Source organism: Oceaniglobus indicus, from assembly GCF_002751875.1.
In the GTDB taxonomy this organism is placed as follows: domain Bacteria; phylum Pseudomonadota; class Alphaproteobacteria; order Rhodobacterales; family Rhodobacteraceae; genus Oceaniglobus; species Oceaniglobus indicus.
On record NZ_NMZM01000002.1, the window covers coordinates 342,187 to 538,585 of the forward strand.

The 196,399-nt window shown below is 64.1% G+C and carries 182 protein-coding genes, 1 tRNA gene and 4 pseudogenes; 95 read left to right on the plus strand and 92 right to left on the minus strand.

All coding sequences use genetic code 11. The annotated features are described in order from the left end of the window. The first annotated feature begins 37 nt into the window (after positions 1–37). A complete protein-coding gene (locus tag CFP68_RS04185) occupies positions 38–685 on the plus strand; it encodes a carbonic anhydrase (protein WP_099824859.1) in 648 nt (215 codons plus the stop codon). Here CFP68_RS04185 and CFP68_RS04190 read toward each other — a convergent pair. Continuing rightward, positions 672–884, minus strand: a complete 213-nt coding sequence (locus tag CFP68_RS04190; protein ID WP_099824862.1) for a hypothetical protein — start codon at positions 882–884, stop codon at positions 672–674. The genes CFP68_RS04185 and CFP68_RS04190 overlap by 14 nt on opposite strands. A 601-nt stretch (positions 885–1,485) precedes the next feature. Next, positions 1,486–2,508, minus strand: coding sequence for an aspartate-semialdehyde dehydrogenase (locus CFP68_RS04195; protein ID WP_099824865.1), 1,023 nt, complete (start codon positions 2,506–2,508; stop codon positions 1,486–1,488). 161 nt (positions 2,509–2,669) lie between these two features. Here CFP68_RS04195 and CFP68_RS04200 point away from each other — a divergent pair, with 161 nt between their 5' ends. From CFP68_RS04200 to CFP68_RS04230, 7 genes are all read left to right on the plus strand, one after another. Then, on the plus strand, positions 2,670–2,861 hold the full coding sequence (locus tag CFP68_RS04200; RefSeq protein ID WP_099824867.1) for a hypothetical protein: 192 nt from the start codon (positions 2,670–2,672) through the stop codon (positions 2,859–2,861). Between the two features lie 73 nt (positions 2,862–2,934). Beyond that, the gene (locus tag CFP68_RS04205; protein WP_099824870.1) at positions 2,935–3,546 is read left to right on the plus strand and encodes a ribonuclease D; all 612 of its coding nucleotides are present in this window, start codon (positions 2,935–2,937) and stop codon (positions 3,544–3,546) included. A 70-nt stretch (positions 3,547–3,616) separates the two neighbouring features. Beyond that, positions 3,617–4,249, plus strand: coding sequence for an LPS export ABC transporter periplasmic protein LptC (gene lptC, locus CFP68_RS04210; protein WP_099824873.1), 633 nt, complete (start codon positions 3,617–3,619; stop codon positions 4,247–4,249). Beyond that, positions 4,246–4,740, plus strand: a complete 495-nt coding sequence (locus CFP68_RS04215; protein ID WP_099824876.1) for an LptA/OstA family protein — start codon at positions 4,246–4,248, stop codon at positions 4,738–4,740. The genes lptC and CFP68_RS04215 overlap by 4 nt, the downstream gene beginning before the upstream one ends. Beyond that, positions 4,740–5,498: an LPS export ABC transporter ATP-binding protein gene (gene lptB / locus CFP68_RS04220; RefSeq protein ID WP_099824879.1), complete on the plus strand. Its 759-nt coding sequence runs from the start codon at positions 4,740–4,742 to the stop codon at positions 5,496–5,498. Before CFP68_RS04215 ends, lptB begins: the two co-directional genes overlap by 1 nt. A gap of 233 nt (positions 5,499–5,731) precedes the next feature. Continuing rightward, positions 5,732–6,307 carry a ribosome hibernation-promoting factor, HPF/YfiA family gene (hpf, locus tag CFP68_RS04225; RefSeq protein ID WP_099824882.1) on the plus strand — a complete coding sequence of 192 codons (576 nt, stop codon included), beginning with the start codon at positions 5,732–5,734 and terminating at the stop codon, positions 6,305–6,307. 44 nt (positions 6,308–6,351) lie between these two features. After that, on the plus strand, positions 6,352–6,816 hold the full coding sequence (locus CFP68_RS04230) for a PTS sugar transporter subunit IIA (RefSeq protein WP_099824884.1): 465 nt from the start codon (positions 6,352–6,354) through the stop codon (positions 6,814–6,816). A 3-nt stretch (positions 6,817–6,819) separates the two neighbouring features. Here the strand turns inward: CFP68_RS04230 and CFP68_RS04235 are convergent, their stop codons facing one another. The 7 genes from CFP68_RS04235 to cysQ form a co-directional block, all read right to left on the minus strand. Beyond that, a complete protein-coding gene (locus CFP68_RS04235) occupies positions 6,820–8,238 on the minus strand; it encodes a nodulation protein NodH (protein ID WP_099824887.1) in 1,419 nt (472 codons plus the stop codon). Positions 8,239–8,242: 4 nt separating this feature from the next. After that, complete coding sequence (locus tag CFP68_RS04240) at positions 8,243–9,940, minus strand: DUF5927 domain-containing protein (protein ID WP_099824889.1); 1,698 nt, start codon at positions 9,938–9,940, stop codon at positions 8,243–8,245. After that, positions 9,937–10,947, minus strand: a complete 1,011-nt coding sequence (locus CFP68_RS04245; RefSeq protein WP_099824891.1) for a glycosyltransferase family 2 protein — start codon at positions 10,945–10,947, stop codon at positions 9,937–9,939. Before CFP68_RS04245 ends, CFP68_RS04240 begins: the two co-directional genes overlap by 4 nt. Positions 10,948–10,996: 49 nt before the next feature. Then, a complete protein-coding gene (locus CFP68_RS04250; protein ID WP_099824893.1) occupies positions 10,997–12,211 on the minus strand; it encodes a glycosyltransferase family 4 protein in 1,215 nt (404 codons plus the stop codon). 49 nt (positions 12,212–12,260) lie between these two features. Continuing rightward, on the minus strand, positions 12,261–13,154 hold the full coding sequence (gene galU / locus CFP68_RS04255) for a UTP--glucose-1-phosphate uridylyltransferase GalU (RefSeq protein WP_099824895.1): 894 nt from the start codon (positions 13,152–13,154) through the stop codon (positions 12,261–12,263). A 129-nt stretch (positions 13,155–13,283) separates the two neighbouring features. Continuing rightward, positions 13,284–14,507: a glycosyltransferase family 2 protein gene (locus CFP68_RS04260; RefSeq protein ID WP_099824898.1), complete on the minus strand. Its 1,224-nt coding sequence runs from the start codon at positions 14,505–14,507 to the stop codon at positions 13,284–13,286. Between the two features lie 7 nt (positions 14,508–14,514). Beyond that, entirely contained in the window at positions 14,515–15,312 is a 798-nt protein-coding gene (gene cysQ / locus CFP68_RS04265; protein ID WP_099824900.1) for a 3'(2'),5'-bisphosphate nucleotidase CysQ, read from the minus strand. A gap of 143 nt (positions 15,313–15,455) precedes the next feature. Here cysQ and CFP68_RS04270 point away from each other — a divergent pair, with 143 nt between their 5' ends. Next, a complete protein-coding gene (locus CFP68_RS04270; protein WP_099824902.1) occupies positions 15,456–16,277 on the plus strand; it encodes an ABC transporter permease in 822 nt (273 codons plus the stop codon). Continuing rightward, a complete protein-coding gene (locus CFP68_RS04275) occupies positions 16,274–16,762 on the plus strand; it encodes an SH3 domain-containing protein (RefSeq protein ID WP_145953393.1) in 489 nt (162 codons plus the stop codon). The genes CFP68_RS04270 and CFP68_RS04275 overlap by 4 nt, the downstream gene beginning before the upstream one ends. A gap of 40 nt (positions 16,763–16,802) precedes the next feature. On the opposite strand, the gene CFP68_RS04280 is transcribed toward CFP68_RS04275, so the two are convergent. Further along, entirely contained in the window at positions 16,803–17,441 is a 639-nt protein-coding gene (locus CFP68_RS04280; protein WP_099824907.1) for an alpha-ketoglutarate-dependent dioxygenase AlkB family protein, read from the minus strand. A 206-nt stretch (positions 17,442–17,647) separates the two neighbouring features. Here CFP68_RS04280 and dnaK point away from each other — a divergent pair, with 206 nt between their 5' ends. From dnaK to radC, 3 genes are all read left to right on the plus strand, one after another. Beyond that, complete coding sequence (gene dnaK / locus CFP68_RS04285; RefSeq protein WP_099824909.1) at positions 17,648–19,570, plus strand: molecular chaperone DnaK; 1,923 nt, start codon at positions 17,648–17,650, stop codon at positions 19,568–19,570. Between the two features lie 75 nt (positions 19,571–19,645). After that, the gene (gene dnaJ / locus CFP68_RS04290) at positions 19,646–20,803 is read left to right on the plus strand and encodes a molecular chaperone DnaJ (RefSeq protein ID WP_099824913.1); all 1,158 of its coding nucleotides are present in this window, start codon (positions 19,646–19,648) and stop codon (positions 20,801–20,803) included. A 149-nt stretch (positions 20,804–20,952) separates the two neighbouring features. Then, positions 20,953–21,711, plus strand: coding sequence for a RadC family protein (radC, locus tag CFP68_RS04295; RefSeq protein ID WP_099824915.1), 759 nt, complete (start codon positions 20,953–20,955; stop codon positions 21,709–21,711). A 16-nt stretch (positions 21,712–21,727) separates the two neighbouring features. Here radC and CFP68_RS04300 read toward each other — a convergent pair whose 3' ends face one another. The 3 genes from CFP68_RS04300 to secA form a co-directional block, all read right to left on the minus strand. Further along, on the minus strand, positions 21,728–23,290 hold the full coding sequence (locus CFP68_RS04300) for a phosphate ABC transporter substrate-binding/OmpA family protein (protein WP_099824917.1): 1,563 nt from the start codon (positions 23,288–23,290) through the stop codon (positions 21,728–21,730). A 16-nt stretch (positions 23,291–23,306) separates the two neighbouring features. After that, on the minus strand, positions 23,307–24,221 hold the full coding sequence (locus tag CFP68_RS04305; protein WP_145953394.1) for a hypothetical protein: 915 nt from the start codon (positions 24,219–24,221) through the stop codon (positions 23,307–23,309). Between the two features lie 138 nt (positions 24,222–24,359). Further along, positions 24,360–27,053 (minus strand): preprotein translocase subunit SecA, encoded by a 2,694-nt coding sequence (secA, locus tag CFP68_RS04310; RefSeq protein ID WP_099824921.1) that lies wholly within the window; start codon positions 27,051–27,053, stop codon positions 24,360–24,362. Positions 27,054–27,215: 162 nt separating this feature from the next. On the opposite strand from secA, the gene CFP68_RS04315 reads away from it, so the two are divergent. From CFP68_RS04315 to mutT, 3 genes are read left to right on the plus strand one after another with little or no spacing between them, the layout of a single operon-like run. After that, a complete protein-coding gene (locus CFP68_RS04315) occupies positions 27,216–28,067 on the plus strand; it encodes a peptidylprolyl isomerase (protein WP_099824923.1) in 852 nt (283 codons plus the stop codon). A 20-nt stretch (positions 28,068–28,087) separates the two neighbouring features. Next, a complete protein-coding gene (gene argJ / locus CFP68_RS04320) occupies positions 28,088–29,368 on the plus strand; it encodes a bifunctional glutamate N-acetyltransferase/amino-acid acetyltransferase ArgJ (protein WP_099824926.1) in 1,281 nt (426 codons plus the stop codon). Next, on the plus strand, positions 29,365–29,763 hold the full coding sequence (gene mutT / locus CFP68_RS04325) for an 8-oxo-dGTP diphosphatase MutT (protein WP_099824928.1): 399 nt from the start codon (positions 29,365–29,367) through the stop codon (positions 29,761–29,763). The genes argJ and mutT overlap by 4 nt, the downstream gene beginning before the upstream one ends. A 365-nt stretch (positions 29,764–30,128) precedes the next feature. Here mutT and infB read toward each other — a convergent pair whose 3' ends face one another. The 4 genes from infB to rimP are packed head-to-tail and all read right to left on the minus strand — an operon-like array spanning position 30,129 to position 35,483. Further along, on the minus strand, positions 30,129–32,627 hold the full coding sequence (gene infB / locus CFP68_RS04335; RefSeq protein ID WP_099824933.1) for a translation initiation factor IF-2: 2,499 nt from the start codon (positions 32,625–32,627) through the stop codon (positions 30,129–30,131). Next, entirely contained in the window at positions 32,624–33,256 is a 633-nt protein-coding gene (locus CFP68_RS04340; protein ID WP_099824936.1) for an RNA-binding protein, read from the minus strand. The genes infB and CFP68_RS04340 overlap by 4 nt, the downstream gene beginning before the upstream one ends. Positions 33,257–33,263: 7 nt before the next feature. Then, complete coding sequence (gene nusA / locus CFP68_RS04345; protein WP_099824938.1) at positions 33,264–34,877, minus strand: transcription termination factor NusA; 1,614 nt, start codon at positions 34,875–34,877, stop codon at positions 33,264–33,266. A gap of 3 nt (positions 34,878–34,880) precedes the next feature. After that, a complete protein-coding gene (rimP, locus tag CFP68_RS04350; protein WP_099825318.1) occupies positions 34,881–35,483 on the minus strand; it encodes a ribosome maturation factor RimP in 603 nt (200 codons plus the stop codon). A gap of 268 nt (positions 35,484–35,751) precedes the next feature. On the opposite strand from rimP, the gene CFP68_RS04355 reads away from it, so the two are divergent. After that, positions 35,752–36,852, plus strand: coding sequence for an AI-2E family transporter (locus CFP68_RS04355; RefSeq protein WP_241523945.1), 1,101 nt, complete (start codon positions 35,752–35,754; stop codon positions 36,850–36,852). A gap of 53 nt (positions 36,853–36,905) precedes the next feature. Here the strand turns inward: CFP68_RS04355 and CFP68_RS04360 are convergent, their stop codons facing one another. From CFP68_RS04360 to pip, 5 genes are all read right to left on the minus strand, one after another. Next, entirely contained in the window at positions 36,906–38,450 is a 1,545-nt protein-coding gene (locus CFP68_RS04360) for an ABC transporter substrate-binding protein (protein WP_099825324.1), read from the minus strand. Between the two features lie 59 nt (positions 38,451–38,509). Continuing rightward, the gene (locus CFP68_RS04365) at positions 38,510–40,162 is read right to left on the minus strand and encodes an ABC transporter ATP-binding protein (RefSeq protein ID WP_099824940.1); all 1,653 of its coding nucleotides are present in this window, start codon (positions 40,160–40,162) and stop codon (positions 38,510–38,512) included. Then, on the minus strand, positions 40,159–41,325 hold the full coding sequence (locus CFP68_RS04370) for an ABC transporter permease (protein WP_099824943.1): 1,167 nt from the start codon (positions 41,323–41,325) through the stop codon (positions 40,159–40,161). The genes CFP68_RS04365 and CFP68_RS04370 overlap by 4 nt, the downstream gene beginning before the upstream one ends. Next, positions 41,322–42,320 (minus strand): ABC transporter permease, encoded by a 999-nt coding sequence (locus tag CFP68_RS04375; protein ID WP_099824945.1) that lies wholly within the window; start codon positions 42,318–42,320, stop codon positions 41,322–41,324. Before CFP68_RS04375 ends, CFP68_RS04370 begins: the two co-directional genes overlap by 4 nt. Before the next feature lie 97 nt (positions 42,321–42,417). Further along, positions 42,418–43,389, minus strand: a complete 972-nt coding sequence (gene pip / locus CFP68_RS04380; protein WP_099824948.1) for a prolyl aminopeptidase — start codon at positions 43,387–43,389, stop codon at positions 42,418–42,420. 76 nt (positions 43,390–43,465) lie between these two features. On the opposite strand from pip, the gene ubiG reads away from it, so the two are divergent. After that, entirely contained in the window at positions 43,466–44,218 is a 753-nt protein-coding gene (ubiG, locus tag CFP68_RS04385; protein ID WP_099824951.1) for a bifunctional 2-polyprenyl-6-hydroxyphenol methylase/3-demethylubiquinol 3-O-methyltransferase UbiG, read from the plus strand. Positions 44,219–44,267: 49 nt separating this feature from the next. Here ubiG and grxC read toward each other — a convergent pair whose 3' ends face one another. After that, on the minus strand, positions 44,268–44,525 hold the full coding sequence (gene grxC, locus CFP68_RS04390; protein WP_099825327.1) for a glutaredoxin 3: 258 nt from the start codon (positions 44,523–44,525) through the stop codon (positions 44,268–44,270). Positions 44,526–44,554: 29 nt separating this feature from the next. Then, a complete protein-coding gene (locus CFP68_RS04395; protein ID WP_099825329.1) occupies positions 44,555–45,271 on the minus strand; it encodes a ComF family protein in 717 nt (238 codons plus the stop codon). Positions 45,272–45,300: 29 nt separating this feature from the next. Between CFP68_RS04395 and CFP68_RS04400 the strand changes: the two genes are divergently transcribed. Continuing rightward, on the plus strand, positions 45,301–46,131 hold the full coding sequence (locus tag CFP68_RS04400) for a methyltransferase domain-containing protein (RefSeq protein WP_099824953.1): 831 nt from the start codon (positions 45,301–45,303) through the stop codon (positions 46,129–46,131). A 67-nt stretch (positions 46,132–46,198) separates the two neighbouring features. Then, positions 46,199–47,290: a ferrochelatase gene (gene hemH / locus CFP68_RS04405; RefSeq protein WP_420915813.1), complete on the plus strand. Its 1,092-nt coding sequence runs from the start codon at positions 46,199–46,201 to the stop codon at positions 47,288–47,290. A gap of 161 nt (positions 47,291–47,451) precedes the next feature. On the opposite strand, the gene CFP68_RS04410 is transcribed toward hemH, so the two are convergent. Together CFP68_RS04410 and CFP68_RS04415 are read right to left on the minus strand one after the other, a co-directional pair. Further along, a complete protein-coding gene (locus tag CFP68_RS04410) occupies positions 47,452–47,634 on the minus strand; it encodes a hypothetical protein (protein WP_099825332.1) in 183 nt (60 codons plus the stop codon). 148 nt (positions 47,635–47,782) lie between these two features. Continuing rightward, a complete protein-coding gene (locus CFP68_RS04415) occupies positions 47,783–48,379 on the minus strand; it encodes a L,D-transpeptidase (protein ID WP_099824958.1) in 597 nt (198 codons plus the stop codon). 172 nt (positions 48,380–48,551) lie between these two features. Here CFP68_RS04415 and dalA point away from each other — a divergent pair, with 172 nt between their 5' ends. Then, positions 48,552–49,064: a divisome-associated lipoprotein DalA gene (dalA, locus tag CFP68_RS04420; RefSeq protein WP_099824960.1), complete on the plus strand. Its 513-nt coding sequence runs from the start codon at positions 48,552–48,554 to the stop codon at positions 49,062–49,064. Between the two features lie 70 nt (positions 49,065–49,134). Here dalA and CFP68_RS04425 read toward each other — a convergent pair whose 3' ends face one another. The 8 genes from CFP68_RS04425 to hslO form a co-directional block, all read right to left on the minus strand. Beyond that, positions 49,135–49,641 (minus strand): L,D-transpeptidase family protein, encoded by a 507-nt coding sequence (locus CFP68_RS04425; RefSeq protein ID WP_099824962.1) that lies wholly within the window; start codon positions 49,639–49,641, stop codon positions 49,135–49,137. An 81-nt stretch (positions 49,642–49,722) separates the two neighbouring features. Continuing rightward, positions 49,723–50,538 carry an ion transporter gene (locus CFP68_RS04430; RefSeq protein WP_099824964.1) on the minus strand — a complete coding sequence of 272 codons (816 nt, stop codon included), beginning with the start codon at positions 50,536–50,538 and terminating at the stop codon, positions 49,723–49,725. Further along, entirely contained in the window at positions 50,535–51,782 is a 1,248-nt protein-coding gene (locus CFP68_RS04435; protein WP_099824966.1) for a class I SAM-dependent RNA methyltransferase, read from the minus strand. Before CFP68_RS04435 ends, CFP68_RS04430 begins: the two co-directional genes overlap by 4 nt. A 73-nt stretch (positions 51,783–51,855) precedes the next feature. After that, positions 51,856–53,688 (minus strand): ABC transporter ATP-binding protein, encoded by a 1,833-nt coding sequence (locus tag CFP68_RS04440; protein WP_099824969.1) that lies wholly within the window; start codon positions 53,686–53,688, stop codon positions 51,856–51,858. A gap of 110 nt (positions 53,689–53,798) precedes the next feature. Beyond that, positions 53,799–55,637 (minus strand): ABC transporter ATP-binding protein, encoded by a 1,839-nt coding sequence (locus tag CFP68_RS04445; RefSeq protein WP_099825335.1) that lies wholly within the window; start codon positions 55,635–55,637, stop codon positions 53,799–53,801. A 61-nt stretch (positions 55,638–55,698) separates the two neighbouring features. Next, positions 55,699–56,844, minus strand: a complete 1,146-nt coding sequence (locus CFP68_RS04450; RefSeq protein WP_099824971.1) for a CCA tRNA nucleotidyltransferase — start codon at positions 56,842–56,844, stop codon at positions 55,699–55,701. Then, the gene (locus tag CFP68_RS04455) at positions 56,841–57,443 is read right to left on the minus strand and encodes a CoA pyrophosphatase (protein ID WP_099824973.1); all 603 of its coding nucleotides are present in this window, start codon (positions 57,441–57,443) and stop codon (positions 56,841–56,843) included. The genes CFP68_RS04450 and CFP68_RS04455 overlap by 4 nt, the downstream gene beginning before the upstream one ends. Continuing rightward, the gene (hslO, locus tag CFP68_RS04460) at positions 57,430–58,431 is read right to left on the minus strand and encodes an Hsp33 family molecular chaperone HslO (protein WP_099824976.1); all 1,002 of its coding nucleotides are present in this window, start codon (positions 58,429–58,431) and stop codon (positions 57,430–57,432) included. The genes CFP68_RS04455 and hslO overlap by 14 nt, the downstream gene beginning before the upstream one ends. 83 nt (positions 58,432–58,514) lie before the next feature. Between hslO and CFP68_RS04465 the strand changes: the two genes are divergently transcribed. Further along, the gene (locus CFP68_RS04465) at positions 58,515–58,958 is read left to right on the plus strand and encodes an NUDIX domain-containing protein (protein WP_099824978.1); all 444 of its coding nucleotides are present in this window, start codon (positions 58,515–58,517) and stop codon (positions 58,956–58,958) included. Here the strand turns inward: CFP68_RS04465 and CFP68_RS04470 are convergent. After that, a complete protein-coding gene (locus tag CFP68_RS04470; RefSeq protein WP_241523946.1) occupies positions 58,940–60,250 on the minus strand; it encodes a PP2C family protein-serine/threonine phosphatase in 1,311 nt (436 codons plus the stop codon). The two genes, CFP68_RS04465 and CFP68_RS04470, sit on opposite strands and share 19 nt — an antisense overlap. A gap of 114 nt (positions 60,251–60,364) precedes the next feature. Here CFP68_RS04470 and CFP68_RS04475 point away from each other — a divergent pair, with 114 nt between their 5' ends. After that, entirely contained in the window at positions 60,365–60,700 is a 336-nt protein-coding gene (locus tag CFP68_RS04475) for an Hpt domain-containing protein (RefSeq protein WP_099824981.1), read from the plus strand. A 24-nt stretch (positions 60,701–60,724) separates the two neighbouring features. Here the strand turns inward: CFP68_RS04475 and ilvA are convergent, their stop codons facing one another. Then, positions 60,725–61,972 carry a threonine ammonia-lyase IlvA gene (ilvA, locus tag CFP68_RS04480; RefSeq protein WP_099824984.1) on the minus strand — a complete coding sequence of 416 codons (1,248 nt, stop codon included), beginning with the start codon at positions 61,970–61,972 and terminating at the stop codon, positions 60,725–60,727. A 104-nt stretch (positions 61,973–62,076) separates the two neighbouring features. Between ilvA and CFP68_RS04485 the strand changes: the two genes are divergently transcribed. From CFP68_RS04485 to mutS, 3 genes are all read left to right on the plus strand, one after another. Continuing rightward, positions 62,077–63,297 carry an argininosuccinate synthase gene (locus tag CFP68_RS04485; protein WP_099824986.1) on the plus strand — a complete coding sequence of 407 codons (1,221 nt, stop codon included), beginning with the start codon at positions 62,077–62,079 and terminating at the stop codon, positions 63,295–63,297. 135 nt (positions 63,298–63,432) lie between these two features. Beyond that, entirely contained in the window at positions 63,433–64,095 is a 663-nt protein-coding gene (gene msrA / locus CFP68_RS04490) for a peptide-methionine (S)-S-oxide reductase MsrA (protein ID WP_099825340.1), read from the plus strand. A 68-nt stretch (positions 64,096–64,163) separates the two neighbouring features. Further along, positions 64,164–66,812 (plus strand): DNA mismatch repair protein MutS, encoded by a 2,649-nt coding sequence (mutS, locus tag CFP68_RS04495; RefSeq protein WP_241523947.1) that lies wholly within the window; start codon positions 64,164–64,166, stop codon positions 66,810–66,812. 3 nt (positions 66,813–66,815) lie between these two features. Here the strand turns inward: mutS and CFP68_RS04500 are convergent, their stop codons facing one another. Together CFP68_RS04500 and hrcA are read right to left on the minus strand one after the other, a co-directional pair. After that, positions 66,816–67,409 carry a nucleotide exchange factor GrpE gene (locus CFP68_RS04500; protein ID WP_099824988.1) on the minus strand — a complete coding sequence of 198 codons (594 nt, stop codon included), beginning with the start codon at positions 67,407–67,409 and terminating at the stop codon, positions 66,816–66,818. 13 nt (positions 67,410–67,422) lie between these two features. Further along, on the minus strand, positions 67,423–68,487 hold the full coding sequence (gene hrcA / locus CFP68_RS04505; RefSeq protein ID WP_099825345.1) for a heat-inducible transcriptional repressor HrcA: 1,065 nt from the start codon (positions 68,485–68,487) through the stop codon (positions 67,423–67,425). 103 nt (positions 68,488–68,590) lie between these two features. Between hrcA and rph the strand changes: the two genes are divergently transcribed. Genes rph through hemW form a run of 3 tightly spaced genes read left to right on the plus strand, consistent with a single transcriptional unit; the run spans position 68,591 to position 71,059 of the window. Continuing rightward, complete coding sequence (gene rph, locus CFP68_RS04510; RefSeq protein WP_099824991.1) at positions 68,591–69,301, plus strand: ribonuclease PH; 711 nt, start codon at positions 68,591–68,593, stop codon at positions 69,299–69,301. Next, positions 69,298–69,909 (plus strand): RdgB/HAM1 family non-canonical purine NTP pyrophosphatase, encoded by a 612-nt coding sequence (gene rdgB, locus CFP68_RS04515; protein ID WP_099824994.1) that lies wholly within the window; start codon positions 69,298–69,300, stop codon positions 69,907–69,909. Before rph ends, rdgB begins: the two co-directional genes overlap by 4 nt. After that, positions 69,872–71,059: a radical SAM family heme chaperone HemW gene (hemW, locus tag CFP68_RS04520; RefSeq protein ID WP_099824996.1), complete on the plus strand. Its 1,188-nt coding sequence runs from the start codon at positions 69,872–69,874 to the stop codon at positions 71,057–71,059. Before rdgB ends, hemW begins: the two co-directional genes overlap by 38 nt. Before the next feature lie 5 nt (positions 71,060–71,064). Here the strand turns inward: hemW and CFP68_RS04525 are convergent, their stop codons facing one another. The 7 genes from CFP68_RS04525 to hemJ all read right to left on the minus strand — a co-directional run bounded on the left by CFP68_RS04525 (position 71,065) and on the right by hemJ (position 78,447). After that, positions 71,065–71,976 (minus strand): ParB/RepB/Spo0J family partition protein, encoded by a 912-nt coding sequence (locus CFP68_RS04525; protein ID WP_099824998.1) that lies wholly within the window; start codon positions 71,974–71,976, stop codon positions 71,065–71,067. 2 nt (positions 71,977–71,978) lie between these two features. After that, positions 71,979–72,797 (minus strand): ParA family protein, encoded by an 819-nt coding sequence (locus tag CFP68_RS04530; RefSeq protein WP_099825000.1) that lies wholly within the window; start codon positions 72,795–72,797, stop codon positions 71,979–71,981. Beyond that, entirely contained in the window at positions 72,790–73,416 is a 627-nt protein-coding gene (gene rsmG / locus CFP68_RS04535) for a 16S rRNA (guanine(527)-N(7))-methyltransferase RsmG (protein ID WP_099825003.1), read from the minus strand. The genes CFP68_RS04530 and rsmG overlap by 8 nt, the downstream gene beginning before the upstream one ends. Before the next feature lies 1 nt (position 73,417). Beyond that, positions 73,418–75,295 carry a tRNA uridine-5-carboxymethylaminomethyl(34) synthesis enzyme MnmG gene (mnmG, locus tag CFP68_RS04540; RefSeq protein WP_193825209.1) on the minus strand — a complete coding sequence of 626 codons (1,878 nt, stop codon included), beginning with the start codon at positions 75,293–75,295 and terminating at the stop codon, positions 73,418–73,420. A gap of 3 nt (positions 75,296–75,298) precedes the next feature. Beyond that, on the minus strand, positions 75,299–76,588 hold the full coding sequence (mnmE, locus tag CFP68_RS04545; RefSeq protein WP_099825005.1) for a tRNA uridine-5-carboxymethylaminomethyl(34) synthesis GTPase MnmE: 1,290 nt from the start codon (positions 76,586–76,588) through the stop codon (positions 75,299–75,301). 19 nt (positions 76,589–76,607) lie between these two features. Beyond that, positions 76,608–77,879, minus strand: coding sequence for a transcription termination factor Rho (gene rho / locus CFP68_RS04550; RefSeq protein WP_099825351.1), 1,272 nt, complete (start codon positions 77,877–77,879; stop codon positions 76,608–76,610). 115 nt (positions 77,880–77,994) lie between these two features. Further along, positions 77,995–78,447: a protoporphyrinogen oxidase HemJ gene (gene hemJ / locus CFP68_RS04555; RefSeq protein WP_099825006.1), complete on the minus strand. Its 453-nt coding sequence runs from the start codon at positions 78,445–78,447 to the stop codon at positions 77,995–77,997. A gap of 404 nt (positions 78,448–78,851) precedes the next feature. On the opposite strand from hemJ, the gene CFP68_RS04560 reads away from it, so the two are divergent. From CFP68_RS04560 to dnaQ, 4 genes are read left to right on the plus strand one after another with little or no spacing between them, the layout of a single operon-like run. Next, entirely contained in the window at positions 78,852–79,451 is a 600-nt protein-coding gene (locus CFP68_RS04560) for a Maf family protein (protein WP_099825008.1), read from the plus strand. After that, positions 79,448–80,287 (plus strand): shikimate dehydrogenase, encoded by an 840-nt coding sequence (locus CFP68_RS04565; protein ID WP_099825010.1) that lies wholly within the window; start codon positions 79,448–79,450, stop codon positions 80,285–80,287. The genes CFP68_RS04560 and CFP68_RS04565 overlap by 4 nt, the downstream gene beginning before the upstream one ends. Continuing rightward, complete coding sequence (gene coaE / locus CFP68_RS04570) at positions 80,284–80,883, plus strand: dephospho-CoA kinase (RefSeq protein ID WP_099825013.1); 600 nt, start codon at positions 80,284–80,286, stop codon at positions 80,881–80,883. Before CFP68_RS04565 ends, coaE begins: the two co-directional genes overlap by 4 nt. Then, on the plus strand, positions 80,876–81,571 hold the full coding sequence (gene dnaQ, locus CFP68_RS04575; RefSeq protein WP_099825016.1) for a DNA polymerase III subunit epsilon: 696 nt from the start codon (positions 80,876–80,878) through the stop codon (positions 81,569–81,571). The genes coaE and dnaQ overlap by 8 nt, the downstream gene beginning before the upstream one ends. Before the next feature lie 22 nt (positions 81,572–81,593). On the opposite strand, the gene secB is transcribed toward dnaQ, so the two are convergent. Then, complete coding sequence (gene secB / locus CFP68_RS04580) at positions 81,594–82,118, minus strand: protein-export chaperone SecB (RefSeq protein ID WP_099825018.1); 525 nt, start codon at positions 82,116–82,118, stop codon at positions 81,594–81,596. Positions 82,119–82,175: 57 nt separating this feature from the next. Beyond that, positions 82,176–82,670: an FxsA family protein gene (locus tag CFP68_RS04585; RefSeq protein ID WP_099825020.1), complete on the minus strand. Its 495-nt coding sequence runs from the start codon at positions 82,668–82,670 to the stop codon at positions 82,176–82,178. Positions 82,671–82,777: 107 nt separating this feature from the next. Between CFP68_RS04585 and CFP68_RS04590 the strand changes: the two genes are divergently transcribed. The 3 genes from CFP68_RS04590 to CFP68_RS04600 are packed head-to-tail and all read left to right on the plus strand — an operon-like array spanning position 82,778 to position 85,070. Continuing rightward, on the plus strand, positions 82,778–83,443 hold the full coding sequence (locus CFP68_RS04590; protein ID WP_099825022.1) for a Tim44/TimA family putative adaptor protein: 666 nt from the start codon (positions 82,778–82,780) through the stop codon (positions 83,441–83,443). Further along, on the plus strand, positions 83,440–84,474 hold the full coding sequence (gene mltA, locus CFP68_RS04595; RefSeq protein ID WP_099825024.1) for a murein transglycosylase A: 1,035 nt from the start codon (positions 83,440–83,442) through the stop codon (positions 84,472–84,474). Before CFP68_RS04590 ends, mltA begins: the two co-directional genes overlap by 4 nt. Positions 84,475–84,476: 2 nt before the next feature. Continuing rightward, positions 84,477–85,070 carry a Smr/MutS family protein gene (locus CFP68_RS04600; RefSeq protein ID WP_241523948.1) on the plus strand — a complete coding sequence of 198 codons (594 nt, stop codon included), beginning with the start codon at positions 84,477–84,479 and terminating at the stop codon, positions 85,068–85,070. Here the strand turns inward: CFP68_RS04600 and CFP68_RS04605 are convergent. The 3 genes from CFP68_RS04605 to hslV all read right to left on the minus strand — a co-directional run bounded on the left by CFP68_RS04605 (position 85,032) and on the right by hslV (position 88,296). Continuing rightward, positions 85,032–86,276, minus strand: coding sequence for an MFS transporter (locus CFP68_RS04605; RefSeq protein WP_099825026.1), 1,245 nt, complete (start codon positions 86,274–86,276; stop codon positions 85,032–85,034). The genes CFP68_RS04600 and CFP68_RS04605 overlap by 39 nt on opposite strands. Before the next feature lie 58 nt (positions 86,277–86,334). After that, the gene (hslU, locus tag CFP68_RS04610; RefSeq protein ID WP_099825028.1) at positions 86,335–87,645 is read right to left on the minus strand and encodes an ATP-dependent protease ATPase subunit HslU; all 1,311 of its coding nucleotides are present in this window, start codon (positions 87,643–87,645) and stop codon (positions 86,335–86,337) included. A 93-nt stretch (positions 87,646–87,738) separates the two neighbouring features. Beyond that, positions 87,739–88,296 (minus strand): ATP-dependent protease subunit HslV, encoded by a 558-nt coding sequence (gene hslV / locus CFP68_RS04615; RefSeq protein ID WP_099825030.1) that lies wholly within the window; start codon positions 88,294–88,296, stop codon positions 87,739–87,741. A gap of 101 nt (positions 88,297–88,397) precedes the next feature. On the opposite strand from hslV, the gene CFP68_RS04620 reads away from it, so the two are divergent. Next, positions 88,398–89,315, plus strand: a complete 918-nt coding sequence (locus tag CFP68_RS04620; protein WP_099825032.1) for a hypothetical protein — start codon at positions 88,398–88,400, stop codon at positions 89,313–89,315. A gap of 55 nt (positions 89,316–89,370) precedes the next feature. Here the strand turns inward: CFP68_RS04620 and trxA are convergent, their stop codons facing one another. The 8 genes from trxA to regB form a co-directional block, all read right to left on the minus strand. Beyond that, on the minus strand, positions 89,371–89,691 hold the full coding sequence (trxA, locus tag CFP68_RS04625; RefSeq protein WP_099825034.1) for a thioredoxin: 321 nt from the start codon (positions 89,689–89,691) through the stop codon (positions 89,371–89,373). A 59-nt stretch (positions 89,692–89,750) separates the two neighbouring features. Continuing rightward, positions 89,751–93,107: a double-strand break repair helicase AddA gene (gene addA / locus CFP68_RS04630; RefSeq protein ID WP_099825036.1), complete on the minus strand. Its 3,357-nt coding sequence runs from the start codon at positions 93,105–93,107 to the stop codon at positions 89,751–89,753. Then, a complete protein-coding gene (addB, locus tag CFP68_RS04635; protein ID WP_099825038.1) occupies positions 93,104–96,058 on the minus strand; it encodes a double-strand break repair protein AddB in 2,955 nt (984 codons plus the stop codon). The genes addA and addB overlap by 4 nt, the downstream gene beginning before the upstream one ends. Next, a complete protein-coding gene (locus tag CFP68_RS04640; RefSeq protein WP_099825041.1) occupies positions 96,051–96,740 on the minus strand; it encodes a nucleotidyltransferase family protein in 690 nt (229 codons plus the stop codon). Before CFP68_RS04640 ends, addB begins: the two co-directional genes overlap by 8 nt. After that, the gene (locus tag CFP68_RS04645) at positions 96,716–97,741 is read right to left on the minus strand and encodes an aminoglycoside phosphotransferase family protein (protein ID WP_099825043.1); all 1,026 of its coding nucleotides are present in this window, start codon (positions 97,739–97,741) and stop codon (positions 96,716–96,718) included. Before CFP68_RS04645 ends, CFP68_RS04640 begins: the two co-directional genes overlap by 25 nt. Then, complete coding sequence (gene tsaE, locus CFP68_RS04650; protein WP_099825046.1) at positions 97,741–98,232, minus strand: tRNA (adenosine(37)-N6)-threonylcarbamoyltransferase complex ATPase subunit type 1 TsaE; 492 nt, start codon at positions 98,230–98,232, stop codon at positions 97,741–97,743. The genes CFP68_RS04645 and tsaE overlap by 1 nt, the downstream gene beginning before the upstream one ends. Before the next feature lie 66 nt (positions 98,233–98,298). Continuing rightward, complete coding sequence (locus CFP68_RS04655) at positions 98,299–99,918, minus strand: diguanylate cyclase (RefSeq protein WP_099825049.1); 1,620 nt, start codon at positions 99,916–99,918, stop codon at positions 98,299–98,301. A 107-nt stretch (positions 99,919–100,025) separates the two neighbouring features. Next, complete coding sequence (gene regB, locus CFP68_RS04660) at positions 100,026–101,414, minus strand: sensor histidine kinase RegB (RefSeq protein ID WP_241523949.1); 1,389 nt, start codon at positions 101,412–101,414, stop codon at positions 100,026–100,028. Positions 101,415–101,510: 96 nt separating this feature from the next. Here regB and CFP68_RS04665 point away from each other — a divergent pair, with 96 nt between their 5' ends. From CFP68_RS04665 to CFP68_RS04680, 4 genes are all read left to right on the plus strand, one after another. Then, positions 101,511–102,158, plus strand: a complete 648-nt coding sequence (locus CFP68_RS04665; protein ID WP_099825054.1) for an SCO family protein — start codon at positions 101,511–101,513, stop codon at positions 102,156–102,158. A 98-nt stretch (positions 102,159–102,256) separates the two neighbouring features. Beyond that, on the plus strand, positions 102,257–102,811 hold the full coding sequence (locus CFP68_RS04670; protein ID WP_099825358.1) for an ActR/PrrA/RegA family redox response regulator transcription factor: 555 nt from the start codon (positions 102,257–102,259) through the stop codon (positions 102,809–102,811). A gap of 106 nt (positions 102,812–102,917) precedes the next feature. Further along, complete coding sequence (locus CFP68_RS04675; protein ID WP_099825056.1) at positions 102,918–103,628, plus strand: GntR family transcriptional regulator; 711 nt, start codon at positions 102,918–102,920, stop codon at positions 103,626–103,628. A 133-nt stretch (positions 103,629–103,761) separates the two neighbouring features. Further along, on the plus strand, positions 103,762–104,706 hold the full coding sequence (locus CFP68_RS04680) for a dihydrodipicolinate synthase family protein (protein ID WP_099825059.1): 945 nt from the start codon (positions 103,762–103,764) through the stop codon (positions 104,704–104,706). Positions 104,707–104,769: 63 nt separating this feature from the next. Here CFP68_RS04680 and CFP68_RS04685 read toward each other — a convergent pair whose 3' ends face one another. Beyond that, on the minus strand, positions 104,770–105,801 hold the full coding sequence (locus tag CFP68_RS04685) for an Ldh family oxidoreductase (protein WP_099825061.1): 1,032 nt from the start codon (positions 105,799–105,801) through the stop codon (positions 104,770–104,772). 138 nt (positions 105,802–105,939) lie between these two features. Between CFP68_RS04685 and CFP68_RS04690 the strand changes: the two genes are divergently transcribed. From CFP68_RS04690 to CFP68_RS04770, 17 genes are all read left to right on the plus strand, one after another. Then, positions 105,940–107,457, plus strand: coding sequence for an aldehyde dehydrogenase (NADP(+)) (locus CFP68_RS04690; RefSeq protein WP_099825063.1), 1,518 nt, complete (start codon positions 105,940–105,942; stop codon positions 107,455–107,457). A gap of 234 nt (positions 107,458–107,691) precedes the next feature. Next, positions 107,692–108,501, plus strand: a complete 810-nt coding sequence (locus CFP68_RS04695; RefSeq protein WP_099825065.1) for an ABC transporter substrate-binding protein — start codon at positions 107,692–107,694, stop codon at positions 108,499–108,501. A 74-nt stretch (positions 108,502–108,575) separates the two neighbouring features. Then, positions 108,576–109,241 (plus strand): amino acid ABC transporter permease, encoded by a 666-nt coding sequence (locus CFP68_RS04700; RefSeq protein WP_099825068.1) that lies wholly within the window; start codon positions 108,576–108,578, stop codon positions 109,239–109,241. 13 nt (positions 109,242–109,254) lie between these two features. Then, positions 109,255–109,908, plus strand: coding sequence for an amino acid ABC transporter permease (locus CFP68_RS04705; RefSeq protein WP_099825072.1), 654 nt, complete (start codon positions 109,255–109,257; stop codon positions 109,906–109,908). Beyond that, complete coding sequence (locus CFP68_RS04710) at positions 109,901–110,623, plus strand: amino acid ABC transporter ATP-binding protein (RefSeq protein ID WP_099825075.1); 723 nt, start codon at positions 109,901–109,903, stop codon at positions 110,621–110,623. The genes CFP68_RS04705 and CFP68_RS04710 overlap by 8 nt, the downstream gene beginning before the upstream one ends. Continuing rightward, positions 110,623–111,858, plus strand: coding sequence for an NAD(P)/FAD-dependent oxidoreductase (locus CFP68_RS04715; RefSeq protein WP_099825077.1), 1,236 nt, complete (start codon positions 110,623–110,625; stop codon positions 111,856–111,858). The genes CFP68_RS04710 and CFP68_RS04715 overlap by 1 nt, the downstream gene beginning before the upstream one ends. Continuing rightward, complete coding sequence (locus tag CFP68_RS04720; protein ID WP_099825079.1) at positions 111,855–112,856, plus strand: 4-hydroxyproline epimerase; 1,002 nt, start codon at positions 111,855–111,857, stop codon at positions 112,854–112,856. The genes CFP68_RS04715 and CFP68_RS04720 overlap by 4 nt, the downstream gene beginning before the upstream one ends. A 15-nt stretch (positions 112,857–112,871) precedes the next feature. Beyond that, positions 112,872–114,545: a cis-3-hydroxy-L-proline dehydratase gene (gene lhpI / locus CFP68_RS04725; protein ID WP_099825082.1), complete on the plus strand. Its 1,674-nt coding sequence runs from the start codon at positions 112,872–112,874 to the stop codon at positions 114,543–114,545. Positions 114,546–114,562: 17 nt separating this feature from the next. Then, the gene (locus CFP68_RS04730; RefSeq protein WP_099825084.1) at positions 114,563–115,591 is read left to right on the plus strand and encodes a trans-3-hydroxy-L-proline dehydratase; all 1,029 of its coding nucleotides are present in this window, start codon (positions 114,563–114,565) and stop codon (positions 115,589–115,591) included. 241 nt (positions 115,592–115,832) lie between these two features. Further along, positions 115,833–117,422, plus strand: a complete 1,590-nt coding sequence (locus tag CFP68_RS04735) for an ABC transporter substrate-binding protein (protein WP_099825086.1) — start codon at positions 115,833–115,835, stop codon at positions 117,420–117,422. An 80-nt stretch (positions 117,423–117,502) separates the two neighbouring features. Further along, positions 117,503–118,612 carry a M24 family metallopeptidase gene (locus tag CFP68_RS04740; protein WP_099825089.1) on the plus strand — a complete coding sequence of 370 codons (1,110 nt, stop codon included), beginning with the start codon at positions 117,503–117,505 and terminating at the stop codon, positions 118,610–118,612. Then, positions 118,606–119,613 (plus strand): ABC transporter permease subunit, encoded by a 1,008-nt coding sequence (locus tag CFP68_RS04745; RefSeq protein ID WP_099825091.1) that lies wholly within the window; start codon positions 118,606–118,608, stop codon positions 119,611–119,613. The genes CFP68_RS04740 and CFP68_RS04745 overlap by 7 nt, the downstream gene beginning before the upstream one ends. Positions 119,614–119,653: 40 nt before the next feature. Next, positions 119,654–120,559, plus strand: a complete 906-nt coding sequence (locus CFP68_RS04750; RefSeq protein WP_099825093.1) for an ABC transporter permease subunit — start codon at positions 119,654–119,656, stop codon at positions 120,557–120,559. 4 nt (positions 120,560–120,563) lie between these two features. After that, the gene (locus CFP68_RS04755) at positions 120,564–121,541 is read left to right on the plus strand and encodes an ABC transporter ATP-binding protein (protein WP_099825095.1); all 978 of its coding nucleotides are present in this window, start codon (positions 120,564–120,566) and stop codon (positions 121,539–121,541) included. Then, entirely contained in the window at positions 121,538–122,524 is a 987-nt protein-coding gene (locus tag CFP68_RS04760; RefSeq protein ID WP_099825098.1) for a dipeptide ABC transporter ATP-binding protein, read from the plus strand. Before CFP68_RS04755 ends, CFP68_RS04760 begins: the two co-directional genes overlap by 4 nt. 57 nt (positions 122,525–122,581) lie before the next feature. Then, entirely contained in the window at positions 122,582–123,355 is a 774-nt protein-coding gene (locus tag CFP68_RS04765; protein WP_099825100.1) for a nitrilase-related carbon-nitrogen hydrolase, read from the plus strand. A 20-nt stretch (positions 123,356–123,375) separates the two neighbouring features. Beyond that, positions 123,376–125,016 (plus strand): flavin monoamine oxidase family protein, encoded by a 1,641-nt coding sequence (locus CFP68_RS04770; RefSeq protein ID WP_099825102.1) that lies wholly within the window; start codon positions 123,376–123,378, stop codon positions 125,014–125,016. A gap of 3 nt (positions 125,017–125,019) precedes the next feature. Here CFP68_RS04770 and CFP68_RS04775 read toward each other — a convergent pair whose 3' ends face one another. The 6 genes from CFP68_RS04775 to CFP68_RS04800 all read right to left on the minus strand — a co-directional run bounded on the left by CFP68_RS04775 (position 125,020) and on the right by CFP68_RS04800 (position 132,051). Further along, a complete protein-coding gene (locus CFP68_RS04775; protein WP_099825104.1) occupies positions 125,020–125,994 on the minus strand; it encodes an ABC transporter ATP-binding protein in 975 nt (324 codons plus the stop codon). Next, the gene (locus CFP68_RS04780) at positions 125,991–126,950 is read right to left on the minus strand and encodes an ABC transporter ATP-binding protein (RefSeq protein WP_099825106.1); all 960 of its coding nucleotides are present in this window, start codon (positions 126,948–126,950) and stop codon (positions 125,991–125,993) included. Before CFP68_RS04780 ends, CFP68_RS04775 begins: the two co-directional genes overlap by 4 nt. Beyond that, positions 126,947–127,771, minus strand: a complete 825-nt coding sequence (locus tag CFP68_RS04785; protein ID WP_099825108.1) for an ABC transporter permease — start codon at positions 127,769–127,771, stop codon at positions 126,947–126,949. Before CFP68_RS04785 ends, CFP68_RS04780 begins: the two co-directional genes overlap by 4 nt. Beyond that, positions 127,768–128,703: an ABC transporter permease gene (locus CFP68_RS04790; protein WP_099825110.1), complete on the minus strand. Its 936-nt coding sequence runs from the start codon at positions 128,701–128,703 to the stop codon at positions 127,768–127,770. The genes CFP68_RS04785 and CFP68_RS04790 overlap by 4 nt, the downstream gene beginning before the upstream one ends. Before the next feature lie 65 nt (positions 128,704–128,768). Further along, a complete protein-coding gene (locus CFP68_RS04795) occupies positions 128,769–130,364 on the minus strand; it encodes an ABC transporter substrate-binding protein (protein WP_099825112.1) in 1,596 nt (531 codons plus the stop codon). 55 nt (positions 130,365–130,419) lie between these two features. After that, positions 130,420–132,051 (minus strand): amidohydrolase, encoded by a 1,632-nt coding sequence (locus tag CFP68_RS04800; RefSeq protein ID WP_099825114.1) that lies wholly within the window; start codon positions 132,049–132,051, stop codon positions 130,420–130,422. 111 nt (positions 132,052–132,162) lie between these two features. Here CFP68_RS04800 and CFP68_RS04805 point away from each other — a divergent pair, with 111 nt between their 5' ends. Both CFP68_RS04805 and CFP68_RS04810 read left to right on the plus strand, forming a co-directional pair. Continuing rightward, on the plus strand, positions 132,163–133,146 hold the full coding sequence (locus CFP68_RS04805) for a P1 family peptidase (protein ID WP_099825117.1): 984 nt from the start codon (positions 132,163–132,165) through the stop codon (positions 133,144–133,146). Continuing rightward, positions 133,143–133,772, plus strand: coding sequence for a DUF6963 family protein (locus tag CFP68_RS04810; RefSeq protein WP_099825120.1), 630 nt, complete (start codon positions 133,143–133,145; stop codon positions 133,770–133,772). Before CFP68_RS04805 ends, CFP68_RS04810 begins: the two co-directional genes overlap by 4 nt. Here CFP68_RS04810 and CFP68_RS04815 read toward each other — a convergent pair. Continuing rightward, positions 133,765–135,225, minus strand: a complete 1,461-nt coding sequence (locus tag CFP68_RS04815; protein WP_099825124.1) for an N-acyl-D-amino-acid deacylase family protein — start codon at positions 135,223–135,225, stop codon at positions 133,765–133,767. The genes CFP68_RS04810 and CFP68_RS04815 overlap by 8 nt on opposite strands. Then, complete coding sequence (locus CFP68_RS17805; protein WP_145953395.1) at positions 135,222–135,971, minus strand: gamma-glutamyl-gamma-aminobutyrate hydrolase family protein; 750 nt, start codon at positions 135,969–135,971, stop codon at positions 135,222–135,224. The genes CFP68_RS04815 and CFP68_RS17805 overlap by 4 nt, the downstream gene beginning before the upstream one ends. Positions 135,972–136,103: 132 nt before the next feature. On the opposite strand from CFP68_RS17805, the gene CFP68_RS17810 reads away from it, so the two are divergent. Both CFP68_RS17810 and gdhA read left to right on the plus strand, forming a co-directional pair. Continuing rightward, on the plus strand, positions 136,104–136,898 hold the full coding sequence (locus CFP68_RS17810) for a M55 family metallopeptidase (RefSeq protein ID WP_158234129.1): 795 nt from the start codon (positions 136,104–136,106) through the stop codon (positions 136,896–136,898). Positions 136,899–137,077: 179 nt separating this feature from the next. Further along, a complete protein-coding gene (gene gdhA / locus CFP68_RS04825; RefSeq protein WP_169961449.1) occupies positions 137,078–138,433 on the plus strand; it encodes an NADP-specific glutamate dehydrogenase in 1,356 nt (451 codons plus the stop codon). Between the two features lie 56 nt (positions 138,434–138,489). Here the strand turns inward: gdhA and CFP68_RS04830 are convergent, their stop codons facing one another. Beyond that, complete coding sequence (locus tag CFP68_RS04830; protein WP_099825361.1) at positions 138,490–139,080, minus strand: HD domain-containing protein; 591 nt, start codon at positions 139,078–139,080, stop codon at positions 138,490–138,492. 110 nt (positions 139,081–139,190) lie between these two features. Between CFP68_RS04830 and ahcY the strand changes: the two genes are divergently transcribed. After that, positions 139,191–140,585 (plus strand): adenosylhomocysteinase, encoded by a 1,395-nt coding sequence (gene ahcY, locus CFP68_RS04835; protein WP_099825130.1) that lies wholly within the window; start codon positions 139,191–139,193, stop codon positions 140,583–140,585. Between the two features lie 34 nt (positions 140,586–140,619). Here the strand turns inward: ahcY and tmpT are convergent, their stop codons facing one another. After that, on the minus strand, positions 140,620–141,258 hold the full coding sequence (gene tmpT, locus CFP68_RS04840; RefSeq protein ID WP_099825132.1) for a thiopurine S-methyltransferase: 639 nt from the start codon (positions 141,256–141,258) through the stop codon (positions 140,620–140,622). 160 nt (positions 141,259–141,418) lie between these two features. On the opposite strand from tmpT, the gene CFP68_RS04845 reads away from it, so the two are divergent. Continuing rightward, positions 141,419–141,760, plus strand: a complete 342-nt coding sequence (locus CFP68_RS04845; RefSeq protein ID WP_099825134.1) for a DUF2853 family protein — start codon at positions 141,419–141,421, stop codon at positions 141,758–141,760. Between the two features lie 23 nt (positions 141,761–141,783). Here the strand turns inward: CFP68_RS04845 and CFP68_RS04850 are convergent, their stop codons facing one another. Together CFP68_RS04850 and tsaD are read right to left on the minus strand one after the other, a co-directional pair. Next, entirely contained in the window at positions 141,784–142,200 is a 417-nt protein-coding gene (locus CFP68_RS04850; protein WP_099825137.1) for an EVE domain-containing protein, read from the minus strand. A 19-nt stretch (positions 142,201–142,219) separates the two neighbouring features. Further along, the gene (gene tsaD / locus CFP68_RS04855; RefSeq protein ID WP_099825139.1) at positions 142,220–143,308 is read right to left on the minus strand and encodes a tRNA (adenosine(37)-N6)-threonylcarbamoyltransferase complex transferase subunit TsaD; all 1,089 of its coding nucleotides are present in this window, start codon (positions 143,306–143,308) and stop codon (positions 142,220–142,222) included. 83 nt (positions 143,309–143,391) lie between these two features. Here tsaD and CFP68_RS04860 point away from each other — a divergent pair, with 83 nt between their 5' ends. From CFP68_RS04860 to CFP68_RS04875, 4 genes are all read left to right on the plus strand, one after another. Next, positions 143,392–144,105, plus strand: coding sequence for a uroporphyrinogen-III synthase (locus CFP68_RS04860; protein WP_099825141.1), 714 nt, complete (start codon positions 143,392–143,394; stop codon positions 144,103–144,105). 90 nt (positions 144,106–144,195) lie between these two features. Next, positions 144,196–145,743: a COG4223 family protein gene (locus CFP68_RS04865; protein WP_099825144.1), complete on the plus strand. Its 1,548-nt coding sequence runs from the start codon at positions 144,196–144,198 to the stop codon at positions 145,741–145,743. Positions 145,744–145,753: 10 nt separating this feature from the next. Beyond that, positions 145,754–147,292 carry a heme biosynthesis protein HemY gene (locus CFP68_RS04870; RefSeq protein WP_099825146.1) on the plus strand — a complete coding sequence of 513 codons (1,539 nt, stop codon included), beginning with the start codon at positions 145,754–145,756 and terminating at the stop codon, positions 147,290–147,292. Positions 147,293–147,525: 233 nt separating this feature from the next. Further along, positions 147,526–147,601 (plus strand) — tRNA-Thr (locus tag CFP68_RS04875). Between the two features lie 305 nt (positions 147,602–147,906). Here CFP68_RS04875 and CFP68_RS04880 read toward each other — a convergent pair. Together CFP68_RS04880 and CFP68_RS04885 are read right to left on the minus strand one after the other, a co-directional pair. Beyond that, a complete protein-coding gene (locus tag CFP68_RS04880) occupies positions 147,907–149,856 on the minus strand; it encodes a vWA domain-containing protein (RefSeq protein WP_099825148.1) in 1,950 nt (649 codons plus the stop codon). After that, positions 149,853–150,392: an RNA polymerase sigma factor gene (locus tag CFP68_RS04885; protein ID WP_099825363.1), complete on the minus strand. Its 540-nt coding sequence runs from the start codon at positions 150,390–150,392 to the stop codon at positions 149,853–149,855. Before CFP68_RS04885 ends, CFP68_RS04880 begins: the two co-directional genes overlap by 4 nt. 130 nt (positions 150,393–150,522) lie before the next feature. On the opposite strand from CFP68_RS04885, the gene CFP68_RS04890 reads away from it, so the two are divergent. Continuing rightward, positions 150,523–150,759 (plus strand): Lrp/AsnC ligand binding domain-containing protein, encoded by a 237-nt coding sequence (locus tag CFP68_RS04890; RefSeq protein WP_099825151.1) that lies wholly within the window; start codon positions 150,523–150,525, stop codon positions 150,757–150,759. Between the two features lie 3 nt (positions 150,760–150,762). Here the strand turns inward: CFP68_RS04890 and CFP68_RS04895 are convergent, their stop codons facing one another. Both CFP68_RS04895 and CFP68_RS04900 read right to left on the minus strand, forming a co-directional pair. After that, positions 150,763–151,407, minus strand: a complete 645-nt coding sequence (locus tag CFP68_RS04895) for a CAP domain-containing protein (protein ID WP_158234130.1) — start codon at positions 151,405–151,407, stop codon at positions 150,763–150,765. A gap of 30 nt (positions 151,408–151,437) precedes the next feature. Beyond that, entirely contained in the window at positions 151,438–152,916 is a 1,479-nt protein-coding gene (locus CFP68_RS04900) for an NAD-dependent succinate-semialdehyde dehydrogenase (protein WP_099825156.1), read from the minus strand. Positions 152,917–153,017: 101 nt separating this feature from the next. Here CFP68_RS04900 and CFP68_RS04905 point away from each other — a divergent pair, with 101 nt between their 5' ends. The 10 genes from CFP68_RS04905 (at position 153,018) to CFP68_RS04950 (ending at position 161,730) form a co-directional block, all read left to right on the plus strand. Then, complete coding sequence (locus CFP68_RS04905) at positions 153,018–153,872, plus strand: alpha/beta hydrolase (RefSeq protein WP_099825158.1); 855 nt, start codon at positions 153,018–153,020, stop codon at positions 153,870–153,872. 237 nt (positions 153,873–154,109) lie between these two features. After that, entirely contained in the window at positions 154,110–155,186 is a 1,077-nt protein-coding gene (locus CFP68_RS04910; RefSeq protein ID WP_099825161.1) for a hypothetical protein, read from the plus strand. A 69-nt stretch (positions 155,187–155,255) separates the two neighbouring features. Continuing rightward, positions 155,256–156,383 carry a hypothetical protein gene (locus CFP68_RS04915; protein WP_099825163.1) on the plus strand — a complete coding sequence of 376 codons (1,128 nt, stop codon included), beginning with the start codon at positions 155,256–155,258 and terminating at the stop codon, positions 156,381–156,383. Between the two features lie 72 nt (positions 156,384–156,455). Continuing rightward, the gene (locus CFP68_RS04920; RefSeq protein WP_099825165.1) at positions 156,456–158,387 is read left to right on the plus strand and encodes an AAA family ATPase; all 1,932 of its coding nucleotides are present in this window, start codon (positions 156,456–156,458) and stop codon (positions 158,385–158,387) included. Further along, a complete protein-coding gene (locus CFP68_RS04925; protein WP_099825167.1) occupies positions 158,384–158,695 on the plus strand; it encodes a hypothetical protein in 312 nt (103 codons plus the stop codon). The genes CFP68_RS04920 and CFP68_RS04925 overlap by 4 nt, the downstream gene beginning before the upstream one ends. Beyond that, complete coding sequence (locus CFP68_RS04930) at positions 158,692–159,018, plus strand: hypothetical protein (RefSeq protein WP_099825169.1); 327 nt, start codon at positions 158,692–158,694, stop codon at positions 159,016–159,018. The genes CFP68_RS04925 and CFP68_RS04930 overlap by 4 nt, the downstream gene beginning before the upstream one ends. Then, positions 159,015–159,395 (plus strand): hypothetical protein, encoded by a 381-nt coding sequence (locus CFP68_RS04935; protein ID WP_099825171.1) that lies wholly within the window; start codon positions 159,015–159,017, stop codon positions 159,393–159,395. Before CFP68_RS04930 ends, CFP68_RS04935 begins: the two co-directional genes overlap by 4 nt. 6 nt (positions 159,396–159,401) lie before the next feature. Continuing rightward, a complete protein-coding gene (locus CFP68_RS04940) occupies positions 159,402–160,787 on the plus strand; it encodes a DUF6638 family protein (RefSeq protein ID WP_099825173.1) in 1,386 nt (461 codons plus the stop codon). Between the two features lie 3 nt (positions 160,788–160,790). Further along, the gene (locus CFP68_RS04945) at positions 160,791–161,060 is read left to right on the plus strand and encodes a hypothetical protein (protein ID WP_338152798.1); all 270 of its coding nucleotides are present in this window, start codon (positions 160,791–160,793) and stop codon (positions 161,058–161,060) included. Positions 161,061–161,070: 10 nt separating this feature from the next. Beyond that, positions 161,071–161,730 (plus strand): DUF1523 family protein, encoded by a 660-nt coding sequence (locus CFP68_RS04950; RefSeq protein ID WP_099825176.1) that lies wholly within the window; start codon positions 161,071–161,073, stop codon positions 161,728–161,730. Between the two features lie 81 nt (positions 161,731–161,811). Here CFP68_RS04950 and CFP68_RS04955 read toward each other — a convergent pair whose 3' ends face one another. Then, entirely contained in the window at positions 161,812–162,855 is a 1,044-nt protein-coding gene (locus CFP68_RS04955) for a fatty acid desaturase (protein WP_099825367.1), read from the minus strand. A gap of 333 nt (positions 162,856–163,188) precedes the next feature. Here CFP68_RS04955 and rpe point away from each other — a divergent pair, with 333 nt between their 5' ends. Continuing rightward, the gene (rpe, locus tag CFP68_RS04960) at positions 163,189–163,881 is read left to right on the plus strand and encodes a ribulose-phosphate 3-epimerase (RefSeq protein WP_099825178.1); all 693 of its coding nucleotides are present in this window, start codon (positions 163,189–163,191) and stop codon (positions 163,879–163,881) included. Here the strand turns inward: rpe and CFP68_RS04965 are convergent. The 3 genes from CFP68_RS04965 to CFP68_RS04975 are packed head-to-tail and all read right to left on the minus strand — an operon-like array spanning position 163,863 to position 167,288. Next, complete coding sequence (locus CFP68_RS04965; RefSeq protein WP_099825369.1) at positions 163,863–164,489, minus strand: hypothetical protein; 627 nt, start codon at positions 164,487–164,489, stop codon at positions 163,863–163,865. The genes rpe and CFP68_RS04965 overlap by 19 nt on opposite strands. A gap of 17 nt (positions 164,490–164,506) precedes the next feature. Then, positions 164,507–166,633, minus strand: coding sequence for a caspase family protein (locus tag CFP68_RS04970; protein ID WP_099825180.1), 2,127 nt, complete (start codon positions 166,631–166,633; stop codon positions 164,507–164,509). A 10-nt stretch (positions 166,634–166,643) separates the two neighbouring features. Next, positions 166,644–167,288, minus strand: a complete 645-nt coding sequence (locus CFP68_RS04975; protein WP_099825182.1) for a hypothetical protein — start codon at positions 167,286–167,288, stop codon at positions 166,644–166,646. 158 nt (positions 167,289–167,446) lie between these two features. Here CFP68_RS04975 and CFP68_RS04980 point away from each other — a divergent pair, with 158 nt between their 5' ends. The 3 genes from CFP68_RS04980 to CFP68_RS04990 are packed head-to-tail and all read left to right on the plus strand — an operon-like array spanning position 167,447 to position 170,850. Next, a complete protein-coding gene (locus CFP68_RS04980; protein WP_099825184.1) occupies positions 167,447–168,745 on the plus strand; it encodes a S1C family serine protease in 1,299 nt (432 codons plus the stop codon). Positions 168,746–168,769: 24 nt separating this feature from the next. Continuing rightward, complete coding sequence (locus tag CFP68_RS04985; protein ID WP_099825372.1) at positions 168,770–169,498, plus strand: response regulator transcription factor; 729 nt, start codon at positions 168,770–168,772, stop codon at positions 169,496–169,498. Further along, entirely contained in the window at positions 169,495–170,850 is a 1,356-nt protein-coding gene (locus CFP68_RS04990; RefSeq protein ID WP_099825186.1) for a sensor histidine kinase, read from the plus strand. The genes CFP68_RS04985 and CFP68_RS04990 overlap by 4 nt, the downstream gene beginning before the upstream one ends. Before the next feature lie 58 nt (positions 170,851–170,908). Here CFP68_RS04990 and CFP68_RS04995 read toward each other — a convergent pair whose 3' ends face one another. After that, on the minus strand, positions 170,909–171,580 hold the full coding sequence (locus CFP68_RS04995; RefSeq protein ID WP_099825188.1) for a GntR family transcriptional regulator: 672 nt from the start codon (positions 171,578–171,580) through the stop codon (positions 170,909–170,911). A gap of 462 nt (positions 171,581–172,042) precedes the next feature. Between CFP68_RS04995 and CFP68_RS05000 the strand changes: the two genes are divergently transcribed. From CFP68_RS05000 to CFP68_RS05035, 9 genes are all read left to right on the plus strand, one after another. Then, entirely contained in the window at positions 172,043–173,155 is a 1,113-nt protein-coding gene (locus CFP68_RS05000) for a TRAP transporter substrate-binding protein (RefSeq protein WP_099825190.1), read from the plus strand. A gap of 64 nt (positions 173,156–173,219) precedes the next feature. Further along, positions 173,220–173,804, plus strand: coding sequence for a TRAP transporter small permease subunit (locus CFP68_RS05005; protein ID WP_099825192.1), 585 nt, complete (start codon positions 173,220–173,222; stop codon positions 173,802–173,804). Continuing rightward, positions 173,801–175,222 carry a TRAP transporter large permease gene (locus CFP68_RS05010; protein WP_099825194.1) on the plus strand — a complete coding sequence of 474 codons (1,422 nt, stop codon included), beginning with the start codon at positions 173,801–173,803 and terminating at the stop codon, positions 175,220–175,222. The genes CFP68_RS05005 and CFP68_RS05010 overlap by 4 nt, the downstream gene beginning before the upstream one ends. Further along, complete coding sequence (locus CFP68_RS05015; RefSeq protein ID WP_241523950.1) at positions 175,212–176,543, plus strand: amidase; 1,332 nt, start codon at positions 175,212–175,214, stop codon at positions 176,541–176,543. The genes CFP68_RS05010 and CFP68_RS05015 overlap by 11 nt, the downstream gene beginning before the upstream one ends. Beyond that, positions 176,540–176,698, plus strand: coding sequence for a hypothetical protein (locus tag CFP68_RS18180; protein ID WP_169961450.1), 159 nt, complete (start codon positions 176,540–176,542; stop codon positions 176,696–176,698). The genes CFP68_RS05015 and CFP68_RS18180 overlap by 4 nt, the downstream gene beginning before the upstream one ends. A 67-nt stretch (positions 176,699–176,765) precedes the next feature. Next, positions 176,766–178,412: a thiamine pyrophosphate-binding protein gene (locus tag CFP68_RS05020; protein ID WP_099825198.1), complete on the plus strand. Its 1,647-nt coding sequence runs from the start codon at positions 176,766–176,768 to the stop codon at positions 178,410–178,412. Between the two features lie 159 nt (positions 178,413–178,571). Further along, the gene (locus CFP68_RS05025; RefSeq protein WP_099825200.1) at positions 178,572–180,563 is read left to right on the plus strand and encodes a caspase family protein; all 1,992 of its coding nucleotides are present in this window, start codon (positions 178,572–178,574) and stop codon (positions 180,561–180,563) included. A 24-nt stretch (positions 180,564–180,587) separates the two neighbouring features. Further along, on the plus strand, positions 180,588–181,643 hold the full coding sequence (locus tag CFP68_RS05030) for a serine protease (RefSeq protein WP_099825202.1): 1,056 nt from the start codon (positions 180,588–180,590) through the stop codon (positions 181,641–181,643). Positions 181,644–181,677: 34 nt separating this feature from the next. Further along, entirely contained in the window at positions 181,678–184,329 is a 2,652-nt protein-coding gene (locus tag CFP68_RS05035; protein WP_145953397.1) for a hypothetical protein, read from the plus strand. Here the strand turns inward: CFP68_RS05035 and CFP68_RS05040 are convergent. Then, on the minus strand, positions 184,326–186,002 hold the full coding sequence (locus CFP68_RS05040) for a CHAT domain-containing protein (RefSeq protein WP_099825206.1): 1,677 nt from the start codon (positions 186,000–186,002) through the stop codon (positions 184,326–184,328). The genes CFP68_RS05035 and CFP68_RS05040 overlap by 4 nt on opposite strands. Positions 186,003–186,192: 190 nt before the next feature. Between CFP68_RS05040 and CFP68_RS05045 the strand changes: the two genes are divergently transcribed. After that, positions 186,193–186,975, plus strand: a complete 783-nt coding sequence (locus CFP68_RS05045) for a ThuA domain-containing protein (protein ID WP_099825209.1) — start codon at positions 186,193–186,195, stop codon at positions 186,973–186,975. 23 nt (positions 186,976–186,998) lie between these two features. Then, positions 186,999–188,054, plus strand: a complete 1,056-nt coding sequence (locus CFP68_RS05050; protein ID WP_241523951.1) for a Gfo/Idh/MocA family protein — start codon at positions 186,999–187,001, stop codon at positions 188,052–188,054. A 76-nt stretch (positions 188,055–188,130) separates the two neighbouring features. Here CFP68_RS05050 and CFP68_RS05055 read toward each other — a convergent pair. The 3 pseudogenes from CFP68_RS05055 to CFP68_RS18605 all read right to left on the minus strand — a co-directional run. Beyond that, a pseudogene (locus CFP68_RS05055) lies at positions 188,131–188,462 on the minus strand (IS5/IS1182 family transposase); the annotation flags it as partial. 409 nt (positions 188,463–188,871) lie between these two features. Further along, positions 188,872–189,664: pseudogene (locus tag CFP68_RS05060) on the minus strand (IS5 family transposase). Between the two features lie 114 nt (positions 189,665–189,778). After that, positions 189,779–189,904, minus strand: a pseudogene (locus CFP68_RS18605) (transposase); the annotation flags it as partial. Between CFP68_RS18605 and CFP68_RS05065 the strand changes: the two are divergent. Then, positions 189,865–190,422 carry a TRAP transporter large permease subunit gene (locus CFP68_RS05065; RefSeq protein ID WP_099825214.1) on the plus strand — a complete coding sequence of 186 codons (558 nt, stop codon included), beginning with the start codon at positions 189,865–189,867 and terminating at the stop codon, positions 190,420–190,422. The pseudogene CFP68_RS18605 and the gene CFP68_RS05065 sit on opposite strands and share 40 nt — an antisense overlap. Positions 190,423–190,829: 407 nt before the next feature. Here CFP68_RS05065 and CFP68_RS05070 read toward each other — a convergent pair whose 3' ends face one another. The 8 genes and pseudogenes from CFP68_RS05070 to CFP68_RS05095 all read right to left on the minus strand — a co-directional run. Beyond that, positions 190,830–191,573 carry an ATP-binding cassette domain-containing protein gene (locus tag CFP68_RS05070; protein WP_099825216.1) on the minus strand — a complete coding sequence of 248 codons (744 nt, stop codon included), beginning with the start codon at positions 191,571–191,573 and terminating at the stop codon, positions 190,830–190,832. Then, entirely contained in the window at positions 191,573–192,580 is a 1,008-nt protein-coding gene (locus CFP68_RS05075) for an ABC transporter permease (protein WP_206601890.1), read from the minus strand. Before CFP68_RS05075 ends, CFP68_RS05070 begins: the two co-directional genes overlap by 1 nt. Before the next feature lie 63 nt (positions 192,581–192,643). Continuing rightward, on the minus strand, positions 192,644–193,585 hold the full coding sequence (locus tag CFP68_RS05080) for a substrate-binding domain-containing protein (RefSeq protein ID WP_241523953.1): 942 nt from the start codon (positions 193,583–193,585) through the stop codon (positions 192,644–192,646). Between the two features lie 187 nt (positions 193,586–193,772). Then, a complete protein-coding gene (locus tag CFP68_RS05085) occupies positions 193,773–194,801 on the minus strand; it encodes a hydroxyacid dehydrogenase (protein WP_099825224.1) in 1,029 nt (342 codons plus the stop codon). A gap of 383 nt (positions 194,802–195,184) precedes the next feature. Continuing rightward, on the minus strand, positions 195,185–195,343 hold the full coding sequence (locus tag CFP68_RS18185; protein WP_169961445.1) for a hypothetical protein: 159 nt from the start codon (positions 195,341–195,343) through the stop codon (positions 195,185–195,187). Further along, a pseudogene (locus CFP68_RS17820) lies at positions 195,324–195,554 on the minus strand (IS3 family transposase); the annotation flags it as partial. The pseudogene CFP68_RS17820 and the gene CFP68_RS18185, both read right to left, overlap by 20 nt. A gap of 18 nt (positions 195,555–195,572) precedes the next feature. Further along, positions 195,573–195,929 carry a hypothetical protein gene (locus CFP68_RS18295; RefSeq protein ID WP_099825226.1) on the minus strand — a complete coding sequence of 119 codons (357 nt, stop codon included), beginning with the start codon at positions 195,927–195,929 and terminating at the stop codon, positions 195,573–195,575. A 269-nt stretch (positions 195,930–196,198) separates the two neighbouring features. After that, positions 196,199–196,399, minus strand: a 201-nt coding sequence (locus CFP68_RS05095) for a transposase (protein ID WP_145953399.1), incomplete at its 5' end; no start/stop codon positions are given.

A 196,399-nucleotide genomic window follows, 5' to 3' on the forward strand; every position in this document is an offset into this window, starting at 1 on the left:
GGTATGAGCGGTAAAAGACCCGGAAAAAGGCCCGCCCATGGATTTCGTCAGACCGCTCCCGACGTTTCTCGCCCAGCGATATCACGGGTGGAAAGCCACGACCTTTGTCGAGAACAAGGCGTGGTATCGCCGCCTGGCCGAAGAAGGCCAGCGGCCCCGTGTCATGGTCATCGCCTGTTGTGACAGCCGTGTGCATGTCACCTCGATCTTCGGTGCCGAACAGGGCGAGTTCTTCATCCATCGCAACATCGCCAACCTGGTTCCGCCCTATGAACCCGACGGCGCGCAGCACGGCACGTCGGCGGCCGTCGAATACGCGGTCAATGTGCTGCACGTGGCCCATGTCATCGTCCTTGGTCATTCAAACTGCGGTGGTGTTCAGGGCTGTTACGACATGTGTTCTGGCCAGGCGCCGGATCTGGACCAGAAGACCAGCTTCATCGGCCGGTGGATGGATCTGCTGCGCCCCGGTTTCGAAAGCCTGCCGGAAGGTGACGACGCCATGCGCCGGACCGAGTTGGAGAAACGCGCCGTGATCGTATCGCTGGAAAACCTCATGACGTTTCCCTTCATCGCCGAGGCCGTGAAGGCCGAACGTCTGAGCCTGCACGGTATCTGGAAAGAGATCGCCGAAGGCGCATTGCTTGCGCTGGACCCGGAAACCGAGAAATTCATCGAAGTCTGAGCGGCTCGCCCGAAAACTGTCCGAACATGATGCGCCGCCGGCCCATGCGGATGCGCAGATCCGACAGGTGACCGATCACCGATGCGACGCGGCGGTCAGTCGTGCAATCGCGGCTTGCGAAGATGTTCACGCGCTGCTCATGCACCCTGCTCAGCGCATCCAGCCTGCGTTGGCGTGCCTTGGTTTCAAGATCGATCATGGTCTTTCCCCTCGTTATTCCCTGTCTGTCGCGGCGCCGACAATGCGGCCAACCCGTGGTCGTGCAGCCGTATCGCCGGCCCTTGCCGACCGGGACCGGCCGACGCAAAAGGTTTTCCGACGCACGGGTTCGCGTGCCCCTGTCGGATCAACGTCGATGGCGCCCCGGTCTGGCTGTGCACGTCATTCTGATGATCTGTTACTGCCGCGCCGGTTGGCGGGCGGTGTGCCATTGCCGTTCTGGCAATCGCACTGTGCGAGGTGGTCCGCGGTTGCGCCGTTATCAGGGCACCCCTGCCCCGATCCGACCCGTCTGACGCACCTTCGCGCCTCTTCCCCTCGACCCGAACCTGTCCGAGTACATGGGAGTGTTATACGGCACAGGCATTTCAGATAGGTTACGGAAACCCCTGCAATTTCCCCGCCGCTGTTTACCGGGCGCTAAGCCATTGTCGGCGGACGAACACGGGGATGGCGCGATTCCGGCGGGGTTGGCCTGTCCGGGCTCGTGGGGCGGGCGCCCTTCGCAAAGGGGGATGGCGCCCGCGATGAAGATCGCGGCGCGCCTTGTCATGCCGATTCGCAGTGCTGGCGACCGCCGGTCAGCCTTTTTTCAGCACCCGGTTGCCCAGCAATTCGGCGATCTGCACGGCATTCAGCGCCGCGCCCTTGCGCAGGTTGTCGGACACGCACCACAGGTTCAGGCCGTTGTCGATGGTCGAATCCTGTCGGATGCGGGAAATGAAGGTCGCGAAATCACCGACGCATTCGATGGGGGTGACGTAGCCACCGTCCTCGCGCTTGTCCACGACCATGATGCCGGGGGCTTCGCGCAGGATGTCGCGGGCTTCGTCCTCGTCCAGGAAATCCTCGAACTCGATGTTGATCGCTTCCGAGTGGCCGACAAACACCGGCACCCGCACGCAGGTCGCGGTCACCTTGATCTGCGGATCCATGATCTTTTTCGTCTCGGCGACCATCTTCCATTCTTCCTTGGTCGATCCGTCTTCCATGAAGACATCGATGTGGGGAATGACGTTGAAGGCGATCTGCTTGGTGAATTTCTTGGCCGGCTTGTCGTCGGTGGGGTTATAGATGCTCTTGGTCTGGTCCCACAGCTCATCGATGCCGTCCTTGCCGGCGCCCGACACGGATTGATAGGTCGATACGACAACCCGCTTGATCCGCGCCCGATCGTGCAGCGGCTTGAGGGCGACCACCATCTGCGCGGTCGAACAGTTGGGGTTGGCGATGATGTTCTTCTTGGAATACTCGGTGATCGCCTCGGGATTCACCTCGGGCACGATCAGCGGCACCTGTGAATCATAGCGATACAGCGATGAGTTGTCGATCACGACGCATCCCGCCTTGGCGGCCTTGGGCGCGTATTGCTTCGTCGCCTCGGACCCGATGGCGAACAGCGCCATGTCGTAGCCGGTGAAATCGAAGGTATCCAGATCGCGGGTCTTCAAAGTTCGCTCGCCAAAGCTGACCTCGGTTCCCAGCGATTTGCGCGAGGCAAGCGCGACGATCTCGTCCGCAGGAAACTGGCGTTCAGCCAGGATGTTCAGCATTTCGCGGCCCACGTTGCCCGTGGCGCCCACGATGGCGATCTTGTAACCCATGACGGGACTCCTTGGTCAGATGACGGCGTCTGATAGCGCAGGCATCCCCCGTGGGAAAGGGGCGGTTTGACGTAGAGCCCGCCATCGGCGCAATCGGGCGTGGCGACAGGCGCCACGGTCTGGTACCAGCGGTCACGGCAAACCCCGGCGGAGCAGCAGCCATGACACCCGTTTTCCTGATCGTCGCCGGCCTTGCCATGGTGGTCATCGTGCGCGCGGCGCGAAAACGCGGGCGCCGGAATGCCGCGCACCGCGACACGAGACCTGTCGACACCGACCCCTGGTATGACGACATCGAACCATGTGACGCCGATGATGCCGACGCCGATGATGGCGATTGTGGCGATGACTGAACCGTGGCGGGCCGATTCGGGCTTTCGATGCATGGCCCATCGGCCCTAGAACGTCAGTGCAACGGAGGCCGCCATGACCAATACCTTTTACAAGAACGATCTGCCCGACGGGCTGAACCTGGGGCCTGTCGTGGCCATCGATTGCGAGACCATGGGGCTGAATCCCCACCGGGACCGGCTGTGCCTTGTGCAGATGTCGGTGGGCGATGGCAATGCACACCTCGTGCAGGTGGCGCCGGGCCAGACCAGCGCGCCCAACCTGTGCCGGATGCTGGCCGATCCCGAGGTTCTGAAACTGTTCCATTTCGGGCGCTTCGATATCGCCGCGCTGCTGAATGCCTTCGGCACCGTGGCCGCACCCGTCTATTGCACCAAGATCGCCAGCAAACTGATCCGCACCTATACCGACCGGCACGGGTTGAAGAACCTGCTGTCGGAACTGCTGAATGTCGACATTTCGAAATATCAGCAGCAAAGCGACTGGGGCGCGTCAGAGCTGAGCGAGGCGCAGCTGGCCTATGCCGCGTCCGACGTGCTGTATCTGCACAAGCTGCGTCGCGCCCTGGACGCGCGGCTGGCGCGCGAGGGGCGGAGCGAGATGGCGCAGGCCTGTTTCGATTTTCTGCCGATGCGGGCGCAACTGGACCTGGCCGGCTGGTCCGATCAAGATATCTTCTCGCATTGATCCGCTGGAAGGTTTTGGGGAAGATGCACCAGCACACGAGATCCTGCCAGGCCTTACGCGGTGCATACGCGTGAAAACCCATGACAATACATATTCGCGACTGATCGCCTGGCTGAAGGTGATCCTGCCGCTGATGGCGCTGGCGATCCTGTCGACCCTGTTCCTGGTGTCGCAGAAGCCCGGCGCGGACGCGCCGCTGCCCTACAGCGATGCCGACGTGGATGAAATCCTGCGCGAACAATCGATCGTCGCACCGCAATACAACGGCATGACCCGCGATGGTGCCGCGATCACCCTGTCGGCCGACGTGGCCCGCCCCGGTTCGGCCAGCGGCAGCGGCAGCGATGCGCAGGGTTTGCGTGTGCTGGTCGAAACACCCGATGGCGGCAACGTTCGGCTGAACGCGGACACCGCGGCACTGGACATGACCGACCGTCTGGCGCGGCTGACCGGGGGCGTGCATATCGAAACCTCGACCGGATACGCGCTGGACAGCCAGGCGGTGACCACCGCGCTCGACATCACCCGGATCGAGACCGAGGCACCGGTGACCGGCACCGCACCGTTCGGAACCCTGAACGCGGGCCGGATGTTGGTGCGTCGCGATGATGACGGGGCGACGGGCACGCCCTACGTTCTGCTTTTCACCGATGGCGTGCGTTTGCTATACGAACCCAAAGCCGACCAGGGAGGTCAACCATGAAGCTTCGCGTGATCATTGCGACAGCGCTGGCGCTGATCGCGTCTCCGGCCGTCGCACAGAATACCAATATCGCGTTCGGCGGTCTGAAACATGACAGCAGCCTTCCGGTCGAGGTGGCGTCGGATACCCTGGAAGTCAGCCAGACCGACGGTTCCGCCGAATTTCGCGGCAATGTGCTGGTTTCTCAGGGCGAGATGAAGCTCACGGCGGGCACGGTGCGGGTGATCTATGCGGCGGAAGGGGGCGGGCGGATCTCGCGCATGAATGCCAGCGGCGGCGTCACGCTGGTCAATGGCGCCGAGGCGGCGGAAGCCCGCGAGGCGATCTATTCCATCGACGACGCCACGGTGGTGATGACCGGTGACGTGATCCTGACCCAGGGGCAAACCGCGCTGTCTTCGAACAAGCTGTCGATCGATCTGAATTCCGGCACCGGCACCATGGAAGGCCGCGTGCGCACGATCTTTCAGACCGGATCAGGTGACAACTGATGCCCGCACCCCACCTTACCGTCGCCCAGGGGTCGGGGGGGCTTCGGGTATTGAACTTGAAGAAAAGCTATCGCAAACGCCCGGTGATCCGTGACTTTTCGCTGGAACTGGCCAAGGGCGAGGTGGTGGCCCTGCTCGGGCCGAACGGGTCGGGCAAGACCACGTGCTTTTACGCCATTGCCGGCCTGATCCAGCCCGATGGCGGGCGCGTGATGATCGACGGGCGGGATGTGACCGCCCTGCCGATGTATCGCCGTGCGAAGCTGGGCATCGGGTATCTGCCACAGGAAATGTCGATCTTTCGCGGGCTGAACGTCGAAGACAACATCCTGGCGATTCTCGAAATTTCCACGCGCGACCGGGCGACGCGCCGTGACCGGCTGGAACAGCTTCTGAACGAATTCTCGATAACGCATCTGCGCCGCACTCCGGCCCCTGCCCTCTCGGGCGGCGAACGGCGGCGGGTCGAGATCGCCCGCTGCCTGGCCGCCAATCCATCCTATGTGCTGTTGGACGAACCCTTTGCCGGGGTCGACCCCATCGCGGTGGCCGAGATCCGCGGCCTTGTCGGTGATCTGCGGACCCGGGGGATCGGCGTGTTGATCACCGATCACAACGTGCGCGAGACGCTGGGCATCGTCGACCGGGCCTATATCCTGCACGACGGTCACGTCCTGATGAGCGGCACCAGCGACGAGGTCGTGCGCGACGAAAACGTTCGGCGTGTCTATCTCGGGCAAGGGTTCCGCATTTCCTGACGGTTCCGGTCGGAATGATCCGAGACCATTGACACACGGCGCCTTTCAAGGCCCAATCGGTTGTGTGACAGAAACGGCAGTTTCGTCGGCAAGGGCCGCGACGGGCAAAAACGCGATGCCGGCCCGCGGTCGGGATACCGGAACCTGCCATGTTTTTGTTCACTAAAACCGGTCGCGTCCCCACGTCGGCGTGTGGTCCCGGCCAACTTTGCCCCGCCAAACCAGGAGCGACCATGCAATACCAGATCAGCGGCAAACAGATTGATATCGGCGAAGCGCTGCAAACCCATGTTCAGACCGAGATCGATGCCATCATCGAAAAGTATCCCGGTCGCCCCACCGATGCGCTGGTCGTCTTTTCCAAGGATGGGCATGAATTCGTCTGTGAATCCGTCATGCATCTGTCCACCGGCCTGACGGTGCAGGCCAAGGGCCGCGCGGCCGAAATCTATGCCGCGTTCGAAAACTGCGCCGAAAAGATGGAGAAACAGCTGCGCCGATACAAGCGCAGATTGAAAGACCACTACAAGGAACGCTCACAGCCAGTTGAACTCTCGGGTGTCTCCTCGTATATCCTCGCCGCGAACGATGGCCAGGACGATGACGAACCCGAAACCTTGACGCCGATGATCGTGGCCGAGATGGAGACGAAAATTCCCCAGCTCTCGGTCGGCGAGGCCGTGATGCAGATGGAACTGGCGGGGGCACCTCTTCTGGTGTTCCGCAACGAGCGGCAAGAAACCGGTGTGAACATCGTATATCGTCGCGACGACGGAAACATCGGATGGATCGATCCGAACCAGACATAACGCCGACCGCCATCGGGGCGGCCCGACACTAGCGGCAGGTAACAATGCAACTTTCCAGTATTCTCAATCCTCGCGCAATTCGCGTGATCGGTGCGATGACAAGCAAGAAACGGCTGTTCCAAGAATTGGGCGACATGGCCGAATCCGTGCATGGTCTGCCTGCCGCCAAGACGGTCGAAGCCTTGATGGAACGTGAGACGCTGGGACCGACGGGCGTGGGACACGGCATTGCCTTGCCCCACGCCCGTCTTGCGGCGGCAGACGCCTTGTGCGGCATCTTCCTGCGGATCGAGAAGCCGATGGATTTCGGCGCCGTCGATCATCAGCCCGTCGACCTGGTGTTCGCGCTGTTCGCGCCGCCCACGGCAGGGGTCGAGCATCTGAAGGCGCTGGCGCTTGTCTCGCGGACCCTGCGCGACAGCGCGCTGTGCGCCAAGCTGCGGGCCAACGACGACCCGGCTGTCCTGCACGCCATCCTGACCGAAACACCGGCGACAGCCGCCGCCTGACCGTCAGCGCCAGGCGCGAAATCCGAACATCATGTAGTCGCGTTGATAGATGTCGCGCACGGCCGTCTCGATCTCGGCGTCGTAGATCGCGTCCAGCGCGACCGGCGCGGCATCTTCCAAAAGCGGAACGTCCGGGGCCGTGGCGCCGATGCTGTCGGCAAGATAGCGCAATCCGAGGGCCATCTGATCCTCGCGCAGGATGACATCGGGCACGACGGCCTGGGTCATTCCCTGAAGCACGGCAGACTGCGATGCCCAGGCCGGATCGACCCGGACCGAGGTCTGATTGCCGAGATTGCCCCTCACGAACCGCAGGAACGCCACGAACGCCGCACGATGCCGTGCCGCGTCCCATCCGGCGTCCACCGCCCCGGCGGGCAGCGGAACATCGTATTGCCCGCGCAAAGTCTCGCGGATATCGCCATAGGCATCGGCGCCGGTGGCCAGGATATAGCGGCAGAAACTGTCATGCAGGCGCGCCACCGGATGACGGACGGCCGAAAAGCTGCGGTGTGCGGGGTTCTGACGTTTCCAGCGGCGCAGATCCTTCTGGGTCATGTCGCCCGTCACGGGTGCGGCACCGTCCAAGGCGGCCAGCCAGGTGTTGATTGTCCCTTCCAGCCCCCCCTTGACCGGCATGAACAACAGGGGGCTGTGCGCGGCACGGACAAACCCCGGAACCCCCGGACCCCGCCGCGGTTCGAAATTCGGCGTGCGGCCCAGATCGAAATGGTCGATGGCGCCCAGCGCCTGCATCATCTGATCATAGTTCGCGACCTTTTCGCGCAGGCCGGCGGGGTTTTGCACCTTGGTCTTGCCCGAAAGCCGGTCGAGCCGGCTTTCGACCCCCAGGAAAGCCGCAAGGCCGTTCAGGATGCCAAGATCGTTTATGTCGTCATACCCGATATGAAACGCCGTCTGACCGGTGGTCTGAAGTGCGCGCATGACGTCCTGCTGAAACCCTTGCAGGCGCGACAGGTGGCGCGCGAAACGGTCGGCATCGAACGTGATGCGCGCCGTTTTCGCTTGCTTCATGTCACCGAGACGCCATTGCCCGGTCTGACGCGCAATTTCCAGGCTGACGAAACTGTCCAGCGGATTGCGTGTCAGGATCACCTTGGCGCAGCGCGGATCGTCGAGACAGCGGCGCAGCACACGCGGATCGTGATCGTGAAAGAACCGGAAGCCGGCCAGACCTTCGGTGCGGGCCCGGATCGCCGCAAGCAGGCGGTCCGGATCACCTTCGCGGTCCTTCATCGTGACGCCGGCCAGCTCGGTCTGGCCCGCGTGACCGGTGAAATGCGGATTGAACGCCTCGCCCCAACAGCGCAGGCCGGGCAGCTGGTTCAGCGTGTCTTCCAGAAAGTTGGAGCCGGTGCGCATTTCAGCCAGCAGGATGAAGCTGTCAAATTTTCGGTTCATGCTGTCATTTCACCAGATACGGGCGCCGGTGGCGTTTCGGCTGTGTGTCGATTTCATGGCCCGACGGAAAATCGCCCATCAGATAGGGCTGCATGCCCTGGTTCTTCAGGTTCTGAAGAAATTGCCCGAATCCCGTCAGATCGGCCATCTGCGGCGCTTCGGTCAGACGGCGCGGCGATTTCGGGCCATTGTCGTCGATGATGCTTTGTAACGGCTCCATCGGGGCTTCGACGAAATCCGCCATGGTCCAGATCCGCACCCGCGCCTTGGTCGTGATGCGACGCAACAGCTCCAGATGCCGGGTTTCCACCTGCTGCATGCGCGCGGCCTTCCTGCGCAGCACGCCGAAATCGCGGTTGGACCGGAACAGCGGCACCGCCCAGGCGCCCGAGATCACGTTGATCTGCGCGTTCGGATCATCGGCCAGGAACGGTGCGATCGCCTGGTTGTCGTTTGGACCGAAGAAGAAACACTGACGTTCGCCGCGGGTGTTCCAGATCAGGTTCGTCAGGAACGCGCGCGGATTGTAATCGCGCAGCCGTGCATCGGCGCTGAGCGCCCCGGCATAGGTGGCCTGCCGGTCGGTGAACTGCGCGCGTTTCGGCGCATAGAGATGGCCGTGAACCCGCGCGCCCGTGGCCCGTTGCAGCCACGTATCGAACCCGTCGAACAGGTCGCCGAAGCCTTCGAACACGGTATAGGGTGCGCAGGTCTTGCCATTTTCCCAACCGTTCTTGGGATATCTGCTGGCCATGTATAGGCCCGCGCGCCCCCGCGTTCGCCGATCGATGGCCTTGGCGAATATGCGGTCGATCTTGCCCGGGTTGGGTTCGGCGCGGTTCTGTTCCCCCAGGTGCGGCGACAGGAACGTGCGATACAGCCGATCCGCCCGCGGCCAGATCTTGCGCGCCACGAAACAATCCGAACGGCGCAGAAGCTGCAGGTGATCGTCGTAGAAGATATGCGGCTTGCCCTGGAAGTCGAATTTGGACAGGGTCAGGGACCGGCTTTCGATCTTGCGGGAATAAAGCCGTACGAGCGACTGGAAATAGCTTTCATCGGGGATCCAGACCCGTTTGAAATAGCGTTCGTGCACATCGCGCCGGGGGTCTTGCAGGATCGCGCTGAGGGTCTGGCGCGTCAGGCACCACCATTGCGACCCCATGTGCGGCACCACGCCCTGGGGAATCCGCCGGCTGTAGCCCACCGCGCGCTGCACGCCGACGTAGGCGTCGAACAGGCGGCGATGACGCTTCCACGAGAACGGAAACCGCAGGGTGAAACGTTCGGAATTCAGCCCGCCCACCGTCCACGGCACATCCTGCGTCGTCACGCTTTCGATGAAATCGGTGCGCGGGCGGTCGGCGAGGTATTGCACCAGTTCTTCGACCGGACGCAGCGGCAGGCACGACCCCGAAGCAAGATAGATGTGCCGCACGTCCGGAAACGCCCGCAGCATCGCTTCGGCGCCGATCTGTGACGCCGCCACCAGCGACCACGTGCCCCATTCGCAGGCATGGCGGTCGCAGAACCGGATATCGTTCCGGTCGCCGATGCTGCGCCGAAACGCGTCGAAATCGGCGCGACTGACCCGGCGGTCGACGTGGATCACGACCGGACAGCCATGGTCGGCCCAGTGGCGCGCCACCTGTGCCGCACGGTCCAGCGCGTCGTGGCACATCATGACGATGCCGACGCTCACGCCCAGTTTCCTTTCGACATCAGGCCGAGGATCTCAAGCTGACGCCAGTTGATGTATTTCTCGCTCCACTTGCACCAGAGGTCGGGGTTTTCCTGCAGACCCGCGTGATATGCCTTGTATTCCGCGCTGCCCGCGAAATGTTCGCGCCGGGCTAGTTCTTCCGCGGCCTTGTGCCCAAGGGTATCCAGGAATTTGGCATGGAGCAGGATCCCGCTGGCCTTTTCACCCCCGTATTCGTCGTAAACCTGGTTCAGCCCGCGCGGCAGAAGCATATGCGTCGAGGAGACATAGGCATATCCCCGGGCCCATTTCACCAACGGCAGCTTGTTCAGTGCCGGCGCGCGCGCCGGTTTTTCCGCCAGGAAGGCCCGCGCGCGTGGTCCGCCCTGAATCCACAGGTTGCCGAACGTGGTGTTGCGGGTGATCGTGTAGTTTCCGGAATCGAACCAGGACGCGATCTCGAACGGATCCTGTCCTTCGTCATAACGGTGTTCGCCCATGCCTCCCTTTGGATACATGTCCAGCATCATGGTGCCGAAGGATTTGATCGACGACGCATCCAGCCAATCGGTCAGCGCGGCAATCGGCCGGGTATCGCAGAACGGGTAAACGAAGAACTCATCGACATCGATGGTCAGCGTCCAGTGTCCCGTGCCGTATTTCCGCAGCAGCCAGTTGATCCAGTCCACCCCGAATCGCGCCCGTTTATAGCTGCCCCGTGCATGCCACAGCGATACGTCGGGTTGATCCGCAAGGTATTGCGCCGATCCGTCGTCCGAGCCGTTGTCGACGATGATGAAATGGTCGACGCCCATGTCCCGGTAATAGCGCAGGAAATACGGCAGCCGGATCCGTTCGTTGCGCAGACAGACAAAGCACAGGATGTCGCGCTTGCGGATCATGCCGATGCGGTTCACGCGCACGGAAAGCTGTCGGCGCTTGCGAAAGGCCCGGATCAGCAGGCGCTTGCGCTGAAGGCGCAGACGATAGGTTTTCAGAACGCCCAAGGCGAAAACTCCGGGTGCTGCGGCAAGACGGCCACGGCTTCAGGCGCTATCAGATGACGGTGAAGACATGGTTGAAGTGTGCCGCCCATGTCAGTGTCGCCCCTGTCGCAGAACCCCGGTCGCAGGCCGCCGCATGCTGCCGCCCGTGGGCAGCAAGACGACTGATTTCCGTAGTCCAAGCATATATATCCACAGGATCGAGGTAAACGGGATACTGGCCCAGCACCTCGCGCAGAACGGGCAGTGATGAACAAACAACAGGCGTGCCCAGCACCGCCGCCTCGAGTGGGGGGAGGCCGAAGCCTTCGGCAAAGCTGGGAAACAACAGCGCTTGCGCCCCGCGGATCAGGGCGGCCACCGCGCCGTCGTCCAGCGCCGGCAATTCATGCACCCCGGCAAGACCCGCATCAAGCCGGTCGAAGACCGCCGCATTGTTCCACCCCCGGCGCCCGACGATATAGAGATTGGGCAGGGGTTTGCCGGTTCGCGCCAACCGCTCCCAGACATCCAGCAACAACGCATGGTTCTTGCGCGGCTCGATCGTCGACAGGGCGATGAAATACGGCGTGGACAGATCCAGACCGGGGGGCAGGCCGGCGGGATCGGCCGTAGGTGTCTCGACGCCCAGATGCGCGACCACACAGGCGGGCACCCGGCCGAGATCCTTGAAATGACGCCCCACATCCGCCTTGGTCCCGGCCGAGTTACAGATCACCAGGTCGGCATGGGTGGCAACCGCGCGCATCTTGCGCGCGAAGGCCTCGGGTGTGCCGGGGCGCTGAAACTGCGGGAAATCCAGCGGAATCGTATCATGGACCAGAACGGCAATGCGCACCCCCTTGACCTGGCGCAGAGCCCGGAACACGCGCGCCTCGAGATTGCTGTGACCGACGTTGAGGTAATGCACATCCACCGGCAAATGGCGCCGCGCAAGGCGGCCCAAACCGCCGCGCAGGCACGAGGCCACGGCCTGACGCCGGATCTCGGCCTCGGCGCGGCGTCGCGCGGCGCTCAGCCCACGGGAGAAACGCGCGAGGATATCGGGGGACCCCCAGCGATCATCGGCAATCCTGTCCCGTATCGCACGCGCCCCGTCGCGGTTCAGCAGGCTGAAGCCCGCCGCGGTGCGGCACAACGCGAACATCGGGTCCGACTTGGCGAGGAGGGCATCGAGATAGGCCAGTTCGACCCGGTCGACGCCGGTGGGCGGCCCCAGCCCGACCCGGCTGACAAGCCGCGTCAGGTCGAGACATCGCGTCGTCACCGACGGACGCACGCGGCTTGCGCGCGCCCCGCCATCGTGCCCGCAGGGGTCAGGATGCGTCGGCGCGGCTGGCCGCCAGGGCGTCGATGTATTCGCCGAACTCGTCCTGCAGGTCGGGACGCGACAGGCCGAAGGCGACCGTGGCCTGAAGGAAGCCTGCCTTCGATCCGCAATCGAACCGCTGGCCCTTGAAGCGCAGGCCATAGACACCGTCCTTGCCGTCGATCTCGGCGGCAATGGCATCGGTCAACTGGATCTCTCCGCCGGCGCCTTTCTTCATGTCGTTCAGACGGTTCATCACGGCCGGGGTCAGGATGTAACGGCCGATCACGGCCAGGTTCGACGGCGCCGTTCCCTTTTCAGGTTTTTCGACCATGCCCTTGACCTTCACGCGCACGCCATTGTCTTCGGACGTGGCCAGGATGCCATAGGACGATGCCTTCTCTTCTGGCACTTCCATGGCGGCGACGATATTGCCGCCGGTTTCCTCGTAGGCTTCGATCATCTGTTGCAGGCAGGGCTTGTCGGACGCGATCACGTCGTCGGGCAGGATCACGGCAAAGGGTTCGTCACCGATCAGGCGCCGGCCGCACCAGACGGCATGGCCCAGCCCCAGCGCCATGTGCTGGCGGATATAGGCAATGGCGCCATCGGCCATGTTGGTCGATTCCAGCATCTCCAGCATGTCGTCCTTGCCCTTCTGACGCAGGGCGGTCTCAAGCTCGGGGGCCAGGTCGAAATAGTCTTCCAGTGCGGATTTGCCGCGCGAGGTGACAAAGATGAATTCGGTGATGCCGGCGGCGCGGGCCTCGTCGATGGCGTATTGGATCAGGGGCCGGTCGACCAGGGTCATGATCTCCTTGGGAATCGACTTGGTCGCGGGAAGAAACCGCGTCCCCAATCCTGCTACGGGGAAAATGGCCTTTGTTACCTTGCGACTCATATCGACTCCTGGAAATAGATCTCTTCAATTCTGGTCATACCGCGATCTGATCACGGCGACCAAGGGCGCTTTTCAACCCCGGTATCGTCTAGCTTGTTATGCTGCGTCTGCACAATCGATACCAGCCCATTATTGTTCCCCGCCATCCGACAGACCGCGCACGGCGAAAATGCGCTTCCTTTCGCGTTCGATTCGCGCGCGCCGCCGGATCGCCATGAAAATGGGATCCCGGCGATCGGAGCGGCCCCAGATTCCGCCGCTTTGCCGCCAGATCCCGAGGTCGTCGAAAACGCACCGGTGGTAGAGCGCGCTTGGCGACAGGTCCAGCAGAGTCACCACCAGCCCCTTTTCACGTTCGATCCGCGCCCGCGCGCTGCCCGCCGCACGGCGTCCCGCCACCACGACCGATCCGACCGGCCTCGGGGTGCGGATCTGGCGGAACGCCGGCCGCTCGGGCCAGGTGTGCGGCGGCATCGGCCCGCGGCGCGCGCCATCGGCCAGGCCGTCGTTCAGCGATTGCATCAGGCGCGGAACATCGCGCGGTTCGGCCGTTCCGGCAACCAGATGGCGGATGATCCGCGCCCTCTGATCCGCCACGAGCGCGGCGCGCGCGGCGGCGTGGCGGTCCACCGGCAGGTGCCGGTTCCAGAAGACCGCGCTTGACGCGCCGATGTCGAACAGGCTGAGCGGGGCGCGGTCGGCGCGACGGCGGGCGGACGCGGCAAAGCCGTGATGCACCTGCGCCAACGGCACCAGCGCGGTGCGAAACCCGGCCCGCGCCGCGCGCATGTTCAGATCGGTTTCATCAAGAAAGAAGGCAAAGGCGGCATCGAACCCGCCCAGCGCGCACAGTACGTCGCGGCGCGCCGCCATGTTCGTGCCTTCGGTCTTGATCGCGCCCGTGTCGGGGGGATCGAAAGCCTTCGGCCCATCGCCCCAGGACGACAGATCCTGCGCAACGCCGGTGGCGTCGACGCTGCGCGCCCGCCATTGAAAGGAAATCCCGTTGCGCCCGATCACGAACCCCCCCGCCAGCGCGACCGACGGATCATCGAACGGCGCGACCAGATGGGTCAGCCATGTGGGTTCGGGCACCGCATCGTCATCGATGAAGGCGACGATATCGCCCCCGGACGCCGCGATTCCCGCGTTCCTCGCCGCCGAGATGTTGGGCAGATCGAACGCCACGACCCGCCCCAGATCCGCCGCCCGCGCGACGGCGGCACCGGGCGGATCGGCCACGACGATCACCTCGAAGGTGGGATAAAGCAGTTGATCGAGACCGCGCAGACACCGCGCCAGGGCCGCCGGGCGATCCCGGCTGACCACGACGACGCTGACGCGGGGCGTCACGGGTGCCTCAGGCCGGTTTCAGGGTCACGCCGGGGGCATAGGCGATGAAGAACGGATTGGCGAAGGCGGGCTTGCCATAGACCAGCGGCGAATGGTCATCGAACCGCACAACCCGCCCGCCCGCGCCGTGCAGGACGGCGTGGCCCGCCGCCGTGTCCCATTCCATGGTCCGCCCCAGGCGGGGATACAGATCGGCCTCGCCCGTGGCGACAAGACAGAACTTCAGCGATGAACCGGCGCTTTTCATGTCCTTGACGTTGTATTGCCCGATATAGTCGTCGGTGGCCTCGTCGCGGTGGGATTTCGACGCCACGACCATCAATCCGGCCTCGTCAGGTTCGGATACCTTGATCGGCGTCGTCTCGCCGGGCGTGTCGAGGTCGAAATCGCCCGTCTCCTCGACCGAAACGCCGGTGGAATCGGTATAGAACAACCGCCCCCTCGCCGGTGCATAGACCACCCCGCGCACCGGTGCCCCGTCCGAGACATAGGCGATGTTGACCGTGAAATCGCCGCGCCGCTGGACGAACTCCTTGGTGCCGTCCAGCGGATCGACGATCAGGAAGGTGCGCGCCTCGATTTCGTGCGACTCGGCCTGTTCCTCGGTCACCAGCGGCACGTCGGGAAACGCCGCGCGCAGACCGGCGGAAATCAGGGCATCCGCCGCCTCGTCGGCTTCGGTGACCGGGCTGGCGTCGGACTTGGTCTTCACCTCAAAATCGTCGGCGTCGTAGATCTCCATGATCTTCGCTCCGCCCTCCAACGCGAGACGTCGCATTTCGGCGGTCAGCATTTCGAAGTTCATGGCATCATCCCCAGACTGGGCCCCGCGGGGCCGGAACAGTTGTTTCGTCAGATTTGGTCTTTTATGGTGAATGGTCAAAGAAACGGCAAGATTATCATGCAACAAGGTCGGGATCGCCCAGACAAGCCAAGGCAGACGCACGCATGTTCGAACGCAGACAGACGCAATCCCGGCTGACCGGCGCCGTCAGTATACTCGAGCTGATCTATCACAACACGGTGCGCAGCGTGCGCCGCACCCATGCCAACGCGGTGATGGCGATCCTGATGAACATCCTGCAGACCGTCGTCTTCGTGATGGCGTTCTACCTGCTGTTCCACGTGCTCGGGATGCGCGGCAATGCGATTCGCGGCGATTTCCTGTTGTACATCTTCACCGGCATCTTTCTTTACATGGTGCATACCCGCACCGTCACCGCGATCCTGCAATCGGAAGGGCCGGCATCGGCGATGATGAAACACGCGCCGATGACCACCGCGATCTCGATCTCGGCGGCCGCACTGTCGACGCTGTATGTCCAGGTTCTGTCGATGACGGTGGTGTTGTATTTCTATCACGTCATCTGGGGGCCGATCACGATTCACGACTGGTCGGGCGCCTTTGGGATGGTCCTTCTGGCCTGGTTTTCGGGCGTGGGCGTCGGGATGATTTTCCTGGCGCTCAAGCCGTGGTTTCCCAGCGCCATCGGCATCGTCGCGATGATCTATACCCGCGCCAACATGATCGCCTCGGGCAAGATGTTCGTCGCCAACCAGCTGCCCGGCACCATGCTGGCGTTCTTCGACTGGAACCCCCTGTTTCACGCCATCGACCAGGCCCGCGGCTTTGCCTTCGTGAACTACTTCCCGCATAATTCGTCGGTCGAATATCCGCTTTATGTCTCCATCGCATTGCTGATGATCGGGATGATGGGCGAATTCTATACCCGCAAGCATGCCTCGCTCAGCTGGAACGCACGCCGATGATCCGTATGCTCTCCGTCATTACCGCTTGTCTCTGGTCCGGGGCCCTTGGCGCACAGGGGCTGCCCGCCTTGCACGACGTCGTCGGCGTCGCCGAAAACGACACGCCGAACCTGCGTGCCGAACCTGATTGGAAGGCGCCGCTGGTCGCCACCCTGCCCTTTGACGCCCGCGACATCGAGGTGGTGGCGGAAAACGCCGACGGGACATGGGGGCGGATCAACATGGGCGAAGGAACCGCGTGGGCCGCGCTCAGGTTTCTCGGCCGCCAGCCGGGCCAGGATGACCGCGATTTCCCCGACCCCCTGCGGTGCTTCGGGACCGAACCGTTCTGGTCGCTGAAGGTTACCGCCGACGCAAGCGTCTTTACCCTTTCCGGGGTGTCCGAGCACCGGCTGCGCCAAGGCGACCGGCGCCGCGCGACCGGACGCACCGACCGCTGGGCCATGGTCACCGAAGCGCCCGGTGTATCGGCAACTATGGCCTGAACGGCGATGTGTTGATGATGGACAGCAACGGCATCGCGCTCTATTCCGGCTGCTGCACCCTGTCCCCACCCTGAGCGACGCGCAGCGTGACGTTGATGCGGCCTCCCTTGGGCAACAGTGACGACGAACGAAACCTGATCCGGTCAACCCCGTGATGGACCAGCCGCGCCGCCCCGCCCATCACCACCACATCGCCCGACGACAGCCAGAGGCTTTCGGTTTTGCCGCCCCTTTCGACACTGCCGATCCGGAACAAGCCGTCATCGCCCAGTGACACGGAAATCACCGGCCAGTCGAACGACGCCTCGTCGCGGTCCTGATGCAGACCCATGCGCGCCCCTTCGCCGTAGAAGTTGATCAAACAGCAATCGGGCAGTTGCGCCGCAGGGCCAAGGGCGCGCCAGATCTCCAGCGCCGCGTCGGGGATCGGCGGCCAGGCCGCGCCCGACGGATGGCGCGGCGCGTATCGATAACCGCGCCGGTCCGACACCCAACCGACCGATCCCGCCGATGTCATCCTGACCGACATCTTCCGCCCCGACCGGGTTTCGGGATGCACCGGGGGCGCTGCGCGGGCCACGTCGCGCAGGGCTGTCAAAAGCCGCGCCTGCATCGCTGCGTCCAGAAACCCGCGCCACACCTGGACCCCGCGCACGTTCAGCGGACCATCACCGTTCATCGCCCCTCCGCTCGTCAATTTCGCCGAGAGTCGCATTTTCGCGAAGATTCATCCATCCCCGGCGCTTGCAGGGCTGAAACCCCCTCCTTATATGAGGCCAGACGCCCGGTCGGGGGCTTTGTTCCCGACGTAATCATTGGGATCGCCGGGGATATGCCGCACCGCGGGTATTCCTGCACGAACATCGCCAGAGAGAGGATTTGAGCATGGCCAAAGTCATCGGAATCGACCTTGGAACCACCAACAGCTGTGTCGCCATCATGGACGGCAGCCAACCCCGCGTCATCGAGAACAGCGAAGGCGCACGCACCACACCGTCGATCGTCGCCTTCACCGACGATGAACGGCTGGTCGGTCAATCCGCCAAGCGGCAGGCCGTCACCAACCCCGAAAATACCATCTTCGGCGTCAAGCGCCTGATCGGTCGTCGCAACGACGACGCGAACCTTGCCAAGGACCGCAAGAACATGCCGTTCACCGTCATCGACGGCGGCAACGGCGACGCATGGGTCCAGGCCCGCGGCGAGAAGTATTCGCCCAGCCAGATCAGCGCGTTCATCCTGGGCAAGATGAAGGAAACGGCCGAAAGCTATCTCGGCGAGGAAGTGACGCAGGCCGTCATCACCGTTCCCGCCTATTTCAACGACGCCCAGCGTCAGGCGACCAAGGACGCCGGCAAGATCGCCGGTCTGGAAGTGCTGCGGATCATCAACGAACCGACTGCTGCCGCGCTGGCCTATGGTCTGGACAAGAAAGAAACCAAGACGATCGCGGTCTATGACCTCGGCGGTGGCACGTTCGACGTGACCATCCTGGAAATCGACGACGGCCTGTTCGAAGTCAAATCCACCAACGGCGACACGTTCCTCGGCGGTGAAGACTTCGACATGCGGATCGTCAATTACCTGGCCGAGCAGTTCAAGAAGGAACACCAGGTCGATCTGACCGCCGACAAGATGGCGCTTCAGCGCCTCAAGGAAGCGGCGGAAAAGGCCAAGATCGAACTGTCCTCGTCCAGCCAGACCGAGATCAACCAGCCGTTCATTTCGATGGGCGCCAACGGCCAACCGCTGCACATGGTCATGAAACTGACCCGTGCCAAGCTGGAATCGCTGGTCAGCGACCTGATCAAGCAGTCGATCAAACCCTGCCAGGCCGCACTGAAGGATGCCGGGCTGTCGGTTGGTGAAATCGACGAGATCGTGATGGTCGGCGGCATGACCCGCATGCCCCGCGTCGTCGAGGAAGTGACGAAATTCTTCGGCAAGGAGCCGAACAAGGGCGTCAACCCCGATGAGGTCGTCGCACTGGGCGCCGCCATTCAGGCCGGTGTGCTTCAGGGTGACGTCAAGGACGTGGTCCTGCTGGACGTGACCCCGCTGTCGCTGGGGATTGAGACGCTGGGTGGTGTGTTCACCCGCCTGATCGACCGCAACACGACGATCCCGACGAAGAAGTCGCAGATCTTCTCGACCGCCGAAGACAACCAGAACGCCGTGACGATCCGGGTCTTCCAGGGCGAACGTGAAATGGCGTCCGACAACAAGATGCTGGGTCAGTTCAACCTCGAAGACATCCCGCCGGCCCCCCGTGGCCTGCCCCAGATCGAAGTGACCTTCGACATCGACGCCAACGGCATCGTGTCCGTAGGTGCCAAGGACAAGGGCACCAACAAGGAGCAGAAGATCACGATCCAGGCGTCGGGCGGTCTGTCGGACGAGGACATCGAGAAGATGGTCAAGGACGCGGAAGAAAACGCCGAAGCCGACAAGAGCCGCAAGGAATTGGTCGAGGCGAAGAACCAGGCCGAGTCGCTGATCCATTCGACCGAGAAGGCGATGGAAGAGCACAAAGACAAGGTCGATCCGACCACCATCGAAGCGATCGAACTGGCCATTGCCAACCTGAACGAACAGCTCGAGTCGGAAGATGCCGGCAAGATCAAGAACGGCATCCAGAACGTCACCGAATCGGCGATGAAGCTGGGCGAGGCGATCTACAAGGCCGAGCAGGCAAAAGCCGGCAACGAGCCTGAAGATGGCGACGGCGACGGCCCCAAGGATGTCGATGACGACATTGTGGATGCCGATTTCGAAGACCTTGGCGACGACAACAAGCGCGCGTCCTGACCCGCGCATTGGAACCTACCGAAACCGGCCTGATCAGATCGGGCCGGTTTCCGCGTTCCGAAAGGACATAACCTGATGGCAAAACGCGATTACTATGAAACGCTCGGCGTCGCCAAAGGCGCTTCGGCCGATGAGATCAAGAAGGGGTTCCGCCGAAAGGCGAAAGAGCTTCACCCCGATCGCAATTCCGACAACCCAAATGCGGAATCGCAGTTCAAGGAAGCGAACGAAGCCTACGAAGTGCTGAAGGACGCCGAGAAAAAGGCGGCCTACGACCGGTATGGCCATGCCGCGTTCGAAGGTGGCATGGGCGGCGGGCGACGCCCCGGCGCGCAAGGGTTCGGCGGCGGACAGGGCGATTTCGCCTCGGCCTTTTCGGACGTGTTCGACGACCTGTTCGGCGACATGATGGGCGGTGGCCGCGGCGGACGTGGCGGCCAGCGGGCCACCCGCGGCTCCGACCTGCGCTACAACATGCGCGTCTCGCTCGAAGAAGCCTATGCCGGTCTGCAAAAGACGATCAACGTGCCCACCGCCCTGGCCTGCTCGAAATGCAGCGGCACCGGCGCCGAAGGCGGCTCAGAACCTGCCCCCTGCCCCACCTGCGCCGGCATGGGCAAGGTGCGCGCGCAGCAAGGCTTCTTCACCGTCGAACGCACCTGTCCCACCTGTTCGGGCGCGGGCCAGATCATCAAGAACCCCTGTTCCGTCTGCCACGGCCAAGGCCGCGTCGAGAAAGACCGTTCGCTGTCGGTCAACATCCCGGCCGGCGTCGAAACCGGCACCCGGATCCGCCTGTCGGGCGAGGGTGAGGCGGGATTGCGCGGCGGACCGTCGGGCGATCTCTACATCTTCATCGAGGTTGCCGACCACCCGCTGTTCCAGCGCGAAAATCAGCACCTGTTCTGCCATGTTCCGGTGTCGATCATATCGGCTGCCCTGGGCGGCGACATCGAGGTGCCGAACATCGACGGTGGCCGCAGCCGGGTGAAGATACCCGCAGGCAGCCAGACCGGCAAGCAGATGCGCCTGCGCGGCAAGGGCATGCCGGCCCTGCGCGGCGGTGGTCACGGCGACATGTACATCGAACTGGCGGTCGAAACGCCGGTGAACCTCACATCGCGCCAGAAGGATCTGCTGCGCGAATTCGATACCCTGTCCAAGGACAACAATCCCGAATCCTCGGGGTTCTTCAAGAAGGTCAAAACCTTCTGGGACGGGATGAAAGGCTGACTGCGCGGGGGCGGACGGGCCCGCAAACGGCCCCCGCCCCGGCTTCTTACCGACCGAAATACTCCCGCCGGAGGCTCCGGCGCTGACCGGCCGCGCAACGTCGATATCTGGTTAACCCGATCTTCACCTTTCGTGGCAATGGTCGCGTCATGACCCACGCCAACAGCTTTCATGAACGCCCCCTGCCCCTGTTCGACGAAGCAGAACCGGTTGCGTTGACCGCGGGTGGCAAGTTGCCGTCGTATATCAAGGATCATCGCAAACGCCTGCGGGATCGCTTCATGGACGGCGGGGCGGCCGCCATTCCCGATTATGAAATGCTGGAACTTCTGCTGTTTCGCGCGATTCCCCGACAGGATGTGAAACCTCTGGCGCGGCGGCTGATGGATACCTTCGGCGATCTCGGTCGCGTCCTGTCCGCGTCCCCCGAACAGCTTCTGGACGTGCCCGGTGTTGGCGAAGCGGTGATGCAGGATCTCAAGATCGTCGAGGCGGCCGCGCACCGGATCGCGCGCGCCAAGGTCATGCAGCGTCCCGTCGTCTCAAGTTGGGAGGCGGTTCTCGATTACTGCCATACCACGATGGCACACCGCGAGACCGAACAGTTCCGTATCCTGTTTCTCGATCGCAAGAACGTCCTCATCGCGGACGAGGAGCAGGGCAAGGGCACGGTCGATCATGTCCCGGTTTATCCGCGCGAGGTGGTGAAACGGGCGCTCTCGCTGAACGCCTCGGCGATCATCCTCGTGCACAACCATCCCTCGGGCGATCCGACACCGTCCGACAGCGACATCACCATGACCACCCAGATCGACGACGCCTGCCGCGCCCTCGGGATCGTGCTGCACGACCACCTGATCGTCGGCAAATCGACCGAGCTCAGCTTTCGCAGCGCGGGATACCTCTGATCACGCCGGACCCGGCCTACCGGCCCTGTTGCAGCCAGACCTCGACCCGCCGGTTCACCTGCCGACCCCAGCCGACTTCGTCACAGGCCATCGGCATTGCCTCTCCGAACCCTTCGACCTTCAACGACAGGCGCGACGGATCGACCGTTCGGGCCGCGTTACGCACCGCGTCGCGCACCACACCGGCCCGCTTCAGCGACAGGCGCCGGTTGACGGTCGCATCGCCCTGACCATCACTGAAGCCCACGAAAACCAGGCTTCGGTCGTCGAACACGCCACGCTCCAGCGCTTCCGCCAAAAGCGCCACGTTCGAGCGGGATTGCGCATCCAGTTCGGACGAACCGTTTTCGAAGCGGAACGTCACGGTCAGCCGACTATGTCCGTCCAGCGTGCGAACCAGGCGTTGCAGCTCTCCCAGCCCGGTTTCCGATCCGGCCGCGGTTATCGCATTCGCAAAGCGCGCGCCTTGCTGCTGGAAGGGAACCGCCTGGGGAAACTGGTCGACGAACCCGGCGCGGCGAATCACCGGTTGCGCGGCGGGCGAGCCGACGTAAGTCAGGAACGCGCGCACCAGATGCGGCAGACGTCGCGGCGGAAGATAGGCGAACAGCGGCGCGGTCAGCGGATAATCCTCGGTCTTGATCTCGGTGATGCCGGCGGGCGACTCAAAACCGCAGGGGCCGTGCAACACCAGCGGCACGGCATTGCCGATCTCGGAAAAGCTGCCCACACCCAAGGCGAACGGATCATCGGCCACGGCGTCGGCAAGCCCGGCGTCGCTGTCATGCCGGATGACATTCACGCTCATCTCGCGGTTCTTGACCACCCGCCGCGCAAAGGCTTGGGCCAGTCCCGAAAGGTCGTCCCGCATGTGCAAGGCAATCGGTGTGTCCGACCCGCCCAGATCGCGCCAGTTCGTCATTTCCCCCGCATAGATCGCGCCCAGTTGCGTCAGGGAGATCCGCGATACCGGGTTGGAGGGCGACACCAACGGCACCAATGCGTCCAAGGCGACGATGCGCGACCGTCCCGCGGCGGCCATGTCGCCCAGATCGGCCTGGCGCGCGATGTCCAGCTCGCGTGGTGTCACTTCGCGCAGCGACAGCGCGATATCGGCTTCGCCGGCGAACAGGTCCGCGAACCCTTCGTCAGAATTGGTCAGGTGGAACAGGAACCGCCCCACCAACGCGCCGCCGTTCTTTTCGCTGAGCTCATAGACAAAGCGCGTATCGCTTTTCGAGATCCGGCGCACCGCGAACCCGTTGCGTGCGGCGAATGTCTCAAGCAGCACAGGCAAAAGGACCGTCCCCATCGACCGCGCCCCGGAAAACCGGGCTTCGGCGACATAGGCCGCGACGTCGGGACACGCCGCACCGGTGCAGGTGACGCCGGACCCATCCACGGTCAGGACGCCATACGCGCTGTCGATGCGATAGAATTCGCCGTCATAGCCCAACAGCTCGCCCGACAGCGCGACCGAGCCGTCGCGTGCGGTCAGCGTGACGTCATCGGCGCGGCCGGACCCCGCGCATACCGAAAGTATGAGCGCGGCGCATATCGCCACGCAGCCGAATTTCATGGAATGCCTGCACCGATCAGTATTGGTTGGCGGCGATCTTCATATCTCGGAGGATGTTTTTCAACACCAGAATGCCATCGGTGCCGCCACAGTCCGGCGTTTCGATGGTGATCTGCGTTGCAGCCAGATCGCCGCCCAGACCGGGTTGCAGGATCTCGGCATTCAGATCGCGCCCACAGGTCCGTTCGGTGATCGCCGCTTCGATGCTCAGCCGGATCGCACCCCGGCGCGTGCTGTGTCCGGCCGGAAAGGTATAGATTTCGGCGATACGCGCGGCGGCATCTTCGCCGTTCCCCAACCGCAGGAGAAACCCGCCATCCGAACCCGACGCACCCGGCATCAGGCCGGGCGCCCCGCGCCAGACATGGCCGGCGTCGCCTGTGCCGGCACCGTATTCGCGGGCGTGAACGGTCAGGTCCGCATTGCCCCTGCTTTGAAGCACGATGCGCGAATGGCTGTGAAAGTCGGCGACGGCTGTGGTGGCGGTCAGCGTTTCGTCGGCCAGGACCACGCCGAATGTGGCGGTGGCGGAAAGTGCCGGCACAAGGCCGCTCCACCCGCCCGCATCCGACAGCGTGGTGTCAAAGACCATGGCATTGTGTCGAATCCTGACCGCGGCATCAGCGTGACAGGGCGCCGAGATCGTCAACATGACCAGCGATCCTGCGCGCGGCGTGGCCGTGACAGCGGAATCGCAATCCGCTTGGGCCGTCGGCGCCGCGGGTTGGCTGGACGCCGGCCCATCGCCGGATACCCCTGCAAGAAACGGTTCGCGCAGCGCATCGCTGGCGGTGTCGGAAACCATCGCGACCGGCCCGAGGTTCGCTTGTGCCGGTGATCGCACCATTTGCACCCCGACCCAGATGAATCCGAAGCACAGGGCGCCCGCGCCCATGGTCCTGATGATCGTTATTGCGACTTGGCCAAGCATTCTAAACCCCCTGCCCTGAACACCGGTCAGGTATCAGATACAATCGGGTCGAAATCGGGTCATTGTTCGGACAGCGGGCGGGCCATTCCGCGTTGATCGCAAATATCTGTCAAATCCCGCCGCGCTTGCGCAGCGGGATCAGTCGATCTGACCGTGGCAATGTTTGAACTTCTTGCCCGACCCGCAGGGGCACGAATCGTTACGGCCGGGGTTGCCCCAGGTCGACGGATCGTCCTCGACAAATCCCGTGGTCGGATTTTCCGAAGGCGCCTCGTGTTCGGGATCGGCGCCGGTCTGGGTCGCCTTGCGCTGGGCGATCATCTGTTCCAGCATCGCCTTCTGCTCTTCCGCGCTCATCGGGCGGATCTGCGACAGGCGCTTGGTCACGTCCTCGCGCAGAGAATCGAGCATGCTTTCGAACAGCTGGAAGGATTCGGTCTTGTATTCGTTCAGAGGATCGCGCTGCGCATAGCCCCGGAAGCCCACGACCGAACGCAGGTGTTCCAGCGTCAGCAGATGCTCGCGCCACTTTTCGTCGATGGTCTGCAACAGCACCTGCTTTTCGATCTGGCGCATGTTTTCAGGGCCGAACTGGGCCGCCTTCGACGCCATGAACTCGTCGCTGACCTTTTGCAGACGCTCGCGGATCACGCCATCGTCGACACCGTCTTCTTCGCACCACGCCATGACGGGCGCATCGACACCCAGACGTTCGATCGCGGCGACATACAGGCCCTCGCTGTTCCACTGATCGGCATAGGATTTCGCCGGGATGTATTCATCGACCAGATCGTCGATCACCTGATGGCGCATGTCCTCGGCGATTTCGGCCAGATCCTGGCTTTCCATGATGTCACGACGCTGGGCAAAGATCACCTTGCGCTGTTCGTTCATCACGTCGTCGTATTTCAACAGCTGCTTGCGCACGTCAAAGTTGCGGCCTTCGACCTTGGCCTGCGCCTTTTCCAGCGATTTGTTGACCCAGGGGTGAACGATCGCCTCGCCTTCCTTCATGCCCAGCTTGGACAGCACGTTTTCCAGGCGCTCCGACCCGAAGATCCGCATCAGATCGTCTTCCAGCGATAGGAAGAACGACGATTTGCCGGGGTCGCCCTGACGGCCCGACCGGCCGCGCAGCTGGTTGTCGATCCGGCGGGATTCGTGGCGTTCGGTGGCCAGCACATACAGGCCGCCGGCGTCCTTCACGCGGGTCTTTTCATCGGCCACCTCGGCTTCGATCCGGGCGCGAACCTCGTCCGGATTTGCGTCGGGATCGGATTCCAGCGCCTGCATCACCTTCATGTCGACGTTGCCGCCCAACTGGATGTCGGTGCCCCGCCCGGCCATGTTGGTGGCGATGGTGACGGCGCCGAACTTGCCCGCGTCGGCGACGATCTGCGCTTCCTGTTCGTGCTGGCGCGCGTTCAGAACGTTGTGCGCGATGCCTTCCTTGGTCAGCATCTCGGACAGGAATTCCGACTTTTCGATCGACGTGGTGCCGACCAGAACCGGCTGACCCTTTTCCTGGGCCTTCTTGATCGATTCGACGATGGCCTCGTATTTCTCGCGCGCCGTGCGATAGACGGCATCGTGTTCGTCGATCCGGGCGATGGGCCGGTTTGTCGGAACCTCGACCACGCCCAGACCATAGATTTCGGCGAATTCGTCCGCTTCGGTGGAGGCGGTGCCGGTCATGCCCGACAGCCGGTCATACAGGCGGAAATAGTTCTGGAACGTGACCGAGGCCAGCGTGACGTTTTCCGGCTGGATCGACACGCCTTCCTTGGCCTCGATGGCCTGGTGCAGACCATCGGACAACCGGCGTCCAGCCATCATGCGGCCGGTGAATTCGTCGATCAGCACCACTTCGTCGTCGCGGACAATATAGTCCTTGTCGCGCTGGAACAGCTTGTGCGCGCGCAAACCCTGGTTGACGTGGTGCACCACGGTGGTGCTTTCGGGGTCATACAGCGTCTGGCCTTCGGGCAGGATGCCGGCACCCGACAGGTGGCTTTCCAGAAACTCGTTGCCCTCTTCGGTATAGGTGACGTTGCGGGTCTTTTCGTCCAGCGTGAAGTGTTCGTCCTTCAGCAGCGGGATCACGGTATCGATGGTGCGATACATGTCGCTGCGGTCCTGGGACGGGCCGGAAATGATCAACGGTGTGCGGGCCTCGTCGATCAGGATACTGTCGACCTCGTCGACGATCGCGAAGTTGTGGGCGCGCTGATACATCTCGGACAACTCGGACTTCATGTTGTCGCGCAGGTAATCGAAGCCCAGTTCGTTGTTCGTGGCATAGGTGATGTCGGCGGCATAGGCCGCTTTCTTTTCGCCATCGGGCTGTCGCGGATAGACCGCGCCGCAGGTCATGCCGAGGGCGGCAAACACCTTGCCCATCCAGTCGGCGTCACGGCGCACGAGGTAATCGTTGACGGTGACGACATGCACGCCCTTGCCCGTCAGGGCGTTCAGATAGGCCGGGAAGGTGGCGACCAGGGTCTTGCCCTCGCCGGTTTTCATTTCCGCGATGTTGCCCTGGTGCAGGAAGATGCCACCCATGAGCTGAACATCGAACGCCCGCAGGCCAAGCGCACGGCGCGCGGCCTCGCGGCAGTTGGCAAATGCTTCGGGCAACAAGTCATCCAGGCTTTCGCCGCCCAGGGCCCGCTCGGCCAGGGTCCGGGTGCGGTCCTTGATTTCAGCGTCCGTCAGCTTTTCAAATTCGGGCTCCAGCGCGTTGATCTTCGCGACGAGGGGTTGCGTCGCCTTGACTTTGCGGTCGTTCGGCGTTCCGAAGACCTTTTTCGCGATGGTTCCGATACCCAGCATTGTAACTCCTGACGGCTTCGTGTGAGCGGATCGCTTGCCGATGCGCGCGGGCCACCCTAGAAACGGCGGGAAACGTGCCCCGCATGGCCATGGAGCGATGTAAGGGGCGCCCTTGTCAGTGTCAACGTCGCGGCCATCCAAGCCCGACAGGAAGGAACAACGATGAACACATTCCGCAGCCTCGCCCTTGCCGGAACCGTCCTTGCAGGATTGGCGGCGCCGCTTGCGGCACAGGACACACCGCCGTCGCCCGCGACGGTGGTTGCCACGGTCAATGGCACCGAGATCACGTTGGGTCACATGATTGCCATGCAACAGCGCCTGCCCGAACAATATCGCCAACTGCCCGACGATGTCCTGTTCAACGGCCTGCTCGAGCAGCTGATTCAACAGACCGCCCTGGGCCAGAGCGCCGACGGACCAAGCGCACGGGGCGAACTGATCCTCGAGAACGAGCGGCGCGCGCTGATCGCTGGTGAAGTCATCGAAAAGACCGCGAATTCCGACGTGAGCGACGACGAAATCCAGGCCGCCTATGACGCGGCCTTCGCCGATGCCCCGACCGGCGTCGAATGGAACGCCCGCCATATCCTGGTCGAAACCGAAGACGAGGCCAAGGAACTGGTCACCGCTTTGGAAGGCGGCGCCGACTTCGCCGAACTGGCCAAGGAAAAGTCGACCGGTCCCTCGGGCCCGAACGGCGGCGAGCTGGGCTGGTTCAGCGAGGGCATGATGGTGCCCGAATTCGAAAACGCGGTGAAGGAGATGAGCGTCGGCGCGATCTCGGAACCGGTCAAGACGCAGTTCGGCTGGCATGTCCTCAAGCTTGAGGATTCGCGTCAGAAGGAAGCGCCCAGCCTGGAAGACGTGCGCGAGCAACTGACCGACGAGGTGCGCCAGCAGAAGATCGAGGCACTGGTGGCCGAGGTCACGGACGCCGCCGACGTCACCCGCGTTGAACCCGGCAAGATCGATCCGGCGACGATTCGCGACGCATCGATTCTGAACCAGTGATCTGACCAGGGGAAACGGACATGAGCGACCAGAAAAACCCGACTGCGGCCAAGACCAAGGCTGCCAACCCCGTTTCCCCGCTGGCCCCCAAGGGCGGTTTCCCCGCTCTGCCCGTCATTGAGGGCGTGCGTTTCGCCGCCATCGCCGCCGGTGTCCGGTATCAGGGACGGCGCGACGTGATGCTGGCGGAACTGGCGCCGGGCACCGCGATGGCGGGGGTGTTCACCCGCTCGGCCACACGCTCGGCCCCTGTTCTGGATTGCCAGGACAAGATCGGGGGGGATTGCACCGAAGGCGCGGCCATCGTCGTCAACTCGGGCAACTCCAACGCCTTCACCGGTGCGAACGGGCGCGACGCCGTGGCAAGGATCACGAAGGGCGCGGCAGATGCATTGGGCGTGCCCGTGACGCGCGTCTTCTCATCCTCGACCGGCGTCATCGGCGAGCCGTTGAAATACGAACGCATCCTGGACAAGCTGCCCGAGTTGAAACAGGCACTGTCGGCCGACGCCATCGCTGACGCCGCTGCCGCGATCATGACGACCGACACCTTTCCCAAGGGCGCGACGGCAACCGCGGATGTCGACGGGCAGACGGTGAAGATCGCCGGCATCGCCAAAGGATCGGGCATGATCGCCCCGGACATGGCGACGATGCTGGTCTATATCTTCACCGACGCCGCCGTGGATCAGGCGGTCCTGCAAACGCTGGTGTCGCGAAATAATGACCGGACTTTCAACGCCATCACGGTCGACAGCGATACATCCACATCGGACACCGTTCTTGTGGTGGCCACGGGGAAGGCCGGAAACGCGCCCATCACCGCCACCGACAGCGACGCCGCCCGCGCGTTCGAGACCGCCTTGCACGATGTCATGCTGGATCTGGCGCATCAGGTCGTGCGCGATGGCGAAGGGGCGACGAAATTCGTCGCCGTTCAGGTCACCGGCGCCGACAGCGATGGCGATGCCCGCCGCGTCGCCATGGCCATCGCCAACAGCCCGCTGGTCAAGACCGCGCTGGCGGGGGAAGATCCGAACTGGGGCCGCGTGGTCATGGCCGTCGGGAAATCCGGCGCCAAGGCCGACCGCGACCGTCTGGCGATTCGGTTCGGCGACAATATCGTCGCCGAAAACGGCTGGGTTTCGCCCGCTTATTCCGAAACCGACTGCGCCGCCTACATGAAGCGCGACACGCTGGAAATCGGCGTGGATCTTGGGATCGGCGCGGGGCAGGCCACCGTGTGGACCTGCGATCTGACACATCAGTACATCGCCATCAATGCCGACTATCGGTCGTGAAGACGGTTCTGGTGTCCGCTGTCGCGCTGGTCGATGTCGACGGCCGCGTTCTTGTCGCGCAGCGCCCGCCGGGCAAGACCATGGCGGGCCTGTGGGAGTTTCCGGGCGGCAAGGTCGAACCCGGCGAGACTCCCGAGGCGGCGTTGATCCGTGAATTGCACGAGGAGTTGGGAATCGACACTTGGCAAAGCTGTCTCGCGCCCCTCACCTTTGCATCCCACGGATATGACGATTTCCACCTTTTGATGCCGCTTTATGTTTGCCGCCGCTGGAAGGGGATACCGCAGGCGCGCGAAGGCCAGACTTTGAAATGGGTGCGCCCGAACGACCTGCGTGATTATCCCATGCCGCCCGCGGACATACCGTTGATCGCCATGTTGCGCGATCTGCTTTGATCTGATCCGAACACCGCCCAATGACCCGGCGGATTGCCTAAAATTCATGCATTTATTTCGGATATTTGCCGATTTTATTCATGGTTTGAAAACGACTCTCCGTTAGTCTGATGGGACAAGTATAGGGGAGTAACACTTGTGGCACAGACAATCACGATCGGAAGCTGCGTTTCAGTTCATGGAATGACCGTTCGCGCACTCGACGACGGGCGGGTCGTCGTGCGGGTTGGCGAAGCGCTTTATGCCGGGCATCCGGTGGCACCATCGGTCGCTGCCGATCACGTCTGATACGATACGCCTTCAGCAAAAAAAGGGGACCGCATCGGATGATGCGGTCCCTTTCATTTTTTGCGATCAGACGCCAATCACGTCAGATTGCGTTCGACTTCCTCACGGGTGAAGATCTCGATCACATCCTTCGGCCGGATGTCGTCATAGTTCTCGAACGCCATGCCGCATTCCTGGCCAGACTGCACCTCGGTCACTTCATCCTTGAAGCGCTTCAGCGTTTTCAGCGTGCCCTCGTGGATCACCACGTTGTCGCGCAGCAGACGCACGCCAGCGGACCGGCGGGCGACGCCTTCGGTAACCAGACAACCGGCAACCGTTCCGACATTGGAAACCTTGAAGACTTCCTTGATCTCGGCATAGCCAATGAACGTCTCGCGGACTTCCGCGCTCAGCAGACCGGAAGCCGCCGCTTTCACGTCATCCACCAGATCGTAGATGACCGAGTAATAGCGGATCTCGACACCTTTCTGGTTGGCGGTGTTGCGGGCCGATGCGTTGGCACGGACGTTGAAGCCCATGATCGGCGCGCCGCTGGCTTCGGCCAGACCGACATCGGTTTCGGTGATCGCGCCCACACCATAGTGCAGGACGCGCACGCGCACCTCGTCGTTGCCGATCTTTTCCATCGCCTGCACGATCGCTTCGGCCGAGCCCTGAACGTCGGCTTTGAGCAGGATCGGCAGTTCGGCGACGGTCTGATCCGCCTTCGCCTTGGCCATCATCTGTTCCAGCGTCGTCGCGGCACCGGCGGTGGCGCGCTTCTCCTTGGCGGCGTTCTCGCGATATTCCGCGATTTCGCGGGCCTGTGCCTCGGTTTCGACCACGTTCAGCGTATCGCCCGCTTCGGGCGTGCCGTTCAGGCCCAGAACCTCGACCGGGACCGACGGTCCGGCCTCGTCCACACGCTCGCCCTTGTCGTTGACCAGCGCGCGGACCTTGCCCCATTGTTCGCCGACGACAAAGATATCGCCTTTGCGCAGCGTGCCGTTCTGAACCAGGACCGTCGCAACCGGTCCGCGACCGACGTCAAGCTGCGCCTCGATCACGGCGCCCTGGGCGGCGCGGTCGGGGTTTGCCGTCAGGTCCAGAAGTTCCGCCTGAAGCCCGATGGCCTCGAGCAGGTTATCCAGACCCTGACCGTTGATCGCCGACACTTCGACATCCAGAACATCGCCCGACATCTGTTCGACGACGACTTCATGCTGCAACAGGTCAGTCCGCACCTTGGTCGGGTTCGCGGCGGGGCGGTCGATCTTGTTGATCGCGACGATCATCGGAACACCGGCCGCCTTGGCGTGATTGATCGCCTCGACGGTCTGCGGCATCACGGCATCGTCAGCCGCAACCACCAGGATCACGATATCCGTCACCTGTGCACCGCGCGACCGCATGGAGGTGAACGCCGCGTGACCGGGGGTGTCGAGGAAGGTCAGCAACTGCCCGGCTTCCGTCGTCACCTGATAGGCGCCAATATGTTGGGTGATGCCACCGGCTTCGCCCGCGACGACCTTGGCCTTGCGGATCGCATCCAGAAGCGACGTCTTGCCGTGGTCCACGTGGCCCATGACGGTGATGATCGGCGCCCGCGGCTTGAGATCTTCGGGCGCATCTTCCACCTGGTCGATCACGTCCTCGACGTCCGAATCCGAAACGCGCACCACCTTGTGACCGAATTCCTCGATCACCAGTTCGGCGGTATCGGCGTCGATTGCCTGATTCTGGGTCGCCATAACGCCCTCTTTCATCAGAAATTTGACGACATCGGCCACACGTTCGGCCATCCGCACCGCCAATTCCTGGACGGTGATGACCTCCGGCAGGTTGACGTTGCGCACGATCTTTTCGCGCTCGACCTGTTGGCCCATCGCCTTCTGACGCGCCCGCTCCTGCTTGCGCTTCATGGCGGCCATCGACCGCTGCCGTCCGCCTTCGCCACCGGTCAACGCCTGGTTCAGCGTCAGCTTTCCCGAGCGACGCGAATCGACGCGGCCCTTGTTGGCCTTGGCGTTGCGGTCCTGGCTGTCGCGGTCGTCCTTGCGCGGCGTGGGCTTGCCGCCGCCACGGGTCGGCTCGGGCGCACCGGCGGCCATGTCGGCGGGGCTGGGCGCGGCCGGCGCGGGGGCGTTCGCACGCGCCTTGGCCTCGGCCTCTTCCTTGAGCCGCCGCGCGTCTTCCTCGGCCTTGGCCTTGGCGCGCTCTTCGCGCTCGCGTTCCTCGGCTTCCTTCGCCTCGATCTCTGCACGACGACGCTCACGCTCTTCGGCGCGGGCCTTTTCCTCGGCTTCGCGCTTGGCGGCCTCCTCGGCCTCGTTCGCGCGGGCGGCGGCAAGCGCCTTCATCCGGCGTTCGAGTTCGGCGTCGGTTATGCCTGCGGGACGCTTGGACGGGTCACCGCCCGCCGGGCGCCGCTGGCCCGTAGGTTTTTCTGCCGTCGGTTTCGGGACCACGACACGCTTGCGCTTGGTCTCGACCACGACACTCTTGGTCCGGCCATGGCTGAAGCTTTGCTTCACCTGCCCGGAGCGCGGTCCGCTCCGGAGGCCCAGAGTCTTTTTGCCGTCATTGTCGCTCATGTGGTCTTCTTTACCTTTCCGGTGGCGTCTCCACCGACATCTTCCCGAACGCCTGAAAGCCGCACGGCGTCCTCTCTGAATCGATCAGCCAGGCCGCCTGCGGAAAGCGCCGCATGTATCACATGTTCCCGACCGAATGCCAAACCCAATTCTGGCGCGGTCAGAATGTCGAAAAACGACCCCCGTCCGCCGGGTGGCCGCAACTTGGATTTTCCCCGCGCCGACCCATCCGAGGCCTGAACGAGAATGGCCACCTGATCCTTGAGCAGCCAGTCCTTCACCTTTTCGTACCCGGCAATCGCACGACCCGCCTTGCGGGCCATCGCCAGCCTGTCGATCACCCGGCGCAACAGCGCGGCCTCGACATCGCCCACCAGATCGTCGGGCAGCTTCACCTGCTTTTTCGCACCGCGGGAAAACAGGTTCTTCTTCACCGCCAGGGCCAGCGCGTCACGCTCGGCGCTGACCCAGATGCCCCGGCCCGGCAGTTTCTCTGCCACGTCAGGATAGATCAAATCGTCCGGCCCGACAACAAATCGGATCAGACCCCGTTTCGGGTGCACGTCCCCCGTCGCGATGCACTTGCGCTCGGGGTCCGTGTAATCCTTTTCCTTGCCGCCGCGGGACATATCGTTCCTATTCCCCGGCCTCGTCTTCGGTGATCGCTTCGTCTTCCTCGTCGCCGGTCAACTCGTCCGGGTCGACCCAGCCCAACTGGATCCGGGCGGTCATCACCATGTTCTGCGCTTCTTCCAGGGACACTTCGAACTTTTCGAGAACGCCGTCGTCCTTGTGGCGTTCGCCATCGACCGTCGTCCAGCCGCCGGCCAATTCCCAATCAGCGCAGGTGGCAAAGTCCTCGAGGGTTTTCACCCCGTCTTCGGCCAATGCCTCGATCATCTGGGGTGTCAGACCCTCAAAGTCAACCAGGCTGTCCTCGACACCCAGTTCGCGGGCATGATCCAGCGCCTTCTTGTTCAGCGCATCCAGGTAATCCTTGGCGCGCGCCTGAAGCTCGGCGGCGGTGTCGTCGTCCACGCCGTCGATCACCATCAGTTCGTTCGCGTCGACATAGGCGACCTCCTCGAGCGAGGTGAAGCCTTCCGAAACCAGAAGCTGGGCAAAGAATTCGTCCAGGTCCAGCGTGTCCATGAACAGCTTGGTGCGCTCTTCGAACTCGGCCTGACGGCGCGCGCTTTCCTGTTCCTCGGTCATGATGTCGATGTCCAGCCCGGTCAGCTGCGACGCCAGACGCACGTTCTGGCCGCGACGGCCGATGGCCAGCGAAAGCTGTTCGTCGGGCACCACGACCTCGACCCGCTCGGCCTCTTCGTCGAACACGACCTTGCTGACCTCGGCGGGTTGCAGCGCGTTGACGAGGAACGTCGGGATATCCTCGTTCCACGGGATGATGTCGATCTTTTCGCCCTGAAGCTCGTTCACGACGGCCTGAACGCGGCTGCCGCGCATACCGACGCAGGCGCCCACCGGGTCGATCGAATTGTCATAGGAGATGACGGCGATCTTGGCGCGCGATCCGGGGTCGCGGGCGACCGCCTTGATTTCGATGATGCCGTCATAGATTTCCGGCACTTCCATCTTGAACAGTTCCGCCATGAACTGCGGATCGGTCCGGCTCAGGAAGATCTGCGGGCCGCGCACCTCGCGGCGCACCTCGCGGATGTAGCACCGCACGCGGTCATTCGGGCGATAGCTTTCGCGCCCGATCTTGTCGTTGCGGCGCAGGATGCCTTCGCCACGGCCGATATCGACGATGACGTTGCCGTATTCCTCGCGCTTGACGACACCGTTGATGATGGTGCCGGCGCGGTCCTTGAATTCTTCGTACTGGCGGTCACGCTCGGCTTCGCGGACCTTCTGCAGGATCACCTGCTTGGCGGACTGGGCGGCGATCCGGCCCATTTCCACCGGCGGCACCTCGTCGGTCAGCTCATCGCCGACCTTGGGATCGGCCATGTGTTCCCTGGCCTGCTCGACCGTCATCTCGGCCTGGTAATTTTCCAGCGCGTCATCCTCGACCACCGTGCGCACACGGGTGAACGTCGCGCGACCCGTCTTGCGGTCGATGTGGACGCGGATGTCCATTTCGGACCCGTAGCGCGACTTGGCCGCCCGGGCGAGCGATTCTTCCATCGCCTCGACCACCAGTCCGGGGTCGATCATCTTTTCGCGGGCCACGGCCTCTGCGGTCTGCAAAAGCTCAAGCTGGTTGGCGGATGTGATGGCCATCGCTCAATTCTCCCTGGGTGTCTTGTTGCGCGTTTCGTCTTCGTCGTCGTCCAGCACGGTTTCCACCGCGTCGAACTGTGATTCATCAATTTGTCCGTTGTCCTTGCGGGTGCGCAGGACATCGCGGATCAGGTCTTCGGTCAGGACCAGCTTGGCGTCCGACAGCCAGTCGAACTGCAACCCGATGGTGCCTTCCTCGATCTCGATCAGAACTTCCGAGCCGTCGATCCCGGCCAGGATGCCCTTGAACCGCTTGCGGCCCTCGATCATCTCCGACGTCTCGATCTTGGCCTCGTACCCTTCCCAGTCGGAAAAATCCTTGAGCCGGGTCAGCGGGCGGTCGATGCCGGGGCTGGACACTTCCAGCGAATACGCCTCTTCGATGGGATCCTCGACGTCCAGATGCGCCGAGACGGCGGTGGAAATCGTCGCGCAATCATCGACCTCGATGCCGCCGTTCGGACGGTCGGCCATGATCTGGACCGTCGGTGTCTTGCCGCCCATGTAACGGACGCGCACCAACTCGAACCCCAGATCCTCGATCACGGGGGTGATGACGTCGGCCAGACGCCGGTCGATGCTGGCCTTGGCGATCATGTCGGACATGGCTTCACCTGTTGGGTTGATGGGGTTCCGCCCTGCGGCGAACACAAAAAAACGGGCGCGCGGCCCGTCACAAGATCCGGTGGAACGATCAGGTTTGGACCCCGACGCGCCGCTATTGATCGGCTGATACGATGAAAAAACGGCATTTGCAAGGATCAGTTTCCGCCCGTGGTTCACGCCCCCGTGAAAATAACCCGACCACGCGGGAACCGGAAGGCAACGGCAAGGCTTGTTCCCGATAATCCTTCCTTGAAAGCGATGCATCCCCTTGTCGGAATCCGAGCCCAGCACCTCTGCGGTCGAACTCAGAAAGATCCGGATCGCCTTGTCGTGGCTGCTGGTCTTCGTGGCGTTGACCAGCATCTATTTCGCGCGCGAGCTGATGTTGCCGATCTTCATGGGGCTTGTCATCGCCCTGACCTTCACACCGGTGGTTCGCAGCTTCCGGCGCATCGGCGTGCCGCCGCCGGTCAGCGCGGTCCTGCTCATGGTGGTTCTCGGCACCACCGGCTTTGTCGTCGCCTATTTCTCCAGCGGTCCGATCTCGGAATGGGTCGAGGAACTGCCCGAGCTGGGGGATGAGCTGAAGCGCAAGCTGGCGCGGCTGTCGGCCTCGGTCGAAAAGATCCGGGATGTGTCGGAGGACGTCGAGAAGATCACCGAAGGCGACGGCGCGAACAAGCCACGCGAGGTCGCCGTCGATCGTCCCGGTTTCCTGAGTTCGGCCGCCAGCAGCGCGGTGACCGTCGTGACGACGTTGGTGGTGGCGCTGGTGCTGGCGACGTTCCTGTTGGCCTCGGGCACCATGTTTCACGAAAAGCTGGTGCAATCCTTCAGCCGCTTCCAGGACAAGAAGAAGGCGCTTCAGGTCGTCAAGGACGTGGAAAAGCGCATTTCGCGGTATCTGTTCAGCATCACCGTCATCAATGCCGGCCTGGGCCTGTGCATCGCCGGGGCCATGTGGGCCGTGGGTTTGCCGAATCCGCTGATCTGGGGCCTGCTGGCGTTTCTTCTGAACTTCCTGCCGTTCATCGGCGCGGTGGTCGGCACGGTCCTGGTCGGCGGGATCGCGATCCTGTCGTTCGATTCCATCGGATACGCACTTGTGGCGCCGGCGTCGTATTACCTGCTCACGGCGATCGAGGGCCAGTTCGTCACACCGCTTCTGCTGGGCCGGCGTCTGGAGCTGAACACGGTTTCCGTCTTTCTTGCCGTCGTGCTGTGGGGATGGCTTTGGGGGGTGCCGGGGGCCGTTATGGCGGTGCCGTTCCTCGTGACGTTCAAGGTGATCTGTGACAGCGTGCCCGGCCTTCGGATCGTCGGGCACTTCCTGGGCGCGGAAGGATTGCGCATCCCGGACCCGGAATGAAACACGCCCCGCCGAAACCGGCGGGGCGTCCTGTCATGACCTCACAAGGTCGATCAGGCGAACCACCACCGTTCGATCAGGCGCGAGCCGTCCATCTGGAACGTGTTGCCGATGGTACCTGAATTGGTCAGCTTGGTCGAATGGGCGTCGACAAAGTTGGCGTACATCGGGATGACCGAACCACCTTCTTTCGAACACAGCATCTGCATTTCGGTATACATGTCACGACGCTTGCTTGAATCCAGCTCGGTCCGGGCCTGGATCAGAAGCGACTGGAACCGCTCGTTCTCCCACTTGGTATCGTTCCACGGCACGCCGGTTTCATAGGCCGACGAGAACATCCAATCCTCGGTCGCGCGGCCCGACCAATACGACGCGCACCACGGCTTCTTGATCCAGACGTTCGACCAGTATCCATCGGCCGGTTCCTGCACCACGTTGATGTCGATGCCCGCCGCCTTGGCCGATGCCTGATACAACTGCGCGGCGTCCACGGCCCCGGCATAGGCGGCGCTGGAGGCCGACAGATCGACCGCCAGGCCGTCCATCCCCGCCTCTTTCAGCAGGGCCTTCGCCTTGTCGGGATCATAGCTGTTCTGCTCGAGGTCCGCGGCGTAATACTGGTTCGCCGGCCCGATGGGATGGTCGTTGGCCACGGCACCATGCCCCATCAGGATCTTGTCCACCAGTTCCTGACGGTTCACGGCATGTTTCAGCGCCTGACGCACCTTCAGGTTGGTGAACGGATCGACGTTGGTCAGCATCGGGAAGGTGAAATGCTGGTTGCCGGTCACCTCGAAGATATTGACCATCGGGTTCGCCTTGATCAGCGATTCGGTCTTGAAATCGACGCGGTTGGCGGCGTCGATCTGGTTGGTCAGCAGCGCCGACATCCGGGCCGAACTGTCGTTGATGGCGATCACCTCGACCTCATCGAACCAACCGGCCTTGCCGTCCTTGTAATGGCTGTCGACGCGCTTGCCGACAAAGCGCACGCCGGGATCGAAGGCTTCGACACGGTACATGCCGGTGCCGATGCCCTTGGCGATCGCCTCTTCGATCTGGCCCGCCGGATACATCAGCAGGTGATAATCCGACAACAGGAACGGGAAGTCGGCGTTGCCGTTCTTCAGCGTGATCTGGATCTGCAGATCGCCGGTCTTCTTCATCTCGGCGATATTGTCGACGATGGGCTGCGCCGCCGACTTCGACCCTTCGGCCACGTGCATGTTCAGCGATTCGATCACGTCGTCTGCACCGAACGCCTTGCCGTTGTGGAAGGTCACACCGGGGCGCAGATCGAAGGTCCAGGTCTTGGCCTCGGCGCCCGCTTCCCAATTGGTGGCCAGTTCGCCGACCAGTTCGCCCTTGGCGTTGATCTCGGTCAGGCAGTCGAAGACACAGCCGAATCCGCACATCACCATGAAGGTGTCGGAATGGGTGCGCCCGTCCCAGCTGTCCGAGGTGTTCGCGCCGGCCAGGCCCAGCCGCAGCTTGCCGCCCCGCTTGCCCTGGGCCATCAAGGGAAATCCGGTCGCCGCCAGCACGCCGGCGGCGGTGCCGGTGCGCAGAAGTCCGCGTCTTGAGATGTTGGTCATGGTGTTCTCCCTGTTGTGTTCTGTTCTCTGTGTTTCAGACGTATCGGCCCCGCGCACGGTCACATCTTGTCGATGGCCGCATCGCCGAGGTTGTCGGCCCCGCGTTCGGCCAGCAGATCGGTCAGCCAATCGGGGTCCATCTCGGGCACCGAGGACAGCAGAAGGTCGGTATAGGGGTGATGCGGCGGGCGGAACATTTCGGCCTTGCCCCCCTGTTCGACAACCTTGCCATCCTTCATCACGACGACCTCGTCCGCGATGGCCTTTACCGTCGCCAGATCGTGGGTGATGAACATATAGGTCAGGCCCAGTTCATCCTGCAACCGCGCCAGCAGTTTCAGGATCCCTTCGGCCACCAGCTGATCCAGCGCCGATGTCACCTCGTCGCAGATGATGAACCGCGGCTCGGCGGCCAGCGCGCGGGCGATGCCGACGCGCTGTTTCTGGCCGCCCGACAATTCCGACGGCAGGCGGTGGTAATACTGGTCGGGGTCCAGTTCGATCTGGTTCAACAGGTCGTTGACGCGGGCCCGTTTCGCCCGGCCCTTCAGACCCATGTAGAATTCGACCGGCCGCCCGATGATGTCACCGATCCGCGTCTTCGGATTCAGGGCGGTGTCGGCCATCTGATAGATCATCTGGATCTGGCGCAGCTGGTCTTTGGTCCGCTTGCGGTAATCGGCGGGCAGGGGCGTGCCGTCGAACTCCACCATCCCCGAACGCGGCGGCAACAATCCGGTGATGCACCGCGCGACGGTCGACTTTCCGCTGCCCGATTCGCCCACCACGGCCACCGTCCGTCCGGTGTGCATGTCGAAGCTGACGTCGCGCAGCACGTCCACCTTGCCATAGGCGGCGGTGATCCCGCGCACCGAAACCAGCGGCACGGATCCCTCCGCCACAGCCGGTTTCACCGGCCGCGCAAAGCTGCGCACGGCCCACAGCGACTTGGTATAATCCTCGGTCGGGTGTGCCAGCATCGTTCGGGTATCGGCGGTTTCGACCTCATCCCCCTTCAGCAGCACCTTGATGCGGTCGGCCATCTGCGCGACCACGGCCAGATCGTGGGTGATATAGATCGCCGCGGTGTCGAATTCGTCAACGATGCGCCGGATCGCGGCCAGAACCTCGATCTGGGTGGTCACGTCCAGCGCAGTGGTCGGTTCGTCGAACACGATCAGATCTGGGCGGCACGACATCGCCATGGCCGTCATCGCGCGCTGCAACTGCCCACCCGACACCTGATGCGGATACCGAAACCCGATTTCATCGGGGTTCGGCAGGCGCAGCTTGGCGTAAAGCTCCATGGCGTCGGCCTGGCTTTCGGCTTTGTCCATCACGTCATGGGTCACCGGAGCTTCGGTGTGCTGGTCGATGATCTTGTGCGCCGGGTTGAACGACGCCGCCGCCGATTGCGCGACATAGGCGATCCGCTTGCCCAAAAGCGCGCGTTTCGCATCAGCCGAGGCGGACACCAGGTCCTGCCCGTCGAACACCACCGAACCGCCCGAAATCCGGCATCCGTCACGGGTGAATCCCATGGCGGCCAGACCCACGGTCGACTTGCCGGCCCCCGATTCGCCGATCAGGCCCAGAACCTCGCCCCGGTGCAGGTCCAGATCGATGCCGTTGACGATGGGCAACCACGTCTCGTCGCTGCGCCCCTCGATCCGGAGGTCGCGAATCTTCAGCAGGGGTGCATTATCGTTCATCCCTTCAACCCCGACGATCTGTGCAGCATCCAGTCGACCACGAAATTCACCGCCACCGTCAGCAGGGCAATGGCCCCCGCCGCCATCAGCGGCAAGGCCGCCGTCAACGGAGAGAACGCGGCAAAGTTGATGAACTGCGACAGGTCGCGCACCATGGTGCCCCAATCGGCCAGCGGCGGCTGGATCCCGACGCCAAGGAAAGACAATGATGCGATGGTCAGGAACACGAAACAGAACCGCAGACCGAATTCCGCCAGCAGGGGCGCCGTGGCATTGGGCAGGATTTCGCGGAAGATCAGGTATCCCATGCCCTCGCCGCGCAGTTTTGCCGCCTCGATATAATCCATCACGACAATGCTGGAGCCGACCGCCCGCGCCAGGCGATAGACGCGGGTGGAATCGATCACGGCGATGATGACGACCATGTAAACGGTCAAAAGCCACTTTTCAGACCCCGCCCAGGCCGACGCGATGGTCATCAGCAACAGCGCAAAGATCAGCGACGGGATTGCCATCAGGACGTCGACCATCCGGCTCAGCAGATTGTCCAGCCAACCACCGACCGTCGCCGCCAGAAAGCCCAGCGTGCCGCCCAGAAGGAACGCCAGAACCGTGGTGGCAAAGGCGATGCCCACCGTATTCTGCGCGCCATAGATCAGGCGGCTCAGCAGATCACGACCGATCTGGTCGGTGCCCAGCGGAAATGCCGGATCGCCGCCCAGCGCCGGGTCGCCCCCGGGCAGGACGTTGACGTTGGCGAACACCTCGGCCTGTCCGTGGGGCGCAAGAACACCGGCGAAGATGGCAACGATGGCGTAGATCAGGATCGTCAGGATGCCGAAGCTGGCGGTCAACGGCATGGCGCGAAACTGACGCCGCACGCTGTCCGGTCCGACATGGCGACCGATGAACCGGAAGATCCACGCGGCAATGGCGAATCCGATGATTCCCTGCACCGCCCAGCGAAAGAACACCGCCGCCTCGACGAAGAAAAATGCGTAGATCCCCCAGACCACAACGACCGCGCCCAGCGCATAGCCAAAGGCGGTCGACAGATCCATGTCGCGGAAAGCTGGCCGACCTGTGGCGCGGCCCGCCGCGCGAAACACCCATCCGGCCGCGATCAGCGCAACCACCCCGACGATGATGTAGACGACGATCATTTCGGGTGCCTCAGCCGGGGATTGGACAGGATCGACAGAATGTCGGCCAGCAGGTTCAACAGGATATAGGCCGACGCGAAAATCAGACAGCACGCCTGAACCACGGGAATGTCGCGAATCTTGACCGAATCCACGAACAACTGCCCGATGCCGGGATAGACGAACACCACCTCGACCACGACGACGCCGGTGATCAGATAGGCCAGGTTCAGCGCGACCACGTTGATGATCGGCGCCAGGGCGTTGGGCAGCGCATGGCGCACGATCACCCGCATGGGCGACAGCCCCTTCAGGCGCGCCATTTCGATATAGGGCGACGCCAGCAGGTTGATGATCGCCGCCCGCGTCATGCGCATCATGTGCGCCGTCACCACAAGCGTCAGCGTCAGCGCGGGCAGCATCGTCTTCTCCAACCGCTCGCCAAAGCCCATGCCGTCATAGATGTTGGACAGCGACGGCAGCCATGGGTTCAGCACCGCCAGAAACAGGATCAGAATATACGCCAGAAAGAACTCGGGCGACGAGATCGACGTGAGCGTCGCCATGTTGGCAACCTTGTCGAACACCGAATTGCGGTAGAGCGCGGCCAGAACTCCGATGATCAGCGACACGGGAACCGCGATCGCCGCCGTCACGCCAGCCAGGAACATGGTATTGCGAAACCGCGGGACAAGGGTGTCGGCGACCGATGCCATGCCGGCCCCGGCATCCGATCCCACGAAGCTGGCGAAATTCGCCTGGGCGAAACTGGTGCCCAGATCGCCGCGCACCGCATCGGCCAGCCATTCCAGATAGCGGCTGACAGGTGGCTGATCCAGTCCCAGGTCATGCCGGATCGCCGCCACCGCCTGTGGCGTCGCGCCCTGGCCCAGGATCGCCTCGGCAAAATCGCCGGGCAGCATGTTCACAGCGGTGAAAATGACGATGGAAACAATGAAAAGCGTCAGCAAGCCAAGGCCAAGCCGTTGCAAGACGATGCGCGTCACGCTTCCCAAGTATCCATCCCCGATTTATTATTGACTGACAAGTTAATGAAAACAGCCGCCCTGTAAACCCGTCATGCCGAGGGCCGTGGGAAAAACCCGGGTGACGTCAGGACAGCCGCAGGTCGTCCATACATCGCACCAGGGCACGGCTGATCCCCGGTTCGGAAAGCGCATGACCGGCCTTCGGCACCATGACCAGCCGCGATTTCGGCCAGGCCTCGTGCAGCCTGTGGGCCGATACGGGTGGACAGATCATGTCGTATCGTCCCTGCACGATGGTGCCGGGCACATCGCCCAGCCGCCCGATATCGCGCAGGATCTGGCCGTCCTCGTCCAGGAAACCGGCATTGCTGAAATAATGGTTCTCCAGCCGGGCGAATGCGCGGGCGTATTCGGCCGGCCCCTCGCCGCCCGGTCCTTCGTTCTCGATGCTGGCCAGCGCGTTTTCCCAGCTTGCCCATGCCCTAGCATGTCGAATCTCGGTCGGGATATCGCCGGAAAACAAACGCCTGTGATAGGCGGCGATCAGGTCGTCATGCTCGGCAACCGGAATCGGCCCGGTGAAGCGCGACCATATCTCGGGCCAGAACCTGCCGGCGCCGCCGCCATAGAACCAGTCCAGCTCGGCGCGGGTCATCAGGAACACGCCCCGCAGAACCAGATGGCGCACCGCTTCGGGATGGGTTTCGGCATAGATCAACCCCAGGGTGGCACCCCAGCTTCCGCCGAACACGATCCACCGATCGACCGCCATGGCGGCGCGGATCCGTTCAATGTCGGCCACCAGGTGCCAGGTCGTGTTTGCTTCGACCGACGCATGGGGCCGCGAGCGTCCGCAACCGCGCTGATCGAACAGGATGATCCGATAGACGGAGGGGTCGAAATAGCGCCGCATCGATGGCGAACATCCCCCACCCGGCCCGCCATGCAGCACGATCACCGGGATCCCGTCGGGCTTGCCGCACTGCTCGACATAGATGCGATGGCCGTCGCCAACCTCCATCATCCGCTGATCGAAAGGATCCAGCGGCGGATAAAGATAGTGGGCTGCGCTTTTTTGACCTGAAGTTCTGTCCATTTCCGTCCTATATATCCCCGAAGTCGATGCTGCCACGCTCATCGCGTCAAAAGTTCGCCAGAAAAGGGATCTCGTCATGTCCGACACCACATCAGGTTCGACCGTCGATACCGCCGAAGTCGACAAGTTCGAAGCCATGGCGACCGAATGGTGGGATCCGCAGGGCAAGTTCAAACCGCTTCACATGCTGAATCCCTGCCGTCTCGACTATATCGCATCACAGATCGCAGCCGAATTCGACCGCGACACGACCCAGCCGAAACCGTTCCGCGGCCTGCGCCTTCTGGACATCGGCTGTGGCGGCGGGCTGTTGTCGGAACCCATGGCGCGGCTGGGGGCCGACGTCGTGGGCGCAGACGCGGCACCCGGCAACATCCCGGTCGCACAGGTCCACGCGGCCCGCTCGGGCCTGACCATCGATTACCGCCACACCACCGCCGAAGCCTTGGCCGACGCAAACGAACGCTTCGACGTGGTGTTGAACATGGAGGTGATCGAACACGTCGCCGATCCGCTGGCCTTCCTGACCGCCTGCAAATCCATGCTCAAACCCGGCGGCCTGATGATCTGCTCGACCCTGAACCGCAATCCCAAGAGCTTTCTGCAAGCCATCGTCGGCGCCGAAGTGGTGATGGGCTGGCTGCCCAAGGGAACCCACGACTGGAAGAAATTCATCACCCCCGATGAACTCTTTGTCCTTCTCGGCCGGGCCGGCCTCACGCCGGTCGACAAGACCGGTTTCGTCTTCAATCCGCTGACCTGGGAATGGTCGCTCTCCGACAGGGATCTCTCGTGCAACTACGTCACGACCAGCATCAACGAGGGGTGATCGCCCTTCTCATCGATCCAAATACTCCCGCGCGGAGCGCTCCCGACCTTTAGGCGGCAAGCATCGGGTCCAGCTTGCCGGCACGCTCCAGCGCATAAAGCTCGTCACAACCGCCGACATGGGTGCCGTCGATGAAGATCTGCGGCACGGTCCGCCGCCCGTTCGCCCGCTGCATCATCGCCTTTTTCTGGTCCGGATCGCGCGAAACGTCGATTTCGGCGTAACTCGCCCCCTTTTCGGTCAACAGGCGCTTGGCGGCGTGGCAGAAACCGCAAAGCGGCGAGGTATAGATTTCGATGCTGGCCATGAAACTCTCCATTTCGGAACCCGTCACATCTAGGTCTCCTTCATGACTCGCGCCAGTGCCAGAACCCGCACATCCTGTGCGCCGGCGGCCAGACAGGCGTCGGTCGCGGCGGCCAGGGTGGCGCCGGTGGTCATGACATCGTCAACCAGGACCACCGATCGCCGCCGCAGCAAGGCGCCGTAAACCGGATGGGGCCGAATGGCGCCTGCAACATTCGCATAGCGTGCATCGATCGACTTGCCATCCTGAACCGGGGTGCGCCGGATCCGCGTCAGGGCACGCGGCGCAACCTGCATGCCACCCGCCTTCGCCAATCCCAGCGCAAGCACCGCGGCCTGGTTGTATCGTCGCTTCAGAAGTCGCAGCCAATGCACCGGCACCGGCACGATCAGGGGCGCCGCAGGCAGCATCGGCGTCGCCACGCCCAGCATCCAGCGTGCGGCCGGTGCCGCGATATCCAGCCGATCGCCATGCTTGAGCGCCAGAACCAGTTTGCGGCCACCATCGCGATACACCAGCGCCGCGCGCCCCTGCTGCCAGCGCCGCGGCGTTGTCAGGCAATCGTCGCAATGGGCGCTCCAGCTGTCGGCATCGCCCATCAGCGGGATGCCGCACAGATCACAGGTCAGCCCGGTGATGAACGGCGTATCGCGCCAGCACGCCCCGCAAAGCGCATTGCGCTGTTCGACCAGCGTGTCGCACAAGACACATTGATGCGGATAGATCATGTTCAATGCGGATTGCATTCCGCCCATCAATCGTTACCTCCGATACCATGTCCAGACCACCGCCCCTTACCGACCGATCCGCCCTTGCGCTGCACCGCACCCGCGCCGACATCGCCGGGGCCCGGTTCCTGCACGATGAAGCCATTGCCGAGGTTCAGGAAAGACTGACAGAGATTAACAGGACGTTTACCGATCCGGCGATCGTGACCGGTCATCCGGATATCTGGCGAAATGTCTGTCCCGGTGCCCGGATCGTTCCGGACCATGAAACGTTGGAGCTGGACCCCGGCGCACACGACCTGGTGATTCATGCCATGGCGATGCATTGGGCGGACGACCCCATCGGTCAACTGGTGCAGGCGCGTCGGGCCTTGCGACCGGACGGTTTGTTTCTCGGCGTCTTTCCGGCCGGCCAGACCCTGCACGAACTGCGGGCCGCCCTTGCCCAGGCCGAATCACAACTGACCGGCGGGCTTTCGCCACGCATCGCACCCACCGGTGAAATCCGCGATCTGGGCGGGCTTTTGCAACGGGCCGGCTTTGCCCTGCCCGTGGCGGATACGATCGCGCTGCGGGCGACATACGACTCGGCGCTTGCCCTGATGCATGATCTGCGCACCATGGGAGAGACCAACGCCCTTGCCGCGCGGCGCCGCGTTTTCGCACCCCGCCAGTTGTTCGCCCTCGCCAACGCGATCTATGCCGACAGCTTTGCCACCGAAGATGGGCGGATCGCGGCGACCTTCGATCTGGTGTTTCTGACCGGCTGGGCGCCGGCGGACAACCAACAGAAGCCGCTGCGCCCCGGTTCGGCAAAGGCACGGCTGGCTGACGCGCTGGGCGTGCCCGAAGGCCGCATGCCACCCAAACACGATTGACCATGCAGGTAATCCGCTTATGTCCACAGGACACCATCAAACCTACAGACACGATCGGGATCAAACCATGCTGGATTCGAAAACTCCGGACGGAACAGCCATGTTCACATCGGACAGGGCCGTCTGCCCGGCCCATGCCCCGGCGGACCATCCGCGGATTCCACCTCAGAAGGTGGGTGTGCTGCTGGCCAATCTCGGCACGCCGGACGGGTATGATTACTGGTCCATGCGTCGGTATCTGAACGAATTTCTGTCGGATCGTCGCGTGATCGATTATTCTCCCTGGCTGTGGCAGCCGCTTTTGCAGCTGGTGATCCTGACCAAGCGTCCCTTCACATCGGGTGCGAACTACAAGACGATCTGGAACCACGCGAAGGGCGAAAGCCCCCTGGCCACGATCACCAAGGACCAGACCGCAAAGATCGCCGAAACGATGAAAGCGCGGCACGGCGACGATGTGATGGTCGACTACTGCATGCGCTACGGCAATCCGTCGACCGCGTCGAAAGTGCGCCGGATGATCCAGGAGGGATGTCAGAAGATCCTGTTCTTCCCGCTTTACCCGCAATACGCTGGGGCGACCTCGGCCACCGCAAACGACGAATTCTTCCGCTCGCTGCGGTCGGAGAAATGGCAGCCCGCGGTGCGGACGGTTCCAGCTTACTTCGACGATCCGGCCTATATCGAGGCTTTGGCACAGTCGGTCGAACGGACCTGGGAGGCGATGGATGACAAGCCGGACCTGTTGGTCACCTCATATCACGGCGTGCCGCAACGCTATCTGACGGAGGGCGATCCGTACCACTGCCAGTGCCAGAAGACGACGCGCCTGCTGAAAGAGCGTCTGGGCTGGGCGGATGATCAGATCATCACGACGTTCCAGTCGCTGTTCGGCCCGGAAGAATGGCTGCGGCCCTATACCGTCGAGGAGGTTGCCAGACAGGCCAAGGCCGGAAAGAAGAAAATCGCCGTGATCGCACCGGCCTTTTCCGCCGACTGCATCGAAACGCTTGAGGAGATCAACGAGGAGATCCGCGAGAGTTTTGAGGAGGCTGGCGGCGAACAGTTCACCTATATTTCCTGCCTGAACGACGACGACGCCCATATCGCGGCGCTGACGAAGGTGATCGACGAGAACCTGAAGGGCTGGCTTGACTGACGAGACGCCTGCGCGCGCGGCCGGGGGCGGATGCCTCCGGCGGGAGTATTTGGATCGGTAAGAAATCAGGGCTTTTTTGCGGCGACATGGTCACGGCGCAAAGATAAAGGCGGCAGGATTGCTCCAGCCGCCTTTGATTTTGACAACACGACGTGTTGTGATCAGTCGGCTGCGATAGCGGCCACGACCAGCGCGAGCAGCACCAGCGGGATGATGATGCCACCGGACGAACCGCTGGTCTCTTCCACGATGACTGCCGGCTCCATGATGGGCTCGGCCAGGCCGCCTGCGAAAGCGCCGGTTGCTGCGACCGACAGAGCGGCTGCGAGTGCGAGTTTCTTCATAATATCCTCCAGTATCGCCTGCCGCCGGGGGTTATTGAGGACGGCAACAGGCACCCAAGACTGTACCTCGTAAGTTTCTTTAAGCAGCAAAGAAGGCGCGATGCAAACGTGGTTTTGGGGTCTAAGGGGCCGATACCGTTCGATTTCGTCAAATAAGCAACACTTGTGTGCCCGGACCGGTCATCGCGTAGAGTTCGGCAATGTGCTGATTGTAAAGACCGATGCATCCGTTCGACGACCGGCGCCCGATCTTGCGCGTGTCGTGGGTGCCGTGGATGCGATAATAGGTCCAGCTGAGGTAAAGAGCGTGGGTTCCCAAGGGATTGTCGGGCCCCGGCTCGACCACGTCGGGCCATTCGGGGTTGCGTTCCTTCATCGCGGGGGTCGGGCGCCACGTCGGGCCCTCGACCTTGCGAATCACTTCGGTCCGGCCGCGTTTGGTCAGATCTTCGGTCAGGGGCACCGATGTCGGATACAACCGGTACACCGATTCGTCGGCGTTCCAGAAATGCAGCGCACGGGTGTCCACGTCGACCAGAATCGCCCCGTTGTTCAGATTGTCGAAATAGGGCCGCCATTCCAGGGTGCGAAAGCTCGACGCGTTGCGCCGGAAGGTCGTGCCCGCGGTCGGGCGATATTCGGTATCGTTGGCCATCTGCGCCAACGCCGGAGCGGACAGGGCGCCGAGCGAGACAGCGGATGCGCCCGCCAGAAAACCGCGACGGTTCGTAATTTTCTTGGACATCGGAGAACCTCGATGGTTGCACATGCACAATAATCCAGACCAAATACGCCGATGGCGCCCGTTGCGCAAATCAAACCGACGCGATCCATCGCAAGGCGGTGCGAGTTTGGTTTGAATCATCCGGCCTTTGTCTTTACGACTTGAAAATCCGAAGTCCTGTGGTGGTTATCCGATGATCCGTCGTTTTGCTGTTCTTGTTCCGGCTCTTCTTGTTTTGACAGCCTGCGCCACGCCCGCTCCGCCGCAGCTGGGCGCAGACGGTCGCCCCCTGCCCCAGATCTACAGGATTTCCGAGGCTGATACCGCCGCGGTCCAGTTCAGAATGTTGGATGGGGTCAACGCCCTGCGCCAGGCCAGGGGTGTGGCGCCTCTCAGCTTCAGTGCCGAACTGAACGCCGCAGCAGCCACCCATTCGCGCGACATGGCGGTGCAGAACCGGCCCTGGCATTTCGGCTCGGACGGATCGTCGCCGATCGATCGGGTGCGGCGCGTCGGCTATCGCGGCACCCTTCTGGGCGAGAACATTTCCGAAACCTTCGAAACCGAGCTTGAGACGCTTGCCGCCTGGTCCGCCGAAAAACGCACCCGCGATGTGCTGATCGACCCGCAGGCCCGGCAGATCGGCGTCGCCTGGTTCCAGGAACCGAACGGCAAACTCTGGTGGACCCTGATTACCGGCACCTGACGTCTCATTGATCCAAATACCCCCGCGCGGAGCGCATCCCACGCGGGCCACTTTTGCCGCGGGTGGCGGATCAGGGCATGATCACGATGGTTGTTCCGGTCTGGATCATCGAATAGATCTCTTCCATTTCCTTGTCTGACACGGAAATGCAGCCCCAGGTCCAATCCTTCTTGCGATTCTTCTTCTTCTTGTAGAACGGACCACGCCCGTGGATGAAGATGTCGCCGCCCGGGCTCTTGCCCAGCGCCTTGGCGTTCGCCCGGTCCGCTTCGTTGGGATAGGACACGCCGATGGACAGGTGAAAGCGGCTTTTCGGATTGCGCCGGTCGATGAAATAGACGCCCTCGGGGGTGCGCCCGTCGCCTTCGACCTGCTTGTGGCCCACCGGGGCGAATCCCAGGTCGAACTTGTAGGATTCCAGCCGGCGATCGTTGTGCATCAGGTGCATGACCCGCTGACCCTTGAAAACCTGGATCTGCGTCACTTCCGGCCCGTTGTAGGTGCGGAACTTCGAATCGCCACATGCGGTCAATGCGGCGAAGAGCGCCAGAGCGGCGAATATTTTCAGGAATCGCATGGTTGTTTCTGCTGCCTCGGTGTTTTCGATGGCTATACCCAAAAATCGCCGCTGCGAGAACCGCAATTCACGGAACCGCGATCACGGTTTGTTGGGGTCGTGGCCTGACGGCGGCACCGCAGGATGGTCCTGCTGCGCCAGACGCGCTTCGATCGCGATCAGGCGGGCCAGAACCTCGTCACGATAGGTATCTGTTCGCTCGACGTTTTCCATCTGGTGCGCGTCTTGCATCGCGTTGACGATCAGGCCCACCAGCAGGTTTACCACGGCGAACGTCGTGACGATGATGAAGGGCACGAAGAACGTCCAGGCATAGGGATAAACCTCCATCACCGGGCGCACGATGCCCATGGACCATGATTCCAGCGTCATGATCTGGAAAAGCGAATAGGCCGACAGGCCAAGGTTGCCGAACCATTCGGGAAAGCTCTGGCCGAACAGCTTGGTGGCCATGACCGACCCGATATAGAAGATCAACGCCATCAGCAGGAACACCGACGTCATGCCCGGCAGGGCCGAGACGAACCCCTCGACGACCCGGCGCAGCGACGGGGCCACCGAAATCACCCGCAGCAATCGCAGAATGCGCAGCGCCCGCAGCACGCTCAGGTATTGCGACCCCGGCACCAGCGACAATGCGACGATGGTGAAGTCGAAGATGTTCCAGCCCTTGCGCCAGAAGCGCAGGCCCTTGGCAAACAGTTTGGCCGCGATTTCGATCACGAAGATCAGCAAACACAGCGAATCGAGTGTCGGCAGCAACGGTCCGGTGGCGCCCATCACCGCGTCCGACGTCTCGAGCCCCAGGATCACCGCATTCAGCAGGATCACCCCGAGGATGAAGTTGACCACGAACCGGGATTCGACCCAGTCGTTCACCTTGTCGCGTATGGTCATGCGTTTTTTCCGTGCTGTCGGTTCGTGACATGTTTACGGCTGAACCTCGCCGCCACCTCGACATGGGGCGACCAGCGGAACTGGTCCACGACCGCGACCCAGTCCAGCGTGAATCCCGCATCGCACAGCAGTTTGGCATCGCGCGCGAAGGTGGTCGGGTTGCACGACACGGCCGCAACGACAGGCACGGTTGAGCGCGCGATTTCCGCCGTCTGCGCCTCGGCCCCGGCGCGGGGCGGGTCGATGACGATCGCAGCGTATCGGTTCAATTCATCCGGCAGCATCGGGCGGCGGAACAGGTCACGCGTCTCGCAACTGACGCGCTTCAGGCCCGTCGCCCCGCGCCATCCCTGGTCCAGCGCGTCCATCATCGCGCGTTCGCCTTCCACCGCGTGCACTTCTGCCGTTCGCGCCAGGGGCAGGGCGAAGGTGCCGGACCCGGCGAACAGGTCGATCACCTGTTTGGCCGGTCCGACAGCGCGAATCACTGCCTCGGTCAACGCCTGTTGCCCGTGGGCCGTGGCTTGCAGGAACGCACCGGGAGGCGGTGCGACCTTTGCGGCGCCGAAGCTCTGCACTGGCGGACGGGCGCCGGCGATCAGCTCGTCCTCCCAGGTCAGGCGGGCCAGGTCATGCCGGTCGGCAATGCCGGCCAGCGTGGTTCGCAGTGGCTGGTCCAGGTCTTTCCCGCCGAGCGCGGCGATATCGAGACCGGATTCCGATGCGGTCACGGTCAATGCCAGCTCGCCCTTGCGGGACGCCCCGGCGACGGTCAACGCCTCGCAGGCGGGCAAACCGGCCATGATCGCCGGGTGCAGAAGATGACAGTCATCGATCGCGCTGATCGTGTCCGACGCGCGGCCGTGAAACCCGACCATGGCGCCTTTTTTCGTGCGGCGCGCCGACAGGGTTGCGCGGCGGCGGCTGTTCGGGGGCGATGTGGCCGGGCCGTTGATGGGTGCCGTGATTCCCTGGGCGGCCAGGGCCGATACCACGACGCCGACCTTCCAGTCGGCGACGAACGCATCGGACGCGTGCTGTAACGCACATCCGCCGCAGGTGTTGTAATGGCGGCACGGTGGGGTGACCCGGTTCGCGGACGGTGTGACAATGCGCGGTGCGGTGATCCGGTTTCCCGTCACCTCGCCCGTGATCACTTCGCCCGGAAGCGTCCGTGCGACAAAGATCGGGCCGGCCGCAATACCGTCGCCGTGATGGCCGAGACGTTCGATTGTGTGTGTCATGCCCCGCGCAATAGGGTGCCGGCGCAACTCGGGCAAGGGGTCACATCCCGGGCCGGTCCGCAATCCGTCCCGCTTATTCGGCGGCCTGTCGGACGTCGATGAAGCCGCCGGACTGACGTCGCCAATATTGCGCATAGATCCCGTCACGTGCCAGCAAGTCTTCGTGGGTGCCCTGTTCGGCAATGCGCCCACGATCCATGACCACGATCCGGTCCATCTGTGCGATGGTCGAAAGGCGGTGCGCAATGGCCAGCACCGTCTTGCCCTCCATCACGTTGTCCAGCGCCGTCTGGATCGACGCCTCGACCTCGGAATCCAGCGCGCTTGTGGCCTCATCCAGGATCAGGATCGGCGCATCCTTCAGGATGGCGCGGGCCAGCGCGATGCGCTGCCGCTGACCGCCGGACAGTTTCACGCCCCGTTCGCCCAGGTGCGCGTCGTAGCCGCGCCGCCCCCTGTGATCCTGAAGATCCAGGATGAAGTCGTGCGCTTCGGCACGTTTCGCCGCGGCGATCATCTGATCCTCGGTCGCATCGGGCCGCCCATAGCACAGGTTGTCGCGCGCCGACCGGTTGAACATCGCGGTTTCCTGGGTGACCATCCCGATCTTGCGGCGCAGGCTTTCCTGGGTGACGTGGCGCAGATCCTGATCGCCGATGGTCACGCTGCCCTTTTCGGGATCGTAAAGCCGCAACAACAGCGCGACCAGCGTCGACTTGCCGGCCCCCGACGCCCCCACGATGCCCAGCTTTTCGCCGCGCGCGATCGTCAGATCCACGCCATCGATCCCGCCGACATCGCGGCCATAGGAAAAAGCGACGTTGTCGAAGTGAATCGGGCCGTCGGCCGTCAGCGCCGTGGCATCGGTGGCGTCGGTCAATGTGTGAGCCGGCGTCAGGGTGTTCATGCCATCCTCGACCTCGCCCACGTTGGCATAGATCGCCATCAGCGTGAACGACACCCAGCCGGTCATCTGCGCGATGCGGATCGCGATGGCGCCTGCGGCGGCGATATCGCCCGGCGTCGCGTTGCCCTCGGACCACAGATACAGGGTGCCGCCGACCAGAAGCACGGGCAAGATCCCCGCCAGCGTCATCAGCGACACCCGGAACCCCGACGCCATGACACCGAACCGGATCACCTTGTCGCGGAACGTGCGGATCGCGCCGATGGCAGCCTTGTCCTCGTGATCGGCATGGGCGAACAGCTTGACCGTCTTGATGTTGGTGATCGTGTCCACGACCTGGCCCGACACCATGGCGCGTGACGCCGCACGAGCCATTGAACGTGACCGGATGCGCGGCATGAACCAGCGAATCAACCACAGATAGGCCACGACCCAGACCGCCAGCGCGGCCCCGACCCACAGGTTGATCGACCCCAGCAAGATCGCCGATCCGACCAGCGACGCCAGGGCAAAGAACACCACGTTGATGATTTCGGTCGCGACATCGGTGATGGCGCGGCTGACCTGCATCTGTTTCTGCGCGATCCGACCGGCGAAATCATCGTCGAAGAACGTCACCGACTGGCCCAGCGTCCAACGGTGCAGCCGGGTCAGGACCAGCGGGTTCACGTTCGGGGCAACGATGATCGCGTTGGATGCCGCCGACAGGCCGAACAATGCGGGGCGCACCACCATGAAGAACGCCGCGACGCCGACCAGCATCCACAGGTTTTCGGCAAAGAAGGTCGAAACGCCGGTGGCCAGCGCCGCGTCGATCACATGACCCAACAGGATCGCGGTGACCACTTCGGCCGTTCCTGCAAGGGCCGAAAAGACCCCGGCGATCCACAGCCATTTCCAGGCCCCTTCCAGGTTCCAGCCGAAGAACGCCATCAACGTCCGCGGCGGCGGGCCGTCGGCGGGCCGGAACGCATCTATCAGGTTGGCAAAACGCTCCATCGCGCGGGTTCCATCGGGTTTGGGTCAGGGGCGCGGGCTGGCGCGGGACCGCACCGTGGCGGTCACTCCCCAACGTAAGCGGTCTTTGGCGAAGGGCAACCTCGGGCGCGTTACTCGGCCGCTTCGGTGTCGATGAAACCGCCCGATTGGCGCGACCAGAAGCCGGCATAAAGGCCCTGCTTCGCCAGCAATTCATCGTGGCTGCCGATTTCAACGATCCGCCCATCGTCGATCACCAGGATACGATCCATATGGGCGATGGTGGACAGGCGGTGGGCGATGGCGATCACGGTTTTACCCTCCATCATGCCATAAAGCGTGTCCTGAATCGCGGCCTCGACCTCGGAATCCAAGGCACTTGTCGCTTCGTCCAGGACCAGGATCGGCGCATTCTTCAGGATCACGCGGGCCAGCGCGACACGTTGCCGTTGCCCGCCCGACAGCTTCACCCCCCGTTCACCGACCTCGGCATCATAACCGGATCGGCCTTCGGGATCCTGAAGGTCCAGGATGAAATCATGGGCCTGCGCCTTGCGGGCGGCGGCCAGCATCTGATCCTCGGTCGCGTGGGGCGCGCCATAGGTGATGTTCTCGCGCACCGAGCGATGCAAAAGCGAGCTGTCCTGTTGCACCATCCCGATGGCCAGGCGCAGCGAATCCTGCCGCACCTTGGTGATGTCCTGCCCGTCGATCAGGATCTGCCCGCCGTCGGGATCATAGAACCGCAGCAACAGCTTGACCAACGTGGACTTCCCGGCGCCCGACCGCCCGACGATGCCGACCTTTTCGCCCGGTGCGATGGTCAGCGACAGGTTTTCCAATCCGCCCGACTCGCGACCATAGTGATGCGTCAGCCCCTTCAGTTCGATCCGCCCCTCGGTCAGCTTCAGATCCGGCGCGCCGGGATCGTCGGTGATGGCGATCGGCTGGGCGATGGTCTGCATCCCTTCGGCCACGACACCAAGGTTGCGGAAGAACGTGGTCAGCGCCCACATGATCCAGCCGGTCATCGCGTTCAGCCGCAGGGCCAGCGCGGTCGCGGCGGCAACGACCCCCACGGTCGCGCTGCCGCTGGACCACAGCCACATCGCCCAGCCGACCACACCGATGATCAGCAGCCCGTTCAACGCGACCAGGGACACGTCCATGACAGTGAAAATCCGCATTTCCACATTGAACGTCTGGCGCGCGTGTTCGATGGCGGACTTGGCATAGCGCACCTCGGTATCGTCCTGCGCGAACAGCTTGACGGAATGGATGTTGGTATAGCTGTCGACCACGCGGCCCGTGACTGCGCTGCGCGCGTCCGATGCCGCCTGGCTGGCCGGGCCGACCCGCCGGATCGTCCAGCGCATCAGGATGCCATAAAGCAACAGCCATCCTGCCAGCGGGATCAACAGGCGCGGGTCGGCATCGGTCAGCAGGATCGCCGCGCCGACGATATAGGCCAGCGAAAACGTGATGGCATCGAACGCCTGGAACACGACCTCGCCCGCCGCTGGCGGCGTCTGCATGATGCGGTTGGCGATACGGCCGGCGAAATCGTTCTCGAACCAGCCGACCGACTGGCGCAGCACGTGGCGATGGGCCCGCCACCGATAAAGGGTGCCATAGTTCGGCAGGATCGCATTGTTCAGAAGACCGACGTTCAATGCCTGGAGAACCGGGCGGATGAACAGGATGAACAGCGCCACGATGATGAATTCGGTGCCATGATTGGCCCACACTTGCGCCGGCGGCCCGGTCAGCAGGTCCACCACCCGTCCCATATATGCGATCAGCCCGACCTCGACCGCGGCCACGACCACGGACGTGGCCGCGGTGAGGGCGAAAACCTTGCGAAACGGCACGGAATAGTCGCGGATGAACGGCCATAGCCGCGTCGGCGGCACATCGGTTTCGGGATACGATCCGTAGGGATCGACCATGTCTTCCAGCAGGCGGAACATCGGATGGCTTCTGGTGCGCATCGCTAGACGCTGCCCCGGGCCACACGGCAATCGGACCCGATCATGACAGCAGGCGGTCGCGGGTCAGGCGAAAATCCGAATCGATCCACTCCTGTTCCAGCGCACGAAGTTTCTGACCCAGCGCGATGCCCTGCAAATCCGGCATCAGATCGGCGGCCGCCACGGGAAATTGCGCCGTCGCGCCGCGTTCGGCCTGTTGGACCAGATCGTCCTGCAGCGGCGTTTCGAACATCGCGGCGGCCAGGATGGCCGTATCGATCGCCATATCCGCACCATAGCGATAGGCGATTCCGGCGGGCCGCTCGGTCCCCGCAACCAGGGCCCGCAACAGCGCAAGCCGGTTCGCGTCCTGACGCGAAAGACGTAGACGATCGGCCGCATCCTCACCACCCAGCAGGGCAAGTCGGCGGATCGGATCGGGCGTCCTGCCGTCTTCGACGTGCAGCAAAAGCGCCATATGTTGCGGATCCGCACCGGGCAGCACCCGCGCCAGAATACCGCTCTGGTGCATCGCGGACAGGGCCGGCGCGGGGTCGGGGGACGCCAGAAGCCGCAGCATTTCGTGGCCGATGCGCTCGCGCGACAGGTTTTCGATCCCCTCGGCTGCGGCGGCACAGGCGGCCAGGCCATCGCGGTCCAGACCTTGATCGGGGTTCGCAAACCAGGCATGGAACCGGAAGAACCGCAGGATGCGCAAGTGATCCTCGGCGATCCGGCGCGCCGCATCCCCGATGAACCGAACCCGGCGCGCACGCAGATCGGGCAAGCCGCCCAACGGGTCGTGCACTCTGCCGTGGCGATCGACATAGAGTGCGTTCATCGTGAAATCGCGCCGTGCCGCATCTTCGGCCATCACGTCGGTAAAGGCGACCGTCGCGTGTCGACCGTCGGTTTCGACGTCATGGCGGAATGTCGTCACCTCATGGGGGTGACCTCCGACAACCACGGTGACGGTGCCGTGGTCGATGCCTGTGGGCACCACCTTCAAACCGACCGCTTCGCAAATCGTCGTGACCCGGTTCGGGGGCGCCGCGGTCGCAATATCAAGATCGCCGGTCGGACGCTCCATCAGGACGTCCCGCACATACCCGCCGACAAGGTACGCCGCGAAACCTTGATCCTCCAACGCATCCAGGATCGTCCGCGCGTCCGAGGGAACAGAACACTGATTTTCAACCAGGGTCATTTATGCATCCTTTCAGCCAGTCCGTGCAGAATCCGCGCAGTCGCACCCCAGATGTAATAGGGCCCGAACGGCACCGCGAAGTAATGCCGCCGCCCGCCACGCCAGGCCCGCGACTGGACCGAAAAGCGCGCCGGATCGGTGACATGCGACAGCGGCACACGAAACACCTCGGCCACTTCTCCGGGTTCGGCACGCGGCGTGAAATCGGCGCGTATCAACGCCAGCACCGGCCGCATGGTGAACCCCGTGACCGTTTCATGCGAGTCCAGTGCACCAAGAACCTCGACGTTGGCGGGGTCAAGCCCGATCTCTTCTTTCGCCTCGCGCAGGGCCGCGCCCATCGCACCCTGATCCGTCGGCTCGACCTTGCCACCCGGAAACGAAATCTGGCCGGGATGATGCTTGAGCGCCGAAGACCGCTTGGTCAGGACCAGATCGGGACCGGCGTCCGTTTCGAGAACACCGACAAGAACGCCGGCCTCGCGCAGGGGACGGCCCGGGGTCATGGCGACCCCGTGATCCAGATCGAAATCCGACGACGCGGCACCGGACCGCGCCAACGCCGCCTTCAGCTCGTGGCGTAAGTCACGATACCGCATCGTCTGGACCGGTTTCCGCCTCGAATCCCAGGGTTTTGGGATCGAATTCGTAATGCGCGCCGCAGAACTGACAGTCGGCGGTCACAATTCCGTCGTCGGTGGTCATATGCGCGATGTCCTTCGCGGAATAGATCGACAGGCTCTGACGCACCTTGTCGGCGGAACAGCCGCAGCCGAACTTGACGGGTTGCGGGGTGAACACGCGCGGCTGTTCCTCGTGAAACAGGCGCACCAGAAGCTCGGTCGGCTGAACGCTCGGGCCGACAAGCTCAAGATCATCGACCGTATCCAGAAGGGTATTGGCGCGCAGCCAGTTTTCGGCTTCATCCTCATCCAGAATGTCGTCGGCTTCCAGCAACCCCTGTTCGCCCGACCCGCCTTCCGAAATGGCCGGCGACGCCTTGGGCATATGTTGCAGCATGATCCCGCCCGCGCGCCAGCTTTCGTCGCCGCCCGGCACCGAATTGCGCCCGAAGGTCAGCGCGAACCGCGTCGGAAGCTGTTCGGACTGGGCGAAATACGTCTGCGCACAGGCCGTCACGGAATCACCGGCAATGGGCGTGATCCCCTGGTAAGGCGTGGTGCCCTGCCCCTGGTCCAGCAGAACGGCGAAATATCCCTTGCCGATCATGTCGAACGCCGACTGGTCAGGGTCCAGCCGATCGGCGTCGAAACTGGCCCACGCACGGATCCGCGCCGGCTTGCCATCATCGCTTGGCGCGTAATAATCGGTGGCGATCAGGCGCACGGGTCCGTCGCCGCGCACCTGCAACGACAGCTTCCAGCGCAGCTTGACCGTCTGGCCGATCATTGCGGTCAGAACCGCCATCTCGGCGACCAGTGCTTCGACCTGTGGCGGGTAATCGTGCTGGCCGAGCACGTGGTCAAGCACGCCGTCAAGACGCGCAATCCGCCCGCGGATGTCACTTCGGTCAAGCTGAAACGGCAGGACGGTATCGTCCCAGGCGATGGTAGAGCCAATAGTCATGGGGTTTCCTTACGCAACTCGCGTTGGCATACCGTGTCCATATAGGTGGAACAAGCAATCTACCAACCCGGCGGGAGGCAGCCATGATCAGACGGTATGGCGATGCGGCACAGAAAGGGCGGCGCTATGTCTTGCGACCCGGAGTCTATGCGATCCTGCCGCGCGATGGCATGCTGTTGCTGACACATCAGACCGCACCGACCCCCGAAGTCCAGCTGCCCGGTGGCGGCGTCGATGGGGGCGAGCAGCCGTTGGCGGCCCTGCATCGCGAAGTCCTGGAAGAAACCGGATGGCGCATTGCGTCGCCGCGTCGCCTGGGGGCATTCCGGCGCTTCACCTTCATGCCGGAATACGATCTCTGGGCCGAGAAGATCTGCACGGTTTTTCTGGCCCGGCCGGTTCACAACATCGAACCCCCACGTGAATTGCACCATTCCGCGCTCTGGGTCACGGCAGGGGCAGCGGTGAGAGCCCTTGGCAACGACGGCGATGCGGCCTTCGTCGCCCGTCATATCGGGTTGTCCTGAGGCACCCCGTCGTATTCCAGCAGGACGCCGGACACGTCATCCTCCATCTCCTCGCGGTCCGAGAACGCGGCGAGATCCCATAGAAGAGCCTGGAAAAAGGTCTCTCCCCTGAGATGCGCGTTGTTGTGAAGGATGTCGCCCAAACCCTCTTCGCCCAGGAACGCGCCGGACGTGTCGGCACATTCGGTGATGCCATCCGACGCCACCAGAAACCGGTCACCGGGGCGAAGTTGAACCATCGAAACGTCGAACACCGGATCCGCGATCAGACCGACCGGCATGCCGCCAGCGCCGATCAGTTCGATGTCGCCGTTCACCCGCTGAACCATGGGATGGGGGTGCCCCGCCTGCAGGATGTCGATCCGACCCGACGACAGATCGACATACGCCAGGATCATCGTGAAATAATGTTCGGTTTCAACATCCTCCAACATCATTCGGTTGAACAGATGCGCGACATCCGCCAGGGGTCGCGCGATAAAGGCGCCGGTTGCGTCCTTGCGCAGGGCGATGTTCTGATCCGGCGTGCCGTTCGACAGATAGCCGGCCAGACGCGCCGTCAGAAGCGCCGATGCGATCCCGTGGCCCGACACATCCAGCGCGAACAGACCGACCGCCGAATCGCCAATATGGAAATGCCCGACCAGATCACCACCGACATGCCCGCACGAGCGCAGGATCAGCGAGGCCCGGGCCGACCCCAGATCCAGATTTCGTTCGCGAAGAAGTGAATGTTGCAGCTTGCGCGCTTCGCCAAGGTCGCGGTCGACGGCCGCATACAGCGTTTTTATTTCAGCGTAAGCCGCCGAAATTTCGGCATTGCGCTGTGAGAGGGTTCGTTCGTTGCCAAGAATTCTGGCGGCCGCATTGATCCGGGCGCGCAGTTCTTCGCCGCTGACCGGCTTGGTGATGAAATCGTCCGCCCCGCTTTCCAGACCCGTGGCAATCTCGCCTTTCTCGGATTTCGACGTCAGGATGATCACATAGACGTATCGACCGCACCCTTCCTGTCGGAACAGGCGACAGAATTCGGGACCGGTCATGCCGGGCATCATCCAGTCACAGATGATCAGATCGAAATCGCCATCCCGGCTCAGTTCCAGCCCTTCTTCACCGGACGCCGCCGTTTCGACGTGAAACCCCCATTTGGCCAGCGAAAACGCCAGGAGCCGCCGTTGCAGACGGCTGTCGTCGATGATGAGAACGCGCCTGATGACATCTTCGCGCAGCGCGACGGCATGTGCCCTGCCCATGGCGTTTCCATCATCTGTGAAATCGGCATCAATGTTCATCCAGCCATCTACACACGCCGCCCTTAAGGCTGGGTTAAGCGGCGAAGGCCACCGATCGTCATGAATTATTAGGACGTTGGGGTGAAAGTGGCCTTCGGAAAGAGGAGGTGCAAGATGATCGCCTGGGACCACGTGCAAACATTGCGTGACGACATCGGCGAGGATGATTTTCACGAGATCGTCGTCGTGTTCCTGGACGAGGTGGAAGAAGCCATGGCGCGGATCAGCGCCTGCTCCGGCGGCGAAGGGGTGGCGGAAACGCTGCATTTCCTGAAAGGAAGCGCGCTGAACCTTGGATTCAGAACATTCGCCAAACTTTGCGAAACCGAGGAGACCGCATTGAAAACAAACACCGGCCCGGTGAACCTGGAGCGGTTGACCGACACCTATGCGCAATCACGCCGGGTTTTTCTGCACGGCCTGCAGTTGCGCTTGGGCGATGTCGGTTAGCCTGCGACGTTGGTGGCGCCGTCGTCAGATCAGGAATTGTGCCAGCGTCTCATCCGTCGTGATGTCCTGATAGACAAAGTCGGCCGCGTCGAGCCGTTTGAACAAACCAACGAAATTGGCGGCATCACTGGTTTCGATACCGATCAGGACCGATCCGAAATTGCGTGCCGATTTCTTCAGGTATTCAAACCGCGAAATGTCGTCGTCAGGCCCGAGAAGGTCAAGAAAGCCACGCAGGGCGCCCGGGCGCTGGGGCAGGCGCAGGATGAAGTATTTCTTGACGCCCGAATATCGCTGGGCGCGCTCCTTCACCTCGGGCAGCCGTTCGAAATCGAAGTTGCCGCCGGAAGTGACACAGACGACCGTCTTGCCGCGCACCCGCTCGGCCAGATCGTCCAGAACGTTGATCGACAAAGCGCCCGCAGGTTCCAGAACGATGCCTTCGATGTTCAACATCTCGAGGATGGTCAGGCAAATCCGGTCTTCCGGCGCGCTCAGCACATCGGCGGGGTCAACGTCCTTCAGGACGGCGAATGTCTTCTGACCGATCCGCGCGACGGCAGCGCCATCCACGAACGAATCGATCTTCGGCAGGGTGACGGGTTGCCCCGCCCGCAACGCGGCGGCAAGGCTGGTGCCGCCGGCCGGTTCGACATAGATGATTTCGGTCTGGGGCGACATTTCGCGGAAATAGTCGGTCATCCCGGCCGACAATCCACCGCCGCCCACCGGCAGGACCAGAATGTCGGGCGGTGTTTCAAGGTCTTCCAGAATTTCGACCGCGACACTGGCCTGGCCTTCGATCACGTGATCGTCGTCGAACGGCGACAGGAAATGTCCCCCCGCCTCGGCGCAGAACGCCTGGGCCGAGGCCAGCGTATCGTCGAAGTAGTCGCCGATCAGCCGGATCTCGACGTTGTCTCCGCCGAATGTACGGGTCTTGCCGATCTTCTGTTGCGGCGTGGTCACGGGCATGAAAATCACCCCCTGCACCCCGAAATGGCGACAGACGAACGCCACGCCCTGCGCGTGATTGCCCGCGCTGGCGCAGACGAACAGGGATTGATCGGGCGCCTCGGCGCGCACCTTGCGCATGGCGTTGAACGCACCGCGGATCTTGTAGGATCTGACCGGGCTCAGGTCTTCGCGTTTCAGCCAGATATCCGCGCCAAAGCGATCCGACAGGAAATCGTTGCGCTGAAGCGGCGTCGCGGGGAACAATCCCCGCATGCGGGCGGTGGTGGCCAAGGCGGTATCTGCAAAATCTTCCATGGGTCCGATTTGAAGCACGAATGCCCGCCACGCAAGGCACGACCTTGCCCTTGGGTCGGATTCCCGCTATCGCCGCGACGGTTTGCCATAGGATGGAGACAGTGATGGACGCGCCGAAGAAAGTGGTTCTTGCCTATTCCGGGGGGCTGGACACCTCGATCATCCTGAAATGGCTGCAAACGGAATACGGCTGTGAGGTCGTGACCTTCACCGCCGATCTGGGCCAGGGCGAGGAACTGGAACCGGCCCGCGCCAAGGCCGAGATGATGGGCGCCACGTCGATCCATATCGAGGATCTGCGTGAGGAATTCGTGCGCGACTTCGTTTTCCCGATGTTCCGCGCCAACGCGATTTACGAGGGGCTGTATTTGCTGGGCACCTCCATCGCGCGGCCGCTGATCTCCAAGCGCCTGGTCGAGATCGCCAGAGCCGAAGGGGCCGATGCCGTCGCCCACGGCGCGACCGGCAAGGGCAACGATCAGGTTCGTTTCGAACTGGCCTGCTATGCGCTGGATCCCGATATCAAGGTGATCGCGCCTTGGCGCGAATGGACGCTGCAAAGCCGCACCAAACTTCTGGATTTTGCCGAAAAGAACCAGATCCCGATCGCCAAGGACAAACGCGGCGAGGCGCCGTTCTCGGTCGACGCCAACCTGCTGCACACCTCGTCCGAGGGCAAGGTTCTGGAAGATCCGGGCCAGGAAGCGCCCGATTACGTCTATCAGCGCACGGTCGATCCGGTGGATGCGCCCGACACGCCTGAAATGGTCGAAATCACGTTCGAACGTGGCGATGCCGTCGCCATCAACGGCGAGACGATGTCGCCCGCGACCATCCTGACCCGGTTGAACGAACTGGGCGGCAAGCATGGTGTCGGACGACTGGACATGGTGGAAAACCGGTTTGTCGGGATGAAGTCACGCGGCGTCTATGAAACACCCGGCGGCACGGTTCTTCTGGAAGCGCACCGCGGGATCGAACAAATCACGCTGGATTCCGGCGCCGGGCACCTCAAGGATTCGATCATGCCGCGCTATGCCGAACTGATCTACAACGGCTTCTGGTTCAGCCCCGAGCGCGAGATGCTTCAAGCCCTGATCGACAAGAGCCAGGAGCATGTCACCGGCACGGTGCGGGTCCAGCTTTACAAGGGATCGGTGCGCACCGTTGCCCGCTGGTCGGACCATTCGCTGTATTCCGAGGCCCACGTCACGTTCGAGGACGACGCCGGCGCCTATGACCAAAAGGATGCGGCGGGGTTCATCCACCTGAACGCGCTGCGCCTGAAATTGCTGGCCAACCGGAACAAGCGCAGCGGCGGCTGATTTGCCGTTGGGGCCGACCCGTTTATCCGGCGGTTCGGCCCCTGAAACATCGGACACCTGTGTGTGACATCACGAGGGGGTGAATTGCTCTGTGGGGCGGCACCCAACAGGATGGCACCAAACAAGGAGTTCACGATGTATCTGACCCTGCAGACCCTGAAACCGCTGGTGCTGGGCGCCAGCATCGTCGTTGGCCTTGCCGTGAATAGCACCCCGGCCAAAGCGGCGCCGATCGAAACCGCCGTTGTTGCCGGCGGCTGTTTCTGGTGCGTCGAGGCCGATTTCGAAAAAGTCAAAGGCGTGAAAGAGGTCGTGTCGGGCTATGCCGGCGGGACCGTGGCAAACCCGACCTATAAACAGGTCGTTCGCGGCGGCACCGGGCATTACGAGGTGGTCCAGATCACTTATGACGCGGCGCAGATCAGCTATGCCAAGATATTGGACATGTTCCTGCGCTCGGTCGATCCCACCGATGCGGGCGGGCAATTCTGCGACCGCGGCGACAGCTATCGCACCGCGATCTTCGCAGCCAACGACGATCAGGCCAAAGTCGCCCGGCAGGAGATCGCGGAGGCCGAGAAAGACCTGGGCCAAACCATCGTCACACCTGTTCTGGGATCGGTGCCGTTTTATCCCGCCGAAGATTATCATCAGGATTATTACAAGAAATCCGACATCATCCTGACCCGTTTCGGCCCACGCCAGAAATCTGTCGCCTATGCGAAATACCGCGATGCCTGTGGCCGCGATCAGCGGGTGCGCCAGCTTTGGGGAACGGCCGCGCCCTTCGCATCGTGAAGGGTTTTCGCCTTTCGCCCACCCCCCACGATTTGTAAGCTGTCCCCTGACTTTTACCCGGGGGCAGTATGACCATCGCAGGCGCGGCCGTCACACCGATGATGGCCCAATACCTTGAGATCAAAAAGGAATATCCCCAAGCGCTCCTGTTCTACCGGATGGGCGATTTTTACGAGATGTTCTTTGACGATGCCGTCGCGGCGGCCAATGCACTGGACATCGCGCTGACCAAGCGGGGCAAGCATCAGGATCGCGATATCCCGATGTGTGGCGTTCCGGTCCATTCCGCCGAAGGCTATCTGCTGAACCTGATCCGCAAAGGGTTTCGCGTTGCCGTCTGTGAACAGATGGAAGACCCCGCCGAGGCGAAGAAACGCGGATACAAGTCGGTGGTGCGCCGCGAGGTCGTTCGCCTTGTCACCCCCGGCACCCTGACCGAAGACAGCCTGCTGAGCGCGCGCCAGCACAATTTCCTGTCCGCCTATGTCGATATCCGGGGTGAAGGGGCGCTGGCGTGGTGCGATATTTCGACCGGCGCGTTTCACGTCACTCCCTGCCCGATGGTGCGCCTTGGTCCCGAGCTGGCCCGTCTGGCGCCGCGCGAGGTGGTCGTTCTGGACACCCAGGAATTGGACCTTGCCGACCTGGTGACCGAATCCGGCGCGGCGATCACACCCCTGTCGCGCGGCAGTTTCGACAGCGCCGGCGGCGAACGGCGGCTGTGCGCCATATATGGCACCGAATCGCTGGACCCGTTCGGCAAGTTCGGGCGCGCCGAAATTTCGGCCATGGCCGCCTTGGCCGATTACCTGGACATGACGCAGAAGGGCAAACTGCCACTGCTGCGACCGCCGGTGCGTGAATCCGCCGATGGCCTGATGCAGATCGACGCGGCCACCCGGCGCAACCTGGAACTGACCCACAGCCTTTCAGGGGGGCGCGCCGGATCGCTTCTGGCGGCCATCGACCGCACGATGACCGCCGGCGGTGGGCGCCTTCTTGAACGCCGGTTGAGCAGTCCGTCACGCAGGCACGACGTGATCGGCGCACGGCAGGACGCGGTGGGCTGGCTGTTTTCCGAAGCACGAATTGGCGACGATCTGCGCCGTGATCTGCGAAGTGTGCCGGACATGGACCGTGCCCTGTCGCGTCTGTCGCTCGATCGCAGCGGCCCGCGCGACCTGACTGCGATCCGTGACGGTCTGGAACGTGCGGCAGCGATTGCGACAACCCTCAGGGGCGGGGATTGCCCCGATCTTGTCGCGCGGGCCCTGGCCGACCTTGGAGGACACGAGGAGCTGACGGCCCTGCTGGACCGGGCGCTGATCGCGGAACCGCCGCTGCTGGTGCGTGACGGCGGCTTCATCGCCGAAGGTCACGACGCCGAGCTGGACGAGGCACGCAGTCTGCGCGACGAAGGCCGCAGCGTGATCGCCCGGATGCAGGCCGATTATGCCGAAAAGGCCGCAATCCCGACGCTGAAGGTCAAGCATAACAACGTGCTAGGCTATTTCATCGAAACGACGGCGACCCATGCGGAGAAGATGCTGTCACCGCCGTTGAACGATGTCTTCATCCATCGTCAGACCACCGCCAACGCCGTGCGGTTTACCACGGTGCCGCTGAGCGAGCTGGAGACGAAGATCCTGAACGCCGGCTCACGCGCCCTTGAGATCGAAAAACGGCTGTTCCTTACCCTGCGGGACGCCATCCTGTCCCGGTCTGCGGAAATCAGCGCCACCGCCGATGCACTGGCCGAACTGGACCTGACTGCCGCGCTGGCCGATCTGGCCCGTGGCGAAGACTGGTGCCGCCCCGTCGTCGACGACAGCCGGGCGTTCCAGATCGTCGGCGGGCGGCATCCCGTGGTCGAACTGGCGTTGCGCAAACAGGGACAGGGGCCGTTCATCGCCAACGATTGCGACCTGTCCGACCCTGACAGCCAGGCGGCGGTCTGGCTTCTGACAGGGCCGAACATGGCCGGCAAGTCGACGTTCCTGCGCCAGAATGCATTGATCGCGCTGTTGGCGCAAATGGGCAGCTTCGTTCCCGCAACCTCGGCCCGGATCGGCATGGTGTCGCAATTGTTCAGCCGCGTGGGCGCCGCTGATGATCTGGCGCGCGGGCGGTCGACCTTCATGGTGGAAATGGTCGAAACCGCCGCGATCCTGAATCAGGCCGACGACAGGTCGCTGGTGATCCTTGACGAGATCGGCCGCGGCACCGCCACTTATGACGGCCTGTCGATCGCCTGGGCCACGATGGAGCATCTGCACGACGCGAACCGCTGTCGCGCCCTGTTCGCCACCCATTACCACGAAATGACGCAGCTGGCGGACAAGCTGGACCATGCCCAGAACGCCACCGTGGCCGTCAAGGAATGGAAGGGCGACGTGGTATTCTTGCACGAGGTCCGCAAGGGATCGGCCGATCGGTCCTATGGCGTGCAGGTCGCGCGTCTGGCGGGGCTGCCCGAGGCGGTCGTTGCGCGTGCGCGGGTCGTGCTGGACGCGCTGGAGAAGGGCGAGCGTGAGGGTGGCGGGCGTCAGGCCGCGTTGATCGACGATCTGCCGCTGTTCGCCGCGACACCCCCCGCCCCGCAACCCGCAGCGCCCCGGACCTCGGCGGTCGCCGAACGCCTTGAGGGCGTCCATCCCGACGAGTTGACGCCGATGGAAGCCCTCAAGCTGATCTATGAGTTGAAAGAGCTGACCTGAAGGTCAGGACTTCGGCGTCGAGCTGACCCCGACCTGTGCCGCACGCAGCAGCCGATCATGCAACATGAACCCGGGTGCCGTGACCTGGATGATGTCGCCCGCCTTGGTGCCGGGCAACGGTGCCTCGAACATCGCCTCGTGAACCTGGGGGTCGAAACGATCGCCCACTTCCGGCGAGATCAGCTGAATGCCGTGCTTGGAAAACACGCTCAGCAACTCGCGCATGGTCAGCTCGATCCCTTCCAGAAGCGATGCGTTCGCCGCACGCTGTTCGTCAGTTACCGATTCGATCGCGCGTTGCAGGTTGTCGAACACCGGCAGCATGTCGCGCGACAGCTTGGAGCCGCCATAGTTCTCGGCCTCCTTGCGGTCACGGTCGCTGCGCTTGCGGGCGTTTTCCGCATCGGCCAGTGCCCGCATGAAACGGTCGCGATACTGGTCACGTTCGGCGCGCAACGCCTCGATCTCTTCCGCGACGTCGTCGGGCTGTCCTTCGGCCAGCTCGTCCAGCGTCTGATCGCTTTTGCCGGTGTCAAAATTTTCGCTCGCCAACAGCTCTTCGATTGCGCTGTCGATGTTTTCGTCCGATTTCGCCATGTCTTCTACCCAGTCAGCTTTGATCGGTCAGCAATTTGCCGACCATCTGCGCCGTGTAATCCACGATCGGCACGATCCGCCCATAGTTCAGGCGGGTCGGTCCGATCACGCCCACGGCACCAATGATCTTACGATCCGCGTTCATATATGGGGAAACCACCAAAGAGGAACCCGAAAGTGAGAAAAGCTTGTTCTCCGAGCCAATAAAAATGCGCACACCCTCGCCTTCGTCGGTCAATTCGAGAAACTCGGCGATATCCCGCTTGCGTTCCAGATCGTCGAACAGGGTGCGGATGCGATCCAGGTCGGCGGCGCCGGTCGTGCCCTCAAGCAGGTTCGCGCGTCCGCGCACGATCAGCCGCTCGTAACGTTCGCCTTCGTTCTCCCAGATGGCGATGCCGCTTTCGACCAATTCGGCCGCCAGGACGTCGAGTTCGCGCCGCCGCGATTTGATCTCGCTGGCGATCCTGCTACGCAATTCGCCCAGTGTTCTGCCTTCGGCCAGTGCATTCAGAAAATTCGCGGCTTCACGCATGGAGGACGGCGTCTGACCGGCCGGCGGTTGGAAAATCCGGTTTTCGACGTGTCCGTCGGCAAAAACCATGACAACCAGCGCACGGTCGGGGGCAAGGCTGACGAACTCAAGATGCTTGATCGGCGCCTCGTGTTTGGGCGCCAGCACCACACCCGCCCCCAGCGTCGCCATGGACAAGGCCGCGCCGACACGGTCGAACAGGCTTTCGGAGTCGTTGCCCGTGCGACTGAGCGTCGAGTCGATGCGCGTGCGATCATCGTTCGACAGGTCCGAGATTTCGAGAAGCCCATCGACGAACATCCGCAATCCCTGCTGCGTCGGGACACGGCCGGCCGAGATATGCGGGCTGTTCAGCAGACCCAGATATTCGAGATCCTGCATGACATTGCGGATGGTCGCCGCGCTGATTTTTTCGTTCAGCGTGCGGGTCAGGGTTCGCGATCCCACCGGATCGCCGGTCTCGAGATAGTTTTCGACCACGCGGCGAAACACTTCGCGCGACCGGTCGTTCATCTGGCTCAGGATCGTTGCACCATCGTTCATCTTGCTTACCTTCGGGCCGAAGGCCCGCTTATCTGCGATCAATCGGGGTTGCACGGGCGATACGGGGATGAGTATCACCAGCCCAAACAGCAAAGGAAAGCCCATGCGCCCTTCAGGCCGTAAATTGGACGAAATACGCCCCATTTCAATTGAAACAGGTGTGATCAAGCACGCCGAAGGATCCTGTCTGATCAAATGCGGTGACACCCATGTCCTGTGCACGGCTTCGCTCGAGGAGCGGGTGCCGCCGTTTCTGAAGAACACCGGTCTCGGGTGGGTGACGGCCGAATACGGCATGTTGCCGCGTGCCACCCATACAAGGATGCGACGCGAGGCGAAGAACGGACAATCCGGGCGCACGCAGGAAATCCAGCGGCTGATCGGTCGGTCATTGCGGGCCGGTGTCGACCGCGTTGCCCTGGGCGAACGCCAGATCTCGATCGATTGCGACGTGATTCAGGCCGATGGCGGGACACGCTGTGCGTCGATCACCGGTGGCTGGGTCGCCCTGAAGCTGGCCGTCAACAAACTGATGAAGGCGGGCGATATCGTCAGCGACCCGATGGTCGATCATGTCGCCGCGGTATCCTGCGGGATCTATGCCGGTCAGCCGCTGCTGGATCTGGATTATCCCGAAGACAGCGAAGCGGGTGTCGACGGAAACTTCGTGTTGACCGGATCGGGCCGGCTGATCGAAGTCCAGATGTCGGCCGAAGGCGCCACGTTCTCACGCGATGAGATGGGCCAACTGCTGGACCTCGCCCAGCTTGGCATGGCCGACCTGGTGGCGGCACAAAACGCAGCGATCGCATGACGCGGCGTTTCAGCGGCGACCGCCTGGTCGTCGCCACCCATAACGCCGGCAAGCTGGAGGAGATCGCCGATCTTCTGTCGCCCTACAAGGTCGACGTGATTTCGGCGGCGGCGATGAAGCTGCCCGAACCGGTCGAGGATGGCACGACATTCGTGGAAAACGCCCGCATCAAGGCCCACGCCGCCGCGCAGGCGACCGGGCTGGTCGCGCTGTCGGATGACTCGGGGATCGAGATCGACGCCCTCGACGGTGCCCCCGGTGTCTATACCGCCGATTGGGCCGAAACGCCCAATGGCCGCGACTTTGTCGCCGCCATGACAAAGACCCACGAGATGCTCGAACAGCGCAACGCCCCCCTGCCCCGCACCGCGCGGTTCTGTTGCACGCTGGTGATGGCCTGGCCCGATGGCCATGACGAGGTTTTTCCCGGCGCCATGCCCGGTCAGGTCGTCTGGCCCATGCGCGGCGACGGTGGCCACGGTTATGACCCGATATTTCAACCGGATGGTTATAGCATAACATTTGGCGAGATGGACAGATGGGAAAAGAACCGGATCAGCCACCGCGCCGATGCATTCCGCAAGCTTCTGGCCGGCTGCTTTGACTGAAGATTGGCGCAACGCCGGCTTTGGGCTGTATGTGCATTGGCCGTTCTGTCAGGCCAAGTGTCCCTATTGCGACTTCAACAGCCATGTCGCGGCGAAAGTCGATCAAAGCCAATGGCGCGACGCCTTCGTTTCCGAGATCGAGGCACACGCCCGCCTGGTTCCTGACCGCACCCTCAGCACGATCTTCTTTGGCGGCGGCACGCCCAGTCTGATGGACCCCGAGGTGGTGGCGTCGGTGATCGACGCCGCGCGCAAGGCATGGCCCACCGCGAACGACATGGAAATCTCGTTGGAGGCAAACCCTACATCCGTCGAAGCGGGCCGGTTCGCCGGTTACAAGGCGGCCGGGGTCAATCGTATTTCAATGGGCATACAGGCCCTGAACGACGCCGATCTTCGGGCCCTTGGCCGTTTGCACACTGCGCAGGAAGCGCAGGCCGCCTTCGACGTGTCACGCGATATCTTTGATCGCGTAAGCTTTGATCTGATCTATGGCCGCCAGCACCAGACCCTCGCGGACTGGGAGGCCGAACTGAACCAGGCCCTGTCGATGGCTGTCGACCACCTGTCGTTGTATCAGCTGACGATCGAGGCCGGAACGGCCTTCGGCGCCCGCCACGCCCGTGGTTTGTTGCACGGCTTGCCCGACGATGACACCGGCGCCGACTTCTATGCCCTGACGCAACAGCTGTGCGAAGATGCGGGCATGCCAGCCTATGAAATCTCGAACCACGCCCGCCCCGGATGTGAATCACGCCACAACCTGATTTACTGGCGCTATGGCGATTACGCCGGAATCGGCCCCGGTGCTCACGGACGTTTGACGCGTGACGGGGTGCGACAGGCCACGGAAAACATGGCCCAACCGACCGCATGGATCCAGGCACAGGCCCACAATCGCACCCACATGACGTGGACGCCGCTGGACCAGGCCGAACAGGCGACCGAATATCTGTTGATGGGCTTGCGCGTGACAGACGGGATATCGTTGCGCCGCTATGCCGAACTTGGACACGCGCCGCTGTCACCGGCGCGGATTGCGCCGCTTCTGGCTGACGGGTTTCTGACGCTGGACGGGGATCGCCTGTCTGCGACCGATCAGGGTCGCCCCCTTCTCAACGCCGTTCTGAGAACGCTTCTTGCCGATTGACCCCGTTACTCCCGGGTGAGCCGCGACGAAAGCAGCCGGCAAATTTCATCCAGATCCTCAAGGGATCCATAGTTGATCGAGAGCTTGCCGTTCCCCGACTCTGACGCGTGATCAATCGAAACGGTCATGCCAAGGGTTTCAGACAGATCCAATTCCAGCGCCTTGGTATCGGCGTCCTTTTCAACCTTTGTCGGCGATGGTTTCTTTTTCGGCGCTTCCGTCTGCCCTTTGGCCAAAGCTTCGGTTTGCCGGACGGACAGACCTTTTTCAATCACGATCTGGGCCAGTTGCGACGGGTTTTCTGCGGTGATCAGGGCGCGGGCATGCCCGGCGGAAATCTTGCCCGACCGCAGGTGATCCAGAACGTCCTCGGGCAATGACAGAAGCCGCAAGAGGTTAGCGATATGGCTTCTGCTTTTGCCCAGGGCTTCGGCCAGTTTTTCCTGAGTGTGGCCGAAACGATCCATCAACTGGCGAAAGCCCGATGCCTCTTCCACGGGATTGAGATCGGCACGCTGAATGTTCTCGATGATCGCGATCTCGAGAACTTCGAGATCGTTCATATCGCGGATGATCGCCGGCAGCTCGTGCAACTGCGCCATCTGCGCCGCCCGCCAGCGCCGTTCCCCGGCAACGATCTGGAACATCCCTTCGGCCGTCGGATCCCGGCGCAGGATCAAGGGCTGAATGACGCCCTTGGTTCGAATCGACGCGGCGAGTTCGTCCAGGTTCTCGTTCGAGAAGCGACGCCGAGGCTGATCAGGATTCGGCCTGATCTGTTCAATCGGAATAAACTGATCAGCCGGCCGATGCGCTTTCTCGGGATCGCGTCCGGGCCGATCATCGACGCCGACATCTGCCATAAGCGCGGACAAGCCACGGCCCAGCCCGCGACGCTCGTGCTTTTTATCGACCATTTTCATTCCCTACTCTGTGCCACCACACCGTGGCGGGTTACCAATTCCTGTGCCAAGGCACGATAAGCATGACTTCCTTTTGACGTCTCGTCATAAGACAAGACGGACTGCGCATATGATGGCGCTTCACTTACCCGAACATTTCGCGGAATCACCGTCTTGAACACCAGTTCACCAAGGGTTTCGCGCGCATCATTCTCAACCTGCTGCGCCAGACGGTTGCGACCATCATACATCGTCAGCACCACGCCTTCTATCCTGAGTTCCGGGTTGGCCGACTGGCGAACCTCGCGCACTGTCAGCATCAACTGCGACAACCCTTCCAACGCGAAGAACTCGCTCTGCAGCGGAACCAAGACCGAATGTGCCGCCACCATGGCGTTGACGGTCAGGAGACTGAGCGACGGCGGACAATCGATCAGGATATAATCGAAGGCATACCGGTCGATGGCCGCGTGCCGCAGCGCATCGTGCAGAAGATAACTCCGCTTTTCGTTCGAGATCATCTCGATGTCCGCCGAACTCAGATCCGTAGTTGCCGGCGCGATCCACAGGCCGTCGGTCGCTGTGGGCGACAGAACATCGACTAAAAGCGCATCATCCAACAGCAGGTCATAGGTCGTCAGCGTTCGGTTGGAAACCTCGATACCCAGACCCGTCGACGCGTTACCCTGTGGATCCAGGTCGATGATCAGGACGTTGAAGCCGTCCTCGGACAAAGCTGCACCCAAATTGATCGCGGTCGTCGTCTTACCGACGCCCCCCTTCTGGTTCACGATCGCAATGATACGGGGGTCGGACGTTCTGGCAAGATCAACCACGAGAAAGGTTCCTGATTACGAGAATACGCGCATCGGCTTCGGTTGCGCTTGGATAGCTCTGAACCTCGAAGTTCCAGGCGTTCCGCGCGGCGTCAATTTCATTCTGGTACTCGGCACCTTTCGGAAAGACCATGATCGTGTTCGCGTTCGTGAAGCCATGACACATGGAAAACAGCTTTTCCAAGCTTGCCAGCGCGCGCGCCGAGATGACATCAAAGACCTGCGCGGGAATGCGATCAACGCGCTCGGATACGATTTCGGGCGCAACATCACACAGCCGCGCCACTGAACGCAGGAAAGCGCACTTGCGTTGATCGCTTTCGACCAGGGTAAACGTCAGCTCCGGACGCATCTCGGCCGCCATCAACGCAAGCACCATACCGGGAAATCCCGCGCCGCTGCCCATATCCAGCCAGCGGGCGGGACCGCTGGGATAGAATCTCGCCAGTTGTGCCGAGTCTTTGAAATGCCGCTCCCAGATATCGACCTCACTGGCGCGAGAAATTAGGTTTATCGCAGAGTTCCACCGTAGAACTTCATCGCGATATCTTTCCAGATTATCCAATGTTTCACGTGAAACATTGGACAGCTGGCTGGATGCCGTATTTTGGTTATTCATTTCAGGCAGACTTGCTCATCGCGTGCTTGCGAACTGCGGCCAACACCAGGGACAGCGCTGATGGCGTCATTCCGTCGATCCGCCCTGCCTGCCCCAAGGACGTCGGTGCAACACGCTGCAGCTTTGCGCGAAGTTCGTTAGACAGGCCGCGCACCGCTTCATAGTCCAAGGTTGCCGGTATCTCGACTGCCTCATCCTTCCGCAGGTTCTCTACATCCCGCGCTTGACGCGCGGTGTAAACCGAATAGAGAGCATCGTTTGCGACTTGCGTGAAAACTTCCTCGTCGATATCCGCGCATGCCGGATCCAAAGCAAAGATCTGTTCGCGTGAAATCGAGGAATTTGACAACAGATCATAGGTTGATTTACGTCGGCCGTCGGAAGAAGCAGAAAGCCCGGTGGCCGCCAAGTCCTTGGCGCCCCATGTATCTGCTCTCAACTTAGCTTCTACCTGATCCAACTGCTCCCGTTTCTCGGAAAAACGGGCATAGCGCCCCTCACCCACGCATCCCAACCGATGCCCGAAGGCTGTGAGTCTCTGATCCGCATTATCCGCCCTCAGCATCAACCGGAACTCGGCCCGCGATGTGAACATGCGATAGGGTTCGATCACCCCCCTGGTCGTCAAATCATCGATCATGACACCGATATAGCTCTCCGACCGGTCAAATACGACGGGTTCCTGTTCCTTGCAGAGAGCGGCGGCGTTGATTCCAGCCACCAACCCCTGCGCCGCGGCTTCCTCATACCCCGTGGTGCCATTAATCTGACCAGCCAAGTACAACCCGTCAAACCCCCGAACCGATAGTGTTCGACCCAACGCGCGCGGGTCGACGAAGTCGTATTCGATTGCATAACCGGGCTGAAGGAAACGAGCGTTCTCAAGGCCTACGATCGAGTGAACATACTCAACCTGGCTGTCCACCGGCAAGGATGTGGAAATCCCGTTCGGATAAACCGTGTCGTCGTCCAATCCCTCGGGTTCCAAGAATATCTGGTGCGAAGTCTTATCAGCAAACCGCATCACCTTGTCTTCGATTGACGGGCAATACCGGGGACCAACCCCATCGATGTGCCCACCGTACATCGCCGACATTTGAAGATCCCGGCGAATGACCTCGTGGGTCTTCTCGTTGGTGTGCGTAATACCACAGCTAACCTGCCGCAACATTGGCGCCTTGTGCAGGAACGAAAACATCGACGGCGTGTCGTCGCCCGGTTGCATTTCCAACGCCGCCCAATCAATCGTACGCCCGTCCAGGCGCGGTGGTGTTCCGGTTTTCAACCGTCCCAACGGTAGGTCCATATCGCTGAACCGTTTCGCCAGAAGGTTCGATGCCCCCTCACCCATCCGGCCGCCTTCATGGCGTTTGTCACCGATGTGAATCACACCCCGCAGGAACGTTCCGGTCGTCACAATCACGCAGCGCGATGTGATGTCCGACCCGTCCGCCAGCTTCACACCACCGGCATGGGTGCCACGAAAGATGAGGTCAGCCACTTCCGCTTCGACCAGGTCAAGGTTGTCCGACCCAGACACCGCGTCGAACACCGCCTGCTTGTAAACCTTGCGGTCCGCTTGCGCGCGCGGACCTTGCACTGCTGGACCTTTGCGACGGTTGAGCAGTCGAAATTGAATTCCGGCCTTATCAGCCGCGACGCCCATGATGCCATCCAAGGCATCGACCTCACGGACCAGATGCCCCTTCCCCAGGCCACCAATCGCGGGGTTGCACGACATCGCGCCAATCTCATTAAGTTTCATTGTGACCAGCGCAGTGCGGACCCCCATACGTGCAGATGCATGGGCGGCTTCCACGCCGGCATGGCCACCGCCGATAACTACGACGTCGTAGTCAAATTGTTTCACGTGAAACATCTCCTATTTACCGACGCAGAAACTCGAGAAAATGACGTCCAGCAGCGATTCAACATTAACATGTCCAGTAAGGGCTTCCAAATCACGAACCACCCTTCGCAGATCTTCGGCTGCGAATTCAACCGCGTCTTGGTCTGATTCGATCACGTCCTTGGCACGTTTCAGGGACTCTATCCCCTGCTCCAGTGCTTGCTGGTGACGCGCCCGGATGGCAACCCCGGCCGACGAAGAAAGGGCTTCTACCCGCGATCGAATACGTTCGATCAGGACATCAAACCCTGCCAGCGTCCTCCCGGAAACCGATTCCACGTCGGCATCGAAAAGATCACCCCGACCGAGGAACACCAGATCGTCAGCCGTTGCCGAAGCCGCTGCCACCGCTTCCGGCGTTTCCATCAGATGCACCCGGATATCGGCCAAGTTGGCGCGACTGCGCGCACGTTCGATTCCCAAGGCTTCGACGGTATCCTCGGTTTCCCTCAGTCCGGCAGTATCAAGCAGGGTCACGGCATAGCCCCCGATGTCCATCCGCACTTCGATCACGTCGCGCGTCGTGCCGGCAACTTCCGAGGTTATGGCAGCCTCGCGTCCCGCCAAGGCGTTAAGCAATGTCGATTTCCCGACGTTCGGCGCGCCGATGATCGCAACTTCGAACCCCTCGCGGATTCGTTCCGCTGCGCCGAACCCGCGGGATTCGGCCATGAGGCCGGTCAGCACCTGATCCACCAGCGACAGCACTTCGGGCTTCACGTCAATCGGAACATCCTCATCGGCGAAATCGATGGTTGCTTCCAAAAGTGCAGCCGCTCGTATCAGATCCCGTCGCCAAGCGTTGGTTTTCTCACCCAACTTGCCACTCAGCACACGTTGCGCCTGTTTTCGTTGCGCCTCGGTTTCCGCTTCGATCAGATCGGCCAATCCTTCGACCTGGGTCAGATCCAGGCGGTCATTTTCCAACGCTCGGCGGGTGAATTCACCGGCTTCTGCAACCCGGAAATCGGGCAGCTTTGAAAGTTCATCAAGGACGACCGAGACAACCGCCACGCTGCCATGAAGTTGAAATTCAACGACGGTTTCACCGGTAAAGCTGTGCCCGTCTTCGAAGACGAGGATCAGCGCTTGGTCCACCAGGCCACGGTCAGCTGTCGAGAGGTTTCGGACAGCAGCCTGTCGTGGCTTTGGCGGTATGACGTTGAAATGATCCAGCGCCATGAGCGCGCTGTCGCCCGACACGCGAACGATGGCTACGCCGGCTTTTCCCCGCGCCGAGGCAAGCGCAAATATGGTATCCATAGCGACACCCTTGCGTAACCTATTGATTCATAGAGTCAAAAAACTCGGCGTTCGATTTTGTCTGCTTGAGTTTCGAGATCAGGAACTCGATCGCGTCGGTCGTGCCCATGGGGTTGAGAATGCGTCGCAACACATAGGTCTTTTGCAGATTCGCCCGATCGACCAAAAGCTCTTCCTTGCGGGTTCCCGATTTCAGCACGTCCATCGCCGGATACACCCGCTTGTCCGCAACCTTGCGGTCGAGCACGATTTCCGAGTTGCCAGTTCCCTTGAACTCTTCGAAGATGACCTCGTCCATCCGGCTGCCGGTGTCGATCAACGCCGTGGCGATGATGGTCAGCGACCCGCCTTCTTCGATGTTCCGTGCAGCGCCGAAGAAACGCTTGGGACGTTGCAACGCGTTGGCATCGACACCGCCGGTCAGAACCTTGCCCGAAGATGGCACGACCGTATTGAACGCACGGCCAAGCCGCGTGATCGAATCCAGCAGGATCACCACATCACGCTTATGTTCGACCAGCCGCTTGGCCTTTTCGATGACCATCTCGGACACCGCAACGTGACGGGTGGCAGGTTCGTCAAAGGTCGACGATACGACCTCGCCTTTCACCGATCGCTGCATGTCGGTCACTTCTTCCGGCCGCTCATCGATAAGCAACACGATCAAATAGATCTCGGGGTGATTTTTCTCGATCGAATGGGCGATGTTCTGCAACAGAACGGTCTTGCCCGTCCGCGGCGGCGCCACGATCAGCGAACGTTGCCCTTTGCCGATGGGCGCGATCAGGTCGATGATCCTGGCTGAACGATCCTTGCGGGTCGGATCGTCAACTTCCATCGTCATCCGCTCGTCCGGGTACAGCGGCGTCAGGTTGTCGAACGCCACCTTGTGGCGCGCCTTCTCGGGGCTTTCGAAATTGATCGATTCGACATCGGTCAGCGCGAAATAGCGTTCATTCTCATCTGGTCCGCGGATCACACCTTCGACGGTATCGCCAGTGCGCAGCGAATACTGCCGGATCATGTCCGGCGAGACATAGATATCGTCGGGTCCGGGCAGATAGTTCGCCTCGGGCGACCGCAGAAATCCGAATCCGTCCTGCAACACTTCCAGAACACCGTCGCCGCCGATGACCCATTCATCGTCCGCGCGCTCCTTGAGGATCGAGAACATCATCTCGCCCTTGCGCATGGTCGATGCGTTTTCGATCTCAAGTTCTTCCGCCAACGCCAGAAGATCCTTGGGGCTCTGTATCTTGAGATCGGCGAGGTTCAGACGGTCTTGGGTCATGGTGGCATAAATCCTTGCAGGTGCGCGCGCACCCAGGGGCATGTCGGTCTTGGGAAAGTTGTGATCGGACGATCAACGGGTCGTGTATTCGGCTTCGCTGGCCGAGTCAACGCTGTCAGAAAGGGCGCGCGATCACCGAGACGACAATCAGGATCAACAGCAGTGTCGGCACCTCGTTCATTGCCCGAAAATACCGGCCCGAGCGTTGATTGACACCAGCGGCGATGTTCTTGCGCTGTCGGGCGCACCACATGTGAAACACGCTCATCCCGATGACGGAAAGCGCCTTGATCCAAGGCCAGCCCGCGCTCCAGTCGATCAGGCCCGGGATACTGACAAGCATCAGACCGAAGATCCAGCTGGCGACCATGGCCGGGGTCATGATCACCTTCAACAGCTTGGTTTCCATCATCTGGAACAGCGCATCGGTTTCACTGTCCGGCGCCACCTGTTCGACGTGATGCACAAAAAGCCGGGGAAGATAGAAGATCCCTGCCATCCAGGCGATGACCGAGATGACATGCAGGGATTTGATCCAAAGATAGCTCGTGATCAAAATGTCGGTCATGGCGGTTCCTCGGGATCCCCTCTTACTCTCTTAAATAAAAGAGAAAGAAAAGATGATGATGTAAGTAGGTCGGGGCATAACGTGGATCAAACGATGCACACAGGCTTGTCCACGCTTTCGTCCGCCTGTGCATAACTTTGAGGGCAGGATGGGTCGAGATATGAAAATCTCCGGCTATTCAGGGGTTTAAAGTATCCATTCCGTAGACAATCCTGTGCATGGTATGCTGGATATGTCGGGCGTCTCCGGTTCCTCCACCGCATCCATCGGGATCATGTCCACCGTGGACAAAAGTGCGTGGAAGTCTGATCGAGAGTGTGAATACTGGCGTTTCGACCGAAAACCGCATGATCGCCCCGCTTGTGCCCACGGTCATGCCCCCAGTTATCCACCGAGGAATACCCATGGCCCATGACCTTGTGCTGGCGTCCGGCTCTGCCATCCGGGCACAGCTGCTTCGCAATGTCGGTTTGAACATCGATGTGCGACCGGCCCGCATTGACGAAAACGCCCTGCGCCGCGCGTTGCAACAGGATGGCGCGACGCCGCGGGACGTCGCCGATGCGCTTGCCGAGCACAAGGCGCGAAAGATCGCTGGCAAGCTTGATGGCGGTCTGGTTCTGGGGTGTGATCAGATCCTGGTCGCAGATGGCCAGATCCTGTCCAAGCCGCAGGATCCCGATGATGCGTGTCAGCAACTGTCGCGCCTTTCCGGACAACGGCACAAACTGCTGTCGGCGGCCGTTCTGTATGATGATGCGCGTCCCGTGTGGCGCCATGTCGGCGTGGTCACGCTGACGATGCGGGATCTTTCGGATGCCTTCATTGCGGATTACGTTGCCCGCAATTGGGACAGCATCCGTCATGCGGTCGGTGCCTACAAGCTCGAAGAAGAAGGCGCGCGCCTGTTTACCGCCATTGATGGCGATCACTTCAACGTTCTTGGTTTGCCGCTGCTGGAACTCTTGTCCTATCTCACACTTAAGGGCATTTTGACGACATGACCGATACACTCAAGATTCCCCTCGCCGGCGTGATCGGCTCTCCGATCTCGCACAGCCGGTCGCCCGCGCTTCACCGTCACTGGCTGAAGACCATGAGCTTGCCCGGTTACTATATCCCCATGGATGTCAGCCAGGCGGATCTGGGCCAGGTGATCCGGTCCCTGCCGAAGATGGGGTTCGTGGGCTGCAACATCACGATTCCGCACAAGGAAAACGTGATCGAATATGCCGACCTGGTGACGGATCGGGCCGCGCTGATCGGCGCGGCAAACACGTTGATCTTTCGCCAGGATGGCAAGATCCATGCCGACAATACCGATGGCTACGGTTTTATCCAGAGTCTGCGCGCCTCGGCGCCACACTGGGAGCCGCGGTCTGGGCCGGCTGCGGTGTTCGGGGCCGGCGGGGCGGCGCGCGCGATCGTCACGTCATTGATCGACGCCGGCGCCCCCGAGATCCGCCTGACCAACCGCACCCGCGCCCGCAGCGATGCGTTGCGTGCGGAATTCGGCGCCAAGATCGTGGTGTATGATTGGGTCAAGGCCGGCAACACCCTGGACGAGGCGGTGACCGTGGTGAACACCAGTTCGCTGGGCATGGTGGGCAAGCCGGACTTTCGCGTGCCGCTGGACGGTCTGTCGGCCGGCGCCGTCGTGACCGACCTGGTTTATACACCGCTTGAGACGACATTCCTGAAGCGCGCCCGTGAATTCGGCTGTGTCACGGTCGATGGCCTCGGCATGCTGATCCACCAGGCCGCCCCGGCGTTCGAACGTTGGTTCGGCATGAAACCCGAAATCGATGACAAGACCCGCGCGGTCGTTCTGGGCCAATGAGCGCGCCGCTTCTTGTGGGGCTCACCGGTTCGATCGGGATGGGCAAGTCGACGACGGCTGCGATGTTCCGCGATCTCGGGATTCCGGTGTGGGATGCGGACGCGGCGGTTCATCGGCTCTATGACACGGGGGGCGCTGCGGTCGGTCCGATTGGCGATCTGTGTCCGCAAGCCGTTTCGAACAACACGGTTGACCGGACCGCGCTGAAAGCCTGGATGATGCGCGATCCGAGCGCGCTGCGCCAGATCGAAGGTATCGTGCATCCGCTGGTGGCGCAGGACCGGGCCGCGTTCATCGAAAGCACTGACAGTGATCTGGTCGTGCTGGATGTGCCGCTCTTGTTTGAAACCGGCACGTCCGAGCAGGTGGATCTGGTCGTCGTCGTGGCCACGACCGCCGAACAGCAAAGACAGCGGGTTCTGGCGCGTCCCGGCATGACTGAAGCACTGTTCGCGACGCTGCTGGAAAAACAGATGCCGGATGCGGAAAAGCGCGCGCGTGCCGACCATGTCATCGACACGACAACGATGGACTCGGCCCGCCGTGACGTTGCCGCACTGGTAGAAAAACTCCGAGAGGACCGCGCGGATGCGTGAAATCGTTCTGGACACCGAAACCACGGGGTTCGAGCCCGAGGCAGGAGACCGCATCGTTGAAATCGGTGCGGTCGAGCTGTTGAACCACATGCCGACGGGGCGCACCTTTCACGAATACATCAACCCGCAACGCGCAATGCCGGCCGAAGCGTTCGCCGTCCACGGGTTGGGCGATGATTTCCTGCGCGACAAGCCGGTGTTCAGCGCGATCGGTCAGAAATTCCTGGATTTCGTCGGAGACGCCAAGCTTGTGATCCACAATGCCGCGTTCGACATGAAATTCCTGAACGCGGAACTTGGATGGCTCGGCCTGCCACAGCTGCCTTGGGAACAGGCGCTGGATACCCTGGCCATCGCGCGCAAGCGGTTTCCGGGCTCGCCCGCATCGCTGGATGCGCTGTGCCGCCGTTTCGGAATCGACAACTCATCGCGCACCCTTCATGGCGCGCTGCTCGACTCGGAAATACTGGCAGAGGTGTATCTTGAACTGATCGGGGGGCGTCAGCCCGACCTGGTGTTGTCGGGCTCGCCTCGAAACCAGGACAGCCAGGCGGGATCATCCGAGGCGTGGCGCCCGCGCCCGCGCGCCATCAAGCTGAAATCCCGCATCACCCCGGAAGAGGCCGCCGCCCACGCGGCCTTCGTGGCGGCCATGGGCGATGGGGCGGTCTGGCGACGGTCAAACTGATCAGACCGCCGCCAGTTTGCGATCAGTTGGGTTTCGCACCCTCGGCCTGTGCGGCCGCGGCACGCTGTTGCAGGCTTTGACGATAGAGCGAGACGAAATCGATGTTGTCCAGGTTCAGCGGCGGGAAGCCACCGTCGTGGGTGACATCGCTGACGATCCGGCGCACGAACGGGAACAACATCCGCGGACATTCGATCAGAAGGAACGGATGCAGCTGTTCGTCCGGCACATTTTCGATCTGGAACACGCCGCCGTATTCAAGCTCGAGAACGAACATCGTCTTGTCGGTCTCTTTGTTCTTCGAGGTGATGTTGAACTTGGCCACGACCTCATATTGGTTTTCCTGGCGCTTCTTCGCATCCAGAGCCACCTGAACCTGAATGTCCGGCGTCACGTTTCCACCCGATCCATCGCGGATGACGATATTCTCGAACGACATGTCGCGGATGAACTGTGCCAGGATCCGCAGCTGCGGCGTCGCCGGCTGTTGCTGCGTCTCGGGGGCTTTCGGTGTGTCGGCTGGTTTCGGGTCTTCGTTCTCGGCCATGTCATGTCTCTCCAAAAGATAATTTTGTCCAAGTCCTAGCAGGTGCGCAACGCCTGCTCAATGGCGCGTCCATCCCGATGGGCCGTGGGTCGGTTTGCGCGGTGGATCGACCTCGTGAAATTCGCCGTCGATCACGTCACCGCCGTGGGGGTCGGGGCGTGTCGTGTCGTGTCGCATGCCGGACGGTCCGGCCTGAAAGGTCGTGACGGTGATGCGTTTTCGCAAGAACCTGAAGGCCGCCATGCGGACCGGCGGCAACAGCAGCGCAAAGCCGACCGCGTCGGTGAAAAATCCCGGCGTCAGCAGAAGAACCCCGGCGACAAGGATCATCGCACCATGGGCCAGCGCCTCGCTCGGGTCGCTCATCTGGTTGAAGGATTGGCGGATCTGACCCATGGCCAAGGCCCCCTGCGCGCGCACCATGGCGGTGCCCAGAACCGCGGTCAGGATCACGATCCCGAGTGTCGGCCATAACCCGATCAACTCACCCGCCTGGATGAACAGCGCGATTTCAACGATCGGGACGACAAGAAAGGCCAGAAACAGCCACATGGAAAGCTCCTCATTGGGGGGCAGCGGTGGACTTGACCCTGCCTGTAACCTACATAAGAAACGTCGTCGCCCGTTACCAACCCCCGACACCCACGAAAGAGGTCCAGATGAGTTCTGCAGTGATCCAGCTTCTTGTTTTGGCAGGGATCGCCGTGTTCCTGATCCTGCGCCTTCGCGGTGTTTTGGGAACGCGCGATGGCTTTGAAAAACCACCTGTTTCCGGACCTGCCCCGGCGCGGGATCGGCGCGGCCGGCCGGAATTCGAAGTCATCGAAGGTGGGCCCGATCGCGACATCACCGATCATGTCCCCGATGGATCGCCCAGTGCCAAGGCGCTGGCAGCGATGAAACTGGCCGAGCCGGGCTTTGACGTCGGTGAATTCCTGCACGGTGCCAAGGGCGCCTACGAAATGATCCTGATGGCGTTCGAAAACGGCGACATGTCGGACGTGCGATCGTTCCTGTCCGACGATGTGGCCGAAGCTTTCGACAGCGTGATCGCGCAACGCCGGGAAAAGGGACTTCGCGTCGAGGCGAGCTTCGTTGGCGTCCGCGAGGTGGCTTTGGTCGAGGCGGAATATGCCCGCGACACCCAGGTGGGCGATGTGACCATCCGTTTCCTTGGTGAACTGACATCGGCCGTATACGACGCCCAAGGCGAACTGGTCGAAGGCAGCACCACGCAGATCAAGCGGCAACGCGACGTCTGGACCTTCTCGCGCCAGATGGGCGCCGATGATCCGAACTGGCAACTGACCGCAACCGGTGAATGATGCGGCTGCTGCTTGCAGCATGCACTCTTGCGCTGACGATGGGCGCGGGCGCCGCGCAGGCACGCGAGTTGAGTTATCGTATTCTGCCGTTCGCGCAGCTTGAGGGGTGGGCCGAAGACGATCACGCCGCCGCGCTGTCGGCGTTTCGCGAAACCTGTGGCGATCTGCCTGATGACGATTGGCAGGCGCTGTGCGCCGTGGCCGCCGATCAGACCAACGCGCGCACCTTCTTCGAGCTGTTCTTCAGGCCGGTCCTGATCGAAGACGGCGATCCGATGCTGTTCACCGGGTATTACGAACCTGAACTTCGCGGATCGCGCAGCCGGAACGGCCGGTATCAATACCCGCTCTATCGCGTGCCCCCCGACCTTCAGCCGGGCCAGCCGTGGTATTCCCGCGCCGAGATCGAGGAAGACGGGGTGCTGGACGGTCGCGGGCTGGAAATCGCCTGGATAGATGATCCCGTTGACGTGTTCTTTCTGCAAATCCAGGGATCGGGGCGGGTAAAGCTGAACGATGGCGGCGGTCTGCGGGTCGGTTACGGCGGCAAGAACGGCCACGACTATCGCTCGATCGGGCGGGAACTGGTGCGGCGCGGGATCTACGAGGCGCACCAGGTGTCGGCCCAGGTGATCCGCAACTGGGTGCGGCGCCATCCGGTCGAAGGCCCGGAATTGCTGCGCCATAACCCGTCTTTCGTGTTTTTTCGCGAGGTGAACGAGGTGCCGGCCGACAAGGGCCCGCTGGGCGCGATGAACCGCTCGATCACGACGCTGCGGTCGATTGCGGTGGATCCGTCCGCCACCCCCCTTGGGGCGCCGGTCTGGATCGAAAAGGACGGTGATGATCCGATGCGTCGCCTGATGATCGCGCAGGATACCGGCTCGGCCATCAAGGGGGCGCAACGGGCCGACATCTTCTATGGCACCGGCGCGCGGGCGGGCCAGCGGGCCGGCCGGGTGCGTGACCCGGGACGCATGGTCGTGCTGCTGCCGATCCAGCGGGCGTTCGCCCTTGTGCCGGGGTTCTGATCGTGGTGCGCCGCAAGGAACCCCGCCGTCTGAGCGCCGAGGAACAGGATCTGTGGTATCGTGTCGTCGGCAAGACGACGCGCCGCCCGACCCGGCCGGAAGCGGCCCCTCTTGCGGAAACCGTGCCGCCCAAGGCGGTTCAGCCCCGACCGCCGATCGCCCCGTTCCAGATCGGTGAACGCAACCGCGATGCACCATCGCCCGCCAGATCGGTGCCGGCGATGGTGCAACGTCCGGCGCAACAGCCGGTGGCGATGGACCACAAGGCGTTCACCCGAATGAAGCGTGGAAAGCTCTCGGTCGAGGGGCGCATCGATCTGCACGGGATGACGTTGGACCAGGCGCATCCGCGGCTGACGGGGTTCATCATGTCGGCCCATGCCGCGGGCAAGCGGCTGGTGCTGGTGATCACCGGCAAGGGCAAGCGGCGCGACGATTACGGACCGATGCCGGTGCGCCAGGGGATCCTCAAGCATCAGGTGCCGATCTGGCTGCGTTCCCCGATGCTGGGGCCCATCGTCCTGCAGGTCAGCGAGGCGCACCAGAGCCATGGCGGCTCAGGCGCCTTTTACGTCTACCTGCGGCGCAATCGGTAACCCCGGCCTGGCCTTCTGAATGGCGAACGTCGCCACGGCCCCGCCGGCCAGAAAATAGACAGCGATGGCGATCATCTGCGAGGGAAAGTCATAACCGAAATCGATCAACGCCCCGGTGATGCCCGGCCCGACGGCGGAGCCGAAGACCATCACTGCCGCTGCCATCGCCTTGATCGCGCCGATGTGGCGGGTGCCATAGAACTCGGCCCAGAATGCCGCCGGAATCGTGACTTGGGCGCCGGTCGCGATCCCGAAGGTCATCATTCCCGCGGCGGCCCCCACCAGCGTTTCTGCGTTTGACAGGATCACGAAGGCGCAGGCGAATGGCAGCAGGTAAAGCTGCATCAGGCGCGGTGTGCCGAACCGGTCGACCAGGACCCCCGATGCGAAGATCGTGAAAACCGATGTGGCCGTGAACAGCGGCAGCAACGCCACGAAATCCACCAGTGCCCATCCCTTCAACTCGGTCAGGTGCACCTGGTGGAAAAACAGCGCCGTGCCCCAGGCGGGCGGCCCCAGAAGCAACGGGATCATCGCCCAGAACAGCCAGTGATGCAGCATCTCGCGCCTGGTCCAGTGGTGATCGCCCATTCCCGTCGCATCGCTGGACTGGGCGATGGATTGTGGCGTGCGTTCGGCCCTGAGCAATCGGTAAAGCACGGGGATCGCCAACAGGACAAGCCCGGCCGCCAGAACCCAGAGCAGGCGCCAGTCGACCACTGACAGCAACGCCACAAAGATGATCGGCAGGATTGCCTGCCCGGTGGCAAAGCCCATCGAAGACACGGAAAGCGCCCGACCCCGCGTCGCCTGGAACCACCGCGCCATGGCGACGATGCTAAGCTGGCTCAGCATTCCCTGGCCGGTAAACCGCAGCGCGAAGATGACGACGGCCAGAAGGGCCGCGCCTTGAACGCTGGCCATGGCCACACAGGACAACGCCAGCAGGCAACAGACGGCCACGCTCAGATGGCGCACCCGGAACCGATCGGTCAGCAGCCCGGCCCAGATCATCGCCACCGCCGACATCGTCGTGCCGACGGTATAGATCAGGCCCCATTCGCCGTTTGAGATGCCGAATTCACCGCGGATTTCACCAGCAAACAGCGAGATGAAAAACGTCTGCCCATAGCTGGACGTGAACGACAACAACACACCCGCCGCCAGAAACGGCGCGTTGTCGCGGATGAAACGCACAAACTCCATGCCCCTCTGTCCCGCGTTCCGCGGCGGAAGGAAAGACCGATTTCAGCGGGTTTCGGTGTCAGAGCACATAACGGCTCATGTCCACCGAACGCGACAGCTCGCCGAGGTTGGCTTCGACGAAATCGCCGTCGACGGTCACTTCCTCGCCGCCCCTGTCCGGTGCGTTGAACGACAATTCCTCGAACACCCGTTCCATGATCGTGTAAAGGCGACGCGCGCCGATGTTCTCGACGCTTTCGTTCACCTCGAACGCGATCTTCGCCAGGGCGTGAATCCCGTCTTCGGTGAAGGTCACGGTGACTTCTTCGGTTTTCATCAGCGCGGTATATTGCAGCGTCAGCGCGTTGTCGGTTTCGGTCAGGATGCGCACGAAGTCGTCTTCGGTCAGCGGGCGCAATTCGACGCGGATCGGCAGACGCCCCTGCAATTCAGGCAACAGGTCGGACGGTTTGGCGATGTGGAACGCGCCGGACGCGATGAACAGGATGTGATCGGTTTTCACCGGTCCGTACTTTGTCGATACGGTTGTCCCTTCGATCAGCGGCAACAGATCGCGCTGCACCCCTTCGCGCGACACATCGCCGCCGCGGGCGTCCTTCCTCGCGCAGACCTTGTCGATCTCGTCCAGGAAAACGATGCCGTTTTCCTGCACCGCTTCCAGCGCGGCCTTGTTGACGATCTCGTCATCCAGCAACTTGTCGGCCTCTTCGCCCAAAAGCACGTCATAGCTGTCGGCGACGCGCAGCTTCTTCTTGACGGTGCGCCCCTTGAACGCCTTGCCGAACAGATCGCCCAGGTTCATCATCCCACCCGACTGACCCGGCGGCATCCCCGGAATGTCCATCCCGCCCAGAGGGTTCGAGGTATCGGCGATTTCCAGTTCGATCACGGTATCGTCCAGCTCGCCCGCGCGCAGCTTCTTGCGGAACATCTCGCGCGTCTGTTCGCGCGCACCATCGCCGGCGATGGCTTCCAGCACCCGATTTTCGGCGTTCGCCTGCGCCCGCGCCTTCACGTCGTCGCGCATATGCTCGCGGGTCATGGTGATGGCGGATTCCACCAGATCGCGCACGATCTGTTCGACATCGCGCCCGACATAGCCGACTTCGGTGAACTTCGTCGCCTCGACCTTGAGGAACGGCGCGCGGGCCAGTTTCGCCAGACGGCGCGAAATCTCGGTCTTGCCGACGCCGGTGGGGCCGATCATCAGGATGTTCTTGGGATAAACCTCCTCGCGCAGATCGGCGCCCAACTGCTTGCGCCGCCAGCGGTTGCGCAGGGCGACGGCGACGGCGCGCTTGGCGTCCTTCTGGCCGATGATGAAACGGTCCAGTTCGCTGACGATTTCACGCGGGGTCAGGTCGGTCATGTCGGTTCTTTCTGTATTCGGTCCGGAAACAGGTAGGCAATGTTGCGCCACGCGCAAGCCACGTGGCTGGCGGGCGCCGCCAATACGCCTGATCTAGCGGGCGATGGTTTCCACGGTCAGGTTGCCGTTGGTATAGACGCAGATGTCGGATGCGATCGCCATGGCGCGGCGGGCGATCGCCTCGGCGTCCATGTCGCTGTCCATCAGGGCGCGCCCGGCGGCCAGGGCATAATTGCCGCCGGATCCGATGGCGGTGACGTCGTGTTCGGGTTCCAGAACATCGCCCGCGCCGGTGATCACATAGAGGTCGGCGCCGTCGCTGACGATCAGCATCGCTTCCAGCTTTTGCAGGTATTTGTCGGTGCGCCAGTCCTTGGCCAGTTCGACCGCCGCGCGCTGCAATTGTCCCGGCGACGCCTCAAGCTTGGCTTCCAGGCGTTCCAGCAGCGCGAAGGCATCGGCGGTCGATCCGGCAAAGCCTGCGACGATCTCGTGACCGCCCGGGTTCAGGCGGCGCACTTTCCTGGCCGTGCCCTTGATCACTGTCTGTCCCAGCGACACCTGTCCGTCGCCGGCGATCACGACCTTGCCACCCTTGCGCACACCGATGATCGTTGTGCCGTGCCAGCCGGGAAAATCCTGCTTGTCCATATGCTCTCTCCATCATTCCGCACCGATATGGCGGTGGGCGCGCCGATTGCCAACCGTTTCCCGTGGCATGAAACGCCGGATCGGGGTTAGATTGCGTCACCATGGACCCCGCCCGCCTGCTTCGCCTGTATTACGACGACGCGCTTCTGGCCCGTGCCGAAGCGGGCGATCACAATTACACCAACCGGTTGCGCGCGGCGGTGGAAACGCGCGGGATGCAGGTGAAATTGTGCCGCAATACCGATGGCGCGCGGATGATGTCGGCGGGCCTTCCCGGCTATGCGCTGTTCCACATGGACGATCCGTTTCACGCGCGGTCGCTGACGACGCGGCTGGCGTATTTCTATCCGTTCTGGCGGATCGAAAGATCGGCAAAGCGGTGGGAGTGGGAGATTGCCGGACAGCCCTTCGATGCCGCCGCGATGGATGCGGACCATGCGATCCGGTTTCGCAACCGGCAACGTCACGGCCGCTTCGGAAAGGCGGGGAGGGGGGCCGTTCGGGGCGATTTCGTCTATGTCCCGCTGCAGGGGCGGCTGCTGGAGCATCGCAGTTTCCAGACGATGTCGCCGCTGGACATGCTGGGCGAGACATTGGCCCACAGCGGCAACCGCTCGGTGATCGCCGCCCTTCACCCGAAAGAGATATATTCTTTGCCGGAACACGAGGCATTGGACGCCCTGGTGGCCGCCAACCCACGTCTGACATTGTCCGACGCGCCGATGCAGGACCTGCTGATCGGGTGCGATTGCGTCGTGACGCAGAATTCGTCGGTGGCGCTGGCGGGGTTCCTGTTGGACAAGCCCGCGGTGCTGTTCGCGCGGATCGATTTTCACCACGTCGCGTTGAACATCGCCGACCTGGGCGTGGCCGAGGCGTTCGCCCGTCTGCCCGATCACCGGCCCGATTACGCCGCCTATCTTCTATGGTTCCTGAAGGAAACGACGATCAACGCGGGGGCCGAAGATGCCGAGACGCAGATCCTGGCCATGATGCGGCGACGCGGCTGGATGTTCTGAAACGAAAACGGGCGCCGCTTGGGCGCCCGGTTTCAGAATACGTGGTATCGGAAAATCAGATCTCTTCCTTGATCCAGCTTTCCAGCGCCGATTTGGGGGCCGCGCCGACCTTGTTGGACACGACTTCGCCGTTCTTGAACATGAACAGGGCCGGAATGCCGCGCACGCCCATCTGGGCGGGGGAATTGGGGTTTTCATCGACGTTGACCTTCACGATCTTGACGCGACCGGCGTATTCCTCGCTCAGCTCTTCCAGGGCCGGGCCGATCTGCTTGCAGGGGCCGCACCATTCGGCCCAGAAGTCGACGATCACGGGGATGTCGGACTGTTTCACTTCGGTGTCGAAGGTATCGTCGGATACGGCAACGGTGGCCATGGGTTTTCTCCTGGCGTTTGAATGTCAGACAGCGAACCTAAGCAGCCGCCGATGGCCCGTCAAGGTGACGCGACCCTTTGCAGCGCGTCGCGCAGGATGTCGTCGGGCAGGGGCATGAAACGGGCGATCGCGGTCCACAGGATCGCTGTTTCGATGGTTTTTCCGGGGAAAACTTGGCCCAACGCCGCGTGATACAGCGCCATCTGGCGCAGCACCCCGTCGGGCACCGCGTCGGCGGTATCGGGAACGACCACGTTGGATTTGAAATCGACGGCAAGCACGCGGTCGTCACCGATCAGCAACCGGTCGATGGTGCCGAACATGCGCGTTTCCGGCGATGCGGGCAGGGCGGCGGCGATGTCGACCTCGCTCAGCCCGTCGGGCTGGAACAGGAACGCCAGGTCCGGCGCCGCAAGGACGCGGGTAACCTCGGGCAGCAGGGCCGCGGCATCCGCACCGACAAGACCGGTGGCCAGATCGGGCCAGGTGTCGGGCGGATGGCCGGGCAGCTTTTCCAACAGCAGGTGCAGCGCCGTGCCGCGGGCCATTGCCTGATCTTCGGTCAGACCGCCGTTGTCACCCGGCAGGGCCTTGGCCCCGCCCAGATCCGATGGGCGCAGGATGGGGCGCGGTTCGGCCGGCACGGGCGCGTGCCGTGCGATCCAGTCGGGAAGATCGGCCTTCACCGCCTGCGTGGGGGGGTGCGCCATCGCCTCTCCGCCCGCCCAATCACCATGGCTGAGCCGCAGGCCCGCACCCGTGGGAAATTCGACCGTCTCGCAGGGCAGCTGTGCCATCGCGTCTTCGACGTTGGCATACCACGTGTTCTTCATCGGCTTCCCGGCACCGCACACGATCAGCCAGGTTTCCGCCCGCGTCATCGCCACATACAGCAGTCGGGCGCGTTCGGCATCGTCGCGGGCGACCAGATCGGCCTTCACGCCTTCGATCAACGGCGGCGATTCGGTCTTGGCCGTGCGCCACAGCACGCCGATCCCGTCTTCGGGAAAAATCTGTTGGCGGATGTCCTTTTTCGTGCGCAGCGTGTCGGGCAGGATCACGATGGGCGCTTCCAGGCCCTTGGCGCCATGCACTGTCATCACCCGAATGCGGTTTCCGGCGCTGTCGGATTGACGTTTCACCTCGACATCGCCGACATCCAGCCAGGTCAGGAAGCCGGTCAGCGACGGCACGTCCATGCGTTCATAGGCCAGCGCCTGATTCAGCAGTTCGTCCAGACCATCCTGCGCCTCGTCCCCCAGCCGCGCCAGCAGGCGGTTGCGCCCGCCGTGGCGCAACAGGATCCGGTCCAGAAGGTCATAGGGCCGCAGGAAATCCGCCTCGCGGCGCAGCGCGTCGATCATCGTCAGGGTTTCGGGGAAATCTCCGCGGCGGTTGCGCAGCGCGGTCCAGAGATAGGGCGTATCGCGCCCCGCGGCCAGATCGTAAAGCGCGCCCTCGCTCCAGCCGAACAGGGGCGATCGCAGGGCGCAGGCCAGCGACAGATCGTCTTCCGGCGTGGCAAGGAACGCCAGCAGCGCGCGCAGATCCCGGACGGCCAGTTCACCACCCAGTTTCAGCCGGTCTGCCCCCGCGATGGCAAGGCCGGCCTGCTTGCAGGCACGGATGATTTCACTGAACAGCGCGGTCTTGCGTCCTTGCACGAGGATCAGGAAATCGCCCTCGGTCACGGGGCGGCGGGTGCCATCCTGGGCCGGAATAGTCTCTTTCTCATCGATCAGCCGCCTGATTTCACCGGCGATTCGCTGGGCCAGCACAACCGGCGCTGCGTTGGGCGATTGGCGATCCACCGGATCGAACCATTCGGTGTCCTCGGGCGCGGGTTCGTTTTCCAGAACCGGCCACAGGTCCACCCGCCCGGGCAGGGCGTCGTGGAACGCGCGGTGGCTGGCCTCCATGTTCAGCGGCTCGGCTCCCGTGCCGCCGAACACGGTATCGACCGCGCGCAGGATCGCGGCGGAGGATCGGAACGAATACTGCAGCTCCAGCCGTTGCAGGGGGGCGGTATCGGCCAGGCGATCACGGAAATGGTTGAACATCCGCTCAAAGCTCTCGGGATCGGCGCCTTGGAACGAATAAATCGACTGTTTCAGATCGCCCACGACGAACAGCGACCGGTCGGCGGCGGCGCGGATGCCATCGCCGGCGGCAAATTCCTGGGCCAGGCGTTCGACAACCTGCCATTGCGCGGGCGAGGTATCCTGCGCCTCGTCCACCAGGATATGGTCGATGCCGCCGTCCAGCCGGAACAGCACCCATTCCGCCACCGCCGGATCGGTCATCAGGTCGCGCGCTTTCAGGATCAGATCCTCGAAATCCAGCCAACCCTTGGCCAGTTTCCGCGCTTCATACAGCGGCAGGAACACCGCGGCAAAGTCATGCAGCGCACAAGATTTTTCCACCGCCTGCAGGGCCAGCCGGCGGGGCCGCGCGTCTTCGATCCGCAGCATCAGCGCATCCAGATGCGGCAGCATATCGGGGATGTTCTTTTGCGTGCCCTTGGTCGGAAACGTGCCGATCTTGGCCGAAAACGGCTGTTTCGCGCCGGCGCCGGTCAACAGGATGCCTTCCAGCGCGGCGAGCGTTTGCAGCGTCGGCTGGGTGATGTCGAGCGTTGCCAGGTTCTCGGCCGCGCCGATGTCCATCTTCGATCCGGCCCGCAGATGCGGTAGAAGTTTGGCGATCAGATCGGCTTCGTTGCCCAGAAGGGCCGATCCGATGATGTCTTGCGCACTCAGGTCCGGGGGAATGTCGAAGGCGGCACAGATCGTGTCGCGGTCGCGCGGCGGGAAGAACCGGTCGCGGTGGCTTGTCATTTCCTTGACCAGTGCGCCGAACGAGGCGTCGTCGCCGGTAAAGAACCGCGCGAGCGCATCGAATTTTTCCGGCGCCAGCGTCTCGGCCATCTCCTCGACGATTTCGGAGACCAGAAGGTCGGCGGCGCGGTCGTCCATCTCGGTGAATTGCGGCGATACCCCCGCCTCCAGCGGGAACCGCCGCAACAGCGAGGCACAGAACGAATGGATCGTCTGGATTTTCAGACCGCCGGGGGTTTCAATGGCCCGCGCGAACAGCGTCCGCGCCAGGGTCAGGCGGCGCGCGTCGATGGTGCCGGTGACGCCCAGTTCAGCCAATTCGCCGCGCAGGATGTCGTCGGGGGTCATCGCCCAGGCGCCCAGCCGTTTGAACAGGCGGTTCTGCATCTCGGATGCGGCCGCCTTGGTATAGGTCAGGCACAGGATGTTCTGCGGCGACGTGCCATCCAACAGCAAGCGCGCCACCCTGTCGGTCAGCACCCGCGTCTTGCCCGATCCGGCGTTGGCCGACAGCCAAGTGGATACACCGGGGGTCGCGGCCTGGATCTGGCGTGCGGTCGCCTCGTTTGGGGCGGTCATCCGACGTCCTCCGGGGTTATGGGATCGCTGTCGTCCCATTCGCCGAACCGCGCGAGGTGGTCATAATCGCCATCGTTCCACGTCTTGTGCATGGCCCGCCGGCTGGCATAGCCCTGCGTGCGCCGGTCATAGCTGTCGAGCAGGCGGCGCAACTCAAGAATGGTCCGGTCGGGATCCAAAGGATGTTCGGCTTCGGCGTCGCGCAGCGCCAAGGGATCGAACACCGGCGTGCTGCCCAGTCCGATATAGGCGACTTCGGCAACCGTGGCGCGCGGAATCCGGGGGAAGGCGCCCGCTTCGGCCATGGCCGCTTCCAGCAGCAGTTGCTTGTCGAAATACGTCATCTCGGCGGCTTTCGGGGGGGTTCCGGTCTTGTAGTCATAGATCACCAGCCGCCCGTCAGTGCGCCGGTCGATCCGATCGGCCTTGCCGGTCAGGGTGAAGTCGGTGCCGGGAACGGGGAAGCGCGCGAAATCCTCCAGCGCCAGGGGGGTCGCCTCGCGCCGCCGGTCGCGTTCCGTGCTCAGGAACCAGTCGATCACGCGCGCCAGCTTGGCCGCCCAGATCCGCCGCGAGGCCGGCCAGGGCACGCCCTTGGCAAGGGTTTCGTCGGCGATGGCCAGCAGCCGCGCCCTGGCGTCGGGCGCGGCGGGGTCGGGCACGTCGCGCACGAAATGTTCGAACACCTCGTGCAACACGGTGCCGCGCAGGGGCGCGTCGGGTTCGGGGTGCAGCGGATCGAGCGCGCGCAAACGCAGGACATGGCGCGCATAGATCGCATAGGGGTCGCGGATCAGCGTCTTGATCTGCGTCACCGAAAGCTGTTTTGGCCGCGCGTCGCGCGGCGGGCGCGGGGCTGGCCGCCGGGCGGGGGTGACAGGTTGATAATCCGCATCCAGCGCGCGGGCCATGTCGCTCCAGCGCGCCCCGCGTGCGCGCATGGCGGCCAGCGCCTCGGGGCCGTTGGTGCCGGGCAGGCCGTTCAGCAGGTTGGTCAGGCGGTTGACCCAGCGGGACGGCACGGTTTCCGCCTCGGCGTCGCGGCGCGCGCGTGACAGCACGACATGGGGTGCGGCGGCGGCCTGTTGGAAATCGTGCGCCGACAGGCCGACGCGCCGTTCGGGCAGCAGCAGGCCGGCCTGCTGGCGCAGCGGCCGGTTCAGCCACGGATCGGGCGTCGGGGTCTGCGGCCACGTTCCGTCGTTCAGCCCCCCCAGGATCACCAGGTCGGCGCCCTGCACCCGCGCCTCGAGCGTGCCCCAGATCATGATGCCGGGGTGGGCGGATACGGGTTCGCGCACTTCGGAATCGTTCAGGATCGACAGGATCAGGCGCTGAAACTCGCCCGGCGTCAGGGTGCCGCCGGCGTCGGCCTCGGCCTTAAGGGCCGTCATCTGTGCCTTGGCCGCCGCGCCGGCCTCTTTCAGCCACAACTCGCCATCGGACGTCGGATCGGGGCCGCGCGACAGGGTTTCGGCGGTGGTGCAGAGCCGTTCAACAAGATCGGGCAGGGCGGAGCTGCCGATATCGCCCAGCGGGGTCAGACAGCGCGAAAGCCACCCGGCCCAAGACAACGCGCCGGTGTCTTTCTGCCCGCCGGCCCATGCCATCAGCACGTCGGCGTTCAGGAACGGCGGACCGTTGCGGCGCATCCACAGCTCCAGCTCGCGGGTCAGCCGCAGATGAGGGCCGCGTTCGCGGCTGCCGGTGTTGGTGATCGGGTGTTTCAGCAGGGTCAGCAGCGCCTCGGGTGTCAGGCGTTCACCGAAGAGATCCGCGATGTGACGCAGGAAGCGGCCCGGCGCCGACAGGGCCAGCGGGCGACCGGCGCTGTCGTCGGGGATCAGCGACCAGCGGTCCAGTGCCGCCGTCACCTGCCGCGTCAGCATCCGGTCGGGGGTGATCAGGGCGGCGGTCTGACCATCCTCGGCCGCCTGGCGCAGACGCAGGGCGATGGCCAATGCCTCGTGCCGGGGTGAATCCGCTTCGATCAGGGTGATTTCGCGGGTAAGCGGCACAAGATCGCCCAAATCGGGACCTTCGCGCATCCATTGATCGGTCACCGGCGCGGGGCGCAGGGCCAGCGACATCACGGTGTTGCGCCCCCGCGCCGGATCGGCGGCGGTCCAGCGTTGCACCCGGTCGGGGGTCAGCGACAGCGCCTGAACCATGCGCGCGAACCGGTATTGCGGATGATCTTCCGAGGTCAGCGCGTCGTCCAGCCGGTCCCAGACATGGGCGGGTTGGTCGAAGTCGAAACCGGGCAATATGACGGCGCCCTGGGGCAGGCGGGCGACCGCTTCCATGAACAGCGCGGTGGTGCCACGCGATCCGGTGGATCCGGCGACGATGATCGGTGTGTCGGGCGGCTCGGTCTGCCACCGCGCAACCAGCGCCTCGGTCGCGGCGCGGGCGCGGGCGGCGGGGGTTTGCGCCGTGTCGCGGGCAAGGTAATCGGCAACGATCCGCACGAAGGACAGGCTGCGCGCCCAATGGCCGGATTGATCGGTGACATCCAGACCGGCCAGCGCATCGGGTGACACGCCTTCGACCTGCATCTCGTCGAAAAGGTCGGTCAGGCTGTCGGCCAGATCGAAGGTGGCGGCGCGGGGGGCCAGCGTGCGATCCCGTTCCAGCAGTCCGGCGATCAGCTTCGCCAGTTCCAGACGCCGGCGCAGCGGGGGCAGGGGCGGTTCGGTCGCGACGGTGTCGGCGAAGATGTCCAGATCGGTCACCAGCCGGATCCGGGGCAAAAGCAGCGTGTGATGTTCGGCAAAGATCGCCTTGATCCGCCGGGCCATGCGCGCGGTGTTCACGAACACCTGCACGCGCGCCAAGGCGGCGGGATCGCCGGTGCCACAGCGCGCGATCAGACCGGCGCAGAGTTCGGCGGGAAAGTCCGCGCCAGGGGGCAGCGCGAAGACGCGCGGATCGTCGGACGGTTCAAACATCGCGCGCCAACATGGTTTCGGCCAGCGTGATGCCCGCGGGATGGCCCACGTCGCACCACCCGCCGGGGTGTGTCAGGCCAAATAGGCGACCGTCGTCGGCAAACAGGTTCCACAACCGGTTGAGCGAGAAGGCGTGATCGGGAATCTCGGCCAGACGTTCGGTCTTGACGATCTGCGCGCCGCAATAGACGTGATCGCCGCCGCGCGTCAGGTGACCCGACTCGGTCAGCGTGAAATCACCGCCGCCGCTGCGCCCTGTCGCCCGGGCGGCGGGAATCGTCATCAGCAGGCCATCCATGGTGTCGGGGTGCCACGCGTCCAGCAGGGCCGTCAACGGGTTTGGCCCGGTCCAGACCGCATCTGGGTTCAGGGTTGCCACCGGTGCGTCGCCCAGATGGGGCAGGGCGGCGCGCAATCCGCCCCCGGTGTCCAGGATCGCGTCACGCTCCCACGACAGGGCGACGCCGGTGCTGACCAGATGATCTGCAAGCATTGCGCCGAGATAGTGAAGGTTCACGACCTGCCGGTGCAGCCCGGCATCGGTCGCCAGATCGCGCGCCCGGTCGATCAGGGCGCGGCCCGCGACCTCGATCAGAGGTTTGGGCCGTGTATCGGTCAGCGGCGCCATACGGGTGCCGAACCCGGCGGCAAAGATCATCACGGCATCGGGACGGTGGCGCATCGTGCCTTCAACTCCTGTCGGTGGGGGGCATCGGGCGGGGGCAGGTCGGCCAGCACCTGCGTCTTCAGGTCCGCCAGCGTGGGATGCTCCAGATCGGCCATCAGGTGCCCCCAGACGCGGGGCAGCAGATCGACATACCGCGCCTTGCCATGGCACAGGCACAGCCGCGCGAACACCCCGAGAATCCGCAGGTTGCGCTGGGCGCCCAGCACCGCCAACGCGGTGCGGAACGCGTCGGGATCGGTGCCCGATCGGTCGATGAAATACGCGATCGTCGCGGCACGGGTGGCAGGCGCCACGTCGCGCCGCGCGTCGGCCAACAGCGAAATCAGATCATAGGCCGGATACCCGGCCATGGCATCCTGAAAATCCAGCAGCCCGACACGGTCGGTGCCTGCGCGCTGGGGCTGCCAGATCAGGTTTTCGGCGTGAAAGTCCCGCAGGATCATGACGCTTTGATCGTCGGCATGATCTGCCAGGGCGCGGTTCATCAGGTCGGCAACCTTGGCCGCGCTGTCGGGCAGGTGGCCGGTGGCGCCGGGGCGATACCAGGCATGGGCGATGGTCAGGAAGTCCACCTCCATCGGGATGGCAAACCGCGGAAGGCCAGGCGGCGGCGGATGGCGGTGCAGTTTCAGCAGCACATCGGCCGCGTGACGATACAATTCGGTTTCAAGCGCGGGATCGGTGTCGAGCACACGGGCAAAGACGGCATCGCCGAAATCCTCGATAAGCAGGAAACCGTTCTCGGGATCGTCCGCGATGATTTCCGGCGCCGCAAGCCCCAGCGCACGCAGATGGCGGGCGATGGTGATGAACGGTGTCACGTCCTCGCCCGTTGCCGGGGGGGCGTCCATCAACACCTCGCTCCTGCCGGTCACGGGATCGCGCAACCGGTCGTAACGGCGGTTCGACGCGTCCCCGGCCAGCGGGCTGCGCGCCCAGCCGGCGCGGCCGGTGTCGGCCAGGAACGTGCGAAGCAGCTTGGCGCGGTCGGCCATCACGAAATCTTCGGGCGTGGCAGGACGCTGGCCAGGCGCGCTGACCAGTCGGCCGCGCCCTCGATCACGATCTGGCGGGCGGTGTCGCCTTGCACCGTCAGCGTCAGGCGGAGCGCGGCCGCGGGCGCCAGATCGCCCAGGCGGTCGGGCCATTCGATCAGGCAGATCGCGCTTTCGAACGCGTCGTCCAGCCCCAGCTCCATCACCTCCTGCACGTCGGTCAGCCGATAAAGGTCGGCGTGCCAGATGTCGCATGTGGGCGTCTGATAGGTCTGGACCAGTGTAAAGGTGGGCGACGGGATGTCCTTGTCGCCGTCCGGCCCCTGCGCCGCGCGGATCAACGCCCGGGCGAAGTGCGTCTTGCCCGCCCCGATGGGCCCGTCCAGCAGCAAGGTGTCGCCCGCGCGCAAATGTCGGGCCAGCACCACGGCCAGATCGGCCGTCTGTTGGGGATCGAGGGTGTCGATCCGGGCGATGGGATAAACCGTCATGGCGGCAGTCTTAGCAGCGTGGCACGGCCCCGCAAGACGGATCGCGCCAAAGGCGGCGGCGCGGGCCTAGAACCGGGCGCCGGCGCGCCGTGCCTCGCCTGTGTTGTTCGGGCCTGTCGGTGCCGGACGCAGATGCGTGTCGCCGGCGGTCTGCACCGCGAAAGTCACCATCGTGGCGCCGCCCGCGATCTGGCGACACATGCAGCTGAGCCCGCGACCGTCCTCCAGCCGGGCATCGGCACCCCACGGGTCGCGGCGGTCGGGCGTCGTGACATAGGTTTCGACACGGTGCCACATGGGGGTGGGGGCGGTCGCCTTTGCCCATCCCGCCACGGCCTGGGAAATGTCGAGATCGTCCAGCCCCTCGCGGCTGTTGCGCGACCACAGCGCGTCATAGGCCTTGTTCGACGTGATCAGAACGCCGGTGCGCGAGAACACGGCCACGGCATCGGTAAAGGCGTCGATCACGCTCTGGCTGGTTTCCAATTCGCCACGCAGACGCCGGGTGGTGCCGATTTCGGTGCTGATATCCTCGAACAGCAGGGCCAAAGCGCCACCGATCTGCGGCCGGCCGGTGACCCGGAACGTTCGCCCGAAGGGCAGGTGCCAGGTCTCCTCGTAATTGCCGTCGCTGGCCGATGCCTCGAGGTCGGTGATCTGGTCGCGCCAACTGGCATAGTTCTTGGGCTCGGGCATCATCTGAAGCGTCCGCAACTCATCGAAAAAGCCGAAGATCGAGGGCCGGGTCATCAGCTTTTCGGGCGCGATGGTCGTCAGATCGACAAGCGCCGGGTTGAACAGCGTCAGGCGGCGGTCACGGGTAAAGACGGCAAGGCCGATGGGCAGGTCGGCAAAGGTCTTGGACAGGCTCTGGACAACGCTGCGCAGGGAGTTTTCGGCTTCGACCACGGAATTGACATCCATGGCGGCGATCAGGCGATCGCGGTTGTCCAACTCGCTGACGCTGAGATGAAACCAGGTGCGATCGGGATCATCGGGATCGCCCAGGCTGACGCGGGGGGCGGCCGACCCGTTGCGATCGGGGCGCAGGGCCGCATCGGGCACGTCGAACAGACGCGGGATCGGCCATGTTCCGGGCAACCAATCCGGGGCGCGCGCGGCACAGGTATCAAGATAGGCGCGATTGCTCCACAGGATGTCGCCGGTCTGATCCTGCCGCCAGACCAGCACGGGAATCTTGTCGGTCGTGGTGCGCAATGTCGTCAGTTCATCCTGTATCGCGGCCATGGTCGGCCGATCGATACGGATCATGTCATCGGGATCCTCGGCCGGGGTCAGGGTCAGCCGGATGCGCCTGTCGTGCCGCGTCGCGGTGGCGATTTCGGACCTGTCGCGCGAGAAGATATGGATCTGTTCACGGCTTGCGACGCCGTTCAGCAGCGATCCTATATCGGGAAAGCGCACCGACAAAAGCCGGATCAGCGCACCGCGGTCACCGACCCGGCCCGGCGCAAGGTTCAGGATTTCACGGGCCGCCGCGGACATGTCGACCACCGCGTCCCCATCCAGGATCATGACGGCGCGCCGCGGTTCCTGACCGGCGCGCGCGGCGTCGCGCCCGTTCAGCCGCCGCTCCAACCCGCCCGTTATCCACAACGCCGCGAGTGCGATGCATCCGGCCACGGCGGCGGTGATGCTGACGCCGGCAAACGAATCGAACACCATTTCATCTATATTCCCTTGTCCCTGTGCAACCAGAGCGGGCAAAGGTTAACCGAACGTTAACCGTGCGGCCCACCGCCGCGACCGTGGATTTCGCGACACTTTGCGAATCAGAACAATCGGTTGGATCCAAGCGCGGGCCGGGCGTCGGGACCGGTGGTGTCGATGTCGGCGCGGTTCCACACGGTTTCGACGATTGCGCCGCGCCGCTCGGGTCGGTGCTGTCCGCCGGCGACGGTGTCCGAGCCGTTGGCAAAGCTCAGCTCGGCCCCCGATCGCTCGAGCAGCGTCTTGGCGATGAACATGCCCAGACCCATTCCCTCGTAATGGGGGCGCGGGTTGGCGGGCGTTTCGCCACCGCGCCGTCGCAGGAACGGATCGCCCAGCCGGGGCAGAACGCTGGCCGGGTATCCGGGCCCGTCGTCGGCAATGCGCACGAAGATCTGCGTGTCGCTCCACCGGACGTCGATCCAGACGGTTTCGCGCGCGAAGTCGACGGCATTCTGAACCAGGTTGCGCAACCCGTGGATGATCTCGGGGCGGCGTTCGATTTCCGGCTGGCGCGCATTGGCCCCGGGTCGGGCCGCCACATCGAACAGGACGGTGCGCCCCCGGTCGCGGTGCGGTTCGGCCGCTTCCTCGACGATCGATGAAATCGGTGCGGTCCGCACCTGAAGATCGTCCTTTCCGACCCGCCCCATCGAACGCAGGATGTCGCGGCACCGGTCGGCCTGTTGCCCGATCAGCACGGCGTCGGCCCTCAGGTCGCTGTTTTCCAGCTCGTCCAGCAGTTCGGACGCCACCAGCTTGATCGTCGCCAGGGGTGTGCCCAGTTCATGGGCGGTTGCGGCCACGACGCCGCCCAGATCGGTCAGCTTCTGTTCGCGCGCCAATGCCATCTGCGTCGCGGCCAGCGCATCGCCCATGGCATTCACCTCGGACGTCACGCGCCGGGCATAGGCCGACAGGAACACGATACCGATCATCAGCGCCACCCAGAAACCGAAGATGAAAAGGCGGGGCAGCTGCATCTCGTATCCGGCATGGGTGACCAGCGGCAGATGCACCACCCCGACCAGGGTCATCGCCACCATCGCCACGACCGCGATCACGATGTTCGGGCCCCGTTCCAGCGTCGTCGCCGAGATCGTGACCGGTGCAAGGATCAGCAGGGCAAAGGGATTGTTCAGCCCTCCGGTCAGGAACAGCAGCCACGTCAGCTGCGAAATGTCGAACAGCAGCAGGATCTGCATTTCCTGTGCCGACAGACGCTTGTTTTCGGGAAAGATGAACCGCGGCACGAGGTTCGACAGCACCGCCGCGCCCACCGCCAGAAAACACCAGCCCAGTTCCAGTTTCAGACCGAAGGCATAGGCCCCCAGCAGGATTGCGACCATTTGCCCCACCACCGCGATGGACCGCAAAAAGACGAGGGTGCGCAGCCGCACCCAGTTTGATCTGCGTGGCTTGGTCAATGCTGAGGGTGTTGCGTGGTCCACCGGTGGCCTTCTGTCGGAAATGTGCGGGTTGGCGCCCTTGTAAGTAGGGCGCATTGAGGGGATCAATGCGCCACGGATGCAAGGAGAAGGCCACCCATGCTTAAAATTTATGCAATCGCCGCCGTTGTCGCGATTCTCGCCATGCTCGGTGGGCTGTGGTATTATGTTGCGGTCGCGCCGCGGGGCGACATTTTCGCCAACTGCCGCGAAAGCAGCGTGGCCGGTGGCACCGCCGCGATCGGCGGATCCTTCACCCTTGTTTCGGAAACCGGCGAGACGGTGACGGACGCCGACGTGATAACCAAGCCATCGCTGATCTATTTCGGGTATACCTTCTGCCCCGATGTCTGCCCGCTGGACGCGGCGCGCAACGCCGAGGCGGTCGAGATCCTGGCCGAACAAGGCGTCGATGTGCAGCCGGTGTTCATCACGATCGATCCGGCCCGCGACACCCCGGAGGTGCTGGCCGAATGGACCGATTATCTGCATCCCGACATGCTGGGCCTGACCGGAACGCCCGAACAGATCAAGGCGGCGTCGCAGACCTACAAGACCTATTTCGCCAAGCGCAATGCCGACGATCCCGAGTATTACCTGATGGATCACTCGGTGTTCAGCTATCTGGTGCTGCCCGAACACGGCTTCGTCGAATTCTTTCGTGGTGCCCCCAATGCACTGGGTCCGGGGGTCGAGGCACAGGAAGTGGCGGATCGCGCCGCCTGTTTCATAAAAGCAGCGTCGTGACGTCACCCGTCACGGAGGGCACAATCGGGGTTTGACCTGTGACGAAATGCGCCTAACTGATTGTCATGCTTGATATGAAATCTTTGGGAACCGCAGCGATGACATCCACCGCAGAGCCCGGGATCGGGCCAGACAAGACGCTGCTTCTGGTGGATGACGACGAAGCCTTCGTCAAACGCCTTGCGCGCGCGATGGAAAAGCGCGGCTTTCAGGTTGAAACGGCGGAATCCGTCGCCGGTGGCCGGGCCATCGCCACCGCACGGCCGCCCGCCTATGCGGTGGTCGACCTGCGTCTGGAAGACGGTAGCGGTCTGGACATCGTCGAAACCCTGCGCGAACGCCGCCCGGACAGCCGGATCGTCGTGCTGACGGGATATGGGGCCATCGCCACGGCCGTTGCCGCGGTCAAGATCGGCGCCACCGATTACCTGGCCAAACCCGCCGATGCCAATGACGTGATGGCGGCGCTTCTGGAAAACGGCGCGATGCTGCCGCCGCCGCCTGAAAACCCGATGTCCGCCGACCGGGTGCGGTGGGAACATATCCAGCGGGTTTACGAGCAATGCGACCGCAACGTCAGCGAAACCGCCCGCCGTCTGCACATGCATCGCCGGACCCTGCAACGGATCCTGGCCAAGCGGTCACCGCGCTGATTGCCGGGCGGTGCCGCAGGGCGCATGCCTTGACGGCCCACGCCGTGGTAAACGGTTGAAACTCCTGCCGACGCTTGTATTTTAAGTGTCGACATGAGGAGCGGCCATGCCCACCACACCCCCCCGCAAACCGACCGAACGCAAGCGCGGCTCGGGCGTGCAGTTCGTCTATAACGTCCTGCGCGATGAAATCCTGAGCCTGAAGCTGGCCCCCGGCAGCCCCATCGACGAGGTGCAGCTGTCACAACGCCTGTCCACGTCACGCACGCCGATCCGCGAGGCCTTGGTGCGGCTGGCCGGCGACGGGTTGGTGACGACCTTGCCGAACCGCTCGACCGTGGTGACGAACATCGACCTGCTGAACCTGCATGCGTTCTTCGATGCGATCACGCTGATGTATCGCGTGACGACCCGCCTTGCGGCGCAGAACCACCGCGCCGACGACCTGCCCGCCATCCGCGCCCGACAGGCCGAGTTCGCGCAGGCGGTGAACGGTCAGGATGCGCTAGGCATGATCGCCACGAACCGCGATTTCCACGCCGCGATCGCCGCGGCCGCGCGCAACCCCTATTACGAAAGCCTGTTCCTGCGCCTGCTCGACGAAGGACGGCGTATGATGCGCCTCTATTATTCGTCGTTCAACGACAAGCTGCCGCAACGCTATGTCGTCGAACATGAAGAGATCATCGCCGCCATCGAAGCGCGCGACATCGACCTGTCAGACCGGCTGGCCCGCGCCCATGCCGATCAGATCGTGACGCAGACGCGCAACATGATCGCCGCCGAACGCCGGGTCGACATCTCGCTGGAAATCTAGGCGCGGCTGTGCCGACCGTGGCGAGGTCGAAGCGACGAACACCTGTGCTCATTTTATGTCGACAAATAAAATACAAAGGGTATACTCACGTCGATTCCCCGCCGTTTCATCCGCGCTTCACAAGGAGACTTCCATGACGTCCAGCATCTTCTCGGGCTGCATTCCCGCCCTGATGACCCCCTGCAATCCCGATCGCAGCCCCGATTTCGACGGGCTGGTGAAGATGGGCAAGCGCATGATCGACGCCGGTATGCGCGCGGTCGTCTATTGCGGGTCGATGGGCGACTGGCCGCTGCTGACCGACGAACAGCGCATGGAAGGCGTCGCGCGCCTGGTCGATGCCGGTGTTCCTGTGATCGTCGGAACCGGCGCGGTGAACACGAAGATAGCGGCCGAGCACGCCGCCCATGCCCAGAAGGTCGGTGCCGAGGGTCTGATGGTGATCCCGCGCCTGTTGTCGCGCGGCACGTCGGTCGCGGCGCAGCGCAACCATTTCAAGGCGATCCTGTCGGCGGCCCCCGATCTGCCCGCCGTGATCTATAACAGCCCCCATTACGGGTTCGAGACGCGCGCCGATCTGTTCTTTGCCCTGCGCGCCGAACATTCGAACCTGGCCGGGTTCAAGGAATTCGGCGGTGACGCCGCCCTGCGTTATGCCGCCGAGCATATCACCAGCGGCAATGACGACATCATCCTGATGGTCGGCGTCGATACCTCGGCCTATTACGGCTTCGTCAACTGCGGAGCCCAGGGTGCGATCACCGGAATCGGCAACGTGCTGCCCCGCGAATTGCTGCACCTTGTCGAGCTTTGCCAGGCTGCCGCCGCCGGCGACGCCGTCGCGCGGACCCGCGCGCGCGAGTTGGATCAGGCCCTGGCCGAACTGTCCTCCTATGACGAAGGGACCGACCTGGTTCTGTTCTACAAGCACATGCTGGTGGTCGATGGTCACGATGAATACACGCTGCATTTCAACGAGACCGACCAGTTGAGCGACAGCCAGAAAGGCTATGCCGAGGCGCAGCTCAAGCTGTTCCGCACATGGTATGCCGACTGGAACGACAAGAACGCCGCCTGACGGATCCGTTTGGACCATCGTCGCGTTGCACCGGCCCTTCCCATCGGAAGGGCCGGTTTGCGTTCAGCTGACGGCGTCCAGACCGCCTTCGCGCAGGCGGTCCAGAATTGCCATTTCGTCGGCGTTCAGCGTGATGCCATCCGACAGCGCCTTGGCCCGGGCCGCGAACCGGCGTTGCGACGGCAGGCGCGCGCCCTGGCCCAGGATCACCTCGAACAGGGCTTCGGCGCGGGCCATGGGATCGCCGGGCCGCCCGGCGGCGAACCGTGCGGGGTCGAAGGCCAGGATCAGTTCGCCATGGGCGGGGGCCAGGGCCGTGGTGCCAAGGGCCTCCAACGCTTCGGGGCTGGTCAGATCGCCGATCATCACCCCGGCCAGAAGCTCGATCATCGTGGCGATGGCCGATCCCTTGTGCCCGCCGAACGGCAGCATGGCTCCGGCCAGGGCCGCTTCGGGATCGTTGGTCGGGTTGCCCTGTGCATCGATCGCCCAGCCATCGGGCAGGGTCTTGCCGGCGCGGCGGTGCAGCTCGATCTCGCCCCGGGCGACGACGCTGGTGGCGAAGTCGAAAACATAGGGGTCGCCGCCGGGCCGGGGCCAGCCGAACGCAAACGGGTTGGTGCCCAACAGCGCGCTGGTGCCGCCGGCCGGCGCGACGCTGGCATAGCTGGGGCACATGGCCATCGCGACCAGGCCACGGTCGGTCAGCATCTCGACCTCGGGCCAGAGCGCCGCGAAATGGGTGCAATCGTTGATCACGAGGGCCGCCATGCCAAGCGACGCCGCGCGGTCCGCCAGGGCGGGAACGCCCAGTTCGAACGCGGCGTTGGAAAAGCCACCCTTGGCCGAGACCCGCACCACGGCACCGTCGTCGGCGTGCAGCTCGGGGACCGCGTCGGCGACAACCTTGCCGGCCTTCAGGGTGCGCAGGCAGCCTTCGATGCGATAGACGCCATGGGACTTGCAGGCGTCGCGTTCGCCGGCCGCGATCACCCGCGCCAGGGCGCCGGCATGCAGGGGCGACAGGCCGCCACGCTCGAGGATCTCGGTGACAAGAGCGGTCAGCGCAGGCACGGTCATCGTTCTGTCGGTCATGGGGATCCTTCCTTGGGGTCGTGAAACTTGCAAATCTGCATACATACTGTATGCAGCACGGAACGGATGCAAGGCCCGGCCCGGATTGACGACCGACATCCGCCGGTTGGGCACGTTCAGCACGGAGGGAAAGCCAGCATGACATTCAAACCGCACGGAAAGCACCTGATCGCCGGCGATTGGGTCGCCGGGGAGGCGACGTTCGACTCGGCGCCGGCCCACGGGCCATCGCACGCCTATTCGCTCGGAACGCCGGATCTGGTCGACCGCGCGGTCGAAGCGGCCGAGGACGCCTTTGCAGCCTATTCGGCCACGTCACGCGAAGACCGCGCCGCGTTCCTCGAGGCCATCGCCGACGAAATCGACGCCCGGGGCGCCGATGTCACCGAAATCGGAACCCAGGAATCCGGTCTGCCGAGCGGGCGACTGGAGGGCGAGCGGGGCCGGACCGTGGGCCAGCTGCGCCTGTTCGCCGATCATATCCGCAAGGGGGCGTATCTGGATCGTCGCGAGGATGCGGCGCAACCCGATCGCGCGCCCGCGCCGCGGCCCGCCATGGTGATGGTGCAGCGCCCCATCGGCCCGGTCGCGGTGTTCGGCGCGTCGAACTTCCCGCTGGCGTTTTCCACGGCGGGCGGTGATACGGCGGCGGCGCTGGCCGCCGGTTGCCCAGTGGTCGTCAAGGGCCATTCCGCCCATCCCGGCACCGGCGAGATCATCGCCGAAGCGGTGCGGGCGGCGGTCGAACGCTGTGGCATGCCCAAGGGTGTCTTCTCCCTGATCCAGGGCGGCGATCGCAAGGTCGGCCAGGCGCTGGTTCAGCATCCGCTGATCAAGGCCGTGGGCTTCACCGGTTCGCTGGCCGGGGGCCGCGCATTGTTCGATCTGTGCGCCGCCCGCCCCGAGCCGATCCCGTTCTTCGGTGAGCTGGGCTCGGTCAACCCGATGTTCGTCCTGTCCCACGCGGCCGAGGCGCGGGCCGAGGAGATCGCCAAGGGATGGGCCGGATCGCTGACCATGGGCGCCGGTCAGTTCTGCACCAACCCCGGTATCGCCGTGATTTCGGATGGGCCGGCCGCCGACCGGTTTGTCGCCGCGACAGCCGAAGCGTTGCAGGACGTATCGACCCAGGTGATGCTGACTGACGGCATTGCCGATGCCTATCGTGACGGGCGCGCGCGGGTCGGTGAGGACGCGGCCGTGAAGGCCGTGACGGTCGGTGACTCCGACGGCCGAAACGCCGCCCCCGCGCTGTTCGAGACGACCGCCACCCAATTCCTGGCGAATCCCGCGCTCCATGAAGAGGTGTTCGGGCCGCTTGGGTTGGTCGTGCGGGCGAGGTCGGCGGACGAGATCGAACAGATCGCGCGCGGACTGGCGGGGCAGCTGACCGTGACCCTGCACATGGATGACAGCGACACGGATACCGCCGCCGCCCTGCGCCCCACGCTTGAGCGCAAGGCCGGACGGCTTCTGGTCAACGGCTTTCCCACGGGCGTCGAAGTGGTCGACTCGATGGTGCATGGCGGGCCTTACCCGGCCAGCACCAACTTTGGCGCCACCAGCGTCGGCACCTTGGCCATCCGCCGGTTCCTGCGCCCGGTCTGTTATCAGAACATGCCGGCGGCGCTGTTGCCCGAGGATGCGATCGGCTGAGCGGCCGCGGCCCGATCAAAAGCGATCAGGCGGCGCGTTGTGAAATGCGCGCCGTTTCCTGTTATTACAGTCAATTTCACTGTCAATAGCGGGAAAATAAGTCGATGTTCCGGTTTTCGCGCCGGGGTCAGGCAAAATTCTTGTAATCACAAAAGATGTGTTATTGGGTCCATGTGTTTCCGACTCGCCGCTATGCTGGCTATGGACCGATGGAAACAAGTTAGGGAGAGAACAATGAAAATCACGAATATCGCGGGCGGTCTGATCGCCGCTACCCTCGTCGCCGCACCGGCCATGGCCGACAAGCTGGACGATATCGTCTCGTCGGGCACGCTGCGCTGTGCCGTCGTCCTGGACTTTCCGCCGATGGGGTCGCGCGATGCCGACAACAACCCGGTCGGCTTTGACGTCGATTACTGCAACGATCTGGCCGCCGCGCTGGGCGTCGAGGCCGAGATCGTCGAAACGCCGTTCCCCGATCGTATTCCCGCGCTGGTTTCGGGTCGTGTCGATGTCGGTGTGGCCTCGACCTCGGACACGCTCGAGCGGGCCCGCACGGCCGGTTTCACCATCCCCTATTTCGCCTTCACCAACGTCGTGCTGACGCGTGAGGATGCAGGCATCGATGGCTATGAATCGCTGGCCGAACACACTGTCGGATCGGTCGCGGGCACCTATGAGGGGATCGCGCTGGAAGAAGACATCAAGAAGTGGGACAAGGGCGGCAGCTATCGCCCCTATCAGTCGCAGGCCGATGTGTTCCTGGCATTGTCGCAGGGCCAGATCGATGCGACCGTCGTCACCTCGACCGTCGCATCGGCCATCGTGGCCGGCGGCAAATACGAGGGTCTGACCATCGCCGGCGACGCGCCGTATCTGCCCGATTACGTCGGCCTGATCGCGCTGCGCCAGGAATACGGCCTGCTGAACTATCTGGACCTGTTCATCAACCAGCAGGTGCGCACCGGCCGGTATCAGGAACTGTATGAAAAGTGGGTCGGCGGCGACGCACCCGACCTGACCATCGACAAGGTCTATCGCTGATCCCTGCAGGGGATGACACCGGGCGGGGGCCGTTCTGGCCCCCGTTCCCTGAAATGCGATGACGGGGGAGATTGATGGGCAATTACACCTTCCAATGGCGGCAAGCCTTCCGCGCGCTGCCGCAAATGCTGGACGGTGCATTGGTCACCATGCAGATCGCGATCCTGTCGATGCTGATCGGCGTCACCATCGCCGTTCTCCTGGCCGTCGCGCGCAATTCCAAGAACCGCTGGATCAGCGCACCCGCGACCGCGTGGGTCGAAGTGGCACGCAACACGCCCGCCCTGTTCCAGATCTACATGGCGCATTTCGGCCTGGGATCCTTTGGCATCTACCTCAGCCCGTTCACCGCGTTGCTGGCCGGGATCGCGTTCAACAACGCCGGATACCTGTGTGAAACCTTCCGCGGATCGCTGAGGGCGATTCCGCCGACCCAGACACGGGCCGGATTGTCGCTTGGCATGGGGCCGGTCAAGGCGTTCCGCCTGATCGTCATGCCACAGATGTTCCGCATCGCGTTCCTGCCGACCATGAACCAGATGGTCTGGGCCATCCTGATGACATCGCTGGGCGTCACCGTGGGGATGAGCACGGATTTGACCGGCGTGACCCAGGATCTGAACGCCCGCACCTTCCGGACGTTTGAATTCTTCGCCCTTGCCGCCGTCATCTATTATCTGATCACCAAGGCCGTCATGCTGGGCGCCCGCGCCGTGGCATGGCGCCTGTTCCGGTATTGAGGGGGAGAAAGCGATGTTCGAGACTTCCCTGACACTCAACGACCTGATGTTCATGCTCAAGGGCGCGGGCGTGACGTTGCTGATCACGGCGTTCGCCGTTGTGGGCGGCACGGTCATGGGGCTGGCCTTTGGCGTGATCCGCACCCAGATCAAGCCGTGGATGGCGATCCCGCTGACCTTCCTGCTCGATGTGTTCCGCTCGGTGCCGCTGCTGATCCAGCTGATCCTGGCCAACGCCTTCCAGGCCATCGCCGGCCTGGGCCTGTCGCCGTTCGTGACGTCATGTATCGTGCTGTCGCTTTATACATCCGCCTATTGCACCGAAATCGTGCGCGGTGCCATCGAGGCCGTCCCGATGGTGACGCGCCGCGCCGCCCGTTCGCTGGGCATGACATGGGGGCAGGACATGACCCAGATCGTGTTTCCCATGGCGCTTCGGGTGGCCTTGCCCAGCTGGATCGGCCTGACCCTTGGCGTGATGAAGGACAGTGCGCTGGTCATGTGGCTGGGGATCTTCGAATTGCTGAAATCCAGCCAGACCCTGATCACCCGGTTGCAGGAGCCGATGTTCATCCTGCTGGTCACGGGGGCGATCTATTTCATGCTGAGCTTCCCCATTGCCCGACTTGGCGGTCGCTTGGAAAAAAGGTGGCAAGAGAATGATTGAGATCGAAAACGTCCACAAATCCTTTGGCGCGCTTCAGGTGCTGAAGGGGATCAACCTGACCGTCGACAAGGGCGAGGTCGTCTCGGTGATCGGCGGATCGGGATCCGGCAAGTCGACGCTGCTGACCTGCATCAACGGGCTGGAGCCGATTCAGCAGGGCCGCATCCTGGTCGATGGCACCGAGGTTCATGCCAAGTCCACCGACCTGAACAAGTTGCGCCGCAAGATCGGCATCGTGTTCCAGCAGTTCAACGCCTTCCCGCACCTGACCGTGATGGAAAACGTCACGCTGGCGCCGCGCAAGGTCAAGGGCATGTCCAAGCGCGATGCCGAGGAAATTGCCGTGAAACAGCTGAGCCACGTGGGTCTTGGCGACAAGCTCAAGGTATATCCGTCGCGCCTGTCGGGTGGTCAGCAGCAGCGCATGGCGATTGCTCGCGCCCTGGCGATGTCGCCCGACTACATCCTGTTCGACGAAGTGACATCGGCGCTGGATCCGCAACTGGTCGGCGAGGTTCTGGATACGCTGAAACTGTTGGCCGATGACGGAATGACGATGATCTGCGTCACCCACGAGATGCACTTCGCGCGCGAAGTCTCGGACCGGGTGGCGTTCTTCAACAAGGGCGTGATGGAAGAGATCGGATCGCCGAAGCAGATCTTCGAATCGCCGCAGAACGAAGAAACGCAGAAATTTCTGTCGAACGTGCGGTAATGAAGACGCCGGATGTGATCGTGGTCGGGGCCGGTGTCGTCGGCCTGTCCATTGCGCTGTCCGCCCAGGCCCGCGGGCTGAGCGTGCGTGTCATCGACCGCGCCGGCCCGGCGGCGGGGGCGTCGGCCGGCAACGCGGGGGCCTTCGCGTTTTCCGATGTGCTGCCGCTGGCATCGCCCGGCATCATGCGGCAGGCGCCGAAATGGCTGTTGGATCCGCTGGGCCCGCTCAGCGTGCCGGTCGGATACGCGCCGCGCATCGCGCCCTGGATGTGGCGGTTCTGGCGCGCCAGCCGCCCGGCGCAGGTGCGGGTGTCGACGGTGGCACAGGTCGCGATCATGCGGCTGGCGGCGCAAACGCTTGAGCCGTTTCTGGACCGGTCCGGGCTGTCGAACATGCTGCGCCGCGAGGGGCAGTTGCAGGTTTACGAAGGGGCGCGTGAATTTCAGGCGTCGCTGCCCGGCTGGCGAGCGCGGGCCGAGGCGGGCGTCGAGTTTCGCCATCTGCAGGGTGACGAGATCGCGGACTATCAGCCCGGTCTGTCACCGCGCTTTACCCATGCGGCGTTCACCCCCCACTGGTTCACCATTGACGATCCCAAGGATTATACCGTCGCGCTGGCCGATCTTGTCCGCGCGAACGGCGGCGAGATCACGATTGCCGAGGCGCAGGCCCTGACGCCGGACGGTATCGCCACCAGCGCGGGCGACATGACGGGCCGCGTCGTTCTGGCGGCAGGCGCCCATTCGCATCGGCTGACCCGAACGGGGGGCGTGCGGATCCCGCTGGAAACCGAACGCGGCTACAACACGACGCTGCCCGACAACGGGTTCGATCTGCGGTGTCAGGTGACGTTCGGCGGTCACGGTTTCGTCGTGTCGCGCCTGCGCTCGGGCCTGCGGGTCGGCGGCGCGGTCGAACTGGGCGGGCTGGAACGCGCGCCGAACTATGCCCGCGCCGATGCCATGCTGAACAAGGCCGCGCAATTCCTGCCCGGTCTGGACATCACCGGCGGTACGCAATGGATGGGGTTCCGCCCGTCATTGCCCGACAGTCTGCCCGCCATCGGCCCGCTGCCCGGGCGGGCGGATGTGTTCTGCGCCTTCGGTCACGGCCACCTTGGCCTGACGCAATCCACCGCCACCGCCGATATCGTCGCCGATCTGCTGACCGGCCAGACCCCGAAAATCGACATCACGCCGTTTTCCCCGGCACGTTTCACGAGACAGACATGACCCAACACACCTTCCCCTGCATCGACGGCCATACCTGCGGCAACCCCGTCCGGCTTGTCACCGGGGGCGCGCCGCTGCTGCGCGGCGCCAACATGCTGGAAAAGCGCGCGCATTTCCTGGCCGAATACGACTGGATCCGCACCGGCCTGATGTTCGAGCCGCGCGGCCACGACCAGATGTCCGGCTCGATCCTGTATCCGCCGACGCGCGACGATTGCGATATCGCGGTGCTGTTCATCGAAACCTCGGGGTGCCTGCCGATGTGCGGTCACGGCACCATCGGCACGGTCACCATCGCGCTGGAAAACGGGTTGATCCGGCCGGAAACGCCGGGCCAGTTGCGGCTGGAGACACCGGCAGGCCGGGTCGATGTGACCTACCGCCAGGAAGGGCGGTTCATCGAAGAGGTGCGCCTGACCAACGTGCCCGGCTTCCTGCATTCCGAGGGGCTGAGCGTCGAGATTCAAGACCTGGGCGAAATCATCGTCGACGTGGCCTATGGCGGCAACTTCTATGCCATTGTCGAGCCGCAGAAGAATTTCCGCGACATCGCCGATTTCACCGCGTCGCAACTGATCGGCCTCAGCCCGAAACTGCGTGCCGCACTGAATGCGAAATACGAATTCGTCCATCCCGAACTGCCCGCGATCAGCGGGCTCAGCCATATCCTGTGGACGGGCGCGCCGCGCCATCCCGACGCTCACGCCCGCAACGCGGTGTTCTATGGCGACAAGGCGATCGACCGGTCACCGTGCGGCACCGGCACCTCGGCGCGCATGGCGCAGCGCGCGGCCAAGGGCCTGTTGAAACCGGGCGATACCTTCGTGCATGAATCGATCATCGGATCGCTGTTCAAGGGCCGGGTAGAGGAGGCGACGCAGGTGGCGGGCATCCCCGCCATCGTGCCGTCCATCGCCGGGTGGGCACGGGTCACGGGGTTCAACACCATCTTCATCGACGACCGCGATCCGTTCGCGCACGGGTTCGTCGTCACCTGACCGGAAGGGCCAGTCATGGCGCAGATCATCGTCGCGGGCCATGCCGAAGGCCGGGTTCTGGCGTTCACCGAAGGGCTGTCGTTCTGGGGTGGCGTCGATGCGGCCACGGGCCGTGTGATCGATGCGCACCACCCGTTGTGCGGCGAAACGCTGGCCGGTCGGATCGTCGTGATGCCCACCAGCCGGGGGTCGTGCACCGGCAGCGGCGTGTTGCTGGAACTGGCGCTGAACGGCCACGCGCCCGCCGCGCTGGTGTTCCGCGAGGCCGAGGATATCCTGACCCTCGGCGCGCTGATCGCGGGACGGATGTTCGATCTGACCTTGCCGGTGGTGCGGCTGGACGGTGGCGAATACGACCGGCTGTCGCGGGCCGATACCGCGCGGATCACGGCTGGGACGCTGACGGCGGGCGATCTGTCGGTGCCGCTGGATCCGCTGCCCACGGATCGGCTGACCCTGAGCGACGGCGACCATGCGATGCTGGACGGTGACGACCGCGCGACGCAACTGGCGATGCAGGTGATCTGTGCCATGGCGGCGGGGCAGGGGGCGCGCGAACTGACCGACGTGACCCGCGCCCACATCGACGGCTGCATCTATGCCAGTCCGGCCAACCTGCGCTTTGCCCGTGCCATGGCCGACATGGGCGCGCGGGTGAAGGTGCCAACGACGATGAACGCGATTTCGGTCGATCACGCCAACTGGACCGCGCAGGGCGTGCCGCCCGATTTCGGCCTGCCCGCCCAACGGCTGGCCGATGCCTATGTCGAAATGGGCGCCCGGCCCAGTTTCACCTGCGCGCCCTATCTGCTGGACGACGCGCCGGCGCTGGGCGAATCCATCGGCTGGTCGGAATCCAACGCCGTGATCTATGCCAATTCGGTGCTGGGGGCGCGGACGGTCAAGCATCCCGATTTCCTGGACCTGTTCATCGCCCTGACCGGGCGCGCGCCGCTGTCGGGCGTCTATCTCGATGCCGACCGCGCGGCGCGCCGGGTGATCGCCGTCGATCTGCCCCCGGGCCATGATGACGCGCTTTGGCCAATGCTGGGCTGGCTGGCCGGGCAATGCGCGCCCGACCGGATCCCGCTGTTGACGGGGCTTGAGGGAACATCTCCCACCGATGACGACCTGAAAGCGCTGTGCGCCGCCTTCGGCACCACCTCGGCCGCGCCGATGCTGCATGTGGCGGGGATCACACCCGAGGCGGATCATGCCATCGCGGCGGACGCCGACATGGTGCGCATCGGGCGTGACGATCTGGTGCGCGTCTGGCAACAGTTCAACACCGCCCCGGCTGAGGTCGATCTGGTGGCCTTCGGAAGCCCGCATTTTTCGCTGGCCGAATGTCGCGCGCTTGACCGTCTGATGACGGGCCAGCAACGCCATGCGGAAACATCGGTGATCGTGACGTTGGGACGATACGTTCTGGACGCGGCCCGCGAGGAGGGCATCGTCGCGCGGCTGGAAGCGGCGGGCGTTCAGGTGGTGCCGGACATCTGCTGGTGTTCGATCTCCGAACCCGTGTTTCCGCCCGAAGCGCGGGTGTTGATGACCAATTCCGGCAAATACGCCCATTACGCCCCCGGCCTGTCGGGGCGGCAGGTGCGTTTCGGCAGCCTTGCCGATTGCGCCGAAACCGCCGTGTCGGGCCGGGCGCGCACGGATCTTCCCGACTGGCTGTCCTGACCGAAAAGAGGCTTTCCATGCGCAGTTCGAAAATCGTCCATGTCATCTCCGCCCATGCCGAAGGCGAGGTCGGAGATGTCATCGTCGGCGGTGTCGCCCCGCCACCGGGAGATACCGTCTGGGAACAATCGCGCTGGATCGCGCGGGATGAAACCCTTCGCAACTTCATGCTGAACGAACCGCGGGGCGGGGTGTTCCGGCACGTCAACCTTCTGGTGCCGCCCAAGGATCCGCGCGCCGATGCCGCCTTCATCATCATGGAGCCGGAAGACACGCCGCCGATGTCGGGCTCCAACTCGATCTGCGTGTCCACGGTGCTGCTGGACGCCGGGATCGTGCCGATGACCGAACCGGTGACGGAATTGACGCTTGAGGCACCGGGCGGGTTGGTGCGGGTGCGCGCCGAATGCCGCAACGGCAAGGCCGAACGCATCTTCGTGCGCAACCTGCCCAGCTTTGCCGCACAACTCGACGCCAAGCTGGAGGTAGAGGGGTTGGGCACGCTGAACGTCGATACCGCCTATGGCGGCGACAGCTTCGTGTTCGTGGATGCCCAAAAGCTGGGCTTTGGGCTGACGCAGGACGAGGCGCATGATATCGCGCGGCTGGGGGTGCGGATCACCGCAGCCGCGAACGAGGCGCTGGGGTTTCATCATCCCGACAACCCCGACTGGCGGCACATCTCGTTCTGCCTGTTCGCGGGTCCGCTGACGCGCGACGGCAATGCCCTGCGCGCCGGGGCCGCCGTGGCGATCCGTCCCGGCAAGGTCGACCGGTCGCCCACCGGCACGGCGCTGTGCGCGCGCATGGCGGTGCTGTCGGCGCGCGGCCAGATGACGCAGGACGACACGCTGACGGCGGTGTCGCTGATCGGGTCGACATTCACCGGCCGCATCGTCGATGAAACCCGCGTCGGCGACCGTCCGGCGATCCTGCCGGAACTGTCGGGACGCGGCTGGATCACCGGCACGCATCAGCACATGCTGGACCCCGACGACCCGTGGCCCGAGGGATATCGGCTGTCCGATACCTGGGGCGCGCGCTGATCCGGTCGCACCGCAGATCGCCGCCGGGGTGCCGCAGGGTCAGGGCGCAAATCGGCCGGTTATCGCCTTGACGCATGGGGTTTTTGATCACAGCATGCGAGCGGTCGAATTTGCAGACGCAACCCGGGGCGCCGGATCAGGACACTGGTCTGCCCCTGCGATGCGCGCACGGATGACAACGTTGAAAAGCACTCGGACCCATCGGCCCGAAGAAGAACAACCAACAGACGGAGAGTTTGGAATGTCACTGAAATACACAATCGCCGGCGGCCTCTTGATGGCCGCGATGGGCGCCTCGGCTTCGGCCCAGTCGCTGGTCTATTGTTCCGAAGGATCGCCCGAAGGGTTCGATCCCGCGCTCTATACCGCCGGAACCACCTTCGATGCGTCCAGCCACCCGATCTATGATCACCTGACCGAATTCAAGGTCGGCACCACCGAAGTGCTGCCCGGTCTGGCCGAAAGCTGGGAAGTGTCCGAGGACGGCAAGACCGTCACGTTCAACCTGCGCAAGGGTGTCAAGTTCCACTCGAACGACCAGTTCACGCCGACCCGCGATTTCAACGCCGACGACGTGATCTTCTCGTTCGATCGCCAGGGCAACGACGACAACCCCTACAACCAGGTTTCCGGCGGCACCTGGGAATACTATGCTGGCATGTCGATGCCCGAACTGGTCGAGAGCATCGAGAAGAAGGACGATTACACCGTCGTCTTCAACCTGACCCGTCCCGAAGCACCGTTCCTTGCCAACATGGCGATGGATTTCGCATCGATCGTCAGCAAGGAATATGCCGACGCGATGCTGGAAGCGGGCACGCCCGAGATGCTGAACCAAGCGCCCATCGGCACCGGCCCCTTCACGTTCCAGGCCTATCAGAAGGACGCGGTGATCCGTTACCTGCGCAACGACGATTACTGGGGCGACAAGGCCAAGGTCGAAAGCCTGATCTTCGCGATCACGCCCGACGCCTCGGTGCGCTATCAGAAGGTGCAGGCCGGCGAATGCCACGTCATGGCCTATCCGAACCCCGCCGACGTGCAGGAAATGAAGGACAACGAGAACATCGTCGTGATGGAGCAGGAAGGCCTGAACGTCGGCTACTTGGCCTATAACACCAAGGTTGCGCCGTTCGACAATCCGAAGGTCCGCAAGGCGCTGAACATGGCGATCGACAAGCAGACGATCATCGATGTCGTGTTCCAGGGATCCGGCCAGATCGCCAAGAACCCGATCCCGCCGACCATGTGGTCCTATAACCAGGCGGTCGAGGACGACGCCTATGACCCCGAGAAGGCCAAGGAAATGCTGGCCGCCGAAGGTGTCGAGAACCTGGACATGAAGATCTGGGCAATGCCGGTGCAGCGCCCCTATAACCCCAACGCCCGCCGCATGGCCGAGCTGATGCAGGAGGACTTTGCGAAGGTCGGCGTCAACGTCGAGATCGTGTCCTACGAATGGGGTGAATACCTGGAACGCTCGAAGGCCGAAGACCGTGACGGCGCGGTTCTTCTGGGCTGGACCGGTGACAACGGCGATCCCGACAACTTCCTGGCGGTTCTGCTGGGCTGTGACGGTGTCGGCGCGTCGAACCGCGCCCAGTGGTGCAACGAAGAGTTCGACGACCTGATCCAGAAGGCCAAGATCCTGCCGACCCAGGAAGAGCGCGCCCCCCTCTATGAACAGGCGCAGGTCGTGTTCAAGGATCAGGCGCCCTGGGCCACCATCGCGCATTCGGTCGTGCACATGACCATGCGTCCCGAGGTCGAAGGCTATGTCGTTCACCCGCTGGGCGGCCACATCTTCAACCAGGTCGGCCTGTCGCAATAAACCGGCACGAAACCGTGCCTTCGGGGGCGGCGGATTGGCCGCCGCCCCCTTCTTTCAATCACCGACCGCGGGGCCCTGCGTTGACCGATACCCTGAACGACCGTCTTGCCGACTATACCGCCGTTGCCGCCGAGCTGGGCGTCGATGCCGTCGCCCTGGTGCCGGGTCCGAACTTTGCGCGCGCCGTGCAGCACCCCTTCAGCAGCCACGAACGCCCGTTCGTCCTGATCGCGCCCGTCGATCGGGCGCCGGTCGCGCTGGTGCCCAACCTCGAATTGGGCAGCTGGGATCTGGTCGGCTTCGACGGTCAGGTGTTCGACTGGCGCGATCAGGATGGCTATGACGCGGCGTTCGGGGCCATGCTGTCGGCGCTGAAGATTGGATCGCTGGCCGTCGAAGGGCAGGTGATGCGCGTGTTCGTGCACCATGCGATGTTGCGGGCACAGCCGGACCTGCGGATCGTCGACGGTGAGGTGGCGATTTCGGCGCTGCGGATGATCAAGACCGATGCCGACATCGAAGCGATGCAGGCCGCCATCGACATTTCCGAACGCGCGCTGGCCATCACGCTCGAGTCCGTGCGGCTGGGGCAAACAGAAAAGCAGGTGGAACAACGGCTGGTGCAGGCGCTGTTCGCCGAAGGTGCGGATGGTCTGGCGTTCTCGCCCATCGTCGCGGCCGGCGACGGATCGGCCCGCCCCCATGCCAAGGCCCGCGACGATTACGCGCTGAAGGCGGGTGACCCGCTGCTGATCGATTTCGGCGCCGCCAAGAACGGGTTTGCCGCCGACATCACGCGCACCGTGTTCCTGGACCACGTCACAGACGAAGGGCGCGCGGTGTACGACACCGTCCTGCGCGCCAACATGGCCGGGCTGGAGGTGACGCGGGCCGGGGTCACCGCCCACCGGATCGACGACGTCGTGACCGGCGTGCTGGAAGCGTCGCCCTTTGCCGACCGGATCCGCACCAAGACGGGTCACGGCCTGGGCCGCGAGGTGCACGAGGCCCCGTATATCATGCGCGGCAATCATCTGGAATTACCCGCGGGAACGGTTTACACCAACGAACCCGGTCTTTACGAGATCGACAACTTCGGCGTCCGCATCGAGGATGACGTGTTGGTCACCGAAGACGGATACAAGTCGCTGACAAGCTTTCCCAAGGACCTCACGGTTTTGAAATGCTGAATTACGTCCTGAGCCGCCTTCTGACCTTCATTCCGACCTTCATCGGTGTGACGCTGATTTCCTTCGGATTCATCCGCGCGCTGCCCGGCGACCCAATCGTCGTGATGGCCGGTGAACGTGGCATGACCCCCGAACGCTATGCCGAGCTGTCGGCGCAATTCGGGTTCGACCGCCCGATCTTCGTGCAGTTCTGGGAATATCTGACCGGCGTGCTTCAGGGCGATCTGGGCAATTCCTTTGTCACCAAGCGGCCCGTCTGGGACGAATTCTTCGCCCTGTTTCCCGCCACGCTCGAGCTGTCGTTCTGCGCGATGATCTTTTCCATCGCGCTGGGCATCCCGGCCGGCGTGATCGCGGCGGTGAACCGCGGCAAGTTCTTCGATCGCGCGCTGATGTCCACCGCGCTGGTCGGGTATTCGATGCCGATCTTCTGGTGGGCGCTGCTGCTGATCATCATCTTCTCGGGCAACCTGGGATGGACGCCGGTGTCGGGCCGGATCAGCCTGATGTATTATTTCCCCAACGCGACGGGCTTCATGCTGATCGACTCGCTGGCTTCGGGGCAGAAGGGGGCGTTCGCGTCGGCGGTTCAGCACCTGATCCTGCCGACGATCGTTCTGGGCACCATTCCCCTGGCCGTGATCGCGCGCCAGACGCGGTCGGCCATGCTGGAAGTGTTGGGCGAGGATTATATCCGCACCGCCCGCGCCAAGGGTCTGACCTCGGGTCGGATCAACGGCATCCACGCGCTGCGCAACGCCTTGATCCCGGTCGTCACCGTGATCGGCCTTTCGGTCGGCACGCTGCTGGCCGGCGCGATCCTGACCGAGACGATCTTTTCGTGGCCGGGCATCGGCAAGTGGATGGTCGACAGCATTTTCCGGCGCGATTATCCGGTGGTGCAGGGCGGTCTGCTGTTGATCGCGGTAATGGTCATGGTCGTGAACCTGACTGTCGACATGCTGTATGGGCTGATCAATCCGAAGATCAGGAAGCGCTGATCTTGGCCGCCCCGAAACCGAAGAAACAGGACAGCCATTGATGGACGACGCCCTTTCCGCAGAAGCCGCCCAGGTCCACGCCCGCCCCGGGCGGCTGCGCGAATTCTGGTTCTATTTCCGCGAAAACCGCGGCGCGGTCATCGGATTGTGGATCTTTGCCGTCTTCGCGATTCTGGCCCTGTTCGGCCCGTGGATCGCACCGCACGATGCGACGACGCAGTTCCGGTCCGACACCCTGCTGCCACCGGCCTGGCAGGAGGGGGGAAGCCGGAAATACGTCCTTGGCACCGATCCCCTGGGGCGCGACATGCTGTCGCGGCTGATCGTCGGGGCGCGGTTCTCGTTCTTCGTGGGCGTCGTCGTCGTCACCGTTGCGGCGTCCGGGGGCATCATGATCGGGCTGATCGCGGGCTTTGCGCCGCGCTGGGTCGACAGCATCATCATGCGGATCATGGACATCATCCTGGCGTTTCCGTCGCTGTTGCTGGCGTTGGTGCTGGTGGCGGTTCTGGGGCCGTCGCTGACCAATGCGATGATCGCCATCGCCATCGTGCTGCAACCCCATTACGTGCGCCTGACCCGGGCCAGCGTGCTGTCGGAAAAGCAGAAGGATTACGTCACCTCGGCGCGGGTCGCGGGGGCCGGATATTTCCGGCTGATGTTCGTCACCGTCCTTCCGAATTGCCTGGCGCCGATCATCGTGCAGGCCGCGCTGTCGTTTTCGACCGCGATCCTCGACGCCGCCGCGCTCGGCTTCCTCGGCATGGGGGCGCAGCCGCCGACGCCCGAATGGGGCACCATGCTGGCCGAGGCGCGCGAATTCATCCTGCGTGCCTGGTGGGTCGTGACCTTTCCCGGTCTGGCGATCCTGATCACCGTGCTTGCGATCAACCTGATGGGCGACGGGTTGCGCGATGCGCTTGACCCCAAGCTGAAACGGAGCTGAGCCCATGCCGCTGCTGCGCATCCGCAACCTGAGCGTCGATTTCGCCACTGCCTCCGGGGCCTTCCGCGCCGTGGATGCCGTTGATCAGGATATCGACACCGGTGAAATCCTGGCCATCGTCGGCGAAAGCGGGTCGGGCAAATCGGTGTCGATGCTGGCGCTGATGGGCCTCTTGCCCTGGACCGCCACCGTCACGGCGGACGAGATCACGTTCGACGACCGCGACCTTCTGAACATGGATCGGCGCGCCCGCCGGCGGATCGTGGGCAACGACCTTGCCATGATCTTTCAGGAACCGATGTCGTCGCTGAACCCCTGTTTCACCGTCGGCTGGCAGATCAAGGAGGCGCTGCGCTATCACTTGCGTCTGGGCCGTGCCGAACGGCACGCCCGCGCCATCGAGCTGTTCGAACAGGTCGGCATCCCGGATCCCGAAAAGCGGCTGTCGGCGTTCCCGCACCAGTTGTCGGGCGGCATGAACCAGCGCGCGATGATCGCCATGGCCATCGCCTGCAAACCCAAGCTTTTGATCGCCGACGAACCGACGACCGCGCTGGACGTCACTATTCAGGCGCAGATCCTGGATCTGCTGGCGGACCTGCGGCGCGAGACCGGCATGGGCCTGGTCCTGATCACCCACGACATGGGCGTGGTGGCCGAAACCGCCGAACGCGTCAGCGTGCAATACGCCGGCCAGAAGGTCGAGGAACAGGCGGTGGGCGATCTGTTCAACACGCCGCACCATCCCTATACCGGCGCGCTGCTGGACGCATTGCCCGAACGCGCGACCGAAAAGATGCTGCCGACGATTCCCGGTGTCGTGCCGGGACAGTTCGACCGGCCCGCCGGGTGCCTGTTTTCGCCCCGGTGCAAGTTCGCCGATGCGAAATGCAAATCGACCCCTCCCGCACCCCTGGGGGCCGACTTGGGCCATGCGCGCTGCTTCTATCCGCTGAATGCCAACGAAAGGGTTGCATCATGACCGACGCCCCGATCATGCAGGCCCGTGACCTGCAACGGCACTATGACGTCAGTGGCGGCTTCCTGCGCAAATCCCGGGTGCTGAAAGCAGTCGCCGGTCTGGATTTCGACGTGCGCGCCGGTGCCACGCTGGCCGTCGTGGGCGAATCCGGCTGTGGCAAATCCACCTTGGCCCGCATGGTCTCGATGATCGAGGAGCCGACCGAGGGCAGCCTGACACTGAACGGCAAACCGGTGGTCAAGGCCGATTGGGCCGACCTGCGCCAGTCGGTTCAGATCGTGTTCCAGGATCCCTACGGCTCGTTGAACCCGCGTCAGAGGATCGGCACGATCCTGATGGAACCGCTGGTGATCAACACCAAGCTGTCACGGGCCGAGCGTGAGAAGAAGGCGCGCGACATGCTGGGCCTTGTGGGTCTTCGCCCCGAACATTTCGACCGCTATCCGCACATGTTTTCCGGTGGACAGCGCCAGCGTATCGCCATCGCCCGCGCGCTGATGCTGGATCCCAAGGTTCTGGTGCTGGATGAACCCGTGTCGGCGCTGGACCTGTCGATCCAGAGCGCAATCCTGAACCTGCTGCTGGAACTTCAGGAGCGGCTGCAACTGGCCTATGTGTTCATCAGCCACGATCTCAGCGTCGTGCGTCACATCGCGGACGAGGTGATCGTCATGTATCTGGGGCGCGCGGTCGAAAAGGGCCCCAAGGCCGACGTGTTCGATGCGCCCTTTCACCCCTATACCAAGGCGCTGCTGTCGGCGACGCCCCGGGCCGAACCCGGCGCGGCGAAGGAACGCATCAAGCTCAGCGGTGAATTGCCGTCGCCCCTGTCGATTCCCGACGGATGCCCCTTTGCGCCGCGATGCTGGAAGGCACAGGCCAAATGCCGCGCGGAATTGCCCCTGCTGAACAATGAACGTCACACCGCGGCCTGTTTTTTCCCCGAGAACCAGGGCACCGCTTCGCCTTCGGCCGACGCGTGACAGGGTCCGGCCCGGGGCACGACGCCGACTTACCGAAACCGCCAGAGAGGGCATGGCATGAAACTGGCGGTCTGGCAGACGGAACCCCATAACGGCCCGGACGCGGCGCTGACGGCATTGGACGCGGCAGCGCGTGATGCGGCGGGCGCCGATGTCTTGCTGGCCCCGGAAATGGCGATCGGCGGCTATGCCATTGCACCCGGCCTGATCCGCCATCACGCTGGCATGGCCGATGGGCTGATCGCCCGGATCGCCGAGATCTGCACGCGCCATGACATCGCCATCGTCTGCGGGCTGGCGCTGCCCGGCCATCCGCTGCCGCTGAACGGTGCCGTCGCCATCGACCGCACCGGCCGCGAGTTGTCCCGCTATGCCAAGACGCATCTGTTCGGCCCCACAGACAATGGGCGTTTCATGCCCGGTGAGACGATATCGCCGGTGTTCGATCTGGCAGGATGGAAGGTCGCGCTGGCGATCTGTTACGACATCGAATTTCCCGAACTGGCGCAGGCGCTGGCGCAGCGGGGGGCCGATCTGCTCCTGGTGCCGACCGCGAACATGGTGCCGTTCGACAGCGTGGCCCAGCGGATGGTGCCGACACGGGCCGAGGAAAACGCCGTCTGCATCGCCTATGCCAATCTTGCCGGCGTCGAGGGCGAGGTGACCTATGGCGGTTTGTCCTGTATCTGCGGGGCCGACGGCGATGATCTGGCCCGCGCCGGTCACGACAGGTCGGAAACGATCACCGCCACCCTGTCACGCGATGGCCTGGACCGGGCGCGCACCCTTCAGACCCATCGCACCGACCGCCGTCCCGAGCTTTTCACCTGAGCACAAGAGAGGCCGCACATATGACGATGTCCCTTTTCGGCCCGGATTTCCCCTTTGCCTATGACGATTGGATCGCGCATCCGGCGGGCATTGGCGCGCTGCCCGACACGGCCCACGGCGCCAAGGTGGCGATCATCGGGTCCGGCGCGGCGGGGATCGTCGCGGGATATGAGCTGATGAAACTGGGCGCGCGGCCCGTGGTGTTCGAGGCGGGCGCCTTTGGCGGGCGGTTGCGGTCACACCGGTTCGAAGGCACCGACGTGATCGCCGAAATGGGCGGTATGCGGTTCCCGGTCTCATCGCGCGGGTTCTGGCATTATGCCGACCTATTGGGGCTGGACAGCGCGCCGTTCCCGAACCCGCTGACCCCCGCTGCCGGGTCCACCGTGATCGACCTGCTGGGCCAGACGCATTATGCGCAAACGCTGGCCGACCTGCCGGCCCTGTATCACGAGGTCGCCGAAGCTTACGATGCGGCGCTGGAACAGGGGGCGGACTTCACCGCGTTGAAACAGGCCATCGCCGACCGTGATCCCGCCCGGATCAAGGAAATCTGGGATCCCATAGTCCGCACGTGGGACGAACGGACGTTCTATGATTTCGTGGCCTCGTCCAGGGCGTTCCAGGGCCTCAGCTTTCGCCACCGCGAGGTGTTCGGCCAGGTCGGGTTCGGCACCGGCGGCTGGGATTCCGATTTCCCGAACTCCATGCTGGAAATCCTGCGGGTCAACGCCACGGAATGCGACGAAAACCAACGTTACATCAAGGGCGGTGTCGCGCAGGTGCCCCACGGTTTGTGGCGCCATGCGCCAGACCGCATCGCCCATTGGCCGAAGGGCACAACATTGGCCGCGCTTAACGGCGGTGCGCCGCGCGCCGGGGTGGCGCGGTTGCGGCGGGCCGACAACGGGCAGATCGACGTGACCGACCGCTGGGGGCGCTGTGACAGTTTCGACGCCGTGGTCGTCACCTGTCAGAGCCATATGCTGACCACCGCCATCGACACGGAAGAACGCCTGTTCAGCCACGAGATGTGGATGGCGCTGGACCGTACACGCTATATGCAGTCGGCCAAGACGTTCGTGATGGTGGATCGCGCGTTCTGGAAAGACACCGATCCCGCCACCGGGCGCGACACCCTGTCGATGACCCTGACCGACCGGATGACGCGCGGCACCTATCTGTTCGACAACGGGCCGGACCGCCCGTCGGTGATCTGTCTCAGCTACGCGTGGATGACCGATGCGCTGAAGGTGCTGCCGCTGGGGGTGGAAAAGCGGGTCGAATTGGCGCTGTCGGCGCTGGGACAGATCTATCCCGGTGTCGATATCCGCGGACATATCGTGGGCGAACCGGTGACGATCAGCTGGGAGAACGAGGCGAACTTCCTTGGTGCGTTCAAGGGCGCGCTGCCGGGACATTACCGGTATAACCACCTGATGTTCGGTCATTTCATGCAGGATACCCTGCCTCAGCATGAGTGCGGCATCTTCCTGGCCGGGGATGGGGTCAGCTTCACCCCCGCCTGGGTCGAAGGCGCGGTGCAGACGGCGTTGAACGCGACGGCCGGCGTGATCCGCCACCTGGGCGGCACGTTTCATACCGACAATCCATCACCCTGCGACCGCTATGACGCCTGGGGGCCGGTCAAGCTGCCGTGATGCTCAGGCCGTGGCGCAGCGCACGAAATGGCCCGGCCCGATCTCGATCAACGCGGACTCGGCCGGCACGGAATACACGTCGGGACGCCCGATGTCTTCGGGGCAGAACCGGTAGCCCGCGGGTGGTTCGGGTGCTTTCCCGGCCCGGCGGTCGCGGTCGGGGTGCAGCACGGTGTCGGGATCGGGGATCGTGGCGATCAGCTTGCGGGTATAGGGGTGCGTCGGGCGCGCGAAGATCGCGTCCCACCGGCCCAGTTCGACGATCTGGCCGAAATACATCACCGCTACGCGGTCGCTCATGTGTTCGACGACGCCCAGATCGTGCGAGATCATCACGAAAGACAGCGACAGATCCTCTTGCAGGTCCAGCAACAGGTTGATGATCTGTGCGCGCACCGACACGTCCAGCGCCGACACCGGCTCATCCAGCATCAGGATCCGCGGCCCCAGGATCAGGGCGCGGGCGATGCCGATGCGCTGTCGTTGACCGCCCGAGAACTCGTGCGGGAAACGAGCGCCGTGTTCGGGCAACAGGCCGACCTTTTTCAGGATGTCGGCCACCCGGTCGTCGATTTCGCTGTTCGGCGTGCCGTGCAGGCGCAGGGGGGCCGCCAGCGACCGATGCACGGTCTGGCGCGGGTTCAGTGACGCATAAGGATCCTGAAACACCATCTGCGCGATGCGCGCGCGATCCATCCGGCCGGGGGCATTGTCGCCGATGATCGACTGCCCATCGACCAGGATGTCGCCCGATGTCGGCTCCTGCAGGCCCATGACGGCCAGCGCGGTGGTGGATTTGCCGCAACCGGATTCGCCGACGATCGACAGGCATTCGCCGTGGCCCAGCGACAGGTTGATGCCGCTGACCGCGCGCAACAGGCGGCGGTTGCGCGCAAACAGCTTGTTGCCCACCGGGAAATGCACATGCAGATCGCGGATTTCCAGCAGCGGCGGCGCGGTGGTGGCGTTGTCCTTCATTCCACACCTCCCGCCATGCCCGCCCGCAGGCGCGGATCGCGCACCGGATTGCGTGGCTCGAAACAGAACTCCTGCAACAGGGTGTCGCGGTCCTTGATCAGGCTGTCGATATCCACCAGCCGCTGCCGTCCCGCCGCGCCGTGCCGCGTGCCCAGACGGGGCAGGGCGCCCAGCAGGCCCTTGGTATAGGGGTGGCGCGGATCGGCGAACAGGTCATAGGTATCGCGTTCCTCGACCAGGCGGCCCGAATACATCACGCCGACCCGTTGGCACATGTTGGCGATCACCCCCAGGTCGTGCGAGATCAGCAGAACCGCCGTGCCCCGGGCCGCGCAGAGTTCGGCGATCAGTTTCAGCACCTCGTCCTGCACCGTCACGTCCAGGGCGGTCGTCGGTTCGTCCGCGATCAGAAGGTCGGGGTCGCAGGCCAGCGCGATGGCGATCATCACCCGCTGCCGCATCCCGCCCGACATCTGGTGCGGATAGGCGCGCACCCGTTCCTCGGGCGCGGGAACGTGGACGGATGCCAGCGCATCGACGGCCTTGCGTCCCGCTTCGGCCCACCCCATGCCCTTGTGCAGCACGAACATCTCGGCGATCTGGCGGCCCACGGTCTTCAGCGGGTTCAGCGCCGTCATCGGCTCCTGAAAGATCATCGCGATCCTGTCGCCGCGCATCTGGCGCATGGCGCGATCGGTCAGATTCTGCAAATCGTCGCCCTTGAACAGGATCTGCCCTTGCGACACCTTCAGCGGTTTCTTCAGCAGCCGGATCAGCGACAGCGCGGTCAGGCTCTTGCCCGAACCGCTTTCGCCGACCAAGCCAAACGCCTCGCCCGGCATGATCGAAAAGCTGACGTCGCGGACGATATCCACCGATCCGCGCCGCCCCGGAATGCCGACATGCAGGTTCTTCAGCTCAAGCAGCGGGGCGTTGTGTTCGACGGGTTCATTCATTGCTGACGTGTCCGCATGTGGGGGTCCAGATAATCGCGCAGCCCGTCGCCCAACAGGTTGAACCCCAGAACCGTGACAAAGATGGCAAGACCGGGAAAGACCGCCGCCCAGGGTGCGATCACGATCAATTCGCGCGCGCCGGTCAACATGGCGCCCCAGCTTGGGAACGGCGGGCGGATGCCGAGGCCCAGGAACGACAGCGCCGCCTCGGCCAGAACCGCTGCGCCGATCCCGAGGGTCGAGATCACCAGGATCGGCCCGACCATGTTCGGCAAAAGCTGCGTCCACATGATGCGGATGTCGCTGTAGCCCAGTGTGCTGGCGGCCTGGACGTATCCCTGACCCTTCAGTGACAGGGTGGACGAACGCGCGATGCGACAGGTCCAGGACCAGTTGGTCAGCCCCAGAGCGATCAGCAGGCTGGGCAGTCCCGGCCCGAGGATCGCCATGATCGCCAGCGCAAAGATCAGCGACGGGATCGCCAGCATCACGTTGGTCAGCCCGTTCACCAGGTCATCCCACCAACCGCCCCAATAGGCGGCCGAGATGCCCAGCGACAGGCCGATGACCGAGTTGATGATCTGGCTGACGATCCCCACGGTCAGCGAGATCCGCGCGCCATACAACACGCGGGTATAGACATCGCGCCCCTGTTCGTCGGTGCCGAACCAGAACTGCCCGCTGGGCGGTTCTTCGGCATACATCAGGTTGGCGTCGAACACGGGGTCCAGCGATGTCAGCCAAGGCGCGAACACTGCGCCGACGATGACGATCAGGGTCAGCACACCCCCCAGCCAGAGGTTCAGGTTGAAACGTCTCATGTCTGTTTGATCCGTGGGTCGATCGCCGCATAGATGATATCGACGAAGGTGTTGATGAACAGGAACCACAGCACGATCACCAGGATCGTGCCCTGCACCACGGGAATGTCGCGGATCGCCACCGAATCCACCAGCAAGGTGCCGATGCCGGGCCACGAGAACAGCTTTTCGATCACCACCGCCTGGCCCATCATCGACCCGAACTGAAGCCCGATGGTGGTCACGACCAACACCATCACGTTTCGTGTCAGGTGCCAGCGGATGACACGCGAATTGCTCATCCCCTTGGAATGGGCGGTGCGGATGAAATCCTCGTTCGTGATTTCCAGAACACCGGCGCGGGTGGTGCGGGCCAGCAATGCCAGAGGTGTCACGCCAAGCGTGATGGCCGGCAGGATCAGGTATTTGAAATCGCCGCCGCCATAGCCGAAGCTGGGCAACCACCCAAGGATCAGCGCAAAGAAATACATCAGCAGGAGGCCCAGCCAGAACTGTGGCATCGACAGGCCCGACACGGCGCCGATCATCGTGATGGAATCCAGGATGCTGCCCGGTTTCAGCGCCGCGATGAACCCCAGCGGCACGCCGACCACGATGGCGAACACCATCGCCGCGATCGACAGTTTCAGCGAGGCCCAGATCCGGTCGCCGATCACTTCGGTCACCGGCTGGCGAAACCGGAAGGATTCGCCCATGTCGAACTGCAACAGGCCCGTCACATAATCGAAGAACCGGACATGCACGGGATCGTCCAGCCCGAACTGTTCGTTGATCCGCGCGACCATGTCGGCGTCCGCACCGCCACGTCCGTCGGACATCAGGCTGGACGCGAAACTGCCGGGAACGACGCTGAAGATCACGAAGATCAGCAGGACGACGGCGATGATCGTGGGAATAACCTGCAACAGCCGCCGGATCGTGAATCGCAGCATCGTCACTCCTTTCCGTGGTCCGGCGGCATCACGGGGATGCCGCCGGATCGGGGTTCAGACAGGGATCAGCGGCGCGATTCGGGCGCCGTGTCGTCGATCCAGATGTCTTCGTAGTTCTGGATCGCCAGCTCGGTCGCGTTCGCCTGCAATCCGTGCACCCAGGGCTGATAGGCCATCACCGCCTTGTTGTAGTTGAAGAACCACATCGGCGCTTCTTCCTGGATGATGTCGTTGGCCTGGCGCAGCAGCTCGGTGCGCTTTTCGGGATCGTTTTCGTCGCGGGCCTGTTCATACAGCGCGTCGAACTCGGCGTTGTCGAACCGCCAGTAGTTGCCGGAACTGACCGAGGTATCGGAATAGAAGCTGGTCATCACGGCAAACGGATCGGGCCCGGATACGTTGGACCACATGAACGAGTGGAAGTCGCCGGCCGGAACCTCGGCGCCCAGCACCGACGCCTCGACCGGCTTGGCCGTCACGCGGATGCCGGCCTCGTTCAGCATCGGGATGATCGCTTCGACGATGGTCAGGCCCCAGCTTTCGTTCTGCGTCGCCGTCAGCTCGACATCGACGCCATCGGGATAGCCGGCATCGGCCAGCAGCTGCTTGGCCTTCTCGACGTCGTATTCGTAGGGCTTGGCGTCCTTGTTGTAGGCGGGCGACGAAATCGGCAGGAAGCTGGTTGCGCGATACGCCTTGTTCTTGACCAGCTTTTCAATGATCAGCGGGGTGTTGATGGCGTGGTTGAACGCCTGGCGCACTTCCTTCTTGTCGAACGGTTCCCGCTCGGGGTTGAAGCCGACGTTGCGGGTATAGACTTCGGCCACCTCCAGGATGTGATCCTTCAGCGCCGGGTCGGCCTGATAGGTCACGTATTGCGACGGGCCCATCACCGACACGTCGATCTCGCCGTTGCGGAACGCCACGTCGCGGGCCGATGCATCGCTCAGCAGCAGGACGTTCACCTTGTCGAGGTAAGGTTTGCCCTCTTCATAGAAATCGTCGAACTTTTCCACCACGACACGGCTGCCGGGGATGTTCTCGACGAACTTGAACGGTCCAAGGCCGATGGGGTTGGTCTGCAGATCCTCGCGATCCGCTGCCCCGGCGGGATAGATCGCCGCGTTGACGCGCATCAGGTCGTATCCCGGCTCGGTCGCGCCGGTATAGGTGAGCGAGAAGGTCTTGTCGTCGATCTTCTTCAGACCCTCGATGTCCTTCGAGGTGTCTTCCTTATAGGCATCCACACCCACCAGGTTGGTGAAATACCGCGCGCCGGCGAAGGCGTTGGCCGGGTCGATGATCCGCTTGTAGGATGCGATCACGTCGTCCGAGGTCAGCGTCGTGCCGTCATGGAACTTGGCGTCGCGCAGGGTATAGGTGTGGGTGCGGCCCTCGTCCGAGACTTCGACCTTGGTGGCCAGCTCAAGCTCGGGCTGGCTGGTGTCCGAGTTCCAGTCATACAGGCTGCGATGGATCGCCTTGGCGACGAATTCATCCTGCACCGACGACGACGTCTGGATGTCCAGCGTGCCGAAGGTGCTGCCGTAGGGCGCGGTGAAGTTCAGGGTGCCGCCGGACTGCGGCGTGGCGTCCTGCGCCCATGCCGCGACGGCCGTTCCGGCCATCAGCATCGCGCTGAATGTAAGTGTTTTCATCATTTTCGGTTTCTCCCTGTCGGTTTCGATTTATATATTCGGGTGGGTCGGCCCCGTCTCAGCCGCCCGCCTCGTGCACGATCTTCCCACCGAGGATCGTCATGACGCAATGGGAATCTTTCAGTATCTCGTCCGGCGTCGCCTCCAGCAGGTTGCGCGAGAAGACGGCGACATCGGCCAACTGGCCGGGCACCAGCCGCCCCTTGACGTCGTCGGCCCCCTGCGAATGGGCGCCGTATTCGGTATAGGCGCGCAGGGCTTCGGCGTTGCTCAGCCGTTGGTCGGCGTCCATCACCGTGCCGTTCCAAGTCTCGCGCGTGATCATCTGGTGCAGGTTCGGCCTGGGGTCGGGTTTGCACACCGGCGCGTCGCTGCCGGTGGATGGCTTCAGCCCCATGTCGGTCCAGGTGCGGATCGGATAGGCCGATTGCGCCCGGTCGCCGCCCAGGACCGAGGCATAGCTGTTGCCGAAGTCATGCAGGAACACCTGCTGCGCCACCGGCAGGATGCCCGCCGCCTTCATCCGCGCGTTCTGTGACGCGTCGGGGTATCCGCAATGTTCGATCCGGTGATGACGCAGCGGGCCCGGCATGTCGGCCTGCACCTTTTCATAGGCGGTGATCAACTGTTCGATGGCTGCGTCACCGATGGCATGGCAGGCCATGCGGTAGCCCATGGCGTGATACTCGTGGACCATCCGGTTCAGCACGTCGTCGGGCAGGATCTGAACGCCGAAGTTGTCGGGCTGGCCGTCATAGGCGTCTTTCATCCAGGCGGTGCGCCCGCCGGTCGATCCGTCAAGGAAGATCTTGACCGCCCCCACGCGCAGCATGTCACAGCCGACGCCCGACACCAGCCCGGCGTCGAAACACTCCTGCACGATCGAGGTGTCGGGATCGCCCAGCAGCACCTGCCACACCCGCACCGGCAAGCGCCCATCGCGCAGGGCCAGGTGATAGGCGCGGATTTCCGAAAAGCCCGCGGCCATGCCCACGGCGGCATCCATGCAGGACGTGATGCCGTGGCGCAGCAGGTAGTTGCCCGCGCGTTCCGCCGCGGCGATCAATTCATCCACCGTCGGCGCCGGGGGCGCGTCGCGCAGCAACCCCTGCGCGTTCTCGGCCAGAAGCCCGGTCAGCCGGCCGTTGATCTTCTCGATCACACCACCCGACGGCGCGGGCGTGTCCATGGTGATGCCGGCCGCCTCGAACGCGCGGGAATTGCCCAGCGTGACATGGCCACAGGCCCGCACCAGGAACAGCGGGTGATCGGGCACGGCCTCGTCCAGCTCGCGCATGTCGGGATGGCGGCCGATGTCCAGCTTGACCTGGTCGTATCCGCGCGCCATGACCCAGCCGCCTTTCGGCGTGTCGGCGGCGCGCCGGCGCAGCGCATCCTGCAACGCGGTCAGGGTCGGCGCGGCGGCCGGGCTGGCATCGACCCATTCCATCCCCAGGCCCAGTGGCATCAGGTGCAGGTGGTTGTCGTTCAGACCCGGCGTGGCGAACCGCCCGTCCAGATCGACCATCCGCGTGTCCGGCCCGCGCAGCGCCGTGATCTCGGCGTCCGTTCCGGTGGCCAGGATCCGACCCTGCCAGATCGCCACCGCGTCGCAGATCCCGTCATCGAAACCGCGCCAGATCGTGCCGTTGTGAAGGATCGTTTCGGCCTGAACGGACGGCGTTGACATGCAGCGTTTCCTTGAATCGTCTCGGCGGTTGGCCGAAGGTTGCGCGGGACGAGTCGGAAAATCAAAGGAAAATTTCACCATGTGTAAAATCTGTCCGCAGATGCCCAGATCATGAGCGGCACGGATCGGCCCCGCGATCGGGCGGCTGCGCGGGGTCTGGCGGTCGGCACGCTGCCGTCTGGGCCGCTGGACGCGATCACCGATGTGACCGGCGTGATGGTGGGTCATTGCACCCTGAACGAGGGCGCGCGCACCCGCACCGGCGCCACCGCGATCCTGCCCCATGACGGCAACCTGTTCGCCCGGAAGGTGCCCGCGGCGTTGGATGTTCTGAACGGTTTCGGCAAGTTCGTCGGTGCCACGCAGATCGACGAACTCGGTGTGATCGAGACACCGATCCTGCTGACCAACACCCTGGCCACGGGGCGGGCCATCGACGCGCTGATCGCCCATACGCTGGACCATCCCGACAACGCCCGTGTCACGTCGATCAACGCGGTGGTCGGGGAAACCAACGACAGCCGCCTGAACGACATCCGCGCGCCCCGCCCCACCGTGGCCGAGATGCGCGCCGCCCTGGATGCGGCGAAACCCGGCCCCGTGGCCGAGGGTGCGGTGGGGGCGGGCACCGGCACCGTGGCGTTCGGGCTGAAGGGCGGGATCGGCACGTCGTCGCGGGTGGTCGACGGGTTCACGGTCGGCGTTCTGGTGCAGTCGAACTTTGGTGGCGATCTGCGGATCGACGGGCGGCCCGTGTCACAGGGTGCCGACGCGGACGGTTCGATCGTCATCATCTGCGCCACCGATGCCCCGCTGGACGCCCGCCGCCTGAAACGTCTGGCGCGGCGTTGCTTTGGCGGGCTGGCGCGCACCGGCGCTGCGCTCAGCCATGGGTCGGGCGATTACGCGCTGGCGTTTTCCACCGCGAAAGAAGGCGCTCTGCTGGACGATGCCGCATGCTCGCCCCTGTTCGTGGCGGCGATGGACACGACGCAGCAGGCGATCCTGAATTCGCTGCTGATGGCTGGGCCGATGGATGGCTATGACGCCGGCAAGGATCGACCGTCGCACGTTCCTGCGCTGGTGGTGCCGTGACGGTCGGTATCGCCGCCTTCGGCCCCGGTGCCGGGGCGGCGGTTGTGGCGGGCTGGAACGCAGCGGAAACCGGCGTCACCGGTGATATCGGCGGTTTCGCCGTTTTCACCGCCATCCTGCCCCAAGCGGGGCCGTTGTCGGTTCAGTGCCAGCGCGGCGGGCTGACCGCGGTCCGCGCGGCATGGGGCGATGTTCTGGGCCTGATGCTGCGGGCGCCGGTGGCGGCGGTGATCACATCCGGACCCGACCGCGCGGTGCCCCTGTCGCAATTCCTGGCGGCATCGCACAACGGCCTTGTGACGGGCCACCGGCGGCCGGACCGCGCCGGGGCCGATGGCGTGCCCGTCAACATCGCGGCCCTGCGCCTGTTGGATGCCGGCGCGACACCGGACGATGCCGTGAGACAAGTGACCGACGCCAACCCCGATATCGACGCGGGCCTGATCGCGGTGACCGCGAAGGCCGTGGCGCTGGCCGACACGGCCCTGGTGATGCACCGCCGCGACCGGGGCCGCGCATTGATCCGCCACCCCGACCGCGGGCTGGCCGTGCTGCACAATTCGATCCAGCCGCAGGCGGGGTACGCCGAACGGATCGCACAGGCGGGCATGACCGCGTTCAGCTGAACGCCTTCGCCGTCAGATCCGCATTGCGCAGGACACGTCCGCCCCGCGCGCCGGTTGTCACACCGTCGCGGCAGGCCTCGACCCCGTTGACCCAGACCGCCCTGATGCCGGCGGCCGCGCGGGTCGGTTCGGCGAAATCCGCCATGTCCGCGATCCTGGTGGCATCGAACAGAACCATGTCCGCGAACGCGCCCTCGCGCAGCACGCCGCGCCCGGTCAGGCCGAACCGCGCGGCGGGCAGCGATGTCATGCGGCGCAGCGCCTCGGGCAGACCGAACAGGCCGACATCGCGCACATAATGGCCCAGAACGCGCGGGAACGTGCCCCACAGGCGCGGATGCGGGCGCACGTCATGGGGCAGACCGTCGGACCCCACCATCGTCATGGGAAACTGCAGCACCCGGCGCACGTCTTCCTCGGCCATGGAGAAATAGACCGCTCCGGCCGGTTGCAGACGCGCCACGGCCTCGACCCGGCTGCACGCCATTTCGGCGGCAATATCCGACAATTCCCGCCCGGCCAGATCGGGGCGGGGTTTCGACCACGTGATGATGATGCGGTCCACCTCGGTCGCGCGTTTCGCTTCCAGCACGGTGGACGACGCGTTGTAGGGATAGACGTCCAGCGTCACCGGTTGTTCGGCCGCCCGCGCGGCGATCACCGGCAGGGTTTCGGCGGTGCGCCCCCGGTTGCGCGCATCCGTGACCTTGTGATGCGACAGGACGACGGGTACGTCGGCACCGCGCCCGATCTCGAACGCCTCTTCCATGGCGTCCAGCACGCCGTCGGCCTCGTCCCGCAGATGCGTGGTATAAACGCCGTTGAAACGCGCCAGAGGTTCGGCAACCTGCAGGATCTCGACGGTCGAGGCCGCGTTGGCCGGTTCGTAATACAACCCCGTCGACAACCCGATGGCCCCGTCGTCCAAAGCCCGGTCCAGCAGATCGCGCATCGCCCGCGCCTCGGGCCCCATTGCGGCACGATCCAGCCGGTCCATCGTCGCCAGGCGCAAGGTGGAATGGCCGACAAGACCCACCATGTTCACGACGGGTCCGGCATCGGCCACCGCCGACAGGTAATCGGCGTAGCGCGCGAACAGATCCCCCGGCCCCCGTGCGATCAGGTCCAGCGGCGGCACCACCCCGCCCGACCCGGGCAGCGGCGCCAGCGAGATGCCGCAGTTGCCGACCACCACGCAGGTCACCCCCTGCGTCAGCTTGGCCGCCATGTCGGTGGCCAGAATGGCGCGGTCGTCATGGGTGTGCACGTCGATGAAACCGGGCGACAGGGCCAGGCCGGTGCCGTCGATCTCGCGCTCCGCAGGGGCCGTGATGGTGTCGTCGATCCGCGCGATCCGGCCGTTGGCCACCGCCAGGCTTGCCGTGCGCCCCTCGGCCCCCGTGCCGTCGTGCAGGGTGACATCGTGCACGACCAAATCGAACCGGCCGCTCATGATGCGCGCCGGCGGACGCGCGCCGGATCCGCGGCGTCAACCAATCCCCGGAACAGGGCCAGTTGCAGCGGATCGGTGGCGAAATCGGCCTCGGGGTGCCACTGAACGCCCAGGACAAAGGGATGCGCCGTCGACTCCACCGCCTCGATCGTGCCGTCATCGGCGGTGGCTGTCACGCGCAGACCTGGGGCCAGCGTGCGGATCGCCTGGTGATGCGACGACGATACCGTGATCGTGTCGCGTCCCAGCACGGCCGAAAGGATGGACTCGCGGCCGACCGTCACCCGCTCGCGCGCCCAGAAGGCGCCTGTCGCGCGATCCGCGCGGTGCAGCGCGCCGGGATCGGCGATATGTTCGTGCAGGGTGCCGCCCATCGCCACGTTCAGCACCTGAATGCCGCGACAGATGAACAGCGCCGGCACGTCGCCGCGCGCCAGAAGCGCCCGCGTCAGGCCGATCTCGGCCCTGTCCCTGTCGGGACAGACGGTGCCAAGCGACGGGTGCGCGCCATCACCACCGTAAAGCGCCGGGTCCAGGTCGCCGCCACCGGTGAACACGATGCCGTCCAGTGCGTCCAGCCAGCGGTCGGGGTGTGGCTCGTCTCCGGGCAGGATCACAGGGGCGCCACCGGCCGCGCGCACGGCATCCACATAGGTGGCCGCGACAAGGTAATGTGCATCGTCGGGCGGATTGATCACGACTTTTTCCTGCCGTCCGTAACTGGTCAGGCCGATCAGCGGAACCATCGCATCCTCCCCGGTTGCACCTGCCAAGTGCTAGCGAAACCGGTTTTCTGCGTCAAACCGCATCATGCATCCTCTGGCCCGTCGGCGGCCGCCGCGCTATCACTTTGGCGAGTCCGACAGGGAGCATGGGTCGTGAAAGTCTATATCAGCGTCGACATCGAAGGCATTGCGGGCATCTCCCACTGGGATGAGGCCCTGGACAATGGATCGGACTATGCCACCTTCCGCACCTTCATGACGAACGAGGCATTGGCCGCCATCGAAGGCGCGCGGGCCGGTGGTGCGACCCGGATCGTGCTGCGCGATGCCCATGAAACGGGCCGCAACATGGATATCGCCCGCATCCCCGACGATGTGACCCTGATCCGCGGCTGGTCGGGCCACCCGTTCAAGATGATCCAGCATCTCGACGACAGTTTCGCGGCGCTGGTGATGATCGGCTGGCACGGTGCCGCCGGCAATGGCGGCAACCCGCTGGCCCACACCATGACGGGCCGCTTCGCCGATATCACGCTGAACGGCGAGCCGATGTCCGAATTCCTGATCCACGCCCATCTTGCCGCCACCTGCCGGGTGCCGGTCGTGTTCCTTGCCGGCGACGACGCGATCTGCACCCAGGCGCGCGCGCTCAACCCCGCCATGGGAACGGTGGCGACCAAGACCGGCCACGGCGCATCGATCACCGGCATCACCCCCGCGCGGTCGTGCCGGTTGATCGCCGATGGCGTCGCCGCCGCGCTGCAATCCAACCTGCGCGATCATGCCCTGCCCCAGGCCGACACCTATGTCATGGACCTGCGGTTCACCCATCCGCACCTGGCCCATGCCAAATCCTATTACCCCGGCGCCCGGATGATCGCCGATGACACGCTGCGGTTCGAACACGACGACATCTACGAGATCGCCCGCGCCCTGGGCTTCATGTGAAAGTCGCGCCATGCCGCGTCTGATTTCTTGCCGATCCAAATACTCCCGCCGGAGGCATCCGGCGCTTGCGATCCCGGCCGAAGGGCGATCAGGGGCACATGCGCAAGATCAAGTTCCATTCGGCCGGCAATTGGGCTAACTGGTCGAAATTCATTCAGTTACGCAACGAAAGTCCGAATGTGAATCAGGTAGACGACAAACTCCTTCCGATCCTCGACGAAGTCCTGCGCCGCAACGCGGGCGAGGCGGAATTTCATCAGGCCGTGCGCGAGGTGCTGGAAAGCCTTGGTCGCGTCGTGGCCAAGCACCCGCATTATCTGGATCACGCGCTGATCGAGCGGATCTGCGAACCCGAGCGGCAGATCATCTTCCGCATTCCCTGGGTCGATGATCAGGGCCAGGTCCGCATGAACCGCGGCTTCCGGGTTCAGTTCAACTCGGCCCTCGGCCCCTACAAGGGCGGGATGCGGTTTCACCCGTCAGTCAATGTCGGGATCATCAAGTTCCTGGGCTTCGAGCAGACGTTCAAGAACGCGCTGTCGGGCATGCCCATCGGCGGTGGCAAGGGGGGGTCGGATTTCGATCCCAAGGGCCGCTCGGACGCCGAGATCATGCGCTTCTGCCAGTCGTTCATGACCGAGATGTTCCGCCATCTGGGCGAATACACCGACGTTCCGGCCGGTGATATCGGCGTCGGCGGGCGCGAGATCGGCTTCCTGTTCGGGCAATACAAGCGGCTGACCAACCGTTACGAGGCCGGCGTTCTGACCGGCAAGGCGCTGGCCTATGGCGGATCGCGCGCCCGCACCGAGGCGACGGGATACGGCAACACCTATTTCGTGCAGTCGATGCTGGGCACCAGGGGCACCGATTTCGACGGCAAGAAGGTCGTCGTCTCGGGGTCCGGAAACGTCGCGATCTATACCATCGAAAAGGTGCAATCCTTCGGCGGCAAGGTCATCGCCTGTTCGGACTCCAGCGGTTACGTCGTGGACGAGAACGGCATCGACCTGGCGCTTCTCAAGGAGATCAAGAACGTCCGCCGCGAGCGGATGTCGCATTATGCCAAGCGGCGCGGCGACGGTGCGCATTTCATCGCCTCCGACAAGGGGTCGGTCTGGGATGTGCCCTGCGACGTGGCGATGCCTTCGGCAACGCAGAACGAACTGTCCGGCAAGGATGCGCGCAAGCTGATCGAGAACGGCGTGATGGCCGTGGGCGAAGGCGCGAACATGCCATCGACCCCCGAAGCGGTCCGCGCGTTTCAGGAGGCCGGCGTGCTGTTCGCGCCCGGAAAGGCCGCCAATGCGGGCGGTGTGGCGACCTCGGCGCTGGAAATGCAGCAGAACGCCAGCCGCGACAGCTGGACCTTCGCCCAGACCGAAGCCCGGCTGGCGGCGATCATGCGCGACATCCACGACACCTGTCACGACACCGCCGAAGAATACGGCGCGCCGGGGAACTATGTCCTGGGCGCCAACATCGCGGGCTTCGTCCGCGTGGCCGAAGCGATGCGGATGCTCGGAGTCATCTGATCGGCTGATACAGGTCGCCGCCGCCGGCGCTTGGCGACCTGTCCCTGTGCCGGACGCTAGAGCGCGGACAGAAGCGCATCGTGACGGGCGGTGAACTCCGCCCGCACGATCACCGGCGCGCGCAACACGATCTCCAGTCCAGCGATCATTGCCGGATCGGGCCGTCCGAAAAAGCGGGTGCTCTCGGTCTCGGAAAATCCGGCGATCCGGGTCGCTTCCATCCAGGCGCTGATCCGGTCGGCCTTCTTGATCCGCGACTTCACCGTCTTGGGGATCTGCGCCGGCAGGCCGAACCGCAGGTGGATGGCCGCCATCAACCGGTCGTCCAGCGCGCCGTATCCCGGCCCCACCGCCGCCTTCACCGGTGAAATCATGTCGCCGATGACGTATTCCGGCGCATCGTGCAGCAATGCCGCCAGCCGCCATTTCGCCGGTGCGGCGGGTTCCAGGCGCGCAAACAGCGTTTCCACCAGCAGCGAATGTTCGGCCACCGAATAGGCATAATCGCCCCGTGTCTGCCCGTTCCAGCGGGCGACGAAGGCCAGACCGTGGGCGATATCCTCGATCTCGATATCCATGGGCGTCGGGTCCAGCAGGTCCAGCCGGCGGCCCGACAGCATCCGTTGCCACGCGCGTGGTTGTTTCATCGTCCCCTCCTGACGTCTGGCCGCGTCATGCCGGGTGTCGCGCATTGCCGCAAGGCCATTGCGGTGCTACCTCCCCCGCAACATCGCATTCACCCGAGGAGTCTGGCATCATGGCCAAGGATTACATCGTCAAGGATATCGCGCTGGCCGCCTATGGCCGCAAGGAACTGGACATTGCCGAAACGGAAATGCCGGGGCTGATGGCGCTGCGTGCGGAATACGGCGACAGCAAGCCGCTGAAGGGTGCGCGCATTGCCGGATCGCTGCACATGACGATCCAGACGGCGGTGCTGATCGAAACGCTGGTGGCGCTGGGCGCCGATGTGCGCTGGGCGTCGTGTAACATCTTTTCGACCCAGGATCACGCGGCGGCGGCGATTGCCGAATCCGGCGTGCCGGTGTTCGCGATCAAGGGCGAAACGCTGGAAGAATATTGGGCCTATGCCGACCGTATCTTCGATTTCCCCGATGGCACCTGCAACCTGATCCTGGACGATGGCGGCGACGCGACGATGTATATCCTGATCGGCGCCCGGGTCGAAGCCGGCGAGGACGATCTGATCGCCGTGCCGAAATCGGAAGAGGAAGTCGCCCTGTTCGCCCAGATCCGCAAGCGCATCGCGCAAAGCCCCGGCTGGTTCGCGACACAGCGCGACGCGATCAAGGGCGTGTCGGAAGAAACCACCACCGGCGTGCATCGCCTGTATGAGCTGGTCAAGCAGGGGCAACTGCCGTTCCCGGCGATCAACGTCAACGATTCGGTCACCAAGTCGAAGTTCGACAACAAGTACGGCTGCCGCGAATCCCTGGTCGACGGGATCCGTCGGGCCACCGACACGATGATGGCGGGCAAGGTCGCCGTGGTCATGGGATACGGCGATGTCGGCAAGGGATCGGCGGCGTCGCTGTCGGGTGCCGGCGCGCGCGTCAAGGTGACCGAGGTCGATCCGATCTGCGCGCTTCAGGCGGCGATGGACGGATACGAGGTGGTCCTGCTGGAAGACGTGCTGGCCACTGCCGACATCTTCATCACCACCACCGGCAACAAGGACGTGATCCGCATCGAGCATATGCGCGAGATGAAGGATATGGCCATCATCGGCAACATCGGCCACTTCGACAATGAAATCCAGGTTGCCGCGCTGAAGAACCACAAGTGGACCAACATCAAGGAACAGGTCGACATGATCGAGATGCCGAACGGGCATCGGTTGATCCTGCTGTCCGAAGGGCGTCTGCTGAACCTCGGCAATGCGACGGGCCATCCGTCGTTCGTGATGTCGGCGTCATTCACCAACCAGGTGCTGGCGCAGATCGAACTGTGGACCAAGGGCGATGAGTACAAGAACCAGGTCTATATCCTGCCCAAGCACCTGGATGAAAAGGTCGCGCGCCTGCACTTGGACCGGATCGGCGTCAAGCTGACCAAGCTGGACCCGGAACAGGCGGCCTATATCGGCGTGTCGCCGGACGGGCCGTTCAAGCCCGAACATTACCGCTATTGATCGGATCGCCGCCGGGTCATCCCGGCGGCGATTTTCATTTCGGGCTCAGCAGCCAGGCGGTTTGGGTGGCGGGGATCCGTCCCTTCAGGCCGCCTGAAACCTCGGCCTGTTCCAGCAACTCGATGGAGTAGGCGTCGGAATACCGCTGTTCCACCTCGTCCGCGGTTACCGAAAACGGCGGCCCGTCCATCGCATCCTGATCATAGGTCAACGTCACCAGGATCTGCGGCGCGTGCCCGCTCAGGGCGCCCAGGTGCCGGGCATACCGCAGGCGCATGTCGTCGGGCAGGGCAATCAGGGCCGCCCGGTCGAACACGGCATCGACCGGGCCGATATCGCCGGCCTTTAGCGCGAAGATGTCGCCGACATGCACGGTCAGGCGTGGACCCGACAGGCGCAACGCGCCGTCGACCATCGTTGCTTCCGGGGTCTGTCCGAGATCGTCGAACAGCTGGCGCACGGCCTTCTCGCTCAGCTCGGCACCGACGACCCGGTATCCGTGGTCCAACAGCCAGTGGATGTCGCGGGTCTTGCCGCACATCGGAACGAAGACCGACGCGCCCGCCGCCACGGCCAGCCGGGGAAAGTGTTCGACCAGCATGGCGTTCGGCCGGTCCTGGTGAAAGCCGATCTGGCCGCTGTCCCATTTGGCGTGCCAAAATCCGTGTTCCATCGCCGATCCCTTTCCGTATCCTGTGCCGCCACCGCCGAAATCGGCGTCATTTGGCCCTAACCCTACCGTTTACCCATGTTGGCGGTTGTCACAATGCCGAAGGCCGGGTTCATATGGCGCCACGCGAGACGACACTCAAAAATGAAAAGGAGAGGGACAGATGGGAAAGCGCGACGATCTGATCGAACGATATGCGGCCGACCTGCGGGACAAGTGCGGGATGACCCCCGACATGGACCTGTTGACGAAGGTGACCATCGGCTGCGGTCCGGCGATCTATGACGCCGATGCGGCGACCATCGCGGCCACCCAGCCGGGCGAGCTGGAGACGGTCAAGAACAACTTCCTGATCCGCAAGCTGGCCCTGCCCGACAGCCCCGACCTGATGGATGCGATCCACAAGGTGATCGACATCTACGGCAAATCCGAACGCAACAAGTATCGTGCCGTCGTCTATTACATGCTGACCAAGCATTTCGGCAAGGAAGCCATCTACGGCTGACCTGCGGCGACAGGGGCGGTCTTCTAGGACAGGCCGCCCAGTTCGCGCACGATGTTCCACTCCGTCTCGGTCACCGGCTGTACCGACAGGCGGGGCCGTTTGACCAGGACCATGTCGGCCAGGCGCGGATCGTCCTTGCACATGTCCAGGGTGACCGGCGTCGGCATGGGTTCGCGCGCCTTGATGTCCACGCACTCCCATTTGCCGGTGTCGTCGGTGCTGTCGGGGTGGGCCTCGGCGATCACCTCGACGATGCCGACCACCGCCTTTTCCGATTGCGAGTGATAGAAGAAGCCCAGATCGCCCACGGCCATCTCGCGCATGATGTTGCGCGCCTGATAGTTGCGCACGCCGTCCCATTCTTCGCCGGCGTCGCCCCTGGCAACCTGATCGTCCCACGACCAGGCCGAGGGTTCGGATTTGAACAGCCAGTAACGCATCTTTTCCTCCCGACGTGGTTCAGGCCTTGGCGCCCTTCTTGCCGCTGCCCAGTTGCGGCGCGGCGGTTTCGTCCAGTGGCCAGCGCGGTCGCGCGGCCAGGTCCATGCCGTCAAGCAACCCCAGGCGAAACCGTTCGATCCCGACCCAGGCGATCATCGCGGCGTTGTCGGTGCACAGCGCCAGCGGCGGCGCCAGGAACCGGGTGCCGGTGTCGGCGCACAGCGTGGTCAGACCATCGCGGATCGCGGTGTTGGCCGCAACACCTCCGGCAACGGCGAACACCGGCTGGTCCGGTTGCAGCGTCAGGTATTCGGCCAGCGCACGGCGCGATTTCTCAACCATCACGTCGCGTACCGCCTGTTGAAACCCGGCGCACAGGTCGGCACGGTCGCCGGTCCGCAGGCCGCCATGGGCCGCAATCACGTGGTCGCGTTCGCGCAACAGTGCGGTCTTCAGACCCGAAAACGACATGTCCATCCCCGCCCGGTCCAGCAACGGGCGCGGAAAGGCGAAGCGGTCGGGATCGCCCGCCAGCGCGGTGCGTTCGACCGATGGGCCGCCGGGTTGCGGCAGGGCCAGCAGGCGCGCCGTCTTGTCGAAGGCTTCGCCGGGAGCGTCGTCGATGGTGCCGCCCAGCCGGGTAAAGCGGGTGGCCGAATGGACCAGCAGAAACTGGCAATGCCCACCCGACACCAGCAGCATCAGATAGGGAAACGCCGCCATGTCCGTCAGGCGCGGCGTCAGGGCGTGACCGGCCAGATGGTTCACCCCGATCAGCGGCAGGCCCGATCCCGCCGCCAGCCCCTTGGCGCACATCACACCCGACATCACGCCGCCGATCAGCCCCGGCCCCGCCGTCACCGCGATGGCATCACAGTCGCGCAACCCGATCCCCGCATCGGCCAAGGCCCGCTCGACGCAATGGTCCAGCTTTTCGGCGTGGGCGCGGGCGGCGATTTCCGGCACCACGCCGCCGAACCCGGCATGCAACGTCGTTTGCCCATGCACGACGGACGACAGGATGTCCGGCATCGCGCCGTGATCGTGGCGGACCACTGCGGCAGCCGTGTCGTCACAACTGCTTTCGATGCCGAGAATGGTTGTCATGGGGTGGGCCGCCGGTTGCGAGGGGGTGATGGCGCAGGTATCACTGCGGTTCAGTCACGGCAATCCTTTGAGCGGAGTCCACCATGGCCACGTTGTTGCTGACACGCCCGGAACCGGCCGCGAAATCCTTTGCGGCCCTTTGTCACGCACGCGGGTTCGCGGGCGATGTCGTGATCTCGCCGGTGATCGAAATCGCACCGAAAGGGACGGTGCCGGATCTGGCCTCGTATCCGACGCTGATCTTCACATCGGCCAACGGGGTGGCACAGGTGTCCGGCCCGTTCGCACAACATCACCGGGCCTATGCGGTCGGTGACCACACCGCCGCCGCCGTCCGGGAACGCGGGGTGCCATGCCAATCCGCCGCCGGCACGGTCGAGGATCTGCTGGCCCTGCTGATCGCCGATCAGCCGCCGACGCCGCTTTTGCATCTGCGCGGCACCTTTTCGCGCGGTGATCTCGCGGGGCGACTGCGTTCCGCCGGTCTGCCCACGGACGAGGCCGTAGTTTACGACCAGGCGCCTAGCGCGCTGACATCCGAGGCGCTGCGCCTGCTGGACGGGACCGGGCCGGTGATCATGCCGCTGTTTTCCCCCCGGTCGGCGACACTGCTGGGGCAGGCGCTGTGCGAATCGGTCGCACCCCTGCGCCTCTGCGCCATCAGCGATCGCGCCATGCGACGTTTCGAAACCGCCGCGGGGCCAGCGGTGATGGCGAAGGTCCAGGCCGCGGGCATCGCCGCACGGCCCGATGCCGATGCAATGGCGGATCTGTCGGTGTCCATGGCAAGCGGATGAAACACTTGTTGGCATGGACCCGAAAAGATAGTGTCCACGTTGGTGGTGCAGGGCCGGCAGTGCCGGAAATCAGCGAAAGGTATTTTCAGCGTGGCGAAATCCGACAAGTCGAAAAAGTCCGAAGACAAGCCTGAGAGCCTCGGAGATGAGTCCCTGACTTCAGCGACGGACGCCACGACATCGGAAACCGGCGGAAACGGACGGCTGACCGACCCGGATATCCTGGTTCCCGGCAAGAGCGACGCCGCAGAAACCGATACCATGACGCAGGTGAACGCGCCCGAAGATACCGTTTCGGCTGATGATTCCGTCTCGACGGACGATAGCGCCATCGATCCGGTGTCGCCGATCGACGCGACGCCCTCGGCCGATCTGCCCGGCGGCGACGATCCGGCGGTGTTCCAGGCCGAAACCGAGGAACGCGCCGCCGCCGCGCGCGACCCCGACACGGCCACCCCGCCACCACCGCCCGGCAGCACCCCGGAACTGGCTCCCGTTCCCGTCGAAGCCCCGCGCATCGCCAAGGGGCCCGGGTTCTTTACCCTGCTTCTGGGGGGTCTTGTGGCGGGTGCCATCGGTTATGCCTTGGCCAGCTTTGGCGTCTTGAACCCGAACGCCGAAACCGGCGAGCAACGCATGGCGGAAATCGCCCAGCGTCTGGACGATCAATCCTCGCGGCTGGACACGTTGTCGGAAACCGCGACAGGTGCCGCGACCCAGGCCGAAGCCGCCGCCAGCCAGGATGATCTGGCCACGGTTCAGGACCAGATCGCGACCGTCAGCGCGGCGCTGGACGATCTGCGGGCCGATCTGGGCGCCGCGTCGGCCGCAGCCCCGGCACCGACGGAACCGGCCGAGGCTGGCGATTCGACCCCATCGCAGGCCGAAACGCCCGATCTGACACCCTTGATGGCCCTGCCCGAACGGGTGGCCGAATTGTCGGACCGCCTGGACGAGATCGCCGCCCGCGTCGATACCATCGCCGCCGACGTCGAAGACAAGGCGCCGCTGTCCGGTCTGGATGCCTATGAGACGCAACTTCAGGCGCTGCAATCCAATCTCGACGAACAGCGCGCGGCCATCGATGACGCCCGCAGCGCGGCCGCCGATGCCCGCACGGCCGCGGCCGACGAAACCAATCGAATCACCGTTCAGGCCGCGCTGGCCCAGATTGCGGCGGCACTGGAAAGCGGCGAACCCTTCGTCGCGCCGGTTGCCGACCTGCGCAACGCCGGGGCAATCGACGTGCCTGCCGCGCTGGGCGACGTGGCAAACGACGGGGTCGCCACCATCGCCGCGCTGCAACGGGACTTTCCGCCGGCCGCCCGCCGCGCCCTGTCGGCTTCGATCCGCGAGACATCGGGCGATGGCGGAGCGTTGGACCGGTTCGGCGCCTTCCTGCGTGACCAGACCGGCGCGCGGTCACTTGACGCGCGCGAAGGCGATGACCCCGACGCGATCCTGTCCCGCGCACAGGCCGCGGTGCGCACCGGCGATCTGACCACAGCGTTGGCCGAAATCGAAAGCCTGCCGCCATCGGGTCAGGCCGAGATGGCCGATTGGGTCGACCGGGCGCAGAACCGCATCGCGGCACGGGCCGCGTTGTCGGATCTGACGACCGCACAGAACAGCAACTGAGGACGCATTCATGCTCTGGTCACTTATCAAAATCGTCCTCTTCATTGCCATCGTCGCGGGTTTGACCCTGTTGGCGGGCAACCTCATGCAAACCGACGGCAGCGTGGTCGTGTCGATCGCCAACGTGGAATTCACGCTGGGGCCGCTGCAACTGGCCATCGCCCTGCTGCTGTTGCTGTTCGCGGTCTGGCTGATCCTGAAGATCATCGGCCTGCTTGTGGCTTTCGTCCGTTTCCTGAACGGCGATGAAACGGCGATGTCGCGCTATTTCGATCGCCACCGCGAGCGCAAGGGATTCGAGGCACTGGCCGACGGCATGCTGGCCCTTGCGGCGGGCGAGGGCAAAGAAGCCATGGCCAAGGCCCGCAAGGCCGAAAAATATCTGCACCGGCCCGATCTGACCAACCTGATCTCGGCCCAGGGGGCGGAAATTGCCGGCGACGACCGCAAGGCGATCGAAGCCTACAAGGCGCTTCTGGCGGATGATCGCACCCGGTTCGTCGGGGTGCGCGGGTTGATGAAGCAGAAGTTGGCAGAAGGCGACACCGATACCGCGCTGAAGCTGGCCGAAAAGGCCTTTGCATTGAAGCCGAAGCATGCCGAAACCCAGGATATCCTGTTGCAGCTTCAGGCCGGCCATGCCGATTGGTCCGGCGCGCGCCGCACGCTTGGCGCCAAGTTGAAGACGGGCACGCTGCCGCGTGACGTGCACAAGCGGCGCGATGCCGTGCTGGCCCTCTCCGAAGCGCGCGACGTTCTGGATGACGGCAAATCCATCGAAGCGCGCGAGGCCGCGATCGAAGCCAACCGCCTGTCACCCGACCTGATCCCGGCCGCTGTGATGGCGGCACGCGGCTATATCGCCAACAACCAGGAAAAGTATGCGGCGCGCGTGCTGAAAAAGGCCTGGGCCGTGCAGCCGCATCCCGATCTTGCGGCGGCTTTCGCCGAAATCCGTCCCGACGAAACCCCGTCCGAGCGGATCCGGCGGTTCACGACCCTCACGCGGATCAAGCCGGACCACCCCGAGACGCGGATGCTTCTGGCCGAACTGAACATCGCGGACGAGAATTTCCCGGCGGCCCGCCGCGCCTTGGGCGATCTGGCCACGGCCGACCCCACGGCCCGCTCGGTCACCATCATGGCGGCGATCGAACGCGGCGAAGGGGCGGACGATGCCGTCGTGCGCGGCTGGCTGACACGCGCCCTATCGGTGTCGCGCGGTCCGCAATGGGTGTGCGACAACTGCCACACGATCCACAGCAACTGGACCCCGGTCTGCGACGCCTGCGGCGCCTTCGACACACTGTCCTGGACGGTGCCGAAATCGGGCGAAGTGGCGATGCCGGCCAGCACGGGCATGTTGCCCCTGATCGTCGGTCGCGCCGCCGACGAAGAGAGCAAGGCGGTCCAGACAGTGCCGGCCGAGCCGGTCGATGCCGAAATCGTCACGGCGGATGAAACGCCCAGCCCGGTTCCCGAAGACACGCCCGATCCGGTGGTCGACACCCGCAGCCAGGCACCGGACGCGCCGAACAGAAACGCCTGACACGCCAGCTCCAGACCGACGCGGCGGCCGGGAAAGCTCCGCCGCCGCGTCACCGCCTGACGAAGAGGCTTGACGCTGAAAATCCGGGCGCCTAGGACAGGCTTGATTAATGTCGAAGCCCAGACCGCGCAACGATGTTGCACGGTTGCAACGATAGAGAATGGCGAGATTCCCGCGCACAAGGCGTGATCTTGCAAAGACCACGGGCCGCAAGTATCGCGGCACCACAGGATGCCCCAATAGCTCAGCCGGTAGAGCAACTGTTTCGTAAATAGTAGGTCGGCGGTTCGAATCCGTCTTGGGGCACCACATTCACCGCTCGAACAGTCCAGGCACACCGACGAACCTCCATCGCTTCGCGGGGGGCGGATTGTGAACGGCCCGGCGACTGACACCCCTTCGGTGAAGGGGGGTTTGAAGCGGTGGTTCCTGATCTTCATGGGTTTTGCAGTTATACCGAAGATGCGACAGCAGCAGGAGATGAAGCGGCTCTGTCATTACCCCGGCCTCTCTTTCCGATCACTCCTGCGGGCTGAAGCCCCATCATGATCCAGGGTGCGGGCGTGCTTTTTGCCCACATCCTGGCGGATCCCGGGATGGGTGCCGGGGTCCTGTCACTCGGCAAGCGTTTGCGCCAAACGCATGAGCGACACGGCTTCGCGGCGATAGCCGTAAGGATCGGCTCCGGTGTTGGCCGCGCCCAGGTCGATGGCATCGTCGTAGGACCAGCCGTTCAGATACTTGCCGTCACGCAGGAGTTGACCAAAGCCCGCGATCGCCGCGGCGAACGCGGTGTCTGGATCGGCGGGCGCGATGGCGTTCGGTATGACGACTTCGGTCAGGGTGCTTTCCTGCGCGCCCGGGGCTTTCGCGCGCAGGCGCAGCAGGCCCAGTTCATCGGCGTCGCCGCGCACTTGCTTTGCATCACCATAGCGCAACGTATCGTTCAGCGTGGCGGGCGATCCCACCGGCGTGACCTCGTAAAGCGCGGTGACCTGGTGTCCGGCGCCGATCTCGCCCGCATCCACGGCGTCGTTGTTGAAATCCTCGCGGCGCAGGGCGCGGGTTTCATAGCCGATCAGGCGATATTCCGCGACCGCCGCCGGGTTGAATTCGACCTGCACCTTGGCGTCGTCGGCGATGGGAAACAGGGCGCCGGTCAGCTGGTCGACCAGCACCTTCTGCGCTTCGGACAGCGTGTCAATATAGGCCGCCGTGCCATTGCCGGTCTGGGCCAGCGCCTGCATCGTGGCATCGTCAAGGTTGCCCCGTCCGAACCCCAGAACCGACAGGTAGGTGCCCGAGTTTCGCTTGTCCGCGATGAAATCCTTCAGGTCATCGGGGTTGGACAGACCAACATTGAAATCGCCGTCGGTGGCCAAAAGGACGCGCGAGACCTCGCCCGTTTCGGTCATGCTTTCGGCGATGGCATAGGCCTGTTGCAGACCGGCCTGACCTGCGGTGGAACCTCCGGCGGCAAGGGTTTCCAGTGCGTTCAGGATCGTGGTGCGTTCGCCCGTCGGGGTCGGCGGCAGGGCAAGGCCCGCGCTGCCGGCATAGGTGACGATGGCGATCTCGTCCTCGGGGCGCAGTTGCGTCAGCATCAGCCGGAAACTCTGCACCAGCAGACCCAGCCGGTCGGGGCCGTTCATCGACCCCGAGGTGTCGATCAGGAACACCAGGTTCAGCGGCGGACGTTCGGCGATGGCCGGCATCGCGCCTTGCAGGCCGATCTTCAACAGACGGGTGTCGGCGTTCCACGGGGTCTGTGTCACCGTGACGGTGGCGCGGAACGCGGCGTCGTCCTGGGGCGCGGGATAGGCGTAGGGGAAATAGTTCACCATCTCCTCGATGCGCACGGCGTCGCTCGGCGGCATCTGGCCGCGCAGAAGCGACGAGCGGATCACCGCATAGCTGGCGGTGTCGGTATCGGTGGAGAATGTCGAGACAGGATCGTCGGCGGCGATCTTTACCGGATTTTCATCGGCGTTCGCGAAGGTTTCGGTGTCGGATTCGACCAAAGGTGCCGGTTCCATCGGGGGGGGCATGGCGGATGTCTTCGTCTGGCGCGTCATGCCTTGATCGGCCCCGACCGGGGCGTCAAATGTCCGGGTCGACCCCATTTCAGGGGCCGCCGACGGCATGATGGGCGCGAAACGGGGGCTTGGATCGACAAACACATCGTCCACCGGCACGAACTCGACCGCCGGTTCGGTTGCCGGAGAGTCCACGCCGGCGGTGACGGGCGACCGGTCGCGATCTGCTGTGGGAAAAAGAACCCCGCGGGTATCCGGGAGGGCGACGAACACCGCGCAGGCGACCAGCGCGGTCGTGGCGGTCAATCCGCCTTTGGTGGTGAGGCTGTGAAACATGCGGGCGGCTCCGGTCCTGAGGGATGCCCGAAATGTCGGGCGGTCCTGTCTGGAACGGACCCCGCTGGCGGATCCTTGGGTCGCGTCGAAAATTTCCTGCGCGCGGGCAAGGTTTCGCGCCCGCGCTTCCCGGTCCGGCGCCGGGGTGGCGCGGCGCATCGCGTCGGTCAGGTCGTCGAGCGGATCGTTCATGCTGTCCCCTCCTTCGGGGTCATGGCGCGCAACCGTTTGCGGGCCTCGGACAATCGCCAGCTGACGGTGCCTTCGGAAATTTCCAGCACGGCGGCGGCTTCGGCGTGGGTCATGTCTTCGCCGACGGTGAGGGCCAGCGTGTCGCGCAGGTCGTCGGGCAGGGCGGCCATGGCGGTCGTCAGCCACGCGTCACGCTCGCGGTCTTCGGCAATGCCGGCCTGGCGCGCGATCTCCCAGTCGCCCCAACCGGTGGCCGCCTTGGCATGGGTTGCGTTGCGGCGGCGGCGGTCATGGGCGGCGTTCACCGCGACGCGGTAAAGCCAGGTGGTGAACCGCGCCTGCACCCGGTAACGGCGCAGCTTGGCGGGCAGGGCGGCACAGATGTCCTGGGTCAGATCCTCGGCCTCGGCCCGTGCGCCGGTCAATCGAAAGCAGAGCGCGAACAGCCGGTCATAGCACCGCTCGAGCAGCAGGGCAAAGGCCGCCCCGTCGCCGTTCGCGGCCGCTTTCGCCAGATCCTCGTCCGATGTGTTCATGCGCATGACATTGGGTTGGACGCGGACGCGCGGTCAATCCTTGGCGGCGCGGCGGATTATTTTCGTGCAGGTCTGGCAGGCGGACCCGTAGGATGATCATATCACGGCGAAACATCGAAGGAGTCGGCCCATGGAATGTGTGTTTGTTCAGGTGCGGTGCGTGCCCGGTGAAACCTATCGCGTGGCCGAAGAAATCGTGCAGCGCGAACTGCACTCGGAGCTCTATTCCACCAGCGGCGATTTCGACCTGCTTCTGAAGATGTATATCCCGTCCGACACCGATATCGGATTGTTCATCAACGACAACCTGCGCACGATCAAGGGAATCGAGCGGACACTGACAACGCTGACGTTCAACGCGTTCTAGGCGTCAGCCGCCCGCGAACACCTGTGTGCCCAGCGTTTTGCCGCAGAGCGCGCTGTCCTTCGGATCGACGGCCATTCCGAAACCATGGCGGGTCAGATCGGCGGACAGGATGTTCCTGCGATGGCCGGTGCTGTCCATCCAGCGCGCAACCAAATCGTCGGCCATCGTGCGATAGGTCAACCTGTCGTAAAGCCGACCGCTGTCGGCGTCGCGAAACTCGCAGGCGTCCCGATCCACAACGCTGAAACGATCGCCGTCGTCATAGTCGACAAAGAAACCGGTGATCAGGTTCTCGGCCAGGTTCACGTTGCCGATACCGGCATCGTCGGCCCGCTTGCGCAACGTCTCGCGGCCCTCGACGGGCGATTGGTGGGCGAAAAACCCCCGCTGCGCCATGTCCCGCGAATACCGCTCGGCCATGTCGACCAATGCCGGATCCGTGGCCAGCGGCGCCAACCCTCGCGCGCAACGCACGGTGTTGGTGGCCGCCCGCACCGCTTCGGACAGGGCCGTCGCGTCGTGGGTTCCGTCATTGGGCACGATCTGTTCCGCCTTGGGCACATCCACGTCGCAGGACGCGGCGAATGCCGCACCCGGACACATGAGAACGGCGGCGAAAAGGCATCGGATCGCATTGCGCAATGTCATTCCCCTTCGCCGCCGTTCATCGTTCATGGGTCAGACCGACAAACAGACGTATTTGATCTCGAGGTAATCCTCGATGCCGTACTTGCTGCCTTCGCGGCCCAGACCGGATTGCTTGACGCCGCCGAACGGGGCCACCTCGGTGGAGATGATACCGGTGTTGACGCCGACGATGCCGTATTCCAGCGCCTCGGACACCTTGTAGACGCGGCTCAGATCCTTGGCATAGAAATACGCGGCAAGGCCGAAGATGGTGTCATTGGCCATCTCGATCACCTCGTCCACGTCGTCGAACCGGAACAGCGGGGCGAGCGGGCCAAAGGTTTCCTCGGTGGCGACGGCCATGTCCTGGGTCACGCCGGTCACGATGGTGGGCTGAAAGAACGTGCCGCCCAATTCATGGGGCGCGCCACCGGTCAGAACCTTGGCGCCCTTGTCGGTGGCGTCCTTGATGTGGGCCTTGACCTTCTCGACGGCGTCGCTGTCGATCAGGGGGCCGAAGTCGGTGCCGTCCTTCAATCCGTCGCCGACGCTGCGCTTGGCCAGGGCCGCGCTCAGCTTTTCGGCAAAGGCGTCATATACGCCGGCCTGCACATAGATCCGGTTGGCACAGACGCAGGTCTGACCGTTGTTGCGGAACTTGCACATCATCGCGCCTTCGACGGCCGCATCCAGATCGGCGTCGTCGAAGACAATGAACGGCGCGTTGCCGCCCAACTCCATCGAACACTTCATCACCTGATCGGCGGCCTGCTTCAGCAGGATGCGGCCCACTTCGGTGGATCCGGTGAACGTCAGCTTGCGCACGGCAGGGTTCTCGCAGAACTCCTTGCCGATGGCCGACGACGACGACGACGGAATGATCGACAGGATTCCCTTGGGCAATCCGGCGCGGTCCGCCAGAACCCCCAGCGCGAGGGCGCTCAGCGGGGTCAGCGACGGCGGCCGCACGATCATCGAACACCCTGCGGCCAGGGCGGGGCCGACCTTGCGCGTGATCATCGCGTTCGGAAAATTCCACGGCGTGATCGCGGCGCAGACGCCGATGGGTTGCTTTATGACCTGGATCCGCTTGTCCGGCTGATGGCCGGGGATCGTCTCGCCGTAGATGCGCTTGGCTTCTTCGGCGAACCATTCGATGAACGATGCACCATACAGGATCTCGCCCTTCGCCTCGGCCAGGGGCTTGCCCTGTTCGGCGGTCAGGATCGCGGCCAGGTCGTCGGCATTCTCGACCATCAGGTCGAACCACTTGCGCAGGATGTTGGCGCGGTCCTTGGCGGTGCGCGCGGCCCATTCCTTCTGCGCCAGGCGCGCCTTCTCGATGGCGTCGGCACACATTGCGCGGTCCAGATCGGCCACCTTGGCGATCACGTCGCCGCGGGCGGGATTGGTCACGTCGAACGTCGCGCCATCGGGGCCGTCGACCCATTCGCCCGCCAGATAGGCTTGCGACACCAGGAGATCGGGATCCTTCAGAAGGCTGGCCAGGTTTGTAGTGGAATCGAGCATGTTCTCATCCTTTCGGGCGACAGGGCTGTTTTCGGCTGACAAACCATGTGCCTTGGGCGTTTGTCCAGTTATAATGGTGCGGTTCCACCAAGGGTTCCGCCATGTCCAACGATATAGCCTATGCCAACGCAGATTTCATTCCTGATGCGGCGGCCTATCCCCCGCGCTGGTGCGCGGCGGCGGCGGCGTCGCGCGCGGCGTTATCCTCGGAAGGTCGTGCGCGCCTCGATCTGCCCTATGGCGATGCCCCCAGGCAAAGGTTCGATCTGTTCCTGCCCGGGCTTCTTGCCGACGAAAATACTCCCGCCGGAGGCTCCGCCCTCGGCCCCGCACGCGGCGTTGTCGTCTTTGTGCACGGCGGATACTGGCGCCGGTTCGGCAAGGAAAGCTGGTCACACCTGGCGGCCGGCGCGCTGGCGCGGGGCTGGGCAGTGGCGATGCCCGGCTATACCCTGGCGCCCGAGGCCCGGATCGCGGAGATCACGCGCGAGATCGGCGCGGCCGTGACGCGGATCGCGGCGGAGACCGCCGGGCCCATCGTGCTGAGCGGCCATTCGGCGGGTGGACATCTGGTGGCGCGGATGCTGTGTCGCGATGCCGGACTGCCGTCCGACGTGGCGGCGCGGATCGCGGGATGCATGGCGATCTCGCCGCTGTCCGACCTGCGCCCGCTGATCGATACCGCGATGAACGCCGATCTGCGTCTCGACGCTGCCGAGGCCGCGGCAGAAAGCCCCGTGCTGCTGCAAAAGGTGTTGGATATCCCGCTCACCGTCTGGGTTGGCGCCGACGAGCGACCGGCGTTCCTGGACCAGGCGCGTGGGCTGGCCGATGCCTGGGGCGGCGTTCTGCGGGTCGATCCGGGGCGCCATCATTTCGATGTGATCGACGGCCTGGCCGATGCCGACAGCCCCCTGATGCGCGCGCTGTTGCCCGGTGATGAAACGCGGTCCTGAAGGGCGGGCACGTCCGCGGGGCGTGCCGGCATCGCGCCGTTTCATGGCAAAGCGCATGATCCGCGTGGGGGAAAGCGCTCCGCGCGGGAGTATTTGAAGCAAGAAAAAGCCGGGTGCGTATTTCGCCGGGCGCACCTTTCGGCGGTGTGCGTCGCGGCGCTTGCCGGGCGCACATCAGCCTTTTACACTGCCGGTTGCGTGCATGTTCCCGACCCGCACCAGTCACCGGAGGATTTGATGGCCGATTTCGATACGCAGGTTCGCGAGAGCCAGGCGCAGGTCGCCGAGGCGCAAGGCAAGATCACTGAACTGACCAGCCGGATCGAGGCCGCGCGCCACAAGATGGCGGCGGGAACCGATGCGAGCCTGGACATCGAAAACGCCACATTGGAGGATGTTCACGCCCACACCGAGGCGATGAATGCCAACATCGCCGAGCTTATCATGGGGCTGGACGACGTGACGGCGGGGTTTTCCAAGGACTTCGCCGAAATGCGCGAAAAGACCGGCTGGGAAAGCTTCGTCGGGATTTTCTCCGAGGCCAAGTCGGATTCGATGCGGCAGGAGCGGATGCGCACCGCGTCGGTCGATGACAAGTTGCAGGATCTGATTTCGAAGTCCGACATCATCGTGCGGCTTCTGGAGGGGCAGCTTGCCGTTCTGAACGAGCAGAAGAACAAGGTCGAGGCGAACCTGACCGATACCCTGGACGAGCGTGAATTCACCGTCGCCGAGCTGGAGGCGTTGCGGGCCGATGTTATGGCGATGGATCCGACCATCATCGAGTTGGAGAACCGGATTTCCGTCACCCAGGATGCGGCCGAACGCACCCGGCTGGAGACCGAACTGGCGGATCTGAACACGAGATACAACGCCATGGTGCAGGACGAACAGGTGAAGCTGGCCAAATCGCAGACGCTTGAGCGCTATATCGAGAAGGGCAAGACCTGGGTCGATTCGCTGCAGAACCAGGCAGCGACGCAGATGGTTCTGATCAACAAGCTGCAGACCGACACGAAACAGCGGGTGGTGTTGTATGATGCCCTGACCAAATCGTTGAAAACGGCGCAGCAGCAGGATGTCGCGCACCGCATCAACGAGATCGGCGTGAAAACGGACCAGGAGGCGCAGACCGCCATGGCCGGGATCGGCGCCGCCACCAACGCGCGGATGGCCGACATGCTGGAATCGCACGAGGATCACATGGTGTTCGCGCGCAAGGTTCTGGAACAGAAGCAGAAGGCCGACGAACGCTTCGCACGGCGGTTTTCGTCCATCGTCGAAAAGCACGACAAGAACCTTTATGGGGGCTGATCGCGAGGTGGTGCGTGGAGGTGTCTTCCATCCTGCGGTCCGGGCAGCGGGCTTGGGGCGCATTGAGGGATGAGCGGTCTCGGTCCGGGCCATGACCACGTCGGCTTGTCCGACACACTGGCCGCGCGGCGCTATTTCCGCACGTTCGAAGGGATCACCGGGCATCTTGCGCGTGTTGCCGCCATCATGGAAAGCGAGGGCGCCTTTTCGCGCGCCGAACTGGGCGTGATGGGCGAGTATCTTGAGCGGATCACCGGCACGTTCCGCGCGCTGGGCATGAAATACCTGATGACCGGACGCGAGACCGGGACGGCCTTTGGCGCGCTGGCCATCGACGTGACCGAAAGCGGGTTTCCCGTCTTTCGCGAGATTCTGACCATGGCCAGCGATCTTGCCCAGGCGTCGGCTCATACCGCCGCCGGGCCGAACCGCGCGGACCTGATGGATCGGATGGTGTCGGCCATTGTCGGCAATCTGGAGATTCCCACCAAGCTGCAGTTCGCGCTGTCGCAGCGGATCTATTACGAACTGTTGCTGGAGGAGCGTCTGTTCTGGTCACAGAACGATCCGCGGGCGATCTGGCTTTCGGGCTTGAAGGACCGCCGGACATACCTGGTGCATTGGGCGGTCTATGACAGCGAGATCAACCTGCCGGTGATCTACCTGATGGAGGTCGAGGACAGCGGACGCACCGCCTTGCCCCAGGACGCCGCGCGCTGGCCGGCGGTGCAGATGCACCTGATGGCGCAATCCATGGCCGGGCTGAAACTGTTGACGATCGCGCGCGGCTTCGACACGGATTTCGACAACCTTCACCCCAAGCGGGTGCAACGGGTTTTTGTCGGGCCGATGTATTCGTCGGCCTTCACCCGCCAGACCGGGCCGATCCGCGAGGTTCTGGATGGTGCCATGGCGCCCGAGGGCGACGATTGGTGCCTGGCGTGGACCGTCGAAACCCTTGAGAGCGCGCGGGTCGAGCGGGAAGCGAAGGGCTGGTTCGGGTCGGTCGAACGGCAGGTCTTCGCGCTGGATCCGTTTGCGGCGCGGGGGGCGGAAAGTGGCGCCAGCCGGACTGACCGGTTCATCGTCCTGCCGCAGCGACAGTTCCAAGTGTTGGCCGACCGCAATCCGCCGGGTTTTGGCGGGATCCGCAAGCTTGTCGTCAGCCCCGCGGGACGGGTTCTGAGCTATCGTTGAGGCCCGCGGCGGCAGCGCGTGGCGCGGCATTGGGGATTTGAGTATTTTGGGCAAGAAAAAACCGGAGGCGGTGTGAGCATATCGGGCGATCAGGTCGAATTGCGGGAAGCGGACATTCGCAAGCATTACGACGTCGCGCTGGGTCTTTTGGGCGGGTTCGATCATGTGCCGCGCATTGCGTCGGCGGGCCAGAGGGTTGTGGCCGAGCGGTCGCCGGGGATCGGCACGCGACGGCGGTTTCGATCGACCACGCCGGGATTGGTCACACGTTCGACGGCGCGTCCTGAAGGCGTGCACCTGATCGACCGGATCGAGGCGGTGGGCGATGACGCGCTGCCGTCGCCGGTGCAGGCGGCGGTGTTGCAGACCCTGCGTCGGGCGCTGGCCATCGGTCTGGCGCTGGGCGAGCAGTTCGCCGAACGCACCGGGCTGGATGCGCTGAAGCGCGACAACCTGGGCGGGCGCCTGGCCGGGGGTAAGCAGGCGGAGTTTTCCGAACTGCTGGCGGCCGAGGCCATGGTCGTGTTGTCGGTGTTCGCCAATGCCACGTCCGTTCTGCTGGCGGCCCATGCCGGCGAGGTGAATGTCGAGATCGGCGAGATCGAGGAGGTGCTGAACGACAACGCGCAATTGGCCCTGCATGGGGTGTTGTGGGAGCTGGACGGCGATCTGGAGACATTTGCCGGGGACGATGCGCGCGTGGTGTCGGTGGTGCTGGCGTTTGCCGAACAGCTGATGGGCAAGGTCGCGGCCCGGGCGGCCAGCGCGCCACGCCTTGCGGCCTTTACAGGCGCCAGTTGGCGGATCGAAGCCGACGATTTTGCGATCCAGGGATTCACGCCCACCCGGCGTGGCAAGGGCGGCGCGCTGACCATGACGTTCAAGAAGCCGAACGAGGTGGTGGGCAACCATATCGCCAAGTACCAGGCGATGAAGCTGTCCAAGATGCTGATGGCCTATGATTTTGAACGTCGCCTGAACCCGTTCGCCGAACTGGGCGGCTTCATCTTCACCTTCATGGGGGATGGCGCGCCGGGCACGGGCAAGACCACGCTGATCCAGATGATGGCAGGGCTGATCTCGGGGTATTGCGAGGTCGCGGGCTATCCGTTCCGCTATCAGAACCTGAGCACCGACAACATCGACAGCTATCAAGGCAAGTCCGGGCAGAACGCCAAGGCCTTCATCAACAACATCATCGACCCGACGGTGATCGGCTTCGGCACCATCGACGACATCGACCAGCTTGCGGGCAAGCGCGGCGACCGGCAGTCGTCGTCCGGCCAGCTTGAGATCACCGCCGTGCTGATGGAGAGCTTTGCGGGCGCCAACACGGTGGTGCGGGGCAATTGCACCTTCGGAATGTTCAGCAATTATCCCGAGAATGTCGATGATGCGCTGCGCCAACGGGCGGGCGCACGGTTCCTGGTGGACGGGCCGCAGACGCACGAGGATTACGTCGACATCCTGCATCTTTTGCTGGGCCGCAACCATGACATTCCCGTGGGCGATCATGACCTGTTCGCGGCGCAGGAAATCAAGAAGGCCGTCGCCGCCAGCTTCGAGGCCCACGGGCGGCCCCACGAGGACGGCCTGCTGAAGGTGTGGGAGCAGACCGAGCGTGATCTGGGCCGGCTGGATACCATCGCCAAGCTAGGCCATTACCTGAAGGGAATCCAGCAGGCCGATCCGCGCTTCACCGGCCGCGCGATTAAGAACATCACCGATGCGGTCAAGGTGCGGGCGATGGATTTCGAACTGCCCGACGAATGGATGGACGAACCCGACCTGTTCCTGTTCAAACCCTATGACGAAAAGCTGGCGATGATCCGCGACATGACCCGGCCGATCACGGTCGACATGGTGGTGCAGGAAATCAACCGCTATGCCGACAGCGAATTCCGCTATGCCGACAAGTCGGACGAGGTTGCGATTGCCGACGCCGTGCGCGACATGGGGCGTATGGAGGAAGCCAAGAGACGCTATCTGGCGGGGCGCCCATGACCCTTGCCGTTCTGACCACGCTTGGCACCGTTCTGGGCGGTGTGCTTGCGCTGTGGCTGATCCCGTTTCTGGCGCGGCGGGGCAGCGCGGCGCGGGCGGTGCTGTATGGCCTGATCGGCGCGGTGTTCTGTTTCAGCTTTGCGCGCTGGATCGTCGGGCTGGCGGGGGCGGCGATGTTCGGGCTGCCGCACCAAGGCGCGATGCTGTTGACCGGCGGGCTGCCGGTGCGGGGGATCGACGTTGCGCTCTTTGTGGCGTTTTTGATCCTGGCGGCCCTGCTGACGCGCGGGCGGCGGCGCGTGTCATGAGCGGGGCGTCACCTTCGGTTGCCGTCCTTCTGGGCACGTTCGTCGCGGTGTCGGTGATCGCCGGTATCGGCTGCGCCATGGTGTTCGGCACCGACGCGGCGGTCGATCGCCTGGGACAGGGACGGTCGGTGATGCTGGGGCTGGCGGCGTCGGGGCTGGGGGTCTTTGTCCTGCTGCTGGCCCTGAACCCCGATCCCGTGGCCGGCCCCGAGACGCTGCGCGATTTTGCCGCGCGCACCATGGTGTCCACCGGATTTTGCGCGCTGTTCTGGGTGCCGGCCTTCCTGATCGTGCACAATGCCCTGATGCGGAGACGGACATGACCGAGTCATTCGACACCACCCTGTCGGCCTGGGCGGTGGACGGCGTGCCCGTCTATATCCTTGTCGGTGCCGCCCTGGCCGTGCTGGGGTGGCTTCTGCCCAAGGCGTTCTTCCGGCTGACCGGGATCGGACGACGGGCGGTCGTGCGCACGTTGTTGCTGGGGGCCGCCGTGCTGGTGATCGTGGGTGCCGTCGCCTCGGTCCTGCTGTATCTTCAAAGCGGCGTTCAACTGACGGCCGCCTGGGACAGCGATCCCTGGGGCGGTCTTGCGTATTTCGCGGTGACGGGCGCACAATTGGCAGTGGGCGGGCTGTGCCTGATGGCGCTGCGGACGATGATCCTGACGGCGCGCGGCGTCCATCGCACATTGAGGTAGGGCACCATGCGGCGGTTGATCGAAAAGGGGCTGATGTTCGGGGGGCTGGTGCCTGTCGCCTCGCCCGCGCTGGTGGATCGCTATAACCGGGCGCTGAAACATCTGACGGGACGCACCACCGCGCTGTCCGATTTCCATATCGACCTGTCGGGTTTCTCGCCCGAGATCGGCGATGAATTCGACGATCTGAATTACCTGAACGTCAACGGCTGCAACCGGCAGTTCATCCTGCTGACGCTGGATCAGAAACGCGCGCCGTTGCTGAACATGGCGTTCTCGACCGCCCGGCCGATCCTGAAGGCGTTCATCGAGGAGAATGAAAGCGCGCTGTTCGCCCTGACCGCCCGTGATGCGGTGGGCGGCGAGTTGGCGAATACCGTGTTCGAAGTGTCGAAACCGTCCCGCCTGTTCGACATCCGCCAGATCACGGTTGAGGCGGATACCACCGGCGCGCATGTCGCTGACGCCCGCAAGCTGGCCGAGAAGATCGAGGTGTTTCGCACCCGTCCCGACGCCTGGTGGGATGACGTGCTGATCGCCGAGATGATCGGCCTGGCCAAGCGCACCGGCGACGTCACGCGCAACCCGGTCACCCTGAACCGGATGACCTTTCCGCACGCCGATTTCTGGACGTCGCACTTTGGTGGGGCCTATGTGTTTCACCGCGTCAAGGCGCCGTTCGTGGTGGCCGCCGATCCCGCGGTGTTCCGCGCCGACCAGGGCGTGACGGTGCCGGTGCATGGGCTGGATCAATCCAACGCCATCGCCCGCGCCCTTGAGGTGAACGGGCTGGCCGAACCCATCGTCACCGCGCGCAATGTCGATGCGGCGGCGATCCTGCGCCAGAAGATGGATTTCATCCTGGTCGATGCCGCCGCGACCCTTGGCATCGACTTGGGCGATACGACCCGGTCTGACCTGCGCCATGTCGCGCGGCAGTTGGGGAGCGCGCTGCCCGAGGCGTTCCTGGGTCTTGGTGATCTGTTGCGCTGGATCGAATCCGGTGGCACATGGCCGCGCCTGACCAGCGAACATCCGGCCTATTTCCATACCCTGCGCGGTGCCCGGGGCGAGGCGCGCGATCTGGTGAACATGATGCTGGCCGAACTGGCACCACTGGACGTGCGCCAGTTGTTCATCTGTCACAAGCAGCTGTTCTATCGGCTCTATGCCACATGGTCCGAACCACGGCGGCAATACGTCGCCGATTTCCTCGAGCGCGAGTATCAGGTCGACAAGGCCGGCACCCGCACGGCATTGTTCGGCCCTGAACCCGGAATGGAGCCCCCGCCACCGCCGCCCCCGTCCGCGCCGCCGTCCGCCAGGTCGCCGCGCCAGAAATCGCTGGTGGATCGGGTCGGCCCCTGGGGCGCCGTGAAAAGAAGGAACTGAGCGATGATTTTCGCATTGGCGCGCATGGGTATCCTGGCGTTTGTCGCGCTCACCGTGATCTATGTGCTGCTGTCGATCTATTCGCGGTCAGTCCGGCGCGAGAAGCTGGAAGACGCATGGGAGGAGGAGGGCCAACCGGGCGAGCGCGCCGATTTCGTGCGCAACGGATTGGCGGAATACGACAGCTCGCTCCGGCGCAAGCTGATCCTCGGGGTCTATGTCATACCGGTGATCGTGGTGGGATCGCTGATCTATGCGATCAATTATTGGTAAGGAACCGGCTATGCGATACGTCAAATGGACCTTCTGGATCGTCGTGTTGTCGATCGTCGGGGCGTTCCTGCATTACACCTTGCCGCAGCGCGACATCGTGCGCGTCGTCAATACCGAAGTCCGCCGCGTGGACGTGGGCGAGAACAGCATGTTCTGGGCCCAGACCGATGTCGGCAACAACCCCGATACGGTGAACCGCGACGTCCGCTTCATCGAGACGATCCGCGAGAACGGCAAGCCCATCGTCTATCGCAACGAGGATACGGGCTGGGGCTGGCCACCGTATTTCAAGCTGGATTCATCGAACCTGCAGGCCGAGGCAAGCGATCTGATCTCGACCCGCGCCGATCCCCAGTGGGTCGCGCTGCGCCACTATGGCTGGCGCAACGAATTCATGTCGATCTTCCCCAACGCCGTCGGTATCCGACCGGTGGCCGGGCCGGACGTGACCCTGATCCCCTGGCTGAACATCGTGATCCTGACGGTGCTTTTGATCATTATCCTGGTGATCCGGGCGATGTGGATGCAGTTCCGCGAGCGGACAATCGACCCCATGGTCGAGGATGCGGGCCAGGCATGGGACCGCGCCGATGCCTATGCCGACGAACGCCGCGGACGCATCCGCCGCTGGCTCGACACCTGGAAAAAGAAGCCGCCACCGCGGCGCTGACCTTCGGCGTCCCGGCGCGATATCACGTGCGGGACGCCTCCGGCGGGGGAGTATTTCTGTCAGTAAGAAGCCGGACGGGGTTCAGACCGGCCGGCCGTAGAGCGCGCGTTCGGCCTTGAACGACAGCAGGCGACGCTCGGTTTCGTCCCACAGGTGAAGTTTGACGCACGCCAGGCTTTCGCGGATGGTGAGCCGCTGGGCGGTGGCCAGATCCTTGTGATCGCGCAGGACTTCGGTCAGGCGATAGAACGGGATCCGCGAATACAGGTGGTGCACATGATGCACGCCGATGTTGCCCGAGAACCAGCGCAGCACGGCGGGCAGGTCATAATGCGACGAGCCGTGCAGGGCGGCATCGTGGAGCTGCCAGTCGGGTTCCTGATCCCAGTGGGTCTCCTCGAACTGGTGCTGGACGTAGAACAGCCAGACGCCGGCCGATGCGGCCACAAGGAGCGTCGGAACGAAGATCAGCGCCAGCGGTTGCCAGCCTCCGAACCAGACGATGGCGCAGAGTGCCACGGCAATGGACAGGTTCGTGCCCATGGCCGAAGTCCAATAGATCCGCCCGGCCCGCATCAGGCCAAGGGGCAACCGGTTCTGCAGCACGAACAGATAGGCGGGGCCCAGCCCGAACAGAACCAGGGGATGGCGATAAAGCCGGTAATGCCACCGCCCGAACGGCCCCATGGCACGGTATTCAGCCACGGTGAGGGTATGGACGTCACCCATCCCGCGCTTGTCCAGATTGCCGGCAGCCGAATGGTGGATGGCATGGGTGCGCCGCCACACGTCATAGGGAGTCAGCGTAAGCACGCCCAGCGCACGGCCGGTCCAGTCCGACAGCGTGCGGTTGTTGAAGAAGGCGCCATGGCCGCAATCATGCTGCACGATGAACAGACGCACGAGGAACCCGCCGTTCACCACGGCCAGGATCACCGAGGCCCAGGGCGCCAGGTCCAGCAAAGCCCAGGCCAGCGCCCAGATCGCCACGAAGGGGACAAGGGTCACCAACAGCTCGAAGGCGCTGCGCCAGGGATCGGGATCGCGATATCGCGCGAGGATCCTCACCCAGTCGCGTGCCTGCATTGGCGCGTCGTCGGCGCGCGGCGCGGTGTCCGTCATCATCATGGTCCTGTCGTCTGCCCGGAGGTGTTTGTCCGGGCAGTGCTGCGCCGGTTATACCCGTCATAGGGACAATCCGCGCCCTTGGGAATGCAATTCGTTCCCGGTGTCTTGGGCGCAGATCGCCGGTGTCAATAAATACTGCGCGCCAATGCGCGTGAAGCGCCAGGCTTTTTCTTGCCCTAAATACTCACAATACCTCGCTGCGCGCCCATACCGCCGGTCACGGGGGCTTTGCGGCCCCCGATCCGGTCCACCGGGCCGGGTGAGGTATCTGGCACCGGGCGTGATTTTGCGTTACGACCGGTGCAACCGATACCAGCCGGGGAACTGTCCGTGACCTTCAGCCGCACACCCAAGATCGCCCCGTCCATCCTGTCGGCGGATTTTGCCGCCTTCGGCCAGGAAATCCGCGCGGTCGAGGATCAGGGCGCCGACTGGATCCATGTCGACGTCATGGATGGCCATTTCGTGCCCAACATCACCTTCGGCGCGCCGGCCTGCGCCGCGTTCCGCCCCCATGTGAAGACCGTGATGGACGTGCATCTGATGATCGCGCCGGTCGATTCATTCATCGACGACTTCGCGAAGGCGGGCGCCGACATCCTGACCGCCCATGTCGAGGCCGGGCCGCACATCCACCGCACGCTTCAGGCGATCCGCGCCGCCGGGATGCGTCCGGGCGTCGCCCTGAACCCCGGCACGCCGATCGAGGCGGTGGCGGGCGTCCTGGACATGGTGGATCTGGTGCTGGTCATGACGGTCAATCCCGGCTTTGGCGGGCAGAAGTTCATCGCCTCGCAGATCGACAAGATCGCCAGCCTGCGTGCGATGATCGGTGACCGGCCGATCCACATCGAGGTGGACGGCGGCATCGACCCCGACACCGCCCCGCGGGTCGTTGCGGCCGGGGCCGATGTTCTGGTCGCCGGATCGGCGGTGTTCCGGGGCGGGTCGCTGGCCGCCCCCGACGTCTATGGGCGCAATATCGCCGCGATCCGCAAGGCCGCTCAGGGTGCCGCCGGATAGGCGATACCGCGAAACGGTGGAAAATCGGCGTGGCGGGCGGCGCGGGTCGCCGCGTCTTCCGATGGCTCCGCCCCGGCGGCCAGAAGCTTGCCCTTGGGCGCGATATAGGACGAGATCGTGCGCGCCGGTGCCTCGTGCCATTGCAGGTTCAGCGCCGCGCGTTTGGGAAAATACCATTGCGACCCATAGGGCAGGTGATCGTGGATCCACCACGCCAGATCGCGCCAGTCGCGTCCGCGTTCGTATTGATCGGCAAACCACGGGACCGAAATGCAGGCGGTCGCGCCCATGTGCCCGTCCGCGTCGCGCCGGTCCCAGATGTGGTGCGCCCCGTTCACCGCATTGCGCGCACAGTTCAGCCCCCACGCATTGCCAAAGCCGTTGACCGCAGCCGCGCGATAGGACGAGCGCACCGTGATCGGCCCGAAGGTTTCGACCAGCGGGTCCAGCAGGTAACGGCACAGACCGGTTCCCGCCGCGATGGCCAGCGCGGGGTCGTCCGGCAGATTCGGGATGCCGTGGAAGTCGGCGATCTCGGAATACAGGAAATCGCGCATGAAGAAATGCCGCGACAGCCGGGTCCGCCCGAAGCGTTCCAGCGCCGCCATGGTGCGGATCTGGCCTTTCACCCCTCGGGGACCGTGTCGAACTCGAACTGAAGGAACATCGGCGCGGGCGCATCCGGTGCCTTGCGGCTTTTCAGGCTGACGGCGGCGCGGGTGGTTTCACCGAAGCCCGCGAATTCCAGCATCGACGCCACGTCGCTGCGCGGTGTCGTGTTGGCGGCGCGCATGCGCTCGATCGCGGATTGTTCCAGGAACGACAGATCTTCGACATCGGCGCCGGGCAGGGCGGGCGTCAGCACCACCACCATCCGGTCGCGGCCGAAAGCCTCGTCGGTGATGAGGACGAAATCCTCGTCCAGCGTCGATCCGGGCAACAGCCGCCCGCGGTCCATGAAGCTGATCGAATAGTCCGATCCGACATACAGGATGTTGTAATCCACCGGCCCGTCCGTGGTGTTCTCCAGCCTCATGCCGATCACGTCGCCCGGCACGAGGCGCGGCACGTTCACCGAGGTCAGCTGTTGGCGGCTGCCTTCGACGATCTCGTCGGTCGCGGGATCCAGGCGCGAGGTCAGCAGCGACGCCTTGACCTTCAGCGCGCCCGAGCCCGCGGTCGCGCCGATCTTCAGCAGGTTCAAGGCGCGCGCCATGCGTTGCAGGTTGTCGGAGATGACATCGGCCAGTTGAAAGTCGGATTTTTCGGCCGTCGATACGGACGGAAGCCGTTCCAGATCGCCGTCGCCGACGACGCCCGACGCCGGCAGGAACCAGATCGCATCGGGGCGCGGGCTGTCGGCGAAGACGGCAAGGCGCAGATCGGCCTCGGCCCCGGCGGCGACAAAGCGCAGGCGCGGACCGGCCATGCCCTGGGTCTGGATGATCTCGGCCGCGCGGACCAGGGCGCGTGCCGCTTCGCCGCGCCGGGCGGGCAGGGCGACCGTCAGCGAAAAATCGATGATGTCTTCGGTCTTGCGCAGATAGGCCCCACGCGGGATCGTCATCGCGGCGTCGGTGGTCGTGGTGAACGTGTCGGCTCCGGTCACGGTCACCTGGCCCAGCGCGGCGGTGTCGGGGTCGGCGGGCGACGCCATGACCGACAGCTCCATCCCCGGCACGATGCCGTGCAGGGTTCCGGCCGCCACGCGCAACCCGTTGTCGGTGACGGTCGCGGGCCACTGGGCGATCCGGTCGCCCGCGTCGGTGCCGAACACCGGGCGGTCCATGTCGCCCTCGAACAGCGGGGTCGAGCGGGCCAGATTGCCGGTGGTATAGCGGCGCAGCACCTCCTGCGCGAGCTGGCGATAGGTGACGCCGGGATGTTCGGCCAGGGTCTGGAACAGGGTATAGGTGAACACGCCCTGCAACCGGCGGTCGGGCGATCCTTTCGGCATGTTCTTTTCCGGCGTCGTCTCGTCGGTCTGGGCGGCGAAGAACGCCACAAGGCTGCCGGTTTCGCCGGTGCCGGGGATCATCACCGGCGGTTCGGCCGGTTCGCGCGGATCCGAGGCCAGCGCGCGCGCGGCACCCGCTTCGGCTTCGGCGGCGGCGATGGCGGCATCGGGCACGCCCAGCGCGTCGGGCGGCAGCTTGCGCAGGGTGACGCGTTCGTCCAGCGGCGCCGCCCGCGTGGCGGTGCCCGAATGGCAACTGTCGAACACCACCCAGACATCGGCCCCCGTGGCCCGCAGGGCATCCAGCATCTGGCCGATCTCATCATCGCTCAGCGCGTTCTGCACGGTGCCGATGCCGTCCTGCCAGGGGCCGATGTCCACGGGCAGGAACAATTCGTCCAACCCGTCCGTCTCTGTCGACGGGTCCAGGGCGGGCGCCTGGCTGCCGTGACCGGAAAAGTGGAGATAGACGAAATCGTCGGGCCCCACGGTGTCGGTCAGACGCGCCATTTCGGCGCGGATCTCGGCCAGCGTCGGCGCCCGCCCGCCGTCCAGCCCATCGGCCAGCAGGGTGATGTTGGCCGGGTCGAAGGGCGCGGCGGTGTTCGCCATCAGATAGCGATGCACCAGATCCACGTCGTTCGCCGGCCCCTTCAGCCAGAACCGCTCGTCAAGGTTGGGATAGGTCGAGGCACCGATCAGGAGCGCATGGTTTTCACGGGCAAGGGCCGCCCCCGACAGGGCCGTGCCAAGGGCCAGCGCGGCCAGGGTGGTCAGAATGCGCAGCGGGGTCATCTTCTGCTCCTCAGTTCGTCATCAGGCGATAGGTGGTGGCGACACGGCCGGCATTCAGGACTTCGACGGCGAAGCTGTCCGAGGTGTCGACCCGCCAGCCGCAATAGGCAATGGCGCTGGCGTCGGTGTCGGAACAGACCATGCGCCCGGCCCCGTCACGCACGAACAGGTCCAGATCGGCGCGCCCGGCCCCTTCGACATAGACATCGGCCCAGGCGCCGCCGCTGAACACCAGCGGTTGATAGGTATCCCGCCCCCCGGCACGGATTTGCGCACGCGATTCAACCCGCCCCGAGGCGACACCCCGCACGGACGCGGCGCGCACGTCGCGGGCCAGCCCCACCATCACCGCATCGTCCGGGTCCAGCGCCAGCGCCGCCGCCAGCATGTCCTGCCATTCGCGCGGGCCGGGAAGATCGCCGCTGGGCAGATCGCCGTCGCGTTCCGGCCTGCGTTCGATCCGTGGCACGCGGGCCTGCTTGCGCAGCTTTGCCGCCGCGATCATCAAAAGCGCGTCCTGCGTGTCGGTCGCCAGCATGAACAATTCATCCGAAAGCCGGCTTGCCGCCACGGGATCGACCGGATCGGCCGCGACCGACACGCCCGGCGCAAGGCACGGAACAAGGCACAGGGCACGGGCAAGACGGCGGATCATCGGAAAAGTCCCTTGGCGAAATCGGCTTCAGTATTCGCCGGAACGCTTGATGGTTCAACGTGAATAAACCCGGGCACCGATATGTGACGGCACTTGTCACGGGACCGGTGGGCGCGCCGCTGTTAAAGCTGAAAGGCCTTTGTAAACAGGAGTTTTCGATGTCCATTCCTTCCACCATGACGCCGGTTCGCCATATCGCCGCGCTTGTTCTCGCCGTTTTCCTGGCGATGTCCGCCTGGCCCGCGACGGCGCGTGCCGCCGATGCCATCGGCGCGGCGGTGAACGCCACGCTGATCCTGCTGGACGATGATGGAAATGCCCTCGGGTCGGGGATCCTTCTGGACGACGGCGTGGTTCTGACCGATGCCGCAAGTGTCGGCAACCGCGGTGCGGTGGTGTTGCGCACCGTCGATGGCACGACCACCCGGGGGCGGGTGATCGCCCGTGACGCGCGTCGCGGGCTGGCGGTGATCCGCGCCGAAACCGATCTGGGCGCCGGTCTGAAGTTCGCCCCCGTCGCGGCACGCCCGGGGCAGGAGGTCTATGCCGTCGGTGCGCCCTATGGCATGGGGGTGATGGTGACGCGCGGCATCGTCTCGGCCGCCGCGACGACGCCGGATCCGACGGTGCCGATCCACGGGCTCCGCCACGACGCGGTGATCAACGCCGGTGTCGCCGGTGGCCCGCTTCTGGACAGCGACGGACGTCTGCTCGGGATGGTGCGTGCGGCGCAAGACGGCGACCTGGCGGCGGTCGGATGGGCGGTGACCGCGGCCGATCTGCAACGGCTGGTGCCGCTGATGGTGGCGGGCGCGTTGCGCGACGTGCCCGAACTGGGCCTTGGGTTGCGGGCCGTGACGCCGGTCATAGCGGCGGCCCTGGGGATCGACGCCCGCGGTCTGCTGGTTGATGCCGTGACCCCCGGATCGCGGGCCGCCCGCGCCGGCGTGGTCGCCGGGGACGTGATCGTTTCGTTCGAGGGTGCGGCACTTGCCGATCCCGCCGACCTGGCGTGGCGGATCGATGCGCGCATCGCGGATGCCGCGCGTCTGTCGGTGCGTCGCGACGGCGCCGCCGTGGTCCTGACGCTGGATCTGGCGGCCGTGGTGCCGACGCTTCTGCGGATCAGCGACGGCGCGGCGATTGCCCCGGTCGCGTCCTATACCTTTGGCCGGCTGGGCGTGCGGTTCGAGGATGAAGCGCGCGTCGCCAATGTCAGCCTGCACAGCCCGGCGTATCTGGGGGGATTGCAGGACGGCGACATCGTGCTGGCGCTGAACGGCCGGCCGGTCAGCCGCTCGATGCTGGAAACGTTCGACATCGACGCGCCGGTTCTGCTGCTGGTGTCGCGCGGTGGCAAGACGCGACACGTCCTGATCGATCCGTGGCGCGCCATCGCGTCGGGGGTCGCACAGACCGGCACCAAGCCGCTTGACGCAGGCGTGAACTTGTTCTGATCTGGAGGCGAAGGAATGATTGAAATGTCAAAGACCTTGCCCGCTGCCGCGTCGTCCGACGCGCCCCGGATCCTGATCGTCGAGGATGACCGCGAAACTGCCACGGCGTTGGCGCGGGCCGTCACCGATCTGGGTGCCGATCCCGTGATCATGCGCAACTGGGACGACGGGGTGACGGCGGCGGGCCTGGCCGATTTCGCCGTGATCGTGATGGACCGGATGCTGCCCGGTGGCGACGGGGTGGATGCCATCGCGAAGATGCGCGCCGCCGGGTCCACCGCGCTGATCCTGGTGGTCAGTGCGCTGGGCCGGGCGGCCAACCGGATCGAGGGGCTGGAACGCGGCGCCGACGATTACCTGGCCAAACCCTTCGATCCCGACGAATTGCGCGCCCGCCTGCGTGCCCTGCTGCGCCGCGACGCCATGACGGTGGTCGACAACGACATGCTGGCCTTCGGAGATCTGGAAATCCGCATGAAGGCGCGCACGCTGCACATCGGTCAGACCCACGTGCCCCTGTCGCCCAAGGAATTCAGGCTGATCGTCTATCTGGCGCGCAACGCGGGCGAGGTGGTGACGCGGATGCAGCTTCTGGAACACGTCTGGAACCTGCATTTCGATCCGCAGACCAACGTCGTCGATGTCCACGTCGGACGGTTGCGCCGCAAGCTGGACGCAGTGGCGGGCCGCGACGTGATCCATACGGCGCGCGGCGCGGGGTATGTCTTTGCGCCCGGCGGTTCGGCCCCGTGACGCCGTGGCGCTCGGTTTCGCTGCGGCTGACGCTGGCGGTGGCCGGGGGGATCATGGCGCTGTCACTGTCGGCGCTGGGCTTGCAGTATCACGCGCTGGCCCGGGCGCTGGAAGCGCGCCAGAGCGCGGTGCTGGCCGCCGATGTGGCCGCGTTCTCGGCCCTCTATGATCAGCGGCGGATCGTCGCCCTGCGTGAGGCGATCGAATTTCGCGCCGATGTCACACCCCCGGGCACCGCGGTGTTCCTGTTGCAGGGCAAGGCGGGCGAAACCCTGGCCGGGAACATCGATGCCTGGCCCGATGGCCTGCCGGCGCTGGCCAGCGGCGTCACGATGGATGGCGCGCAACACTTCGATCTGGCGGGTGTGCCCTATGTCGGGATTGCACGGGTTTTGCCGGGGGGCTTTCCGTTTCTCGCCGCGCGGGGCCGGGGCGAGGTTGAAAGCGTTCTTGCCACGCAGCGGGGTGTCATGCTGTTGACCGCGCTGGCGCTTGCCGTGATGGCCGGGGTCGCCGGCTGGGTGGTGGCGCGGCTGGTCATGGGGCGCATCGACCGGTTGAACGCGCTGGCCGACCGGGTAGCGGCGGGCGATCTGGCGGCGCGTCTGCCCGGCGCGCGGGCGCCCGACGAATTCGGACGCCTGGAACATCATGTCCACCGGATGCTGGACCGGATCGAGGCGCTCAACCGCGCCACCCTGCGCCTGTCGGACAACATCGCCCATGAATTGCGCACACCGCTGAGCCGCATCATGCAGAAACTGGACCGTTCCGAGGCGGACGATGCCGTGCGCGACGAGATGCGCAATGCCATCCGAATTTTCGATTCTCTGCTGGATATCTCGGGGGCCGAAGCCGCCGCCGGTCAGACGCCGGGGCTGGTGCCGGTCGATCTGGGCGAGGTGGTGGGCGAGGTGGCCGAACTGTATGCCCCGCTGGCCGAGGACAGCGGGCTGGACTGGCGTTGTGATATCGCGCCGGGCCTCTGGGTGCTGGGGGATCGCAACCTGATCGCGCAGGCGGTGTCGAACCTGGCGGACAACGCGATCAAGTTCTGCCGTCCCGGCGACGCGGTGACGCTGACCCTGGCGGCGCAGGCCGGCCGGCACGTGCTGGAGGTGCGCGATACCGGCCCCGGTCTGCCGGACGAGCTTGGCGATGCCGCGTTCGAGCGGTTCGCACGGGCCGAGCGTGATCGCGAGGTGGCCGGTCACGGCCTGGGCCTGGCGCTGGTTCAGGCGATCGCCGCGCGGCACGGCGCGCGCTTGACCCGGCCACCGGTGGCGACGGGGTTCGCGATCTCGATCGCGTGGCCGCCGCTGGCGCAACAGCCGCCCCTGCCCGCGGCCTGAGCATGGACCTCGCGGGGCACCATCCCTGTGCAGCAGCCATGGTTGCCGCCGAGCGGCGTCAAAGTTGCGCCAGCTTGTATTTCTCCAATATCCCCAACAGTTCCTCGGCGGCGCGCTGGCGGTGTCGTTTGAACGCGTCGCGCGTCGCGTCGGGGTCGGCCCGGGCAAGATGGTGCAGGATCTCGCGGTGTTCGGCGGTCGATTGGTGCGGCGCACCGCGCAGCCGCAAGGTCACGCTGCGGGTGCGGTGGGTCTGATCGTAAAGCGCGGTGACGATGTCTTTCAGGCGCCGGTTGCCCTGCAGATCCAGCAGCGCCAGGTGAAACATGTCGTCTGCCACGGTCCAGGCATCCAGATCGTCGGCCTCCAGCGCGGCCTCCATGCGCCGGGTCGCCTCGTCCAGAGGTGCAAGTTGTTCGGCGGTGGGCGCGCGCGCGGCCAGCCGCGCCGCCGCGTCCGGTTCAAGCGCGGTGAGGATGTCATAGATCTCGCGCATGTCGTCGGCCCGGATCGGCAGCACGCGCACACCCCGGCGGGGAATAAGCTCGACCAATCCTTCGGCCGCCAGCCGGATCAGCGCCTCGCGCACGGGTGTGCGGCTCATCCCGAGGTGCAGCGCGACTTCGGGTTCCGTCGCCTGGAAACCTGGGGCCATCCGATTGTTGCGAATTTCGTCCTTCAGCCGGGAATAGGCGTCATCGACGCGGGATTGCTTGACGGCTTCGGGCATGACGACAGTCCTTTTCAATTGTGACGTCGCGCTTGGGCCGTGCGTCGTCGGATCCCCTGATGCATGTATCGGCCAATGCGGTCGTTGCCCTATCTAACTAGGTGAACCGGGTGGATCCGCCAATTGCTATCGCACCGTGTCGCTCGATCGGATCGGCGCGGTGCGATCGGCGTCGCGATGACCGGTCCCTGTCCGCGTTTGTCCGGCGGCGCGGCAAAGACGCACAGGCCGGCGGGGTTTTCGGAAGCCTGCCCATCAAATGTGTTGGTGAATCTTGTTTTTCGTCCTAAAACCAACGCGCGGTGACCAAAGGTGCCTGGATAGAAGTGCCACAGATTGTCTCCGTGTGCCCTGCATTGTTCTTGACGTGTGATGCCGGGCGTTGAAACGTGGCGTTGCGACGGCCTCCGGGCGTCGTCCGACACGAAATTTGGGAGGATAGACGTGAAAAATTCCGATACCATGGGCCGGCGCTCGTTTCTCAGAAGGACGGCCCTTGGCGGCACGGCCGCAGGCGTTGGCGCACTGGCCGCACCCGCCGTTCTGGCACAGGCGCCGAAGGTTCTGAAGATGCAGTCGGCGTGGCCGTCGTCCAACGTCTGGCAGGAGATGGCGCAGGACTATGTCACCCGCGTCGAGGCGATGGCAGGCGGACGCCTGAAGATCGACCTGCTGCCGGCCGGTGCGGTCGTCGGCGCGTTCCAGGTGCTGGACGCGGTGAACGACGGCCTGCTGGACATCGGCCATGACGTGCCCGTCTACTGGTATGGCAAGAACAAGGCGGCGTCGCTGTTCGGCACCGGTCCGGTGTTCGGCGGATCGGCCACCACCATGCTGAACTGGTTCTACGAAGGCGGCGGCAAGGAGCTGTATGACGAGCTGACCCAGGACATCATGGGGCTGGACGTCGATGGCTACATGGCGTTCCCGATGCCGGCCCAGCCATTCGGCTGGTTCAAGAACCCGGTGACCAAGGTCAGCGACCTGCAGGGCTTCAAGTACCGCACCGTCGGTCTGGCGGCCGACCTGATGTCGAAGCTGGGCATGTCGGTGGCACAGCTTCCGGGCGGCGAGATCGTGCCGGCTATGGAGCGGGGCGTGATCGACGCGTTCGAATTCAACAACCCGTCGTCCGACCGTGACTTCGGCGCCCAGGACGTGGCCAAGAACTATTTCCTGTCGTCCTATCACCAGGCGTCGGAATCGTTCGAATTCCTGTTCAACGGGCTGCTGATGGAAGACCTGGAGCCGGATCTGAAGGCGATCCTGATCCATGGCGTCGAAGCGGTATCCACCGCCAACACCGCCAAGGCCGCGCGTCGTTACTCGGCCGACCTGAAATACCTTCAGGAAGAAGCCGGCGTCGACGTTCAGCGCACCTCGACCGAGATCCTGGAAGCCCAGCTCGAGGCATGGGATGCGATCATCCCCGAACTCGAAGCCGATCCGTTCATGAAGAAATGTCTGGACAGCCAGCGTGCATGGGTCGACCAGGTCGTGTTCTACGAGCTGATGAACTCGCCCGATTACACGCTTGCCTACGAGCACTATTTCCCCGGCCGTCTGAAAACCTGACGGGTGCCGTGACGGCCCCTGCCCGCGGTGGCGGGGGCCAACCTTATCTTCCGGGAACCAATCTATGCTCCGATACATCTCGTTCGCCGATGCCGTGTCCGCATGGTTCGGCAAGACGTTCGCCTGGCTCATCGTGTTTATGTCCGTGGGCACGGGATACGAGGTGTTCGTCCGCTATGTCCTGAACAGCCCGACGGTCTGGGCGCTGGACGTGTCGTTCATCATGTATGGCACGCTGTTCATGATGGGCGGTGCCTATACCCTGTCGCGGCGCGGCCATGTGCGGGGCGATTTCCTGTATCGGCTCTGGTCGCCGCGCTGGCAGGCGCGGGTCGATCTGGTTCTCTATTTCCTGTTCTTCTTTCCCGGCGTTCTGGCGTTGATCTTCGCGGGCTGGAAATATGCCGCGCGGTCCTGGCAATACGGCGAAGTCTCGGTCAGCAGCCCGGCGGGCATCCCGATCTATCAGTTCAAGGCGGTGATTGTGGTCGCCGGCGTGCTGTTGTTCATCCAGGGCATCGCCGAGGTGTTCCGCTGCATCCACTGCATCCGCACCGGTGTCTGGCTGGAAGCCGACGAAGACGTGTTCGAGACCGAAGACCTTCTGATGAAACAGGCCTCGATGGCCGAAAAGGACGCCCATCCATGACCGATCCGCAGGTCGCCCTGTTCATGCTGGGGCTGTTCATCGTCTTCGTCTTCCTTGGTTTCCCCATCGCGTTCACCCTGATGGCCATGGGCATCGGGTTCGGATATTACGCCTATTTCGACGAACGCCGGATGTGGCGGTCGTTCGACCGGCTGGATCAGGAGCTGGCCTCGTGGTGGGACAGCACCAGCCTGTGGATCGAGGGGCTGTTCAACAACCGGATCTTCGATCTGTTCGTCAACCAGACCTATACGGTGATGAGCAACGAGGTGCTGACCGCGGTGCCGCTGTTCCTGTTCATGGGTTATATCGTCGAACGGGCCAACATCGTGAACCGGCTGTTCGACACGCTGAACATCGCCTCGCGCCGGATCCCGGGCAGCATGGGTGTGGCCGCGCTGATCACCTGCGCGCTGTTCGCCACGGCCACCGGCATCGTCGGCGCGGTGGTCACGCTGATGGGTCTGCTGGCGCTGCCCGCGATGTTGAAGGCGCGGTATGATCCGGCCTTTGCATCGGGCATCATCTGCGCCGGCGGCACGCTGGGCATCCTGATCCCGCCGTCGATCATGCTGATCGTCTATGCCGCGGCGTCGAACGTTTCCATCGTGCGGCTGTATGCCGGTGCGCTGTTGCCGGGTCTGACGCTGACGGGACTTTACCTGATCTACGTCGTCGGGCGGTCGATCCTGCAACCCAGCGTCGCCCCGCGCCCCACCCGCGAGGAAGTGCCGGACGTGCCCGCCGGCAAGCTGTTGATGATGGTGATCACGTCCTTCGTGCCGCTGGCCGTGCTGATCTTCGCTGTGCTCGGCTCGATCCTGTTCGGCCTTGCCACCCCGACCGAAGCGGCGTCGATCGGCGCGCTGGGCGGCATCCTGCTGGCGTTCCTCTATCGCGCGATGACATGGCAGCGGATGCGTGAATCGGTCTATCTGACGGTGCGGACCACGGCGATGGTGTGCTGGCTGTTCGTCGGCTCCTATACCTTCTCGTCGGTGTTCTCGTACCTGGGCGGCGAACACGTGATCAGCGAATTCGTGCAGTCGCTGAACCTGTCGCCGCTGATGTTCCTGCTGCTGGCACAGCTGATCATCTTCCTGCTGGGCTGGCCGCTGGAATGGTCCGAGATCATCATCATCTTCGTGCCGATCTTCCTGCCGCTGCTGGTGATCTTCGAGATCGATCCGCTGTTCTTCGGGGTGCTGGTGGCGCTGAACCTGCAAACCAGTTTCCTGACACCACCCATGGCCATGTCGGCCTATTATCTGAAGGGCATCGCCCCGCCCGAGGTGAAGCTGACGCAGATCTTCGCCGGCTGCCTGCCGTTCCTTCTTTGTGTGCTTATCTCGATGGTGCTGATGTATGTCTTCCCGCAGATCGTCTTCTACCTGCCGAATGCGTTCTATGGGAACTGAACCGCAGGAAACCGACGCTGTCACCCTGCGCGACCGGATCGCGCAGGGGGCAATCTCGGTCGTCGACGTGGCCGCGCATTTCATCGCCCGGATCGAGGCGGCGGACCCTGACATCGGCGCCTTCGTCTGGTTTGACGCCGATTTCGTGCGCCATCAGGCCGCGGCGCTGGATGCGCAGCGCCGCGCCGGTCGCGCCATCGGCCCGCTGCATGGCGTTCCCGTCGCGCTGAAGGATGTGATCGACACGGCGCGGATTCCCACGGAAAACGGCACCAAAGCCGATTCCGGGCGTGTGCCCGACACCGACGCCGAACTGGTCACGCGGCTGAAATCGGCGGGCGCGCTGATCCTGGGCAAGACGGTGACGTGCGAGCTGGCGTTCATGACCCCTTCGGCCACCAGGAACCCCCATGACCCCGACCGCACGCCCGGCGGATCGTCGTCGGGATCTGCCGCCGCCGTTGCGGCGGGCATGGCGCCGCTGACGGTCGGCACCCAGACCGGCGGTTCGGTGATCCGCCCTGCGTCGTTCTGCGGCGTGACCGGGTTCAAGCCCACGTTCGATGCTATTTCCACGCGCGGCGTGCTGGCGCAATCGCCCAGCCTCGACACCGTGGGCGTCTTCGCGCGCACCCCGCGCGAGGCGGCGTTGCTGGGCGACGTGCTGTTCGCGTCGGAACGCGCGGGCGTGCCGTTGCCGCCGCCGGGTCTTTTGCGCACGGTGGACGCGGGCGCGCCCTTGCCCCCCGTGCTGGCCGTGCTGCGCCCGCCCGGCTGGGACAAGGCCGCGCCCGAAACCGTGGCGGCGATGGACGAGTTGACCGCCGCCCTGGGGGAACAGGCCTTTGCCATCGACCTGCCCGCCCTGTTCGACAAGGCCGCCGACGAACGTCGCCGCATCAACCTGGCGGAAATGGCGCGCTGCTTTCACCACTATGGTGCGCGCGGCGGGTTGGGCGACGCCGTGCGCGACGCGATCGCCGAGGGTAATACCATCCTGGCGCGCGATTATATCGCCGCGCTGGATTGGCCCGACCTGCTGAACGCCATGCTGGACGAGGTATTCGCCCGCTGCGACGCCATCATTTGCCCCGCCGCGCCGGGCCCTGCACCGGGGCGCGACACGACGGGCGATCCGATCTTCAACGGGGTGTGGACGCTCTGCGGCACCCCCGCGGTCACCGTGCCCGTGCTGGACATCGACGGCCTGCCCCTGGGGGTGCAACTGATCGGGCCACGGGGCGGCGATGCGCGGTTGCTGCGCACGGCGCAATGGCTTTACGATTGGATCGACAACGCCGCCACGGGAGAGACGCCATGAACCGGATCCTTGCCTTGCTGGCCTTCGTGACCTTCGCCGGCTTCGTCGGCGTCCTGATCTATGCGGTGCCCAGCCCCGACCTGATCGCCGTGGCGCTGCTGACGCTCGGCCTGGTCGCCTGGGATCTGATCACGTCGTCGAAGAACAGCGGCTGAACGGCCCGACGACATCGGATTCACCCCGATCCGGACACCCCCCCTGTGCCCGAAAGGAACGGACGACATGACGGATTTCCCAGCACCGCGCCACGCCGGCGACCTTCTAACACAATGTCTTGCGGCGCAGGGGGTCGAGCGGGTGTTCTGCATCCCCGGCGAAAGCTTCCTGGCCGCGCTCGACGGTCTGTATGACGCGGACATCGACGTTGTCGTGGCCCGCCAGGAAGGCGGCGCGGCCATGATGGCCGAAGCCACCGGCAAGCTGACGGGGCGGCCCGGCATTGCATTCGTGACGCGCGGGCCGGGGGCCACGAACGCCAGCGCGGGCGTCCACGTCGCGTTTCAGGACAGCACGCCGATGATCCTGTTCGTCGGCCAGGTCGCCAGCGATCAACGCGACCGCGAGGCATTTCAGGAGGTCGATTACCGCGCCATGTTCGGCCCGCTGGCCAAATGGGTGGCCCAGATCGACCGCGCCGACCGAATCCCCGAATACGTCAGCCACGCCTTTCACGTCGCCCAGACCGGCCGCCCCGGCCCCGTCGTTCTGGCCCTGCCCGAGGACATGCTGTCTGGCCCGGCCGAGGGCACGCCGGTGCCCGCCGCGACCCTGCCGTCGGGCGCGGCGGCGGATCGCGACATTGCCGCGGTAATCGACCGGTTGTCGCGGGCCGAACGGCCGCTGGTCATCGCGGGCGGCGGCGGTTGGAGCGCGCAGGCGGCGACGGATCTGGGCGCGTTCGCCGATACGATGGGTCTGCCCGTGGGCGCGTCGTTCCGGTGTCAGGATTATCTCGACAACCGCCATGCCAATTACGTCGGCGATGTCGGGATCGGCATCAACCCCGCGCTGGCGCAAACGGTGCGCGATGCGGATGTCATCCTGGCGCTGGGTGCGCGGCTGGGCGAGATGACGACCTCGGGCTATACGCTGCTGACGCCGCCGGTCACACGGCAATCGCTGATCCACATCCATGCCGACCCGTCCGAGATCGGGCGCGTCTATCGCCCCGAGCTTGCGGTGGTCGGCCAACCCGGCCCCGTGGTGGGGCAGTTGCGCGCCGCGGCCACCGCGCGTGCGGGCGGCACCTGGCTGAGCGATGCGCGCGCCGCCTACGAGGATTGGCAGGTGCCACGGAAAACGCCCGGCGCGCTGAAGATGGAACAGGTCGTCGCGCATCTGAATGACGTGTTGCCGGACGACGCGATCCTGACCAACGGCGCGGGCAATTATTCGGCATGGCTGCACCGCTATTACCGCTATCGCGGCTGGCGCACGCAGCTGGCGCCGACGTCGGGCTCGATGGGCTATGGCCTGCCCGCCGCCATTGCGGCAAAGTTGCAGCACCCCGACCGCGAGGTGATCTGCCTTGCCGGGGACGGATGTTTCCAGATGGTCAGCCAGGAATTCGGCACGGCCTGCGAACAGGGGGCGAACATCATCGTCATGATCTCGGACAACGGCATGTATGGCACGATCCGGATGCACCAGCAGCGGACCTATCCCGGTCGCCCCTCGGGCACACGGTTGAAGAACCCCGACTTCGCCGCCCTTGCGCGGGCCTATGACGGGTTCGGCGCGACGGTGACGACCACGGCCGACTTCGCGCCGGCTCTGGCCGAGGCACGGTCGGCCGGGCGGCCCGCGATCCTGCACCTCAGGATCGACCCCAGCGCCCTGTCACCGAAGCTGATTCTCGACGACGGCTGAGCCGGGGCAGGCGATCGGCCAGGCTGACGGTCACCGACGCGCCCCGGGGTGTTGCGGCGCGATTGCCGACCGGCCGGCGCTCATCCGCAGGATGTGACAACTGCCGTCACGACAGCCGTAATCGTTGCGCGGTGTGTCGGCATCGCTCATGATATCGGCATGAAACCGCTTGTGCCCCTCTGTCTCATTGCCATGACGGCCGCCACGCCAGCCGTGGCCGATGTTCATGCGCTGCTGGTCGGGGTGGGCGATTATCGCCACCTCAACGCGGATCTGCGCGGTCCGGTGAACGATGTGCGGCTGATGGCGGAAACGCTGGGCGCGCGCGGTGCCGACAGCATCACGGTGCTGACCGACGCCGGGGCGATCCTGCCGGCCGGAGTTGTCCATCGCGGGCAACCCACGCGGGCCGCGATCCTGTCGGAACTGGGCGATCTGCCCGCCACGGTGAAGGACGGCGACACGGTGTTCTTCTATTTCTCCGGCCACGGATCGCAGGCGCCCGACCGCAACGGCGACGAGGCGGGCGGATACGATGAAATCCTGTTGCCCACCGACGCGAAGGGTTGGCGCGGCGCCATCGGTGACGTCGAGAACGCCATCGTCGATGACGAATTCCAGCCGCTGTTCCAGGCGATCCTCGACACCGGCGCGACGCTGGTCGCGGTTCTGGACACCTGCCATTCGGCCACCGGGTTTCGTGCAGTCGAACGGGGGGCAGGCGTCGCGCGTTACGTCGACCCGGCCGCTCTGGGCGTGCCGGAAGACGTTGAGACCGGCGGTGGGGAGGGCGCATTGGCGCCGCCCCTGACCGGCGATTTCGCCTTCCTGTATTCGTCGCAATCGGATCAGCGCAGTTTCGAATACCCACTGGGCGCGCGTGCGAACCCGTCGAACTGGTATGGCGCGTTCACCGTCGCGCTGGCGGATGTGCTGCGCACCGGCACATCGGCGACCTGGGCGCAGACCCTGCGCGGCGCCGCGGACACGATGCAGCGCGGCGACGTGTTGCAGACCCCGGACGGCGAAGGCACCGCCCTGGACCTGCCGGTGTTCGGCGTGCCCGGCCCGGCGCTCAGCCGGATCGGGTTCAGCGGCGATACCGTTCAGGGCGGGCTGTTGTCCGGGCTGAGCGAGGGCGCCGAGGTCGAGGTTTTCGCAAGCGCGACCGCCGAAACGCCGATCGCGACCGCCACGCTGGCCGATGTCGGGGCAACCACGGCCAGCCTGCGTCATGCCGAACCGCTGCCCGAAACGGGTTATGTCGTCGTCACCGCGCCGGGTCTGCCGGAACCGTTCCGCATCGCCCCGCCGGTCATCATGGACGGCAGGGACTATGCGCCGGTGCTGGATCAGCTTGGGGCGCTGGCGGCGGCGGGTCTGCCCGAGGGTGTCGCATGGAACGCCGCCGTGCCGGATGCCGTGCCGGTCCTGAAGGACGGCGCGCTGATCCTGACCGGCCCCGACGGGATCCTGGATCCGGTCGGCGCGGGCAGCAGCCCGCGCATGGGCGACGACGCGGCGGTGTTCTTCGAGGCGGCGGCGCGGACCCATCGCCTGCGCCGCGCGCTGGCCCTGGCCGAAGGTGCCGCCAAGGGCGGGTTCAGCTTTGGCGGGCCAGCGGTGAAGGTTTCTCTGGAACGCGAGGCGGGCGCGCTGCGCGATGGCGCGTGCGTCGGCGGTGCGCAGGCGATGCCGTTCCGTCCCGATCAGCCGGTGCATGATTGCGACCGGCTGTGGCTGACCATGACCAACACGTCGCGGACCGCCCAGGATGTCACTGTGCTGTATGTCGATCGCGACTTCGGCATCACCGCGCTCTGGCCCGAACCCGGCCTGTCCAACCGCATCGCGTTCAACGAAAGCCAGGAGGCCGGGCTCGAGATCAGGTTGCCCGACGGCCGGCCCGGTCTGGAAGAGATCATCGTGATCGCCGTGCCCGCCACCCCATCGGGCCCCCGCATGGTGCTGAGCGGTCTGGCCGATCCGGTCGCCACCCGTGCCGCACCGGGGGGCAGCGCGCTGCACCGGTTCTTGTGGGCCGCATCCGATCCGACCACGCAGGGCCGTTCGTTCGGTGCTGCGGGCGGCATGGTCGCCCCGACGCTGACGCGGCTGCGTCTGACCCTTACCACTCTGATACCACAATAATATTTCCAACTCCGAGAGGACACCATGATTGATACCTTGAAATCCCTTCCGGCCGCTGCCGCCCTGCTTGGCCTTTCGCTGGCCGCAAGCCCCGGGTTGACCCAGGATGCCGGTCCCGTCGCCTCGCCCTTCGCCTTTGCCGAAAGCGACATGAAGGCCGAACAGCGCAAGACGGCCGCTGCCGCCCGGGAGGCGGCGGGCGGCAAGGTCATCGGCGGCAAGATCGCTGCCGATGGCGCGTGGCCGTGGCAGGTTGCGCTGATGGTTGCAGGGCGCGGCGTGTCGCCGGACAGCCAGTTCTGCGGCGGCTCGATGATCCTGGATCAATGGGTGCTGACCGCCTCGCATTGCATCTTCATGCCCGATCAGCAGAACGGCGGATATTTCCAGCTGGACCCCAGCCAGTTCGCCGTTCTGGTCGGCACCAACGTCCTGGCCGAGGGGCAGGGCGACCTGGTGCCGGTGGCGGGCGTGTTCCGCAACCCCAATTACGTCGGCGGTGAATTCGACAACGATGTCGCGCTGATCAAGCTGGCGCGCAAGCCGAACGCGAATTACCAGACCATCACGGTGCCGGATTCCGAATTCGGCGATATTCTCGACCAGCAGGGCGTGCCGACCATCGTCACCGGCTGGGGCCTGACCGAAGGCGGCGCGAACCCGGCTGAAATGCGCGAGGCCGAGATCCAGATCATCGACCGCGACGCCTGTAACGGCGCCATGCTGGAAGCGCGCGCACAGGTGGCATCGCGGCCGTTCTCGGAAGCGGTGGATGCCTTCGGCCTGGGCAACGACGACGCGCAGGCCGCATGGCAGGCGCTGGTCGACCGCGCGCCGCGCCCGCTGACGCAGAACATGCTGTGTTCGGGTACGTTCGAGGGCGGCAAGACCTCGTGTTCCGGCGACAGCGGCGGACCCCTGGTCGTGCCGCTGGAGGATGGCACCTATATCCAGGCCGGTGTCGTCGCCTGGGGCCTGACGGCCGAGAACGGCGGCTGTCTCGAAACCGCGATCTTCTCGGCCTATACCAAGGTGGCGAACTACCTGCCCTGGCTCGAGCAGACGATTGCCCAGAACTGAGCGACCCACCCGGCCACGCAGGTGGCCGGGCATCGTGACGGCGGTGGCCCTCGGGCTTGCCGCCGTTCCGCACGCGCCACCCGCCGCCACCGCGCAACAGCAAAGCTGGAATGGCAGCACGCTGGGGGCGCAGGCGATCGAGGATCTGATCGCCCAGGGCATGACCGCGTTGCGCGCCGACGATCTGGACACCGCGCAAACCCTGTTCGAAACCGCCAACGATGCCACCTATGGCAGCGCCGTCTATCCCCTGCCGATCAAGCATCTGCCCAACCTTGCGCTGGCGCGTGTCAACTTCCGCCGCGAAAACCACGCCGAGGTGAACCGTTTTGCGTCATCGGTCGCGTCGATCCTGGATACCCCCGAATACCGCAATCACCCCTACCGTATCGAAGCCCTGGCGTTTCAGGGGGCCGCTGCCTATTTCCTCGATCACGACAACGAGGCCGATCTGCTGTTGCGCGCCGCCTATGACGCCACCGAAGGGCGCGAGGATCTGGCCGAGATCCGCGATCTGGCGCATTTCTACCTGGCGCTGACGGCGCAATACCTGGGGTCGCCGGACGCGCCGGCGTTGCGCGAAAGCTATCTGCAGGGTGTCGATGGCGAAACGACATGGGTGCGGACGCCGGAGTTGGCGCATCTCTATTTCCTGCACGCCAGTGCTTTGCGCGACGCGGGCACGGACGCCCAGGATCTGGTCGATTATTTCGCCGCCTTCATGGATGCGTTCGACGACAATCCGGCGATCGACGCCCAGTGGCAATCGTTCTATCGCGGGTATTTCGCCATGCTGCTGGGGGAAGCGGGCGATTGGGAGCGGGCCATCGGCCTGCTTGAAAGCCGCCATGCCTATCTGACCGAAAACCGGATGTTCGATGACGAATACCTGTGGAACGCCCAGCGTCTGGCCGTCGCGCGCAGCGTCGTGAACGGGTACGAAGACGGCGGCGCCTTTCTTGTCGACACCATTGCCTTTGCCGTGGCGCAGGGTCTGGGCGACCGCGCGCCGCTGGCAATCCTGCACAAGACCCTCGCCCATGTACGCGGCGAACTGGGCGACATGGCGGGCCAGCAGGCGCATCTGCGCGAAACCTATGCCATCCTGCGGCGCACGCTGGGGCCGACGAACGGCGATGTCGTGCTTCTGGCGGCCGAAATCGACCGCACCGATCCGGGGTTTGCGGGGTTCGCCTATGCCGACGAAATCCACGGCACCGGACAGGGGATCGACCTTGCGCCCGACGGTGCGGCCGTTCTGGCGGCGTTCCTGGCCGGCGATTATCTGGGGGTGCAGTTGGCCTTGGCCGAACACGAAACCGACCACGGAACACCGCCGCTGTTCCTGTTGAACCGTGCGCTCTATTTCGCGCTGATCGGGTTCGAGGATCGCGCGTTGACCGACCTGGCGGCGCTGCGCGGTGCGGTGCGTGACATGGCGGAACCGGCCCTGGCCCCGGATGCGCCCATGCTGGATATCATCGAAGCCCTGGCGCGGGCCTGGAGCAGCGATCGCAACGCCGCCGCCGCCGTGCCCATGCTGGAGCGTCTGCTGGCGCGTGCCGATCTGGCCCCCGCCGTACGCCGGATCGCCGTCGCCCTTGCGGCCAACGCGGCGTTCCGGGTGGATGACCGGGCGGGGATTGCCGCCGCGGGCGCCCTGTGGGCGGGTTTGCCGCGACCAGAGGCGCCCGGCCCTTGGGATGTGTTCGCCGATGCGATCTTTCTCGACGCCCATGCGATGCTGGAAGATCCGGTCACCCTGCGCACCCGCCTTGGCGCCCTTCGCACGGCGGCCAGCGACATCGGCAATCCGGCGCTTCTGGCGGATTACATCGCGCTGATCGGCGATATGAACGATCCCGACGCGATGAGCCGCGACAGCGATGTGTCTGAACTGGGCCGTCTGATCGGACGCCTTTCCGTCGACCTGCCGCCGCACCATATGTTGATCGCGTCGGCGCAATTCCTGATGGCCAGCGCGCTGCGCTATCGCGGCGAGACGGCCGATGCGCTGGTCTGGATGGACCGCACCGCCGTGACGATGCGCAAGCATCCGGCCCATAACCCCGACGCCCTTGCCTTTGCATTGTCGCAGCAGGCCGATCTGCTTTTCATGATGGATCAGCCCGAGCGCGCGGCGCTGATCGCCCGCGAGGCCTATGCACTGGTGGATTTCGCCACGGCGCGGGGCGATCTGGCGGCCAGCGTGCTCAGCACCTATGCCAGGACGCTGCGCGAGCGCACGGGTGACGACGCCGGCGTTGCCGCCGTGCTGTCCGCCCATATCGACGATCCGGCCTATTTCGACCGGGTGCCGCCCTCGTGGCAGATGGACCAGCTGACCTTCCTTGCCGATCTGTCGCTGGACACCGCCCCATGGAACGACGTGCGCGCAATCCTTGATCGCGCCGAAGCGGCGTTGCCCGACGACGACGGACGCGATTGGCGGATGAGCCGGTCGCGCGTGATCTGGAGCCGGGCCAGCGGCGCATGGCGCGCAGGCGATGTGGCCGCCGCCTACGGCGACATGCGCCGGTCCAACGCGCTCCGCTTTGCCGAGATCGACGACATCGCCGCCGAGGGCCGGCTGTCGGGGATCACCGCCGAAGAACTGAAGGCCCGCGCCACATGGGAGGCGATGGTGGGCTGGGAATACGCCCAGGGCCTGACCGACGACGGCTAGCGGATGTCGCGACCGCCTTCGCCCACCACGACGAACGGCGCCCAAAGGCGTGGATGGGCCAGGCGCGGGTTCGAGGTGTCGTCGATCAACGCCAGGCTGGCGGCCTGCAACGCCTCGGCCCGGGTGCGCGGATCATCGCCCGCCATGCGCGTCAGCATCCCCGTCGTCAACACCGACGCCGCATAATCGTCCACCGGCCAATGCGACACCAGGATTGCCCGCGCCCCCGCATAAAGGAACGCGCGCGCCAGCCCCGAAAGCCCCTCGGCGCCCGGTGTGCCGTCGCTGCCCGCCGTGTCGCAGGCCGACAGGATCACCAGATCGGCCGACAGTTTCAGCGCTGCCGCCTCGCTGGCCATCAGCAGGGCGTCGTCGGTGGCATCGGGCACCGCGGGCGGGGTGAACACCAGCGCCGGTTCGTCCAGCCCGGGCAGGCCATCGGCCAGCAATCCGTGGGTGGCAAAGGCGACGATCCGGGTGCGTGACAGGTCGGCGGATTTCACGTTCGTCTCGGTCGCCTCATCCCCCAGGAACAGCGCGTCTTCGCCCGCGCCCGTCACTGTGGCCAGGCGGCGCAACTCGCGCGCGGTGTTGGGCAGGGGGGTCAGGTCGGCCACCTGCGTGACGTTCTCATAGACGCCGCGCGTCACCACCGGCGCATCGGCGGACACCGGCACGGCATCGGCCATGGCCAGCCGATAGCCCAGCCGCGGATCGCCGAACCCCACGAACGGATCGCGCGCCCGCATCGGATCGGGCGCGCGCGCGCGCGCGAACCGCAGCACCTTCAGCGCCGAGACATTGGGCAGGGTGGTCAGCGCATGGCGGCGCAGCATCCACGCGGTGTCGCGCAGGGCCTGTGGGTCGTCGTCGCGCCCGCTTGGCGGTTCGACCGGCAACACCCCGAGGGGCAGGCTGGCCAGCGGGCCGTCGACCACGCTCAGTACATGGGCGGCATCGGCAAAGACATGTTCCAGCGGCGCGAACAGATCGCGGTAGAGCGTGCGCGCCACATCGCGCGGAAAGGCGGCGACGGTGGGGCGCACCGCCTTGGGTTTCAGCGCGATCCCCGCGCGCGCATCGTCGCCGGCCGAAAAGCCGGCCCGCAATTGGCGCACCTGCGCCCCGCGGGTCTCGGTTCCGCCGTCGGCCCGGTGCCAGTCGGCCGCGGTCTTCGAAATCGCCCAGACATAGGTGAAATCCGTATCGGTCAGCGTGAACAACAGCGCCTCATCCGCATCCAGCACCGCTTGCACACCGGCGACGGACAGGGGCGCGGGATCGGTCAGTTCGCGGAATTCGGGAAAGGCGGCGGCAATCTGCGCGTCCAGATCGCGCTGATCGGCACGCCGGGCGTCAATGGCGCGCGCCAGGCGCGCCTGTTCGGTCTCGGATGCCGCGCCGGCGGTACCCGCGATCCGGGCCAGATCGCGGGTCAGCGCGGCAAGCCGTTCGGCCCCGTCCTGTCGGTCGCGCAGCAGCGCGGCCAGTTCGGGCGTGCCCGATGCGATGCGTGCGGCCGATTGCGCCAGGGCGCGGCTGGCCGCTGTCACGCCGGCGCGCTGGGCGCTTTGAAACGCGGCATCGATGACCGAGGCACGGGTTGGCGGCGCGTCGGCCCGCGCCATCGTGCAGGCCAGAACGAAACACGTCAGAAGACGGACAAGGGTCATCGGGTCACCGCGTCGCAAGGATCCACGTCATCTTTCCATTGCCGGCGCGATCTGTGAAGCCATTCCCGCACCACGACCAACCGTTCCATGCGCCCTGCCTTGCACACCGGAACTTGCTTTTCCGGGCCCGGCCGGTTGTCCGCGCGCGCAATCCGTTCAATATGCATGCGAATCTTCAGGAGAAACCGCCATGATCCGCACGATCGTCTGGAACGAGAACATCCATGAAACGACCAGCCCGGCCGTTGCCGATCTCTATCCCGACGGGATGCACGGCTGCATCGCCGCCGCGCTGAACCGCGAAGAGGGCATCGAGGCTACCACCGCCACCCTGCAGGAGCCGGAACACGGATTGCCCGCCGAACGGATCGCCGGAGCCGATGTGCTGATCTGGTGGGGCCATGCCGCCCACGGCGAGATCAGCGATGCCGTGGTCGAACGGGTGGTCGAAGCGGTCTGGGGCGGCATGGGTCTGATCCTGCTGCATTCGTCGCATTTCGCGAAGATCTTCAAGCGGCTGATGGGCACGCCCTGCAACCTGACGTGGCGTGAGGCGGGCGAGCGCGAGCGGCTCTGGCTCACGGCGCCGGGCCATCCCATCGCGCGCGGGCTGCCGGATCACTTCGAACTGGAAAACGAAGAGATGTATGGCGAACCTTTCGGCGTGCCCGAACCGTTGGAGACGGTGTTCGTGTCGTGGTTCCAGGGCGGCGAGGTGTTCCGCTCGGGGCTGACGTGGCGGCGCGGTGCCGGGAACGTGTTCTATTTCCGCCCGGGCCACGAAACCTATCCGACCTATCACGACGCCAACGTCCAGCGGGTGATCGCCAACGCCGTGCGCTGGGCCGCCAACCCCGACGCGCGGCGGACCGGTGTGACGGACGCACCGAACCGCCCCGTGGCCGACGCGCTGGAACCCATCGAACAGCGCGGCGCGCGGCTGCACCACGACGGCGAGGATGGGTTTCGTTGAGCGAGGTCATGCAAGAGCTGTCCGTGAAAAACACGGCCCCGACACGGCTTCTGATCCTCGGGACCGGCTCCATGGCCCATTCCCACGCCGAGGCCTTCGCGGCCATCCCGGGTGTGCGGATCGTCGCGGCGGTGGATGTCAGCCCGGCCCGCCTGTCGGCGTTCTGCGACCTGTTCGACGTTCCCCACCGTTTCGCCACGCTGGACGAGGCATTGGCATGGGGCGGTTTCGACGCGGCGTGCAATGTCACCCCGGATCAGGCGCACCACGCCACGACGATGCCGCTGATCGCCGCGGGCAAGCATGTGCTGTGTGAAAAACCCCTTGCCACCACCCACGCCGAAGCCTGCGAGATGCGCGATGCGGCGGCGGCGCAGGGCATCGTGAACATGGTCAACCTGACCTATCGCAACGTGTCGGCGATGCAGGTTGCGGCGGCCATGGTCAAGGCCGGGCGCATCGGTGCCGTGCGCCATTTCGAGGCGTCCTATCTGCAAAGCTGGCTGGTGCAGCCCGCCTGGGGCGAATGGAGCGCGCAGGATCAATGGCTGTGGCGGCTATCGCGCGCCCATGGCTCGGCCGGGGTGCTGGGCGATGTCGGGATCCACATCATCGACTTCGCCACCTTCGTCGCCGGGTCGGACGTGGCGTCGGTGTCGTGTCGGCTGAAGACCTTTCCCAAGGCCCCCGGCGATCAGATCGGTCCCTATCACCTGGACGCCAACGATTCCTGCGCGATGCATGTCGAGCTGGAAAGTGGCGCCATCGGCGTCATCCACGCGTCACGCTTTGCCAGCGGCCATCTGAATGACCTGTCGCTGCGGATCCACGGCACCGAAGGCGCGCTGCTGGTCCAGTCGGCGAACCATGTCGACCGGTTGTCGGTCTGCATGGATCCGGTGGGCGATCCCACCGGCTGGGAGGACGTGGCGCTGCCGCCGGTGCCGCGTGTGTTCGACGCCTTCGCAGATGCGATCCGCAACGGCCGGCCCGCCACCCCCGATTTTGCCCGGGGTGCGGCGTTGCAGAAGGTCCTGGATGACGCCGGGGGCGTCGGATTGTTTCGCGGTTACGATTGACGTCGCGCGTGGGGCCGGGAGCGGCTCTGTTGCACAAGGCTTGCGATGCCCGAGGCTCCCCTTTCCCCGGACGGCTTCATCCCGAGGGCTCTATGACAGGGATGCCAAGGGGGGTGTAGTCGGTCATGATGGCGATGCCGGACCTGGACTTCCGCGATTTGTCGGTCGAAGTCCCGCGCGATGAGGCGCTGCCGAAGCAGCTTTACACAATGCACCTTTGTCTCCTCTTGTCTCGACGCGGCTTTGGCCAATAGATCCGCTCCATCGTCGCCGGAGGGCGCGGCCGAGCTGTTTCGCGGCGCGCAGGGCCTCGTTTCGGGCCATGGCTCTGGCGGTGACGGTCTTCCACGGCTTGGCGTTCTTGCGATCCGCGATGAAAGCGTTGGCGCCGCGATCCGCGATGGCATCGGTTGGACAGAATCTGGCGTAGTTGAAGCCATTTATTGCACTTGCGGATCGGGTTGGTTTGGACTTGCGCGGCTTTTGTGGAGAGCGTTTAGCGCCGGCCGTCCTTCAAGTTCACGGCATCAAGCACGATCGTCTGGAAAGACAGTAAATCTTGGGACCCGATAACGATCAGACAGCGCGGTTCCTGCAGCACGGATTTGATCACGACATGGACTGAACGGGTCGCGTTGTCGCCCCAACTGTCGTGGTCTTGCGGAGCTGGGCCGCTCTTACGCGGTCTCTTGCCGTTCACCATCGCTGGTCCGAGAAAAGAAGTGCGAACTCAGTCCATGCCGCTCCAGCTTTTTCCTTGGGGATGTGCGCAAATCGTGTTGGTTTACTTCGTCTTAGGGTCTGGACTCATTGAGTTTCAAAGCCAGTAGATGACGATGGTGGCAAGAGCGACGGCTGACAGGAAGACCCTCGGGCACCTGTCGTAACGGGTCGCGACCCGCCTCCGGTCCTTGAGCCTGCCGAACATGATTTCGATGCGGTTGCGGCGTTTTTATCGGCGCTTGTCGTATTTGACGGGCTTCTTGCGTTGTCTTCGGCCCGGGATGCAGGCGCGTATCCCTTTGTCTTGCAACGCTTCCCTGAACCAATCGGCGTCATGGCCGCGATCCCCGAGCAGCCAATCGACGTTCGGCAGGCTGCTGAGCAAGGCTCGTGCCCCGATGTAATCACTCACCTGTCCGGCGGTCACGAACAGGTTCAGTGGGCGTCCCCGGCTGTCGCAGATGGCATGCAGCTTTGTGTTCATGCCGCCCCTGGTCCGTCCAATCAGGCGACCGCGCCCCCCTTCTTGACGCCCATGCTGGTCGCTGTGCGGTGTGCCTTGAGATAGGTCCCGTCGATCATGACGATCTTCTGTTCGCCATGCCCGGCGGCAAGACCGGCCAGCATCCGTGCGAAGACGCCCTGTTCGTGGCCTCACTCGAACCAGTGGCATTCAGCACTCACCTCCAGCGCTTCCAGCGATTGTAGAGCGTCTTGTACGGCCCGTATTCCGCAGGCGCGTCACGCCAGCGCAACCCATTGCGATTGATGAAGATAATCCCGCTCGGCACGCGCCGATCATCGACGCGCGGCTTGCCGTGGGACTTCGGAGAAAAGGGCTCAAGACGCGCCTTCTGCGCATCCGTCAGCCAGAAAAGACCAGACATGTTCACCGCTCGCTTTTCGAACCGTGACTCATGCCGTCTGTGAAAAATCAATGGGTCCTGAGCTTAGGGCTATCCCCAAGCCTTCATCGTTGTGCCCGAGTGTCCGGTCGAAAGGGGGGGCAGTTCAGAGCCCCCATAGCGCTTCTTCCGATTGAAGTAGGTGGCCTGACTTATGCTCGCCTTGCGACAGATCTCCGCGACTGGCGTGCCTTCATCGTTCTCAGCTCCTCTCCCAGCCAGGGAAGCTTAGCCGAAAACTCCAGTTTCAAACGGCCCAGTTTTTACGGGGCAGAGCAGCTACCACCGCAAGTGTCGTGGGAATTATCGCGATGGCTGGGTCGCTCGGCTGGCTGTTGGCGTATCTGGATTTCAACCAGATTGTGCTCAACGCACTTCGTAGCGTTTCGGACAACGGGACGGTGGTGATCCTGACTCTCCTGGGTATTCTGATCCTGCTGACGATGTTCGTTGAAAGCCTTGCAGTCCTGATCGTTTTCGTGCCCTTCGCGTCCTACGTCGGCGGCAGCTATGGCTTCGATCCGCTGCACGTGGGCATCCTCATGGTGGTTGCGACCCAGATCGGCGCGACCACACCATCCGTTGTTGTGCTCCTGTTTGTCACAACCTCGGCAGCCGAAGCGGACTTTTTGGAAACGGTCCACCATTGTGTACCGTTCATCCTGAAGCTGGTGCTCTTCCTCCTGTTGCTGGTCTTCGTCCCGTCGCTGACAAGTTGGTTGCCTTCAGCTTTCATGTAGGTTGCAAACGAGCTTCTGGCACCGTCAGATTTCGCCAAAAAGGCCGCTCTGAAGCAACATGCTGGGGAGACTGTCACATCTGGTATCGTGCCATGTATCCATTTGCGAATGCGGGTCACCGGCGCGTCCCTGACCGGCAAGACCGCTTACGTGAAAGAGGTCAGGCGGCTGGCTCAAGGACTGGCGACGCATTGCAACACGGCATTACAGATGCGCGAAGGTCTCTCTCTCTAGCCGCTCTCGTCGTTTATTGGCTGCGAGCCCTGACCCTGGCCAGCTTGGGCTGGAAAAGGAAGCGGCCCGACCGCACCACCTTCCGCCCATAACGGTTCCGGATCAGCACAAAGCGGCGCCATGGAAGCGATGCCACCACCAAGCTTCGAACACGCCGGGTTTCCCAAACCGGATCAGGCCGTTTCAATGGCCCCGATGATCAGGCCCGTCACCTCTTCTGGCGAGGTTGCGCCGATCGGCTTGTCCGCGACTTTCGTTCCGCGGCGCAACACTATGACCCGGTCGCAGATCGTGAAGACATCGGGCATCCTGTGGCTGATCAGAACCACCGTATGCCCTGCCCTGGACAACGTTCGGATAAGTTCGAGAACTTCCGCCACCTGACGGACACTGATCGCCGCGGTGGGCTCATCCATCAGCACGATCTTGGGATCTGCCAGTCGGGTTCTTGCAATGGCAACGGCCTGACGCTGCCCGCCCGACATGGATTTGACCAGATCACTTGGGACCGTATTGGTCTTGAGTTCGGCAAAAAGCGCGGATGCGCGTTCGGCCATCGCACGGCGATCGAGAAAGCGGAAGGGGCCGACGCCGCGGGTCAGTTCACGCCCCAGGAAGATGTTAAGTGCGGCGCTGAGATTGTCGCACAAGGCAAGGTCCTGATAAACGACTTCAATTCCGGCTTTTCGCGCATCCAGCGGGCTTTCGAACCGGACCGTCCGCCCGTCCAGCTGTATCTCGCCTGCGGACGGGGCGAAATTGCCCGCGATGATCTTGACCAGGGTGGATTTGCCTGCGCCGTTGTCGCCCATCAGGCCCACGACTTCTCCATGGCCCAGGGCGATGTCGATCCCCGCCAACGCTTCGATCGCGCCGAAATTCTTGGTGATGCCGGTAAGCTTGAGCAGCGGAGCCATCAGCGACCCCTCCGTGCCATGGCAGCCTGATCTATCGCCACAGCCAGAACGAGGATGACGCCGATGACGATTTGCTGAACGAATGACGAGACATTCATCAGGATCAAGCCGTTGCGCAACACGCCGATCAGCAACGCTCCGCAGACCGTACCGAAGATCGTGCCAACCCCGCCGAACAGCGACGTGCCACCAATAACCACAGCCGCGATCACGTCGAGTTCCAGCCCCAGACCGGCGACGGCCTCGGCCGAGTTCAGGCGCGCGGACAGGATGAACGCCGCCAGACCGCAGAAGAACCCGACGATGACATAGACCGAAAAGATTACCCGGCGGGTGGAGATGGTGTTGAGAGTGGCCGCCGCCGCATTGCCGCCGACGGCATAAACGTGCAGACCGAACCGGGTATAACGCAGCACGACATGCGCCAGGATCGCAGCCGCGACGAACAGCAGGACAGGTACCGGGATTGTCCAGATCCGGCCCTGTCCCCACCACGTGTAGTCGGCCGAGAACCCGCTGATCGGCCCGCCATCACTGAGCAGAAGGGCCGCGCCGCGCCAAGCCGAAAGCCCGCCCAGCGTCACCACGAAGGGCGGCACGCGCAAGCGGGTGATCGCAAGGCCCTGGATGGCGCCAGCGGTCATTCCAACCGCTATTGACACCGCGACCGCCATCCAGACCGGATTGCCCGCCTGTTCGGCAGCGCCGATGGCAAAGCGGCTGTCCAACCCGCCTTTCGCGACATACGCCCCTGCCAACCCGCAGAGCGCAACCATCGAGCCGACCGAAAGGTCGATACCTGCCGTCAGGATCACGAACGTCATCCCGATGGCGATCAACCCCGAGATCGATACCTGCCGCAAGACGTTCAGAAGATTGAAGGGATTCAGAAAGTTGGGCTGAAGAAGCGCGAACGCGACCACCAGCATAACGAGAAAGATGAAGGCAGCGTATTGCGCCGCGAAATCAACGGCGTCGAAACGCGGCTGGCCTGTCGTGTTTCGCAAGATTGCGCCTTTCCACGGACATGTTCCGATACCGCCGAAGCCCTTGGCTCCGGCGGCGCTGGATCAGTTGAGTTCGCCGAGACGTTCCGCCTTGTCGAGATTGTCCTTGGTAACTGCGAAGGGTTCCAGCAGGGTCAGCTTGGCCGGTTCGGTGCCTTCGCGAAGATAGGCGACCATCGCCTCCATCGCCTGCGCGCTCTGCCCGCCCGGCATCTGTTCGATGGTGGCGGTCAGTCCGCCGTCACGTACAGCCGCCAACGCCTCGGGCAAGGCGTCGAAACCGATGATCGCGATGTCCAGACCCTGCTCCTGTACCACCTGCATGGCCCCGAGCGCCATGTCGTCATTCGCCGCAACGATGACGTCAGGCGGCGTATCAAGGCCGGCCAACACCGCTTCGGTCACGCTGGCGCCTTCCTCTCGGGCGAAATTCGCGGTTTGCTCTGCCACAAAGACATAGGCTTCCATGCCGTCGAAGATGTTGTGCAGGCCCTTGTTACGGTCGATCGCCGGGCTTGCGCCGGGTTGACCCTGAAGGTTCACCATGCGCGCCCCGTCCGGAAAAAGCTTCTGAATCAGCGCGGCCTGCGCCTCGCCGCCCTTCACGTTGTCCGCACCGAAATGCGCCAGCACATCCACATCCGCCACGCTCCGGTCGATGGTGATGACAGGAATCCCCTGTTCGACGGCTTGTCGCACGGCGGGCGCCATCGCCACGGAATCAAGCGGCGACATGACGATGCCATCGACAGCGTTCACGATGGCGGCTTCGATGTCTGCCGTCTGCTTGGGAGCGGAATTCTGGCCATCCGACGTATTGATCGTGATGCCGCCAAGCTGTTCCGCGGATTTCTTCAGTTCGTTTTCCATGTGAACGAAGAACGGAAAACCAAGCGAAGGCACCGACGTCATGATCGTGAGATCCTGCGCCTTGACGGGCGCCGCCACAAGCGCTGCGACAACGGCAAAGGGTGCGACGAATCGCATTCGGGCAAAGTAAGTCATCCGGGGGCTCCTCCCAATTCGGACCTAGATCGATGGACCGGTGCCTATCTTGTCCGCGGGATCGCGGCTGTCGGTTCTTTCGGTCTGACAAATTATGGTATCGTTATCAGCGATGTGTCAACGGAAACCGGTGACGCTTGGTAAAGCAGGGCGATCCCCGCCACCCCGACCGGGAAGGCCGTATCGGTCAGTTGATCGCGACCGGTCGCGAACGCATGCGGTTGACTGTTTCGCGCTCAGCCCGTTTGCACCGCTGCGGTGGCAAACCACGGTCCAGCAACGCCATGTCTTCCAGAACCATTTCCCCCATCTTCCGGAAGGCACTGTCCAACGCTCCTGCCCGGTGGGCGGATCGGATGAACCCGTCCAAATCGCGCACCGGGTGCTGTTTTGGCAAAGGCTCCTCCGGAAAGACATCGCTGGCGGCGGTGATACGACCGCTTCGAACCTCGGCCATCAGGGCGTCGAAATCCACGATGTCAGCACGGCTCAGCAGAATCAGACCGGCGCCGTCCGGCATCCTGCTCAGGGCTTTTGCATCCAGCAGCGCGCGGTTCTCGGACGTGATGGCGGCGACCACGAAGATCGTCGCGCTCGTCTCCAAAACCTCATCCAGCGTCGCCGGGATGACGTCGTGGTCCCGCAACATCGATGGCGGCAACCAGGGATCGAACACCCGGATCCGGGCGCGAAACCCGCTCAGCACACGACGCAGTGCGCGCCCCAGATCGCCGAACCCGATAATGCCGATGTCGCTGTCCTCGAGGGTGCGCGCCCGCAGGTTCCCGTCTCCACCCCAGACCTCTCGTCCCTCCCGGAACGCCTGATCCGCCGGCAGGATCCCGCGGGCAAGGTTCAGCGCCATGGCCAGCCCGAGTTCCGCAACCGGTTGCGCGAACACCGCGCCGGTCGTCACCACATGAACGCCGCGCGAGAACAGGGTTTCATAAGGCATGTTGTCGATGAGGTTGGATTCCACGTTGAAGACGCAACGCAAATTCCCAAGCCGGGCAAGCAGTTCGTCAGAAAGCGGCGGTTGTCCAAGGATATACCTTGCCCGCCCAAGCGTCTTGTCGTCGAGGTCTGCCAGATCATCCGCCTCTGTTTCCAGAACCTCGTAACGCGAGAACAGCTGATCCTTGCTCGGCGCGTCGAAGATCAGGTCGATCGATCTGGGATGGGGAACGCTCAGGACAAGTGGTTTCGGATCGGCCATGGTAAATGTTCCATTGGTTGCGCCCCATAAGAAGGCGGGCGTGGTTTGACGTCGCTCAGGCTGTTGCCTTCGAATGATCGCGTCAAGTCCCCGGACGTCATTCGTGGTTCGACGTCGACATCAGAGGCGGCGCCATTCAAGCAGCCAAGTGATCGCCCTCAAGCTTCTCGAACATCGACACGTCTTATTGGCTCTTTATTGGCTCTGGAAAAATTGGAGTGCCCCAACTGAGGAACCTGGAGGTGTTTTATGGGAAACGGGAACAGGCCGACGCCGGAATTTCGCAGTGAAGCGGTGCGTCTGGCGCTGATCAGTTGCCAGACGCGGCGAGAGAACGCGGAGGATCTGGGCATTGGCCGTTCGACGCTGACGCGGTGGCCGGGTCAGAAGCGTGATGCCAGCGAGCCGAGTGAGGAGTCGATCGAGGTCCATGCTGAATTGCAGAGGCTGACGGCATAGGCTCCGCGTTCGGCAATCACATCATGGCACTTGAGGGTGTCGTAGGCGCCGTCGGCGATCATCGAGGACAGACCGTTCGCCATCGTCCTTGGGCATTCCACGTCGCTTCGCCCGCGCTCTCATTGCATTGAGCCGCAGCGGGCGCTCGATTCTGTGCCGCTCGCAGGAAAGCCCGTCCTCGAGCATATCGCGCCAGACGTGGCGGGCACCATAGGTGCGGTCGCTGGGCTTGAAGCTCTTGTCTATCGCCTCGACGAGCTTCGCGTCATGACCCGCGCGTTCGCTGATCGGTCTTCAGAGCCAGCGCCCGCGTCAGCCAACTGTTCGTGCGGTTTCATCATGCGCAATGAGCGCGGGACGCGGTGCACGTTGCAAATTGCGCGTGAACGCCGGTTGAGTGCTTATCCTGGCGAATTCGGGATGAAGCAGGACATCTGCGACGTCACGCTTTGGCTTAAAGAAAAATCCCAGGAGCATTCGCTTCTTCTCTGGATCGACCGACATTATTTCTATCCCGGTCCGGAAATTGCCAACGTGAAGGTGATGACGGTGCCCAAGCACCCTGAGCCTCTGACCGCAATGGCGCGCGATGCATTCCTCGCGCTCGGCTATGTAATCGAAAACACCGGCGCGGATACTTATGGTTACCCGCTCTGTGATGGCCACCATTCGCGGCACGAAGCCTTACAGGCTTTCGCGCGGAACGTGGCGGCCCTGCGAAGGTGGCGATCATGGCGGAGCCGGGCAAAACACGAACAAGACCTACCCAGGGCTGCGGGGTTGTTGGACTTCGACTCAGAAGCGAAGATCGCGCGCAAAAAATGGAATGCTGTCCCTGACAATATCGAGTCGGCCAAGTGCTTCAGGCTGCCCACGCCACCTCATCTAATTCCAGTGCTTCATGCTGGGTTTCGGGTGCCGGTTGTTCTTGAAAGTCTCTACGACAAAGAAGCGTGGGACTGGGCCGACGGTCGCGGGCATCTCAGAGCCAGGAGCGTTGCCACCCGTCGCCAGTCCTTCAATCTGCCGAACATGATCTCGATCCGGTTGCGGCGTTTGTATCGACGCTTGTCATATCGGACAGGCTTCTTGCGCTGTTTTCGTCCAGGGATGCAGGCACGTATGCCCTTGTTTTTCAG

What these genes read in the sequence shown, in the direction of transcription:
- CFP68_RS04185 (WP_099824859.1), top strand. Translation starts at nt 38, where the DNA reads ATGGATTTCGTCAGACCGCTCCCGACGTTTCTCGCCCAGCGATATCAC.
- CFP68_RS04190 (WP_099824862.1), bottom strand. Translation starts at nt 884, where the DNA reads ATGATCGATCTTGAAACCAAGGCACGCCAACGCAGGCTGGATGCGCTG.
- CFP68_RS04195 (WP_099824865.1), bottom strand. Translation starts at nt 2,508, where the DNA reads ATGGGTTACAAGATCGCCATCGTGGGCGCCACGGGCAACGTGGGCCGC.
- CFP68_RS04200 (WP_099824867.1), top strand. Translation starts at nt 2,670, where the DNA reads ATGACACCCGTTTTCCTGATCGTCGCCGGCCTTGCCATGGTGGTCATC.
- CFP68_RS04205 (WP_099824870.1), top strand. Translation starts at nt 2,935, where the DNA reads ATGACCAATACCTTTTACAAGAACGATCTGCCCGACGGGCTGAACCTG.
- CFP68_RS04215 (WP_099824876.1), top strand. Translation starts at nt 4,246, where the DNA reads ATGAAGCTTCGCGTGATCATTGCGACAGCGCTGGCGCTGATCGCGTCT.
- lptB (WP_099824879.1), top strand. Translation starts at nt 4,740, where the DNA reads ATGCCCGCACCCCACCTTACCGTCGCCCAGGGGTCGGGGGGGCTTCGG.
- hpf (WP_099824882.1), top strand. Translation starts at nt 5,732, where the DNA reads ATGCAATACCAGATCAGCGGCAAACAGATTGATATCGGCGAAGCGCTG.
- CFP68_RS04230 (WP_099824884.1), top strand. Translation starts at nt 6,352, where the DNA reads ATGCAACTTTCCAGTATTCTCAATCCTCGCGCAATTCGCGTGATCGGT.
- CFP68_RS04235 (WP_099824887.1), bottom strand. Translation starts at nt 8,238, where the DNA reads ATGAACCGAAAATTTGACAGCTTCATCCTGCTGGCTGAAATGCGCACC.
- galU (WP_099824895.1), bottom strand. Translation starts at nt 13,154, where the DNA reads ATGAGTCGCAAGGTAACAAAGGCCATTTTCCCCGTAGCAGGATTGGGG.
- cysQ (WP_099824900.1), bottom strand. Translation starts at nt 15,312, where the DNA reads ATGAACTTCGAAATGCTGACCGCCGAAATGCGACGTCTCGCGTTGGAG.
- CFP68_RS04270 (WP_099824902.1), top strand. Translation starts at nt 15,456, where the DNA reads ATGTTCGAACGCAGACAGACGCAATCCCGGCTGACCGGCGCCGTCAGT.
- CFP68_RS04275 (WP_145953393.1), top strand. Translation starts at nt 16,274, where the DNA reads ATGATCCGTATGCTCTCCGTCATTACCGCTTGTCTCTGGTCCGGGGCC.
- CFP68_RS04280 (WP_099824907.1), bottom strand. Translation starts at nt 17,441, where the DNA reads ATGAACGGTGATGGTCCGCTGAACGTGCGCGGGGTCCAGGTGTGGCGC.
- dnaK (WP_099824909.1), top strand. Translation starts at nt 17,648, where the DNA reads ATGGCCAAAGTCATCGGAATCGACCTTGGAACCACCAACAGCTGTGTC.
- dnaJ (WP_099824913.1), top strand. Translation starts at nt 19,646, where the DNA reads ATGGCAAAACGCGATTACTATGAAACGCTCGGCGTCGCCAAAGGCGCT.
- radC (WP_099824915.1), top strand. Translation starts at nt 20,953, where the DNA reads ATGACCCACGCCAACAGCTTTCATGAACGCCCCCTGCCCCTGTTCGAC.
- CFP68_RS04300 (WP_099824917.1), bottom strand. Translation starts at nt 23,290, where the DNA reads ATGAAATTCGGCTGCGTGGCGATATGCGCCGCGCTCATACTTTCGGTA.
- CFP68_RS04305 (WP_145953394.1), bottom strand. Translation starts at nt 24,221, where the DNA reads ATGCTTGGCCAAGTCGCAATAACGATCATCAGGACCATGGGCGCGGGC.
- secA (WP_099824921.1), bottom strand. Translation starts at nt 27,053, where the DNA reads ATGCTGGGTATCGGAACCATCGCGAAAAAGGTCTTCGGAACGCCGAAC.
- CFP68_RS04315 (WP_099824923.1), top strand. Translation starts at nt 27,216, where the DNA reads ATGAACACATTCCGCAGCCTCGCCCTTGCCGGAACCGTCCTTGCAGGA.
- argJ (WP_099824926.1), top strand. Translation starts at nt 28,088, where the DNA reads ATGAGCGACCAGAAAAACCCGACTGCGGCCAAGACCAAGGCTGCCAAC.
- infB (WP_099824933.1), bottom strand. Translation starts at nt 32,627, where the DNA reads ATGAGCGACAATGACGGCAAAAAGACTCTGGGCCTCCGGAGCGGACCG.
- CFP68_RS04340 (WP_099824936.1), bottom strand. Translation starts at nt 33,256, where the DNA reads ATGTCCCGCGGCGGCAAGGAAAAGGATTACACGGACCCCGAGCGCAAG.
- nusA (WP_099824938.1), bottom strand. Translation starts at nt 34,877, where the DNA reads ATGGCCATCACATCCGCCAACCAGCTTGAGCTTTTGCAGACCGCAGAG.
- rimP (WP_099825318.1), bottom strand. Translation starts at nt 35,483, where the DNA reads ATGTCCGACATGATCGCCAAGGCCAGCATCGACCGGCGTCTGGCCGAC.
- CFP68_RS04360 (WP_099825324.1), bottom strand. Translation starts at nt 38,450, where the DNA reads ATGACCAACATCTCAAGACGCGGACTTCTGCGCACCGGCACCGCCGCC.
- CFP68_RS04365 (WP_099824940.1), bottom strand. Translation starts at nt 40,162, where the DNA reads ATGAACGATAATGCACCCCTGCTGAAGATTCGCGACCTCCGGATCGAG.
- CFP68_RS04370 (WP_099824943.1), bottom strand. Translation starts at nt 41,325, where the DNA reads ATGATCGTCGTCTACATCATCGTCGGGGTGGTTGCGCTGATCGCGGCC.
- pip (WP_099824948.1), bottom strand. Translation starts at nt 43,389, where the DNA reads ATGGACAGAACTTCAGGTCAAAAAAGCGCAGCCCACTATCTTTATCCG.
- ubiG (WP_099824951.1), top strand. Translation starts at nt 43,466, where the DNA reads ATGTCCGACACCACATCAGGTTCGACCGTCGATACCGCCGAAGTCGAC.
- grxC (WP_099825327.1), bottom strand. Translation starts at nt 44,525, where the DNA reads ATGGCCAGCATCGAAATCTATACCTCGCCGCTTTGCGGTTTCTGCCAC.
- CFP68_RS04395 (WP_099825329.1), bottom strand. Translation starts at nt 45,271, where the DNA reads ATGCAATCCGCATTGAACATGATCTATCCGCATCAATGTGTCTTGTGC.
- CFP68_RS04400 (WP_099824953.1), top strand. Translation starts at nt 45,301, where the DNA reads ATGTCCAGACCACCGCCCCTTACCGACCGATCCGCCCTTGCGCTGCAC.
- hemH (WP_420915813.1), top strand. Translation starts at nt 46,199, where the DNA reads ATGCTGGATTCGAAAACTCCGGACGGAACAGCCATGTTCACATCGGAC.
- CFP68_RS04410 (WP_099825332.1), bottom strand. Translation starts at nt 47,634, where the DNA reads ATGAAGAAACTCGCACTCGCAGCCGCTCTGTCGGTCGCAGCAACCGGC.
- CFP68_RS04415 (WP_099824958.1), bottom strand. Translation starts at nt 48,379, where the DNA reads ATGTCCAAGAAAATTACGAACCGTCGCGGTTTTCTGGCGGGCGCATCC.
- dalA (WP_099824960.1), top strand. Translation starts at nt 48,552, where the DNA reads ATGATCCGTCGTTTTGCTGTTCTTGTTCCGGCTCTTCTTGTTTTGACA.
- CFP68_RS04425 (WP_099824962.1), bottom strand. Translation starts at nt 49,641, where the DNA reads ATGCGATTCCTGAAAATATTCGCCGCTCTGGCGCTCTTCGCCGCATTG.
- CFP68_RS04430 (WP_099824964.1), bottom strand. Translation starts at nt 50,538, where the DNA reads ATGACCATACGCGACAAGGTGAACGACTGGGTCGAATCCCGGTTCGTG.
- CFP68_RS04435 (WP_099824966.1), bottom strand. Translation starts at nt 51,782, where the DNA reads ATGACACACACAATCGAACGTCTCGGCCATCACGGCGACGGTATTGCG.
- CFP68_RS04440 (WP_099824969.1), bottom strand. Translation starts at nt 53,688, where the DNA reads ATGGAGCGTTTTGCCAACCTGATAGATGCGTTCCGGCCCGCCGACGGC.
- CFP68_RS04445 (WP_099825335.1), bottom strand. Translation starts at nt 55,637, where the DNA reads ATGTTCCGCCTGCTGGAAGACATGGTCGATCCCTACGGATCGTATCCC.
- CFP68_RS04450 (WP_099824971.1), bottom strand. Translation starts at nt 56,844, where the DNA reads ATGACCCTGGTTGAAAATCAGTGTTCTGTTCCCTCGGACGCGCGGACG.
- CFP68_RS04455 (WP_099824973.1), bottom strand. Translation starts at nt 57,443, where the DNA reads ATGCGGTATCGTGACTTACGCCACGAGCTGAAGGCGGCGTTGGCGCGG.
- hslO (WP_099824976.1), bottom strand. Translation starts at nt 58,431, where the DNA reads ATGACTATTGGCTCTACCATCGCCTGGGACGATACCGTCCTGCCGTTT.
- CFP68_RS04465 (WP_099824978.1), top strand. Translation starts at nt 58,515, where the DNA reads ATGATCAGACGGTATGGCGATGCGGCACAGAAAGGGCGGCGCTATGTC.
- CFP68_RS04470 (WP_241523946.1), bottom strand. Translation starts at nt 60,250, where the DNA reads ATGAACATTGATGCCGATTTCACAGATGATGGAAACGCCATGGGCAGG.
- CFP68_RS04475 (WP_099824981.1), top strand. Translation starts at nt 60,365, where the DNA reads ATGATCGCCTGGGACCACGTGCAAACATTGCGTGACGACATCGGCGAG.
- ilvA (WP_099824984.1), bottom strand. Translation starts at nt 61,972, where the DNA reads ATGGAAGATTTTGCAGATACCGCCTTGGCCACCACCGCCCGCATGCGG.
- CFP68_RS04485 (WP_099824986.1), top strand. Translation starts at nt 62,077, where the DNA reads ATGGACGCGCCGAAGAAAGTGGTTCTTGCCTATTCCGGGGGGCTGGAC.
- msrA (WP_099825340.1), top strand. Translation starts at nt 63,433, where the DNA reads ATGTATCTGACCCTGCAGACCCTGAAACCGCTGGTGCTGGGCGCCAGC.
- mutS (WP_241523947.1), top strand. Translation starts at nt 64,164, where the DNA reads ATGACCATCGCAGGCGCGGCCGTCACACCGATGATGGCCCAATACCTT.
- CFP68_RS04500 (WP_099824988.1), bottom strand. Translation starts at nt 67,409, where the DNA reads ATGGCGAAATCGGACGAAAACATCGACAGCGCAATCGAAGAGCTGTTG.
- hrcA (WP_099825345.1), bottom strand. Translation starts at nt 68,487, where the DNA reads ATGAACGATGGTGCAACGATCCTGAGCCAGATGAACGACCGGTCGCGC.
- rph (WP_099824991.1), top strand. Translation starts at nt 68,591, where the DNA reads ATGCGCCCTTCAGGCCGTAAATTGGACGAAATACGCCCCATTTCAATT.
- rdgB (WP_099824994.1), top strand. Translation starts at nt 69,298, where the DNA reads ATGACGCGGCGTTTCAGCGGCGACCGCCTGGTCGTCGCCACCCATAAC.
- hemW (WP_099824996.1), top strand. Translation starts at nt 69,872, where the DNA reads ATGCATTCCGCAAGCTTCTGGCCGGCTGCTTTGACTGAAGATTGGCGC.
- CFP68_RS04525 (WP_099824998.1), bottom strand. Translation starts at nt 71,976, where the DNA reads ATGGTCGATAAAAAGCACGAGCGTCGCGGGCTGGGCCGTGGCTTGTCC.
- rsmG (WP_099825003.1), bottom strand. Translation starts at nt 73,416, where the DNA reads ATGAATAACCAAAATACGGCATCCAGCCAGCTGTCCAATGTTTCACGT.
- mnmG (WP_193825209.1), bottom strand. Translation starts at nt 75,295, where the DNA reads ATGTTTCACGTGAAACAATTTGACTACGACGTCGTAGTTATCGGCGGT.
- mnmE (WP_099825005.1), bottom strand. Translation starts at nt 76,588, where the DNA reads ATGGATACCATATTTGCGCTTGCCTCGGCGCGGGGAAAAGCCGGCGTA.
- rho (WP_099825351.1), bottom strand. Translation starts at nt 77,879, where the DNA reads ATGACCCAAGACCGTCTGAACCTCGCCGATCTCAAGATACAGAGCCCC.
- hemJ (WP_099825006.1), bottom strand. Translation starts at nt 78,447, where the DNA reads ATGACCGACATTTTGATCACGAGCTATCTTTGGATCAAATCCCTGCAT.
- CFP68_RS04560 (WP_099825008.1), top strand. Translation starts at nt 78,852, where the DNA reads ATGGCCCATGACCTTGTGCTGGCGTCCGGCTCTGCCATCCGGGCACAG.
- CFP68_RS04565 (WP_099825010.1), top strand. Translation starts at nt 79,448, where the DNA reads ATGACCGATACACTCAAGATTCCCCTCGCCGGCGTGATCGGCTCTCCG.
- coaE (WP_099825013.1), top strand. Translation starts at nt 80,284, where the DNA reads ATGAGCGCGCCGCTTCTTGTGGGGCTCACCGGTTCGATCGGGATGGGC.
- dnaQ (WP_099825016.1), top strand. Translation starts at nt 80,876, where the DNA reads ATGCGTGAAATCGTTCTGGACACCGAAACCACGGGGTTCGAGCCCGAG.
- secB (WP_099825018.1), bottom strand. Translation starts at nt 82,118, where the DNA reads ATGGCCGAGAACGAAGACCCGAAACCAGCCGACACACCGAAAGCCCCC.
- CFP68_RS04585 (WP_099825020.1), bottom strand. Translation starts at nt 82,670, where the DNA reads ATGTGGCTGTTTCTGGCCTTTCTTGTCGTCCCGATCGTTGAAATCGCG.
- CFP68_RS04590 (WP_099825022.1), top strand. Translation starts at nt 82,778, where the DNA reads ATGAGTTCTGCAGTGATCCAGCTTCTTGTTTTGGCAGGGATCGCCGTG.
- mltA (WP_099825024.1), top strand. Translation starts at nt 83,440, where the DNA reads ATGATGCGGCTGCTGCTTGCAGCATGCACTCTTGCGCTGACGATGGGC.
- CFP68_RS04605 (WP_099825026.1), bottom strand. Translation starts at nt 86,276, where the DNA reads ATGGAGTTTGTGCGTTTCATCCGCGACAACGCGCCGTTTCTGGCGGCG.
- hslU (WP_099825028.1), bottom strand. Translation starts at nt 87,645, where the DNA reads ATGACCGACCTGACCCCGCGTGAAATCGTCAGCGAACTGGACCGTTTC.
- hslV (WP_099825030.1), bottom strand. Translation starts at nt 88,296, where the DNA reads ATGGACAAGCAGGATTTTCCCGGCTGGCACGGCACAACGATCATCGGT.
- CFP68_RS04620 (WP_099825032.1), top strand. Translation starts at nt 88,398, where the DNA reads ATGGACCCCGCCCGCCTGCTTCGCCTGTATTACGACGACGCGCTTCTG.
- trxA (WP_099825034.1), bottom strand. Translation starts at nt 89,691, where the DNA reads ATGGCCACCGTTGCCGTATCCGACGATACCTTCGACACCGAAGTGAAA.
- addA (WP_099825036.1), bottom strand. Translation starts at nt 93,107, where the DNA reads ATGACCGCCCCAAACGAGGCGACCGCACGCCAGATCCAGGCCGCGACC.
- addB (WP_099825038.1), bottom strand. Translation starts at nt 96,058, where the DNA reads ATGTTTGAACCGTCCGACGATCCGCGCGTCTTCGCGCTGCCCCCTGGC.
- CFP68_RS04640 (WP_099825041.1), bottom strand. Translation starts at nt 96,740, where the DNA reads ATGCGCCACCGTCCCGATGCCGTGATGATCTTTGCCGCCGGGTTCGGC.
- CFP68_RS04645 (WP_099825043.1), bottom strand. Translation starts at nt 97,741, where the DNA reads ATGGCCGACCGCGCCAAGCTGCTTCGCACGTTCCTGGCCGACACCGGC.
- tsaE (WP_099825046.1), bottom strand. Translation starts at nt 98,232, where the DNA reads ATGACGGTTTATCCCATCGCCCGGATCGACACCCTCGATCCCCAACAG.
- CFP68_RS04655 (WP_099825049.1), bottom strand. Translation starts at nt 99,918, where the DNA reads ATGGTGTTCGATTCGTTTGCCGGCGTCAGCATCACCGCCGCCGTGGCC.
- CFP68_RS04665 (WP_099825054.1), top strand. Translation starts at nt 101,511, where the DNA reads ATGCTTAAAATTTATGCAATCGCCGCCGTTGTCGCGATTCTCGCCATG.
- CFP68_RS04670 (WP_099825358.1), top strand. Translation starts at nt 102,257, where the DNA reads ATGACATCCACCGCAGAGCCCGGGATCGGGCCAGACAAGACGCTGCTT.
- CFP68_RS04675 (WP_099825056.1), top strand. Translation starts at nt 102,918, where the DNA reads ATGCCCACCACACCCCCCCGCAAACCGACCGAACGCAAGCGCGGCTCG.
- CFP68_RS04680 (WP_099825059.1), top strand. Translation starts at nt 103,762, where the DNA reads ATGACGTCCAGCATCTTCTCGGGCTGCATTCCCGCCCTGATGACCCCC.
- CFP68_RS04685 (WP_099825061.1), bottom strand. Translation starts at nt 105,801, where the DNA reads ATGACCGACAGAACGATGACCGTGCCTGCGCTGACCGCTCTTGTCACC.
- CFP68_RS04690 (WP_099825063.1), top strand. Translation starts at nt 105,940, where the DNA reads ATGACATTCAAACCGCACGGAAAGCACCTGATCGCCGGCGATTGGGTC.
- CFP68_RS04695 (WP_099825065.1), top strand. Translation starts at nt 107,692, where the DNA reads ATGAAAATCACGAATATCGCGGGCGGTCTGATCGCCGCTACCCTCGTC.
- CFP68_RS04700 (WP_099825068.1), top strand. Translation starts at nt 108,576, where the DNA reads ATGGGCAATTACACCTTCCAATGGCGGCAAGCCTTCCGCGCGCTGCCG.
- CFP68_RS04705 (WP_099825072.1), top strand. Translation starts at nt 109,255, where the DNA reads ATGTTCGAGACTTCCCTGACACTCAACGACCTGATGTTCATGCTCAAG.
- CFP68_RS04710 (WP_099825075.1), top strand. Translation starts at nt 109,901, where the DNA reads ATGATTGAGATCGAAAACGTCCACAAATCCTTTGGCGCGCTTCAGGTG.
- CFP68_RS04715 (WP_099825077.1), top strand. Translation starts at nt 110,623, where the DNA reads ATGAAGACGCCGGATGTGATCGTGGTCGGGGCCGGTGTCGTCGGCCTG.
- CFP68_RS04720 (WP_099825079.1), top strand. Translation starts at nt 111,855, where the DNA reads ATGACCCAACACACCTTCCCCTGCATCGACGGCCATACCTGCGGCAAC.
- lhpI (WP_099825082.1), top strand. Translation starts at nt 112,872, where the DNA reads ATGGCGCAGATCATCGTCGCGGGCCATGCCGAAGGCCGGGTTCTGGCG.
- CFP68_RS04730 (WP_099825084.1), top strand. Translation starts at nt 114,563, where the DNA reads ATGCGCAGTTCGAAAATCGTCCATGTCATCTCCGCCCATGCCGAAGGC.
- CFP68_RS04735 (WP_099825086.1), top strand. Translation starts at nt 115,833, where the DNA reads ATGTCACTGAAATACACAATCGCCGGCGGCCTCTTGATGGCCGCGATG.
- CFP68_RS04745 (WP_099825091.1), top strand. Translation starts at nt 118,606, where the DNA reads ATGCTGAATTACGTCCTGAGCCGCCTTCTGACCTTCATTCCGACCTTC.
- CFP68_RS04750 (WP_099825093.1), top strand. Translation starts at nt 119,654, where the DNA reads ATGGACGACGCCCTTTCCGCAGAAGCCGCCCAGGTCCACGCCCGCCCC.
- CFP68_RS04755 (WP_099825095.1), top strand. Translation starts at nt 120,564, where the DNA reads ATGCCGCTGCTGCGCATCCGCAACCTGAGCGTCGATTTCGCCACTGCC.
- CFP68_RS04760 (WP_099825098.1), top strand. Translation starts at nt 121,538, where the DNA reads ATGACCGACGCCCCGATCATGCAGGCCCGTGACCTGCAACGGCACTAT.
- CFP68_RS04765 (WP_099825100.1), top strand. Translation starts at nt 122,582, where the DNA reads ATGAAACTGGCGGTCTGGCAGACGGAACCCCATAACGGCCCGGACGCG.
- CFP68_RS04770 (WP_099825102.1), top strand. Translation starts at nt 123,376, where the DNA reads ATGACGATGTCCCTTTTCGGCCCGGATTTCCCCTTTGCCTATGACGAT.
- CFP68_RS04775 (WP_099825104.1), bottom strand. Translation starts at nt 125,994, where the DNA reads ATGAAGGACAACGCCACCACCGCGCCGCCGCTGCTGGAAATCCGCGAT.
- CFP68_RS04780 (WP_099825106.1), bottom strand. Translation starts at nt 126,950, where the DNA reads ATGAATGAACCCGTCGAACACAACGCCCCGCTGCTTGAGCTGAAGAAC.
- CFP68_RS04785 (WP_099825108.1), bottom strand. Translation starts at nt 127,771, where the DNA reads ATGAGACGTTTCAACCTGAACCTCTGGCTGGGGGGTGTGCTGACCCTG.
- CFP68_RS04790 (WP_099825110.1), bottom strand. Translation starts at nt 128,703, where the DNA reads ATGCTGCGATTCACGATCCGGCGGCTGTTGCAGGTTATTCCCACGATC.
- CFP68_RS04795 (WP_099825112.1), bottom strand. Translation starts at nt 130,364, where the DNA reads ATGATGAAAACACTTACATTCAGCGCGATGCTGATGGCCGGAACGGCC.
- CFP68_RS04800 (WP_099825114.1), bottom strand. Translation starts at nt 132,051, where the DNA reads ATGTCAACGCCGTCCGTTCAGGCCGAAACGATCCTTCACAACGGCACG.
- CFP68_RS04805 (WP_099825117.1), top strand. Translation starts at nt 132,163, where the DNA reads ATGAGCGGCACGGATCGGCCCCGCGATCGGGCGGCTGCGCGGGGTCTG.
- CFP68_RS04815 (WP_099825124.1), bottom strand. Translation starts at nt 135,225, where the DNA reads ATGAGCGGCCGGTTCGATTTGGTCGTGCACGATGTCACCCTGCACGAC.
- CFP68_RS17805 (WP_145953395.1), bottom strand. Translation starts at nt 135,971, where the DNA reads ATGGTTCCGCTGATCGGCCTGACCAGTTACGGACGGCAGGAAAAAGTC.
- CFP68_RS04830 (WP_099825361.1), bottom strand. Translation starts at nt 139,080, where the DNA reads ATGAAACAACCACGCGCGTGGCAACGGATGCTGTCGGGCCGCCGGCTG.
- ahcY (WP_099825130.1), top strand. Translation starts at nt 139,191, where the DNA reads ATGGCCAAGGATTACATCGTCAAGGATATCGCGCTGGCCGCCTATGGC.
- tmpT (WP_099825132.1), bottom strand. Translation starts at nt 141,258, where the DNA reads ATGGAACACGGATTTTGGCACGCCAAATGGGACAGCGGCCAGATCGGC.
- CFP68_RS04845 (WP_099825134.1), top strand. Translation starts at nt 141,419, where the DNA reads ATGGGAAAGCGCGACGATCTGATCGAACGATATGCGGCCGACCTGCGG.
- CFP68_RS04850 (WP_099825137.1), bottom strand. Translation starts at nt 142,200, where the DNA reads ATGCGTTACTGGCTGTTCAAATCCGAACCCTCGGCCTGGTCGTGGGAC.
- tsaD (WP_099825139.1), bottom strand. Translation starts at nt 143,308, where the DNA reads ATGACAACCATTCTCGGCATCGAAAGCAGTTGTGACGACACGGCTGCC.
- CFP68_RS04860 (WP_099825141.1), top strand. Translation starts at nt 143,392, where the DNA reads ATGGCCACGTTGTTGCTGACACGCCCGGAACCGGCCGCGAAATCCTTT.
- CFP68_RS04870 (WP_099825146.1), top strand. Translation starts at nt 145,754, where the DNA reads ATGCTCTGGTCACTTATCAAAATCGTCCTCTTCATTGCCATCGTCGCG.
- CFP68_RS04880 (WP_099825148.1), bottom strand. Translation starts at nt 149,856, where the DNA reads ATGAACGATCCGCTCGACGACCTGACCGACGCGATGCGCCGCGCCACC.
- CFP68_RS04885 (WP_099825363.1), bottom strand. Translation starts at nt 150,392, where the DNA reads ATGAACACATCGGACGAGGATCTGGCGAAAGCGGCCGCGAACGGCGAC.
- CFP68_RS04890 (WP_099825151.1), top strand. Translation starts at nt 150,523, where the DNA reads ATGGAATGTGTGTTTGTTCAGGTGCGGTGCGTGCCCGGTGAAACCTAT.
- CFP68_RS04895 (WP_158234130.1), bottom strand. Translation starts at nt 151,407, where the DNA reads ATGACATTGCGCAATGCGATCCGATGCCTTTTCGCCGCCGTTCTCATG.
- CFP68_RS04900 (WP_099825156.1), bottom strand. Translation starts at nt 152,916, where the DNA reads ATGCTCGATTCCACTACAAACCTGGCCAGCCTTCTGAAGGATCCCGAT.
- CFP68_RS04905 (WP_099825158.1), top strand. Translation starts at nt 153,018, where the DNA reads ATGTCCAACGATATAGCCTATGCCAACGCAGATTTCATTCCTGATGCG.
- CFP68_RS04910 (WP_099825161.1), top strand. Translation starts at nt 154,110, where the DNA reads ATGGCCGATTTCGATACGCAGGTTCGCGAGAGCCAGGCGCAGGTCGCC.
- CFP68_RS04915 (WP_099825163.1), top strand. Translation starts at nt 155,256, where the DNA reads ATGAGCGGTCTCGGTCCGGGCCATGACCACGTCGGCTTGTCCGACACA.
- CFP68_RS04925 (WP_099825167.1), top strand. Translation starts at nt 158,384, where the DNA reads ATGACCCTTGCCGTTCTGACCACGCTTGGCACCGTTCTGGGCGGTGTG.
- CFP68_RS04930 (WP_099825169.1), top strand. Translation starts at nt 158,692, where the DNA reads ATGAGCGGGGCGTCACCTTCGGTTGCCGTCCTTCTGGGCACGTTCGTC.
- CFP68_RS04935 (WP_099825171.1), top strand. Translation starts at nt 159,015, where the DNA reads ATGACCGAGTCATTCGACACCACCCTGTCGGCCTGGGCGGTGGACGGC.
- CFP68_RS04940 (WP_099825173.1), top strand. Translation starts at nt 159,402, where the DNA reads ATGCGGCGGTTGATCGAAAAGGGGCTGATGTTCGGGGGGCTGGTGCCT.
- CFP68_RS04945 (WP_338152798.1), top strand. Translation starts at nt 160,791, where the DNA reads ATGATTTTCGCATTGGCGCGCATGGGTATCCTGGCGTTTGTCGCGCTC.
- CFP68_RS04950 (WP_099825176.1), top strand. Translation starts at nt 161,071, where the DNA reads ATGCGATACGTCAAATGGACCTTCTGGATCGTCGTGTTGTCGATCGTC.
- CFP68_RS04955 (WP_099825367.1), bottom strand. Translation starts at nt 162,855, where the DNA reads ATGATGACGGACACCGCGCCGCGCGCCGACGACGCGCCAATGCAGGCA.
- CFP68_RS04965 (WP_099825369.1), bottom strand. Translation starts at nt 164,489, where the DNA reads ATGGCGGCGCTGGAACGCTTCGGGCGGACCCGGCTGTCGCGGCATTTC.
- CFP68_RS04970 (WP_099825180.1), bottom strand. Translation starts at nt 166,633, where the DNA reads ATGACCCCGCTGCGCATTCTGACCACCCTGGCCGCGCTGGCCCTTGGC.
- CFP68_RS04975 (WP_099825182.1), bottom strand. Translation starts at nt 167,288, where the DNA reads ATGATCCGCCGTCTTGCCCGTGCCCTGTGCCTTGTTCCGTGCCTTGCG.
- CFP68_RS04980 (WP_099825184.1), top strand. Translation starts at nt 167,447, where the DNA reads ATGTCCATTCCTTCCACCATGACGCCGGTTCGCCATATCGCCGCGCTT.
- CFP68_RS04985 (WP_099825372.1), top strand. Translation starts at nt 168,770, where the DNA reads ATGTCAAAGACCTTGCCCGCTGCCGCGTCGTCCGACGCGCCCCGGATC.
- CFP68_RS04995 (WP_099825188.1), bottom strand. Translation starts at nt 171,580, where the DNA reads ATGCCCGAAGCCGTCAAGCAATCCCGCGTCGATGACGCCTATTCCCGG.
- CFP68_RS05000 (WP_099825190.1), top strand. Translation starts at nt 172,043, where the DNA reads ATGGGCCGGCGCTCGTTTCTCAGAAGGACGGCCCTTGGCGGCACGGCC.
- CFP68_RS05005 (WP_099825192.1), top strand. Translation starts at nt 173,220, where the DNA reads ATGCTCCGATACATCTCGTTCGCCGATGCCGTGTCCGCATGGTTCGGC.
- CFP68_RS05010 (WP_099825194.1), top strand. Translation starts at nt 173,801, where the DNA reads ATGACCGATCCGCAGGTCGCCCTGTTCATGCTGGGGCTGTTCATCGTC.
- CFP68_RS05015 (WP_241523950.1), top strand. Translation starts at nt 175,212, where the DNA reads ATGGGAACTGAACCGCAGGAAACCGACGCTGTCACCCTGCGCGACCGG.
- CFP68_RS18180 (WP_169961450.1), top strand. Translation starts at nt 176,540, where the DNA reads ATGAACCGGATCCTTGCCTTGCTGGCCTTCGTGACCTTCGCCGGCTTC.
- CFP68_RS05020 (WP_099825198.1), top strand. Translation starts at nt 176,766, where the DNA reads ATGACGGATTTCCCAGCACCGCGCCACGCCGGCGACCTTCTAACACAA.
- CFP68_RS05025 (WP_099825200.1), top strand. Translation starts at nt 178,572, where the DNA reads ATGAAACCGCTTGTGCCCCTCTGTCTCATTGCCATGACGGCCGCCACG.
- CFP68_RS05030 (WP_099825202.1), top strand. Translation starts at nt 180,588, where the DNA reads ATGATTGATACCTTGAAATCCCTTCCGGCCGCTGCCGCCCTGCTTGGC.
- CFP68_RS05040 (WP_099825206.1), bottom strand. Translation starts at nt 186,002, where the DNA reads ATGACCCTTGTCCGTCTTCTGACGTGTTTCGTTCTGGCCTGCACGATG.
- CFP68_RS05045 (WP_099825209.1), top strand. Translation starts at nt 186,193, where the DNA reads ATGATCCGCACGATCGTCTGGAACGAGAACATCCATGAAACGACCAGC.
- CFP68_RS05070 (WP_099825216.1), bottom strand. Translation starts at nt 191,573, where the DNA reads ATGGCTCCGCTGCTCAAGCTTACCGGCATCACCAAGAATTTCGGCGCG.
- CFP68_RS05080 (WP_241523953.1), bottom strand. Translation starts at nt 193,585, where the DNA reads ATGACTTACTTTGCCCGAATGCGATTCGTCGCACCCTTTGCCGTTGTC.
- CFP68_RS05085 (WP_099825224.1), bottom strand. Translation starts at nt 194,801, where the DNA reads ATGGCCGATCCGAAACCACTTGTCCTGAGCGTTCCCCATCCCAGATCG.
- CFP68_RS18185 (WP_169961445.1), bottom strand. Translation starts at nt 195,343, where the DNA reads ATGGCGAACGGTCTGTCCTCGATGATCGCCGACGGCGCCTACGACACC.
- CFP68_RS18295 (WP_099825226.1), bottom strand. Translation starts at nt 195,929, where the DNA reads ATGGTGGCCATCACAGAGCGGGTAACCATAAGTATCCGCGCCGGTGTT.